Source organism: Alicyclobacillus sp. SO9 (assembly GCF_016406125.1).
Lineage (GTDB): Bacteria > Bacillota > Bacilli > Alicyclobacillales > Alicyclobacillaceae > SO9.
Window position 1 is genome coordinate 1,672,470 of sequence record NZ_CP066339.1, and the last position, 230,686, is coordinate 1,903,155.

Sequence of the window (230,686 nt, forward strand, 5' to 3'; positions counted from 1 at the left end):
TGTGAGGCTGCTATCAGGCCGTTATCAGGCTGTTAGTGTCTGAAAGGATCCCTATTTCCAGAGTGGGGGTGCGATAATGATCGCAATGATCCCTAATGCCACCGTGCCGAAGAGATTAGTGTCATAAATGGGCACTAATCTCGGCAGCGTCAAAATGCAACGTGGGTCATAGGGATCAAAGGGATCACTATTTCAGACGGCCGGTTGATGATAGGGATCGAATCGATCACTATCATGTGGCAGGCATGATGATAAGGATCAAAGGGATCATTAATCAACCACATGAATAAGCTGCTACAATGTCGACAGATGAAAAATGTTGAAATTAGTGGTGCTCATTTGGAATAAATTCCTTCCAGTTCCCTGAATTTTCAACTTGGAAATACAAGTTGGCTTCATTTTGATTGCCGTCTGGTTTGGATCCCGAAAGATCATGCCCGGCCATAACCTCACTTGTCCAATCACCCAACTTGATGGGGTATTTTTTCATGGAAGAATAATTTAACATATACTGGTTGCCTTGGTAGTACTGCATCTTGGGCGGGATAAGAGACCGCTGTCCCCAGTATATGGTTTGGTCTCCGACGGCTACCCAGCCTTTAACGTTTTGCGTATTTTCTACCGAACAAATCGGCATCAATGCTTCGTGTTGCTCATTCCAAAAATATGTCCATGACCCAGTCTCACCAGAAGACTTTGTCATCACTTGAATTATCGCGCCGCCCGTCACCTGATACAATCCCTGAATTACCAAGTGAACACCGCTGGAACTGGTATCAGAAATCGTCTGAAACCTCGGCTGAGACTGGCCTGTTGCAGTGGTCTGAAACGAGTTCATTTGAAACGAAGTATTCTTTACACTTCCAGTGGTATTGCTTGTACTGTTGACGGTGTTATTTCCAGTTTTGGTGCCGTTTCCAGCATTGCCAGTCTTCGTGCTGTTGCTAGTGTTGTTGGTTGTACTGTTGGTTGTACTGTTGGTTGTACTGTTGGTTGCGGATTGCGTCATTATATTCGCCTGCATCTTTACGGTCGCAGAAGAAGTTTTATTGGTAGTGTTTGCAGCACTGTTGTTGTGTGTACTGTTGCCAGAACTTTGTACTAGCTTGGCGGTAGTTATCCCATTTCCAGCGCCGTTACCGTTAGCGTTCCCTTGGGAAGGCTGTGGACTGTTCCCTGGGTGATACCAGTTGCTGTCGATTTTGCTGGCTGAAGCAGTCGTTGTTGGTATAGTCCCCAGCAACTGGGCATTGGGTGACAGGGTAACACTTGTACCGGCTTTATTGTATTTCGTATAGTAGAGCGGACTTGCAGAGGCATTTCCTGTCGCGCCTTGTTCAGGAACAATTGACCAAAGTACGCCGGCTTGTAATGGTACCGCCACAATCCTGTTCTGCGATATATGCATTGCCGAAGGAAATTTCAGATTCACGGTAATTCCGTAGTACAAATTAAAATTGCCCGGACTGAAAGTCGTCACCGGATACGAGCCGTACTGCGTCACTACTGAAGAAAAAGGTTGGGCCACATTCAACTGCGCCGGGTCGGGAGATGGTGTCAGCTTTCCTCCAGTTACGGGAGAAAACCCTTGGTTCCCGCTGGGCTGTGATGGATGACTGTTGCCCTTTGAGTTGGACTTCTTCGTAGTGTTACCGTCAGAATTTGATTCCTTGTTTGGTTTTGTCGTAGATTTTGAGTTTTTTGCCGAATTACTGGTACTCTTGGACTTTGCCGTAGAGTTAGCGGTACTTGGATTCGTACCGTTAGCTTCGCTCTTTATTTGATGTCCGGTATAGTTCTGAGTCGACACAGTATTGAGGGCCCCAGGGTGCTGCAAAGAAACGGTGTTCTGCTGTTTTTGGTGAATCAAGAATGCCTCAGTTAAAATGAAAGCAGACGCACCCACTGTTAGTATTGGTGGTAAAGTAAGGCGTAGAATGCGAATGGCTTTCTTTCGGTTATTCACATCAACATCTCCCCGAAGGCTCCAAATAGGGTAATTTTCTATCTAACATATTAGACGAAATAGAACCGAAAATGTTACAAGATTTTAGGAGGAAATTATTATGAATAGTGTGTTTCTAGCGTTACTCCATCGACTTCGTTCGACAAATAGGTGGAGTGGTATGGTGTCTGTGCAATCCGAAGACGTAGCACAGCATTCATTTGGGGTTGCAGTGATTGCGCATATGTTGTGTGAAATTGAAAAAGAGGTCTTCGGAAACCGCCTCAAAACAGAGGATGTTCTGGCTGCTGCATTACTTCACGACGCGACAGAAGCCATTTTAACGGATGTCATTGCACCCGTAAAAAAATACAGTCCGGAGGTGGAAGACGCGTTTCATCATCTTGAATCCGTGGCACAGGTTCAAATGATAAAGTCTTTACCGAAGGAACTTCAGTCCGTGTATCAGCAACATATGTCACGTAATGACGCGGAGATAGATGCATATGTTCATGCAGCAGATAAACTGGACGCACTGTGCAAATGTAAAATGGAATTGCGTCGCGGCAATCCAGACTTTCGTATCGCTGCCGAACAAATTGAGCAATCACTAGAGACCTACGCCGAGAGGATGCCATCCGTTCGCTATTTTATGGATATTTTTCTACCGGCTTTCGACTACAGCATTGATGAATATCGCTATCTGCAGGGGCGGGACGGTGATGCAAGTCTGTCCAGGGGCGAGGATTGAATCTGTCACGAGACGAGATGTGGATTCCTTAAATGAGGCAGGTGCAGGGGGCGTGGTTGGACAAGCGGCCCAAAGTTCCGTCAAAATAGAGGCAACGACATGAATCGCAGGCTTCGACCAAGGTCTGATAGGGTGAAACGAGTCGCTTGAAATAGGTGTGGATTGATTACTGCAAACATGTTTGTGTACGGAAGGCAGTCGGAAGGCAGTCGGAAGGCAGTCGGAAGGGGATTGATAGTCATGAGGTGGAAAGTCATCGGTTTGATTGTTTTTGCAATTATTATTGCAGTTTTTACGCTGGATAACACAACATCAGTAGATGTAAATTTCATTTTTGTCACGGCCACAACCAAACTGATTTTTGTTATCCTGCTGTCTGTATTATTGGGTATGATCCTGATGGCCATTCTGTGGTCCCTGCGCGCGTGGAAACTTAGGAGTCAGATGGTTGCTCTCAAGAAACAGTTGGCCAAGGCGGAAGATGAACTGAAAGGTCTGAAACAAGGAGAAACAGAAAAGCTTGGAGAAAAGCAGGTGAGTGCTGAGGGTACTCATCAGGGCGACAATGAACAGAGAGCTGATGAAGATGAAACTGAAGTACGGACGGCGTCCGAGCAGGAAGACGAGAAGAAGGACAATGACACGTCTGTCCTTCCCAACAACCAGTCTTTGAACAAGGAATCCTCGTCTGACGCGGACTTTGACAATGACAATCGGCCATAAACTTCAAGAAAAGCAAACGACACAGTGAACCCCCAGTGAAACCACAAAGAAACCACAAAGAAACCACAAAAGAAAAGGCTGCCCAATGCCTTTGTCCAAACATGAATGCTGCGGACAAAACGGCGGGACAGCCTTTCAGTGAACATCAAACTTCCTGTGAACCAGGATTGAGCTCGGTGATGCAGATGACTTGTTCAGGTTCCAACACTTAGTTCGCTGTCAAGAATTACTTGGCAGCTTCGAAGCGCTTGTTGACCTCTGCCCAGTTGATGACATTCCAGAATGCGGAAATGTAATCAGGACGTTTGTTTTGGTATTTCAAGTAGTACGCGTGCTCCCAAACATCAAGTCCGAGAACTGGCGTCTTTCCGTCCATGTAGGGGCTGTCTTGGTTTGGCGTGCTGGTAAGTTCCAACTTCCCGTTGTTGATGACCAACCATGCCCAGCCGCTTCCGAAACGACCTGCTGCTGCCTTTGCAAATTCATCCTTAAATTGGTCAAAGCTGCCGAAAGCAGAATTAATCGCATCTGCAATTGCTCCCGTAGGTTGACCGCCGCCGTTGGGGCTCATGATTTGCCAAAAGAGGCTATGATTAGCATGACCGCCGCCGTTGTTACGTACAGCTGTACGGATGGATTCAGGTACGCTGTTGATTGAAGCCATAAGGTCTTCAACGCTCTTGGATTGCAGATCTGCATGTCCTTCAAGTGCTGCATTTAATTTTGAAACATAGCCGCCGTGGTGTTTGTCATGGTGGATCTCCATTGTCAAAGCGTCAATGTGTGGTTCCAATGCATCAAAAGAATAAGGTAAGGCTGGTAGTTCGTGTGCCATTTACTATTCCCCTCCTATGTAAGCTAATTTGGTCTTGCCTTTCTTCATCTTAAAGCAATCAAATTAAGGAATCAAATTGCTGGGGGACGATTATTGTTTGTCAATCACTAATTTTATGATAGAGACCTCCTGTTCTCCATTTGTGCTAAGACGTTCATACCCAATTCATAACCAGTTCATAACCAATTTTGGATTGAAGGCATGCTTACTGTGTACAAGAATATTTGAACCATATCCGTATTGATGGTATACATAAGGAGATAAGGTGGGACAAGACTAGGCTTCCTTATTGGACGAGTTGAACTAAAATGAACTGATTTTATGTCTTAGGCGGTGACTTTACTGATGAGTCTGTTAAGTGGAAAAACCATCTTGGTTATGGGTGTTGCGAATAAGCGAAGCATTGCTTGGGGAATCGCGACCTCGGCGTACAAGCAAGGTGCACGGTTGGCGTTCACATGCTTAAGTGAACGTGAAAAAGCGAAAGTTGAGAGCTTGGTTCAGGAAGACATGCCGGGAGAAGAGTTCCCCGTTGTGATTTGTAACGTCGCTGAGGACGAATCTCTTGATGCGGCTTTTGCCGAACTAAGAACACGTGTTGGGGTCCTGCACGGCGTAGCGCACGCAGTTGCCTTTGCGAAAACAGAGGAGCTGCAAGGAGAGTACGCGGATACATCGCGTGACGGATATCTGCTTGCTCAAAACATCAGCGTGTACTCTTTGGTCGGCGTTGCTCGGCGTGCACGTGACTTGATGACTGAAGGCGGAAGCATAGTAACCCTTACATACCTTGGCGGCGAACGAGTGGTCGAGAACTACAACGTAATGGGTGTTGCGAAGGCTGCTCTGGACGCAAGTATGCGTTATCTGGCCAAAGACTTGGGTTCTCAAGATATCCGTGTTAACGCAATTTCGTCGGGTCCAATCCGAACGGTCTCGGCTAAGGGTGTTCATGACTTCAACAAGATTGTAAATACGTTGGCTGAGCGCGCACCCTTGGGCCGCTCGACAAATCAGGAAGAAGTTGGGGACGTTGCTTCGTTCCTGTTTAGCAATCTTGGTCGCGGCGTAACGGGGGAAATTATTCACGTCGACGGCGGTTTTCACATTCTTGGATTCTAGAACGCTGAGTAGAAAATGAGGAAGCGCTAAAGCAGCGAGAAACGTACGCAGATACGTACTCGCTGCTTTTTGCAAAGTTCTCCGGACGAATTTTCACAGCAGGCCTTTCTAAGCAGTGGCTTGTTGTTGATCAACCCTTGCTAAATCGTTGCAGCAGGCCTTTCTAGACACTTGCCTCTTGCTGAGGCGTCGTGCTCAACGGTCGCAACCTGCGCTGGAGGCGGGGTGCGACAGCCTGCGCGGTTACTGTGTCGTGAGTTACTACAGTGTCATGAGTTACACAATTGTCAGTCCGCATCGTGCCGCGTCAAGGCTCATCGCAAGTGTCAAAGGGTCAAATGTCAGGACTTACGTGGTCTTCGGCTTTACTTCCGACAGCTTCTGTAATGTGATGAAATCCGTTGTGTGCAAGAAGTGCTTCAAGCTCAGTCACAATTTCCGCGATGACTGGGGGCCCTTTATAGATGAATGCTGTGTAGATTTGCAAAAGACTTGCTCCAGCGCAGATCTTCTCATAGGCATCTTCTGCGGAAAAGACGCCTCCCGATCCGATGATGGGAATGGCACCTTGAGTTGCTTGGTACAAAAGACGAATAACCTGGGTAGACCTCTGTGCCAATGGCCGACCGCTGAGTCCTCCGCTTTGGAGCTTATTTGCGGATAAAAGCTTTGGCCTGTCAAGCGTAGTATTTGTGGCAATAAAACCGTCAACACCGATACCGGCAAGCGACTTCCCAAGTGATTGTACTGCAGAATCCGAAAGGTCCGGCGAGAGTTTGACTAAAACTGGCGGGCGATGAGGTTGGACCGTATCCTCATGTGCCCTGTACAATTCGTCTCGTTTTGCCAGTACGCGCTCGACTAATGGAATGAGTGAGTGTTCTGTCTGCAGGTCTCTAAGACCCGGGGTATTAGGAGAACTTACATTAATTACAATGTAGTCTCCAAGGGGATAGAGGGTTTCCATCAGTTCCACATAGTCATCTGCGGCACGGTCGTTTGCAGTAATCTTGTTCTTTCCAAAGTTAATCCCCACGGTTCCAATACGACGCTTTTTCAGGAGGTTTTTTCGCAAAGCCGCTTCGCCGTGGTTATTAAAACCCATGCGATTTATTAGTGCACCGTCTTCAATCAACCGAAAGAGACGAGGCTTGTCGTTCCCTGGTTGCTCCTTTGGAGTCACAGTACCAACTTCAACAAAGGAGAAACCCGCGTCGAACAGCGCATTGACGGCGACACCGTCCTTATCAAGACCTGCAGCGAGTCCGACGGGATGTGAAAAATTCAGCCCCCACAAGGACTGCTGCAAAAGTGGAGAAGGACGGGGAGTGACGGTGAGCCAATGTGCTGCGGACGGAAACAGCGATAACAAGCGCATTGTGGTGATGTGCGCTCGTTCGGCATCCATGCGAAACAGCGCGTTGCGAATCAACGGGTACATGTTAGGGTTTCGACCTCCACATTAAACGTTTCCAACCTGTCAGATAGTGTATCACGGACAGGTCATAGTGTATCACTGACAAGTCATATCGACTATGCATTTTGCGTGAATCGGTGCAGGCTCTGTGGCAGACATGAACTTTGGCCGCACAGTTGTGGTTGGTGGGCTTTGTACTGCAGATTCGCTTTACCCTTTCGTGTTTGTTCGATAAACTTGTCACAGATTGCCGGCGACACTCGTCATATGGGTGAGGTGTCTGCTGAGGAGGTGCAGTGCCTCTTGTCTGAGGCGAAGCAAGACTCTACAGACATCCAGTTATTAAACGAATGGATGAACCTGTTTGGCACTGACGTACTCAATGTTGCGTACTCATATATCCGAAATTACGCAGAGGCGCAGGATATCACTCAAGACGTGTTTTTGCGGGCGTATCGAAACATGGATAAATTTCGGTCCGAAAGCAGCGTGCGTACTTGGCTGCTGTCTATAACGGTAAATCGTTGCAAGGATTATCTTCGCTCCTGGCATCACCGCAATGTCGCGCCTGAGGAAGACATAGAACCGACAGGTGTTCAGGAGACGCCGGAGCAACGAGTGGTGGACAGCCTTGAGCAGGAGGCATTATGGAATGAAGTTGGCAAATTGTCTGTGAAGTATCGTGAAGTTTTGACACTGTTTTATCTACGTGATCTGAGCGGCCAAGAAATCGCCCAGGTGCTGAATATTTCCGAGCAAAGTGTGCGGACCAGGCTGCATCGAGCGCGAAAATTACTTCGAAATCTGCTTGAGGAGGAGGGGTGGAATAATGAATCACAATCATGAAGACAGATTTGAAGCTGAACTTCGACACCTCAAGGAAATCCCCTTTCCAAAGGAACTTCAAGACAGGATTTTGAGGGAAGCACGTCAGATAAACCGTGTCCCAGAGCGCAGTCTGCGTTGGCGTCGTAATTGGACTCCATGGCTGGCTGGTGTTGGAGGGGTAGGCACGGCTGCGGCTCTGTTAGTAGGTGTTATTGGACATCGAACTCATCCAACTGAGCAGAAGTTGTCTACGTCTGGAAAGGGTGCTGCCTACAACCTGCAAAAATCCAAGCTTCATGTGCTGAATGTGCAGATTGGGACGATTCCTGGAGAACCTAAGGATTCCAGTGTTAAAGCTACAATAGAAAACACAGGAACACAGACGCTTAACCGGAGTGACGTATTCGGCGTTTTGGCCTTTCCGCGCAGTGTGGCTCAGAAATCCCTGCTTAACAGTGATTCCCTGACCTTCGTGAATGGGCCGCAACAACCGCTTGCTCCGGGGCATACGGCGAAATGGACATTTCATCCGGTAGGTGCGCCTCATGACGCCAGAACGAACGGGTTAACGGAACAACCGTACCTTGTCTTTTATCGAACGGGCTTGAAAAAGGTTGCCGGGGGAGAGTCTGCCCAGCCAGTGGGCACCAATGTATCAACACTTTGGAAGACAAGCGGTCTCAAAATAGAGCAGACATCAGTGAAGATTCGCAATCGAGGAAACACAGCACAATCCTTTACAGTGGACACCAAAGTAAAAAATGTGACAAAACGCAAAGTAAATGTCACAAACTTGTGGGGCGTTGTATGGTTCAATCAGAACCCGCCAAACAAAGCGCCAATCAAGGATTCCTGGGATTGGAGCGCGCCGGGTGCTACAAGATTCATTACTTCTCCTCGCACAAATGGAAAGCAGTATATTGCTCCGGGACAGACGTTGGAGGTATACTTTGACTTAGTTGGTTCGTCCAAGTCGGACTTCCTGCACAGAACGCCTCATGTGGCGATTATCCAGCGTTAGGTTTCGGGAAAAGACGGTGAAGGAAACGTCTTTCTCGTTTCGTGCGCCTGAAGCGAGGGAATGACTGTGACAACTCGATTTAGTTTGAGCGAGCTGTCTGAAATGCTCGGTGTACCTGTTGACGTCGTCCGAACAGCTGTTGAGCACTTGGCTGGTCAGAAAGAACTTACCGCAGAGACCTTTGTCTACGGTCAGCGAAGTTGGCGTGTCGCTCCGAGTGATGTTAAGCGCTTACAGGATTGGATTCAGTCTGACGCGGGTGGAGAAAACCTTCGTGTTAAACGGCCCCAGAGGAGAATTAAGCGCAAACAGAAGGTAGAGGATAAATGAAGGGCACAGAGCAGTGCTTCTTTTTGTCTCGCTCTGAGCGCGTGAAATGGTCTCACCTCTGCATGCGTGAAATTGTACCTTGGTAGAATGTTGTACAATCATGAGTCACAGAACACGAAGCAGGAAAGGGGTTTTGTTGGAGTGAGAATCGGGGTACCTAGGGAAATCAAAAACAATGAGAACCGTGTCGCGATGACGCCGGCGGGCGTTCACAGTTTGGCGATTGCGGGTCACGAAGTTCTTATTGAAAGCAATGCGGGCGAGGGCAGTGGTTTCAGCGACGACGTCTATGTTGAAGCAGGCGCAGTTATCGTGCAGACAGCTGCAGAAGTATGGAACACCTCCGATATGGTCATGAAGGTCAAGGAGCCGCTTGAATCTGAATACCAGTATTTTCGTGAAGGACTTATTTTATTTACATATTTACACTTGGCGCCTTTGCCTGAACTAACGAGGGCCTTGCAAGACAATGGTGTGACTGCAATCGCCTACGAGACAGTGCAACTGCCAAACCGCAGTTTGCCCCTGCTTACACCTATGAGTGAAGTGGCAGGCAGAATGTCAATTCAGATTGGTGCTCACTTCTTGGAAAAGCCTCATGAGGGCCGCGGGGTTCTGCTTGGCGGCGTACCGGGTGTGCCCCCGTCGCGGGTCGTTATTGTTGGGGCTGGTACGGTCGGTGTCAATGCAGCCAGAATTGCCCTTGGTATGGGTGCACAAGTCACTATGCTGGATGTTAATATGACCCGTCTCGCATACATCGACGAAGTTTACGGGGGACGAATTCGCACTGTCATGTCCAACCCGTATAACCTCTACGACCAACTGGACGGATGTGATTTGCTGGTTGGGGCGGTTTTGATACCGGGATCACGTGCACCGAAAATTGTAACAGCAGATATGGTGGAAAAAATGAATAAGGGTGCTGTGATTGTGGACGTAGCCATCGATCAAGGCGGGTCTATTGAAACAATCGATCGCATTACAACCCACGACAATCCCACCTACGAACAGCACGGTGTGGTCCACTATGCGGTTGCAAACATGCCTGGAGCGGTTCCACGGACGTCTACCCTTGCGTTGACGAACGTTACCATGCCCTACGCGTTGCAACTGGCGAATAAGGGCGCAGTCGCTGCTGTGAGGGAAAACGAGGCTTTGGCGAAGGGTGTCAACGTAATTGGAGGCAAAGTCACCTATAAGGCTGTTTCCGATTCGTTGAATCTAGAGTATACGGATCTGATGGATGTCATTTAGTCATTGTGCGTCCAGATAAGCTTTCAAGCGGCCGTCTGCAGGAGATCTGTGGAGGGCCGCCCTGCTGTTGGGAGTCCAGGCAACACTTCTAGGGAACAAAAATCACAGTGGTGCGCAAACTACCTTTGAAACGGCGTTAATGCGTGAGTGGTTTGCAGTCGCCTGCTGCGTTTTGCCCTGACCGGGCTTCTGGTCATTTTGGCTGAAAGATGCTACCCTTGACTTGGATGTGCTATTAGAGCACTCACTGTAAGTCTTATTGAAAGGGTGGTTGAGTTGGTTACCAAGGAACAAGTAATGGGAATCTTGACGGAAGTCATGGATCCTGAAATTCAGATTGATGTCGTAAATCTGGGTATGGTTTACGGTGTAGATATATCGGAAGACGGGAAACTGGTTACAATTACCATGACCTTAACTACGATGGGGTGCCCGGCCTACGACATGATGCGGGAAGATATTATCGATCGCGTTGGCAGTTTCGAGGGCGTAGAACAAGTCGACATTAATTTAACGTTCGATCCCCCCTGGGACAAAGAGATGATGTCGGATGAGGCAAAGTTGGTTTTTAAGTACCTTTTTTAACCTTTTGAATGTAAAGCTTTTGAATGTAAAGCTGTTGAAACGCCATTTCAGAGAAACATTGATACCGGCCCTTAAAATGCCTTATGACGAAAATGTGAAACTTATGTTTAGTGCCCCGGAAACGGTAAAAGCCGAGGCCGGGGCTATTGCTTTTTCATGTACATGTGGTACGCTTGAGTCAAAACATGACTGTATTAGTCAACTTTAATTTCAGCGCTGAATTTGCGTCGATTGCGAAATAGCCGTCGGCGCCCAACATAACGTATGAAAGGTTGGTTGCAATGGCAGCACCGCACTTACAAATCAAAGACTTGCATGTATCAGTAGAAGACAAGGAAATTGTGAAGGGGTTGAACCTGGACATTCACGGCGGAGAAATCCACGCCATCATGGGCCCCAACGGTACAGGGAAGAGCACCCTTTCTTCTGCGTTAATGGGGCATCCAGCTTACAAAGTGACAAGTGGAACGGCAACTCTCGACGGAGAGGACTTGCTCTCCATGGCGGTAGATGAGCGGGGCCGCGCGGGGATGTTCCTGGCTATGCAATATCCGGCTGAAGTATCCGGTGTATCCAATGCCAACTTCCTGCGTACTGCATTGAATTCAAGGCTCGGCGAGGGGAATGAAATGCCTGTTATTAAGTTCCACCGGTCCTTGCAAAAGAAAATGAAAGAACTGGATATTGATCCTTCCTTTGCAGACAGGTACCTAAATGAAGGTTTTTCCGGCGGAGAGAAAAAGAGGAATGAAATTCTTCAGATGGCAATGCTTGAACCGCGTATTGCGATTTTGGATGAGATTGACTCGGGGTTGGACATTGATGCACTCAAAGTTGTTTCCAGTGCAGTCAACTCGTTGCGTTCGCCAGAGACTGGCTTCTTGATTATTACGCACTATCAGCGTTTGCTTCAATATATTGAACCGGATTTCGTGCACATTATGATGCAAGGACGGATTGTGAAGTCCGGCGACAAGAAACTGGCAGAGTATCTCGAAGCAAACGGTTATGACGGTTTGAAACAGGAGTTGGGTATTGTCGACGAAACTGTCGGAGCAGAGGCATAAGGAGGGGACAAACGTGGCAGAGGAACTTACAACAGCAGCAACGTCTTCCCTTGTGCAAGAACTGGTTGCTCGACATCAGGAACCGGAGTGGCTGAGGCAGAAGAGGGAAGAGGCATGGAAGACGTTTGCACAACTGCCTTCACCTAAACTGGAAAAAACAGATGTGCGTAAACGCACATGGGAAGTCAGCGAACTGTCGGCTAAGACGGACGGACGACCCCAGGAAGAAATTGCAGCAGTTTTGGATGCTGCTGCAGAACAACCCTTTATCTATCTAAGGGACGGATACCTGATGCAGTCCAACCTACCCTCGGACCTGAAAAGCCAGGGTGTTGTGGTCGAAGATTTGCAAACTGCAGTGACCCATCATGAAGCACTGCTTAGAGAACACCTTGGTACGGTCGTTGATGACACGGAATCAAAGTGGGCGGCCTTAAATGCAGCCATATGGGAAAATGGTGTCTTTGTATATATTCCCAAGGAAGTTGCAGTGGAGAGTCCGATACAGTTCATCTATGAAGAATCACTTGCCGGGGGCGGTGCGAGGCCGCGGGTGCTGATTGTTGCGGAAACGGGATCGAAAGCGGAGTTTTCCGAATTGAGCTTTACGCCCCAGGACGGAGTGCGAGGCCGTGTACACAGTGAGGTCATGGAAGTCGTTGCGGACGTAGATTCTCATCTCAAGATTTCGGCTGTGACACAGTTTCACAAGGGCCCAACCAACTTTGTCCTGCGCCGAGCGAAAGTTGCAAAGGATGCAAAGGTGGAGTGGATTGCCGGGGATATCGGCGATGGATTTACTGTTGCGCTCGTGGAGAGTCGGCTTGAGGGCAGCGGCGCAATGTCATCTTCCCGGGCACTGGGATTTGGATTCGGCCGGCAGCGACTTGACTTGACGTTGAGTATGGATCATTACGGACGCTCATCAGAGAGCGACATCGTTATGCACGGAGTCATGCTTGGAAAAGCAAACTCTGTGTACCGAAGCTCAAGTCACATCCGCAAAGGAGCAGCGGATGCAGCAAGCGAGCAAAGCGACAGAATGCTGGTCCTGAACAAATCAACTCGTGCAGATGCGATTCCAATGCTGTTGATTGATGACAATAATGTTCGCCGGTGCGGGCACGCAGCCAGTGTCGGGAAATTGGATGAGATACAAATTTACTACTTGATGTCCCGCGGTGTGAGCAAAACGGAAGCGACCAAGATGATTGTTTGGGGCTATTTGGCGCCCACCGTTGACTTAATTCCTGTTGAAAGTATGAGACATTTGTTGTCAAGACGAATTGACGAGGAGTTGGAAGCATGAATCCTCTTGACATGAATCCTCTTGAGTTGAAACGGGATTTTCCGATTCTTCAACAGGAGATCAACGGGCATCCTCTCATCTATTTGGACAGTGCTGCTACATCACAAAAGCCACAGACAGTGCTCGATGTGGTGCAGCGGTACTACCAGCAAGATAATGCAAATGTTCACCGTGGTGTCCACACACTGGGGTCTCGTGCGACGGAAGCTTACGAACTGGCACGAGAGAAAGTGGCTCATTTTATTAATGCGCCCTCATCTGAGCAAATTGTGTTTACGCGGGGAACGACGGAATCCATTAACATGGTGGCTTACGGCTATGCGCGTCTAACTCTGCAAGAGGGAGACGAAATTGTAACGACGGCTGCCGAGCACCATAGCAACTTAGTGCCGTGGCAGCAGGTTGCTCGCGTAACTGGAGCAAAACTGAAATTCATCCCGCTGGAGCAGGACGGTACTGTTACAATGGAAGCTGTACGTGAGGTTATCACTGAGAAGACCAAACTGGTTGCCATTGCACACGTGTCAAATGTACTTGGCACCATCAACCCCATTAAGGAAATTTCCAAAGTTGCCCATGACGCAGGTGCGATTCTGGTGGTGGACGGCGCTCAGAGTGTGCCTCATATGTCAGTGGATGTAAAAGAGTTGGACTGTGACTTCTTGGCTTTTTCCGGACACAAAATGTGCGGTCCTTCAGGTGTGGGAGTGCTTTACGGAAAACGCTCTTTGCTGGATAAAATGGAGCCTACCTACTTTGGCGGCGAGATGATTGATGTGGTCGAACTGGAGGAATCCACTTGGAAGGATACCCCGTGGAAGTTCGAGGGCGGTACACCCATCATTGCGGGTGCTATCGGTTTGGGGGCCGCCATTGATTACCTGAGTGAAGTGGGGATGGAGAACGTTCATCGTCATGATACGGAATTAGCTGCATACGCTATGGAGCGTTTGTCTGAGCTGGATGACATCGAAGTATACGGGCCGGCCGCAGGTAAGGAGCGGGGCGGTCTAGTCACTTTCAACCTCAAGGGGGTTCATCCGCACGATGTGTCAACGGTGCTTGACGCTGAAGGAGTGGCGGTTCGTGCCGGTCATCACTGTGCGCAACCTTTGATGAAGTTTTTGGAAGTGCCGTCAACCGCACGAGCCAGCTTTTATATGTATAACACGAAGTCTGATATTGACGCCTTGGTAAAAGCCTTGGAGTCAGCGAAGGAGTTCTTTCACCATGCAATTGGATGATTTATACCGCCAAGTCATCATGGATCACTATCAGCATCCGAGAAACAGTGGGAAAATTGATGAAGGCACTGTGGATGTGGATATGCGAAACCCCAGCTGCGGAGATGAAATCACTCTTCAACTGCTTGTAAAGGACGGCGTGATTCAAGATGTGAAGTTCCTTGGAAGCGGGTGCTCCATTTCCATATCTTCCGCTTCGATGATGACCGAAGCTGTGATGGGAAAGACAGTTGAAGAAGCTTTGCAGATGCAGGAACTGTTTCGCCAGATGGTGAAGGGCGAAGATATAGATGCAGAGGAATTAGGCGATTTGGAATCTTTACAAGGCGTGTCCAAGTTTCCGGCACGCTTCAAGTGTGCAACGCTTGGCTGGCAGGCCCTTGAGAAGGCATTGCAAAAGCAAGAAGCGGACGCATAAGAGTCACGGAAATGAATTCACATACGGATTCATTGAAGACGGTCTTACGGGTTCGCTGAAGATAGGCTTTGAAAGCTGATTTTGGACACAATTCAGTACAAGGAGGTCGATTGTCGTGGCGAAGACAATGCCGAATTTGGAAGAGTATAAGTATGGGTTCCACGATAAGGACGTTTCTGTTGTCAAGTTTCAAAAAGGCTTGAACAAGAAAATCGTTGAACAGATTTCCATGATGAAGAATGAACCTGGTTGGATGACAGACTTCCGTCTGCGCTCCTTGGAGTTGTTTGAAAAGCAGAAAATGCCCAACTGGGGCGGCGATCTGTCTGATCTCAACTTTGACGATATCACGTACTATGTAAAACCTTCCGAGCGACAGGGCAAGACATGGGAGGAAGTTCCGAGCGAAATTAAGAACACATTTGATAAGCTCGGAATTCCTGAAGCGGAACAAAAGTACCTCGCTGGTGTGTCAGCGCAGTACGAGTCCGAGGTTGTGTATCACTCTATGCGTAAGGACCTGGAGGATCTCGGTATTCTGTTCACAGATACAGACACTGCCCTTCGCGAGTATCCTGAACTGTTCAAGGAGTACTTCGGCACCGTTGTACCTCCTGAAGACAACAAGTTTGCAGCGTTGAACAGCGCAGTGTGGAGCGGAGGAAGTTTCATTTACGTACCAAAAGGCGTCAAAAGTGATGTCCCGCTCCAGGCTTACTTCAGGATTAATTCGGAGAACATGGGACAGTTCGAAAGAACTTTGATTCTCTGTGATGATGACAGCTTCGTGCACTATGTCGAAGGGTGCACAGCACCGGTTTACAGCACCAACTCTCTGCACAGTGCCGTTGTCGAAATTGTGGTGAAGGACAATGCTCGCTGTCGTTATTCAACCATTCAGAACTGGGCCCCCAATGTCTATAATCTAGTGACAAAGCGTGCCGTAGCGTATAAGAACGCTACGATGGAATGGGTAGACGGCAACATTGGTTCACAACTGACCATGAAATACCCAAGTGTCTATATGATGGAGGAAGGCGCCAAAGCGATGGTGCTATCCATTGCTGTAGGCGGTAAAGGACAACATCAGGACGCAGGAGCAAAGGTGGTTCACAATGCTCCGAATACGACTTCAACGATTGTCTCCAAGTCCATCAGTAAGCAGGGCGGAAAAACTACGTATCGCGGCTTGACCAGTTTTGCGCCAAATGCTTACGGCTCCAAGTCCAACGTAAAGTGTGACACACTTCTGTTTGACGAAAATTCAACTTCGGATACCATGCCGTACAATGAAATTATGAACGATGACGTTACATTGGAACACGAGGCGACTGTATCCAAGGTCAGCGAAGAGCAACTGTTCTATTTGATGAGTCGCGGGTTGTCGGAAGAAGAAGCCACTCGGATGATTGTCATGGGCTTTATCGAACCTTTCACGCGTGAACTGCCGATGGAATACGCGGTGGAAATGAATCGCCTGATTAAGTTTGAAATGGAAGGTTCTGTAGGATAATGTTAAAGCGGGTTTGGGAAGCGTGATGCTTCCCAAACGTCCGATTTGATATGAATTGTGTCGATGTGTCTGAAGAGTTGAAGAGTTGAAGAGTTGAAGAGTTGAAGATGAACGGAGATGTGCGTGTGAGTTGGACGAAGGTGGCTTCTGCAGCGGAAGTTGCAAAAGGAAGCATGAGGAATGTAGAAATCGATGACGAATATATCGGTGTGTATCATACGATGGAAGATGAATGGTATGCCACCTCGAACATCTGTACCCATGCAGGGGAGACTTTGACGGACGGAACACTGGAGGGCTGTGTCGTTCAGTGTCCCAAACACGGAGGACAGTTTGACGTTTCGACGGGTGCGGCAGTGAAGTTTCCGTGCGTGATGCCTGTGGAGACTTACCAAATTGAGATTCGGGACGGTGAAGTGTACATCGACTTTGAGGAGTAATTCGGACAAAGCGAATTCAACCTCAAGGGCGAGTGCTTCTCAGAGATACAGCAGTCTTTGCTAACCCGAACGGAAAGCTGAGGGGATAGGCTTTGAAGGTCGCCAAGAAGACGGAATATGGCCTTAGGGCAATGGTTGCACTGGCTTTGATGGCAGGTGAGCGCCATGCTGTACCCCTTCGTACAATTGCAGAGTCTGAGAATATTCCTGAGCCTTTCCTCGATCAAATCGTAGCAAAACTCAGAAAGGCAGGCTTTGTGAAAAGTGTACGAGGCGTAAATGGCGGGTACATGCTGAGCAGAGCTGCGTCTGATATTAAAATTGGTTCATTGGTAAGAGTACTTGAAGGTTCTCTGTCCCCCATTGGATGCATTGGGGATGACGTGCAAGCTGTTGAGGAATTCTGTTGTAGAGTGGAAGGCTGTCATACTAGGCCAGTGTGGATTCGGGTTATGGATGCAGTCACCAGAGCATTGGACTCTATATCATTAGAAGACGTCATGCACGATGAAGTGCCCGTGGAAACAGTTCTGAGCGAATCGTAATCGCGTTGCACCGTAATTAGAAGCAGTCGGAAGCGTGTGTCGAGGGACTGTGGGAGTACAGGGTGATTTCAAGGGATTGAATGGATTAAATGAGGATTCGTCTGAGTCTAGCCGTGTCCGACCAACACTATAAAGCTGGCCCTGCGAGCAGCCCGTGAGAAGGTACCGACCGCAGGAGGCCAAAATCTAAGGCAGCCCGCAAGTAATTTTGGGCGCCTATTTTTGTCGACAGCCAAAGGTTGTTTTTCGTATGCGATGACGCGGACTTCCCGCAGGCTCGCAGCATGACAAGCAGGTGATTGGACGATTAGTTCTTTTGAATAGATTAGGAAGATAAACAGGACAGTCCTGTTTATCTACAATATTAGGATAGTCCAATTGGAAAACGGGTTGGATTGTACGATAAGCGGATGGACCTGGTCGCCGCAGAGGATGAGGCCCTCGGATGGCGAGGCACGGGTTCTGAATCAAGGGGACAGGCCTGGAATCAAAGGGATAGGCCCGAAATCAAGGGGATAGGCCCAAATCAAGGGGACAGTCCTGGAATAAGGATCCCAAAAGAGCTTATATGGATCTGACGGCTCTGTGTTATTGAAATAGACTCCCCAGAAGAGCTTAAGCAAGCAATTATAGCCCGAAATGGCACTCTCACTGCCACTTAAGCTCCTCTCAGGAGCTTATTAGGCCGCTTTGTAACAGAAAGCGAGAAATAAGCACCTGTGGGATCGCTATCAGGCAGTCGTTACCTTTGCATATACCCCTGATGGGTATTGGCACTTCAAAGCCCCCGAATCGTGCTCCAAAGTTGCACTCCAAAGTTACCAACCACATCCAGGCTGGGGTGTGGGATTGAGTGATTGGACGATTAGTTCTTTTGAATAGATTAAGAAGATAAACAGGACAGTCCTGTTTATCTACAATATTAGGATAGTCCAATTGGAAAACGGGTTGGATTGTACGATAAGCGGATGGACTAGGTCGCCGCAGAGGATGAGGCCCTCGGATGGCGAGGTATGGGTCCTGAATCAAAGGGATAGGCCCGAAATCAAGAGGACAGGCCTGGAATAAGGATCCCAAAAGAGCTTATATGGATCTGACGGCTCTGTGTTATTGAAATAGACTCCCCAGAAGAGCTTAAGCAAGCAATTTTAGCCCGAAATGGCACTCTCACTGCCACTTAAGCTCCTCCCAGGAGCTTATTAGGCGGCTTTGTAACAGAAAGCGAGAAATAAGCACCTGTGGGATCGCTATCAGGCAGTCGTTACCTTTGCATATACCCCTGATGGGTATTGGCACTTCAAAGCCCCCGAATCGTGCTCCAAAGTTGCACTCCAAATCGACTACAGACATCCAGGATAGGTAATATATGGACTGTTGTCTACTTAGACGTACCAAGCCCCATCCAAGCTAGACACGCGATCCATCAAAAGCCAAGGTCTGTCTTTGGCATTTGCTTTACTTGTTCCAACTCTTCATCACGTTTCCTACAGGCTTCTAAGTAGGCATTGTACATAGACCGAATGTCGGGATTGCCTGCTGTAACCTGCTGATCCAACAGTAGATGGTGGTTGCGTCGGTCATAGGAAATGTGGTTGCTTGGATTATAGCCCTTATCCCGCAGCAAGCCGAGTAATTGTGTCATCAAGTCTGTCACGGCGAGGTGTGATACACTCCATTGTTCCGTTTGGTCTGGTTCTGACATAGTGTTTCCTCCCTCTCCATGTAAATTATCAGGATCCGCTGCCATGGATGAGACGTCTTAATTAGTTCGCTACTAGTGTTTTGGCAGTCTTTCATACAGTTCGCTGCCGATTGATTGTTAGCCTGTGGAGCTTGCGTTGCAAATCTCTTATCGGCTCCTACCAACCGCCGCATAGCTGGCAGCCCACCGCCGCATAGCTTGGCAGCCACCTGCACCGGGCTGATATTTTTCAAACTTGCCATAAGAATATGCAATAGGCCCCTTGCCAATTTGAATATGGGTATCGATAAATAGTATAATTCAGTTTGTGTGGTAAAGCCAATTGCCTCACAATCAGATTACATAGGAGGTTGATGGGAATGCCGTTAGTTGGGAACCCAGCTCCAGATTTCGACATGTTGTCAACAAAGAACATGAAAACCTTGGATGAGCGTGTTAAACTGTCTGACTATAAAGGCAAGTGGTTGGTTATGTTTTTCTATCCCGCCGACTTCACTTTTGTCTGCCCGACAGAGATTATTGCGATGAATGACAGGCTGCAAGAGTTTAAAGACTTGGATGCCGAAGTTCTGGGGATTAGCACAGACAGTGTGCACAGTCACAAGGCATGGATTAATACACCAAAAGAAGACAATGGCCTGGGCGGTTTGGACTATCCGTTAGGCGGAGACTTCACGAAGGAAGTTGCCAGCAAATACGACGTGCTGGTTGAGGCTGAAGGTGTAGCACTGCGAGGTCTGTTTATTATCGATCCCGATGGCGTACTCCGCTACCAAGTGGTACACGATCTGAACATTGGCCGCAGTGTTGATGAGACCCTGCGTGTTCTCGAAGCCTTGCAAGCAGGCGGCATGTGTCCGGCAAACTGGCAGCCTGGAGATGCGTTGCTCGAAGTCTGAGGCGGTTGGCCGCTAGGGCCTGCTGCTGCCAGAAAGGGGGATCGGCCTGCGAGCCGTTCCTCTTTTTTAGCATGTGATAGAGCTGAAACGTAAATTGTCCAGCCTCGCAGCAGTTACTGTGAATGCTGTCTTTTTGAGAAAGCTGGAAACCATCATTTGGAGGTGATACTGCATGCCCATGCGACTAGGGACGGAAATGCCAACTATTGAAGGAGCAACCGAGTGGTTTAACAGCGAAGGAATGCCCGAGCTGGAGCCGGGGAAGGTAACGCTGATTCACTTTTGGGCAGTCTCCTGCCACATTTGCCATGAGACAATGCCCGAACTGATGAAAATTAAGTCCAAGTATGAAAAGGACGGTCTACAGGTTGTTGCTGTGCATATGCCGCGCTATGATGCGGACGTAGATGTTGAGAAGGTCAAGGGTGACAGGGCGGAGTACCAGATGGATCAGCCTATAGGTCTCGACCACCGCAAGGCACTGGCGACTCGATTTCAAAATGAGTACGTACCTGCTTTTTTCATTTTTGACAAGGAAGGTAAATTGAAGTTTCGTGCCGCCGGCGATCGCGGTTTTCAGAAGGTAGAACCGAAAGTGCGCGAGGCACTGGGACTTCCAAACGAGTAAACGTAGACGGTACCCTCTACACCAGAGCGGCCGGGATGTGATACCCGAGTTAAGGAACAGGTAAAGAACGGCCGCTCCCTCATTTGTCCGCCCAGATTGATGTGTCCATTTGAATTCACTTGAATTTTTGCGAGTTTTGCTCTGACTAGGTCGAGGTTTCATGAAGACTAGGCACAGTTCAGCGTTATTGACAGTTACAGTTTCACCACCTACAATGAGGATGAATAATGAATGAGTATTCATTCACTAGGAGGAGGAGGGTTATCGCAAATCGCCGGGACGAATTAAAACACGATGCGATTCTTCGTGCTGCAATTACGGTGATGGCCCAGGCGGGATACCATCATGCGCAGATTTCACGGATCGCCAAAGTGGCCGGTGTCGCTGATGGAACCGTTTACCTCTACTTCAAAAACAAAGAGGACATTTTGATTTCCTTGATTCGCAGTTGTATCAGTCAAATTGTGAAACGATCAACCGAGGAACTGCTTTCTGGTATGTCTGCCACCGAGAAACTGTCGAGGCTGGTGACCTTGTATTTCAGGGAATTAGGCAGTGATGCCGAACTTGCCATGGTCACGCAGGTACACTTGCGGCAAGTGGACGCTAATATTAGAAGGCAAATTGGAGACATCATGAAACCGTTTTACGACACGCTTGACGATGTTGTGAATCAAGGCATTGACGAAGGTATGTTTCGCCCTGGCATCAATCGTCGCCTTGCTCGGAGAATGCTGTTTGGAACCATGGATGAAACTGTGACTGCGTGGGTTTTGACCGGGAGTAAGTACGACCTGGAGGCTCAAAGTTCCGATGTCGTAGATTTACTGTTACACGGATTGACCGTATCACAGTTGGTCAAATCGGAGAGGAGTGCAAACACATGAACATATTAGTTTGTCTGAAGCAGACATTTGACACAGAAGAAAAGATTGTGGTAGAAAACGGAAGCATCAAAGAAGACGGCGTCCGGTTTGTGATTAACCCCTATGACGAATACGCAGTTGAGGAAGCCATTCGCTTGAAAGAAGAGCACGGCGGAGAAGTAACAGTGATTTCTGTAGGTCCTGAGCGTACAGAGGAAGCATTGCTGACTGCCCTGGCTATGGGTGCTGATTCTGCAGTCCTCGCCAGTGACGAGGAACTGTTTGGTGACGAATATACTGCCGCAAAAGTGCTGGCCGCAATTATAGAGGACCGTGAGTATGACATCATTCTCGGAGGGAACCAGGCCGTTGATGACGGATCCAGTCAAGTCGCGGTGCGGTTGGCAGAGGAGTTGAATATCCCTCATATTTCAACAGTTACAGAGTTGAAGGTAGACGGAGATGCCGTAACAGGCCACCGCGATGCAGAAGGCGATGAAGAAATTGTAACTGCCAAACTGCCTGTAGTCGTTACGGCTCAGCAGGGACTCAACGATCCACGTTATCCCTCACTTATCGGCATTCGCAAAGCTAAGAAGAAGCCGATGGACCGCTTGACAGCAGCTGACCTGGGCTTAAGCAAGGATGATATCGCAGCGAAAACCGCAGTAACGGAAACCTATCTTCCAAAGCCCAAGGAGGGCGGAAAGATTCTCAGCGGTGAACTTTCCGACCAAGTAAACGAATTAGTGGATGCGCTGAAGAACGTTGAAAAAGTGCTGGACTAATAAGCTGATGGACGAATGAAGCAAGAAGCAAGGCACAACATGCACAGCAAGCGCGGGAGGGGAATTTAGATGGCTAAAAACGTACTGGTTGTTGCTGACATTCGAAACGGAAAACTAAGAAATGTAACTCACGAAATGATTGGCGGAGCCCTTGCCATCGCGGCAGGCGGTGAAGTGAGCGTCGCGTTGATTGGTGAAAGCGTATCAGGGCTCGCAGAGGGACTGGGCAATCTCGGTGCAGACAAGGTCTATGCGGTAGAATCTGACTCACTGAAGGACTATACACCTGCAGCCTATCGAAAGGCTCTGATGGAGGTTTATAACACCGCGTCTCCAGAAGTTATTCTCCTGGCACACTCGGCCGTTGGAAAAGACCTAGCGCCAATGATAGCAATGCGTCTTGGTACGGGCCAAGTCTCCGACGTTGTGGGTATGGAGGTCGAAGGCGATGAATTGGTGTTTACCCGCCCCATCTACGCAGGTAAGGCTTTTACCAAAGTGACGGTGAACAGCACCCCGGTTGTGGCCACAATTCGTCCCAACAACCTGCCCCCTGCAGAAGCAGGAAAAGGGAAGGCCGGATCTGTCGAGAACCTGGACGTTTCCTTTGAACAAGCTGACCTAAACACTGTCATTCAGGAGATTATCAAGAAGACATCAACCGGAGTCGATTTGACAGAAGCCAAGATTATTGTGTCCGGCGGCCGCGGTGTGAAAAGCAAGGAGGGTTTTGAACCCCTGCAGGAGTTGGCTGATGTGCTTGGTGCCGCGGTGGGTGCATCGCGTGGAGCGTGCGATGCGGAATACTGCGACTACTCCCTGCAAATTGGTCAAACAGGAAAAGTGGTCACACCGGATTTGTATATTGCGTGCGGCATTTCAGGAGCCATTCAACACCTGGCCGGTATGTCCAATTCCAAGGTGATTGTGGCGGTTAATAAAGACCCTGAAGCTCCGATTTTCCAAGTAGCAGATTACGGCATTGTCGGAGACTTGTTCGAGGTTGTACCGTTGATGACGAAGGCACTGAAAGAGGCTTTAGCATAGCGGTCGGACACCCGTGCAGACATCGACAATAGATAGAAAACAGGCTCTCCTCTGTGCTAGAGAGAGCCTGTTTTCTGTCTCAGAGCCTATTTGTAAAGGTGTTCAAAATGACGGTGACAGTTCCTTAACGGCAGATTCCAATTGTGCTAGTGCTTTCTCCAGAAGCATTCTCGGACAAGCCAAGTTCATTCGCATAAAGCCAGTCCCTTCCTCGCCAAACATACTTCCTTCATTGAGGGCAATCCCTGCAGTATGCGTCATGAAGGATTTGAGTTCTTCCTGGGATAACCCGAGCTTGCGGCAATCAAGCCATACTAAATAAGTCCCTTGCGGCTTTGTCAGGCTGATTTGCGGGATGCGGCTGTGCAGCGTCTTATCCAGGTACTTGATGTTCTCGTCGATATACTGCAAGAGCCCTTCAAGCCATGGTTCACCTTCTTGATAGGCTGTCTGTAATGCCACCTTGGCGAGAATGTCAGGTCTGCCAATGTGGAACTTATCCAACGTTGCGATATACTGCTTTCTGAGTTTCTCGTCAGGTATGATTGCGATGGCTGCATGAAACCCTGCTAAATTAAAGGTCTTACTTGGGGCCACAAATGTGACTGAGCGACGGGTCAACTCGCCACCGAGGGAAGCATACGGTGTATGCGTGAAACCTGGCAGAATTAAGTCGGAGTGAATTTCATCAGCAATCACGAATGCGTCGTATTTCTCACATAGTTCTCCAAAAGAGCGCAGTTCGTCTCTGGTCCAGACACGTCCCACAGGGTTATGCGGGCTGCACAAAACGACGACTTTCACCCCAGACTGCAGGATTTCCTCCAAGTTTTCCAAGTCCATGACATACTGACCATTTTCGACCTTAAGCGAGTTTGTTACGGGGGTACGACCTAAATTAGTAATGATTTTTTTAAACGGGTGATACACGGGTGTCTGAATTACGACGCTGTCATCAGGATTGGTTACTAGACTTAATATGTAGGCAAATGCAGCGAGAACACCAGGGGCGTGTGTCAACCATTCGGTTTCAACCGGCCACCCATGGCGTTTTTGCAGCCAGTGCTGCACTGTTTGGTAGTAATCGTCCGGTAAGCCGCCGTAACCGTAAATTCCGTGCTGAATCCGTGTCGTCAATGCGTCTATGACAGGCTGCGGAGCAGGAAAATCCATGTCAGCAACCCACATGGGAATAGCATTCTTGTTTTCGTATATGGCTTCTCTGCCACTCCATTTCATAGAATCGGTGGCTGTGCGGTCAATGAACTCGTCAAACCTAGGGTCCAAGACAAATTCTCCTCTCAAGCTGACTCAAATTCAGGTGACTCAAATCAAGCTGATTCAAAAAGACTGCTGACAGACCAGCAGTCATGGGTGGAAACAGGATTACCGTATTGTAGTTGTAACTGCCGCTGCAGAAGCTGCATTAGCCGACGGGAATGCAGGTTGCGGCTTAAATGTTTCGTAGGCAACAATCACCAGTGCAATGACCATTAAAATAAGAAAGTATCTTCTCATTACAATATTCCTCCATCATCAGTACAAACCTAAGGTTGTCCTTCGAATACTTACTTATTGTATCAAACCACTGATTATTGTGCACAACTTTCCTCCTCTCATGCGTTGCCTCCGAAACGCTCCTGCGAGTAAACTGTTAAGAAAGGAGTGTGCGGTTATGGATCCGTTGGAATGGACTCATCAATGGGACAATTACGAAATGATGATGTATGTTGAAACGGAGGGGGAACACACCGGGATCTTCATGCAAGTATCACAGCGTGATAAGCGCGACGGTGCTGAAGAATGGGAAATTCTCTATAATCGGAAATTGAGTGACTATAGTCCTGAGGCAGGCCGTGGGAAAACAGATTTTGCAGAGTGGGAGGATGCTGTGCTTCGGGATTATTTGCATCAACACCCGCATCTGGTACGGGACGAAAAGGCGTATTTCGAAACGCGAATGGCAGGTGAGGCGCATGAGTAAACGAACCCATCACAATCGGGCGGCTTCTGCGGAAAATGATAAGCCGGATTACGCCGCCGACTATCCGGTTCAAAAAGCGAAGGCAGAAAAGAAAGAAGACGACAAGGCTCATGTTCAAGAACACTTGCAGGGCAGTGTTTTGGAAGAACTGAGCCGGCTCAAATCCAAGTTGGAGAAAGAAGCCGCGTCAGCGGACACCAAGGGAGAAAAATTGCAACGGGGTTCCCCGTCATTGCGTCAGGACAAACGTGCTGGTTCGTCCAAGCAAGTAAGGGAAACGCCGGACGAAAAGAAGTCTTTTGCCGAGTTGTTTGAGCCTCAGGAAGAAGAAGATGTGTCTTTCGAAGATATCCTGAAGGAGTCCAAACTGGACTGGCGTAAGTTCAAGTGAGCATTCGTTGGTGTTTGGAGACAGACGACCGAATTGGAATGGTTCGAGACATTGTGTCGGCGGTTGCAGACTGTGGTGGAGATGTAGAAGCCATGGAAGTGGTGTCACGGTATGTGTACATCCGCTTACATTGCTCAAACACACAGACAATGCAACTTCAATCCGCCCTACAGTCCGTGTCGGGGGTGAGGCGGGTCGACGCAATTGATTCACTGCCGTATGAAGCGGATGAGCAGAACCTTATTAGACGGGTCATGGACAGAGAAGGGTCCGACGAGACCCTGTCCTTTTCCGGATTGATTTACAAGAGTGATTCCATGAAGGCGCAAGTGCATATAGCGAAGGCTATTGCTGCCAGGGATGTACCTGTCTTGATTACTGGGGAAAGCGGAACTGGAAAGGAATTGATGGCGAGAGCCATCCACAATGCTTCAGCGCGAAGTCAGCACCGGTTTGTCGCTGTAAACTGTGCTGCAATCCCGGAAACTTTGTTGGACAGTGAACTTTTTGGGTATGTGGAAGGTGCGTTTACAGGTGCAAGGCGAGGAGGACGGCTGGGTCTGTTTGAAGTTGCGGACGGAGGGACCCTATTTCTGGACGAGATTGGCGAAATGAATCCTGCAGTCCAGGCAAAGCTGTTGCGTGTCTTGTCCGAATCTGAGTTGCGCCGTGTCGGCGATTCTGAGTCACGAAAGGTAAATGTGCGAGTGCTTGCAGCCACAAATCGAAATCTGGAACATTTGATTTCGACGGGTCAGTTTCGCCAGGACCTCTTCTTCCGCCTGAATGTCATCCCGATTCAATTGCCGCCCCTTCGTGATCGTAAAGATGATATCGTTCCCTTGGCCATGGCCTTCATCAGTCGAATGGAACGACGGTTGGAGCGCAAGTTTCAGCTATCCGTCGAGAGTCAGAATGCCATTCGAGAGTACGCATATCCCGGCAACATTCGTGAACTGCAGAACATCATTGAGCGGGCCTGCTACCTGTGTGAGTCTGAAGTCCTGTCGCCAAACTTGTTTATGACAGACTCTTTTCTGCCAAAGTCCGTGCCGGCAAATCTTCAGGACGCTGCAGAAGACGGTGCCAATACGCCTCCGGCTGAGGCTGCTTACAGCAGTTCGAGTTCTGTTCCAGAGACCAGTTTGCGTAACCTTGTCCGGACCTATGAATTAAAGATCATTCAAGATACGGTCAACCGTCTCGGAAGCGTTCGTAAGGCTGCTGCCGAGCTAGGTGTTTCTCATACCACGCTGCTAAACAAGTTGCATCGTGAATAGGACCAGTCAGAATGCAATAACCCCACCAGGTGGAACGTTTTTGTTCCGCCTGGTCTAAAATCGTTCCACTTATTTTTGAATGACTGTTTTGTACTTATAAAAGAATCCGTTCGCAGCATTTCCGCATCTTTCCGCAATCTGCACCGTACGGCACATTATGAGCATTTCTTCAACGACTGTCCTTCTCTCCTGTAGTTGGCATGGGGTTGGCATAAAAATTGCATTAGACTTTGCAAACACTGTATATGTGGAAAGGAAGATGGTATATGGGGGAGAAACAAGACAGGGCAAGCCAATCGATGCGGACAAGACTGATTCATTTACCGGATAAAGACGGACAGGCAGAACTGTTGGGCAGCATCACCCCGCCTCTGTTTCAAACGTCTACGTTCGTCTTTGACAGCGCCGAGCAGGGAGGTCGTCGATTTGCCGGGGAAGAAAGCGGATACATCTATAGCCGTCTAGGAAATCCCACGACTCGGTTACTGGAGGAAGCCATTGCAGACGCTGAAGGTGCAGATGATGGGTTAGCGTTTGCCAGCGGCATGGCTGCGATTTCTGCCACACTGATTGCTTTGGTGAAGACAGGTCAGCATGTGTTAGTTTCTCGCGGTATCTATGGCTGCACTTTTGGCTTGCTGGAAATGCTCAATCAACGCTTTGGCGTCAGCTTTACGTTGGCTGACCTCGGCAGTGAAGAGGCTGTTCGTGCCAATATGCGTCCGGAAACCACCGTCATCTACGTAGAAACTCCAATTAATCCCACCATGGAACTTGTCGATCTCGCTGCCTGCGCCAAGGTCGCACACGAACAGGGTGCGAAGCTGGTGGTAGACAACACGTTTGCCAGCCCTGTACTGCAGCGCCCGCTGGAGTTAGGTGCGGACATCGTTGTGCACAGCGCTACAAAATACCTAGGCGGACATGGAGATGTCATTCTTGGATTAATGGCCGGACCGAAGGATTTTGTTGCAGAAGTCAGAATGACTACCCTGAAAGACATCGGTGGTATGGCGGCTCCCTACGATGCCTGGCTTGTCCTGCGCGGTATGAAGACGCTATCCGTAAGAATGAGGGAGCACTGCCGCAGTGCAGAGGAAATCGCGGTAAAGCTGCAGCAGCATCCGGCGGTAGAGAATGTCTATTATCCAGGGCTGAGTGACTTCCCTCAGAGAGAATTGTACGAGCGACAAATGGAGGGCGGCGGCGGTGTCATCGGATTTACTGTGAAGAGCGGCTATGACGGGGGCAAGAAACTGATGAATGAACTGGAACTGTGCCGCAGAGCTGTATCCTTGGGAGAAGTCCATACACTCATTCAGCATCCTGCCAGCATGACTCATTCTCCAGTACCCCCGGAAGTTCGCAAGGAAATGGGCATCGATGACGGCTTGGTCAGGCTTGCAGTCGGATTGGAAGACCCGCGTGACATTTGGGCGGACTTGGAACAAGCACTGGATTCTGTACGCTAGCAGAATGGCTAAATCAGCAAAATCGAGGTACAATGTATGTATCCGCAATGGGTCAATCCGCAATTGCTTCATGTGCAGGGTTGACGGTTGGTAGTTGACAGCTTAAGTTGCACGTCGTGGTTAACAGTCAATTGAAGGCTGTAATCGAAAGGCGTAATCGAAGGTTGTAAACGAGAGGCGTAATCGAAATTGAAGGCTGTAATTGAAATCGAAGGCTGTAATCGAAGGTAACGTTATTTCTATCTGAGGAGAATATGAGATGTGCCGAGGAAGACCCGGAACAGTCGCAGGGCGATTCTGTCGCGGAACAACCTCATTTTTTGACAATACGAATGCATACACTGGGTGACCTTAGCGGGTCACCCTTTCCTATGTTAAAGCGACAGTATGGTACCGAAGTAGTGTTGGTTGGGAGGAGATTCTGTGCAAGACAAGATGGTTGTATTAAATGGCAATGACTTAACGCTTGACAATGTCTATAACGTTGTGGTGAGAGGTGCAGAGTGTATCATTTCCGACGATGCCTGGAAAAAGGTTCGGGCAAGTCGTAATCGTATTGAGAGGCAAGTAACGCAAGGCAACATCGTCTATGGTGTTACAACTGGTTTCGGCAAACTCAGCGATGTATCCATTGACGAGCACCATGTGGAACCTTTGCAGGCAAACTTGCTCCGCTCGCATGCGGTCGGCGTCGGTGAGCCCATGCCGCAAGACGTGGTTCGAGCCATGCTGCTGCTGCGTGCCAATGCCTTGGCAAAAGGGTTTTCCGGAATTCATCCAGACACACTGCAACTGCTGGTAGAGTTACTGAATCACCGTGTACACCCTGTAATCCCCAGTCAAGGTTCTCTCGGCGCAAGCGGAGACCTGGCTCCTCTTGCACATATGGCCCTGGTGCTCATCGGTGAGGGTGAAGCAGAAGTGGACGGACAGGTGTTGTCAGGTTCGGCAGCACTAGCCAAAGCTGGGCTCAGTCCGGTACGCCTTGGGGCAAAAGAGGGACTGGCACTGATTAACGGAACACAGGCCATGTCCGGTATTGGCGCAATGACACTGCTCGAAACGAAAAACGTTGGCAAGGCGGCGGATTATGCGGCCGCATTAACCATGGAGGCCTTGCGAGGAATCGTAACGGCATTCGATAAGGATTTGTTGGCGACTCGACCGCATCGGGAACTGGAAGAGGTTGGTGAGAGACTGCGTACTCTCCTCCATGGAAGCCGACGCGTAACGAAGCAGGGTGAGTTGCGGGTGCAGGACGCCTATTCGCTGCGCTGCATTCCGCAGGTGCACGGTGCGTCGTGGCAGGCCTGGAACTATGCATATGAGCGTCTCGCTGTCGAATTGAACGCTGCAACAGATAACCCAATTGTGCTGTCCGACGACAAAATTGTTTCCGGCGGTCAGTTTCACGGTCAGCCCATTGCATTGGCCATGGACTTCCTAAAGGTTGGAGCGGCAGAGTGGGCCAATATCTCAGAAAGACGCATTGAACGGCTGGTCAATCCCCAGTTGAGCGGATTGTCTCCGTTTTTGGCAAAGGAACCTGGGTTGCAGTCAGGATTCATGATAACTCAGTATGTGGCTGCTGCTCTGGTCTCAGAAAACAAGGTTCTGGCCCATCCGGCCAGCGTGGATTCAATTCCGTCCTCTGCAAATCAGGAAGACCATGTTAGCATGGGCACCATCGCAGCACGCCAATGCCGCCAGATTGTCACAAATGTAGCAAAAGTGGTGGCCATCGAACTCATTTGTGCAGCTCAAGCGGTCTACCTTCAGGGTGTAGAGAAAGAGTTGGCACCGGCCACAACACATATCCTCAACTGGGTTAGAAACTATGTTGGGCCAGTAACGGAGGACAAATCGCTCAGCAAGGAAATTGAGGCTATGGGCAATGCAATTCTGGCTGGCAGCCTGGAGGAAGCCATGGCTGACTCGGATTCGGCACAGGCAAAACAGGCCTCGTCGATGGAGACGAAGCCTGTCATGTGAGTAACCCGCAATAAGTGAACTATCCCGGGGGGATTCAACTGATTTTTGTCAGTGTCAATCCCCCGATTCTGGTTCGAATCTTTGACTAGTGGTTGCTGGTTGGCGTGTTTTGGCATTCTGGCCCGGGTTGCCGTAGGTCGAGGGACGTGCGTTTCCTGCGCCGCGAGGTACCACTCTGGAGAGTTTTTCTATATCCAACGCCTTGTTGACAAGGTGCTCTGGAATTTCCAAATTGTTTGCCGCTTCCCGCAGACTGATGTCCTTCGCTAAAGCTTCCTTTACGATTTTCGCTGCTTGCTCGTAGCCGAGTTCCACATTGAGTGCTGTGGCCAGAGACAGCGTGTTTTCTGCATAAAATGTGCATTGTGCCTCATTGGCTTCGATACCGCGAATGCACTTGTCGCTGAATACTCGCACGGATTCAGAGAGAATGCTGATTTCGTGCAGGAAGTTCGCAGCCATCACAGGCATCATCACATTCAGCTCCAATTGGCCGGCTCCGCCTGCCTGGGCTACGGTGGTGTCGCAGCCCTGTACCTGGTAGCACGTCATGTTCAGCATTTCCGCCATGACTGGGTTCACCTTTCCTGGCATAATTGACGATCCCGGTTGCACGGCAGGCAGGTTCAGTTCCCCAAGTCCTGTCCTCGGCCCGGATGACAGGAGTCTCAAGTCGTTGGCAATGCGTTGCAGTGCGAGGGACAAACTGCGCACAGCGCCGCTGACGAAAACAACCTCATCCGGATTCTGGTTAAACGTAAAAGGGTTATCAGGCAGTCGAAAAGAAAGCCCCGTAAATTGTGCCACGTATTCCACGACGGTTTGCGCGTATCCCTCAGGCGTATTGATTCCGGTTCCAATCGCGTTTCCGCCAAGGCCGATTTCCAGAAGACTTGCGGCGGATTGTTCAAGCCACCGCCGGTGTCGGCGAATGTTGTCCGCAAAAGCGGCAAACTCGTCTCCGAGACGCATAGGAACCGCATCCTGCAAGTGTGTTCTACCGGATTTTACAATGTGATTAAAGGCGCGGGCCTTGTCTTCCAGACTTTGAATGAGCTCTCCTAGTGCCGGGTCTAGCTGGTGAGCCAACAGCTCTATTCCTGCAACCTGCATTGCGGCATGAATTGTATCGTTAGTGGATTGAGACTTGTTCACGTCGTCATTAGGGTGAACTCTGCTGTAATCACCGCGCTGTCCGCCTAGAAATTCTGCAGCTCTTGATGCAATCACCTCATTTACGTTCATATTTTGTGAAGTGCCTGCACCTGCTTGATAGACATCTACCTGAAACCATTCATCGAGTTTGCCGCTCATTACTTCTTCCGCGGCATGGCAAATTGCTTCTGTCTTTTGCCCGTCCATGACGCCTAAATCTTTGTGAGCTTTTGCTGCTGCCCACTTTAATATGGCTTGTGCACGGACAAATGCAGGCTGGAGATGCAGCCCGCTGATAGGAAAGTTTTGTATAGCTCGGGCTGTCTGAGCTCCATAGTAGGCCTCCGCCGGAATTTGCAACTCGCCCAAAGAATCATGTGCCGTTCGCATAGGTTGCTGTTCCATCGTACGCCCCTCCAATTCTTGTTTCCAATTCTTGTTTCCAAAAAAATTCTGTAGTTAAATAGTCTCTTCCTATTGCCCAGTTTGTCGATTTGTCCAGCTTTTCCGATGTGTTCAGTTTGCCCCGTGTTCAGAAACTGCCCTGTCATTCTTATAACTTTCTTCAGAAAAAGTATAACAAAGCCATTTCTCAGAGAAAAATCGCACAGGTGGAGATTACCTGCACCTGTGTCCATGCGCCGGAAAAGTGCGAGGGTCTCATCTGCAACAAGGTTATGCTATGCTTTGAAAGAAAAGATACAAAGGTGAGGTGCATAGACTATGAACTTATGGACAGTTGAAGAGTTGCTTCAAATAAAAATTCCACTACATATGAGTATTGCCCCGGATGAGCGACAAATTACATACAGTTTGAAAACTTTGGACGAAGAGAAGGGAGAATTCCGGCAGAAATTATATCGTCACATGCTTGATGGTGAAGATGGCGCCGTTCCAATCACATACGGTTCTTCAATTGAAACAAATCCTGAGTACAGCCCAGACGGAAAATGGCTTGCATATGTAAGCACCCGGCAGCCGGATGAGCAAGACGAAGACGATGAAGAGATGCCGTTACAACGGCTGTATCTCATGCCGCTCACTGGTGGTGAGCCAAAGTGCATGACCAAGGAATTGGGGCCCGTCCATCAATATCACTTTGCTCCGGACAGCAACAGTTTGTTCCTTTTGACTGATGTTGAAGAGACCTCATTTGATAAGGAAAGAAAGAAGGCGATTGAAGAGCAAAAGCGAGATTTGACGCATGAAGAGCGCTCTGTTACGCCTCGACGACTGTGCAGGGTGGACATTTCATCTGGGGATGTTACTACGATTTACCCTCGAGATTACGGCTTGCATGAGTTTTTCGTTGCAGAAAACGGCAGGCAAATCGTCTTTGTCACCAATCACACTGGCTTAAACAACGATGAAGACGAATTGAATCTGTATGTACTTGAAGCTCCTTTTGCTAAGCATTCTACCCGCACAGATTCCCCACAGTGGCACAAGCGTGCACTGATTGAACGCAAGGGGGCTTGTCACACACCGCGGGTTTCACCCGACGGGAGCCAAGTTGCTTTCATAGCACCGCGGTATGAGGCCTCGGAACATTCGCAGAGCGAAGTTTGGCTAGTACCTCTTGACGGGTCTTCTCCCGCCATCAATGTAACCGAGAAAACAGGCTTTGTCGGAGACGTCATGGATTTGCAGTGGGCGTCGAAAAACAGCCTTTTATTTCAGGCGGAACAAGGTCTGTACTCCCGACTGTTTCTCCTCTCTGACACGGATGCTGCGAAAAATGGGTCGGCTGAAGTGGAGGATGTCATCACAGAACCTTGTGTCGTAGGGAGCTTTGTTGTGCACAAGACGGGGTCCACGGTGGTGTATTCGGCGGAGACTGAGACAGAGCCCCCTGAAGTCTTTCTGTGGAAAGAGGGGATGAGTGAACCACAGCAGCTTTCGCACTGGCAGAAGCCGTGGCGCGACAAATACCGTGCTGTTGTACAGGATTATCACTGGCAGGCAGACGACGGCACCGTCATGGAAGGACTTTTGGTGTTGCCAAGGGAGAGTGCAGAAAACGAAGCTGCATTAGGTCAAAAATGGCCCTTAATTGTGGACATTCACGGCGGACCTGCATGGCATACTACAAAAAGCTTTACACAGTACTTGAATTTCCACTGGTTGTCCGGCTTGGGTTACGCCGTTTTCCACCCCAACTACAGGGGCGGTTTGGGTTATGGTCAAGACTATCTTTACGCAAACCACCACGACCTTGGGGGGATTGATTACCGCGACATTATGAGTGGAGTTGATGCCCTTGTGGCAGAGGGTTTGGCGGATGAAGAGCGCCTGGGTGTGATGGGCGGAAGCTACGGCGGCTACATGACGAATTGGATTATCGGGCACGACCATCGGTTCAAGGCTGCGGTGTCGGAGTTTGGTATTTGGAGTCTCATGACAGATTTCGGTTGCTCCAGCGCCCGGGGGTGGGAAGTGATGTACCTGGACAGATACTGGGAGCAGCAGACGCTGTATTTAGAGCGTTCTCCCGCACAGTATGTGGACAGAATTACAACACCAGTGTTTATTCTGCATGGAGACGAGGATGATAACACGTTTATCGCCAACTCAAAGGAAATGTACAACGCCTTGCTGGAAGCGGGGAAGACAGTGGAATTTGTGCATTATCCGCGGGAAGGACACGGCTTTCGGGAACCGCAGCACAAGGCCGACGAGTATCGTAAGATTGCAAAGTGGTTCGGGCATTATCTCCCGACCAAGTGGACGGAACAGCCTGCTGAAGTCATGAACTGGAGAAAGGTGGATGACAGCGTCCAAGCCAGGGTTGTCGGAGCGTCTATCAGTACTGAGTATGCCGGAGTTGGTGAGGACTTTGAGAGAGTTGTCGTTGTGGACATTGAAACGCAGAGGATGACCCAGGGAGAAAATGAAAGTGCATCAACATCTTCTGCGGGAACTGCAGGATCTGCACAGACTGTGGCAGACTCTGATAGTCCAGCAGATAAGAAAGACAGCAAAAACCTTACAATTGCCAATCCGGAAGACAATGAGGTCGTACTGTTGTGGTCAGGAACCGAGTTGTATCAGCGGCCGTCGGTTTTGGCTGAGGACGTTATTTCACCATTAGGCTGGACAGTTCCTGACAGCAGCTTTGTCGTGGAGGGAACGTCCAAACTGGTTCTTTATGCAAACACGACCATTGCTAAAATCCGTTTGCTGTTCCCGGCTGATTGGATACAATATGGAGATTTGAGTGAAACTGTGTTACAAATCAAAGAGACAAACTATCAAATCGATGCGTACTTGTGAAAGCTTGGCGTCTCGATTGAACACGAGATGTGTGAATAGACAAGGGAACAAAAGACAAGGGAACAAAAGGTCGCATCACAGGGCCTGATGAGAGGTATGAGGATAGTGTCGAACTATACATTAGAACTTCAGGTTGCAGTTCGAGCGGCTTTGGCTGCCGGGCAGCACTTTTCTAAAGCAGTGGGCGGAGAAAAACAGGTATCGGCAAAGTCTTCGCCGGCAGATTTAGTAACGGAATACGATCCAGAATGTGAAAGCATGATTCGTCAAGTGATTCATCAAGCGTTTCCGGACCATTCCATTCTCGGTGAGGAGACCACCGCACCAGGGAGTGCTGCATCAAAAAAGGCCGCACAGGAGGTCTACCAGGAAGAGCATTTATGGATTGTCGATCCCATTGACGGAACGACCAACTTTGTCTACCAGTTGCCCTTGTCGGTTGTTTCCATTGCCTACGCTGAGAACGGCGAAGTCAAGGCAGGGGTGATTTATGACCCCTATCGTCATGAGGTGTTTGCTTCCGCCACAGGCTTTGACGCCGTGAAAATGAGCAGCCAGGAAGCGGCTGACTGGATTGAGGGTACGGCCGCGGAACAGACAGAAACCACGTTGCCTGGGCAAACTCTCCATGTACTCTCCCGTGACGGAGTAAGGGGAAGTGTCCTTGCCACTGGTTTTCCGCCTCGTGCGGCTTCGCGAGAACTGGCAACGGCATCTGCTCTGAAACTTGCCCACCGGGTCAAGAGCCTGCGGGCGCTGGGAGCCGCTGCACTGCACCTTGCCTACGTAGCCGCCGGTCGCTTGGATGGATTCTGGGAATACGACCTGAACCTCTGGGATTTGGCGGCAGGAGTGTTTCTCATTAAGCAAGCTGGTGGAGCTGTCAAGTCACTTCACGGCGAGCCCTATGGTCTTTTGGTCCGCGACATCGTGACTGCAGGGACGCCGGGCTTACTGGAGGAGATGATAGAGAGCGTGACAGCAAAGCCGGATGGGAGCGGTGAATGAATGGCGATTGCAGATGAGAAACGGATGGCAATTCAGCAACGGATAGAGGCAGTTTCTGCGTTGCCTGTGTATCGGGATCGGAAGCTGGCACTGTTGACGGATTTGTATCAATTGACCATGATGTATGGCCATTACCATTCCGGTGATTGGGACAAGCAGGTCGTATTCGACCTCTTTTATCGCACAAATCCCTGCAATAATGGCTACGTGATTTCGGCTGGACTTGAACAGGTGGTCTGGTACCTGTACAATCTCCAGTTCAGCAGCGAAGACATTACATATTTGCAGAGTCTCAACATGTTTTCAGAGGAGTTTCTGGAGAAGCTGCGTCAGTTTCGGTTTTCCGGGACCTTGTATGCTGTTCAAGAGGGGTCGCTGGTTTTTCCCAACGAACCCATCCTGCGATTTGAGGGTTCTGTTTTCGAACTTCAGTTAATCGAATCAGCGGTCTTATCTTTCATAAATCATCAAAGCCTGATTGCAACCAAGGCTCAAAGAATTGTGGATGCAGCTCGAACGGACAGACGCAATCCAACGGCTCCAGTCATTGAGATGGGTCTGCGTCGGGCTCAAAACGCAGATGCTTCCATCTTTGGCGCGAGAGCTGCTTATATTGGCGGGTGTGTTGGAACGAGCAACGTCATGGCCGGTCAGAGTTTTTCCATTCCTGTGGTGGGAACGCAAGGACACAGCTGGATTCAGAGCTTTCCTTCTGAACTGGAAGCTTTCCGGGCCTATGCCAGTGCATTTCCAAATCACGTCGCTCTGTTGGTCGACACATATGATGTGGTGAAGAGCGGGATCCCTAATGCCATTGCTGTAGCTGCAGAACTGAAAGCAGAGGGGAAGAAACTGGAGTCTATCCGAATTGACAGCGGAGACTTAGCCTATCTGTCAAAAAAAGCGAGGGAAATGCTGGATGAGGCTGGGTTGACGGATGTGGGTATCATCGCTTCGTCTGATTTGGATGAACACACCATTCGTGAATTGATTCTGCAAGGAGCTGAGATTACCTCTTGGGGGGTAGGTACGAATTTAATTACGAGCTATGACTGTCCAGCCTTGGGTGCGGTGTATAAAATGACCGCTCAGCAAGAGGATGGGCATCTTAAGCCAACGATTAAAGTCTCTGAAAATCCTGCCAAAGTGACAAATCCGGGCAAAAAACGAGTTATTAGGTTGTATAATAAGGGATATGCATCCGCGGACTTGATTGTCCTGGATGATGAACAACTGGATAGAAGCGAACCGTTGGAACTTTTTGATCCAATTCACACCTATAAACGCAAGACACTGTACCAGTATGAAGTGGAGGAAATGCTAAAGCCGATTTTTGTAGATGGGGAGCTTGTCTATGAGCTTCCATCGCTCAAAGAAATCAGACGTCACGTGGCAAATTGCATGAGTCACTTTCCGTCTGAAATTTTGCGGCCGGTCAATCCACACATCTACCATGTTGACCTGTCCGAAAGTCTTTGGGACCTAAAACAAAAATTGCTTCATCAGTGGCGTCCCCAGGCTCAGCAAGGCTGACCCGTTTTCTGGGTGCGAGGCTGGTGTGCAGTGGCTTGCAGGTTAGAAAGAGAGGGATGACCAAGTGGAAGTAACACGCATTACGCCTAGGGGATACTGCTACGGGGTTGTTGATGCCATGGTTGTTGCGAAGCGCGCAGCCGACGATAAGGCTTTGCCGCGGCCTATCTATATTCTTGGTATGATTGTTCACAATCGTCATGTTGTAGATGCATTTGAACGGGCAGGTGTCATTACCCTTGACGGGGCCAACCGGTTAGAGTTACTTGAACAGATTCAGGAAGGAACCGTAATTTTCACTGCGCACGGTGTTTCACCGGAAGTAAAAAGCAGAGCAAGAGAACGGGGCTTGCATGTCATTGATGCGACCTGTCCGGACGTAACGCGTACCCATGATTTGATTCGGGACAAAGTCTCGGAAGGCTACGATATCATTTATATAGGAAGAAAGGGGCACCCTGAACCGGAGGGTGCTGTCGGCGTCGCTCCGGAGCATGTGCATTTGGTCGAAAACACGGAAGACATCGAAACACTTGATGTGCACAATGACAATATTGCAATTACCAATCAAACAACCATGAGCCAGTGGGATACGGCAGAGCTGATGGAGGAAGTCAGAGAGAAGTACCCGCAGGCTGAAGTCCATAACGAGATTTGCATGGCGACACAGACGCGGCAACAGGCGGTTGCAGAGCAAGCCAAAAACGTAGATCTGTGTATTGTAGTTGGAGACCCGCGCAGCAACAATTCAAACAGACTGGCGCAAGTAGCAGAAGAAGTCGCGGGAACCACAGCGTACAGGATTGCCGACGTTACTGAACTTAAGCAGGAATGGCTGCATTCGGTCGAGACGGTCGCTGTCACTGCGGGGGCTTCAACGCCCACGGCCATTACCAATGAGGTAGTTCACTATCTAGAGCAATACGACCCTCTGAATTCTGAAACATGGACTGTCAAGCGCACTGCAGACCCAGAGCGGTTGCTGCCTACCGTGCGTCACTGAACAGTTGAATATAAATGGAAATGTGTACTTTATAAACTGAGAAGTTTTCAACAAGTGTATGTTTCAATGACTGTGAGGGTATGCACGTATAATGTCAGGCCGTTAAGGGCTTGATAAAGAATGATTAGGAGAGTTGTCCTTTGCTCATCTTTTTGTTGGTTTTACTGCTGCTTATTGCCGTACTCTGTACTTACTTGCGGCGAAAGGCGGTTCGCTGGCTGTTTACAATTCTCGCCATCCTGTTTTGGATTGCGTTTCTTGCGCTGCTCGGATTTGTCATCGGGTATCACTTGGGGCAAGACCATCTGCACCTCTCCAAATTGTTGTTTTAGATGTCAGTTTTGTTGAAGGAAGAGATGAAACATGGAGCAACTGTTGCGTTCACTGTTTCAGTCTATGGCTAAGAGCAAATCGGCAAACAGGTGGGCGAAACGATACGGTCTTCACTTGGGTGCCCAAAGGTTTGTGGCCGGCGAAACCATTCAGAGCGCAATTGAAGCGATACGGCAGTTGAATCAGCAGGGTATGGCGGCCACACTCGATCACCTTGGGGAGTTTGTTAGTGACCCTGCGGAAGCCAGAGCTTCAGCAGATTATGGTATTCGCACTCTGGAGGCCATATACAATTCGGGTGTGCAGTCATCTCTTTCGCTAAAACTGACGCAGATGGGGTTGGATATCGATAGAACCCTTTGTATGGAAAATATGCACAGAATTTTGACGGCAGCAAGGGAACTTGGCTTACTCGTAACAATTGATATGGAAGACTCTCGCCATTGTCAAGAAACACTGGATATTTTGGATGAGTTGCGCATTGATTACAAAAGTGTAGGGACGGTCATTCAGTCATCTTTGTATCGCAGCATTCAGGATGTGAAGCGGCTTGGCGAGGCAGGTGTCCACCTGCGAATTGTAAAGGGTGCCTATCGGGAACCGGCATCTGTTGCGTATCAGGACAAAGCCGATGTAGATGTGAACTACATCAAATTAGTTGAGACACACTTAAAAAGCCCGGGTTTTACAGCTATCGCAACTCATGACGAAACCATCGTCAATTATGCACTACAGTTCATCGAAAAGTTCAAGTTCGACAAGAAGACCTACGAGTTTCAAATGCTGTATGGCATTGGGACAGTTCTTCAAAAGAAGCTTGTGGATGAAGGCTACCCTGTCCGCGTCTACGTGCCGTACGGAAATGACTGGTACGGTTATTTTATGCGCCGTCTTGCTGAGCGGCCTGCTAATGTCAGCTTTGTTTTACGAGGGATATTCAGATGAAGATGAGTTGAGCAACGAGGGGGGACTTGCTTGTGGAAACAACGATTCTAATTGTACTTTTGGTGGTTTTTGTCGTCACTCCGGGAGCATTTATGGTATTTCTCTACCTGGCATCCCGTAAACCCCAGCACTCTGTGATTAGAGCTCATCCGTACTTGGGCTGGGTTCGGTACTTCCTCGAGAAAATGGGTCCGGAATTTCGACAATACTGGTTTGATCAGGACTCACAAGGCAAGCCCTTTTCCCGCGCAGACTTCACAGGGTTGGTGTACTCGGCCAAATATCGTACTGACTTGATTAGTTTCGGAGCAAAGCGGGACTATGAGCAGGCCGGGTTTTATATTTCCAACTCAATGTTTCCAAAGTTGGTTGAAGAACTGCGTGTAGACAACTTGGAAGAGGCATCAGGGAAGAAATACGAGATTGACAAGGAGGGCCTGCTGACAAGGCGAGAACATATGGTGGATGATACAGTCAGCAAGTGGCTGTACACAGAACCCGATGAAATTGTTGTCGGCGAAAGGCGCAAAGTTCCCTGGAGAATGAGAGGTTTCTTTGGTGCGTCTGCAACCTCCTACGGTGCTGTGGGCGAACACTATATTCTCTCAACCGGAAACGGTGCAAGAATGGCAGGCGGTTCCTGGATTAACACTGGGGAAGGCGGTATAGCCAAGGAGCATCTTGAAACGGGTGCAGATATTGTGGCACAGATTGGACCCGGATTGTTTGGCTACAGAGACGACAAGGGCAACTTTTCCATTGAGGAATTTCGCAAGCAGGCGGCTCATGAAAATGTGAAGGCATTTGAACTTAAATTTGCACAGGGTGCTAAAATCCGTGGCGGGCACCTGGAAGGTTCAAAGGTCAATGAAAAAATTGCCGAGATTCGCAAGGTACCTGTTGGTCAGACCGTAAACTCACCAAACCGATTTCCGTTTCTTCACTCCGTTGAAGACACGGTCCGTTTTGTTCAAATGTTGCAGGAAGAAGGCGGCAAGCCTGTCGGCATCAAGATTGTGGTTGGAGACAAAGACAGACTTGAACGGTTTATTGAAGAAATGGCAGCACTCAAAGCTTATCCTGACTTTATTACTGTGGACGGAAGCGAAGGCGGTTCTGGAGCCACATTTAAATCGATGGCGGATTCCATGGGGCTCCCCCTGTATCCAGCCCTGGTGTTGATAGACAATGCACTTAGAAAGTATGGAATTCGTGATGAAGTAAAAGTCTTTGCTTCCGGGAAGTTGATTTCCGCAGATAAGGTGGCTATTGCACTGGCGCTTGGCGCAGATGCCGTCAATTCGGCTCGCGGGTTTATGATGGCCAATGGCTGCATTATGGCCCTGCAGTGCCATACAGGGAAGTGCCCAACGGGTATCACTACCACGGACCCCAAGTATCAGGAGGCACTGGTCCCCAAAGAAAAACAGTGGCGTGTTATGAATTACATTGTGAGTCTGCGCCAAGGTGTCTTTGCATTGGCAGCTGCTTGCGGGTTGGAGAGTCCCCGCGAACTAAAGCGGGAACACGTAGTCTATCAAAACGAGTTTGGGCGAACGGTTCGAGTTTGTGACTTGTTCCCTTATCCGGATTCTAATTTACAATCCAATGATTCCTTGGAGGATGTCATTAGCTGATTTCCAGATAACTGTTTCACCTACTCCGGTGCCGCCATGTGGATGATTGTTGTGACGGCACCCCGGAAGGTGTGCCTCCTGTCAGTGGTTCTGTCAACGACGCTGTCAATGGTTCTGTCAATGGTTCTGTCAATGATTGATAGAGTTTCTTAAACCGATGTGCTGTAGACTGCCACGAGAACTCGCCAGCACGTGCTCTCGACACGAAAGACTGGCTGTGCAAGTCATGAGGATTCTGCAAGAAATAGGCGATGGCAGCGCGAAATGATTCCGCACTATGGGGGTTGTCAACGAGCATGCCAGCTCCCTTTTCTAGGATTTCCTCAATTCCCCCCACTCGGCTGCCGATGACAGGCAAGCCGCTGGACATGGCTTCCAAGTTGACTAGACCAAATGCCTCCCGGTATTGAGACGGACATACGAATAAATGGTGTCGGCTATAGTAAAGAGGTAATTCCTCATGTGCAACAAATCCTGTGAAAGTAACGGGATAGCCCGCAGCTGACTTCTTCACTTGATTCTCGTACTGTTGCTCCCATGGATGCGTTTTTCCAACAATGGTAAGTTCAACTGGGTAGCCCGCGTTCACCAGCCGTTTGACCGCATCTACCAAAACCTGTACACCCTTTTGACGAATTACCCGCCCGACAAACAATACCTTTAGGGGTTGCTCCTTTGAGAAGCTTTCCAAGTCACGCTTGACCGAAGTGCTGTCAGGAAACAGCGATGTATCAATGCCTGGATAAATGACGGTAGCGTTCCAGTGGCTCTTTTTCATAGAATACTTGTCAACAATCATGTTGCGAAGATAACGGCTGATGAGAACGACAGTGTCCAGTGACTCTAGTGTGGTCTTGACCTCGTTCTGAAGGATGTGTCGAGGGCCAAGAAACGTATTGGAGTACAGGTGAACAAGTGTCGGCTTTTTCATGGTTTGTTTAACGAAACCAGCAAATTTCGGACGGTTGTCAATTTGAATGACGTCTGGATTGATTTGGGATAGAACGTGAAGCGCCTGTTTTTGGTAGTCTTGTTTGCCTGCAGCGCGAATCGTGTAATGAAAAACTCCGTTGTCGTAGGTCTGTCGCCAACCACTTTGGCGGGTCTTGTCAGGACTTATCAAAAAGATTGTTGGTTCATCACTTGCAAAAGGGTTTGCCTGAGAAAAATGCCGAAGCAGTGTATGTGTGTATATTTGCACGGAACCTCCTCTGACTGGCGGGATTGGGAGGTCTTCCGGCGTTACGTACCCAACTTTCATTTTCAAACCTCCTCTGTCCGTACAGTGAACGGGCGCAAACGTAGTTCTCCAACAAGCATATGGCTGTGCCCCTCAAGTTCGCATCTGGCACCCGTCATTAGTCCTGCTAAATCAAGCAAACGCCTACCCCTCAAGAAAACTCAGTACATACGCTGTAGGGAACACTGGAGGGGTTTTGAATGCTGGCTGTTGTGACCAATGTCTTTCCTTTGGATCCAAATCTGCAGCGGCGCGCGACCGCATTTCGAATACTGGCAGAAACAGTGGCTTTCTATGGTCAAGATATCATTGTTAGTTCTCCCCAAAAGCTAGGCAAAGACGGAAGCATTACGGGATGGGAATTTGTTGCTCCTACGCCGGCACAAGGACTCGAATGGAGGCAATCGGTTCGCCCGCTGCCCACGCAGACAGTCTTCTTTGATTCGATGTACCTCGGTGCGGGAAAAGCGGAGCGCAATCTCCTTCAAAGTATGCGGGTGCTTGCACAGAGTAAGAACCTCCCTTGGTTCAACCCCGTTTTACCTGGCAAACATCGGTTGTTTCGGTGGTTGTCGCAACAACCTCTGGAACTGGGGTCTGTACCTGTCACATACGGCAGATTCACGATAAAAAAGCTGCAGGCGGATTTGAAAGACGGGAAGACACTATGGCTTAAACCCGCATTTGGTTCCGGCGGAATGAACATGGTTCGGATGCAGTATGTTCCTCCCAATCAGTACCGTGTGGTCGGAGAACGGATGAGTGATGGTCGGGTCGATGAAGTGATGGAGGATGGAGAGTTACAACGAATGCTCCAACTCCTATTGGCGCGCCAGCCCTACTTCTTGCAGGAGAACGTGCCTCTGTTGGCCGATACTAAGGGGAGCAGAGTGGATTTTCGGGTTACACTTGTCCGGGATGTAACCGGTGCATGGCAGACCGTTGCCATAACACTGCGCAAGAGTGCGCCAGAGTCCTATCTGACCAATTATCATGCAGGAGGAAACATTTTTTCCCTGGCCTTTCAGAAAGAAAATGTAGTGCCAAAAGACCTGTCCGTTGACCCCGAGATGGTCTCATTGGAGAACATCAAGGGATTTTCCTACAGTATTGCTTCAGTCCTGCAAGCTCGGTATCCCGCTCTAGGGGTCCTTGGTGTTGATGTAGCGCAGGCCGACAACGGCCAACTCTACGTGTATGACTGTAACACTCGGCCGGGACGAGACATTCTGACAGATGACGAACTCGTTCATTTTATGAAACACGTCGCCGGGTTTGCAGAGTACCTACGACGACAGAGTTCGTTGGATGGCTAAGGTGAGGAGTGTGCATTTCTAATGAAAATTTTAGTGACTGGTGGTGCGGGTTTCATCGGGTCTCATTTGGCGGACACGCTGTTGGAAGAGGGTCACAAAGTAACCGTTCTGGACGATCTCTCTAATGGACACTTGTCTTACACAGAAAGTGCGAGGAAGTATTCGCAGTATCAATTTGTTAAAGGAAGTGTCCTGAACAAGGCGTTGGTTTCATCCCTCGTACAGAGTCACGATGCGGTGTTTCATCTGGCTGCTGTACTGGGGGTTAAGAAGTGTATGGAAGATCCGCTGACGACGATTGAAGCCTCGATTTTCGGAACGCATAATGTGGCGACCGCATGCTGGATTTGGGATAAAAAGCTGGTTTTTGCATCGACGTCAGAAGTCTACGGGAAGAATACTGCATTGCCTTTTCATGAAGAGTCGAACCGTGTATTGGGGGCAACCACATACCAGCGTTGGGCCTATGCAACGGCAAAAGCTGTTGATGAACACGTTTGTCTCGGTTATGCACAGAAAGGACTTAGGGTAACGATTCTTCGTTACTTTAATATGTACGGTCCGCGTGCTACGGCAACACCTTATGCTGGTGTCATACCACAAATGATAGAGCGTGCAATTCGCGACAAGCCTGTGATTGTGCACCAAGATGGAACGCAAACGCGGTGTTTTACGTTTGTTAAGGACGGCGTTCAGGCGACAGTTCGAGCCCTGTCCCAAACTGCAGATGGACTTGTAATAAATGTAGGTACTTCCGACGAGATACAAATTAAGGACCTGGCAGATAAAATTGTCGGATTGTCGAAATCGGGATCGGCCACAGCCTATGTTCCCTACAAGGAGATTTATGGTTCCGGATACGAAGATTCTCCTCGACGTGTTCCGTTTTTGCAGCGTCAAATTGAAGTGTTGGGCTGGCAGGCGCAAACCTCCCTCGACGAAGGATTAAGGCAGACAATTGCATGGCATAGACAGGAAGCAGCTGTGACTAAAGAGGGTTCCGTACATGCAGAGAAATAGGGTGGGTCAAAGGAGAAGGAAACAAGGAACTGCTTTCAGCGGGGTTCGCCCGGAAAGGTTGAAACCGAGAGGGAAAAGCACAGTGAAAACACAGAGTCTGCAGGGTGCAAATAGAAGACTAAAGAGACAGATGGATGAGCCGAAAGAACAACAGGGAATGTCTTCTGGGCAACCAGTCTTATTCTACAAGCCGGTGAGTGTGAGCAGAAAACCGGCAAAACCGGCAGAACGGGCAAAATCGGCAAAACCGACAAAACCGGCAGAACGGGCTCGAAGTCACCAACCTGTCCCTTCGGCTCCATTGCGAAATAAGCGGTACAGGTTGTCAGTGATTGTGCCAGCCATGAATGAGGCGCAGTCGATTGGGGAAGTTCTGCGTGAAGTGCAGCGGTTGGGGCCGAATGAGGTGATTGTGGTCGTCAACGGATCGGGGGATGCAACTTCCCAGATTGCGCGAAGTTTTGGGGCCAAGGTGATTGAGTTTGCACACCCGCTTGGTAATGATGTCGGAAGAGCCGTAGGTGCTTTGCACACAGACGCTGACATTTATTTGTTTATTGACGGAGACTTCGCAGTGAAAGCGGATGTACTGTTGAAACTGATTCGTGAAGTACAGACAGGGACTGATGTCGCATTAAACAGTCTACATTGGTTGGCCAGGTATGAGCGGCCCGATATACCCAGTATGGATCGGTATTTCCTTAACATGCTGGCTGGCAGAAATGATTTGGGGCTGGAAAACCTGCTCACCATTCCACATGCGCTGAGTCGTCAAGCTGTGAATGCGATTGGTTCATCGACCTTGGCGAATCCACTGTTGGCTACTGTTATAGCAATCGATAAGGGTTTGAAAATAGCTTGTCCTACGGCTCTTGATGTCTTGGCCAAAAACAAGTTTAGACCGAATCACAGACGGCAGCGCGGAGAGAAGATGTCTTCTGCATTTCAGAGAATGCATGGAGACACCGTGGAGGCGGTTCGATACTGGATGGATATGCACCCGCCCCGAGAGAGTGCGCTTTTATCTGCTTGGACATTGGAGGGTTTGGAACATGAGGACGAATCTCCTCCGGGAAAGTCATCGCTATCTGCCGACAGTGTTGTGCTATGGATGCCGAAATGGGTAGAGCAACATCAAACCGTGATTCAAGACCTTCAACAAGAGGACGTACAGATTGTGTTGGTGACACCGAAACAAGTCTGGAATGCTTCCGGACTCGCTTCCAGTCCAATCATTCAAAACGTGGAGCTTGTACAGCTAAACTCACTTGGATACCAGCAACTGGCGTTCGCGGCGGGTGCGCTGAAAGCAACTGGACATTCTGTTGTATTTCACGACTTATCGGTTCCGATTCATGCAGCACAACTCTTGGAGTTTACAGAAATGCTGCATGAAGGCAAAGCAGATGTAGTTGTCACCAACCAAATTCCTCATCCCGTTGCATTGAAGCAGATGTCACCAGCGGCTTTGGGAAACTGGTTTGTCAATGTCACAGAGGGACAGGACCATCTCAGGGCTTCAGGCATGCTGTTGCCGCCATTTGCCTTGCGGTCATCTGTCTTGCACGTCCTCACACCGAAGGCTCTTTTAAATCTGGTGCTTGCGCAAGCCAAGGCTGCAATGTCAGCCTTTAGCATTCAGAGCGGGCCGTCTCTTAACACTTTGGCTGGGTACGATGAATCGCAACGAAAGAGGAACTTTGCACTCCCTCAGATTCTTAACCAGTTTTCGGAAACACTGGATTACTGGACTGCTCACATGGGGCGGCGAGGAGGTTTTACTGATGAAGGCAGGGACAGGAGTGTACTCCCTGCCATCCCTCCTCGCTACTATACAGACTAGCCGTGCACTTTGTCCGCGCTCATGTCAGTAATCGTAATCGTACATGATATCCGCACATTTCTAGACGCGCAGGTTGTATGCCTGCGCGTCCGTGCTTGTTCCTCCGTACTATAGCGTAGGTGTCGTGCTGAAAGGAGGAAGGCAAGTGCATGTAGCAAGTGAAAGCCCAACAACATTTGCGCGAGTCTCCGTGGTAGGACTCGGTTTTGTAGGCTTGCCTTTGGCATTAGCATTTTGGCGCAGTGGATATCATGTGACCGGCATCGATGTAGATACCTCAAAGTTGAATCGGCTTCGTGAGGGAAAGAGTTACCTGAGTAGTGTTTGTAATGAGGAACTTGCAGAGCTGATGGCGTCACCCGCCTTTTCGGTCAGCGGCAACTTTGATGCAGTAGCTGAAACAGATGCGGTGATTGTCTGTGTACCAACCCCTTTAAACGAGGCGAAGCTTCCAGACTTGAAGTATGTCACAGATGCCTGTGTTTCAATCTCTCCTCATTTGCATTCGAATCAACTGTTTGTATTGGAGAGCTCAACGTACCCAGGAACAACAGAAGACGAAATCATTCCCTTACTCGAAAAATCGGGACTCAGGGCAGGCCGGGATTTTTACGTGGCTTATTCTCCGGAGCGAATTAATCCGGGAAGTGACGCTCCCTTGGAAGAGATTCCGAAAGTGATTGGCGGAGTAAATGACCTGTCTTTGCAGCAGGCAGTAGGGTTGTATTCACGTGTATTTCACAAGCTGGTACCTGTTTCGTCTCTAAAGACAGCAGAAATGACCAAATTGGTCGAGAACACACAGCGTTTTGTGAATATCTCCTTAATGAACCAGTTGACGAGGCTCTGTCAGACACTGGACGTCAGCATTTGGGAAGTCATTGATGCTGCGGCAACGAAACCCTACGGCTTTACACCCTATTATCCGGGGCCTGGAATTGGGGGGCATTGTATTCCGGTGGATCCGCTGTATCTGCAGTGGTTGGCAAATGAAAACGGGTATTCCCTTGGGCTTGTGAAGGAATCGCAAGCGGTTAACGATGAAATGCCAAGCTATATCGCCGACCGTATTTTGCTGCTGGCAAAGGACAAGAATCCGCGCGTACTCATTGTCGGAGTAACGTACAAACCGGATGTCAATGACATCCGCGAATCAGCGTCACTGGAAGTAGTGAGACAGTTGATTGAACGAGGTGTTGACGTGGATTATTTCGATCCGTTTGTACCCGAAATTGTTGTGCCAAAAGCCCGGCTGCAATCTGTAGTGCTCAGTCCCGATGCGATTGCAGGATATGATGCAGTCGCTGTTTTAACCGCACATTCCGCTGTTGACTACAGCCTGCTTCAAAGCAGAGCCAAGGTGATTTTGGACACTCAAAATACGTTTCGAGCGGGCGACAGACGAGAAAACGTAGTGAAGCTTTAACGACATTATGAATTGCACAGTGGTGAGAGATGATGACAATGAATGTCGGACTAATTGGTTGCGGTTTTATTGGGAAGAAACATGCAAAGAGCATTGCGAGTGCCCATGACATTCGTTTACGGGCTGTTTGCGACACGGAGACGGACCGGGCGGCGGAACTTAGAAGATACTACGCATCGCTGACGCAAGACCCGCTCGAGATAGAAAGCTACCAGTTCTATGAATCGCTGCTGGAGAATCCTCAACTGGATACTATCGCAATCACTGTACCAAGCGGCCTGCACTACCGCATTGCACGGGAAGCACTGCTGAGAGGTAAGCATGTTGTTCTGGAAAAACCCATGACCCTGTCGTTGATAGAAGCAAGATCATTGATTCAAATTGCAGAGACCAGGCAAAGGAAGTTAATTGTGTGTCACCAGAAACGGTTCTTCCCACATTTAAGAAGCATCAAGGGGTTAATGGACCGACGAGGACTTGGCAGAGTGGTCACTGCCTCCCTCTCGTTAATGTACAACCGCAACGACAATTACTACAACCAAAGTGCGTGGCGAGGGACGTGGAAAATGGACGGCGGTGTCCTGTTGAATCAAGCTATCCACGACATCGATATTCTTCTCTGGCTCACGGGACAGCCAAGGACTGTACAGGGTTTCGTAGAACGTTTGATTCGCCCCATCGAAGCAGAGGACACGGCAGCGGCCGCCATTGTCTTGGAGAACGGGACTCTGCTGACGATTGACGCTACGGTATGTGCAACAGAGGGGACTTCGAGGGAGGCCGTAGCCGTCACAGGAAGCGCCGGAGCGTTTGTTCTCGAAGGAAAGAACTTAAAGCCGACTTACTGGAACGTGCCGGGTGTCGAGGAGCCAGTTGTTTCTGCAGTGGACCCCTATGCTCAGTTATACCAGGATGTTCACGACTCGATTTACAACAATTGTCCGCCTCTGGTTGAAGCCGTCGAAGCGGTGACTGCACTCGAAACCATTTTTGCGATTTATCGATCTTCTGTTTTGGAGAAAGCCGTCACGCTTCCATTGAACACCATGTCCACACTCATTATGAAAGATAAACTGCAGCGAAGAGCAGCGGTACGATGTCAAGGCCCTAAGGTGACATAATATTTGTCGAATTGCTACTACGTTGGACGTGGTGCCAAAATTAGCAATACTCAACTAAGCCCACCCTACCTAGATTTTTAAAATATGGTGAAAAACCTAGGAACTGGTGGATAGAGGTCGATCGCGGTAAGTTTATGCGCGTTGTCGGACCCCTCCTTCCGGAGTGTAAAGTCGGTTGGTCTTTAGCAGATAGAAGACCACTCGCATCAGTTTCCGGGCTGTAAGCGCAAGGGTACGTCCCTCGGCAAATTCCTTTGGCTCCGCTCTCTTCTTGGCATAGTACTCGGCGAAAACAGGGTCGTGCACCCGGACACTGTTTGCCGCTTCAACCATGTAGTACTTGAGGTAGCGGTTGCCAGAATGAATCAGTCGAGTTCGGTTGGCTGTGAATTTCCCGGACTGGTGAACGGTCCAAGCGAGCCCGGCGTGTTTAGCGGCTTCCGCGTGGCTCTTAAACTGGCTTACATCCAGCTCAGCTACAATGCCGGAAGCAAGAATGGGACCGATACCGGGAATGGAATCAAGGGTTTGCGGGATCGTCGCCAAGTGGTCCTCAATTCCTTTGCGTAGTGCCTTCAGTTGCTCTTGTACCGTTCGAATCACGCGAATACTAGAAGCCATTGCGAGATTGACCGAGTCCGACATCGACTGGGGTAGCCGGTACGAGGAGCGAGCAGCCTTCTGTAGCACTTTAGCAACGACCTCAGGATTTTCGAATCGGTTCTTGCCATGTGCCACAAGGAATTCAATGAGACGCTCAAGGGGCATCTCACAGAGTTCCTCAACGGATTCGAATTCCTCCATGACAGCAATGGAAGTTGCCGAGAGCTTGTTTCTCTTAAAGGGACCTGTGCTGCTGTAGTCACTGAACTTGAGATACAAGTTCGTCATGAGGAAGTTGCTCTCTCTAGACAGATCCTGCATCAGGTGGTAGCGGGCTCGCGTCAAGCGCTGCAACGCCATGAGCGGCTCGCTCCAGGTAAAGGGATGCGGGAGAAGGCCTGTCCGAAGCTTAGCTGCGATAAACCAGGCATCTACTCTATCGTTCTTGGGGGCACTCAGGTAATGGGATTTCTTAAACTCCCTGATAAGACTGGGGTTAAAGACGTAGACCCTACGCTGAACACCAAAGTCCAAATGACGTTGCAGATACATGGCGGCATGGGTTGAGTAGCATCCAGTATGTTCGAGACCAAAGAGAATCTCTTCAGCCTGTTTCTGTTTTGCCAGCTTGGAGATACGATCCTGAAACTCTAAAATCCCAGGACGATTGTTGGTAACGGTGAATCGACTCACAGGTCGTTTCTCATCGTCCTGTGTTAAGCAGCAAACCACGTTCTCTTGGCTGCCTACATCAATTCCGACAAACAAGGAGGAAGTCAATATAATCACCTCCTTCAGGTTGGGATGCAGATGCCTGCGACCTCGGGATGACCCTGGGAAACCCATGAACGACAGCCTTGCGAGCTATTGGAATACACCAGACGTCATCGGTGCACGAGCCTCCTTCTGCTGGCAGGAGGGATGACGGACCGGGAAACAGTCAGCGTGTAGGTCTATTCCATGGGGCCAGGGGAACAATCTTTCCTCGGAAGACACCCTCAGATGAGGGGCAACGGGAGGGATAGGAACATTCCCTTGGTAGACACCTACGGCTATTTTCCCAAGATCAGCCCGAGGTCGTAAACACTCACTTTGTCACAGAAAGGTCTATCAACATTTGATTAGGTTTTCAAGGAACAGAAATTTAATAGAGCAACTACATTATGGTTTTACGTAAACCAATTCAGCAGCTGTTCTTAATATACAAGGAGGGATACAGATGTATAAGCAATCCCGAATTCTCGTCACAGGCGGCGCTGGATTCCTTGGCAGTCAACTGATTCGCCGCCTGGCAGCTGAAGAGCCTCGTCACATCACTGTGCTGGATGACTTGTTTACTGGAAATGAGAACAGTATTTTGCGACAAGACAACATTACATTTGTCCACGGATCCGTTACAGACAGCACTCTAGTTCGAACTTTGCTGCAGGATGCTGACTATGTTTTTCATTTTGCAGCTCGCAACATGCTGCTCTCCATCCCTTATCCTGAGTCGGATTTCACAGTTAACGCCATGGGTACACTACAGCTTTTGCTCAACCTGTTGCCGCAGCGAAATCATGTAAAGAGATTCGTTTATGCGTCGACTTCCTCCATCTACGGGAACGCCAAGGAATTGCCGATAACAGAGGAACGGTTTCACGTCAGTACTCCGTATGCCGCCAGCAAATTTGCCGGGGAACTCTTGGTCGCAGCGTATTGTGAATCCTTTGGTCTGCCGGCAACAGCAGTACGGTTCTCAAATGTCTACGGACCGGGCCAGGTAAGTTCCAACCCGTACTGCGGGGTCGTTTCAAAGTTCATGCAGGCTGTTGTGGACGGCGTTCCGATGACTGTTTATGACGATGGAGAGCAGTCTCGTGATTTTACTTACGTAGATGATGCCATCAATGCGGTTTTACTGGCCGGCCTATCGAAGAGGACTGAAGGTCAGGTAATGAATGTCGGAACCGGGGTCGAAACCACTGTAAACCAGTTAGCAGCTCTCATCGCTGAAATTGCGAATCACGTGGATTATCCGGTGAGGCATACGACGAAGAGAAAAGTTGATACCGTTCGGCGTCGCGTCATGGATACAACCAGACTCCGTCAGTTGACAGGCTGGGAACCGCAAGTGTCTTTGCGAGAAGGGCTGATGAATACATGGGAGTGGTTTGTGAAGGAGAATCAAAGCCACAATTCTGCGGGGAAATAGTCCTGAATTGCGGGTCATCCACAGGACACTGCAGCCAATCAAGATGATGCTGGAGACCACCAGCGAGAGAGGAGAGGGAGTCGTGGAACGCGAGACATCAAATGCTGTGGTGCATCAGACTGCAATCCTCGGAGAGCGTGTGAAGTTGGGGTGGAATGTTGTTATCGCAGAAAACGTGAAGATTGGTGATGACGTGAACATTGAAGACAATGTCGTAGTGAGGGAAGGGACTGTGGTTGGAAGCGGATCGGCCGTAGGCAGTAACTCAGTCTTGGGAAAAGCTCCGATAACGAACCTGCGTATAAAACGAAAGCCCAAGGCGTTACCCCCACTAGAGATAGGGAACAACGTCAGTATTGGTGCAGGAGTGGTGATAAACAGGGGCTCTGTTATTGGCAACGGTGTTTTAGTAGGAGACTTGGCATCGATTCGAGAGCGTGTTTCGATTGCTGCGAATTCAGTCATTGGAAGGTCTGCTTCAATCGAGTTAAACACGAAAATTGGCAACCGTGTCGTCGTGGAAACGGGAGCATACATTACAGGAGACAGCATTTTGGAAGATGACGTATTTGTTGGGCCGGAAGTTTCGACTTCCAACGATAAATACATGGGACTGAGACCCTACCCCTATCAAGGTTCCATTATTAGACAAGGCGCAAGAATCGGCAACAATGCCACACTGTTGCCTGGTGTGGAGATTGGCATCGGCGCTGTTGTGGGTGCAGGTGCAGTTGTGACACAAGCTGTAAATGCAAATCAGGTGGCAGTTGGCGTACCTGCCAGAGAAATCGGTCAGGTATCAAGTTTGTTTCACAAAGACGATGAGTAAGACCAACGGGTAGAAAGTTAGGCAGGTGAACCCATGATGGGAAAAATCCCAGTTATTGATTTGTCGTATCAATGGCAGTCTGTAAAAACCGAGTCTCTGAGCGTGCTCGAAGAAGTACTGAATCAGGGACAGTACATTTTAGGAAATCATGTTGCCGCTCTTGAACAGGAGGTAGCTGAATACACTGGAAATCGATACGGCGTAGGCGTGGGTAATGGAACAGACGCGCTCACTTTGGCACTGCACGGACTTGGTGTGGGGGCAGGTGATGAGGTCATTACAACACCGTTTACGTTTTTTGCGACTGCAGAAGCGATTGCAGCTGTAGGGGCAATACCGGTGTTTGCGGATATAGACCCGAAAACGTTTGTGATTACGGCTGAGACAGTGAAAGAGAAAATCTCATCGAAAACAAAAGCGATTCTGCCAGTGCACATTTTTGGACTGATGGCAGATATGAAAAGCCTTCAGGAGTTGGCTCGGGCAGACGGTTTGAAACTTGTTGAAGACGCCTGTCAGGCGATTGGAGCCAAGCAGGATTCGCGTGGCATTGGCGTGTACAGCGACGCTGCTGCGGTCTCTTTCTTTCCCACAAAGAACCTCGGTTCCTATGGGGACGGGGGAATGGTTCTCATGGAAGATGAAGAATTAGCGGCTCGCATCAAGCGATTACGCGTTCACGGGAGCACTCAAAAATACAGGCATGCGGAGCTGGGCTGGAACAGCCGTTTAGATGAAATTCAAGCTGCTTTACTTCGGATTAAACTGAGAAAACTGGACGAATGGACAAAACAAAGACAGACCCTGGCTGCTCGTTATCAGGAGGCTCTCAATCAAGTCCCAATCCAACTGCCTTCCTCTCCAAGAGATACGGAGCATGTCTACCATCTCTATACCATCCTTGCACAGGATCGCGATGGACTGAAGCAGCATTTATCCAACCAGCAAATTGGCAGTTCCGTTTATTACCCTTTGCCTCTGCATTTACAACCGGCTTTGGCGGGATTGGGGTATCAGAAAGGGGCTTTGCCTGCAGCGGAAGATGTATCAGAACACTGCTTGAGTTTGCCCTTGTACCCTGGTATGGAGGAGCAGCAGCAGGATGAAGTTATCAAAGCTGTAAAAGCGTATTTTGCAGGTGCTTAGCGTACTTGTCCTAAGTTTTACGCTTCGCGTTGCATACAAGTGTGGGGTGTGCGAACAGCACACATCTCGTGAGCGGTAGAAAGGGCGGTGACACAAATTGATTACGGTGTTGCACACACCCATCGAAATAGCCGGTCAAATGGGTATTTTATGTCAAGGACTCCGCTCTGTTGGCTGGCGCGCAAACGGGTACAACTGGTTTCAGACCTACCTCAACTATGAAAGTCCCATTGTTGAGACAGATGCTTACGAATTGCAGCACGTATTTGACCAAGTGGTTCATGCCGCTGATATCATTCATTTTCACAACGGAGATACAATGTTGGCAGATTACAAAGATTTACAGATAGCAAAAGCGCTGAACAAAAAAATGGTCATGCATCATTGGGGAAACGATGTACGCGACGTTGAAAGACTTAATCAAAGGCTCAAATATCCTTTACCGTTGGGTTATCACAGCACTCAACAGATTCAAGACAAGTTGCAAAAGCTGTCTGCGTATATTGATACGGCAATCATTCAAGACAATGAACTGTATGAGTTCATCAAACCCTATTACAAAAATGTATACATTCTTCCCTTAGCATTGAACACTTCTGACCTTGCGCCAGCCTATCCGGATATGACTAAGCAAAAACCGTTGCTTGTACACGCACCTACTAATGATGAATTCAAGGGAACAAAGTATGTTGAGGCTGCCATCGCTGCATTGCAGACAAGACACCAGTTCGATTACCAGCGGATTGAAAAGATGGACCACAAAACCGCGATGAGCTGGTATTCAAAAGCTGATGTTGTGATAGACCAGCTGCTTTGCGGCACCTATGGACTGTTGAGCGTGGAAGCCATGGCGATGGGAAAGCCAGTTGTCACGTATATACGAGAAGAACTGAAGCCAACGTATCCTGGACAACTGCCAATTGTTTCAGCCTCGCCGGATACATTGGAAAGCACCTTGGAGGACTTAATACTACATCCGAAGAAGCGAAGGATTTTAGGTCAACAGGGCAGGCATTATGTTGAGAAGTATCACGATGTGCGGGTTGTTACGAAACAGTTGATAGCAATCTACAAACAGGTCTACGCAGATGGATAACCGGACGAGGGGGTGAAGCCCGCCATGGACAAAGTCGCAAGTCAAGTTCAATCGTTCGAGTCGCTTCGCATAGTGCGGCTTCCAATCCTTACGTCGGTCTCTGATTTTAAGTCGCATCAATGGACGGCACAGGACCTACGGGCTTACCTTAGCGCGAACCGGTCTAATCCGAATTCATTACCGCTGTACAACGGTGTGTTATTTGATGCGGACCTGACAAATCAGGGAGCCATGATATCACCATGGTCTATGGGATTTGGACACCTTGCCAAAATAGACGATTGGCTGGCGGTGGCGAAAGAGCTGTTTCAACCGAAAATAAACGTCACTGCGCTGAGAGAATGTTCACAATGGTACGGAGCGAAACCTGTGGATGTCTGGATTGGATTACCGTATCCCTTCGAACAAAAGTCTGTTTTTGGGATTGTCGGGGCACAGGAGCTTCGGTTTTTAAACAATGCAGATGCACGCGCTGATGCACTGTTGTGGTGGATTGATAGGGTACTCACAACGATGCTCACGGACCATCGGGATGTAAATGACAAAGTGTTTGAAACGACTGTGAGGATGCGGGGGTTCGTATGGACGCGGGGGACCTTCTGGGGAACGGACCAGGAGACTTTTAGGAAGGTTGCGCAAGGACTTCACAGACGTAAACTGGCACTGGTGCGAATCCAAAATGAGAATGCAGATGATACGGACACCCATGAACCTGGCGGTGCTTCACCTGACATCACGGTGATTCGCCCTTCCTATCGCCAACATCGAACTTCAGGATTGTATGCTTTTTTCAGTCCAGATAACAAAGTCGCCCTGGTTGAATCAGTAGCTCCCAAGAGAGGGGCGGGAGAGCCGTGAGAGTATTTCAAGGACCCACTGAAATCGCAGGACAAATGGGTATTATCAGCAAGGTGTTAAACAAACTGGGCGTGCATGCTGCAGCGTACAATACGTTTCACTCGTATTTGGGGTACAGAGACGGACTCTATAATGTGGACCGGTTTGAACTGCAGTGGATGATGAAAAACATCATTTCCTATTTCGACTTGTTTCATTTTCACTACGCGGATACGCTCTGTGAGAATTACTGTGACCTTGCGGAAATACACCGTGTGGGCAAGTCGGTACTCATGCATCATTGGGGAAATGATGTACGGATCCATGAACTTGCAGCACAAAACAATCCGTATGTGTATACCGGTGATTCACCCCCTTCAGATGTAGTTCACAAACACTTGTCCGAGTTGTCGCAATACATCACAGACGCAGTGGTTCAGGATTACGAAGTCTATCCGTATGTTGCACCGTACTATAAACGGGTTCACGTTGTTCCCATAGCATTGGATGTCGGCGCGGTTACGCCTCGCTTTCCATCACTGACAGCGTCTAAGCCTCTTGTTGTTCATGCACCCACAAATCCATTATTCAAAGGGACAGTACATGTAGAACAGGCAATAGAGCGGTTGTACAAAGAGGGTGTACAGTTTCGCTACAAGCGAATTGAGAAGATGGCAAACAAAGATGCTGTTCGCTTATACCAAGAGGCTGATATTGTTGTCGATCAAGTCCTGTGCGGTTCCTACGGACTCCTGGCCGTCGAATCGATGAGCCTGGGAAAACCGGTGATTGGCTATATTCGTGAGGATTTAAAAGAGGCATTTCCAGAAGTGCCTCCCATTGTATCAGCGAATCCGGACTCGCTGTTTGAAGTACTTCGAACAGTGATACAAAACCCCGAACTACGGCTGGTACATGGAAAAAAGGGACGAGAATATGCACTGAGGTATCACAGTGCAGAAACAGTTGTAAAACAATTACTTCGGATTTATCAGAGACTTGATGAGAAATTTGATGAGAAGCTTGATGAGGAACGGTAAGAAGTCTTGAATACTCACGGTGTGAGAAATTCTGATGCAGGTGGTGGCGGCGATGGGCGAGCAGTCCGAGAAAGGCTACGCAGGACGTAATGTTTACGGTAATTACAGTCCTGTTGTCCAGTTGTATTGCGGAAATGATTTGGTTGACAGCGGTTATCAAAGATGGAACCAAAACAGCTTGGAAGATTATTTGCTCTACCGCATTAATGACATGCCGGCAGATGTGATGTTTAAGTCCTTCTTGTTTTCTCCGCGGAGAATGAAAAGCAGACGTTTTCTCACACCAGCGCTCACGGGCTTTGAACAGCCAGCGAATGCAAGTGATTGGACCGAATGGCTCAATGAACTGTTTCATCGCGGAGGCAACTTAATGGCTCTGAGAGACGCAGTATCTAGTTGTGCACTTCCGGTTGCTCCGGTGGATGTATGGGTAACGGTGCCGTATCCAGAAATCAAACAGACTAGATTTGGGAAAGCAGATGGACAGAAACTGAATTTTTCCTCTTCAGAAGACCGGATTGTTGCTGTGAATTGGTGGATTAAGGAGTTCGCGAACCGGTGGAACCAGTCAGGATTGGAGGGTCTGCTTCGCTGGCGGGGGATAAGTTGGGGGCGTGAGGTGATAAACGATGCAGACATAGAGGTCATTCCGTCTGTCAGTTCCTTTGTACACGGGCTGGGAAAACAACTCCTATGGATGAGCAATTACGGTACAGCTCATGCAGAAAAGTGGCAAAGCCTTGGGTTTGAAATTGCAGTGTTATATCCCAATTATTACGGGAACACCGCATTTGGATGGGAATGGATTGATTATGCAGCACAGTTCGCGCGGTCTCATGGTTGCGGCTTGCAGTGGCGGTATGGGAAGGGTTTATTGTACGACCGCCATCACCTCTATGATTACTTCAATCGAGGTCTGCCGGAATACAACGACTATATGGACAAAAGCTTTATAGTGGCCTCGTTTGACAATGTGCCAATCAGCGAAATTTATCAAAATCAGTTGGAGTTGTACATTGGCATTTACAGCTTTAATAAGGGAATCTATCAAAAGTGGAACTATGAAGGGATAGACTATTGACACTAGTTTGAGACGGCTGTTGAGTGTCAGTGTTTCCTCGTCTTTGTTGTCCCTCGGCAGATGCTTTGTAATTCGTCGTCGCAACGGTTACCGCACATTCATGCTTTGGCACAGATACCCGCCCGTACAGATTGCAGTGAATTTCATACGATGACAATGCGCCTGTTACTAGCGGGCGGTCTTTCTAACAAGCATCGTACAATCTGTGCATGGTTCAATGTCAGTTTGAAAATGAACCAGCCGCAGGGGAACAGCGGGGGGTGTAATGCCTGTGCGGGTAATGACAATCTTGGGTACACGTCCGGAAATTATTCGTCTATCACTTGTTATTAAAAAACTGGATGCGCTATCTGAACATATTTTGGTGCACACAGGTCAGAACTACAACTACTACTTGAACGACATTTTCTTTGAGCAAATGGAGATTCGCAAACCAGACCTTATGATAACAGGAAAGACGCATTCATTTGGTCAACAGCTTGGCTCTTTGATGCCTCGCCTGGAAGAACTCATCAAGGAACAGCAACCAGAACGGGTTCTGGTTTTGGGCGATACAAATACTGCTTTGGCTGCCACAGTCATTGCGTCTCGTTTGGGTGTTCCTATCTTTCATATGGAAGCAGGAAACCGTTGCTTTGACAGAAGTGTTCCAGAGGAATTAAACCGGAAGATGATTGACAGTATTGCTGATTTGAATCTTCCGTATACAAGTGGGAGCAGGGAAAATCTGCTTCGTGAAGGCATTGACACCAACCGAATCAGTGTCTCTGGAAATCCAATTTACGAAGTTCTCTTGCATTATGCAGACCAGATACAGAGAAGTGACATTCATAAGCGACTGCAGATAGAAAACCGGAATTATATGTTGATGACGGCACACAGAGCCGAGAACGTAGATAACCCCGAACGTCTCCGTAACATATTCAAAGCGGCCACGATGATTGCCGAGAGTACAGATATGCCTGTCATTTGCAGTATTCACCCGCGCACAAAAGCACGCTTGCAGGAATACGGTGTCAGGTTCAATTCCAACCGTATCCAGACACATACGCCATTTGGTTTCTATGATTTTATTGCTTTGGAAAAGCATGCTTCGCTTGTTCTCACAGACAGTGGAACAGTACAGGAGGAATGCTGTCTCTTTCACGTGCCTGCCGTCACAATGCGAAGAACCACAGAAAGACCTGAAACCATTGCATGTGGCAGCAACACCCTCGGAAGCGTAGAGACAGAGTCTATCGTCCTGGCTGCAAATCTTGCAAACAGTAAGTCAGTCAACTGGAAGTGTCCGGAGGGGTATGAAGACACGGATGTTTCCTCACGTGTTGTGAACATTGTGTTGGGAGGACAGATGTATGTTTGAAAACGCGACTTGTCTGATTACGGGTGGAACGGGTTCCTGGGGACACGAACTTACACGCAAACTCCTTTCTTTTCATCCTAAGGAAATTCGTATTCTTTCCAGAAATGAATTTGCGCAAGTTCAGATGCAACGGAGATTTCAAGCCAATCCAATTCTGCATTTTGTGGTTGGAGATGTGAGGGACAGGGAAGCTGTGGAAGCGGCTTGTAAGAATGTTGATTACGTGTTTCATCTGGCTGCGCTAAAACACGTTCCCATTTGTGAATACCAACCGGAAGAAGCACTCAAAACCAACCTGCAGGGCACACAAAATGTGATTAGGGCCAGTGTGGCAGCGGGCGTGAGAAAAGTCATTGACGTTTCCACTGACAAGGCGGTCGATCCCGTCAATTTCTATGGCATGACCAAAGCCTTAGGCGAAAAGTTAATGATTCATGCCAACGACGAGTCAACAAGAACGCGGTTTGTCTGCATCCGCGGGGGCAATGTGTTGGGGACGAACGGAAGTGTTGTTCCTTTTTTCAAGAATCAAATTCTAGCAAATCGAAGGGTATCGCTAACACATCGAGACATGACTCGTTTTTTCCTGACTGTAGGAGACGCCATCGAATTGCTTACGAAAGCAGCAAACCTCGCGGTTGGCGGCGAGACGTTCGTCATGAAAATGAAGAAGTGCAGCATTTTAGACTTGGCACAAGTCATGGGTGAAAGCTTGTCAGACAAAGGTATTGAAATTCAGGAAACTGGGATTCGCCCCGGTGAAAAGCTTCATGAAGTCCTGGTTTCCCGCAATGAAGCATCTCGAACCTATAAATTTGGTGAAGAATACTTTGTCATTCTACCTTCTCATCCGTCAGAAATGTTACAACGTGCATACCAGTCACTCGAACCCGTCGAATTTACACAATATGATTCGAGTACCAATCTAATGGCAAAACCGTCGATTCGCTCCATGCTGACAGAAGGGGGCTTTCTTCCGTGAAGATCCTCGTTCTCGGCGGCGATGGCATGGCGGGGCATATGATTGTGGACTATTTTCGCAGTCTAAAGCAGCATGAAGTCTGGTTTACAGTTCGGAGAAGCATTACTGAGACCAATCCCTTGATACTTCACTTAAATGCCAAAGATAAGACGCGGTTGAAAAGTGTTTTACGACAGGTGCAGCCTGATGTCGTGATAAATGCCATCGGGCTATTAAATCAGGATGCAGAAGATCACACAGTGGACGCAATTATTGTGAATGCCTTGTTTCCCCATTGGCTTGTGGAGTATAGTCATGAGTTTCAATATCGGATTTTGCACATTAGTACAGACTGTGTGTTTTCCGGCCATAAGGGAAGTTACGTAGAATCTGACAGAAAAGACGGCACAGGTGTTTATGCGAATACCAAGAGCCTGGGTGAAATAGACGAGAAGAGTCACCTAACCATTCGTACTTCCATCATCGGGCCGGAAATTAAAGCCGACGGTATTGGCTTATTTGAGTGGTTTATGCGTCAAAGTGGCACCATTTCGGGATATTCAAATGTGTTTTGGAATGGCATTACGACCTTGCAGTTGGCAAAGGTATTGAATGGTTTAGTTGACCGCGATTCAGACGGCATTATCCATGTTTTTTCACCTTATAGGATTTCCAAGTTTGACTTACTTCTGCTGTTCCAGGAAATTTTCGAGAAAGATGACGTTACTATGAAGAGGGATGGCAGGGTTGTGTCAGACAAGACACTACATCGATTGAGGACAGACATTGAACCGGACATTCCGTCGTATAAAGACATGCTTCTGGAACTGAAGAGTTGGATGAGGGAACATCCAGACAAGTATCCACGCCATAAGCTGCCGTCATAAGCTGCGACAAACAAGCCTCAACTTTTGTGGGGCAGGCTGGGCGGGGAAATCCCCTTCGACTTAAATGTGAGAGAATTGAAAGATGAAATGCCTATTTAGACAGTGTTTGCACAATACGCTGTAGTGCCAGAAGTACCACTTCGATGTGTTCCTGAACAAGAAGCCAGTTCATTTCAAGTTGTACGCCCCAAAGATTTGTTTCTTGCACTGCATGTCGAGTGACGACACTTGGACGCGATGCTTTAAAGTATCGATTGACGGTTGGAGAAAGACCAAACTGGGAGAATATGCTGATGATTTAGCTCAAGGCTTGCGGGTCCGAGTGAGTATTTCTCCCGTTTGCAGTCCCAATATCGATACCACTGTGTCGAGACGGGTGCATCATATGCAAATCAAGCAAATACTGGACACTGTTCGCTTGTATGTGTTGAATCAATGCATCGCGGTAAGTACTTCTTTTATCAAAGTTTGCATCATCCATCTTGTTTTTCGTTTTATAAATAGCATGACAGTTCGTGGTCTGGTGCAGCCACAGGCTGATGGGTCCAGTTCTAAATTCCCCGCGCTTGATTTTATCCTCACGCCACTGTGAGACAGCGTGAGATGCTGAGACGATGACAGGTATGACTCCTTGTTCAATGCGAAAACCGCTGTCATCGTCAAACTGCTCCAGTGCAAATCTTCGTTCCATCTCATAAAACCACTCATTGGAATACATCGATATCCTTCCCAACACAATCCTATGATTGGCCGCATTCCTTCCATGCCAAGAGTGCGTCAACTGGCGCATGGTTCGTTCCAAATGCCTTGACGAAGGAAGAGTTACGGGTGTCGTGGTAATTTTCAAAAACAGTGACGTTGTAATTGCGACTTGTAAAATCCTCTGGTTCCCAACCACTCCTGTGTTCCTGGTACGATTCACCGCCCATGTCGAAGTGGTCGTAGGCCTTTTGCGGGAAAAAGCCCCGTGGTGTGAACACCACCACTCGCTTGTTGGCAATTTCCTCACACATCTGCAGCAGATGTAGTCCATCATCTTTTGGAAAGTGTTCAATCACATCGTTCAGCAGAACTGTTGATACTGTTTTGGGCAGAAATAGCTTTTGAATATTCATGGCATCTTCATTGATGGGTATCAGATGAGGCTGCGTGTTTTTTCGTTTTTCCAGATACGGTCTATGGACCTCCAATGCCAGGATAACTTTACAATTATACTCGTGAGAATTTAGGCATAAACCACTCCCGACATCTAATAAGCTGTCAGAACCGTTGACTAAATTACGTAGTGTTGCATGAACATTTCTTGCAGATGTACGTGTGTATTCCATTTGTTCCATCTCCTTTGAAAAAGTGTATATTAATTTGGTTGCTAACAACTGATTTCCGTCGTGTATACATACTTAAGGCATACATATTATGCGCGTCTAGCTTGTGGTGTTTGTCGTCTGCCTGCTGCTATGTGGTCACATTTTGGTCCAGTAACTGGCTGATTTGGGTTTGGTAATCATCTGCGTGATGTAAGCTCAAGTTAAAGTGATACTGTGCTTTTGACAGCAGAGGCTCGAGACAATCGGTTTTTGCTTGACTGTCGAGCGCAGCTACAAAAGGCGTTTTTGCATAATCAATCTTCATTTGCCAATATGAAACGCCGGCAAAATAGTGTTTGGCAGCCCTTTGCTGTTCCTTGTTTAATGCCTGCCAGTTTACTTGTGGAAGGTAAATTTTTTCGTCAAAATTATTTACAATGTAGTCCATGACAGAGGTTACAGACTTGATTCTTTTGGTCATGTTATAGGTCAAATTATTCTGGTGACGCCGATGACACAAAATCGGTACGTTTACGTATTTATAGCGCCAGCCGCGATTCACATTGACGAGGCAGTTCAGCGTATCTCCGGCGTTGGTGTTTCCCTCTTCTATAATCCACTCATATTGGTGTTTTCGATAAAAATCAAGCTTAAACATCCCAGCCATTGGAATAATTCCGGATCCTTTCCGTTGGAAAATGTATTTGACAACCTCATTATCAGTGTATTGACGGTATGTCCAATGCCCTGTAATTTGGGACGCATCGCCGACCAGAAGTAAATCTCCGTAAATATAGTCAAGGTGTTTGTCTTCTGAAAAAACTTTCATGTATCGCTCAACAACTTGATGGTCGGGCAAGAAATCGTCAGCGTTGACAATAATCAGATAATCCCCCTGTGCCTGACTAAGAATTTCTCTGATGGCAACAGCCTCGGTTCCACAATTTTCTGCGTGGAAGATACCTCTGACTTGCGGGTGTTTAGACATATAACCATGAATTTTCTGTACAGAATCATCGGTAGAACAATCGTCAACCACAAGGACTTCGAGATTCCGGTAGGATTGTTCTAGCGCCGACGGGATTACTTCATCCAAAAATCGGCTGTAGTTGTAGTTGATAATCCCGATTGTGACAAGGGGACCGTTGGTGAGCGGAGATGCTGGGTTGTTTTGGCTGGGTTCTGAGGTATCAACAGGGAGCAACGCTTCAATTTCCGTCCCAATCTTTTTCATCTGGTTTGTAAATTCGTAGTGTTCTTTAATAAATGTCCGATAACCTTCTGAGGCATAGTCCTTACTCGTCACCATCTCAATTAAATCCTCAATCCCAGACCAAATGTACGACTTGTCGTAGACCGATTCGGCGCCGTAGAAATGATGTACCAAGGGTTTAATTCCCTTCGCCATAGCCTCCATAATGGACAAATGTTGGCTCTCCAGCGGACTGGCAGAAATGATGTAGTTTTTATCTTCCAGGTAATGGTCGATGTCATTTTGCCAGCCATCGAAATGAACGCTGTCCTCAAGGTCCCATTCTTTTATCATTTGTTCGAAATAGAGTCTGTAGCGAATATCCTGGTACGCGCCTGCAATGTGCAGTTGATACCGTGAGTCTTTGTCGTGCAGCATCTTAAATCCGTGCAGCAGCAGCATGGGTCCTTTCTTGTGATTGATATAGCCAACATAAGCAATGTTGAATCCAGGCTTTCTATCTGCAAAGGAATGCTTACTCAGGTCTATGCCGTTGGGAATGATAACTGTCTTGGCTGTGTGAAGCTGAGGTTGTTTGTCAAGGACATAATCTCTGATGTGAGAACCAACAAATACGACCTTATCCACGCTGCTCCAGTTTACGTTGAAGATATAGGAAGTAAATGCCTCGTAACTGTGCAGCCTGCAAATAATTTTCTTTTGCATCGACATTGGCTGCTTGCTGGCATACGCAATTAAATTATCGCACCATTCGAACCAGCAGATGTCGGCCCACTTCATGGCAGAATTTATGACCGTTATGTCACGGATGACGAACTTTTTGGTGCGAATTGTGTTTGGAAGAGTATTTGACAGATGCTCTATGACAGGAGATAGGAAATTATCCAGTCCCGGCCTTACGAAAAAGGCAATTTTTCTTCTTGGGCAAATGTCTGTTTGTCGAAGTACAGGGCTATTCTCAATGAGTTGTTCTTTTTGCTGACTGTCCAGGAATAAAAGTGCATCTTGATAAAATTCATAGGCTTCTTGGTCATTGTTTAATTGTTCGCAAACATAGCCGGCAGTCAGCAGCAATTCGGGTCTGAAAGTTGATGTTTTCAGTTCAGCTTGAATGAGCGGCTGTGCTTGTTGGTGTTTGTGGTTGGAAATGAGAGTGTAGATATTTTTATAGGCATCTTTACTGTCATTCAAATTTAATTGTTCCATTAAATGTAGAAGGTCAAACGAATCGGACATAGAAACAGCTCCGTTTCTTTCGCAGATGCAGCCAATCACTAAAGTATGTTGATGGAACTGGAAATGTGTCAGAGCAGGTCAGCAGACATCTATGCGCTTCTTCAGCGAATCCGAAATCAGCGAGTGAAAATGTGTTCTCAACCATATTTAAATGTCTAGTCCATTTTCTCATAAAGGCATAGAGTAACCTGAGATCATTTGAGATAACATCCTTGTGGTCTCAATTCACACTCTGGAGGTGAGATGAGACTATGCCAACGAATAAAATTGTCAACGGAGGTTTTGAAACCGGGGGACTGTCCCCTTGGATTGGATTCAATGCTTCAGTGACAAGTTCAGCAAGTCATTCAGGTTTCTTTTCAGCACTATTGGCGGGAGGAGCTTCAAGTGCCTATATTTATCAGTTTGTTCCGATAAGTCCTGGTGAGACGTTTGAGTTCATCGTTTCATTGGCAAAACAAGGTGCTTCACCAAGCCCGCTAGTGTCAATGAGTGTTATTTATTATGACGCAGCGTTTACGTTCCTAGGCTACGGAACAATTGTAAATATACCGGCCGGAGAGTTGCCGGATGTTGCAACTGGGGACTGGACGGAAGTCTATCAGACAACCAGCGCAGCCCCACTCACAGCTACGCAGGCTCTTGTGATAATTAACAGAATTCCTCCAGGAGATGCGAGTCTTTATGTAGATGACGTTGAACTGCTCGTTGCGACACCTATCAGCGGAACCGGAGCAACAGGCCCTACGGGCCCTACGGGACCCACAGGGGCAACAGGTCCGACGGGAGCAGGAGCAACTGGTCCAACCGGAGCTACAGGTCCCACAGGAGCCACTGGTCCTACAGGAGCGACAGGTCCGACGGGAGCAGGAGTAACCGGTCCAACCGGGGCAACAGGAGCGACCGGAGCGACCGGAGCGACCGGAGCGACCGGAGCGACCGGAGCCACCGGAGCGACCGGAGCGACCGGAGCGACCGGAGCCACCGGAGCGACCGGAGCCACCGGAGCCACGGGAGCCACGGGAGCCACGGGAGCCACCGGAGCCACGGGAGCCACCGGAGCGACCGGAGCCACCGGAGCCACGGGAGCCACGGGAGCCACGGGAGCCACCGGAGCCACGGGAGCCACGGGAGCCACGGGAGCCACCGGAGCCACCGGAGCCACCGGAGCCACCGGAGCCACCGGAGCCACCGGAGCCACGGGAGCCACGGGAGCCACGGGAGCCACCGGAGCCACGGGAGCCACCGGAGCCACGGGAGCCACGGGAGCCACGGGAGCCACGGGAGCCACGGGAGCCACAGGAGCGACCGGAGCCACCGGAGCCACGGGAGCCACAGGAGCCACCGGAGCCACCGGAGCCACGGGAGCCACCGGAGCGACCGGAGCCACGGGAGCCACGGGAGCCACGGGAGCCACGGGAGCCACAGGAGCCACGGGAGCCACGGGAGCCACGGGAGCCACCGGAGCGACCGGAGCCACGGGAGCCACGGGAGCCACGGGAGCCACGGGAGCCACCGGAGCGACCGGAGCCACCGGAGCCACGGGAGCCACCGGAGCGACCGGAGCCACCGGAGCCACAGGAGCCACGGGAGCCACAGGAGCCACGGGAGCCACCGGAGCCACAGGAGCCACAGGAGCCACTGGAGCGACAGGAGCGACCGGAGCCACGGGAGCCACCGGAGCGACCGGAGCCACAGGAGCCACCGGAGCCACGGGAGCGACAGGAGCGACAGGAGCGACAGGAGCGACAGGAGCGACAGGAGCCACAGGAGCCACGGGAGCAACAGGAGCAACCGGAGCAACCGGAGCCACGGGAGCCACGGGAGCCACCGGAGCCACCGGAGCCACAGGAGCCACAGGAGCCACGGGAGCCACAGGAGCCACGGGAGCGACCGGAGCCACGGGAGCAACTGGAGCCACAGGAGCCACAGGAGCCACAGGAGCCACGGGAGCCACCGGAGCCACGGGAGCCACGGGAGCGACAGGAGCCACGGGAGCAACTGGAGCGACAGGAGCCACGGGAGCCACAGGAGCCACGGGAGCCACGGGAGCCACGGGAGCCACAGGAGCAACAGGTCCGACGGGAGCGACAGGTCCGACGGGAGCGACAGGTCCGACAGGAGCCGGAGTAACAGGTCCCACCGGAGCTACGGGTCCGACAGGAGCCACCGGCCCGACGGGAGCTACGGGTCCGACGGGAGCCGGAGTAACAGGTCCCACCGGAGCTACGGGTCCGACAGGAGCCACCGGCCCGACGGGAGCTACGGGTCCGACGGGAGCCGGAGTAACAGGTCCCACCGGAGCTACGGGTCCGACGGGAGCCACGGGAGCCACGGGAGCCACGGGAGCCACCGGCCCGACGGGAGCGACGGGAGCGACAGGTCCCACCGGAGCTACGGGTCCGACAGGAGCCACCGGCCCGACAGGAGCGACAGGTCCGACAGGAGCCGGAGTAACAGGTCCCACCGGAGCTACGGGTCCGACAGGAGCCACTGGTCCGACGGGAGCGACAGGTCCGACGGGAGCCGGAGTAACAGGTCCAACCGGAGCTACGGGTCCCACAGGAGCCACCGGCCCGACAGGAGCGACAGGTCCGACAGGAGCCGGAGTAACCGGTCCAACCGGAGCTACAGGTCCCACCGGAGCCACTGGTCCTACAGGAGCGACAGGTCCGACGGGAGCCGGAGTAACAGGTCCCACCGGAGCTACGGGTCCGACAGGAGCCACCGGCCCGACAGGAGCGACAGGTCCGACAGGAGCCGGAGTAACCGGTCCAACCGGAGCTACAGGTCCCACCGGAGCCACTGGTCCTACAGGAGCGACAGGTCCGACGGGAGCCGGAGTAACAGGTCCCACCGGAGCTACGGGTCCGACAGGAGCCACCGGCCCGACAGGAGCGACAGGTCCGACAGGAGCCGGAGTAACCGGTCCAACCGGGGCTACAGGTCCCACCGGAGCCACTGGTCCTACAGGAGCGACAGGTCCGACGGGAGCCGGAGTAACAGGTCCCACCGGAGCTACGGGTCCGACGGGAGCCACCGGCCCGACGGGAGCGACAGGTCCGACGGGAGCCGGAGTAACAGGTCCCACCGGAGCGACAGGTCCGACAGGAGCCACTGGTCCAACCGGGGCAACAGGTCCGACGGGAGCAGGGGTAACCGGCCCGACCGGCCCGACAGGTCCCACAGGAGCAGGTATCGTAACAGAGTACGCATTTTCAAACAACACAGGGACCATAGCTGTTAATACTGCAGGAGCACCAACCACTATTGCTACGATGTCCATTCCTGTTGTTGCAGGAGATCGGATTAAAATCGACTGGGCCTACAGCTTTGAGGCGGTTGTAACGGCCAACTGGACCATCACGTACAACGCGGCTCTGCAGAGAAACGGAACTGGAATTGAGACGAGGACATTTTCCAGAACAGGGTCTACGGCTTCAACCCAGCGGTTCGATCTTGCCGACACGTATACCGATACGGCCCCAGCTACTGCGACAGACACGTATACAATCGTCATCACAGTAACTACCGCCACAAGTGTTACGTCAGCTTCGGCTATCAACCGAGATATGAATGCCATAGACTTTGGCCCGTAATAACGATATAGCAACAGATCACGTTCAGGCAGATAATGCTTGGACGTGATCTCGTTTTTAATCCACCCCAATTGATAGATACGCACATGGGGATGTCCAAATATTCATGTTCCAATCATCACTTGGCTGGATACCCGGCTGCAGGTTTTCACACGTATGAAATTGATATTGCTGTAGCTGATTCAGACCTTGCGGCTTACAGCACTTTGACACTTGCTGTAAATGCCATCGAGTTTGTATAACTTATCAGCATGTAATCCTTCAACATCAGGGTGCCTTGAGACAACACAAGGTATCCTGTTTCGTCTTTTCAGGCTTTTCGACAATTCCCGGTTCTCAGCAGGGCAGCTACCGTGAACAGTCCTTGCTTGGCTCACATATTAAGGTAAAGGTTTTATTGAAAGGAGTTGCGGTGAGTGGTTACTATCAGCCTTTGCATGATTGTGAAAAACGAAGAGGATACACTGGCGCGGTGCTTGGATACGGTTCACGATCTCGTTGATGAAATCAACATTGTGGATACGGGATCGGAGGATAAAACCGTTGAAATTGCCAAGGAGTATACCGAACGTGTTTTCCATTTTCCTTGGACAGGAAATTTCGCGGAGGCACGGAACGAATCCTTCAGCCATGCCACAATGGACTACATTTTCTATATGGATGCCGATGATGTGTTACTCGAGGAAGACCGTGACAAATTGAAATCTCTCAAGGAATCGCTAAACCCAGCTATAGACTCGGTTTCCATGTACTATAATGCCGGCATGGATTCCTTCGGAAATGTGACCCTTCGGTACCGCAGGCACAGATTGCTGAGGCGGGAGAAAAACTACAAATGGTACGGTGACTGCCATAATTATCTAAATGTAGCTGGTAACATCATGAATTCAGATGTTGCTGTGACACATAAGAGTCCACCGAACAAAAAATCGCGTATCGGCAGAAATCTCTCCATCTATCAAACGAAGATAGAGAGGGGAGACGGATTTTCCCCGCGCGATTACTTTTATTACGGCAACGAGCTCCGGGAAAGCGGCCGCCATCAGGAGGCTATTGAGAGTTACGAAAAAAATCTGGCTATGAAGGAAGGCTGGGTAGACGATAAGATACATGCTTGCATCAATATGGCGGACTGCTATCGTATCTTGAAAGACGATTCCAAGGAATTGACTTCCTTACTGCGGTCATTGGAATACGGGGTTCCGCGCCCGGAAACCTTGTGTCGCATCGGCTATCATTTTCATCGTCAGAAAAAGTGGCAAATTGCGGCATACTGGTATGAACAGGCCATAAATATGAAGCCGGACTTTAACCAGTGGAGCTTCAGCTATCCTGCGTATTCCACTTGGTATCCGCATCTGCAACTGTGTGTTTGTTATTACTACATGGGCAACTTTCAAAAGGCGTGGGAGCACAATGAGGAAGCAGGAAAATACCGGCCGGAAGATACAAGCGTACTTCACAACAGAAAACTGTTGGAATCGAAATTGAATATGACACCGACAACAACCGAGGCTTGAGTCTTCTGCAAGTGATACAATAATTGTATTCACAGAAGAAACACGGTTGAGAGGTGTATTTTTATATGAGTTTGGATGCTGGCATAAAGGAACGCGTTGCAGCGCTGCAACAGATACTGAAGGAGAATAATACTGATGTACTTGTGGCAACCTCCCCGGCCAACCTTTACTACTTTACAGGTGTATGGCTTGAAACCGGGGAGCGCGCCAGTGCATTACTTCTGTCGTCTCAGCACAATCCGGTTTGGGTAGTCCACGAAATGTTTCAACATGAAGCAGAGGGTGCACAAGTTTCAAAGAAGATGTGGAAAGACGGCGATAATCCGTATCAGTTAATTATGGAGTCTATCGACAGCAATGCTCGTTATGCTGTGGACGGGAACTGGGAAGCTCGTCATGTTTTACAGTTAATGAACGCAGATAAAGCTTCACGGACACCAGTTCTCGGGGATGACATGATTACGGCTGCCCGTGTCTGTAAGGATGAAGCAGAGTTAAGGTATTTGTCCCGTGCTTCAGAAATGGCAGATGAAGTGGTTTCAAAGATTAAGGGAGAACTATCGACAGCAAAAACAGAGGGAGAATTGACGGAACGTCTGTGGCAGTTATGGCAGGAAGTTGGAGCAGAGGGAATGTCATTTCCACCCATTGTGGCAACGGGTACAAACGGGGCAGCGCCGCATCACGAACCGAATGAAACGCAACTTCAGGAGAACACAACAGTGATTGTTGATACAGGTGGAGTTTATCAACATTATTGCAGTGATACGACCCGGACTTTTATTTTAGGTGAGCCTTCGGACGAGATGAAAAAGGTCTATCAATTGGTGTTGGACGCCCAAAAGGCAGGTATTGCGGCTGCTAAACCTGGGGTTGCTGCGCAAGAGGTGGACAAAGCCTGTCGGAAGGTGATTACGGACGGTGGCTACGGCACTTATTTCACGCATCGGACCGGGCACGGTGTAGGCTTGGATATTCACGAAGCGCCGTTTGTTGTGGGCGGCAATCAGCAGGTTTTGCAACCTGGAATGGTAATGAGCGTGGAACCGGGGATCTACATACCTGGGAAGTTCGGCGTACGAATCGAAGATTTGATTGTTATTGAAGAAGATGGGGCCACATCGCTAAACCAAGCTCCCAAAGAATTGCAAGATGTTATTGTGAAGTAAATGAATCAGGGTAAGTGAATCAAAATGAGGGAACCAAGGGGGTGGGGAGATGGTGAAGATAGGATTTGAGGCACCAACTCACCAACTCCCCAACTGCCGTAATGCTCAGGAACCCTGGCTGGTGCGTGCTTAAACACTCCCTGCCCCAGGCTATCGGGCCAGTGAGTGAAGCAGGTTAGTCATACTCTTCTAACATAGCGATGGGGACAGCGATTTCTTCCGCGTCTGATTCTCGAATGCCCCAAGCCATTATGCCTTTAAGCTTGTTCACAGTTAGTCGATCGTGGGCTTCCGCAAGGGAATAGGTACGACCGATTTTCAAGTGAACGTTATCCTGGATGAGATAAGATTTGGCAAGGTACCATTTATGCATATTAATTTCATATTCGCTCCAGTTGGCTTCATCATATGCCCGTTGTCCTTGTTGCTGCAATTGCTTCATTTCGTTTTCCAGGTGCGATGGTGTCATGTCACTATATAGCATATTTACACATCCCCGTTAAAAGGTTGACCCAGTCAAGTTTCTCCAGTGCGGATAACTTTGATTGTACCTGAGCCTGTACGGGTTTTAAACATGTGTTTTCATGGCTTTTATAGGCGTTTGAGGTCAAAAAGTTGTCAAGAACCCTGGGTGCTTTTCACTTCCGTAGAAGTGACTCGGAGGTAGAGGGTTTCTCCAACAGTAACAGTCTTCACATGAACAATCATTTCCTTTTGTTCAATATGAAACGTTCGTCCGTCAACCATTTTGACAGGGAGGTCGGGCATGGTCACCAACAGTGACAATGGCTTGTTAATCAACCAAGCCAGTTGCTGTTTTACAAAATCTATGGTACGAATTTCTGTAACCCCGCCTTCAGAACCAAGGACATCTACATGGATCCGTTCAATCATTGGTTGTTGATTGGGTTTATGCAGACGGTCTTCAAGGGCTGTTTTTTCCTGCTCTAATTCTGAAACTTTGTCTGAAAGTTTTTTTTGTTGTTCATATGAGTTTTGTAACTGTCGTCCCATTGCGCTGAGCATCAGTGAACTGCCAATGACGATACCCAGCAGCATGAGAGCAAAACTTCGAGCGGTCTTCATATGGAGGACGGAGCCTTTCCGCCGGCTATGGCCTTAATAATCCAGAATCCGACCTGGCACCCGAAGAAGGCTGCGGTCAGATAAGTGAACTGCTTGCCAAGAACGCTGAACTTTGCATCCAGGACACCGGTTTCTATTGCCCGAATGGTATCCATTGTGCCGCCCAAAGTGCTGACCATGGCCCAAATTTTCAGCCGTTCAGCCAGCAGTACCATGGTATCCATAGGATAATCATGGCGAAACACAGCCCCAATTCCGCCTAGCAGGGCACCTCCGAGAACCATTCCCATGGCAACTAGAAAATCGACAAGGAGTTGGCCTAGAAAACCATTCATGACATCGACCTCCATCACAATGGAGCAGTTTTTTACCAGTAATGCGATAACAGCACTGCATATACTTATTCAAGAATACGGGACAAGTCAGTAAAATATGATATTCGTGTCCATTTGCGGTACTATGGATAGATAGGCCATGAATGAATGGTGGCAAGCATGTGATACAGTGATACAGACAGACAGCATTGCGAGCATGTAAAAGGGGATCAGAATGACGATTACAGGCACTGAGCAACCAGGAGTTTTGACACAGGAACCGCTTTTCGTCAGCGGACAGTATTCGCCAGAAAAGCTGTGGTGGAAAAATGGCTTTGCAAGCATTCATGTTGAGAACGGAACCCGTCATCAAGTTCTCGAATTGCTGAAATTGTTGTCACCAGTGGATCAAAGCCGTCTGACCTTATCATCTGATCAGACAGTAGCCATGCAGGCGGACACTTTTTTCGACTTGTTAGAACAATTTCAAGAGCCTAAAGCCCCCGTCCAAAAGATGATTAAACTGGATGAGAATCTAAAACTGTTTATACGAATACAGAGATGGGCATTTCAAATTGTACGCAATTACGATGTATTGGCTTTTGCTGGGTTGGCAGATATGGGGACAGACCAACTTGTGGAAGAGTTTCTCAAGTTGGCGTATTCCGGTGACGAAGGCTGGGTGCAGTCAGGCGGAATGAAAAACCACGTTGCAGCCTGGGTACCGGCATTAACGGATACGTATGCGCAAGCTTTGCGAAGGCTTTACATCACAAGTGCAGATGATTACCTGAAAGATTCATGGAACTCTCGGCTTCCGTGGAAACGAGATAAGCACGGCCAAGTGATTGTTGATCACTGGCTGTGTTACTGCGTTGATAGATTTATCCAAAAATGTTCTGTGGAAATTCAGCAGGAAGACAGCGATGAAACATCCGGCAGCGGTTTTCGTATCCCTTATCGGGGGGAACAGGAACTGATTGAAGCTTGGCAGAAAGGACTCGGTCAAAAGGAGAAACAGCCTTTTTCTGCGGACCGTTGGTTGATTTGGAGGATGTTGAAACACACATTTTCCGAGAGCGGATGGAAGGCGTCTACTGTCACAGATACTTCCGGTGCAGGTACCTGCCATTTGGAGATGGAATTGTTACCTCCGGCCGCAAATTCGTCCGTTTCTGAGTGGAAACTAATCTGGTACATTGCACACAATCACTGGCCGCATCGGGTACCTCTATCTCAGTGGTGGGAGCAGGAAAAACGTGTGATATGGATTGGACACGAACGGCTTGACAGGCCGGACAGCTGGTTTTTGCCGTTACTAAGGCAAGCGGGAGAATTTTCTCACTTAATTGAACGGACCTTGCAACAACCGGCTCCTGCTGAAGTTGTGATTCCACCTACTGAATTGATGCCCTTGATTTATGACGACTTACCGAAAATTGCTGGTCTTGGTGTTGAATTCAAATACCCTGATATTGAAACTTTAGAAACAAATGATGTGCGGATTCGGGTGCAAGTTAAGCGTGCGAAATCCAAGGGAGCCCAACGCGGTCGACAGCAGTCTGCACGGACGGAGAGTTGGTTCGATGCACAGCAAATTGTCGATTTTGACTGGACAGTTGTTCTTGGCGAAACGGAAATCTCCAGAGATGAATTTCAACGAATGGTGGAGGAACAGTCTCCATACATTCAGTTGGGCGGTTCGTGGAGACTCGTTCCAATTCAGGAGATTTTCGAGCAATTGAAGTCGTTCCAGCAGTTTACTCAGCCTGAATCTGCACAGACAAACTTGCTGCAGTTTTCTAGGACAGTTTCTTTAAGCAACGAGTCTCCAATTGATGTGGAAGTGGAATACGAGTCGGATGCCATTGTTGTAAAGCGTTGGATTGAAGCTTTACGTAGTGCGGCAAATCCGCCCAAATTACCTGAACCAATGGGTTTTCACGGGGAACTGCGTCACTATCAGATGCTTGGTTTTTCCTGGTTGATTCATTTGCGGAAAATGGGTCTGGGCGGTTGTTTGGCTGATGATATGGGGTTGGGGAAGACCATTCAAATTTTGGCCTATTTGATGTATTTGAAAGAAGAAAATCAGGCCCGGGGCGTCCATTTGTTGGTATGCCCTACTTCTTTGTTGCAGAACTGGCGTTCTGAATTGACCCGGTTTACGCCGGAACTGAGGGTGCATGTACACCACGGATCAGCGCGAAATAATCCGCAGGAAGACGGTATCCTACCTTTGGAACTGGCTGTTCCAAAGGTAGATTTGGTCATGACAACCTATGCAACGGTTGTCCGTGACAGGGAGTTGTTGTCCCATTTTGAATGGGACGCTTTGGTTGTGGATGAAGCACAAAACATTAAAAATGCAGATACAAAACAGGCTACAGCAGTACGTGAGTTATCAGCGTTCCATTCAATTGCCTTAACGGGAACGCCAATAGAAAACCGTTTGGAAGAGCTGTGGTCGATTATGGAATTTCTGAATGTCGGATATCTTGGAAACAGAAGTTGGTTTCGTCGTCAATTTGTAAGTCAAGTGTCACATGAACCGAAAGGGCAGGCGGCCAGACGATTACAATTGTTGCTGCAGCCGGTGCTCTTGAGAAGAAGGAAAACCGATCCGAGTATTCAGGTAGAACTGCCTGAGAAATGGGAGGTCCGAGAATATACCGGTTTGACAGCGGAACAGGCTGCCTTGTATCAGTCAATTGTAGGGCAACTGTGGTCAGGGATTTCTTCTGCAGCTTCTGCGATGTCCCGCAGAGGACAAATTTTGGCAGCTTTAGTCCGATTGAAGCAGTTATGTGATCATCCTTGTTTGATTGCGGGAGGCAGTAATACCGTACAACGTTCTGCAAAGCTGAAAATACTGCTGGATTTGGTCTCTGATGTGGTGGAAGAAGATGAAGGTGCTTTAATTTTTACCCAGTTCCGCGACATGGGTGAATTAATATGCGAGGCGTTGGAACAGCGATTTGGTTGGAAACCGCGTTTTCTGCATGGAGGGTTGAGTGCGAGTGTCCGCGGTGAAATTGTTTCTGCATTTCAATCAAGGAAAGATCCATCGCCAGTGCTTGTATTGTCGCTAAAGGCAGGCGGTGTAGGCTTAAATTTAACGAGAGCCAACCACGTGTTTCACTTTGACAGATGGTGGAATCCTGCTGTTGAAGACCAGGCGACAGACAGAGCCTTCCGAATTGGGCAAACAAAGGATGTACAAGTTCACAAATTAGTTTGTTCAGGCACACTTGAAGAACGAATTGATAAATTAATTACGGCCAAAAGAACCTTGTCCCAAGCAGTAGTTGGAGAGTCAGAAGGTTGGATTACAGAGCTCAATGACGGCCAGTTGCAATCTTTGTTTGCTTTGGATATGGAATCTGCCTTGGAGGAGGATGACTAATGGCTTCCCGTAAGGGTGCAGGAAAGGTACATGCAGAGTGGAGAGATGTTTTGCAGGAATTGGATTCAGCCCAATCCCGGCGGTGGAAATCTGCAGCAAAGCAGAGCAATGTCAACATTGTTTCCGTTACGGAACAAGGTATTGAAGCTAGGGTGAAGTGGCATAACATCGGCGGAGGAAAACGTACTTTTTCATTGCGCGTTCCGGTAGTAAGCTGGTGGGCTTCATACCGCAGCCAGGTTGTCATCTGGCTGGCCAGGCGTCCGGACTGGCAAGCTGCTTTTTTGGCCAATGAGTGGGATGATGATTTTTTGCAATTTCTGTCCGGAACAGGTCTTTCTCTGTTCCCAACAGAGGACTACCTTCAACAGGTCCAAAACGAAGCAGTTTGTTCTTGCGCAGTTCCTGAAAACCCATGTATTCACATGATGGCCATGTTTGAGACTTTGATGCGTGAACAGGAGATTTATCCGTACAAAGCACTGGAATACGTAGGGTTGCCATTTGCATCGTTACTTGACGATGTTCATGCGAAGACGGCTGAATGGCTGTTAGAGAAACACTCTGCAGACAATCACGGGTTTCCGGAAACAAAAACAGAGGTTTCGAGCTCTGAGTTATCAAAAACGGAAGTGTCGGAAGGCGCGGAAACTGCAACAGAACAAATTCAGTCATCAGTATCTTTTTGGCCCGAAGAAAGAGAGCTAATGAAAAGACTGCAATCTGAGCCAACCGTAGACTTTGCCGGTGATTCTCGCTTTCCATTGAACATCAGCAAGGAGCAACTGGAGAAATGGGGCAAAAACACAGGTCTGACATAGAGATTCATTACGTGAGTATTAAATAATGTGAGACTGGGATTCGTAGTGCTGCTGAGTGTTTGAAGGTGAATTCTCTTCACGGTGTTCTGAATTGGCAGGAGTATCTTCGGTTTGAAGCGCTTGTCTGGAAAAGAACCCAATTAATGCGGCAAGAGCAATAATCGTCACAATAAATCCAATGGCCACGTTTAAATCCCCCGTTCTCTTATCATTCTTTCCGATAGTCGAAGCTGCTGCTTGTTTAATTTTCTTAAGCTCTGGCTAAGTGTTTTCAATATATTAGACGCAGTTTGTCTACAAAAGGTTTCAATGAATTTTTGATTTGTAAAAAATTCATTTGTTGATCCAAGTTTATTGGATTCTTCCATATTTTTATTACACTTTTATGCGAACATACGTTTGTATCCGGCTTATCAGGGGAGTATAATCACTAACACGAACATATGTTCTTATTGAGGTGGTAAGTGTGAAAGTTACATTGTTTGGTGAAGCACAAGGAGTCATGGCGTCATGTGCATCTGAACTGTGGGGTGCAGTGCAAAACGGTGTCATTCGTGATGCTTCTGTTTTAGCCAGAGAACAAGGTATCTGTGCGGGCATGAGTGAAAAATCTGCAAAGGCTTTGCTGCCTTCTATTGAACTGTGTTCAGTGTCTGCGGAACCTGAACCTGTGATGAAACGTGTTTGGAAAGTCATCAACAATTTCACACCCTGGCTCGAATTTGTAGAGAACAATGGATTTTATGCAGAGCTTCCAAAATACCTAGGTACATCTGAAGAGGTTCGTAAAATTTTGTCGGCTGTAGACAGCGAAATTTCTTTTGCCGGGCGAGTTCGGGTCGGAATGGCAGAAAACAAGCAGTTGGCACGTGCACTCGTGGAATGGAGCAGATACGGTTCCATTCCGGGTGCGGGGTTTTTTACTGTGAATAGACAGCAATTAATTGTCTCTCCATCCATTTTGCATGAGTTTAAAGGAGACAGTTCTACAAGCTGGATACGAAGTCTGCCAATCGCAGCAATGTGGATGATTGCAAAGCGTTATCAGCAGGAATTAATGAATTTGGGAATTACAACATTGGGACAACTGCAGGACGTCCCTGAAGAAAATCTGCGTCTGCGGTTCGGTAACGAATACTGGTTTTGGAAGAATTATTTTGACACAGGGACTCAGGTATTGCATCTGAATCAGAAGAGGCCTTTGCTGTATCGGAAAGCAGAGGTTGAGCCTGAGGCAGAAACTATCGATATCTCTTTGTTTCTTGGTTTGGCAGAAGCACTTGTACAACGGCTGTCTGAAGACCTCATGAGTCAAGGTCTAGGGGTCAAGCAAATTAAATTGTGCTGGGAAACTGATGAGCAAAAAGATTGTCTAACTCGCCATTTTAATCGACTTTTGTACACCAAATATGCTATCTGGTCACATCTCGTACCTCATTTAACAGATGTTTCAGGGACAGCTATTGAAGATATGGAGCTGTATGGTGAAGAGTACGCCCTGCTTCAGGGAACTCAGGCTGCGTTTCGAGTATATGAGCGTCAAATTCTTCCTGTTCAATACAATGAAGCGGAGAAACTGGATGAACTGATGTCGCGAGTGAACAAAAAGTACCCTTATAAATTAAAGCGGGGGCTGATAAGCGGTTTTCGTGAACTGCGGTTAGAGGCGATGGGTGAACTGTGACCCGGTTGGTAAGACGCAGTATTGTTGTGGAAAACTGGCATAACAACCTGCCGTTTTCTTTTTGGGACGGAGATGTGCTTCACCAAGTGGATACTTATATCGATTCGTGGCAGGAAATGGGGAATTGGTGGGACGGTGAAAGAAATCGAAAAATGCTTCGTGTTTATACAAACCGGCATCAGGTTTTTGATTTGGAAGGCAGTGAGAACAATTGGGGGATATATAAGATTTGGGATTGATGCGATGTGAAAGAGAGAGAGTTTGTCCATCTTCACTGTCATTCGCCTTACTCTTTTCTAGACGGAGCTTCTCCTATTGAATCCTTAACAGCAAAGGCTGCTATGTGGGGAATGTCTGCGTTGGCGTTGACGGATAGCAATACAATAGCCGGACTTCCAGAATTTCATAAATGGGCTGCTTCGTACGGAATTAAACCGATTTCCGGATCTGAAGTGACGCTGACAGACGGGACACATCTGACGCTCCTTGCAGAAAACAAGACTGGGTATACGCACCTCTGTCAATTGTTGACTTTGGCGCATGAAGGAGAAGACGGCCGGTTGGACCCAAAACTGTCGGAGAGAGATTTATTTGCAAACAGTGAAGGCCTGATTGTGCTGTCCGGCTGCAGAAAAGGACGGATTGCACAGCATTTGTTGAATTATCAACCGGATGCAGCGTTAGCCGTTGCTAAAAAGTATCAGGCTGTTTTTCCGGGATCCTATTTTTTAGAGTTACAGGGAGATGCATATCCGAGGACAAACTGGTTGAACAGCCAACTTGCCGAGCTCAGCAGACATACACACATTCCGATGGCAGGGACCAGCAATGTTCACCATGTGAACCCGGCTGATTCTCCGGTATACGATGCATTGAAGTGTATTTCTTGTGATACGGACGTATATACACCGCATCCTAATCGTCCGTTAAATACTACCCGATATTTGCATTCAAAGGAAGAAGCCTACAACCGGTTTGCTGAATATCCAGAGGCTGTTTCAAGTACACAGGCTATAGCACAGCGGTGTCAGGTGGTGCTGAGCTTAGGAGCCAGTTTGTTCCCTAAGTATAAACTTCCTTCTAAAGAATTTTCCGCAATGGACTACTTCCGCCGGCTGGTTTATAACGGGGCAAAACAACGTTACGGCAGTTTGACAAATGAGATAAAAGAGCGCTTGGAGTATGAGTTCAGTATTATTTTACAACTTGGTTATGTAGATTACTTTCTAGTGGTCTGGGATATTGTCCGGTTTGCCAGACAAAACCGTATTCGTTGTGCAGGCCGTGGTTCAGCGGCAGATTCTGCGGTTGCATACTGCCTCTTTATAACCGATGTAGATGCTGTCGGCAGAAATTTGCTGTTTGAGCGTTTCATGAGTCTGGAACGGGCTGAACGGCCGGATATCGACATTGATTTTGACAGCCGCAGGCGGGATGAAGTCATAGACTATGTCTACCGCAAATACGGACGTGATTATGTAGCGAGAATCGCAACACTTCAAACATTCCGCGGACGCTCTGCCATCCGGGAGTTCGGCAAGGCCCTAGGTGTACCGCAGAGGATTTTGGACGTGGTGGCAAAACGGGTTCCTGCTATGGCGCATGCTGACGACTTGGCCGAAATGTTTGACCGAATTCCGGAAATGCAGGAGTTGAAACAGTATCAAAAGCAATTGTCGTGGATTTGGAAACTGGCTGAGAAAGCAGCCGGTTTTCCAAGACATTTTGGCATGCATGTAGGTGGGGTTGTCATCAGTTCCCGTCCCCTGTATGAGGTGACATCGCTGCAACCGTCCGCAAAAGGGGAATGGATGACCCCTTTTGACAAACACGCGGTTGAAGATGTTGGACTGGTGAAACTGGATTTATTGTCTTTGCGCACCATGTCGGCCATTGAAGACACCATTGTTCAAAGTGAACGCCAAGGCAGGGCAGTGGACTACGATAGCATCCCGCTTGACGACAAAGCTACTTTTGCCATGATTGGGCGCAGCGACACCGTTGGCGTTTTTCAGTTGGAGAGTCCTGCGCAGAGAGCGCTGCAGGCAAGGCTTGAGTCAAGTGGACTGGAGGATTTGGTAGCTAGTGTTGCGTTGATTCGGCCGGGTCCCATTCAAGGAAATATGGTCGATCCCTTTATTCGTCGCCGCCGCGGCCTCGAACCGATTTCTTACTTGCATCCCAAACTGGAGCCCATCCTTGCAAAAACCTATGGCGTTGTTTTATTTCAGGAGCAAGTCATAGAAATCGCTACGGTCATTGCTCAGTTTTCACCCGGAGAAGCGGATGAACTGCGCAGAGTGATGAGTAAGGCTCGGACACGTGCAGAGATGGATCGCATTGGAGATAGATTCTTGAAAAAAGCTAGACAGGCAGGTGTTGACGAAGCAGCAGCAGATACCATTTTCTCGTATATTAAAGGTTATGCCAGCTATGGTTTTTGTGAAGCACATGCCGCTGCTTTTGCAGCGACTTCCTATAAAACTGCCTATCTGTCCAGGCATTACCCGGCTGAATTTTTTGCCTCTATTTTAAACCAGCAGCCAATGGGCTATTATCCTGTTCATGTTGTTTGTGCAGCTGCCAGACAACGGGGCATTGCTGTTATTGGCCCAGATATCAACCGCAGTGAATGGGAATGTACGGTGAAAAAGAATCAAATTCAGTTAGGCTTTTGTCTTATCAAAGGCATACGTCAATCACTGGTACAAAAAATTGTTTCTGAACGACAACAACATGGAGGCTTTGAGTCGGCGCCGGACTGTATTTCGCGCGTTCATGACCTAGACAGACTATCTGCAGAAAAATTGATTCGAGTCGGTAGTTTTGACGGCGTTTCAAATGTTCCCCGGCAAAGCCAACTGTGGGAACTACCACACTGGTTTGCGCGCAGAATGAACCATTTGCCTCTTCTAAGGCATGAAAGTGTTCAACAAAAACCTTTGGAAATTACTTCGAAAGCCATCATTCGGAATGACAGACAGAAGTACAGAAACACTTTTGATGATGCGGCAAAAGAGAGACAACTGCTTGCAGGACAGTTGTCTGATGAATACAATCTAGTAGGTGTCGGTGTGTCAGGTCACTGGCTGGATTTGTTCAGACCGCACCTGAAAACGGAAGGATATGCTGAAGCGAAAGATGTCATTCACTGTCCTGACAACGCACAAATAAAGTTAGCGGGTATTGTTGTACGGCCGCATCGACCGCCCACGCGCAGCGGCAGAACAACAGTGTTTTTTACGCTGGAAGACGAAACAGGCTTTGCCGATGCAACTATGTTTGAAAATGTTTATCAAGCTACGGGATCCATTATATTTACACCCTATGGGAGATTGATTGGCATGGAGGGAACTGTACAGTACCGGGAGAGTCAACGTCCTCAACTGATTGTGTCGCGAGTCTGGGCATTAACATCAGATAAATAAAAATTATTTTTGTGAAATTATTCATATTTTGTAACAATTATCTTGGTGTGAACAGGTGATGATAGATTGCAAAGCGAAACACAATGCATAAATGTTACATCGCTTCGGGAATGAGGTGCCTTCGCACATGAGAAAAAAGAGTCTGACAGCCATGAGTATTGCACTCCTTGCCTCTTTCTCCCTGGTTGGCTGTACATCTGTGCAAAAAGTACATAAAGTGCAAGCTGTGCCTGCTCCTGCATACAGTCGGGGCATGACGCTGGAATGGGAAAAGGACATTAAAAAGCAAGCTCTCACTATGATTCAAGGCAGTCAACATTACGTTTACCTGGATATTTACGAGCTGTCCGACGCTGATATTCTACAGGCACTGATTAATGCTCATCAACGCGGGGTGGATGTTCGCGTTGTGGTGGATGCGACAGAACAGCATTCACAAAAGACGGCTGTTCCTGCATTAAAGCATGCAGGAATTCCAGTGGAATCACTTCATATCCATGAAGGAATTTCTCATATTAAAATGCTGATTACAGACGGCGCTGCAAGGGGCGTGTTAATCGGCGGTATGAATTTCGGTCAGCACAGTTGGTCGAATAATGATGCCTCTGTCTACATTTCTCATCCCAATCCTTCTTATTTGGCGGTTTTTCGCTGGGATTGGAAGCGAGCTGGAGGGCAACCGGCTGCAGCTCCCTCTACTCAAATGCCGCTGCTGATTGACCGACAGATTGGTCCTCATGTGGTACAAGCCATCGCGCATGCAGAGAAGTCGGTGGAATTGGAAGGATTCGATATCTCTGACTGGAACGTCATCAGTGCATTGAAAATGGATGTGAAGCGGGGATTGAGGGTAGAAGTCCTGTTGGACCCGAACCAATCGTTAAATCGCAGAGCCTCAGATGAACTACGTGACGCAGGCGTTACGGTTCGTTTCTATCGCCCCTATCATTACGAATGGATGCATGCAAAAATCGTAGATATTGACAAAGGTCGGATTTTTATCATAGGCAGTGCAAATTTTAGTCATCAAGCCTACACTTATAATCACGAGGGTGATTTAGAATTGTACAATGTGCCTGCTTTTAATCAGGCTCTTGTCAAAAACATGTCGATTCAATTGGCAAGGGGTACTGACTATCCCAAAGCTGAGAAGTACAAGCAAAGTAGGAGCGATGACCACTGAATCTTTCACTTGCATCCTTGGCGGAGCAGATGGACAAAACCGCTGTGTTACATTGTCAGAAAGCCTGGGAGAGGTTTGAGTTTTTTGACCAATTAATGATAGCAGTCGGTAAGTGGACACCAATAGTGATGTTACTGTTGATTGTCACATCAACTATAAATTTAGAAATGCCTGCGTCCTTGCACCGGCTTGTGCTTGCTCATGCGACTATCGCCGTCGTGGCTGCCATCGTGGCTCGTCTTGTCAATGAACCCGTTTCCCGCCGGTTTAATCGCTTGCGGCCATTCGAGCTGTACGGATTCAGACCGCTTCTCTGTCATGACGGCGGCGCTTCTTTTCCGAGCAATCATGCGACAGGCGCTTTTGCTCTTTCCATCAGTATGTTCGCGGTTCCGAGCTATGGACCTGTCTTGCTTGTGCTGGCCTTTTTGCTTGCGATTTCACGAGTTTACACAGGCCTTCACCACGTTACTGATGTTTTGGCAGGTGCTCTGCACGGACTACTCTTTGCAGTCTTTTTTTTGACACTGTACTCAGTTTTTTAGTTGCATTTTTCCGTCAAGGTTTTGACACTGCTGCTACAGAGGTGTAATTTGACGTCAATAAGCAGTAAAGATTTCTGCGGAGCAGCCTTTTTTGAATAGAAATTTCACGGGAATGATGTGAGGAGGATGTTAATGAAGATTACAGCGAACTGGAAGGGAAAACGTCATTTTGAGGCGTCCGGTCCGTCTGGATATAAGGTATCGATGGATGCCAAGCAAGAGGCGGGGGGAGAAGACAAGGGAAACCGTCCGATGGAATTGGTGCTGATGGGACTCGTTGGATGCACCGGAATTGACATCAGCATGATTTTGGAGCGGATGAGGCAACCCTTACAAGATTTACAAATTGAAGCTGAGGGCACACGTCAGGATGAACATCCGCAACGATTTACCCAAATTGACTTGTATTACCACATCACGGGGGAAGTTGCGCCTGAAAAAGCCTGGCGGGCTATTCATCTCAGTGAGGAAAAATACTGCAGTGCTTCTGCTTCTTTAAATGCAACCATTGTTCCGCATTTGATTTTGAACGGAGACGAAGTTTCGAGTCATTGACAAACCGGCTGAGTAACCGCTACAGTACCTGATTTGAGAGGACAGTTGCCGGCTTGGGCGGCCTCCGCGGTCATTAACCGGGAGGCCACTGGAGCTGGCGTCCGCCAAGCAAGTGAAAGTGCAGGTGCAAAACGGTTTGCTGGCCGTGGAAGCCCACGTTAGATACAATGCGATAACCGTCTTTCTCTACACCCAATTGCACGGCAAGCTTCTGTGCTGCCAGGTGTAATTCTCCCACTAATTCCTTATCTTCAGGCTCTAGTTCCTGAACTGATTGAATATGCTTTTTAGGGATAAGTAATACATGAACAGGCGCTTGCGGACGAATGTCTTCAAAAGCCAGCAACTCGTCTGTTTCAAGAAGTTTTTTCGACGGGAGTTCTCCATTTGCGATTTTGCAGAATAAACAGTCTTCCGTAGCAATCACCTCCGTTTGTATGTTGACATTCAGTGCAGGTAGGATACGCTGTCCATAATACATGAGTTCTGAATGTGATGCGAATCCCTGAGGTGTTGCGACCAGTACGACAATGCGAGACTTTATGAAAGTAGGGGAGCATGGTGAGTGAAATCTACTATGTCAACGGGGAATTTCTATCATCCAAAGAGTCTGTCGTTCCATCTGAAGAACGGGGACATCAATTTGGAGACGGTGTTTACGAAGTAGTCCGTGTGTATGGTGGAAGACCGTTTCTGCTCAATTGGCACTTGGAGCGCCTTGACAGAAGTTGCAAAGCTATTGGTGTTGAGAATCCGCTGTCTCACGAAGAATGGACTGAGCTGATTTCAGAAGCTGTCCGCCGCAGCGGTGAAGAAGAAGCTCAGGTATATTGGCAAGTCACCAGAGGAATTGCACCGCGGGAGCATTTATTTCCACAAGCACAGCCTTCTGTGACAATGACAGTAAAGCCATTGTTGTTGAAGGCGTCTGCTAAGTCGTCTGAGAAATCGCTGTTGTGCATACCTGACGAACGTTGGGCCAACACATGGATTAAAACAATTAATCTCTTACCGAATGTAATTGCAAAGGAAACTGCTCACCGATTCGGGGCAGTAGAAGCTCTTTTCGTAAAATCCGGTGACTTTACTGAAGGGTCCAGCAGCAATGCTTGGTTTGTGCGCGGCACAGACATTTATACGGCCCCGGCGAACCGTTATATTCTACCTGGTATCACCAGGCGTTTTGTACTTCAACTTGCCCAAGAAATCGGATACACAGTATATGAACAAAGTGTTGCTCTAGATGACCTGCACAGCATGGATGAGGTCTTTATGACAAGTACAACACTGGAAGTTCAATCAATTCACTCCGTTGTAGCTGATAGAAATAAAATGTCGTTGCTATACAATCTGCCTGACATTCCTGCCCAAACCCTGCTCTCAACTCCGGAAGACCCTGCTGAAATTTGGAGGAGTTCCAGAAACAACGTAGCTGCACGGCTCCAGGATGCGTTTACGGATGCGGTGAACAAGTTTCGCAATTATGAGGAGCCTGTCCAGTAGAATCAGATCTATCTGGTTCTACTGGCCTTTCAGTCTGGACTAGTCACACACTACTATAAAATTCTGCATATTTTCGATGGAGATCTATTCAAACTTTTACTTGTTTGTTATGATGGGATTGAACCTACCGACTGGTCGGTTAAGTTGACCGACACTACAGAGGGGGATGTAGCGACTGTGATTGACAATGTACGCAAAGCGGCGGTATTGGGAGCCGGTGTAATGGGTGCCGCAATTGCCGCACACTTGGCAAATGCGGGTATAAAAGTGGTATTACTCGACATTGTGCCGCCGAAACTCAGTGAAGAAGATAATGCAAAAGGTCTGACACTACAGGACAAGGCAGTACGAAATCGGTTTGCAACCAAGGGTTTGGCTGCAGCAAGGAAGGTCAAGCCAGCTGCTTTTTATGATGTTGACGATGCCGCGTTAATTGAGGTTGGAAACCTTGAAGACGATTTAGGAAAACTAAGAGATTGTGACTGGGTCATTGAAGTAGTTGTAGAGAACCTGGAAGTGAAGCAGCAATTGCTGGAGCGTGTGGAACAGGCTGTTGGCCCCGAGACCATTGTCAGTTCCAACACATCGGGGATTTCAATTGAAAAGATGAGCCAGAATTGCAGTCTGGAGTTTCGCCAGCGCTTTCTCGGAACGCATTTTTTCAATCCGCCTCGCTACATGAAATTGCTTGAAATCATTCCTGGTCCAGATACCCGCCCTGAAATCGTTTCCTTGATGCAATCTATCGGCGAACGCATTCTCGGCAAGGGTGTGGTCCTGGCAAAAGATACACCCAACTTTATTGCCAACAGAATTGGCACGTATGGGTTGCTCATCACACTTTCCGCAATGGAAGCATACGAACTCGGTGTTGACGAAGTAGACGCAGTGACTGGTCCTGCAATGGGACGTCCAAAAAGCGCTACATTCCGAACGCTGGATTTGGTCGGATTGGATACATTTGTTCATGTTGCGAAGAATGTTCAGCAGTCCGTTACCCGAGATTGGGAAAAGCAGGCGTTTGCTGTACCTGACTATATCCAAAAGATGCTGGACAATGGCTGGATTGGAGAAAAGGCAGGTCAAGGATTCTTCAAACGCGTGAAAAATGAAAATGGAAAGGAAATTCACGCACTGGATTTAACGACTTTGGACTACCGGCTGCGTCGAAAATTGAAATCTTCTTCGTTGGATGCGGCAAAACGAGCCAAAGGTGTGCAGGCAAAGATTTCAACACTGGTTTATGGAAAAGACAAAGCCAGTCAATTTGCGTGGGACATTTTAAAGAAGGTTCTTCTTTACACAGCCACAATCCAAACTGAAATTGCAGATGATATCGTTGCTGTCGACAATGCCATGAAATGGGGATTCAATTGGGACTTGGGCCCCTATGAAACCTGGGATGCCATCGGCGTCGAAAAATCAGTACAGAGGATGCGTGATGAAGGAGACACCATTCCTGAATTCGTAGAGCAACTTCTGTCATCAGGAAAAACCTCTTTCTACGAGAGTACGGATCATCACAACATCGAATTTTATGTTGGCAATGGAGAGTTTCGCAAGCAGACGGAGAATCCAGAACACCTGTCGTTGGCAACGTTAAAAGCGCAAGGAAAGGTGATTAAGAAGAATTCCGGTGCCAGCCTCATCGATATGGGAGACGGTGTAGCTTGTCTGGAATTTCACTCTCCAAAACAGGCGATTGGTGCCGATGTAATACAGATGATGGACTTTTCGGTGGATGAGGTATCGCGAAACTGGGATGCCCTGGTCATCGGCAACGAAGCTCCGAATTTTTGTGTCGGAGCAAACCTGATGTTGATGCTGATGGAGGCGCAGGACGAAAATTGGCAGGACATCAACGCCATTGTGCAGCAGTTCCAGAATGCAGCGATGAAACTGAAGTACTCTGACAAACCTGTCGTAGCTGCACCGTTCAGCATGGCTCTTGGTGGAGGCATGGAAGTGTGTTTCCCAGCCGATCACATTCAGGCAGCTGCAGAAAGCTACGTAGGCTTGGTTGAAGTTGGTGTGGGCCTGATTCCTGGCGGAGGCGGCAACAAGGAGATGCTGCTTCGTGCCAATGAACACGTGCAAGGTGGAGCCGATGTACGACTTGAAAATTATGTTGCGAAAGCCTTTGAAGCTGTTGCCACTGCAAAGGTATCTACCAGTGCCAAGGATGCTAAGAAAATCGGGTATTTGCGGCAATCAGACGGTATTACGCTGAACCGGGATTTTCTCCTCCACGATGCGAAACAAAGAGCACTGGGAATGGCGAAGTCGGGCTACCAGAGAAAAGTGGAAAAACTCGTTCCTGTTGTTGGTGAAGCGGGCGCTGCTCTTCTTAAAACGGGCGTAGAAGCCATGAAGCAAAGCGGTTACGTCTCTAACCACGACGTGGTAATCGCCCATCACCTTATTAATGTCATGACTGGCGGTGCTGTACCCCGCGGTACGCTGGTAACAGAACAGTACCTGCTGGATTTGGAACGGGAGGCATTTCTGAGCTTGATTGGGGAGATGAAAACCCAGCAGAGAATGCAGCACATGTTGACAACTGGGAAACCACTTCGTAACTGACAGGAGGTTGGACAATGAAGGAAGCTGTAATCGTCGCCGCGGCCCGGACGGCCATAGGAAAGGCACCGAAAGGAGCACTTCGAAATTCACGTCCGGACGATTTGGGCGCACTTGTAGTACAGGATTTACTGCGGCGGGCGCCGGAAGTAAAACCTGAAGAGATAGAAGATGTGGTTATGGGTTGTGCCATACCGGAGGCTGAGCAAGGGATGAATGTCGGCAGAATCATTGCTTTACGATCCGGTTTGCCGACCACAGTGCCAGGTGTGACTGTCAATCGCTTTTGTTCCTCTGGTCTTCAGACGATTGCAATGGCTGGTCAGCAAATCATGACGGGCTTTGCTGATACCCTGATTGCTGGCGGTGTCGAGACCATGAGCATGGTTCCCATGGGCGGGTACAACATTTCGCCTAATCCGTATTTGGTGGATAGCAATTCTGCTGCCTACATGGGAATGGGACACACAGCAGAAGAAGTGGCTCGCAGATTCGGGATCAGCCGTGAAGACCAGGATGCATTTGCTCTTCGCAGCCACCAGCGTGCTGCGAAGGCCATCGCCGAAGGGAAATTTAAAGGTGAGATTGTTCCTGTAACCGTAAAGGAAGCAAAGATGGGCAAAGACGGCAGTATGCAGATGAAAGAATGGGTCTTTGACACAGACGAAGGTGTACGTTACGACACATCCATCGAGGCATTGGCGAAATTGCGCCCCGCTTTCCATGTTAAGGGCAGTGTCACCGCAGGCAATTCTTCACAGACCAGTGATGGTGCGGCCGCTGTTTTAATGATGTCTGCTGACAGGGCGAAGGAACTGGGATTAAAGCCTTTGGCAGCGTTTCGTTCCTTTGCTGTTGCAGGTGTCGATCCCGATATTATGGGCGTAGGCCCGGTCGAAGCCGTACCGAAGGCTCTGAAGATAGCCGGCATCAGTCTGGATGACATTGATGTCATCGAACTGAACGAAGCATTTGCGTCGCAGTCACTGCATGTGATTCGCACACTGGGCCTGGATGAAGAGAAGACCAATGTCAATGGCGGTGCCATCGCATTGGGTCACCCTCTGGGATGCACCGGAGGGCGTTTGACGGTTTCCATCTTAAACGAGTTGGAACGCCGGAACGGCAGATATGGACTTGTCACAATGTGTATTGGCGGCGGCATGGGAGCAGCTGGTGTGTTTGAGCGTTTAGACTAATTCAACGCCAAGACGAAGGTTTGTCAGATTACAAGCCTGACTGGTTGTCAGACTACAAGCCTGACTAAGTGGTTCCGTTTTACAAGATAACTTCAATCGTTGTTTGATTTTATTTGATTTGCGATATGCAGGGGAGGAGAAGTCATGGGTACAAGTGAGCGACATTTAACTAAAGGGGGAGCGTTCTTAATTGAAGAAACGCTTCCGGAGAACATCTTTACGCCAGAGGATTTTACACAAGAACACCGTATGATTGACGATACAACTCGTTCATTCGTTGAAGGTGAAATTGTTCCAAATCAAGAACAATTGGAACACCAGGACTGGGACTTGACAGTAAAGTTGCTGAAAAAAGCTGGAGACTTGGGTCTGCTTGGCGCTGATGTGCCTGAAGACTACGATGGGCTAGGCGCAGATAAGGTGACTTCAGCCATTATTACTGAGAACATTACACGCGGAGGGTCTTTTGCGCTGTCTCATGGGGCTCATGTAGGAATCGGATCACTGCCAATTGTATTTTTTGGTAATGAAGAACAGAAGAAAAAATACTTGCCCCAATTAGCCATGGGTGAAAAGATTGCAGCATATGCTCTGACTGAACCCGAATCCGGTTCTGATGCATTGGGCGCAAAGACCACAGCAACCCTCTCAGAGGATGGAAAGTACTACATCCTCAACGGAACAAAACAGTTTATCACGAATTCTGCCTTTGCAGATCTGTTTGTCGTATACGCCAAGATTGACGGGGAGAAGTTCTCCGCATTTATTGTTGAACGCGACTTTGAGGGCGTTTCTACAGGGCCTGAAGAAAAGAAGATGGGCATTAAAGCTTCTTCAACCCGTCCTCTGATTCTGGAAGATGCCAAGGTTCCAGTAGAAAACTTATTGGGTGAAGCAGGGCGCGGACACGTCATTGCGTTCAACATTTTGAACATCGGCCGGTATAAGCTTGCAGTCGGCTGCGTGGGCGGCATTAAGTCGGCCATCGAGACCTCTGTGAAATATGCAAAAGATAGAAAGCAGTTTAAGACTCCGATTGTAAACTTCCCACTGATTCAAAAGAAAATTGCTGACATGAATATTCGCGGATATGTCGCAGAGAGCATGTGTTACCGTTCCACTGGCGATATTGACGGACAGTTAGCTCAGCTAGGTTCGGCCAACGACGGCAAAGTCGTGGCAAAAGCCATTGAAGAATACGCACTAGAGTGTTCGGTCAATAAGGTTTACGCTTCTGAAGCTTTGGATTTTGTTGTGGATGAAGGCGTTCAGATTCACGGCGGATACGGCTTTATTCAGGAATATCCAATTGAGCGTATGTACCGCGACTCTCGTATTAATCGTATTTTTGAAGGGACCAACGAGATTAACCGACTGTTGATTCCAGATATGCTTCTGCGGAAAGCCCTAAAGGGAGAATTACCGCTTCTGCAGGCAGCACAAGGTCTACAGGAAGAGTTAATGGGTATGCTTCCCATGCCGGATGAAAGCGAAACGTTTGGAGCAGAACGGCACATTCTCGAAATGATGAAGAAAGTATTCCTTTTTGTCGGTGGAACCGCCGTCCAAAAATACGAGCAGGCACTGAAGGACGAACAGGAGATTTTGGCTGATTTGGCCGACATGATTGCTGAGATCTATGCACTCGAGAGCGCCTTGCTCCGGGCAGAGAAAGAACTGGACAACGGAAAAGATGCAGACAACAAGGTTGAGATGGTTCAGGTCTATTCTCGCGAAGCCATGACTCGCATGGACGGGTTTGCCAAGAATGTGCTGGCAGCAATGGAAGAAGGAGATACACTCCGTACGCAGCTTGCCGTTCTTCGCAAATTGACACGCTTCCAGCCAGTCAATGCACGGGACTTGAAACGCCGTATTGCCAATCGGGTGATTGAAGCAGAACAGTACCAGGCTTAACGATTTACACTTGTGTATGGATGACCTATTGGCTTTAGAACTTGAGATGAACCGTTCGGATGAACCATTGGCTTAAGCTTTTGGGACGACGATTTGTCACTGTATGTATCATTCAAGCAAAAAGGGGTCGCGGCTGCCAAATTTGTGACAGCCTGCGACCCTTCTTTGTCTTACTGCAACTCCCTAGCTTTCTTGTCTTACTGCAGCCTTGCTTGCTGTCTACAGTATTGATGGTTCCAGCCTAGTTTTGACCTGAAAGAGGAATATGGAACCAGTTTGGCAAAATGTAAACTTTCTTATGGTGCTGTACACCGAACTTTACAGCTGTAGAGCGACTGTTGTAGAAGATATCAATATGGTCTCCCTTGATAGCACCGCCAGTATCTTCTGCTACACGGTAACCCACGCCGGGAATATAAAGCTTCGTTCCATATGGAATGACGTTTGGGTCTACGGCAACAGTGACTCCTTGTTGAGCGGTCTGCCCTGTGGACGTGACTCCGTATGCAGGACTGCTAGGTGATTTTCCAGTTGACAGGGGACCTGCCGTGTATGCAGTCAAGGTACAGTAGATGACTCTGCTGTCACTGAGGGCAATGCTTTTCGTCGAACGTGAAGTCGAACTTGAAGACGAACCTGCACTCCCACTTAAAGATACTTTCCCCTGTGAACGTTCGGTCGGGACCGAATTAGAACTACTATTTGACCCATTCCAAACACTGAATTTTAGTACTTTTCCAATCTGCAGCAGTCTAGGATTCACAATATGGTTTTGGGATATCAAATCCTTTAGTGCAACATGTAACTGGTGGGCCAGGTTCCACAGTGTATCCCCTTTTTTCACAGTATATGTTTGTACATTCTTAGATGCTGGTGGTACCATTTGTTGAGATGAATTGGAACGGACGGACGCTAAACTGATGATGGGTGCTGTCACAGAGAAGAACGCCATAGTCAGCCATATCAGTATTTTCCGACGCATGAAAGCCTCTCCCTTTCTTTTTTGTCTATTACAGAACTGGTAACAATATGGACAAATTTGAAAGGGTTTAAACCTAGCGCCTCTATGTAACGGTGCTGGACAAGGTTATGTTCCAAACTATAATTAGGAGTTTGTTACGGCTTTGAGGTTTCAGGAGCGATGCTTCATGGCCAGTCACTGAGCGGGGGAATGTGATAGATTTATTTCTAAGTAGGTATTGTAGCGGATCGGCGGGTCAATTTGTCGTTAAGCTCCCCACAGATGCCTATTTGCGTGATTAATGTCCATTTCCGGTGGATAAGCACCTGTGGGATCTCTATTCGGATACTACCGTCGAATTTGGGTTGAAATTGGGGTATTAAGCTCTTCTGGAGCGCCTATTTGCCTCTTTAGTAGTTATCAAAGACAAATAAGCCTGTCTGGGATCTCTATTTTGGACACGTCTGCGACAGCTCCGCGACACGGACCTGTCACGGACCGTCACTTGGCCTGTCAGTGGCGCCCTCACTCTCCTGTGACGCACCTTTTCACAATAAAATTTGTATAGTAATAAAATTTGTATAAAAGAAAAAATCCGGTCTGCACCGGATTTACTCCATTTCCCCTATAAGTGACAATTTTATCTTAAGCGTCATCCTTACTCTTGCGGCTTCCTGTCCAGAATTGCGTCAATCTCTGAGCGGTACTTGCCGCCGGGAGTCTCGAGAATTTGGGGTTTCCCACGGAGTGCTTCGTGGTGGACAATGTGTTTGATGGCTTCCAAACCAAGGGAGCCGTCGCCAATATTGGCGTGTCGGTCTTTTCTTGATTCAAACGGGTTTTTGGAATCATTGATGTGTGCAACCTTGAGCTTGTCCAAACCAATCACTTCATCAAATCGCTTCAGAAATCCATCGAAGTCGTTGACCACATCGTATCCGTAACTGTAGTTGTGGCAAGTGTCGATGCAGACGCCAAGTTTGTCACGGTGCTCGACAAGATTCATAATTTCAGAAATTTGTTCCAACGAGTTGCCAACTTTGGAACCGTCTCCGGCCATGGTTTCAAGACACAGGTGCAGGTTTTCGTCTCCGCTGAGGATGCGATTTAAGCCATCTGCAATTCGCTTGATGGCGTAGTCTTCACCTTCTCCGACATGGCTGCCCGGATGCATGACAATATAGTTCAATCCCAAGTATTCGACTCGTCTGATTTCTTCCGAGAGGACGTCAACGCCGTACTGCCAAGTCTCTTCCTTCGGACTTGCCAGGTTGACGAGGTAGGAAAGGTGAACAACGGGATCGTAGATGCCGTGTTCCTTCATTAACTCCCATGCTTCATCGCGGTTAAAATCTTCAATGGGGCGGGCTTTGCCGCCGCGGTTACTGCGGGTATAAATCATATATGTGTTTGCATCGTACTCTATGGTCTCTTTCACGGCCGCCAGCAATCCTGTCTTTGCAATGGATACGTTGGCGCCGAGAAGTATGTCCGGCACGCGTTGGGACGACTTCTCCGTCATGGTTTAGCATCCTCCTAATTCAACTCTGTGTTTCTTTCATTCTCGTTTTGTCCCTACCAGAATACCAGTGTTCATCGTAAAGATAAAACCTTGACGGTAATTTCATGAGTCGTTACACTTGAAACAGGAAACTGAACGAGCGCTCAGTCGACTAAGAGCCGGCAACTGAACTCCAAACGAAGAGACAGGTGGTTGAGTGCAAAAGGTGAGGGACTGGTGAAAGAGGTGCGGCAAAATGGGCTCGGTCCATATTCAGAGTAATGTTAAGGATCCTAAAAAAGTTGAGATGAGACGAGCACAGATTGTCGCTGCTGCGGTGAAACTGTTTATTAAGAAGGGGTTTCATCCCACCACAACGCGGGAGATTGCGAAGGCGAGCGGTCTTTCAACCGGATTGTTGTATGAGTACGTGCAGTCCAAAGAAGACATTCTCTTTCTCGTTTGCCGTCACATTCACGAGGAAGTAGAAACCCGTGTTGAAGGCAGTTTGACAGAGACTGGACAAGGGAGTCAGCGCCTTCGCGAAGCCATTTGGTCACTGTTTACAGCCATTGATTCAATGCCTGATGAAGTGTTGCTGATTTATCAGGAAAGCAAGTCCCTTCCAAAAGATTTTTTGTCTGAGGTGCTGGGTAAAGAGTCCGAAATCACTGGGATTTTTGAGACGCTGATTTATGAAGGGATTGCCGATAGCAGCTTAGACGTCGATGAAAATGCTGTACCGATTCTGGCACATCAAATTGTGGTAACCGGGCAGATGTGGGCGTTCCGTAGATGGGCTCTGCGCGACGTTGACTTTCATACATTCGCAAAAGTACAAGTGGATTCACTGATGCATGCCTGCGGGAACCGTGTCAGCTAGCGGTTAACAAGTGAATGTGGCCGGTGCGTCCTCGGCTGCTCAGACACAGAAGCGGCGACAAAAAACGATTGAAATGGCACAGGCTAACTGTAAGAGATATGGGGAGGAGATGTACGTAATGGCATCAACGCAAAACAGTTCTGCAATGAAGACGACGAAACAATCCAGTTCAAACAAATCTTATAAGGTGAAAAATGCAGTGCGTTTTGTAACCGCTTCAAGTTTGTTCGACGGTCACGACGCATCCATTAACATCATGCGTCGAATCATTCAGCAGTTGGGTGGGGAAGTGATTCACCTTGGTCACAATCGATCGGTTGATGAAATCGTCACAGCCGCCATCCAGGAAGACGCTCAGGGGATTGCGGTCAGTTCTTACCAGGGCGGGCACATGGAGTTTTTCAAATACATGTACGACTTGCTCCAGGAGCGGGGCGCCTCGCATATCAAGGTTTTTGGCGGCGGCGGCGGTGTCATTGTGCCGGACGAAATCCGGGAATTGGAAAGCTACGGCATCAGCAAGATTTTTTCGCCTGACGACGGCCGCAGACTCGGCCTAAAGGGTATGATTCAAGCCATGGTTGAAGCATGCGACTTTCCGACTGTCACAGATGCGGAGGGACTCTTGCAGGAACTGGACCCGCAGCACCCTGCCACTGTGGCGAAGCTGATTACCTTTGCTGAACAGAAAGACAGCATGGATTCCAACCACTATAAAAACGTGTTTTCCGCAATACGCGAGCGGGCAGGCCATACGCCAGTTCTGGGAATTACAGGTACAGGCGGCGCTGGAAAATCGTCTTTGACGGATGAACTGGTTCGGCGTTTTCTCACTGACTTTGAGGATAAGACCGTTGCTATCTTCTCCATCGATCCCTCTAAGCAGAAGACGGGCGGCGCACTTTTGGGCGATCGCATTCGTATGAACGCCATTCACCACCCGAATGTATACATGCGCAGCCTGGCCACCCGGGAGTCCCGCAGCGAATTGTCCGCGGCGGTCTCGGAAGCCATCGAAATAGCACGCTATGCTGGCTATGACTTGATTATTGTCGAGACGAGCGGCATTGGGCAGGGCGATGCGGATATCGTCTCTGTATCAGATGTATCTATGTACGTTATGACAGCAGAATTCGGTGCACCCAGCCAATTGGAAAAAATTGATATGCTGGATTATGCAGACTTGGTGGCTATCAACAAGTTTGACAGGCGCGGCTCTGAAGATGCTCTTCGCCATGTGCGTAAACAAATGCAGCGAAACGGTGAGGACTTTTCAAAGAAGGTTGAAGATATGCCTGTGTACGGGACGATTGCCAGCCAGTTTAACGATCCAGGCACAAACATCCTCTACCGCAAACTCATTGACACCGTGAACGACAAAATGGGGTTAGCGTGGTCGAGCAGTTGGCCTGAGTTGGATAAGCGACAGAGTAAGACAGCCATTATTCCCGGTGAACGAGTTACTTATCTGCTGGACATTGTGAAGACCGTTCACGGTTACCGTCAGAATGCAGAGGATACAGCCGAGCAGGCTCGCAAAGCCTACCAGCTGCAGGGTACGCTGGAGCAGTTGAAGGCGTCTGAGAATGCTTCTGGGAATGCGTCTGAGCCAACCGTCGAGAAAACAACAGAGGCGCTGTCTGCGGTTGAATTCCTGTACAACGAACTGTGGAGTAAGCTGGATGACGAGGCTAAGGGAATTTTGAACGGATGGGAAGAAAAACGCAAAATTTACGCTGCCGATGAGCTTGTCACAAAGGTACGCGACAAGGAAATTCGCTCACCCCTCTTTACCACGTCTTTGTCCGGCTCACGAATTCCAAAAATCTCCCTTCCGAAATACAAGGACTGGGGCGACATTGTGCTTTGGAACCTGCTGGAAAACGTGCCTGGCGAGTTCCCGTATACGGCAGGGGTCTTCCCTTTGAAACGGAAGGAAGAAGAGCCGAAACGCCAGTTTGCCGGTGAAGGAACACCGGAGCGGACCAATCGCCGTTTCCACTATTTATCTGAGAACGATCCCGCAAAACGCCTGTCCACAGCTTTTGACAGCGTCACTTTGTACGGTGAAGACCCGGACTACCGCCCGGACATCTACGGCAAGGTGGGAGAGAGCGGCGTCAGCATTTGTTCGTTGGATGATATGAAGAAGCTCTATGCAGGCTTTGACTTGTGTGCACCGTCCACAAGTGTTTCCATGACCATCAACGGACCCGCTCCGATGATTCTGGCCATGTTTATGAATACGGCCATCAGTCAGCAGGTGGAAAAGTTTGAACAGGAGCAGGGCCGCAAAGCGACGGCTGAAGAATACCAGCAAATCAAGGAGAAGACGCTGCAAACGGTTCGCGGTACCGTCCAGGCGGATATTCTTAAGGAAGACCAGGGTCAGAACACCTGCATCTTCTCCACAGAGTTCGCACTGCGCATGATGGGAGATATTCAGCAGTATTTTATTGACCACAAGGTCCGCAACTACTACTCCGTCAGCATCAGCGGCTATCACATTGCTGAAGCAGGTGCCAACCCGATTTCACAGTTGGCATTCACTTTGGCCAATGCCTTCACCTATGTGGAGTATTATCTCAGCCGCGGCATGAGCGTCGATGCGTTTGCCCCCAATCTGTCCTTTTTCTTCAGTAATGGGATGGATCCCGAATACACCGTCATTGGCCGCGTCGCACGCCGCATTTGGTCTGTTGTCATGCGTGACAAGTACGGCGCTAATCCGCGCAGCCAAAAGCTGAAGTATCACATTCAAACCTCCGGCCGCTCCTTGCACGCGCAGGAAATCGATTTTAACGATATCAGGACAACGCTGCAGGCCCTGATTGCCATCTATGACAACTGCAACTCACTGCACACAAATGCTTACGACGAAGCCATTACGACGCCAACAGAAGAGTCTGTGCGCAGAGCCATGGCGATTCAGATGATTGTCAATCGGGAGTTTGGTCTGGCCAAGAATGAGAATCCGCTGCAGGGTGCGTTTATCGTTGAAGAATTGACCGATCTCGTTGAAGAAGCAGTCATGCAGGAATTCCTGCACATCAATGACAGAGGCGGCGTCCTTGGTGCCATGGAGACCCAGTACCAGCGCAGCAAGATTCAGGAAGAGTCCATGTACTATGAGGAATTGAAACACTCCGGTGAACTTCCCATTATCGGAGTCAATACGTTTATCAATCCCAACACACTGGCGGAAGATTACGAAGCACCGAAGCTCGAGCTTGCACGGGCTACAAAGGAAGAGAAGGAATCACAAATTAAGAACCTGCATGCCTTCCAGGATGCGCACAGCGATACTGCGGAAGAGTCGCTGCGTAAACTGCAGCAGACAGCAAGCGAAGGCGGCAACATCTTTGCGGAACTGATGGAAACAGTGCAGGTGGCCAGCCTCGGCCAGATTACTCGTGCACTGTACGAAGTGGGCGGCAAGTACCGGCGCAACATGTAAACCGTAAGAGCACCAACTGATAGAAACGAAGCGCAAAAAGCGAAAAAGCGAAAAAGCATGTGTAGAAACACACTGCAGGGCTGCTTCTAAAGCCGTTTTAGACAACGGTTTTGAAGCAGCCCGTTTTTTGTACTCATATCAGCGACAGGATTCGTGTATGCCTGTGCGCGAGTGGCGGAGGCGTTTTTGGACACACTATGCTTTGTATGATCAGCACCTGGGTTGTCATCGGGGGCACTAAGGGAGGTGAAGTTTTGGGTCAACCACAACGACATCCCTTATGGGCAGACGCCAGGTGGTTGTTGCTCATTAGTGGAATTTTCTCTTTGTCGGTGGCTTTGTCAAATACTTTTGTAAACATCTATTTGTGGAAAGTGGACAAAAGCTACATTCCAATTGGTTGGTACAATCTCGCTGTGTACGCACTGGTTCCATTTGCATTTGTGGTTGCCAGCTACATTGCAAATCGCTACTACGCTGTTGCCACACTACGCATCGGCGTACTGCTGCACGCAGGATTTTATCTCTTTGCGCTGTTTGGCGGTACACGTGCAGCTTCAGTACCTTTTTTATTGGGAATGGTGATGGGAGCCGCACAGGGTTTTTACTGGTATTCCTTCAACTTTTTGAGCCTGCGAGTCACCAAGTCTGAAACCAGGGACAGATTCTACGGGTTAAATGGTGCCATGGTGGCCATTGCCAATATGGCTGCACCCATCTTGTCTGGGGCCATCATCTCTGGGGAGGACAAGTTTGGTCCATTGAATGGATACCACGTCATCTTCGGCGTATCTCTCATTTTATTTCTTGTGGCAACAGTGGTCAGTATCAAACTGAAGCCTCAGCCAATCTCAGGTCGACTCTCCATCTCCCAAGGTCTTCGTCTGATGAAGAAGCGGCCATGGCGGCACATCCTCACAGGATGCTACATTTACGGCTTACGGGAAGGCGTATTCCTGTTTCTGATTGGCTTGTTAATGTATATCGCTACGGGGAGCGAGCTCCGACTAGGTGAATTTTTGTTCTTGCAAAACTTCCTGTCATTTTTGTCGTTTTATCTGGTGGGAAAAATTGTTCGACCTGGAAATCGAGTTCGAGTTCTTGGTGTAGGTGCCTTAGGAATGGCCTTGGCAGCACTTATTTTTCTGCGCCCAGTTTCTGCGGCTATGATAATTGCTTATGGTGTTTCCATTGCAGTTGCACTGCCTGTTTTTATTGTTCCGCTGCAAGGGCTTGTTTTTGATACCATTAGTCGATTGGACGAAACAGGAGATCAAAACGATGAACAGTTGATTGCACGGGAAGTGGCCGAAAACGGTGGACGGGTGACGGGAATAGGTGTCTTTTTGTTGGTCATCAGTTCATCTCCGACAAGTCTGACTATATCCAGATTGGCGGTTGTCCTGGGGTTTGTCCAACTCATTACCTGGTTTGTCATTGCCATGGGACATCGTACACACCACGGCGGCAGCAAACAGTCGGGGAAGGTCCGCTGGGAGGCGCAAAATGGTGCCTTGGAAACCGGGGGGAGACAGTCCCAGCCGTAACGGGAGAGTTAGAGCAAGACGAGTTAGGGGAGTTAGGGTACTGGCGTTTGGTGCAGTCCGTTCGGTGCAGTCCGTCTGTTGCTGTCTGTTTGCCACTGGCTCGTTCCATAAAGAAAAGCAGGTGCGATGCACCTGCTTTTGCGACTCATGTCTAAGACAGACATATGAATTACTGACTTTCGAGTACGGTAACCTCGAGTCCTGTAAACTCTATCACAAAGATAGTGGCTTACTTGAAGAAATCGGCATTCTTTTGAATAAAGGATTTCTCGTCGTCTGGAACGAAGTCTTCTTGGAAAATAGCACTTACTGGGCAAACTGCTTCACAAGCACCGCAGTCGATACAGGTGTCTGGATCGATGTAGTACTGGTCTTCACCTTCATGGATACAATCCACAGGGCAAGTTTCTACGCAATCTGCAGCTTTCTCATCAATGCACGGCGATACAATTACGAATGCCACGCGTACTCCCCCTCAAACAGAAGTAGTGAAATACTAGAACAATGATATACCACGATGGGTGGCTTTTCAACACTCTTCTCTGTCATTCATTCCCTAGGAACTCTACGAATTCAACGAATTGTCATCGACTGTCACGAGCCAATTCAGACCAACCTTGTCTGAGTACGAGTCCGGCAGTTGTGTCCATACCGGTTTCCAGCAGCACTCTGGCACGGAACTGTTCCCACGCTGCACTGAGGTACGGACTTAGTTGAATGGTGACGACCGAAAGTGCAGTTCCTGCTGCCACATCGAGGAAATAATGCACCCTCAGATATATTGTGGATAGAATAATCAAAGAAGCTACGGGAATGTAAAACCAACTCCACCTCCGGCGGTACTTCCATATGTTTGCCGCCATCACCAGAGATATACCCGTGTGAAGGCTCGGAAAACAATCTCTCGCAATACTGCTCTGACCGAGTACAAGCAGCCTTGGCAACGCACCTACTGATGATTGGTAATGAACCATGAAAACAGGACCGACAGCAGGGACAAAGAAGTAACCTATGTAGCCAATATAAAAGGTGAAAATAGCTGTCGTCATATAATTTTTAACCGCTTTCTTGGAGTGCTTGTACAGAAGCAAAACGGTGGCGTAGACCAGGATAAACCAGGACATGTATGCCGTACTGAAAATCACGTTAAACACGGGGTTGACCAAAGGGGCAATCCACTGCGATGGCAATTTTCCAAAAAACAGAATCTTATCAATATGCATGATGACGAAGTCTCTATCAAAGGGGTTAAAGACATTAATATAAAAGATAATAATTTTGTAAATTGTCATCATGACTATGAATGACAGTGCTAATCTGGAAAAGTAAGAAATTCTCTGCGGAATGCGCGAGTGCCTTTGTCTCAAAATAAGGAATCCAGTGAAGAAGACCAGGAACAAAGTGAGGGATTCCCATGTAGCAGGTTTTAGCATCAGAGCGTATACATTGTTCAACATCTGTCCAGGCATTCCTCTGTAGCTGAAGACCTCATCAAGTCGTTGACCGTACCGAAGAAAAATCACCAGTGCTCCGATACTCATAAGTAAACCTGCAACTTCATACGCTTCAAGGTGAAAGAACCATCGAACAGCAGTGCGATAGACGCGTATCAACCAACCTTCCCCCAATCCCCCAACACATCAACAACTTCAAATAAATATCAAATTTATACATAATCCAATATACCACTTGGCTTTGAAAAGTTGAACACATTACGATTGCAGGGCATATATTGCTCTAGAAACCGGCACCAACGTGTTGGTGTCACCCCGCCCTGCAGGGTGTTCACATAGGGGAATCAGGGTGCACAAAGTGCACCCTGTCCCCATTATGATTAGCCGTGGTGTATGACGCCAAGGCCTGTTTTAGTTTTCAAAAGAAACGCACAACGTCTCGAAAATCGCAGAGTTCCCATGTATAGCGACATGATTTCGCCCATAAATATTGAAGCAAAGCGAAAGGAAGGGATCCCATGTATCAATGTCCTGTTTGTGGTGAATTAATGGATGCTTTAACCAATGTCCACTGTGTATCCAAACATCAGGAGACGAGACGAGAGTTCATTGCACATCACGGTGCTCCAAAGTTTGTCAGCCCAAGGTTGACTGGAGACATACAACGTTGGATTCGAGCAACCCAAATTATTACCAGAACGGACTTTGACGTCGCCCAGGCGTCTGCACGAAACTTATTAGGAAAGCGGTACTGAAGCAACGGACAATGCAGCCGTTCTTTTTTATTTTCTCTGATGAAAGCGCATTAGACACAAAGTTGATATTCAATGCGGAAATCGTTCATACTGACAGCATAGCTCGAATTCAGACAGGAGTGTTGCAGTCAATGTCGAGTTTTCAAACGTTTAAAAGCGGACGGTTGTATGTACATATTCTTCCAACAACCCAGTTCAAAACACGCTACATCAGTATGAAGCTCGCCCGTCCCATTGATAGAACTACCGTAACAAGCATTGCCATGTTGCCGTTTTTATGGATGGAAGGCACAGAGGAGTATCCTACAGCAAAAAGCTTGATTCGTAGAACGGAGTCCATGTACGGCACGAATATCCGTACTTCTATTGGAAAAAGAGGCGATATGCATGTCGCAGAATTGCATGCCACTTTTCCAAATCAAGAAGTTGTCACCGGAAACGCAAAGTTGGCGGATGAGGTCTTGCATCTGTTGACGAGCGTCTTGACACATCCGGCGCGTGAGAACGATGTATTTGTCGAGGCGCATGTCCACAGAGAAAAGAATCTGCATAAGCACCGGATTGAGAGTTTGTACGACGACAAGATTTCCTATGCAATGGAGCAGTGTTTAAAGGAAGTCTGCGGCGAGTCCCCAGCCGGTCTTCCCAGACTTGGATTTGAGGAGGATGTGAACGGGCTCACGTGTGGGAACTTGTACCGGGATCACCAGGCTCTGTTGAATGAATCTGAGATTCACACCTACTTCATTGGTGAGGTCGCCGATGCTGAAAAACAAGCCAATGACATTTTCTCAAGATTGAACCAAGACCTTGTCAATCGCACAAGTACATCTGAGAAAACGGTTGAACCCTTGCCATTGCGGCATGCTGAATCAAAAACTGTGGTCGAGCGGCAGGATTTGCAGCAAGGAAAACTCAATCTTGGGTTTCGAACAGGGATATCCTATTCTGCGGCCGACTATATGTCTTTGCTGACCGCTAACGGGATTTTGGGAGGGTTTCCGCACTCCAAACTGTTTGTCAACGTTCGTGAAAAGGCGAGTCTGGCTTATTATGCGACGAGCCGGCTTGAAGCGCTGAACGGAGTGTTGGCCATTCAGACTGGCATTGATGTAGGCAACTATGATGAAGCCTTAAAGATTATCCTGGAGCAAGTTGATAAATTGAAGCAAGGTGATATCACAGCAGATGAGCTGGATTTCACTTTGCGAGGCATCAAAAACCAGTATGTGCAGGCCCTTGATCAACCTGCTGCTATGGCTGATGTCCATTTCTCCGGCAGATTGGCGGGCGTCGACAGGGGTGTCGATGATTTAATCGCCAGCATAGACGGCGTGCAACCAGACGCGGTTGTAGAGGCAGCCAACACACTTGAACTAGACACAGTTTATTTCCTTCGGAATCAGGAGGGTGCCCGTCATGCATGAAATCACTTATCCGCCTTTTAATGAAAAAATGTATCAGGAGCAGTTGGACAACGGATTGACTGTATTTTTGTTGCCCAAACCAGGTTTCCAGCAGACTTTCTCTGTGTTTACGACTCGCTTTGGATCCATTGATCAAACGTTTGAAATGAATGACGGCAAGGACCTACTGACTGTTCCGGACGGTATTGCTCATTTTCTCGAACATAAGATGTTCGAGTCTCAAGAGATTGATGTTTTTCAGGAGTTTGCCAGACACGGAGCGTCTGCAAACGCATTTACCACCTTTGATCAGACCTCGTACCTGTTTACGAGTACACAAGATATCCTGGAAAACACAACAATTCTGTTGGACTATGTCCAAGACCCGTATTTTACCGAGGAGAATGTGGAGAAAGAAAAGGGCATTATTGGCCAAGAGATTCGGATGTACGAAGACAATCCGGATTGGCAGTCCTTCTTTGGATTGCTCAAAGCTATGTACAAAACCCACCCTGTCCACCTTGACATTGCCGGAACGGTAGAAAGCATTGCGGGAATCACCAAAGACCTTCTGTACGATTGCTATCGAACGTTTTATCATCCAGCCAACATGGTCTATGTGGCCGTGGGCGGCTTTGATCCCGAACAGATGATGAATCACATCCGCTCAAACCAAGCTGCCAAGAATTTTCCCAAGGCGCCGCCATTTACGCGAGTGCCCGTGGATGAGCAGAAAGAGGTAGCCACGCCGCAGGTTACCGCCGAACTAAGTGTCAGCCAGCCACGCTGTATCATTGGATGGAAGGATGCGGATGTCGGACTTACAGGAGAATCGCTCCTCAAGCAAGAACTGCTAACCGGCGTCATCCTTGATACCCTGTTTGGCAGAGGCAGCGATGCTTATCACGAATTTATCGATGAAGAACTGATTGATCAGCAGTTCAGTTGGGAGTATGAATGCACAGAGAGTTATGGATACTCACTCGTCGGCGGCAATACCAGCAATCCCGACCTGCTGCTAAGACGAATTAATGAAACTCTAGACAGGGCTCGCTACAGCGGGCTTTCACAGGATGAGTTTGAGCGCAATCGCAAAAAAGCCATGGGCCGCTTTGCCATGGCCATGGATTCACCGACCGCTATAGCTCGCAACTTTACTTCATATCATCTGAAGGGTGTCGATTGGTTTTCTTCAATCCAGATTTTAGAGAACCTGACGTTGGAACAGGCGAATGAGCGGCTCAACAGTCACTTTGTTTCGTCCCAACAGGCAGCCTCCATTGTAACGCCGAAAGAGTGAAGAGTGAGCCAAGGAGCAGCCTGGGGCCGCGGCTGCGGCTGAACGGAGCGGCAGAACGGAGCGGCAGAACGGAGCGGCTGAATGGAGCGGCTGAATGGAGCGGCAGAACGGAGCGGCTGAATGGAGCGGCTGAATGGAGCGGCTGAATGGAGCGGCTGAACGGAGCGGCTGAACGGAGCGGCTGAACGGAGCGGCTTAACGGAGCGGCTGAACGGAGCGGCTGAACGGAGCGGCTGAACGGAGCGGCTGAACGGAGCGGCTGAATGGAGCGGCTGAATGGAGCGGCTGAATGGAGCGGCTGAATGGAGCGGCTGAATGGAGCGGCTGAATGGAGCGGCTGAATGGAGCGGCTGAATGGAGCGGCTGAATGGAGCGGCAGATATGCCGAAAAGTTGGCTTGAGAGGGCACGGCGAGGAGTTGGGTGCGTGTCATGGGCAGAGAACACAGTTGAAAGCTGCCCGTGCGAGGGAGTTTGTTCGCGATCGCGTTTGGTTAGTGATCCCTTCGCTCCCTATTCCGGTACTCGCCAAGCGATAGTGATCGATTCGATCACTATCGCTTGTAGCCGTCTACCATAGGGATCCCATTGCTCCCTATGGTCCATGTCCCACCCTGCCTCGATGCACATTAGGGATCATTGATGACACTAATGACTCGGCCAATTGGCTTTAGTGATCGTTGGGATCACAATCGTATCGCCGCTCCCGCGAATAGTGATCATTTGAGTCCCTAACTGCCGGACTGGTGCAGTCCTGAGTGGTGCAGTCCTGGCAACTGTCTTCAGCAGGGTGCCAGATGGGCTGGCACCCTTTTAGTTAGAGTTCGATGCCGAGCAAATCATGGATGACTACGCTTGCGAGGATTAGGCCGGCTACTGAAGGGACATAGGCAGTACTCGCTGGCGGCATTTTCTCCTTGCGGATTTTCGAATCTGTCTTCTCTTCAGGTACAATGTCTCTGCGGACGTTTTCCAGAGGCTCACGAGGAGGCTCGTCGGAGCAGACTGTTTTGACACCTTTGGCAATGCCGAGTTTCTTGAGTTCTCTTCGTAATACTTTTGCGATGGGATCGACCTTTGTATCCGCAAGATCCATCACTCGAAATCGGGTTGGATCCAACTTGTTGGCAGCGCCCATACTGCTAACAATAGGAATGTTGCGTTTCACACAACTTTGAATCAAGTGGATTTTTGCACTGACCACGTCAATTGCGTCAACGACGTAGTCCAGGGAGTCAAATCCGAACAATTCATCTTCATTTTCCTGTGTAAAGAAGACCTTTTTGGCGATGACTGTACACTCTGGATTTATAGCGTGGATGCGTTCTTTCATCACGTCTACCTTCGGGTGTCCGACTGTAGTGGTCAGCGCGGGCAACTGTCGATTGACATTTGTAATGTCTACGGTATCTTTATCGATTAGGATGAGTTGCCCAATGCCCGATCGCGCTAAGGCTTCCATCGCGAATGAGCCCACTCCGCCGGCTCCAAGGACGGCAACGGTTTTCTGATGAAGTGTTTTCACACCGTCTGTGCCGAAAACCAGCTCTGTTCTCGAAAACTGATTGACCATGCTATCACCACCGAATTCTAAGTTAATAAGTATTCATTATTAAGTGCTCATTATTAAGTGTTCATTATTGATTTGCAACAAACCTGCGTTCATAAGACGGAGTCATGGACTCATGGAGTCATGGACTCAGGAAGTGTTTCCTCTCAGCATAGGAGTGAAGTAACTGTGGAAATTTTTGTTGACGGTGACGCGATGCCTAGAGACGCCTTGGCTGCCATTGCTGCGTATGCCAATGACGCTGACATGAAAGTGTCTGTCATACATAGCATCAATCACGAACTGACACTTCAGGAATCCATTGAAAACATCACGGTGGACGCCCACGCTCAATCTGCGGACATGGAAATCTTCCGTCGAATTGACAAGTCTATACCGACAATTGTTGTGACTCAGGACTACGGTCTCGCCAATCTGTCTCTGGGCCAAGGCGCTGCAGTTGTGTCACCTGCAGGGATGGAGTACACAGAGGACAACATTCAAAGGCTTTTGTTTGAACGGACTCTGCATGCTGAAGAGAGAAAACGAACGGGTCGCAATAAAGGCCCAAAACCGCGAACAAAAAGTCAGAAACACGAATTTCAGCAAGTTCTCGCAGCCGTCGTACAGCGATTGCGCCAGGCCTCCGAGTCAAAACTGTAAGTCTGCAGGGGGGTTGGTTAGACGCCTCGCATATCGGGATCCCAGATGATTTTATGCAATTGTAAATTTAGTTTCACGTTGTGAAGTTTCTTCTCCAACATGGCTGCCACGAGCTTTTGCGGCGGCATCGTTTCCCAGACGGGACTGAACAGTACAGTCCCTTTCTCCACCCATTCTTCAACCACTTTGCAGGCTGTGTCGAAATCTTCATCGTCGGCGATGACAAACTTGATTTCATCCTGATGGCCAAGCAGTCCGTAATTTGCCTGAAGCATTCGGTCTTGTTCGCCGCTCTTGGGTAATTTGTAGTCCAGAATAAACCGGACTTTTTCCCTGACTTGCGCTTTTTCATTACGAAGATGGATGAACGGCGTTAAATCTATGGCTCCGTTTGTCTCAATGTGCACGTCTTGAATCAATGGCAAACGGGCCAAAGCTTCAATTAATACAAGGACCTTTTCGGTATAGAGAAGGGGTTCCCCTCCTGTGAGGCAGACTCTTTGGTGTCCTAATCTCCCGACCTCTGCAACAATGTCACCAACGGCAGCAAAGTATTCAGGTTGAGCAGGCGCGTAACTGTAGGGTGTATCGCACCAGGTGCAGCGGAGGTTGCAGTTAAACAACCGCACAAAAGTCGTCGGAAAGCCTGCTGCAGTGCCTTCACCTTCGATGGTCTCGAAGACTTCAACCATGGGCAGCTTCAAGCTGAGTTGTTCTGTAGTGAGTCCCAATTCTGCGGTTGTCATTTTGTCATCCATTCCCGTTTCAGGGAAGCCCTGCTGGTTGGTGTTTCGTACAAGATTAATTCCTCCAAGCGCCAATCTTGCTGTTTGCTGTCGCGTTTCTTCAACTCAGATTCGAGTTCTCTCCAAATCCACGACACAATGTTTTCCGCTGTGGTGTTCATTGGCGGCAACACTTCATTTAGGTAGTGGTGATCCAGGGGTCTTTCCACCCTCAGCTTGTATATCTCCTTTAAGTCACCAAAGTCGATACAAAGCCCTCTCTCGTCAAGATAGCCGCTCACTGTAATGACCAGTCGATAGGTATGACCGTGGAGGCTTTTGCATTTCCCTTCGTACATATATAAGTGATGTGCTGCATCGAAGGTAAATTCCTTCGTTACGGCAACCCGATGTTGATGATATTTCAACTGGTTCGGTTGAATGTCTTCATATAGTTTCATAGCTCGCTCTGGAATGTGGTATTCAGACATCTGCTGTCCTCCTTGCGGTTTTGCAGTACCTCTTATGATGCCGTGACACAGCTCTGTCGTCAAATTCAAGTCGTGAGAAGTCCTTGTCTTTGTTTCTTGTCTTTAATTCTTTAATGTGATTGTATTACAAATGAATGAGAGAGAGGAGGCTATAGATTGGAAAGTCTGCGTTACACGCTGGATCAGACACCACCTGCATCGGTGTTGTTTCTCTCTAGTCTTCAGTGGTTTATGTTCATCCTTGCCAGTGTGTTGACAGTACCAATTGTACTCGGCCACGCCTTCGGTATGACAGCGCAAGCTACTGCGTTGTTGGCCACAAGAACCTTCTTTGTTGCCGGAATTGTCAGTTTGCTGCAAGCGTGGTTCGGTCATCGGTATGCTGTACTGGAAGGACCCGCCGGAATGTGGTGGGGCGTGTTTATCGTCCTGATTCAAATGACACGACAGGTCGGAGGCTCGATTTCAATTCTGCAGCGTCAACTTGAAATGGGTCTGATGATTGCGGGGCTTGTCTATATGCTGCTTGCTGTTACAAAACAGCTTGATAAGATTCGAAACTTGTTCACACCTGTCGTCACGGGGACATTTCTGGTTCTGTTGTCATTACAACTGTCAAAATCCTTGGTTGAGGGTCTGCTTGGAATTGGTTTTCATCATCAGCACACAGTCCAACCTGAAATTTTTCTGCTCTCCCTGGCACTGGTGACATTTACAGTGGGCATTATGGTTTCTGGCAGGGGCATAGTAAAAAGTCTGGCTGTCCTTATTTCGCTTGTTCTTGGCTGGGTTGTTTACGGTTTATTAGGTTTGTTGCAGGCGCCCGTGCACAAGAGTACCTTGTTTGCAATACCCAAAGTGTTTGCCTGGGGCGTGCCTCAGTTTCACTGGGGCACTGTGATTACTGCAATTTTGACCGCATTTATCCTACTCTCAAACGTTGTTGCAAGTGTTCAGGCGTTTGGCAGCGCTACATCCTCCACGCCAGAACCATATCGCTACACCAGGGGGACTTTTATCAGCGGAGCAGGGACTGTACTGGCCGGTTTGTTCTCTACGGTCGGCATGGTCCCCTTGACAGCCGCTTCAAGTTTAGTCTCCTTGACGGGAATTGCTTCCCGGCTGCCGTTTATCATTGCGTCAGCAGCGGTGGCTATTCTTGGTTTCTTCCCGCGGATTGGCCAATATGCTGCAACCCTTCCCGCTCCCGTAGGCTATGCTGTTTTGTTTACTGTATTTGGGCAATTGCTTGGGTTCGGGCTGAAGGATTTTGCTAAACTTGAGTTGAACCAAAGAAACATTTTTGTGGTTAGCATTCCGCTGATTGCGGGAGTTGGGACTTTGTTTGTAGCGGGATCGGCGTGGGAAACACTCCCGTCTCTTGCCTCATACCTCCTCGGAAACGGCCTCATTGTCGGCATTGTACTCGTGCTGCTGCTCGAGCACGTATTACTGAGAGCCAGGGGAACGTAACAAGGGAACGTAAAGAGTCAGAGATACAGCACGAAGACAAACATTGGGAGGGGATACAGATGCGAACTGTTGTGAGCATGGGTGAGTCCTTGATTGACTTTGTTGCACATGAACGAGGCCGGTTGCGTAATGTAACGACTTTTACCAAAGCTGCAGGAGGTGCGCCTGCAAATGTGGCAGCTTGCGTCGGAAAACTGGGGGGCCGGAGTGCGTTTATTGGCCGCCGAAGTGAAGATGAGTTTGGGCAGTTTTTGCAGCACACCCTGGAAGAATTCGGGGTCAATGTGCAGTATTTTTTGCCTGTGGCACAGCGACCGACTGCCATGGCATTTGTTGCACTGGATGAGACAGGAGACCGGTCTTTTCAGTTCTTCCTGGAAAACACCGCTTATCAAAGCCTTGAACCCTCTGATATTCCCATCGATTTTTTGGAGAGCGCCGGAATTCTCCACGTCGGTTCAGTTGCAATGGCCACCGAGCCAGGTCGAACGACAACTCTGCACGCAGTGAAGCAAATGAAGCAGCTTGGCGGTGTGGTCTCGTTTGATCCAAATTGGCGTCCCAATCTCTGGCCTGACCCAACCCAGGGTGCACAGGTGATAGAAAGTGTCTATCCCTTTACAGATGTCCTCAAAGTGAATCGTGAAGAATTGGAACTCCTGACAGGGACCTCGGATTTATCCGCAGGTGCACAGCGGCTGCATTCGAAGGGACCTGGTCTTGTGCTCATCACGTTGGACGCCGACGGCTGTTTCTATTCGTTGCAAAGTGCTTCGAGCAACAGGGACTTTTTCGGCAGCACGAGCAGCGAAACCAGTACCGGCGGCACGAGCAGTATGACCAGCACGAGCAGCAAAAGCGGTACGGGAAGCACTGCTTCTCCTTTAAGCCAGGGGCAGGTTCCAGGACGACGGGTGAATGTTGCAGATACAACCGGGGCTGGCGACGCATTCATTGCTTCTTTTTTGTTCCAACTGGCACAGTCACCGAACGCAAGGGAACTGAGTGAGCAGAGTGTACGCAACTGGGTTGAGTTTGCTGTTGCGGCCAGCAGTCTTGTCACCACGAAGCCCGGAGCGATGGCCGCTTTGCCTACACTGCGGGAAGTGGAATCCGTTCTGGAGTCCGCCCTTTAGAGAGTCTGGTACTGAGACTTTCTGAAGCGGCCGGGCAACTGTTTTAGAATTTCGAACAGCGAGGGGATATGGTGTGCTGACGCATCAGGTAAGGGTAAGTTTTTCGGATTGCGACGGTTTGGGGCATGTGAATCATGCCAAGTATTTTACTTATATGGAGGAAGCCCGAGCAGACGTGTTTCGGTTTTTTAATCCAACGCTGGAGCTTGACAAGTGGAACTTGATTGTCGTTTCGGCGCGCTGTGATTACCTGCAACAGGTCTCGTATATGGAAACGCTAACGGTTTTGACGTGGATCAGCAAAGTGGGGACGGCTAGTTTCACAGTCGATCACGTTATTCAAAACGAAACGGGCGACTACGTTGCCCGCGGGCAGGGTGTTCTAATCGCGTATGACTACAAGGCGCAAAAAGCCCATGCGATTTGGCCTGAAGCAAAAGAGAAACTGCAGCAGCATGGAGTGCCCCCGGAGGGTGTGCCTCCGCTGCGGTAACGGGATGCAACAGTAAAATTACAAGTAAAGGTGGACTGCATGATGACTGAAGGAAAACACAGTTACTTACCTTCTTTTTCTCTCAAGGGAAAGCGCACTGTTGTGACAGGGGCTAGCCGGGGGATTGGGCGAGCTTTGGCAATCGGTTTGGCACAGGCGGGATCGGACGTTGTACTCCTGGCTCGTGACGAATCCAAGCTTGCGGAAACAGAGACAACCATTCATGAGATGGCACCAGACACCAAGGTAGAGCAGGTCACCTGCGATATTCGCAACAACGATGCCATACGAGCTTCTGTGGCTGCCATCGCACAGGGCGGCCCCATTGACGTCCTGATGAACAACGCAGGACTCAACATTCGTGTTCCGGCACTGGATGTGACTGATGATGACTGGCGTACGGTTATCGACACAGATTTAAGAGGAGCTTTCTTCATGGCCCAGCAAGTTGGAAAAGTGATGGTACATCAGGGGCGCGGCAGTGTCGTGAACGTTTCCTCCGTTGGCGGTCACGTCGCGCTTCGAACCGGTGTTGCGTACGCAGCTGCCAAGGCAGGTGTCATTCAGATGACAAAGGTTCTGGCGATGGAATGGGGGGCAAAGGGAGTTCGTGTGAATTGTATTGCACCGTGGTATTTCCGCACTCCTCTGACAGAGGACCTCCTCAAACAGCCGGATTACTTACAGGACATTCTCGATAGAACACCCTTGAACCGTGTGGGAGAGGTAGAGGAACTTGTGGGTCCAGCGTTGTTCCTGGCGTCTGACGCAGGCTCTTACGTCACTGGACACACGTTGTTTGTGGATGGCGGAATGAGCGTTTTCGGTTTTTAACACGAGGACAAGCCTTCGTTAGGGAAGGAGCTTTGATACGGAAAGGCTCATCACACAGTGAAAACCCTCTGCTCCTTATGCTTTTTATGCTTCTCGGATACGTCTAGATAAGAATGCATCGCGGGCTGCTCCTTCGAGTTGGTCCGCGAGAGGTTCCAACTCTCGGTTCATACCGGCGTATTCCAACGCACGCTTTAGCATTTCGTCGGCAAGCAGCGGATTTTTCGGCAGCAGCGGACCGTGGATATATGTACCCACTACGTTGTGGTACAAGACACCTTCCATTCCGTCGGAACCGTTGTTTCCGTTTCCTTTTTCTACACTCCCCAAGGGCATATGGCTGTGGGTTGTGCGGCCGCTGTGGTTTTCAAAGCCCATTACAGTTCCTGCAATTTCTGTTTCAATGGCAATATTTCCAATCAACCGCGGCGAAGAGGCTTCTGTGACGAGGTTCAGTAAAGAGAGGCCTTCAACTTTTCTGCCGTCTGGTAACTGATAGTACTCCCCCAGCAGTTGGTAGCCGCCGCAAACCGCCAACAACGGCAAGCCGTTTTCCACGGCAGCCTTCCACTCGGTCTGTTTTTGCAGCAGTGTTTGGGCAACCAACTCCTGTTCCCTATCGGAACCGCCGCCAAGCAGTACCAAGTGATAGTCTGCCGGATCAGGCTGCACATCCCGGGGAATAAAGTCCACAGTCACTTCAATACCGCGCCACTGTGCCCGCTTCACCAGGGTTTTGATGTTCCCTGAGTCTGCGTACAAGTTGAGCAAATCAGGATACAGATGGGCGATAGTAAGGACGTTCGTCATGTGTTCTTTGCCTCCGTTTCAAAATGTCTGCCATTGGGTACAGTGCTGTGTAGGTAGACAGAACATAGACTGGCAGATCGCCTGCTGCTTGGGCCAAGGCCAAGCCTTTGTCTGCAGCAGCACTCATATCGGGGATTGTCGTCAGCGTATCCTCGTCACACCCCGCATACTTCAACCGCAGCGCCATATCTTCACCTCTCAATCCCGTTAGCACACAGTGAACAGCATTCATTTCCTCGGGAATCAATTCGAAGTCTGCGTCCCACAGCCAGGACACATCGCGTCCGTCTGCAGCATTGTCGTTAATCGCAATGATTACGATTTTTTTCCCGGGTTCTCCGGCAATGGCGGTCAGTACACTGTCACAGCCTGTTGGGTTCTTAATGAGGTTGAGGATGGTTTCTGGGTGCGTATGATAGGTTTGCATACGTCCAAGAGGTGCCTTGTAAGCTTCAAGCCCCTGTTTAATTTGCTCTGCATTAAGGCCTAGCACACGCGCGGCTGCCACGGCACACAACGCGTTATAGACATTAAACAAACCTCGTACAGGCAAGGAGAAAGATGTTTTGGGCAAATCTCCTTGTGTCAGCGTCAGGCTGCCGTTTGTATACTCGGCGGAGAACTCCGGGTGAGGCCGATAGAAGTCACATGCTGGACAATGGTAAATGCCCAGTTGTCCGTAGAAGAAACTGTCATACTCCAGTCTTTCACCGCATTCCAGGCAAAACGCACCATCCCTCATTTGGTCCCGACTGCCAAACCGTCCTTGGTCCCTGTCCATGCCATAATATAGACTTGGGCCGGCGTAGCGCAGACCGATGTGGCGGGCAAGGGGATCGTCCGCATTTAAAACTACGGTCGCATTGGTCTTATTTAATCCCGCAATCAGCTTTTGCAGGGTTGTATCAAGTTCGCCGTATCTGTCCAATTGATCGCGAAAGACATTTGTCACCACAGCCACCTTCACCGGGAGGCTTTCAGCCACGGCAGGCAAGGTTGCTTCGTCGACTTCGAGCACAGCAGTCTTGCGTTTCATTTTTCCCGTCAAAGATGCGTGGATTAACAGCGCACTGACCAAGCCCTGTTGCATGTTGGCACCCTCAGAATTCGTAATGACAGCCGTGTCCTGCTTCATCATGGCCGCCAACAGGCGATTCGTTGTTGTCTTGCCATTGGTGCCCGTTACAACCACACATCGGTCCAATCCGCTGCCAAGTTTTTTTAGTAAATTTGGTGAGAACCGAAGTGCCAGCTTGCCCGGAAAACTTGTTGCATTGCGGCCCAACAACCGCAGTGTCCAGCCAGCCAGTTTGCCAATCCAAAGTCCAAACAAGCTTTTCACTCCTCGTACATCGCGTGGTCTGTACCCTTGTAGTCTGTCTTTTGGTTCGCCCGCAAGCTTGATTCGTTCGCCTGCAAACTTGATTCGCCCGCAAGTTTGATTCGGCTGTAAGCTCGGTTTGCCTGCAGGCTTCCGTGCTGCCAGATCCATTGGCCTGTAAGCGGGGCTAGGGTCGACGCAGATAATCCAGGACCCTTAAATCAATCGCAGCTTCCTCTGTCCAGCGTTCGTCAAAGTTCTCCGTCATACAATAAGCGTACAATGCATTCCGGGTGTCTTTGTCATAGGTTTCGCCGAAACCGGGGTTATAGCCTGCCTTTGCCAAGAGGTTTTGAACTTCTGTCAAGGTTTCTCCAGTCAGGGCCACCCTGTCACCCTCTTTGGATCTCTCAAAATAAAGCCGGTGCAGACTGAGAATCCGATTTAGTTCAGCGATGGGACTGGGGTGGTCATCCACGCGAATGTCTATGTATCTGTCGTTGAAACCGCCGTACCCGCCATCGGGTTTTGCAATGTACAGTGCTGCCGATTGCATGCCTCGTTTGTCTCCGCCAGCCTTCTGACCGCCTTGCAAGGCTTGTACCAGCCGTTCAGCAAAAGGCAAGTCCTGGTTGGCTTCAAACCCTTCTGCAATCCCTTCAACAACCGCTCGGCCGGCCAGTATATTTCCCTGGCAAGTAAAGTTTTCGCCCATGAGGCCGCCCGCGTAGTCAAAGCATTCGGAACCGGTAAAAGTTGCCGTCCGCCCCTTGGTATCAATAATCCCCACCTGGCGCGCTTCTCTTTCATCATCATCTTTCAACAATTCGTCAAGGACTTCCTGAGGAGATTTCCCTTCTCTCAGCAAAAGCAGCCCTTTTGGTCCGTAGCTTGTATTCGCGAACGCCTGTGTGGCTATTGCCCCTGCATCAGATGCCACCCATGGCACGGCAGCACCGACTGCCAGAAACTTGGATTGGACGGCAACGCCCACTTCTTTTGTTACCGGATTGAACGCAGCAATGGAGAATGTCGAAATGGCCGGCAGACCGTTTCTGTATACGTACTTAGTCATTGAATCCGAACTCCTTTCCGTAGTTCAGTAAATGTGGCATAATCCCGTATGAGGTATCTTGAAATCAAACTGAAAGCAGACTTCCTCTGCGTCTTTCAGTGAGGATTATACTATACCGACCCGGATTGGGCATTGGTATGAATTTGTGTCTCGATGGAGAGGAGAGGCAATATGTTTGACGAAGTAAAACTGGACCCCACTGTGAAAACATCATTTTATCATAACCTGGCAGACCAGGCGAAACACTTGACCGCAGGAGAGTCCAGTCTCATTGCGAACTTAAGCAACACGTCTGCACTTCTAAATATGCAGCTCGAGGACATCAACTGGGTCGGTTTCTATCTTTGGGACGAAAGCAAGGCAGAACTGGTTCTCGGTCCCTTCCAAGGCAAGCCAGCATGTATTCGCATCGGATTTGGCAAGGGCGTATGCGGTACTGCAGCAGAGCAGCGGAAGACTATTGTGGTCGACGATGTGATGAAGTTTGAAGGGCATATCGCCTGTGATGCAGCATCAAGGTCCGAGGTGGTTGTACCTCTATTAAAAGAAGGAAAACTAGTGGGTGTGTTAGACATTGACAGCCCGACTCCCGGCCGCTTTGACAAGGAGGATGGAGCTGGTTTGGAACTGGTTGCAGCGGCTCTGTTGGAAAACGTCAGCTAGTACCGGTACGGAAGTGTTCGGACCTGAGCAAGGCAAACGTGAGAGGTAAGCGAGAAAGGTAAGCGAGAAAGGTAAGCGAGAAAGGTAAGCGAGAAAGGTAAGCGAGAAAGGTAAGCGAGAAAGGTAAGCGAGAAAGGTAAGCGAGAAAGGTAAGCGAAGAAAGGTAAGCGAAGAAAGTAAGCGAAGAAAGTAAGCGAAGAAGGCAAACGCGAGAGGAGAGGACATAGCATAATGGAGTTTTACGGCTACAAAAAATGTTCAACCTGTCGAAAGGCTTTTAAGGATTTAGAGGAGAAGGGCATCGAGACTGAGTTTCAGGATTTTGTCAAGACACCCCCTACAAAGGAGCAATTGCGGGAGTGGGCGAAACGCGTTGACGGAGGTATTGAGGCGTTGGCAAACCCGCGCGGCACCCGCTACCGGGAACTTGGACTCAAGGGTAAGTCTCTTACGGAAGAAGAGTGGCTTGACTTACTGAGCCAAGATGGGAAGTTGCTTCGACGTCCGCTGCTTATTGGCGACGACTTTTTTGTTGTTGGATATGACCAGACCGCTTATGCCCACATTGGCAAGAAAGCTTGACGCTGACTTCAGGAGCTTGCTATAATCCAGTTACATACAGTCTAGGAGAGATGTTTGTGTCTGCGAAGGTTGTTCTGAACTAACCGAATTTCATAGAGCCAAGGAAGCAACATGCCTTGGCAGCAGTCTGCGGTGAGGAAGTGATGCGGCAGCGGCTGTTGAAATTCATTCAGAACAACGGGATCGCGGTCAGAAACAAAATTGCGTCTGGCAGAGCCGTGCTTTTGAAGCAGGGCTTTTTCTATTTGATGAGACTCGAGATGTGTAACTGTCCATGTGACGGTTTGATTGCGGGTTTCTCCATCAAATAGGTGTCGAATTAGACGCAGTTAGGCTGACTATACTTCTTGACAGTATGTCAAGCAGGAATGAACCCAGGTGTTCGTTTCTGCTTTTTTTGTTGTATCGAATGTAAAAATAAGGGATTTGTAGAGGAGGACCTAAGAATGGACCACAAGACTCTGGACACGTTAGAATTCTTCAGGATTAAGGAACAGATTGGACAATATACACTTTCTCATCTCGGCAAGAAACATGTGGACGAGATGGAGCCGTTGACAAACGTTAAGACGATCAATCGTCTGCAAGAGGAAGTGGCAGAAGCTGCAGCAGCGGTGCAATCCATCTCCAGTGTACCGATTCCAACAATGGACGGTCTGCCGGCGGCATTAAGTCATATGGACAAAGGGCTGGTTTTGACTAAGGCAGATGCGGGATCTGTGTCCCGATTCTTAAAGAGCATTGAACAGTTGCAACAGTTTATGGCGAGAAAAGAGGAGCAAGCCCCAAATGTTGCAGGTTACGCGAGGAGCTTGGATAGCTTGCCAGGTGTCCGCGGTGAATTGGACAGGTGTGTGACCAACGAATGGGTTAATGATGAGGCAAGCACAGGTCTGGCGAAAGTCAGAAAGAAGGTACGGATTGTACAAGAAAGGTTGAAAAAGAAGCTGGACAGTACTTTGAAAAAGTATAGCAAGTTTCTGCAGGATGACATCCTTACGGAGCGAGCAGGACGTACAGTCTTGTCTGTGCAGAGGGCCCACAAGAAGATGGTGCCCGGTGTGACAGTGGACCAGTCTTCAAGCGGTCAGACACTGTTTATTGAGCCGGCAGACGTTGCGTCTCTTGAGCAAGATTTGCTTGAACTACGGGCAACAGAGGAGATGGAGGCGGACTTTGTACTGCAGCAATTAACCAGTTTGGTGAGGGACAACCGCCATAGTCTGGACTTGAATATTGAGATTACCGGACAGTATGATTTTCTGTTTGCAAAGGCCAGGTTTGCGAAAGCAGTGGGTGGACGGACTGTCGCTCTGAACACGGAAGGCATTGTGCGAGTGCGGGGCGGACGACACCCGCTGTTGGGTTATCAAGCGGTGCCGTTGGACTTCTCAATCGGCGATAAGTTCAGTGTGTTGGTGATTACCGGACCAAACACCGGTGGTAAGACAGTGAGCCTGAAAACCATTGGTTTACTGACTTTGATGGTGCAGTCAGGGCTGATGGTGCCCGTTGAACAAGGCAGCGAGTTTGCCGTGTTTCATCAGGTGTTAGCGGACATTGGCGATGGACAAAGCATCGACCAGTCCCTGAGCACCTTTTCAGCTCACGTCAAAAGTGTTATCGACATTTTAGAGCAGGCCTCCCGGAACACGCTTATCTTGATGGATGAGCTTGCGACAGGAACCGATCCCGGTGAAGGTATCGGCCTATCCATCTCCGTTCTGGATGCTTTGTATCGGCGAGGGTCAACCGTTGTGGCAACAACCCACTTTAACGAGATTAAGGAGTTTGCAAAACAGACAAAGGGGTTTGAAAATGCCCGAATGGAGTTTGACACGGACACTTTGCGACCCCTGTATAAACTGAAAATTGGAGAGGCAGGCAACAGTTATGCGTTTGAAATCGCGTTGAAACTGGGCATGCCTGCAGAGATTGTGGAGAGATCGCGCCTCATTACCAGAGACACTGCCCAACTGCAGGGGCCGCATGCTGTCAGAAAACACGTGGATGATGCACCGGATGATTTGGAGACTGCACCGACTGATGCGGGGGGTGCACCGGTTGGAGCGGAGTGTACACCGGCTGATGCGGGGGGTGTCCCGGCTGATGCGAAGACTGCCCCGGCTGGTGCGAAAAGGGAGGCCCAAGGCGCTAAGAAGACGGATGAATGCGGCGCTGTAACACTAGGGAGAGCGGCGGAAGGCAGAGAGGCGAAAGGCGGAGAGGCGGAAGGCAGAGAGGTGAAAGGCAGAGAGGTGAAAGGCAGAGAGGTGAAAGGCGGAGAGGTGAAAGGCGGAGAGGTGAAAGGCGGAGAGGTGAAAGGCGGAGAGGTGAAAGGCGGAGAGGTGAATGGGGATGACACCGAGATCGAGAAGAAAAAGCCCCTTCAGATTGGTGACAGGGTATGGATTAACTCGCTGAAGCAAACTGGAATTGTGTACAGTTTGCCGGATGACAGAGGCAACATGACTGTCGTCGTACAACGAAAGCGGATGACTCTGAACCACAAGCGTGTCTCACCGTACCTTTCGCGGGAACAATTGTATCCGGAAAACTACAATCTGGACATTGTGCTGGAATCCAAGGAACATCGGCGCAAGCGAACCTTGATGACCAAACATCATGTGCAGGGATTGGCGATTGAGCACGACGCCAATACTGTGAGTCCAAAACTGAAGGAGAAAGATAGGTGGATGTGAAGGAATACCAGTGTCTAAAACTGCAAGCTGTATCGTAATCCCGAATGAGGACGCAGGAAGTGCAGCCGGCAAGCAGCCGGCAAGCAAATAGAGATCCGAGAGGCGCTTATTCGCCAGAATCCCGGCCGGACGAGGCAAATAGACACTTCAGAGAAGCTTATATGCCATTGGTGCCATGAATTCTGAAGGGGTTTGGGGACTTAAGCACTTCTCGGATGCTTATTTTGTGTCGAGGGAAAGCGATGGGCCGTATAAGCACCTGAGGGATCGCTATTTTCTGGGTCGCAGTTCGCAGAAGGTCGCAGGACACAGAACAGTCACATTTCAGCCCTCCGTGGCGTCTGTTTATGTCTATTCTGTGAACACCGCGCCGCCTCTGTCTCCGCGCCGGCCTGTCAGTTCCCTGTCTCCGCGCCGCCCCTGCCCCTGCTCCGCGCCGCCGCTGTCTCCGCGCCCCCCGCCCCTGCCCAGGCGCGCTTCCAGCTTCGCCGTCGCACTCCCGCGGCCGCGGCTCCAGCCGCGGCCTTTACCATACGCAGTCCGATCCTCGCGGGACGGCGCTACTCCTACTACTTCTCCTACTACTGCTGCCGCCTCGACTGGTAGTGAATGAGTCCCATGGCATCCAACACCATGTCAATATCGAGTACGGACAAGTCTGACGGAACGGTGTGACCTTGACGTTCGAGGTCGGTTCGAACCCACTGTCGTAGTGCATCCGCGACTGCTTCAACGGTGATATCAGGTGTGTACAGGCGGTCAATCAAGTCCGCGAAGGCGTGACCGCAACGCCTGGTTTCAGCGATTGCCTCTTCCTTCGGAGAGGGGCCAAAGTGGGCGTGGTAGACCGTCTTAAACGGAAGTTTCTCCAACCTGTCCATGGTGTGGTCAATCGCGGCTGGATCAAAGTCGACGGGTGAGGTGGAGGGCATGACCCACTCGAAGTCCCACCCTGTGAAGCAGGTTCGGTAGCGGATGCCTACTGCGTCCCCTGCGAAGAGGGCGTCGAGCTTGCTGTCGAGAATCGTAAAGTGGTGTTTGGCATGCCCTGGTGAATCGTAAAAAGTCAGTGTCCGACTGCCGATATCGAGGGTCTGTTTGTCATCGCGAATGAGTACACGTTCCTCTGGTACCGGTACCATGGAGCCAAACAGCTTTGGCAAGTCGTCTCCGTAAACCTGTGCGGCTCCGTTCCACAAGCGGGTCGGGTCAATCATGTGTCTTGCGCCCCGCGGATGAACAACGAGTGTGGCGTTTTCCGCTGTCTGCATCATTTGGCCGGCTCCGCCAGCGTGATCGAGGTGTACATGCGTTACAATCACATACGCCAAGTCTTTCGGGCTCAAACCGATGTCCTTTAGACCCTTTACCAAAATGTCGTGTGATTTTGACGATCCCGTTTCAATCAGCACAGGCTTTTCATCCCAAATCACATAGGCAGATGTGCGGCAGGGGAGTCCCTGTTCCATCAAGTCAATTTGCCATAGTTTATCCGCGAGTTGTACCGGTTTCGTTCCAGCTTTCATGGCTTACCTCCTGTTTTTACCGCCTTTACGCTTGTTCTTTCCACCTGCTGGCGTATTTGCAGATTGACTGCGCGATTTGCTTCGCTCTCGCCACGTAGACTGAACCCCTCTTGCAGGAGTGGATTGCTTCGCTCTTTTTACGCGGGAATCACGGGTCGCCGAAGATTCTTGTCTTGCTCTCCAGTTGTTTCGGACCGTTGCAGTGGACCCTTTGTACGGAGCTTTTTCTTTTTTCTCCCTGCTTGGACGAAAGGGATGAATTTGAGCGGTCTTCCCAGGCTCCCGAGGGGGTTTCTCTTCTTCCACATCAATATTACCAGATTCTGCTTTCAAAGCGCGGGCTTCATCAACAGGAATGACATCAGCCAAATCTTCGGTATCTGTTTCATAGGTGAGCGCATGGCGAGAGATATTGAGCAAAATCCCCATGGCCATCATGTCCATGACCAGGGATGTCCCTCCGTAACTGATAAACGGAAGTGGAATTCCTGTTACGGGCAACAGGCCAGTCACTGCGCCCAGGTTAATCAGCGTCTTGATGACAATCATACTGGTAATGCCCACTGCCAGCAGTGCGCTGAATCTGTCCGGTGTATGGCGGGCGACGCGAAATCCCCGCCAAACAAGTACAGCGAAGGTAATGAGCAGAGCCAGCGCACCGACAAACCCCCACTCTTCGGTAAACACGGGAAAGATAAAGTCGGCTTGTGGAATTGGCAGGTATCCTGTTTTTTCGATACTCATCCCAAAACCCTTCCCAAACCATCCCCCTGCAGCAATGCCTGTCCAGCCCTGAATGAGTTGATATCCGGACGTCTTGGCGTTGGCAAATGGGTGCAGCCAAGCTGTAATTCGCTGCGATCGGTAGTGCACCATGGTTGCAGCCAGAAAAACAGCAGGCACGAAAATCACACCGGGAATGATTAATTTCCGGAGTCTAGCACCCGATGCGAAAACAACAGTCAGGGCTGTGCCAAGCAGTGTCAAGGCTGTTCCCATATCAGGCTCGATAATAATTAAAACAAACTGCATGGCAATAATGAAAAGTGCAGGCCGAACACCGCGCTTAAAATCATTCAGGTATGAAATTTTCCTTGTGTAGAAGTAGCTGAGGTAAATAATGGTCACGACAATCGCAATTTCGGACGGCTGAATATGTATTGATCCAGTGCCAATCCAGCGGCGGCTGCCGTTCTGAGTGTGTCCGACGTGCGGTATAAGTACTACAAATAGCAAAAACAGGTCTGTGAGCAGAAACCGTACAGCATTCTTGTACATAGATTGATAAGGCACCCACAGCATAATCACTGTCATTAACAAAGTCCCGAGGGCGGCAGCAATTAACTGTTTGACAGCGAGATAGTCGGTGGCCACCTGGTGGTTTATCGCCCAGACAGAGCTTGCTGAATAAACACTAATGATACCAGTAGCACATAGAATCAGGACGGTGAAATAAAGTACGTAGTCTGGTTGATGTCGTTGTATATCCACAATTTCACCTTCCGTACATCGGGTTAAAATTCCACTTTCGGCAAGAATACATTTCAATTCCCTTAACTTCGACACAGACAACAAATCCCCTGCCGATACCTCATAAGGGTGTTGGCAGGGGATGGTCATGCGGCAGATCGTGCGAAAACCGCGGTTGTTGCTTTGTTACCACCAGTGCATTCCAACTGCAGTGATGCCGAGGATGGCAGCGAGAGGCACTGCTAATCCCCAATTTGGACCGCCGTGTCCGGGCCCGCCAGGACCACCGGGCCCCCCTGGTCCTCCGGGTCCACCAGGACCGCCCGGTCCCATAGGGCCTCCTGGACCCATGCCAAAGGGTCTGTGCGGGTCAGAGGACTCAAAGTGTACCGGGTAGTGTGGGGGATACGGATAAACCGCTCCAGTATAAGGCGCGTGCGCATAGGGTGTCTGTGCATACGGTGCGGAATGAACACTGCCAAGGACCAGATGGTGCTTCGTGTAGTGGATGACAATGCCTTTGAAAGTTCCAAAGTGCGTGTGACAATACACTTGCCGGCCCAGCAAGTTTTTGACGTGCCGATGTGTTACCATAGACGAATGCCCTCCTTCGCTTTCGCCTACAGTCTATGGCCCAGAGTTTTTTCTGACACGGCATTCGCACAGATTGCAGTATTTCAACCCGGTTTTTTTACTGACAAATGGGGAATGCCTGTTATAATAACTTGAGGTGCAACTTGTCCCAATTGGGATTGTTTCATCCTCATGTTTATACTTGCGAGGCATCGCGTCAACCCGAATTTCGAAGCCTGGATTCCCGTTTGCTTTTCATCTAATACGTTCGTTATACGTTCGTTCGAAACATGCTCAAAAACTTATGTTTGTTGCCGTAAGCCTGTCTTTTAGACAAGCACGTAAAGTTGTGTCCACGGACGCACGATTCAGTTCATAACTGTGAGAACTTGGAAGTCATCTGGAGGGTTTTTGTGGATACTCTGCGCAGAAATATTCGTGAATTTGATTTCACCCTGGTGGGTGTTTTGCTGCTGCTTGCAGCATACAGCGTGACAGCATTGTATGCGGTGGCTGCTTCCGGAAGTTCATCTGGATGGATGAAGCAGTTGTTCTTCGAGATCCTCGGGCTGATTCTGATGATTGGAGCCTCCTTAGTCGATTATCAGTCCATTCGCAGACTTCGTTGGTGGCTGTACGGAACTGCCATTATTCTCCTTGTGGCTGTCTTTGCTTTTCCCCGGGTGAATGGAGCACACAGTTGGATTAACTTGAAAGTTACCACCTTTCAGCCATCAGAGTTGGCGAAATTAGCTTTAATTCTGGTCATGGCCGACTATATGGCCAAGGTGGACGAGTCCGAACTGCCTTCCTATGGACTTAAGCATCTGCTTCCGTTGCTCGGAATGATGATTGTACCCTTTGCGTTGATTTTGAAGGAACCGGCGCTGGGGCAATCTCTGGTGGTTTTTGCTATCTTCGTGACCATGTATGTGATGTTTACGAAAAGAACCTATTTCATTTTGCTTACGCTGGGGCTGGTAGTGTTAGTCTCTGCAATCGGATTCATTGCTGTTCAGTATCCGCACCCATTTATCAACTTTGTTCAGACCGTAGCTGGGAAACACCATCTGTTAAAACCGTACCAGATGGCGCGGATACGAACCTGGTTGGATCCGTCCTATTCTATCAGTAACTTCGGGTTTAATATTCATGAAGCCAGAATTGCAATTGGATCGGGGCAGGTCTTCGGCGAAGGCTTGCTCGGCGGCATCGTTACCAACGGAGGATTTGTCCCGAATCAATCCACCGACTATATCTTTACAGTCATCGGGGAAGAACTGGGCTTTGTCGGTTCTGCAGTACTGGTCTTTTTGTTCCTCGTACTCGTGTACCGTTTGATTCGTGTTGCAGCCACGTCTCAGGATACCTTCGGTACATATTATATTGTCGGCATGATTGGCATGATTGGGTTTCAGGTATTTGAGAACATCGGCGCGGATATGTATTTGAGCCCGAGTACAGGTATCACACTCCCGTTCATCAGTTATGGGGGTTCGTCCTTGGTTATCAACTACCTGTCCATGGGCATCATTCTGAGCATTGCGTTGCGCCGCAAGAAACTACGCTTTAATTGACCCGAAGAAATGAGTTGAAGAACTGAGTTGAAGAACTGACTCGAAAAAATGAGTTGAAGAACTGAGTCGAAGATATGATTCGAAGAAAAGTGTAGAAAAGGCCGGAGGGGTACAATCCTCCGGCCTTTTCCCGTAGGTGTTGCATTGTCCATACGCAGTTTGCCAGTCAGGAATTGAGCTCAGTCAGGAACCTGGCTCAGTCAGTTAGCAACAGTTTCAAGTGAGAGTACTTTGTTTGGATCGGCAGGCATTTTGCCATAGTACTCTTTCGCATGAAAGTTGTGCACGTGTTCGCAGACCTGCGTCATCATTTCATATGCGCTCTCGTCGTCTGCTTCAGTTTTTCCGTCAGGTGTCCAGAGGAGAATATCCATATCAAAAGGGTTGCCTTTGGGGTCTTTACGTCGGTAAATCACACCGTTTGCTTCATGAAAGCCGTGACGGGAGTAGAACTTACGACGTTTGATGCTGTCAGGTTCTGCCGGGTCTTCTGGCTCGACTTCCAAGACAATGGGTTTGCCTTGGGACTGCAAGCGCTTCATGACTTTTGTTCCAATGCCTTTGCCCCGGATTTTTGAACTGACAAGGAGGTAGTCGACAAACAAAAAGTTGGGGAATTCCGCATAGAGGATTAGGAATTGCTCATCCTCCAGCTTCTTATATACACTCGCATGTTTTACGAGATCTTCTAATTGCTCCGGATGTTTCAACTCCTGTTCCGGAAAATAGTCGTTAAGACGTTTGAAGTAGTTGGGTAAGGTCATAGTAGCAGATTCACTCATTATTCTGCACATTCCTCCTCAGCAATGCTAAACATCGCCGGCTTATTTGGCATGGAAAACGGGATTGTTTTCCACCGCCACAGACCATTATAACAAACTTTACATAATGGTGCTTGGGCTTCTCTCAAGAGGTTCATAAAACGTTCACAAATTTGACAAACAATCTCATGCTTTGGGACCAAGGAATTTTGACGGGACTGTGAAGTTTACTGTGATTTTCCTTTCGTTCTCCGGCTGTTCTCCCGCGTTACCTCTTCTCGTGCCTCTTGCGGTGCTTCTTGGTAAGGTAACGCTAAAGAGATGAGAAAACCAACAACAGCAAAGCATGCCATGAGCAAATAGACATTGTGGAGAGCCAGAGCCAGAAGTTGACGCAAAGCTTCCAACACGGCCTCCGGTAATTTGGCGGCTAGTGAGGGATTTAATAAATCGTTCATGTGTTGGCCATATTTTTGATACAATCCAAGTCTTTCTATGTTACGGGAGACAACATGGTTAAACCAGGCGCCCAGGACTGCAACACCTACCGTCTGCCCCAAGGTCCTCAGGAACTGGATGGAAGCTGTCGCGGCGCCGCGCATTTCCCAGTCGACCGCAGTTTGGACAATCACGGTATAGGCTGTCATGGAGAACCCGTAGCCGAGGCCAATAACAACCATAAATGAGATGAGAATCCACTGTTGCGTTCCAATCGCAACCAGGGTTAGTCCGAAGCCGCCCAGAACAATGAAGAACATACCAAGGATTGATACCGGTTTCGATCCGATTTTTAACATCAGCCGTCCTCCAACAGTGGCACCCACGAACCAGCCGAGAGACATAGGAGCAAGCGTGAGGCCTGCGCTGGTAGCACTGTGTCCTTCAATTCCCTGGATCCACATGGGCAGATAGGCGCTGATTCCCATTAAAATACCGCCCGACAACAGGCCGGTTACATTGGACACGAGAATGGTTCGATTTTGAAAGAGGAAAGGAGGAATCATGGGTTGAGACGACTTTTGTTCGATTATGACAAAAGCAATTAATCCAACCAGCGAAATGGCGAATAGGATGAAAATGATGTCGGAATTCCAGGGATAGAGTGTACCGCCGCTGATCAACGCGTATAACAGGGATGTGACGGCCGCGGTAAAGACGGCGGCTCCCGCGTAGTCAACCTGCGCTTCATGGGGCTCAAAATCTTCCTTTAGAAATATCCAAACCAGGACCATGGATACCAGCCCAACAGGTACATTGATGTAAAAGATAAAGCGCCAACTGATATAGTCCACAAAGAAACCGCCGATGAGGGGACCCGCAATGCCGGCAATACCCCAGACCGCGCTGAACAGTCCCTGAATCTTCGCGCGGCGTTCATAAGAGTAGATGTCGCCGATGATGGTCAGCGTGACTGGAAGTACCGCTCCGGCACCGATACCTTGAAACGCCCGGAACCAAATGAGTTGGTCCATGGATTGGGCCAGTCCGGAGAGCATGGACCCAAGGAGAAACAGAATGGTTCCGATGGTAAATATAATTTTTCGGCCAAACAGGTCTGCCAGCTTGCCATAAATCGGCGTTGTGACAGCCATCGTCAGCATGTATGCTGAAAAAACCCAACTAAACAGTTTCAATCCGCCCAAGCTGCTGACGATGGTAGGCATTGCCGTGCTCACCACGGTATTGTCCATTGCCGCCAGAAAAGTAGCGACCATCAGGGCAATGGTAACATTGCGCCGGTTTGTACGCTGGTGCATTGTGATACCTCCTGAATCCTCTTCGTCCTCCTGAAGCCTCTGGTGAAGTGTTACCCGTGAGTCTCATCGTACCTGTATTCTATATTTACAGAAAGTCTTTCTTGACTCACTTGGTTTTTTGTGATTTTTATGTGACATGTGAACGCGCGAGCGTTACAATGGTGGCTATCGAATTCTCCTCGGTTGGGAGTGACAGTGGAATGAAAGAGTTAAAGTTGACAGGTAAAAAGACACACAGTACGGACGACCAAATGCGGGGACTGTCAGCCGTTCTGGTGGACGGTACAGACGTGTTTGTAGATAACGGTGCAATTCATGCAAAGAGCCGCCTCGAGAAAGGCATCAAGTTTGTCAAAGAAAAAGCAGAGCTAAAAAACCCGCGTGAAATTTGGGTGTTCTGGCTGACGATTGGCCGGGTCGAGGGTTCAGAGAAAGGTTACAAGGCAGTGCAGGGCTATCCCATGTATATTGATGAAGAGGCTTCATTAGGGTACAAGTCGATGGCGGACTCCGTTAATTCCATGGACAGGGTAGTGCGCGGCAGTGTTGATGTCTCTAATGTTCCCCGTGAGATTTTGGCACGTCTAAAGAATTTTCTGAAGTCACGAGAAACACTTTGGGAGCATGCAAAGACGGAACTTCAGGAAGTACTTGATGCATGAACCAAAATGAAACGCCGCTCTTTGACACGCTCAGAAATCACGCCGGCCGCAACCCCGTTCAGTTCCATATTCCGGGTCATAAAAAAGGGCGTGGAATGAACGCTGAGTTTCGAAACTATATCGGGCAAAACGCGTTTTCCATCGATTTGATTAACATTGCTCCCCTTGATGATTTACATCATCCTACGGGAGCAATCCGCCACGCTCAAGAACTCGCTGCAGAAGTGTTCGAAGCGGATGCGACCTTCTTTTCCGTACAAGGCACCAGTTCTGCCATTATGACCATGGTATTGGCCACGGTGGGACCGGGAGACACCATTTTGGTTCCCCGGAACGTTCATAAATCAGTGTTGACGGCAATTATGTTAGCGGATGCGCGCCCAGTCTTTTTGACGCCGGAACTGGATCCAAACTTGGGCATTGCACACGGACTGGCCGTTGAGACTGTGGAGGAGGCACTTGAGCGATACCCTGCTGCCAAAGCCTTAGTCGTCATTAACCCGACGTACTTCGGCATTGCAGCCGATTTGACCCGTTTGGTCGAAGTTGCACATCGTTACGGCGTGCCGGTACTGGTTGATGAAGCCCATGGCGTCCACGTGGGTTTTCACGAAGCCCTGCCACCCTCTGCAATGCAGGCAGGCGCCGACATGGCCGCGACAAGTGTTCATAAACTTGGGGGTTCCATGACTCAGTCCAGTATTCTGAATGTAAGAGCTGGTCTGGTGGACCCAAGGCATGTCCAGGTCGTTCTCAGTATGCTTACAACAACGTCCACGTCTTACTTGTTGCTGGCATCTCTCGATGTGGCGCGCAAGGAACTGGCACTGCACGGACAGCAGCAAATTGACAGAGCCATTCGACTGGCTGAGGCAGCGCGTCGCGAGATTAACGAGATTCACGGGCTGTACTGCTTTGGTACGGAGTTGCTTCATGACAGTGCGACCTTCGCACTTGATCCGACGAAGCTGACTGTATCCGTAAAGGACCTGGGTATCAAAGGCTATGACGTGGAAACGATTTTGCGTGATGAGTACAACATCGAGGTCGAATTAAGCGACCTCTACAACATTTTGTGCATCGTATCCTGGGGGGACACAGAAGCGGACCTGCGCCTTTTGATTGAGGCTCTGCGTGAAATTGCACACAGGTATGGAGACAGACCTGGGCACAGAGTTCTGCAAGTCGATTTACCGGAGATGCCGGAATTGAAAATGTCACCGAGACAAGCCTTCTACAGCAAAACAGAAGTCGTTCCGTTAAAAGAATCTGCAGGCAGAATCATTGCCGAAATGATAATGGTCTACCCTCCCGGTATTCCCGTGTTGTTACCCGGTGAGGAGGTCACCCAAGTAAACATTGACTACATTGAAGAGAACTTGCGGGCTGGACTTCCGGTTCAAGGCACGGACGATCCCGAAATTCAAAACGTCAAAGTAGTCCGGGAACCGCCGCTCATTCCTTGATAATCACGAAGCGTGTTATACTGAATACGAAGACGTAAAAAGGAGGAAATGGTCATGCTGGAAGTTGGACAAGCCGCTCCAGACTTTACGTTGGAAGCACACACAGGAGAATCTGTGTCATTGAAGGATTTGCGAGGGAAAAAAGTTGTTTTGTTTTTCTATCCAAAAGACAACACACCAGGATGCACCAAGGAGTCCTGTGCGTTTCGTGATTTGTACGATGACTTCGCACAAGTTGATACAGCCGTATATGGCATTTCACGTGATTCCATCAAATCGCATAACAATTTTGCCGCAAAATATAACTTGAGTATGCCGTTGTTGTCGGATGCATCTGAAGAGGTGTGCAACGCATACGGTGTACTGAAGGAAAAGAACATGTATGGGAAAAAGGTTTTTGGCATTGAACGCACTTCGTTTGTCATCGACAGGGACGGGAATATTGCCAAGATTTATCCAAAGGTGAAGGTTGACGGTCATGCTGAGTCCGTCCTGGATTACGTGAAGACGTTGGACTAAGGCTTGCTTGCCAAACTAAGGCTTGCTGGTGAATCTAAGAAGTTACATGGAGAGGTGTTCATAGTGGTTACTTTGACCGATATTGCTGCTGAAAAACTTAGGGAAATGCTAGACGAGAATGCGACGGATGAAACTGGGTTGCGGATCTATGTGAAGCCGGGCGGCTGCACCGGTTTTAGTTACGGAATGGCCCTTGACAGTGTAAAAGACGCAGATAAAACCTATCAGGTGAACGGCGTCGAAGTGATTGTGGATGAAGATAGCTTGCAGCTTGTACAAGGGTCGGAGATTGATTACGTAGAGGACTTCGAAAGCCAGGGATTTCGAATTTTGAATCCCAACGCGACGTCGACTTGCGGTTGTGGTTCCAGTTTCCGTACAGCCACGGCAGCTGGTCAACCTGGTTCCTGTGACTAAAGTTGCTTTTCAAGTCACGTTCTGCCCTGGTGTACTTGCTGCATCAGGGCTTTGCTATGTCGTAGACTTGTTTGGTGTATCGTACACTTGTTTGCTATATCGTAGACTTTGTTTGCTATATCGTAGACTTTGTTTGCTATGTCGTAGACTTGGGCAGGGGTTCCCTGCGTTTGGCCCTCAGTTCTGTAGACACGGGAGAGGAGTGCAGTAAATGGCGAGGTTTCTGAAAGTGCTGAAAGATCCGGTTCACGACGAAATTCTGGTAGACGACCCCTGGATTTGGGATATTGTGAATACTGCCGCGGTACAGCGATTGCGGCGTATTCGCCAATTGGGAACGTCCTATTTTACTTTTCACGGAGCCGAGCACAGCAGGTTTACGCACTCATTAGGTGCCTATGAAACGATGCGCAAAACCCTCGAACACCTGTATCGTGAGTACGGCTGGCCAGAGGAACGGGAGAGAAGGTTGGCATTAGCTGCTGCATTGCTGCACGATGTGGGGCACGGCCCCTTTTCTCATACTTTTGAAGCTGTGTACCCGATTCACCATGAGACATGGACACAGCGAATTATATTGGAAGATGAAGAATTGAATTCAGTGCTGTCTGAAATCGACACGGACTTTCCCCAGGATTTAGTGAACGTGTTTCGCCATGGTGAAAGGAGCAGTGTCATTCGGCAATTGATTTCAAGTCAGCTTGATGTGGACAGAATGGATTATCTGCTTCGGGATGCGATGATGACGGGCGTGTCCTACGGCCGGTTTGAACTAACTCGTTTAATTCGCTCATTGGCTATGGTAGACAACCAAATTGTACTAAAAGCCAGCGGCATACATACAGCAGAGCAATACATTTTCGCCCGTTATTTTATGTATATCCAAGTGTACCTGCATCCTGTAACTGTGGGAAGCGACTTGCTGGTGAAAAACATTCTGCAGCGTGCACAAGAACTCTTCCAACAGGAATACCCCCTCGAAATCCCTCGGTCTTTACGAACTCTGTTCGTGACGGCAGCGCAGGATGACGCTCCAAGTGTAAAGGACTATATGGCGGTGGACGAAGCAACTCTTACCTACGCCTTTCATTGCTTTTCTGACACACAAGACCAGGTTCTCTCGGACCTGTCCCGTCGTTTTCTTCATCGACAGCTGTTTGCAGCAGTGGTGCGGCCCGAATTGAGTGGTGAGGAATGGAGCTATCTCAGAACCCTGGCTCGCTCGTCTGGATTCAATCCGGATTACTATGTGCTTGGCCGAAACACAAGCGTTGCGGGATACGTCTATACAGGTGAGGGCATTGCGGTGGCGGACTCAGCGGGAGAACTGCATGAACTCACCCGCATGTCCAAAATTGTGCGGTCACTAGTGCCGAACAGCGAGCACCGGGTTTACCTTCCAAAGGAGCTGACAGAAGGCAAGAGCCCGGAATGCCAGCGAATCCGTACGATTCTAGCTCTGTGACAATGACTGCCGTCTTAGTGCTGGTTTGACTGGTCTGGTTTTCTTTTGTCACTGTCTGGCCGTTTTCGAGCGCTCCAGAACCAAATGACACCACCGAGGAGCAGAAGAGCACCGAGGTAGGACAGGGGTTTCATGTACACCGAGATGAGGTGCCGATTTTTTCCTAAATAGAATCCGGCCGCAGTTAAGGCAAGATTCCATGGAAAGGAGCCCAGGACGGAGTACAATACGAATTTGCCAACGGGCATTTCTGCAATACCTGCGGGCAGGGAAATGAAGGTGCGAAGAGCAGGAAGGATGCGGCCGACAAAAACGGTCAGTTCTCCTCGCTTCGCAAACCATTTTTCCGCGTGCACGAGGTGACGCTCGCTGAGGAAGACGTATTTTCCGTACTTTAAGATGAGTGGGCGACCGCCGAAACGGCCAACATAGTAAATAAACAAGCCGCCCGCCAAATTGGCCAGCGTACCTACAACAACGACGCCCCAGAAGGACAATGGGTGTTGAGGCAGCGACGAGAGAAATCCTGCATAGGTCATGACTGCTTCACTTGGAATTGGAATGCAGGCACTTTCGATTGCCATCAGAAGAAAAATCCCAAGATAGCCATAGTGAGAAACCATGAGACTGAGATGTTGCGTCAAGTGGAAAATCCTCCTCTATACGCCAGCGCGGTAAATGTGTATACTGAAGTCTCGCTGACCGATATTTGCAGGTTTGCTTTACCGAGTATACCAAGTTTTACTCGACAGGACGAGGTTTTTTGTTCAACTAAGGGCAATTTCTGAATATACAATTTTCGACAGAATTTTGCATTGACAGGAAATCGCTCGAAGTGCACAATCTTACTGATATACTGACGGAACTGAGCGATTGTCGGTTTTTTTGCAGCGGCCAATTATGGCCAGAAAGCAGAGGGGTTATAAAATGTCCCTAATATTTCACATGGTTTTTACCATTTTATATTCAATTTTGGAGATCTTCACTGGTATTATCGGCGTATATCAAATCATTATGTCACTCTTTGGGATTTGGCACCGCAGGGAGAAAATTGTCCATTCTGCGAACAAATCTTTTGCTGTAATTGTACCGGCGCATAACGAAGAAGTCGTTGTGGGCCCTTTGATTGACAGTCTTGTGACGCAAAAATACCCGAAACACCTTTATGATGTTCACGTTATTGCTGACCACTGTACGGACCACACGGAGCAAGTGGCTGCCCGGCACGGGGCAATGGTTCATGTGCGTGAGAATCAGGAGCAGAGAGGAAAAGGCTTTGCGATTGAATGGATGCTGGACCGTCTCTGGGAAACAGGGAAGCACTATGATGCAGTGGTCATGTTCGATGCGGACAACCTTGTTGCACCGGACTTCCTGGCACGCATGAATGACAAGCTGTCTGAGGGACACAAGGTGGTTCAAGGCTATCTGGGTGTTAAAAATGCGTTTGACACATGGGTCAGTGTTTCAATGGGAATTTCCTACTGGTTTAGCAATCGGATGTGGCAGAATGCGAGAGAAAACCTGAATTTGTCCAGTTCTCTTGGCGGCACCGGGCTGTGCATCGACATGGATCTCTTGCATGAGATGGGTTGGGGAGCAACGGGTCTAACGGAGGATCTCGAATTTGGAGTGCGCTGTGTGGAACGCGGGATTATACCTGTGTGGGCCCATGACGCTAAGGTTTATGATGAGAAGCCTACCAGTTTGTTACCTTCCATGCGTCAACGTCTGCGGTGGATGCAGGGGCATTTTCACTGTGCCAGAAAGCACATGTTTCCGCTCATCGGATCAGGCATAAAGGAACGAAACTTTGTTAAACTGGATGCTGGCATCTACTTGTTCCAGCCCATGCGCTTTCTCATTCTGTTTCTGACATCTCTCATGATGTTGCTTCAACTCTCTGTTCCGCAAAGCACAATGGCTTCCCATTTGACGAATTTGTTGCCGACGCAGTTTTGGGTCGCTGTTAACATTTTCTTGTACCTGCAAATGCCGTTGGCCCTGTTACTGGAACGGGTGAATTGGCGCGCGTATTTTGGGTTGATTTTACTCCCATTTTTTCTCTGGACTTGGGGACCTGTGGTTTTCCAGGCGTACTTTACGAAAGCCAACAGAAAATGGGCTCATACTGTGCATAAGCGATCCATTCACTTAGACCAAATTCATGGTCGCTAGGTCAACAGCACAGGTTCGCACCTGTTAACGAAATCTGCAGTCACCAAACTGCAGACGCAATGTGAGACACGAGATGTGTAACACGAGATGTGAGACAAGTTAACGCGCGCAAGACATGCGCGCGTTAACTGCAGTTTCGAAAGACAGACGCACCAGAAACTGACGGGGTATGAGGACCGTTGGTTAGCCGTTTTCAGTGTTGCTTTACTGTTGTTTCATTGCGAGGAGCGCGTCACGAATTGACATTCCTGGCTGTATTCCCAGTTTTTCTGCAGACTGGGTGCAGGATTCAACCGTTCCATCTAAAAGCTCAGACAAGTTCTTTACTCCCACGGCACGGGCCGCAACGATATTGCGATGAGCCAACTTGTCTCGAAGCAGTTGTATGTCTAGGGCACCGCACATGACGTAGCCTTCATCACACTGCACCATGGCAAGATGGGTTTGGGGTAATTCGACTTCAACCGAAACAAAGGTGTATCCATCCAGTTCCAAGGGGGCCACTCGAACCACGCGGATCGCTCCTTTCAGTATTAAGTAAAACCACACTTCAGCATATGTCTTGCGGGTGATATCGTGATCACGGTAGAGATTGTTTTTGGTATGATAGTGTGTGGGACGGCGGTTGGGAGAACAGGAGCGAAACCGGAATCGCGGAGGATCGTTCATGAAGACTGATATGTATCATTTTATACTCGGATTATGGCAAAATGCACCACTGATGGCGGCGTTCACGGCGATCTTACTGGCTCAGATCAGCAAGGTTCCGATTGAATACGCTATGAACCATCGCTGGGACTTACACAAGGTGATTGACGCAGGAGGCATGCCCAGTTCACACGCAGCAGGTGTCAGTGCACTGACTATCAGCCTGGCGTACGTAGTGGGTCCAGATTCACCCGTGTTCGCGACAGCCGTGGTGTTTACTGCGATTGTTCTTTACGATGCGGGCGGCATTCGCAGGCACGCAGGAGAGCACGCCGTGTTATTAAACAGATTGGCCGTTGAACTGATGGAATCCGACATCTCAATGGAAGGTTCTTCGGCAAATGAAGGTGAACGACTGAAGGAAATCCTGGGTCATGAGCCTCAAGAAGTGCTGGTGGGAGCAATCATCGGCGTCATTATTGGAGCAGTATTCGGGAAATGGTGGTAAGCGAGGGACCAAAAAGGGGCTGGCTGTCCTGGACATTGAGCCCCTTTTTGTGCCGAACATTTGCTGAGTCATATGATGTGACATGATGCGTTCTCGTACAGCGTTCAAGCTGTTAGTCTGTGTTGGGTTCGATGAGGGATTCCTCACGTCTGATTTTATCGACAAGAGCCTTGAGAGCCGCTTCGGCTGTACCGAGTTCTTTGGTTCCAAACACCATTACTCGCTCTGTATCACGCGGCACAGCAATGGCGTAAAAAGTCCCGTCTTGATTTTCGTGTAGTTCAACATCGAAAGCATAATTGGCGGTTACATATTCAAAGTACTCTTTTCTGCGCAGAAAACACCCGTCTGGCAGTTTTACATTGTGAAATGCTGAAGCCTCCATGTGCAGACAACTCCTAGTCCATTAAAATCTCCATACGTTTTCAACGATGCCTTATCCATTGCATTGTCATTGTAACACAGGCTTTTTTCGCTGGGTGGGGCTGTCAGAAGTGAATCGGGTCGGAAGTGGGTCAGGAGAGACTCCGGTCAGAAGTGAGTCGGGCCAGAAGTGAGTAGGTTCAGAAGTGAATTTGGTGAGAGTTGAAACAGACGCTCACTGTTGCAGCTGTGGGAGGAACCAGTCGTGAGTTATTGGAAGGAAGTTACGGAAATACACCGCAATCAGGAGACTGCAAGAAATCCGCAGTCTGTCCTTGTATTTGCATTCACCAAAGCTGGGCAGCTGCTATGGGTCTTGCATCCGATACGAGGCTGGGAAGTCCCAGGAGGAAAGATTGAGCCGTCTGAGACACCTGTGGAGGCTGTTCAGCGTGAAGTCTGGGAAGAAGCCGGGGCAGAGCTGGAGAATCTTCATTGGATGGCCGAATATGAGATTCAGCTGGCGCCGTCAGTCCAGAGTTGTAAGTGGGTATACTTCGCTGATGTCGTAAGTGTTTCATCCCGTCCAAGCACGTCCGAAATCCTGGACGTCCGGATGGGTCCACCCCTGTCACCGGAAGACATTTTAGCGAACAAAACGTACAGCCCCGTTGTGAAAGATACGGTTTATCGAAGCCTCTGGCCTGATGTCCTCCACAAGAGCAGAAGTATTCAAAAAGGCAGCCCGTAATGAACGGGCTGCCAGCTCCTGCACAAAATTACGCGAATTGCTTAACCGCTTTGTCAAACAGTTCACTGTCTAACTGCAGGTTGTGATGCACGATGGGCTCTTTGGTATAGCCAGGAATCTGTTCCTGATAAGAGACGCGAGTCTCATCACGATAAATCAACCCTGTGGCAAGACCGTTGGTCTCGATGACTGTTCTCATGGCCAGTGCCCTGTCGGTCGGGTCGTAGTCGCCTCGTTGTTCCAGGTTCACCACATTCTCACGGTACCAGTCGTAGGTGTTCACCTTGTTGTAGGTGACGCAAGGACTGAAAACATTAATGAGTGAGAAGCCGTCGTACTCAATGCCTTGTTCAATTAACGATACCAACTGCTTTACGTCGCTGGAAAAACCTTGGGCTAAAAAGCCAATGCCTGCACCAAGGGCTACTTGAGTCGGAATCAAGGCGTTCTCAATGTTCCCCTTAGGTGTTGTTTTGGCAGTGAAGCCATGTGCACTTGTGGGAGAATGCTGGCCTTTCGTCAGACCGTAAATCTGGTTGTCCATAACAATATAGGTGATATTGACGTTCCTGCGGACAGCGTGCATGAAATGGTTCAGACCAATGCCAAAGCCGTCTCCGTCACCGCCGGATGCAATGACTGTTGCATCGCGGTTCGCAAGCTTCACGCCTTGCGCAGTCGGCAAGGAGCGTCCGTGAACGCCGTGAAAACCATAGCTGTTAATGTAACCTGAAATGCGGCCGGAGCAACCGATTCCTGAAATCACGGCTACTTCGTGCGGCTCTTTTCCCAAATTGGCCAAGGCCCGTTGAATCGACGCCTGGACGGAGAAATCGCCGCAGCCGGGGCACCAGTTCGGACGCACATCGTTGCGGAAATCTTTTACCGTTGCCATTTTTACACCAACCCTTTGCAGTAGTTATAAATGTCCACCGGAAGGAACGCGGTACCATCGTATTTTAGCAGGCTTGAGACATCTTCGTGGTGCTTCACATCGAAGAAGGCCATCAGCCGCTTCACCTGAGCAGTTCCGTTGTTTTCGACAACTACGACTTTCTTTGCGCCCTTCATTGCCTCATTCAACTGTTGTACAGGGAACGGGAGCAAGGCATGAAGTTGTGCATGAGCCACTTTCATACCGTCTTTTCTCATCAAACTCATGGACTCTGAAATTGCACCTGTGTTCGCTCCGATACCAATGACCAGAACGTCAGGATTTTCGTCGCCGGTACGCACAACAGAGTTTTCAATTTCCACACCCTCAAGTTTGCGCAGCCGCTTATCCATCATCTTTTGCCGATTAGCCGGGTTTTCGAAAGGACGTCCGTTTTCCATGTGTTCAACACCAGTCACATGGTGAACGCCGCCTTTGGCGCCTGGGAACGCACGCTTGGATACACCTGACTCTGTAATTTCATAACGCTTGAACTCGCCGCTTTGACGTTCGCCTTCGTCGTTGAAGTCTGACTCTGTCGCAATGAGTCCTCGGTCTATTGTAATATCCTCAAGTTTCAGGACATCTGTCGTCTGTTTACTAAGAGACAACTGCAGGTCTGTCATGACGATAACGGGGCACTGGTATTTTTCAGCCAGGTTGAAGGCTTCTCCCACAGAGGTATAACATTCTTCCGGAGTAGATGGTGTGAGCACAATTTTTGGAATCTCACCATGTGTCCCAAAGAGGGCTGCGAGGAAGTCTGACTGTTCCTGCTTTGTCGGAAGGCCTGTGGAAGGTCCGCCGCGCTGCGTGTCGATAATGACGACAGGGGTTTCAGTCATACCGGAGAGGCCGATGGCTTCCATCATCAGTGCGAGTCCTGGGCCGGATGTACAGGTGAATGCCCTGGCACCGCCGTAGGCTGCACCAATCGTCATTGTCATAGCGGCAATTTCGTCTTCCGTTTGTACAACCACACCGCCGACTTCAGGGAATTTCTTAATCAAGTACTCCATGACATCAGATGCCGGTGTGATGGGGTATGCAGGCATAACACGAGCGCCAGCTGCCAGCGCGCCCAATCCCAGAGCATCATTTCCCGTCATGAACAACCGGGGTGTGCCGTCAATTGGTTTGAGTGCAAATTCAGGGTCTGCTCCACCGAGTTCTGCCATGTAGTCGAAACCACGTTGAATGGCTTCCATGTTTTGATCGACAACTTTTTGTCCTTTTCTAAGGAACCGTTCTTCAACGACAGGTCTGAAGATATCGGTGCCAAGGCCAAGGACGCAAGCTGAAGCGCCGAGGGAAACCATATTTTTCATAATTGCGGACCCGCAATCTTCGGCAATCTTTGTCAAGGGCACTACGAACAATCGAGCGTGTTCCGGTGCAACGGGTTTGAATTTCTCGTCGGCAATGATGATTCCGCCTTCACGTACGTCGTCGCCGTTTAAGTCGATTGTCTCCTGATCGAATGCGAGCAGGACATCGGTATAGTCAGCAATGGCTCTGTGCTGATCAACACTGACGCGAACCTTGTCATTTGAATGTCCGCCTTTGATACGGGAGGAAAAGTGACGGAAAGAATACACATAGTAACCCTTTCGGTTCAAAGCAACCGCGAAGGTTTCACCTGTACTTTCAACGCCTTCTCCTTGCTGCCCGCCAACTTTCCATGAAAGTTGATCCAACATTGATTCTCCACTCCTCTGCAGAACTCTTGTGGTAAATAGCGCCTGCCAATATTTCTTGCACACAACGTATTCTATTACAATGTACACGTTTCAACAAAGAAAAAGCGATTCAATTTTGGCAATACCACAATCGCGCCCTGATATGATAAATTAATAGCTACCTGTAAGTTAGCGCATCAGAACGGGCATTCTTGCTAATGCGCAGGATGAATACTGAACTAAATGTAAGAAAGGCGATGCACACATGTTTGTCACAAATAGTATAAAGTCAGAGATTCAAAGTACGCTCAATATCATGCTTTCCCATGCAAGTATTTTGTACGAGTTGTCGAATCGACCAGCGGGGTGGTCTGATGACACACTCCTCCAATTGGCCGCAGAGAGAGCCTTTCATGTGGCGGTTGAATGTGCAACGGATGTTGGAAACGACATCATTGACGCTTTAGTGATGCGCGATGCCGGCGGCTACGGTGACATTATTAAGGTATTGGCCGAAGAAGGCGTAGTTCAACAGGACTGGATTCGCCAGTTCGCACCAGCCATCGATTTTCGTCAGCGTCTTGTGCGGGATTACAAAACAGTCAGCGCAGGCGACGTCGAAGACAATGTCGCGGCCTGTGCAGCACTGTTTGCTCCATACGCTGAAGCCATAAGGTCGTATCTGCAGTTGGACAACCCTTAATTGTCGTACACATGATTGTCGTACACATGATTGTTGTGCACATGGAAAACCGTCAGTCGTACAAAAAGACACTTATGTGCCGCCGCACCCCAAACTGAATGGCTTGTCCCTGAGATGCCAGCAGGACGTCGATATGCCGTCCCTTGACGGCACCGCCGGAGTCCTCTGCAACCCGCCAGCCAATGCCGCGGATGTAGAGCAGGCTGCCAATCGGAATGACACCGGGGTCAACGGCAACCGTTCGCCCAACGCGAGCATGCGTTCCACTGGCGGTGATGCCAAACCCTTTGCTCCCGGGAGCCTTACCCGTTGAGCGCCTGTCCAGCGAGTATGCGGTTAGTGTGAAATTATCCAGTGATGTGTGTTGAACGCGATCGACCGGCTGGTTTTGGATTTGCGCGAAGGCGCCGATGGCTTTGTTTGTGACACTCAACCAATGACTGCGCGGCGGAAAGTACTTGATATTGTCAGAATTAGCATAAACAACAGAACTGCTAGTAAATAAGCCAAAAAGTTGGGCGGCGAGAAACAGAGACAAACATTTTCCATAGAAAAAGCCTGTAGTTTCCTTCATAATAAGGTATGTTTCCACGCAAACCACAGTTTATGCAGGGAACTTCTGCGAACCGTGAATCACTCAAAAATTTGCTTAAAAATTCGGGTTTAACATAAACTCTGATGTAGATTCGCTTCACTACGCAACTGCTTTCTTGCTGGAGTAGGTGAGAATGTGCACACTACCTCTCACAGAATACTAAGGCAAGTCTGAATACAGTGCGTTAAGGGCTCCTCGTTTCATTTAAGAGGAGGATAGAAAAAGCTTTCGGAAACCATACTGAGAGGTGACAAATTTGCCGAACTTGCTTGACGTGAAAGACCTGCGGATTCAGTTTCGCATTGATGAGGAATACTACAGTGCTGTACAGGGTGTGGATTTTAGTATTAAAGAAGGAGAAACCCTGGGTCTTGTAGGGGAATCCGGTTGTGGAAAAAGTGTGACATCCATGTCGATTATGCGTCTTCTGCAACCACCCGCGAAAATTTCTGGAACCATTCAGTTTCGGGGAAAAGACCTGCTGAAAGCAACAGAGTCGCAAATGCAGGATATTCGTGGAAATGAAATCAGCATGATTTTTCAGGAACCTATGACTTCGTTGAATCCGGTGCATAAAATTGGCGGGCAAATCGGTGAGAGCCTGATGCTGCACAAGGGGATGTCGAAGAGACAAGCCCGCAGTGAAGCCATTCGACTGTTGAAGCAGGTGGGTATTCCGCGGCCGGAGCAGATTGTTGATGAGTATCCGCACCAGTTGTCCGGCGGGATGCGCCAGCGCGTGATGATTGCCATTGCGATGGCCTGTAACCCGGCGCTGCTGATTGCAGACGAGCCCACCACTGCCTTGGATGTGACCATTCAGGCGCAGATTCTCGACCTGATGCGGGATTTGGCGAAAGAGCGGAACATGGCTACCTTGTTGATTACCCATGACCTGGGCGTCGTGGCAGAAATGTGCGATCGCGTTGCCGTCATGTACGCCGGCCGCATCGTGGAACAGGGACCGGTCCGCAAAATTTTTAACAATCCGCAGCACCCCTATACCGTTGGTCTGATGCATTCGATTCCGAAGATTGTCGGTTCCAAGGACCGGCTCAGCCCCATTGAAGGGAATGTGCCGTCTCTGCGAAATATGCCAAAAGGCTGTCGGTTTGCACCCCGTTGTCCGCATGCCATGGAGGTCTGTCATCAGGACCCTCCGTTTTACGAGGTTGAAGAAGCACATAGATCCCGCTGTTGGCTTCATGCGGAGTTGGAGGAGGCAAAGTGATGGCAGAGCAACTGTTGCAGGTTCAGGATTTACGAAAATACTTTCCAATTAAAAAGGGTGTTTTGCAGCGCACGGTGGGTAATGTCAAAGCGGTAGATGGAATTTCCTTTGAAGTTCAAAAAGGGCAGACCCTGGGTGTGGTTGGTGAATCCGGCTGCGGCAAGTCCACCATGGGCCGCAGCATCCTCAGGCTGCTTGAACCGACCAGCGGCGTTGTGTCTTTTGAAGGCCAAAACGTAGTGAACATGTCGAAGAGTAAAATGCAGGCCATGCGCCGGGAAATGCAGATTGTGTTCCAGGACCCGTACGCATCGCTGAACCCGCGTTTCTCAGTGGCACAGACGCTGATGGAACCCATGGTGATTCACGGGCTGCATACACCCAAGCAACGGATGGAGCGTGTTCGCTCCTTGCTTGAACGCGTCGGGTTGGACGCCGAATATGCATCCCGCTATCCGCACGAGTTTTCCGGCGGTCAGCGGCAGCGGATTGGTATCGCTCGTGCGCTGGCGCTGAATCCAAAGCTGATTATTCTGGATGAGCCGGTTGCGGCACTGGATGTTTCCGTACAGTCGCAGGTCTTGAACCTGCTGGAAGACCTGCAGGATGAGTTCAATCTGACTTATATTTTTGTAGCTCATGATTTAAGTGTGGTTCGTCATATTTCCGATCGCGTTCTTGTCATGTACCTGGGCAAAATGGCCGAGCTGGCTGATTCAGAGGACCTGTTCTCAGAGCCCCTGCATCCGTATACCAGAGCACTCATGTCTGCGGTACCCGTGCCTGACCCAGATGCGAAACGCGAACGGATTATTCTCCAAGGGGACTTGCCAAGTCCGGCGAACCCGCCCAGTGGCTGCCCGTTTCACACGCGCTGTCCGGCGGCTATGGACATCTGCACAAAACAAGTGCCGGAGTGGAAAGAAGTCAAGAAAAATCACATGGTGGCGTGCCACCTGTATAACGAATAGCTGCCGGTTTGTAGGAGGGAACAGAGATGTCAGCAGTAGAACAGAGTGCAGGCACGATTTCAAACAGACTGACACAAAAGGCTTTTGGACAAAGGCTCTGGAAATCGATGAAGGACTTTCCTATGGTTTATGTCGGCGGTGGAATTATTGTCATACTGGTTCTCGTAGCTCTGCTCGCCCCGCTTCTGGAAACACATGATCCGAACCGTCAGTACACCAATATTGGGCTAACCATGCAGGGGTTGCCCGTAGCACCAAGCGGGCACTTCTGGTGGGGAACAGACAGCATGGGCAGAGACGTGTATTCCCGGGTGATTGCCGGCTCCAGGGTATCATTAATTGTCGGCGTTGCTTCAACCCTCATTAGCCTGGTCATCGGTACTCTGGTAGGACTGATGTCCGGCTTTTTCGGCGGTTGGGTGGACATGGTGTTAATGCGGCTCACCGACATTATTCTGGCGTTTCCGTTTTTGCTCTTTGCTTTGGCGCTTATCGCCGTTATGGGACCCAGTCTTTGGACCGTGTTGTTCGCACTTGGGGTGACGGCGTGGGGCGTCATGGCCAGGCTGGTTCGCGGTATGGTTTTGCAACTCAAGGAGTATGAATACGTTCAAGCAGAACGAGCCCTTGGTGCCTCCAAGTGGCGGATTATGATTCGAGTCATTTTACCCAACACATTTGGCCCGGTGATTGTCTTTTCAACGCTGCAGGTCGGTTTGAACATGCTGGCTTCAGCAGGCCTGAGCTACCTTGGCATTGGCATTCAGCCGCCTCAAGCCAGTTGGGGGAATATGATTGAGAACGGTATTCAAACCTATCAATTCGCTCCCTGGACGCTGTGGGCGCCTGGTCTCGCGCTGTTGATTGCCGTTCTGGCATTTAACATGTTGGGAGACGGGCTCAACGACCTCATGAATCCGCAAAACAGCAATCACGGCTAATCCAAGGAGGGAGTGAAGAGATATGTTTGGCTATGTTATCAGGCGTCTTGGCGGTGCAGTTGTCTCATTATGGGGCGTCACAGTCATTACGTTTATTATCGCCTATGCAGTCCCAGCCGATCCCGCACGGACCATTGCCGGACCGAAAGCACCCCCGTCTGTGATTCATCAGATTCGGGTGAATCTGGGCTTGAACCTGCCACTTCCGGTGCAGTACTGGCACTACCTGGTACGTCTGGTTCACGGAAACCTGGGTACGTCCTATGTGTATCACCTGCCGGTGGCACACATGATAATGCAGCGCGCTGGAGCCACCATTGAGTTGGCTTTCGGCTGCTGGATTGCAGAGTTGGTGATTGGTATTCCGCTGGGTATCTACACTGCACTCCACGCTCGAAAAATCAGTGACTACCTCGTGAGTGCCATTGCACTCATCGGCATCTCGCTGCCCGTCTTTTGGCTGGGTCTGGAGCTGATGTACTACTTTGCGTTTCAGCTCTCCTGGTTCCCGCTTGGAGGGTACGGGGGCATCCGGCATCTCATCCTGCCGTCCATTACTTACGGTATCACGGGCGCAGCTATCTACATTCGGCTCTTGAAAGCGCAGATGCTGGAAGTTCTGAATCAGGACTATACCAGAACAGCCCGGGCCAAAGGGGCTACAGACAGACGCGTCGTGTTGCGTCACGTGTTGCGCAACGCGTTGATTCCCGTCGTGACCTTCGGCGGAATTGACATCGGCTTTCTGCTGGCTGGTGTGGTTTTGATTGAAGCGACTTTCAACTGGAACGGTCTTGGTATGCTGGCCTATCAAGCCGTTCAGCAACTGGATATTCCTGTGATTATGGGAACCGTGATACTGATTGCCATGTTAGTTGTCCTGTTCAACCTCTTCGTGGACCTGCTTTACGGTGTGATTGACCCGAGAATTCGCTACGACTAATCCGCAAGAATTCAAATCCAATACTCACTAGGCTGTTTTAGGCAAACGAACCGTTGCTGGTCCGTTTGCCTTTTGCTTTTCACTGTACATCGCATGATGTGCCGCCGCTTTGGGCAACGTATACATACGAATTGCTTGTATTTCATGCGTGCAGATGTTGGATGACTGAATTCAATACGTTTTAGTTCAGAAGGGGGACAAACTGCATGGCGAAGAGCTGGAAAAAAGGTCTAGGGGCCGTCACCTCCATCAGCGCCCTTGGTCTCCTGCTCGCAGGTTGCGGAGCCGCGACAAACAACTCCACCACCACCGGCGGGACAAGCGGTAAGCCCAGTATGGGCGGAAGTATACTCTTGGATGAGACGCAAGGCTTAAAAGACCTTGACCCTGCGCTGTCTTACGACACACAGTCAGACGAAGTAGTAGAGCAACTGTATGATCAACTTGTCACCTATGCACCAGGCACCAACAGTGCCAAAATTGTGGGCATGGCGGCGAAGAAATGGTCTGTCTCCAAGGACGGAAAGACCTACACGTTCCACCTGCGCAGTGGCATGAAGTTTTGGAACAACAAGCCCGTCACAGCCCAATCATTCATCGCCGAATTTCAGCGTGTCGCTACCAAGAATCTCGGGTCCGGCGGCGAGTATTTCATCCACAATATTGTCGGTGAGCAACAGTTTTATAAGGGGCAGGCAAAAACCATTTCAGGTCTCACTGCACCGGATAAGCTGACCTTGAAAATTCAACTCACTGCGCCAAACCCCGCAGAGCTGAAAGTGCTCGCAATGCCGTTTTTCTCGGCAGTTGAGCCCTCGTATATCAGCCAGGTCGGAAATAAGGCGTTTGATTCCACAAAAGCCATGGGCAGCGGTGCATTCAAGCTTGGCAGCATCAACTCCAGTCAAGTTGTATTGAACCGAAACCCGAACTACTGGCTGAAAGACCAGTACGGAAATCAACTGCCCTACTTAAACCAGGTGACTATTCGCGTCAACAGTAATGCCCAGGTTGACGCACTGAACTTTCAAAAAGGAACAACAGCATGGCTCGGGATGCAGCAGACCATTCCGTCTTCAGCGTTCCCAGAATTTGAGGCAAAAGCAAATCTGAAGAAGGACCTGCAGAAAGTGTCCCAGAACTCCATCTTTTACTTGGGTCTCAACACCAAGATTGCACCCTTCAACAACAAAACTGTTCGGCAGGCCATGGAGTATGCCATTGACAAGAAAGCCATCATCAAGCTGTACAACGGCCGCGGCATTGTTGCCAATCAGCCGCTGCCTCCAAATATGCCCGGTTACATGAAGAGCTTGCCGAGCTCCATTCAGTACAGCTACAACCCGTCGAAGGCCAAAGCCTTGCTGAAGCAAGCCGGTGTGGACCCGACCAAAATCACTTTGAAGCTGTACTCTTCAAATCAACCCGACCAACTGAAGGAAGACCAGTCCATCCAGTCCAATCTTCAAGACCTTGGCTTTACGGTTCAGATTAAGTCAACGACATGGGGACCCTTCCTTGATGTGACGGAGAAGGGGACTGCGCAGATGTTCTGTACCGGCTGGTTCCAGGACTATCCCGATCCCGGTGATTTCATGTTCCTGTTCCAGACCGACCAGGCCCCGACAAACAATATGACCATGTACTCCAACAAGCAGGTTGACAGTTGGTTGAAGCAGGCCAATACAACCTCTGATAAGCAAAAACGATTGAACCTGTATGACAAGGCTACCGTGCAAGTCATGAAGGATGCACCGTGGGTACCGATTTACTATCCAGTCACCTATTATGCCATCCAACCTTGGGTACACGGCTGGTACGCACCATCAGCCCTCATGGACCCAATGGCCCGCGTCTGGATTGACAAAGGACACTCCGCTTCGTAAGGAGCAGCGGAAGCACAGAGCCTGGAGGTAGACGGAACCTCTAGGCTAGAACGGGAGATAATAGGCGAAACGTGGTTAGAGCTACTCAGGAGCGAGGTCACCTCGCTCCTGAGTTCATTTGGTCAGCTCGACTGGATTTCTTATGGACGGAAGTGGTGGAAGGAGGACCAGGATTGGTTATCTGAGCGTGAGAAACCGCGAAAATGCACAGTGTTTGAGGGTGAAAAACAGGTTGCATTCAACTGGCTTGTATGATATATTCTAAATCGTTCTGTTGAGAAGACTGCGAGCCATTAGCTCAGTTGGCAGAGCACCTGACTTTTAATCAGGGTGTCGCTGGTTCGAATCCAGCATGGCTCACCAGTGCGGAAGTGGCTCAGGGGTAGAGCATCGCCTTGCCAAGGCGAGGGTCGCGGGTTCGAATCCCGTCTTCCGCTCCAGCAAGTTAAGTACTTTAAAGTACCACTAAGGGTACGGAAAGACCAGATTCTCACCCAAGGGTTCCCCCTTTCGGGAAAAGCACCCTCAGGGACTAGCTCAAACCTTCGGTTTCAGCGTCGGATTCCCGTCTTCCGCTCTGAAAGGCATTGACCAATGCCGCTATGCTGTACTCAGGGTCAGTCGTCTGACCTTTTTTCAAGCCCTTATAACCATGGAGAGGTGGTCGAGTGGTTTAAGGCAGCGGTCTTGAAAACCGCCGAGTTCGCAAGGGCTCCGTGGGTTCGAATCCCACCCTCTCCGCCATATCCCAAATCGTTGACCTATCAATGTTTTTCAAGATTCGCACCAACCGTTGCTTTGGCGGTCTGGTGCGTTTTTATTTTCTCGTGACCGTTGGATTCAGTAAGCGTGAAAAATCCAAGGGAGGTTAAGGGAATGAGTGGAAAGACATCGAAACCACGCCGAAAACAGGGACAGCGCCGGAACAATATTGAGATACCACAGCGGTTTTTAGACCGCCTGACTGCAGACGGTTCAGATTTTGAGCCAGTCTCCGAGGAAAAGGTACACGACACGGGGCCGGACGTTTTGACATTGGACAAGCTGTTCAAACGCTACTATGCCGCACGGGAAGCGGCTGGAGCGGCGGAAAGAACGCTTGAGGACTACGTTAAACACATGCGTTGGTTGCGCCGTTTCATGGCTTCGGAGTACGGCGGTCTGGACAACTTTGTACCAAATCGAGATGTCATTCGGGCGTGGATTTCACACATGATCATGGTGCAAAGGCTACAACCATCGACCATCAACATTAGACTTCGGACCATCAAATCGATGTTCAATTGGGCAATGGAGGAGAAAATCCTGAGAGAGACGCCATTTGCCAATATTGAATTGTTGACAGTTCCGGAGGAAGAGTTTCAGGTTATCACGAAAACCCAAGAGCAGAAATTATACGATTGCTGTGATTTATCGTCTTTAACAGGAATTAGAAGCGCTCTTATGCTCTGTTTTTTGCTGGATACGGGTGTGCGTATCGGGGAATGTGTTGGCATCCACGCTCAAGATGTGGACATCGCAAATCGTAGTGTATTGATTCGGGCTGAAATTGCAAAGTCGAGAAAAGCCCGAACTGTGTTTTTCACCAAGCGTACACAGCAATTGCTTGCTGTGTATCTATCCTGGCATGCGGAAAATGCACAAGCTCCCGAGTTATTCTTGAATGAATACGGGAATTCGCTGAATAAAGATTGGGCGACAAAACTAATATCACAGCTTGGGAAGAAAGCTAAGATTACCGGTGTACGTGTTAGCCCGCATACCCTGCGCCATACGTTTGCCACTCGATATATCAAGGCAACTGGTGACCCATTCTCGTTACGTCGCTTGTTGGGTCACACGTCAATGGAAATGGTCAATCGCTACGTGAACCAAAACACAGATGATGTACGGGAGCAGTACGAAAAGTTCTCGAACGCACGGCTATAGGTATCTTTACATGTGGGGCTTTAAGTAGGGTTGACGATAATCGTAACGGTCATTTATCCGATCACGGCGGATAGATGACCGTTTACTGGAGACAACCCCGTAGAGAACTATCCTATAGAAAATAGGCACTACTTATACCTATGCCGTATAAGCGATCGGCATATCCAATCTGATATGCGCCGAACTGAGCATCTCTTTCGTCTCACGTCGATGGAAGGTATAAAGCTTGGCCGTAACAGAGTAATTCCGATATCTACGAATCTCCGTCGGGATTCTCTCCGATCGTTTGATGCCTTTCCCATCTGCGGGACATCGAATCAAATTTTGTTGCTGCCAGATCTCCTCTAAACTTTCAATCTGAGCAACAGTTAGGTCTTCTGTCACCCACGGCAATAGGCAGAGATTCCCCTTCTTTGTTATAAAGCCGAGAGCTTCTTCTATTTTTCCATCATAGTAAGGAGACCCCATAATATGTTGTTGATTGGCTCGAACCCACTCGGTAAAGTCTTCAGTGATTTGCACTGTTGCTTTATCTGGGAGTTGTTGCTCAGACCTAGTCCAACTAACCGAGTCGTCAATCGGCTCATCGGCCAAACCTGTATGAAGGGGTGTTTCCTGCGACATGGCGAGGGTGTTTAGAATCAAATGCAGTTGAAGAACGTCCCAATCAAGACCGCATGAATGGCAGATTGCATATGTGTCCGAAACCACGGTAAGTTCGTGGCTTGTGTTATTCGGACATTCGTTTGCGTATAGTCCGTGAAACTTTAGAACTTGTGGTACTGTAAAGTCGTACAATTTATCGATTGAAATCACAGTAATCACTCCTCGAAATTTTATGCGAGTTGCGAAACTTCCGCCTCCGTGGGCCTTTCACTTAAAATCAGCCTACGGCTGTTGGAACATTCTTCAGTAATTCCATGTTCCATACAAAACGCTTGAACATAGTCATTTTTCATAAGACGGCGCCAAACCTTATCATTTGTCTTTTCTATCCCGAGTTGAATTTTCAGCTCAGACTTGTCAATGGAACTGTTGCCTGACTCCAAGAAGTGAGTGAGTGCTCCTATGAGTCTGGAGACGTGCTTTTCCGCCTTAGTGAGAGGTATCACTTCGGTCGGCTTCCATGCTAGATCGACCTCTGGAATTCCGATGGTGCGTGCTACATGTTTCATGAGCATTTCATCTCGGCTAAAGACATACACGTCAACCGGCTTACCACGACGAACCTGAGTCCGGTAGATGTCCTGCGTAAGCTCAAGCGCTATTTCGTTCAGCTTAAACCGTTCGATTTCTACGGAAAGAAAACGATGCACTTTGCCATATTCCGCTGTACTAAGGCACAGCCTTCTGGCATCCTCATCACGAGCCGTTGCAGTAGCCAAATAATACTCATCGCCTTTGTCGAGAACGCCGAGGAAAAGTGATGCATCACAATCCTGGTAATCGTTACGCCCTTTTAGGTCTCCGAAGTGTGCAATTTGGATTTTATTGTTAGAGAGCTCTTTTGCCAGCAAACGATGGTAGTCGGACTCATAATCTTTGCGCACGATAACGAGGACTTTATCGTGTTTTGCAGCTAGTGTCTGTGCAACTGAGGCTTGTACTTCAAGCACTTTTCTATCTGTGTTACGTGACATATACCTCTTTCCAAACCCAAAATCAGAGCATACGTGCAACGAGATTGGAGGATAGGAATCGGTAACTTCGGGTAAACACGAATATTCTCCATCGTAGCGGAGGTCTTTTGCACCCGTTGCATCCAGAATAAACGGACAGAGATTGTCCCATTTGTATGCCACAGAGTTCGCAACCGTTACCGTGAAGCCATCGTCTCGATCTTCATGGACAATACCGCCATGTTCAAGGAATCGAAGCAGTATATGCCAAGTATGTTCTGGGAGATCACCGAGCGCTTTCTCCAAACGACGAGGGATTTGAATTTTAATGTCGTTTTCCGTCACGAATCTAGTGTTCGTGACGTCATCTAAAAAACGGATGGCGTCATTGTATAGAGATAGCCACTCGTTTTCCAGACTAGGGAACTGAGCGGTATGCTGTTGTACCGTTGTTTTTAACTCTTGCAAGTCTTTGCGTGTGACGGTATAGCTATTAGCCATTGAAGGGGCTTCGTCGATAATCAGCAGACGTCTATCATGGCGTTCTCCATCAGTGTCGATCCAGTGCCCGAGAGTGGATCCAAGGGCTCCTCTTCGAGCGAGGTTTGAAAACCGTTGATGCGTGGTAATCACCACACGGTGACGCAATTGTTCAGCGTGATTTCGTAATACCCGACAGGAACTACGCTCACACTTATGACACATGTCTGACTCATACTCCGACTTGCCGGCCAAGCACCAGGATTCGTCCCAACCTAGATACGACCATGCAACTTTCTCAAACCGATTGAGGAACTTGGCTATTTCCTCAGCATCCTCCTTTCTCTCAACGACGAGGATGCACCCAAACGTAGGCTCTATATTGCACTTAATATCTACATACAGGTTACGAAGTGTAGACTTTCCACTACCTGGCTGTGCTGGCCAAACAATAGGGTCATTCGGATTTTCGAGCCGGTCCCAGAGCTTAATTATCTGCTTAGCAGATTCTTGCGCTCCGTCGGGCACACTTAACCCCCGCTGCTCCATCTCAGAAACGAATGTGTTCAGCACATCGTGTATCGTTTTGTGGGTCTCAATGACTTCAACTTTCGACTTTCCGTAAACGTATTCTGGCATTGAATACGGAACAGATAACGCTTGTTGAACCTTGGACTCATACTGGGCCTGTGCCTTCTTGCGCTCACTCACACTACGCTTTTCTCTATATTTCTTGATATTGATCCAATTATTCTCGGCAGCAAGCTCAGAGAGTGCCAAATTTGTCTGGCAAGCGTGGCAATAAAACCACTCGTTCCCGGCAAAGTATACACCGGACGGATTGTGGTCGTCGTGCATCGGGCAGAGGCACTGATACTGCTCTCCGTCAGTGGTTGTCATGTTGCCAACATGCCCCTCTAGTAGGGCAAGCAATTCCTGATCCACGATGCCAATCGGTGCAACGTATGACTTTCTTGAACTTCCGAAATTCCCCTTTTTCTTGTGTTGCTTCGTCAGTTGCGGGACCCCAAGTTCATCCAGTCGCTGAATCAACTCGTCCTGCCTATAAACGTTTTCCGGATGCCAATACACGACTTCGACCATCTTCGGGTCTGTCTTCTGATGGTAATAGCCTGGCAGTCGCATTAGACGGCTTTCGTTCTTGATCGTCGGGTCGCTTCCAAAGAAGTTGATGAGCCTCTCTTGTATCATTCGAAATTTGGTAATGTCTCCATCTTTGACACGCCAGTAAACATGCAGCCCTCTGCGGGGAAGCGTCACAACGCTCGGTGCAAGACCGAAAGTCTCCAGAAGCTCAAGTTGCCTGTTCATGGGCACGTGGTCAAAATCTATGAAATGGGCCGTGACCTCTGTGATGGAGTCGTCGCAGTGAGCACCGTTATTCACGACTAGAAACACGCCATTACCGCCCAGGTTGGCTGTTACCAGTCCCCCTCTGATGGCACGTTGTAAATCCCCTTCATCTCTAAAAGTCCAATTTTGGCGATAATTCTGTTTGCCATATTTGTGATCGGGACTGTCTGAGAGAGTGCGTATACAGTAGGGCCCTTTATTGCCCTTAATGGTCTGAATAAATTCTTGCACGGAGATGTCCTGTTGCTGTAAATCGATTGTCATATTGCGTTCCCTCCTTTCGCTTGTAGAGAGGATAGCGCATTTGTATTTAATAAGTCCAAGAATAGAAAAGCAGTGCTATCTTGGCGGATTCGAATTCTCGACGTTTGCTTTCTATGACTAGTTTTCCTCCGTCTAAGTGAATGAATCTTATAAGAAGGTAATTCAATCTGTAAAAAATTAGAGCTACCCAGAGGCTTTGTCTATAAAGGCAAGTGTTTATTCAACCACTTCAGTCATGGCAGGATTTGAATACACTGCTTCGTCAACCGACCAGCTATACTACATTCAAGAAACTTTAGTGAGGGATAACCCGTTCATCTTTAATTGTCACTAACCGGTTAGTTCTGGCATGATAGCATCCAATTTGCCAACCTGTTTCATAAAACACGATGTAAAATGATGTTTTTCGAGTTTTTTGCGAATTTTTTGTTACAACCAATGTAGTTGGTTTCATGGAGAAGGCTCCAATACATGAGAACATTAGCTTTACACCGTACCAGTACATAGCGAATTTCATGCTTTTACTACCCAGTCTCTGTCTATGAAAGTCATCTAAATATGCCATATAGAGGCATACGTACTAGGGTGACGATATGTAGCAGAGCTGTCTTCGTAGAAATGGGTGATTCAATCTATGCTCTGGTGTTGTATTTGTGAAGACTGCCAATGTTGCTCGTCTCTCCCTCAGCCTTGCTTATTAGGAAAGTGTCCTAGCAACGCTGGTTGATCAGTGGCTTGTCACCAACCCAAAGACACACAGATACAAAGGTGTGACACGGTGTAACATACTAGAAGTCACAAGGCGTATCTCTTTACACCACTTGTGTAGCCCAAGGCGTACAATTTGCTGTGTTTAGTTTTGTCCTAGTCCAAATGGTACGCTTAACATAGGCACACCCCTTTTGAGTTTTTGGAAGGTTGTTGAACCTAGCTTCTCTACTGTCACTTGCAATGCTCACAGTCTGAAACTGGACTCATACAGATTTATAATCTGTTTGTTGTCAGCATATCGCTTGTTGATACACCCTCCTTATACTGATGGCTCCGATTATAAAAACCATCGTATCTTAAGCGAGGTAAAGTTTCATACATCGGTAGGACCAATGAACTATTTTCGGAAGATGTACGCATCCTCGGGATTCCATACTTCATCTTCGTCGATGCCATACATATAGGGGAGCTTCATAAAATCATCAAACTCAAAATCCCATGTGTCATTTTTCCGAAGTGAAGCTACGACATCTGCAGTATAAAATTCTGAACCACGCTTCCAAAAAGCAGGACGGAATCGATTCTCGTTTGTCATGGGATTGGGGAGCCACGCAGATTTTAGAATCTCTTGAAGGCGTTCGTCACGTGACTGACCGTCTTGAACTATAAGTCCGTTCTTCTCATAGATAACTGTATGTATGTACTCGTACCATTGCTGTACAAGGTCTCGGTGAAATCGAGTTTCTGTAATTGAATCTATAAGAGGGCCCTTCCATTCATCCACGGTATCAGTGGTTCTTAACCATGGTTCACTGGCTTTCCCCATGTCACCGCTTAGTTGCTGCAGCCGCTTTAGCTTTCCTTTAATTAGAGGCTGTGGATTATTTGGATTACAAAGATCCAAAGCTGCTTGCATTGAGAAATACAACTTATTAAGTCTATTGGTATGAAGTGTCGAATCGACTTGGGATAATAGGCTGGAAATTTCAACAGGCATAGTGTCGTGCAATGAAAAGAAGCTAGACCACGATGCTAAAAGAGCTGATAGAGGTTTGTAGGCACCTGTATTTTTGAACCTAATAGCAATACTACCAAGACCTCTAAATGTGTGAGCATAAGCAAATCGAAGAACATGGAACGGGTCTATAACCATCTTAATTTCATTTTTCTTATTTGGGTTTAGAATCGACATGATTCGTTGAGGCCTCTGCCGTGGCCACGTTTGCGTGACGAGTAAGAGACGTTCACCTGAATAGAGTTCGTTCCAAGCATCGTGAATTCGTTCAACTAGCTCAATTGCCTGAAGTGGTAGTTCCTCCCGATGGTAGTCTCCGCACACTTTGTAAAAGTAGGTTTCGTCATTAGGGGATCCTGCTGCGTCATAGAGAAAGAGTGCCCGATACTTATGGTCTAATCGAAGAGCCATTAGTCCAAGTACCTTGGGAAGACGTTGTGTGCTAAGGCGGAATGGGGTTTTTCGAATTCGTCGAACTTGATTTATAGTCAGTCCTGCCCAGTCAGCAACATCTTTCGGTTTCATTAGGCCTCTGCGTCTAACTTCCTCTAACAAACGATTGGTGCTCCGAGATCGAGGTTTTGCAAGATGTGTTAAATCAAAGGTGTCAGGACCGTCACACTCATCATTAGTACAACGATAGTAATAGCTTTTAATTTCAAGTTTCACAGGCTTTCCTTCCAGTGGTATATCGGTAAGAGAGGGATTTCGGTCTCTATCTTTTTGCAGTTTTGCGCCACACTTCGGACAAGAGTCAAGGAAGATGGCTACCGTGAAAGTAATCAACTGACGGGTTTCTGTCACATTTACAAATTTTATAAGTTTCGATAGGCCTATGCTATGTTTGACCCATCGATTGTCAATGTCGAGAAGTGTCTGCTCTGCATAGAATTTGTTACTCTCACTTGATGAATACAGTTTGTCAGTCACTGAGATGTCTCCTTCTGTATTGTATGTTTATTATTGTTTATAGGGTATCTTCGTCCGAAGTTCGATCACTTCCTGCGAAGTTTTTTCACAAACCGGTGACTACATATGAGAGACGACTGACCTACTATGAATAGAGCTAATCTTTAGATTAATCTGATCCTAGTGCCTCTTGCCAGCCATGACTGCAGTAAATGCTTCTCAGGAGAAATTCTGCCGAAAATAATTCATTGGTCAAATAGATGCATGTTGTTATAGCTAGAAGGATTTATTCTAAGCTCGTGGTTACGAAGACAAATGGCGAGGTGATTGATATCTAGTCTATCGAGTTTCAATTATTGGACTATAGACAAATGTTCAAGGAGGAGATTCAAATGTCACAACTTCTTACAGCCTCACAGGTTGAGTCACAATACGCTTGATCCAAGGTACTCAGGCTGGCACGAGCCTAGTGGCATCGACCGAGGTGCAACCGGATAGAGAATTACGGATATCTGAGGTACAAAATTTCCTCGAGTCAGTTTCACCCGACGCTCTGATTGAATTCGTAGGAGGAGGCATCCCTGAGAATTACACCGAGGGCGTTATTTATGACAGGGAAACCATTCAATCAGGCCTCGAATATCTAATTGATGAGCCAAAGCCGTGGTCACTGTTCGTTCTGACGCCAGAACAAAGTGTTGCATTGCCCCTGTTGTAAACGCTCATTATGACCCCGCTGGTGAATTGTTTGTGATTTCTTGCGGGAAGTTCGCAATGGAAGATGAACTTCTCGAACAGGTCAACCATGTACTCCATGAAAATGGATTCGTAGGTAGATTTGAAGAGCTCGTTACCACCTGGTTGATGGAGGATTTCATGACAATGTATCCGTGCATCAAGGAGGCATATCACAAAACGCATTCCCCACCAAAACCGGCGAAGGGTCGAAGAAGAGTATCGTTTCAGGATTCCTTAGCTTTTTATCTGAAAGAGGGTTATAGATTCGAGGACTTTCTAAAAATGGTGCCAGAGTTCAAGTTATGGCCAACTAACCTGAAACAGCTTATGGGTGTGACCGGTGAGCTCGAACAATTTCTGTAGTCGCTAGGTGACATCACCGACAGAACTCCGCACACAAGAAAAATAGGGATATTGCACGGTCGGACGAACAAGCGAAGACTCACGACGCTGCACAATGCAACCAATACGCCTTCAAACGTATAACAGTGTAGCAACACTCCGATAAGTACGTGCAGAAGCGGCAATATGACATTTGCCGACAAGTTCACCCGGCAAGCTGATGCCACTTTGGTGAAGATGTCACAGTAGTAGAGCGGGTTTACAGAGAGCAAACGTGCACTTTCTCGGCACTAATTCTTGCGCTATCCGTTCAAGTTTCTCTAGTGTAGCATTCGTAAGGAAATAATAAGCTACGAAGGAGGCTGGTTTGATGAACAAAGACACAAGGTGGGACAACCGTTGGTTAGGACTTTCGGAGGAAGACGCCATGTTGGCGACACGAGGGACGCTAACCTTGGACAGTGGTGATTCTAGCACATGGGTTAATCTGTCTCTCGATTCAAAACGTAGCACCTTGAGCAAAATTCCTTTAGTTAGTGATGTGGGGGTCGTGATTTACTCATGCGACTCAGATTCGGTCTGGATGGATCCAGAGTTCTTTGCGCCCTACCTAAAGGTATCATCGATGTGCCGCATCTTGTTGGAGGATGAATTCAAGGTTGACTCTGAAATGGAGAAGTTATGGTTGAGGAACACACGAGCTTTGGCCAGCTCCAGCGTCAGCCTTGAAGATTTCTTTGGGTTGTGGCTGTTCGACGAAGTAAAAACTTTGTGTAATACCTGTCCCGAAATATCGTTTTTCATGATGGATTATGTTGGGGATGAAGATGCAATGCGTGCTCGAGCGGTCCTTACGGGTTCCCGGGAGAAAGCCCTCGAAAAATGGAATCAGGAATTGAAGGCACACCTGATTTGGACCATGCGGGAATTTATCACGGATGCGTTGGCTCGGTATGTATACAAATACGGGTCCAAGCTGAGTATCACAGTGCAGGCTCCTGACGGCGGTAGGCAGCTTAAATGGGAACTGAGATTAGGGGATGCTACAATCGTGCTTCCGCCTGTGTCAGCGCAGGACCTGTATGATAAGGTCCTGGCGGGAGAGGACGTGAAACAGAAGATGATCGGAGTCCTTACAGAGGTTATGCGGAAGCAAGGGTGGTAGCAAGCCAGCGTGATGAAGTAACTTCGGGACTGCAGTGGCAGCCCCAGTACATATCGATGAGGATAAAGACTGACAGGGTGCGTGAATCATGTTGTCGAGACTTTGGGGTGTGAGAGTTCATCTGGAAGGCTTGTTGCAGATATGGCCCCTCATCATTACCTGGGGCCGATTAAATTGTTGGTTTTTAACTATTGCGTCTCGATCAACAGCTTCTGGCGGCTGCTCCATCCAATGAAGCACCGTTTACGTACTCCCGAATTTTCATTAAGAACATGTCTATTTTGTGTTGAACCACCAACTTGTCCGAACATGGTGGAGTTGTCGAGGTGGTCACTAGGTGGTCAAACAGAGGTGGTGATCTCTTAAGCCCCCTAACTAAGTTGGACAGTCTCCCATAGTCAACCTTAAAGAAGTAAATATACCCACTCTGATAGACTTTGTGGTGAGATGGGATTTATACCAGTAGCAGAAAACTTAAACGGATCGTGTAGGAAGTTTGGTGGATATTATATTTTTTATATTGCAATGCCCAGAAGTATTCAGAGTTATCCCCTGATTCCATTGAGTGGTACACTGACTGCTTGTCGATAGACGAAACATAGAGCCACAGAGGCACGATAAAGTTTGACTGTAATTCTCAAATGTATCGATTGAATGTCCCAGCAACTAAATGAATAGACGGAGCTTGCCAGTGAACCAAAACAAGACGGTTCCTGGCTTAGTTCGTGTGCGTCAGAAACTGTACAAAATAGTTAAGTGAGTTGGATGCTATTGGATGTATGCGGGATGAATCCCGCAGTTTGAACAGATGAGTTATCCAGCAGTGAATCCCGTTCCTATCCGATAAGTCAACCTTAATGTATGATTGGTGGGGACTAAAATAATGTGTTGAAACAGTAGAGAAGGAGACAAATAGAATGAAGCTTGTCGGCAATACGATCTACGAAGCGATAGAATTTATGGTTGAGATTTCGTCGACACGGTGGATGATGGATATACGACCTCCTCGTCTTATTGAGACTGACGCTCTTCGTAAGAAGGGGGAAGAGTTTACCCAAAAAGTTCTTTCGCATCTCTTCAGCCCGTCGCTGGAGATGTATAACGAATTGAAACGTTTGTACTGGGATTATGCACAATTTCATTCAGAAAAGGAATTTCGGAGTGCTGCTAAGAAATACGCTTTACGATGGGCTTTGAAACAATCCTCAGCAACAGATAGTGATACTTTGACTACTGATGGGACCTGCGCAGGCGTCATCGAGATCATGGAGCTTATGATGTACCAAAATCCAATTGAACATGAGCCTAATGTACGTGTCGGACAACAAGCTTGGAGTCTGAATGTGAATTCTTTCGGCACTCTGACAGATGAGCAAAAATTGGCACTTTCAAGGCAGTGTATAGAATTTGAGAGTGCACTAGAATACATTCCGGAACGTGGAATTTCGTCATTATTATACCATAGAGTATCTGAACCTCTAGTATCCCCAAATTTCTACCTGGGGCTTATTGGTCCCTCTAAGTCTTTCACTGATTTGGTGGACGATCATGCTCTGTTCAGGCAGAAGGCTTATGGAAGAGATAGCTTTAACATGAAATTTTCATCATTTCCGTCACATATTGAAACTATTACAGCAAAGCTAAGCACATATTCTTCTGATAGGGGTGCGGGTACTTCAAAGAGGACTCTACTTGTGGCAAATATTTCTTATGAAGCGAAACGGGGCGATGATGTTTATATTGCATACGGTGACAAACACTTCGTAACATCTTCTCTCTTAATCGGGGGAAGCATTGCTGACTATCATTTTCAATCGTACATAGTTCAGCAGATTTATAAAAATTTACTGTGACAGTAGATACGATTAGCCGTTGTCAGTTGAACTGATTCTGTTTCGTAACATGGGGTGGGTCTACAGTATTTGCGAGTCTTTCAGTGTACTTTTTATATAAGTTGATATAAAACAACAAAAGCAACCAGACTCTGATGGAGCCTGGCTGCTTTTGCGCCTCCTATCCATCCTGTACTCTCTATGACTCATACTTATTCATGTTCAGAATATGTATGCTGTATTTTCTTAGTACAAGTCGCTTTCCGTGTGGCTTGAGATGATTCACGACGTATGCCGCTGCCCGCAAGGTCGTATGATGACGTGTGCCTCTGGCTTCGATTCCAATCTTATAGGCGATCTCAACAGATTGCGCTGACCAGGAATCGTCGAGGTGTGTCTTGCGCTTCCTTGTCTTTTTTGCTTTTTCTTCCGGGACAAAATTGTCCAGCAACGTGCGTTCCATCGGCTGGATGCGCAAGTAATAATGGTAGGGGTCAGTGATTGGGATAAGTGTCAAAGGATCTACAAAGGTTGTGAATTTCTTGCTACCCCAATGAATACCGAGTAGCAGTTTGACTGCTTTCTTCAAGGGGAAGAATTCTACAACGACATCTTCCATCGGTACATCCGGATGGTCAGTGACGTAGGAGTGCAGGTTTTTGACCATGCTGTTTGGAATCAAGGAATCGATATACAGCGTGACATGATATCCCTTTGAGCCACTTCCTACTACATGGGGGGTCAACTTATGGCGTTTAAGAACTCGCACAATGGCTCTAGTGGTTTTCTTTGCTCGTGCTTCTGCGTCAGACGGTCCTTCGCCTTGTTGCGAAACCGCATCCACGTCGAAAACAATCACCTTTGTTCGCCACTTTCCCCTGGCCTTGATACCCACCGTATGGACACCAAGGAAATGTTCCTTCAGACGGTCAATGTTCAGTGGATTAGAAAACCATGGCCAACCGGTGGATTCTTCTGTTACGGTGAGCCATTCAGCCTTGAGTGGCAGGTGTTCCATCACAGTCCATTCGGTTCGGTTTGGGGCATATAGAGATAGCGTCTTCTCGACTACACCCTTGAGTAGATTCGTTGGACCAAAAAGCCGAGCATAGATCTCAGATAGTTTCTCAGGGCGTTGTGTCCATGGACTAATGGTCTGGTCTGGAAACATTTCCTTTTCGGCACTTATGGCCGACTCGGGTTTACGGACAGGCTTCATTTTTTGCTGGGGCAAGAGTAATTCCGCATGCGATCGAAGATGCGCTCCGGTTACACGGTTGAAGGTACGTTGGCAGATGGCACAATAGAAAGTTTTGTCTTTGAGTTTAGGCAAGAAGTTTGTTTCGAAGTCCTTTTGTGTGGGTAGCTCCTGATAAGTGGTCAATAGCATCGCCTCCTTTGTGCTAATGAAGGCATCATAGGGAAGGTCAGTGCGATAGCGCAAGTATTAGGGACTGGGACAGATAAAAGACGGTCTTTTTATATTTATGTCTTTTTCCACTTTGGAATGGAGCCGTAAATTCTGTACTACAATGGCTGTTCTCTTAGTCACGTCAAGGTATTGCAAGCAAATATGTGTTCGGTGATGTGAGTGGGAGAAATCTTGTAAGAAGGAGTGGGGAACATAATCTGCACTTACTCTATATTATAGGTGGCTTAGATGAGGCGTGGTCCTACTTCCTGATATTGAGGATGCATTAAAACCCATATGAGAGTCAAGGCTGCACGCAACTACCGGGCCATTCTGTCACCCAAGATAAAGTTGGTGCCCAATTGCTTGCTATCTCCTCTTAAAGGCGGAGAAGCTTTAGCACAAAGGGTTGATTTCACGCTAGCTACAAGACTTCGTTATAGGGTAGGTCGTCTCGCAGACTTTGCAGTTCATAAATGTACTCAGCACTATCGGACAAGACGAATAGGAGGGCTTAAAACTTTTGCACCACAGGTTCCTCCAAGGCCCTTCAGCCACGAGAAATGGCATCCTCCGTATCCTGTTCTACAGAGGCAAGGCACAACTCAGGAAGTATCCTAGCAAATATGAGGTGGAGGATTTTCATGGAAAATGAGCGAATTATGGCCTTGAATACTGGTATGAGCACTCAGCATGATAGCCTATCGTACCTCCGTGCAATTCCACATCTTAGAAGAGAGGGAGAGCTAATGGAAGATGTTATTTCAACCGCAGAACTGCAACTAGTCGAGCGTACGGCGAATTTTATGCAATTCGTACTCAGCATGCACGATTTTTCAGAAGCAGATCAAGAACCAAACGTCCATGAGAAAGGAAGTGTAGGTAGACAAGGAGAGAACTTCGCTCGTGCAGTGGAGATGGAATTGAAACAGTGCCCAACCTCCTTGACGCATCTTCAGTCCTTCATTGAACAAGTTCGTACGACATACTTACGCCTGTTTACTAACACAGAATTTCGAAAGGCCGCCAAGGTGCATGTCCATGTATGGATTATACTCGAGGGAAGACGAGGGGATCTGGAGGAGCAGCTCCAAGCGGCACTCGAGTATTCTATAGAGCGATTGCTTAGTGACCTGATGTCACCAGTTGGCGTTGAAGGTGGCACCCCGTCGTTTGAAGATGCTCCGATAGATGATGATAAGTTATTAGACTTCTATAGGAGATTGCCTGGTTTCGTTGGAATCTCTGATCACCTGGATACGGAAACAGACGTCAGTATCTCGAATCTACTATCCAGGCCGCTTATATCGCCAAATTGGTATCAACGTCAAGATGTCAGTAGCTATGATGATTTTGTGGACGAATTCATGGCATCTGACCTCTATGAAAGAATATCCGATAGAAACCTGGCCTTGTCGAGGACTCACTGGATTTCCATGAAGGAAGGCTTTGTTCAAACCATCGGAATTATGGAGTATCAAAGTAATTCCGCATTCACTCCGTTTAGGTGCCTTGTAGCTGACATCACCTATAGAGGAGCAGAAGGGCATGACTTCTATATATCATTAAAAAGCCCAATCTTTTCTGAGGCTAAAATGTTGGTAGGATCACCTGATGATCCAGTCGTTGAGTTGATTACCTATAAAGTGTTTCTGGCATATGCACAGGCTTTACAGAACGAAACAGGGGACTCGGTGGACATTGAAACGTTCGTCTCGGAGATTGAAAAGGAGCAGGACGAAGAGGAGGATTGAAACGAAGAAAAAGATTGGTAGCTGACGGCTTGGAGTGTCCCCATATTTTTCCTGATATACTGGATTTAACTATACAGAACAAATGCATGCCCCGATGAACTATTAGAAATAGAAGCTTACCATAACAACAAAAGCAACCAGACTCTGATGAGACCTGGCTGCTTTTGTGGCTCCTATCCATTCTGGCCGCCATATTTATCATTCTATTGATGTTCCGAATATTTATACTATATTCTTTCAGTACAAGTCTCATATGGAAATGTAATCAACGCACCACAAGCAATATTTCAGTCTCCATCTAGGCTTATCATCCGTATGCCATTGAAAATGAAATGACCTCTGATTCATCTTTCTCTCTGCTTCCGAGTATAGAGCCTGTGATCCGCAATTTGTAGGGAAACTTCCCAGTCTGTCTTATTGGGTTGCCACAGTTCACATCCGACGCTAACAGTAAATCGTTTGTTCTTAAACCAATCGGTGGCATATGAAGCTGCATGATCAGCTTCAATCTGGCCACTTTGCAGAACAAACATAAATTCGTCTCCTCCACCACGTCCATATAACCCTTTTGAACCAATATTTTGGATTAAGGTCTCTGCTACTTCAATCAATACAGAATCTCCAGTTGCATGCCCATAAGCATCATTTATCCCCTTAAAATCGTTGATATCTAATATACCGATAATAAAGTTTTCATCAATTCTTCTTGATAGTTTCCTGATTTCACTTATAAAACCTCTACGATTGTAAATCTGCGTGAGTTCGTCATGACGACTTTCATGTTCTGCAATACGCCTTAGCACAAGCATTTCTCCAATGAGAGAGACATGTGTCGCAAGAAGTGACATCAGTTCATCATTCGTCTCATCTGGCACCGTTTTTCTTCCAACAACAATGGCTCCGACGCATTTGCTTTGTATGATAAGTTTCCAGGCTCCGATATACCGTATTCCTTGTTCTGTCCATAATTTTTGCCAAACAGGAGAGATCTCGTTTACAGACAACCACCGATCAGGAATAACATAAGATTTTCCGGTGATCCACGACTTATTCAGCATCTTTGTTAGTTCTGCTGCGGAGTGATCAAGCCCCCACGGTTCATAGACTTTATCCTTTGCATCAGCATTCTGTAAAACAAATTGTCTCCGGTAAATAAACATTCCCGCATCCAAGCCAAATGTATTCTTTAACACGTTTGATACTTTTGAAAAGAGTGTACTGCCACGGTCGGCCGTAGCCCAGTCTCTCGATTCTTTGATGAGTTGTTTTAGATTATTCAACCCTCTATCCCCCAAATTAAAAGACACATCCCCCCATCCGAATGTGCCGTCATATTTATCTCTTGTAACGGCAGCTCGGCCGGCATAGCAAGCGCTGTAGCCCCGTGGCTTTGTGTCCCGCCCTTTCGGAACGGTTTACCTTTTCCTCGACAACGTAACCGAGTCATTCTATTACGCTTCAATACTATTCCAAAACTGAGCCCAAACCATTTCATATCGTTCTCGGAATACCTCTTCGCTGTAACGTTGCATTTCCCAAAACCAACCGTCCATCATGCAAAGCAATTGGGACGAAAGAGCATCACAATCCGCTTTCTTTAATTCCCCTCTTTCCATTCCTACCTTAAAGAGATTGCAGAGCAGTTTGTGTTCCTGTTCAACGACTTTCTTTAATTCTTCTTTTAGATTGATCTCAAAGAAGTCAGGAGGGAATAGCAACAAACGAATAAAAACTTTGAGTTGTGTGTAGTCTCTTAACTGAAACGCAATCACTTGATCAAGAAACTGCTTCAACTGATACTGAACTGATTCCCCAGTTATTTCAATATTTTCTGTTGCTAAATTCAGATGTTTCGTTAAGATGTCATTGTAAATATGTAGCAGAATATCTTCTTTACTTTCATAAAATGCATACAACGACGGAGCCTTGACCCCTACTTCGTTAGCAATTGCTTTCATAGTCATACCTTTGTATCCATTTTCTGCATAGAGCTTAGTTGCCGCCTGAATGACTTTATCTCTGGTGCTCATAAAAGTCTCCCATTTTCATCCTTACTAATATTCGTTAGGTTAAATGCATGATATCAGTCTTTTTAGATTTTTACAATCTTGTGGAAGAGGAAAGTATGCTTTCACTGAGATACACTAATACTTTATTCCTGAACTAAATATTCAAAATGATCCCGATGATACCCTTTCCGCTCTTTAACCCTCGTGAGGAATATAGATGCTACCGAAAACATTGACGAAGCCCTCAGTTTTGCCATAGAAAGAGGCTTCGTTCCTTCTGAAACACTCGTTTGGTCAACTCCAGCGTTGATATGTGTTTTGTTGTTCCGTCCGAATGCCACAGATATTCTCCATCATAGGCCAGGCCGCACAGCTTTTCGCATGAAGGGAAAGCTCTGAACGGGTGTTAGAGTCATTGCGCACATCGCCTCACCATCAGTTGAAATATCGACCTCCACTGAAGACTGTATGTCGTTCCACGAAAGCGACAGGATTTCCCACAGGCTCCTTCGCATAGGAGCAGCGTTCGCCCCAGGGGTATGTTTGAGTATAGGGGACATCGCTACTAGTTGACCATAATGGAGATATAGCAGATCCGCTGGAACCGAATACACCCTGCTGGAACATACATCCTGATATCGCTCCGCTTGACGGGAACATCATTATCCAAAAGACCTCAAAATAAATTGTTGTGGTGCAGTCGTTAGAACAGGCAAGTAAAGCTTGAATCTTCGGATTTTACTTTGACATATGGTTAGCGAACGCTTACCATATGGTCATGAAGAAATCACACGCTGACAGTAAAGAGAATGAAATTGTTAACGCAGCAATCCGATTGTTCTCCCGTAGAGGCATCGAGGGGACGAGTGTTCGAGAAATTGGACGGGAAGCTGGTGTTACGGATGCTGCTATATACAAACATTTTGAGTCGAAGGATAACGTGGCTCTTTCTGTGTTTTCCAGATATTCTGATCGATACTCAAGGTTAGTCGATTATTATCGCCAATTGGAAAGCCCTTTTGAAGATCGACTGAATCAAATGATTGTAGATATATTGGAACAACATGATAGAGATCGCTTTGGTCTGCTCTTACTGGGGCAAAGACATGAGATATTTGCTCGTTTGGGAACCACGCATCGTTTTCCAATTATTGCTATGACTGACTTTATTCAGTTAGGCATAGAGGAAGACGTAATTCCTAAGCAATCGGCACGCTTAACAGCGGCGCTGGTCATAGGAGCGTTCACACGCTTAGCCGTGTTTAGTGATATGGGAGGACTTCCTTCGACTCTCATTGACATGAAAAGTGAGATCCAAGAACGGATACGAGGATTGGTCGGTTTAAGCTAAATAACTTTGCGTCTTTTAGTTAGCGTACGCTAACTAAATAACAGGGGGGATTGAGAATGAAAATCCACGCAATTGAAACTGGACTTGTTTCAGTAAAATCCAGACAGAGGAAAGGAGTAGGGTCAGTCGGAAGGCGTATTAATACGTTACTGGATAAGACATGGACAGAATGGTTGCCTATATACTGCTGGGTAATCGAACACCCAGAAGGAATCATTGTTATTGACACAGGGGAAACCGCAAGAACGTCAAATCCGTCTCATTTTCCCAAATGGCATCCGTATTTCCGTTTGGGTGTCCAAATGCAGGTGGAACCAGAACAAGAAGTGGGGCCACAAATCAAAAAACTAGGGCTGTCTCTCAATGACGTGAGATGGGTCATTATGACTCACCTTCATACAGATCACGCTGGAGGGCTCTCTCATTTTCCAGAGTCGGAATTTCTTATATCACGGCAGGAATATGCGCTGTCTCTGGGCTTGAAGGGAAAAATAAGAGGCTACTTACCGAACTATTTCCCCAAATGGTTTGAACCAAGAATTGTGGGCTACACCGTCGGGGAGTATGGTGCGTTTAGAATGGGATATACACTTACAAAAGCTGAAGATGTGTTAGTTGTTCCGACGCCAGGACATACCCCTGGGCATCAGTCCGTTATTCTTCGTGACGGGAATATCACGTATCTCTTTGCAGGTGATACCTCATATAATGAGCAGCTTATGATTGATAGAAGTGTCGACGGGGTTTCTCCCAATACAAATCTTGCAGGTCAAACGATTGATCGAATTCATCGATTTATCAGTGTAGAACCTACAGTTTACCTTCCAAGTCACGATCCAATGTCAAAGGAACGAATGATGCAAAGAATCCCAACCATGATTTCTTGAACACACGGGGCAGATGTCGAGAAGGATTTACCGCAGCCGGTACATAATTATTCAGGAAGGGATATTTTGGATTGTATCGCATTTTGGGGCAGTGGAGCGACAGAACGTTGTTACTCAAACCACTTTCCGAACGTCTGCATTGGAGAAGGGGGTAGAGCCGTGAAAAAGTTAATGGGTTTGTTCATTTTGATGTTGGGTCTGTTGGGATGTGCGGCTCATTCTCAGCTTCAAAACGCCTTACCATTAGGTACGGTTTTGGGTTGGCACAGCCATCTTTATAAAATTGTGAAGTCAGTCGCTCCGAAAAATGTAGGGAAAAAACTCGGAACGGTGACGTATCATGGCAAGGTATCTGGCTCATTTACCGTCTTTGAATCCTCTGGGAAACCTCCATCCAATTCAGTTGTTTTCGAAACATCCACTGGACAATACTATCAGGCGAACATTGAAGCAAAGAACTCGTAATAATTGGACTGTGTTGTAATTGAAGACCATTTTAAGTAGTTGGTCCTCCTGAACAAACGGGGGCTTATCCGATAGAGAACAACCTTTCTCGTCCTGTACAAACATTAGGAACCACGCATAGACAGTCATATTTCTTTGACTTGCCATAGAAGTGCCATGGTGGCGTTGCATCACGATCCTCACATTTAAGGCGCATTGGTGAAAGACCCAATGTTGCCCGTCTCCCTCCAGCCCATGATAGAGGGAAGTATCCTAGCAATTGGCTGTTAAGTCGCATGTCACAAAGGCAAAGAAATAAAGATACAGAGGTGTGACACAGTGTTACAAAGTTCAGTGTTCGGCCAGTTGGACTAGGTATTAATTTTCGAAATAGCCTGTTCTCGGACTGTTTACTCTCGGTGCCTTAGGATACTTTGATAGGCCATTACGACTCCGCCAGCACCTTTTGATAATGATGCTGAGTCTTCGTTCGCTCGTATCCCAGTTTCGGCTAGAAGTGATGCGACTCAGGGCGCTCCGTCCCATACCTCAGCCGTATGGTTCGATACCCGTTCTCTAAGGCCCACTGTTCCGCTCTCGCTATCAGCAACCTGCCAACACCGTGCTGCCGATATTGACGGTCTACGACAATACCTCGAATCTCGGCATAGGGTGGAGACTGAGTGAATGAATGCCCTGTACGTGTATCCACCCCAAAATAACCATATTGTCCTCGACGACGAAAACCTGCTCCTCAATCATTCTCTGTAAGTAATGAAATCGTTCTTCGACTTCCTCTCTGCTGGCGGGATAGCCAAATTGGTCACAGAGTACCGCAACTTGCTCCACATCCGTTAGGTCCATGTGACGTACTGGCATGCGACCACTCCTCAGTTCTTATTTTCTCTTCCTATCGTTCATCCCAAACTGACGTAGGTGAACCTGCTTTATTTGGCAGGAAATGTGCGGAAAGGTTGGAAAGTGTCTATAAACACTTGTCAAGGTTTCGAGAAAGCGGTGAAATCGCTTCGGCCTGATGTAGGGAACCTAATCTCGACGAGACAGATGAAGATCCGCTGGCCTTGTTACCTTGTTCTGATGATTTACCAGAGCGGGTCCGACACCGCCGATAAACAACTTACACAACAGCCCCACTGGGTAGCCAGTGTGGGTTCTTTTAGTTCGCCCTGCATGGGCATAGTCTTAATGGGTGAAAGTCCCTAACACACCTTGATAGTGGGAAGTGTATAGCCAATGACAAGGGTGTCCATCGGGAGGTGGAATCCGGAGGAAGTCGGACGGCAAATCTCTGGTCTGACGGGCAGAAATCACATATAAGGCATGGCATATCGGGTAAGGTTGCTAAACAAACTGAAGCCCAATAACTATCCGAAGGTATGCTGTGTAAATGTGGCAGATGGATGGAGTGAAAGACTATGCACCTTAACGGGGGAGGTCTGTGTGGTACGCTCAGCATAGCGATAAACATTTGCTACTGAGTAACCTTTACTGAAAGGTAAAACGGAACACACAGAAGTCAGTTCGAGTCGTAGTATCGTAGAAGTTAGTGAAAGCTAATGGAGAAAAGGACTCGACGGTGGCAGTAAGTTAGACGTAGTTTACTAACGTAACAAGGATAGCAGTTGCCCGAAAGGGGTTACTTATCTGAAAGTAGGTTGGAAACCGAGAATAAACGATAAGAACGCTTAGTGACGGTGGATAGACTATGCAAGGTGAATACCAGATTTACTGAAACCGAACCGCCGCTTGCGCAACCGCATGAGCGGTGGTGTGAGAGGACGGGGGTTAGTCACCCCCTCCTACTCGATTAGTCGCAAGGGCATCTGCTAGTGTAATGTGCCTCTGGTTTGACGCTTACGGAAGGAGACGGTTTTATGGGGCAGCTACGTCGCCCCTGCTTGTTCCCTCGATGAATTCACCGTTCACATAGCGTGCTTGATACCCGATTTCACCAGTATCCAGTTGGCGGGGTAGCTGGTGGCAAACCCTAGCATCATGGCGATTTGCATCATGAACCAGTACAGAAGGTTAGTTGGTTCCGGCACATGTACGAAAAATACATGAACCAGCGCCATCCATCCAAACATGCCGATTTCATACGCAATAAGTGACCATGTGTCTGCCTTAATCGCATTTTTCAAGCCACGACCAAGAGATTCCAGGTTCGTAAATCCCATTCCAAAATACTGAAAGGCGATACCAAATAGATAGGCGAGTACAAATTCGACGATGTAATCTGCAAAGAGGGACGAGCCAGCGACCATCAGCCCGAGTCCAAAGACAAGTGGTCCGCCGATTGCATCACCGAGCGAACAGCCTCCGCCGCAATGCGTAGAAGACACAAACACGCTCTGCCATAAGGGCTTATTACCGTGGTGCATGCCATGATGCATCTCATGATCTCCATGTTCATGACCCTGTTCGTGTCCATCGTCTTGCATCTGGTTGCCCATATCCTTTGTGTAAGGATTGTCGAGCCCGTTCACCTCGTGTGTTTCCTGCTGATCCTCATGAGCACCTGGGTTGTGCTTGGCACTATGTCCAGAATGCGCCGTGGTGTGATGGCCATGGTGCATCATAATTGGAGCATTGCGCCCAAGTTTCCAGTAAGCAAAAAGACCAATGGGGCCCATGTAGAGAGTTGTGAGGGGCCAAACCAACTTCATGATGGGCATGGCAACCTGTTTTCGGGGTACGTCTGTGACGGCGATAAGGAATGAAATAGCAGATAAACCCAACCATATATACGCAAGAATCTGTAGCCAACTTAGAGTCATGGTAATCACCTCAAGCTATAGAGTTCCCATAGGTCACTTTCTTATGGTAAAGATGGTACAAAACGAAATTCCACGCCTCGCTTCAGCAAGAAGACGGGGAATGAGCTTATCGACGTTCCTGAACTGTTAGCGTCGTATCCAGAGTCTTACACGGCTTGTTTCAATACGGTCACTGTTTACAAAGGGCTATCCCAGTATGCCTGTTTGGTGTTCGGATACTCGCACAACTCAACAATGGTCCCGGAAGTCGAGGCCAGATGCATGTAGATCAGTCGACGTCCTCGAGCATTGGTACGAAGCGTTTCTTCATAGAAGCGAATACCGGCCGTCCTTGCCTCCTCAATAGCGAAGTCAAGGTTATCGACCCGATATGCCACATGGTGAACACCTTGGCCCTTTTGACGTATGAACCGAGCGATTGGGGATTCTCGATTGATTGGTTCGAGGAGTTCAAGATGCATCTCTCCGACGGTGATCGCCGCCACATGAACTTCCACGCCCTTGGCCTCACTTGTATACCGATCTATTAGTTTTCCACCAAGGACATCCAAATAAAAGGGTAGCGTATCATCAATGCTGCGAACGGCGATGCCTAAGTGGTCAAAGGTTTTATCCATGGCGTCTCACCTCTGTAAATGAACTTTACGACAAACCGCTATAAATGGGCGATTGCCTCAGGCGCTCGGGATACCAAAGCGTTCGTAAAATCCCTGCTGGCCTGCCTCCGTAACACGTATCGTCCGGTTTGACATTCCCCTCTCGATCCATCCGAGTTCGGAAATTCGGTCGAGCAACGCTGCCCCCAGTGCCCCACCAATGTGTGGTGTGCGTTCACTCCAGTCCATGCATGGGTAGATGAATTTACGTCGGCGGCGTTCAGCCTTGGTAATGTTGATTCCGAACTGCGTGAGGAACTGTCGGCCACTGTCTGTAAGGATAAAGTCGTCACCAGACCTTGTAACAAAACCGTGGGATTCAAGAGAACGTGCCAGATTTGTTCCCAGTTTTCCGGCCAAGTGATCGTAGCAGGTGCGAGCTTCTCGTAACGCCCGATCTTCTTCAGAATCACGTAGAGACTGAATTTCAGATGGTCCTGAAATCGCTATAAGTGACTCGATAGCTCGAGCGACATTCGGGTCTGTCAACCGAAAATAGCGATACCTGCCATGGACTTCTTTTGTGATGAGGTTGCCCGAAACAAGTTTGGATAGATGTGCGCTCGCAGTCTGCGGCGTCACTTTGGCATGGTTCGCAAGTTCAGTGGCTGTTTGGGGTCTGCCGTCCAACAGGCTGATGATTATGGACGCACGAGATGGATCGGCGAGCAGTCCCGCTACGTGTGAGATATCAGGCGTTGAAGGCACAATCATCCCTCCGATATAATGTAATCCACAATTCGATAATAGACGAAATATCCTTGGGGTACAATGATTGAGGAGGTGGGAACTCGGTGAATCGATGGTTGTTTATGGTACTGGTATTGATTACAACAAGTCTCATGGGATCGTCGTTTGCCATAGGCAAGGTGGGGCTGGCTTACGTTTCTCCGTTGTTACTTGTAGGGCTCCGTTTTACACTTGCAGGAGTTCTCATGGCAATGTTTGTAACTAGGCGGAAAAATCCGACAAATCTACGGGATTGGTCCAAGGTGGCACTCATCGGACTCTTTCAGACGGCCGGTGTCATGGGATGTATTTTCATCAGTCTTCGAACTATTACGGCCAGTGAATCCTCCATTTTGACGTTTACAAATCCGCTGCTGGTGATCATCTTCGGGACCTTATTCATGAAGGTAAGATATCGCTTTGTGCAATGGATTGGAGTCTTAACAGGATTTTTTGGTGTCTTCATTACACTTGGGTTTCATGTACATCTTCGATTCGGTACTTGGCTCGGCATCTTGGGAGCGGTTTCGTGGGCCCTCGCTACACTGCTCATAAAACGTTGGGGAGTAGGACTGGACACCTGGGTACTGACTGCGTACCAGATGCTGTTCGGCGGACTGTTGTTGCTCATCGGTAGTTTCACGGTTGAGCGGGCACATATCGTGTTGAATGGAACTTCCGTTTTCGTTATCGTCTGGCTTGCCATCATGGCATCTATCGTACAGTTTGCCATCTGGTTTTATCTCCTGCATCATGGCGATCCGGGGAAAACCAGTGCCTTTTTGTTTCTAGCACCGTTTTTCGGGGTGTTGTCCGGATGGCTCATTCTTGGAGAAGTGGTCAGGTGGCCGGTCATGATCGGTGGTCTTCTTATATTTGTCGGGATCTTTCTGGTCAATTGGCCGGAGCCGAAACTGAAGGTCCGCAAGGAGTTGCGGGATGTGTAACCAGACTGGCGCATCTTCGGGTCCAAGCTTCAAAGGAAGTACACTGCGTTGTCTGAAGTAAAATGACAATGAACAATAAACTGCGAGATGAGGTGTTTTAGATGGCTGAACCAAACAGCAAAAAACAAATTCGGCTGGTCGTAAACGGTATGACCTGTGATGACTGTGAAAGACACGTATCCCATGCGCTAAAAAGCGTTGGAGCACAATATATATCGGCCAGTTTTCGTCGTAACGAGGCCACATTTGAACTCGGAGACCTTAATCAGCTTGACGCTGCCAAACAAGCGATTGTAGATACAGGGTACAAGCCTGGCGATGCTACCATCTTGAGTGATCCACAGCCCAGCGTTCTACCCGAGACGGGTGGCAACTTCGACTACGACCTGCTTATCATAGGATCGGGCGGTTCAGCATTCTCAGCAGCGATTCAAGCGGTCTCGTATGGTGCAAAAGTAGCCATGGTAGAGCGGGGAACCGTCGGTGGAACATGCGTCAACATTGGCTGTGTACCCTCAAAGAACATGCTTCGAGCAGGTGAAATCAATCGTCTGGCAACACGGAATTCGTTCCAGGGGCTCAATACATCTGCCGGGCCAGTAGATTTGAAGAAGCTTATCGAACGCAAGGATGAGTTGGTTGGCGAACTTCGTCAACATAAGTATGTCAACCTGATTGACGAATATGGTTTCGAACTAATTCAGGGCGAAGCCCGTTTTGTAGATGAGGCGACCGTTGAAGTGAATGGACGAGAGATCAAGGCTCGAAACTTCCTGATTTCAACCGGGGCATCTCCTGCTGTGCCCAATATCCCCGGATTGAACGATGTGGATTACTTGGTCAGCACCACTGCACTTGAACTGAAGGAACTTCCAAAGCGGTTGGCTGTCATTGGTTCTGGATATATCGCCATGGAGCTTGGACAGATGTTCCATAATCTTGGTTCAGAGGTTACCTTGATGCAACGGAGTGCTCGTGTGTTGAAGTCGTACGACCCTGAAATTTCAGAGGCAGTCACAACGGCGTTGACAGACCAGGGAATCAACATCATTACCGGTGCAACATTCCATCGAGTCGAGCAGGACGGAGACATCAAACGAGTTTATCTCATGATCAATGGACAGGAGCAAGTCGTCGAAGCGGAAGCCTTGTTAGTTGCAACAGGTCGTAAGCCGAATACTGCGGCGTTAAATCTGAGTGCCGCTCAGGTGAACATGGGGGGCCGTGGCGAAGTTCTGGTGAATGAATTTCTCCGTACGAGCAACCAAAGCATCTATGCCGCAGGGGATGTGACCATGGGACCGCAGTTTGTATATGTCGCAGCGTATGAAGGTGCGATTGTAGCCAAGAATGCGCTGGCTGGCAGCGAAGAAAAGGTCGATTTAACGGTTGTTCCAGGCGTGACATTTACGAGTCCTGCAATTGCAACGGTCGGTCTTACAGAGGAGCAGGCAATATCCAGGGGATACGAGGTTTTGACTTCCGTACTTCCACTCGACGCAGTTCCTCGGGCGCTGGTGAATCGAGAGACGACCGGAGTATTCAAAATCGTGGCGGATGCGAACACACGTAAGATCCTTGGTGTCCATGTGGTAGCGGAAAACGCAGGTGATGTCATCTATTCCGGTGTGCTCGCTGTGAAGTTTGGGCTTACCATCGAGGATCTACGATCAACGCTTGCCCCGTATCTGACGATGGCGGAGGGAATAAAGCTGGCAGCCTTGACGTTTGACAAGGACGTATCCAAGCTCTCGTGCTGTGCCGGTTGATGTGGTACTTTGGTTCAAGAACGTTGTTAGCAACAGTTGAAGGATATTGGACTCAATGGTCTGAGCATGCCACGGTGACGGTGATTTCATCGTCACCCCCAAATGGGCCTTGAACCTCGACTACATAGAACATCCAGACATTGTGATTGTAGGCTCGGCTCAAGTTTGCTCAGCACGACCCCTGGCTGTTACTAGGGCGATCTTACCACTTCCTAAGATGAACGCACGAAATATCAGTCGAGGTATGAAGCGCTAGTAGCGTGGTGTTAACCCCATTCATCACAACACGGTTGAAATCGGGGTCTGAAATGCGCTATCGAATGCCCGAGAATGGTTTATACTGTCTGATTATTAACACGATATTAGCCCGTGTGATGAAAGAGCACAACATCCAATTCTTCGCTACTTTACCCAATCGTCTGCCCACGTTTGAACGGCTTCCACAACTGGCTGAAGTGCTTTTCCTTTCTCTGTAAGCTCATATTCAATACGGATAGGTGTGTCTGGATACACTGTTCGCTTTACGATGTCCGCATGTTCAAGTTCTCGGAAACGTTCCGACAGCATGCGCTCGCTCATGTCTGGGATAATGGCTGCAATTTCTGAGAAGCGCCTTGGACCACCACACAGGGTGCGAAGGATAAGACCCGACCAACGCTTCCCTAGCAAGTCGAATGCCTGCTTGAACTTAGGACACATCTCATCATAATTGAGATTCATACTTTCTCACCTCGAACTTATTTTAACACCTAAGCTTGACAAAAGTAAGTGTGTGGTTGTATTCTGTGTTCCGTCGCTTCTAACTTACTTTTTGTAATAACATTGAAGAAAGGAAGCTGAAAATAGATGAATATTGGTCTTTTGTTGATTCGCTTTGTTGTTGGTCTCATCTTTATGGGACATGGTTCCCAAAAGTTATTCGGATGGTTCGGTGGTTACGGACCGAAGGGAACAGGCGGATGGATGACGTCCATTGGATTAAAGCCTGGGGTTTTGATGGCTGTGCTTGCCGGTTTAGCTGAATTTATCGGTGGTCTTTTGTTTACGGTCGGTTTTTTGACGCCAGTTGGCGCTGCCCTCATCGTGATCACGATGCTGATGGCGATCATTACGGTACATGCAAAGAGTGGGTTCTGGAGTCCGAATGGATTTGAATATCAACTGGTTTTAATTGCGACGGTTATCGGTGTGGCGCTCATTGGCCCAGGCATATATGTACTTGCGTAAAGCATGAACGGCAAGCTTGGAGAGTTGGCCAATATATATCACAGCGCAAGTACAGTTTGTTTCATAAACCACACGAAGAGAGGGGAAGTTGTAATGGCAACTCAAAAAGTGACTGATAAAACACTTGCGCAATTTATCCAAAGCGATAAGCCGGTCCTCGTTGATTTTTGGGCAACGTGGTGTGGACCATGCAAAATGATGGCGCCTGTCCTCGAGGATGTTTCCGATGTATACGAGGGAAAACTCAGCGTGGGGAAGCTTGATGTGGATGAAAATCCCGCTACAGCGCAAGAGTTTGGGATCATGAGTATTCCCACAATGATTTTGTTCCAAAACGGAAAGGTCCTGAAACAAATTGTGGGCTTTCGTCCGAAAGCAGATCTAGTTGCACAACTTGCTGAGGTTGTTTCGCAATAATTTCGTGACGTGGATACGTGTAAATGGGAACAGAGCTTGATGAAAGCACTACTGAAGCCCATTACCACCATAAGCTCTGTGGCAGGACAATAAAGATATAAAGAAGCCTGTGTTCGTCAATTAAGCAAACACCTGGACGGAAAATACAGAGTAACCTCATTAGGGAGTTCGTTTGAGTGTAGCAAGCAGGCTCGACTTAACCAGGGATGGTGGTTCTACACACTTGGGTTTGAACTGAGAGAATTGTTAGGAGTGACACAGTGACCACGACAGCAGACAAGCAGTATCCCGAGCTATTCAAATCTATTCGCATTGGAAATTTAGAGCTTTCCAACCGAGTTGTGCTTTCACCCATGACTCGTACGAGTGCGACTGAAGATGGCCTGGCTACGGATAGAATGATTAAATACTATTCCAAATTTGCGAAGGGTGGATTTGGCCTCCTTATCACTGAAGGCATCTATCCCGACGAACTTTATAGTCAAGGGTATTTTGGACAGCCAGGCCTTGCGAATGACAAACAAGTCTTGGCGTGGTCTAAGGTCACAGCAGCAGTTCATGAGAATCGGGCTCGAATCTTTGCACAGTTAATGCATGCGGGAGCCATTTCCCAAGGGAATCGTTATAAGGATGTATCTATCGGGCCATCGGCGGTAATGCCTAAAGAAGCCAAACTTGAGATGTACGGCGGCAGCGGAACCTTTTCTGTTCCTAGAGAAGCAACGAAAGAAGAGATTCAACAGGTGATTCAGGGGTTTGCTGATGCTGCACGCCGTGCTCGTCAGGCAGGCTTTGATGGGGTTGAGATTCACGGTGCCAATGGGTACATCTTGGACCAATTTTTAACTGATTATGTGAATCAGCGAACAGATGAATACGGTGGATCCACGGCCAAGCGGGCTCGATTATTGGTGGAAGTAAGTCAAGCTGTACGCCAAGCAGTGGGTCAAGATTTTGTTGTCGGAATTCGTATCTCGCAGGCTAAAGTCAACGATTTTACTCACAAGTGGGCAGAGGGAGAAAAAGACGGAGAAATTATTTTCAAAAGCTTGGGAGAAGCAGGTTTGGATTATATTCACACGACCGAATACAACGCAAACCAACCGCCTTTCGGAGAAGAAGGTCCAGCATTGGCCGAACTTGCCAAAAAATACGGAAAGGTCACCGTGATCGCAAACGGGAATTTAGATGACCCAACGGATGCAGAGAACATGATTGCGAATAAACAAGCTGATTTGATAGCTCTTGGGAAAGCGGCCTTGGCAAATCAAAATTGGCCCATCAGGATCGCTCAGAATGAAACACTGGATACATTTGATGGGACTGTCTTGCAACCGACTGCGGTCGTAAAGGATAGCGAGCTGTAAATCGTAGGAATGACAGTACAAAAGGAGGAGTTTTCGTGGCCAACGTTCTAGCTGTGGTATCAAGCGGTTATAAGGATAGAGACTATCACACAGGTTGGTGGGGAGAAGAGTTGTTTGCTCCTCTCGGTGCATTAGAAAAGGAAGGTCACGTTGTTGATTTAGCCTCACCTTTGGGTGGAAAACCAGAATTGGATGAAAGAAGCATCCTTCCGGAATATGACCCGAATGGGACATATAAGGCATTGTATGAATCCGGGCGAGCGGATGATACGCAGAAAATCAGTGAGATAAACCCAGAGAATTACGAAGTAGTTCTTATTGTCGGCGGCCACGGAGCGATGTTTGACTTAGCGAAGAATGATGACCTGCATCGCATCATCAACAGTGTATACGACCGTGGTGGCATTATTGCTGCGGAATGTCATGGGCCATCGGTGTTGGTTTATACGACAAGACCTAATGGAAAGAGCATTATCGCTGGGTTGAAAGTCACCGGTTATCCAGACGCTCTGGAACCGGAAGACGTTGTCCCATATTTACCATACAGTCTGGAACAGGAAATGCGAAAGATTGCAGAATACATTCCTGAACTCGATAAGAAGGCTTTCGCAGTTTGGGGAGATTCTCAGATTGTCACGAGCCGTGATCCCTTTTCCTCTGAACTTATGGGGGAAGAGCTTGTAAAAGCATTGCAAACCCGATAAGTTAACAGCTCAGTCACCATATCATGGGTGCCTGGGTCGGAGGTGGGATTCGTGATTCATAAGTTATTGCTATTCAATCTGAACGACCAGTCCAAAGAACCAGTGATACGTGACAAGACGATGGAATTATTACCAAGTGTACCTGGAGCAAAAAATGTCACTTTTCAACAGGCTATCGAGCAGGGTGAAATACAGTACCGGTATTTGATTACTGTAGATTTTGAATCGATGCAAGCTCACGACGAGTATATGGTGCATGAGAACCACGTCAGGTTTTCCAAAGAGTATTTTCGTCCGAATATCAGTGAACTGCTCATTCAGTTTTTTGAGTGACGCACAAAGCGGAGGAGAACATGAAATACTATCTTTTGTTAGTCCTGACCAGCCTCATGTGGGCTGGCAATTTTGTCACGGGTAAGTATTTAATCGGACACACGTCTGCACTTACCATTACAGATTTACGTTGGGCGATTGCAGATGTTTTGTTGTTACCGGTGGTATGGGTAGCTGATAGAAAACTCTTACCGCCGATTAGAGCGCTCGTTCCCTTGGCAATGATGGCACTGACGGGTGTGATTTCGTTTAACTTCTTTACGTACCTTGCTTTGCAACATACGACGCCGGACAATGTAGGACTGATTTCCGCCTTGAATCCGATAGCAATTGCTATCGCATCATTTATCTTCCTGCGAGAACGGCTAAGTATTCGTCAAATTGCAGGTATGGTTCTATCCTTTTTTGGAGTGCTTGTTGTTGTGACGAAAGGGCACTTGGCAGGCCTAGCTCACTTCCATGTGAATACTGGGGTCTGGTTGATGCTCGTGGCTGTCGGGAGCTGGGGACTTTATGCTGTTGCAGGACGGTTTGCAATGAAACATGTTTCTGCATATGGAGCAACCCTTTGGGCTGGTGTGATTGGCGTACTCTTCATGCTTCCGTTTGATCTGCCCACGCTTGCGTTTCAACAGTTGACGGTGCCGTTTTGGAGTTCAATCTTCTATGCGGCTATTGGCGGCACGGTAGTAGCAATGATCCTCTGGAACATTGGCATACAGCGAGTAGGCGGTACAAAGTCTGGTATATTCTTGAACTTTAACCCAATCTTCACGGCAATTCTGGCTTACGTGCTGATGGGCGAGACCATACACATGTCGCAGATTGTTGGCACGCTGATTGTCATCGCAGGCGTTTCTATATTCGCCATACAGCGACGTCAAAAGCAAAAGCCTGACAAGCATCTGTTGAAACAGCCTGCCTAGTTGGGATGCTCACTATGTGGCGACCATGAGTGGATTTACCAACGAGTCATAGAGTACAGGATAAGACAAGGGACAAAATACCCATTAAAATTAGGCACTGACGAGAGGAGCACTTACGATGAAAGTATACGTTTTACATGCCAGCATGTATGGACATACCATCACACTTGGTGAAGCCATTGCAGAAGGAGCCAAAGAGGTTTCTGGAGCAGAAGTCATTTTTAAGTCTGTTGACGAAACGGAACCTGATGAATTGAAGTCTGCAGACGCCATTATCTGGGGTTCTTCAGGCGTCTTTGGTGAGCCGAATCCAAAAATGTCGAATTTCCTGTCCAAATTAGGACAGTTGTGGTTCTTCGGTAATCTTCAAGGCAAGGTTGGCGGTGTCTATGCAACAACATCCACACATCACGGGGGTGTAGAGAATATCTGCAGAGCGCTACAAACTCCGATGCAACACCATGGGATGATTATCGTTTCGAATACAGGTCAGTTCAATGAAGATAGAGCAGTATACGGAAACCCGTATGGGGCCACAGCCGTGATTCCGGTTGAATCAGCAAAGGATGCACCAATGAATCGCCCTTCCGAGGCAGAATTAAAAATCGCACGAGAGTATGGTCGGTCTGTAGCCGAAGTAGCAAGGAAAATGACAGCCGAAATGGTACACGCCTAACAACATCAATGAACCGTTGCCTTTTCGAGGCAACGGTTCATTCTTGATAAGACCAGAAGGAACATTTGCATAAAGGGGTTACTGGAATTGGTTGAAAACAAGGTAGTTGTCATCACGGGGGCCAGTAGTGGTATCGGACAAGCTACGGCCATTCGTTTAGCACAAAATGGAGCAAAGGTTGTTTTGTCCGCACGGCGGGAGGAGAGGCTGACAGAGACTGTCGATCAAATTACGGCAGCGGGTGGGAAGGCGAGCTATTTCAGCGCAGATGTGGCTTCAATGGAAGACGTTCAGGCTTTAGCAGACTTTGCAGTCCAAACATACGGCACAATTGATGTTTGGGTAAACAATGCAGGGCTCATGCCACTTTCTTTCCTCAACAAACGTAAAGTTGATGAGTGGGATCGAATGATCGACGTGAATATCAAAGGGGTTCTCTACGGTATTGCGGCTGCCGTACCCATCATGGAAGAACAAAAGAGTGGGCATATCATCAACGTCTCTTCGGTTGCAGGACATCGTGTCGGCATGGCTGGAGCTGTTTACAGTGGAACCAAGTTTGCGGTACGTGCAATTACGGAGGGACTTCGTATGGAATTATCACCGACCTCGAATATTCGGGCGACGATTATCTCTCCTGGCATGGTTGAGACAGAGTTACTTACCACGATAACGGATGAGGATGCCCTGAATGCGTTGAAATCTCGGGCAACGGCACAGGCGCTTCAATCTGAAGACATTGCCGAAGCGATATTCTATGCAATCAACCAACCAGAAAGAGCATCTGTGAATGAAATATTGATCCGACCAACAACGCAGCTGTCGTAGTCGCAGACTCGTTTGAAAGGCGAGTTTCTCCTTGCGGAGCAGGGCGTTTGTCGATATTTCTGCAATAAAAATGTCCGCTATATCGGCAAAGTATATCATCGGGAGGAAGCCTTTAAGCGTTCAATAACCCATCGTGCAAAGATCGCTTTGAGCATGTATAACGGTACAGAGTATATAAACTTCCACGAGTACAGGACATACAGGTGAAACCTAACAAACAGCGGTTCCACCACAAATGCGACAATAAGTGCTGCGACCAACAATGCTACAATGAACGACTTCCATGTCCGAAAGTATTGGTAGATCAACATGTGCTCGACCGGTAAGACTGATAAGTCGACGGGAATGAGAGCTGGAATGAGAAACCATAGCAACTGATGCGGATAAGCCCAGAACAGTGAGTTTGTTCCCCATAAGTCGAGAAGGGACGAAATACACCCAATGAGCATGCCGTAACTGGCAATCTCATATATGCGATTTCGATCAGTTAATATCCACCAAATGACCCAGGGGACAACGGAAAGGGTAAGGAGAAACCACCACTGCCAAGAGAAGAGCGAGTGCTCAAGCCAGTAGTCATATGAGGTTAAGCTAAGATGTCGACGAGCTTGCTCCAATATCGCAAATGAATGCAATTATAAATCCCCCTGTTGTCTCTCTGTTTCTTATGGTGGAACAAGACCGTGCATTCATACGTGTCTATATGTGAAGGAACATCGAATTGCTGAATGTAGCGTGTGAAGTGACATAAATGTGTTGATAGACACCATATATAGTGCTAGAATTGCAAACACAACTTCATATGCGAACTTGGTGCCCAACTTTGTTGGGTGAAAAGGGAATCCAGTGAAAGTCTGGAGCGGTCCTCGCCACGGTAAGGTACGATGCAAGACTCTGGTGTTCAATCGCCAGCCACTCGAGTTAATCGGGGAAGGTGAGTCTTTGCAAATGAGTCCAAGTCCGGAGACCTGCCATGTTTGCAATTGAAAGTATGCCCACGAGGAGATGGGTAGGGCTTTGGAAGCGATCCACTTCGGATTTCATGTGGGAATCTGTTCAATCGTGACTTCAATAGCACTCCGTCCTCGATGGGCGGGGTGTTTTTTATTGCGCAAACCCAAGGAGGCGCTCAATGTGAGTATCCAGGAAGAACAAGCCGTATTGGACAAGCCATCGTCAATTCAGGTGGATTGGTCGAATCTGTTCAGCTTCACCGACATGAAAGAGGTCATTCACTCGGTCTGCCACGGTCTTGATGGTTGCCATCCAGAGGCACTGCTGAACGTTATACGAACGCAGTCTAGGGAGGGCATGTCTCAACAGGCCATTGTGAGGTTGGTCATTCAATTAGCGGTCGAAAAGACCTCGATTGAAGAGCCCAACTGGCAGTACGTTGCGGCTCGGCTACTGCTGTCGAGTATCTATCAAGAAGCTGCCGATAACCGAGGATTGGAGGCTTCTCCGTATACCGACTTTCATGCGCTCATTAAGAGACTTGAGGACATTGGTCGGTATGGAACTTACATTCGGAAGAAATACACCAAGGAAGAAATCAACGAGCTTGAGCAGTACATAAGGCCGGAACGTGACTTGCTGTTCAACTATGTCGGGTTAAAGCAACTTATGGATCGGTACGTGATTCGGGGGGAGAGCGCAGAGGTTCTGGAGTTGCCTCAAGAGTTGTTCATGGGTGTCGCTATGCATCTGGCGATGAATGAAGCGGGCAGGGTAGAGCGTGCCAAGCAGTTTTACGATGTCCTATCAAAGCTTGAAGCAACAGTTGCAACACCAACACTGAGCAATGCTCGCAAACCATTCCATCAGTTGAGTTCCTGCTTTATCGATATGCCGGAGGACGATCTCATTAGTATCTACGAAACGGATAAGGCCTTTGCCCGTGTATCGAAATTCGGCGGAGGGATGGGGATCTACGTTGGGAAGATTCGAGCACGAGGTTCAGCTATCAGAAATCACAAGGGAGCCAGTGGTGGAGTCATTCCATGGGTTCGGAATTACAACAACACAGCGGTGAGCTGCAACCAACTGGGGGTGCGCAGTGGTGCGGTCGCTGTCTATCTCGATGTTTGGCACAAGGACATTCAAGATTTCCTGCAACTCAAGACGAACAACGGGGATGAGCGACTCAAAGCACACGATATCTTCCCTGGCGTGTGTATTCCTGATGAGTTTATGCGGCGTGTTGAGTCACGAGGCAGTTGGCATCTCTTCTGTCCTTATGAGGTAGAGAAAGCTATGGGATTCCGTTTGGAAGATGCATGGGGTGAAGAGTTCGAACGTCGTTATCAAGCGTGCATTGACAACCCTGAGCTTGACCGAATTGAAATACCAGCTATCGACATCATGAAAAGGATCCTCCAGTCCACCTTTGAGACGGGAACTCCGTTTGTGTTTTTTCGTGATACGGCAAACCGGATGAATCCCAACAAACATGCAGGCATGATCTACTGTAGCAATCTTTGTACAGAGATCATGCAGAACATGAAGCCAATGCAGTTGACGGAAGAAACAGATGAGGATGGCAACATTGTGGTTCGGTACAAACCAGGTGAGTTTGTCGTTTGTAACCTCTCCTCGCTCAACCTTGGTCGGTGCAAGTCTCGAGAGGATATGGAACGTATTGTGGAAACGCAAATTCGAGGCATGGACAACGTGATTGACTTGAACTACTACCCAGTAAAACAAGCAGAAATGAGCAATCAGAAATACCGAGCGATTGGACTGGGTATCAGTGGGTATCATCAGCACCTCGCCCAAAACAAGTTTCTTTGGGAGTCTGAGGACCATCTAAGTCACGTCGACGAACTGTTTGAATGGATCAACTTCTTCGCTATCAAGGCCTCCATGGAACTGGCGATAGAGAAGGGCGCTTATTCACTGTTTGAAGGGTCCGATTGGCACACTGGAGCGTACTTTGATCTTCGTGGTTACCGCAGTCGACCAGATGGACCAGATTGGGACTGGCTTCGACATGAGGTACAGAGACACGGCATACGGAATGCATACCTGTTTGCCATTGCTCCGACAAGTAGTACAAGTTTGATTGCAGGAAGTACGGCAGGCATCGATCCTGTATTTGCTCGATTCTTCATGGAGGAGAAAAAGAACGGGGTCGTGCCGCAGACGGCACCGAATCTGAACTCGGACACATTTTGGTACTACAAAGAGGCGCATACCATCAACCAATCATGGAGTATCCGAGCTGCGGCTATCAGACAGCGACACATTGACCAATCACAATCGTTCAATCTGTACATTACGCCAGACATTCCAGTACGGGACTTTTTGAACCTATACATGGAGGCGTGGAAGTCGGGGCTGAAAACCGTCTACTACGTACGAAATAAGTCGCTTGAGGTCGAGGAATGTGTTGCCTGTTCTTCGTGATTGGCAAGCAAAAATTGAAGGGATATGGAGAAAGGGTGGATTTAAGTGGAACTGCAGAGAACAAAGTTATTTAACGAATCCGGTGACCGAGATTGGGGAAGCAGGCGGATCATCGGCGGCAATACAACAAACCTGCTCGAACTTAACAACGTGAAATACGACTGGGCTTATCGCATGTATCGTGCGATGATGAGCAACTTTTGGATTCCGGAAGAAATCCCGCTCGCAGACGATGCACGACAGTACGCAACACTCTCAGAGCATGAGCGCCGCAGCTTTAACAAGATTCTCTCGTTTCTGATCTTCTTGGACAGTATTCAGACCCACAACTTGCCGAACGTCAACGAATACATTACGGCGCCTGAGGTGAACTTGTGCCTGACGGTTCATGCCTTTCAAGAAGCCGTTCACTCTCAATCATACGGCTACATTCTGGACTCAGTTGTCAGCGCAGACGTAAGAGATGCGATTTACAACGAATGGCGCACGGATGAACATCTACTTAAACGGAATCAATTCATCACAGATCGGTATGAGGAATTTATTAACGATCCGAGTGACGAAAACCTTGTCAAAACTGTGATGGCGAATTTCATCTTGGAAGGCGTGTACTTCTACTCTGGTTTCAGTTTCTTCTTTGCGCTTGGACGCCAGGGAAAAATGCTAGGAACGGTATCCGAGATCAAATACATCCAAAGAGATGAATTAACCCATCTGGCCCTGTTTCGGCAAATCTTCCACGAGATAGCAAAAGAAAACCCACAGTTAATGACGTCTAAACTTCTTGAGGAGCTACGGGAGATGATGCGTCAGGCTGTGGAGCATGAAGTTGCGTGGGGGCAGTACGTAACGGACGGGCAGATTTCTGGACTGACCAATGAACTCATTGCCAAGTATATTCAATATCTAGCGAATCTTCGGCTCAAGTCGCTAGACATGGCTGCACCATTTCCGCAGGTCACCGAGCACCCGATGCCTTGGGTAGAACAATTCGCAGCGATGAACTCCATGAAGACAGATTTCTTTGAACAGAAGGTGACCAATTACACCAAGTCAGCCAACCTCAAGTGGGATGATCTATAAGAGAGCCTATCCTCAATCCCATTATGCCAGGTGGTATCAGGTTCTGTGACGTGGTTTTTGACTTTGCGATTCGGCGACGGGGTGTATTGTTCCCATGCTTGAAAGTGCGGCTGGACATCGCTGAAGGGCAAGTCGAATCCAAACAGTTGACATACCCTTACCTTGTTCGGAGCGTGGCCTTCCGGTATTACACTATGTGCTTTCAGGGTGATCTGCGTGGAGCAGCTTCAATCGTGAAACTCACGTATGACAGGTGGGCGTACCAAGGGATGCCCCACCCGTCGCCTGTGAGCTCGCTGTTGTGTTGTGAAATCCCTATCGTCTATTCTAAGAGAAAGAGCAGTAAACAACACGCCATTCAACCGGGGATTGATACTTTCATGGCAGAGACACATACGTTTTCTAAAGGTGAGGAAATAGCAAATGCGGTGACGCATGGCATTGGGGCACTGCTCAGTATTGCAGCATTAGTCGTATTAATTGTCTTTTCGTCACACTACGGTACTGCATGGTATGTAGTAAGTTTTACGGTTTTTGGCTCCACTATGCTGATTCTCTACACATCTTCCACCTTAGTCCACGCCCTGCCAGCGGGAAGAGGAAAAGACCTATTTGAAGTTTTTGATCACACTTCAATCTACTTTTTCATCGCAGGTTCGTACACCCCATTTACTTTCTTTGTGATTCAGGGCGTCTTGGGTTGGACCATCTTCGGAATTGTATGGGGCCTGGCCCTGGCTGGGACAGTATTCAAGGCGTTTTATGTTAAGAGATATCTTTTCACCTCGACCATTCTCTACGTCGTCATGGGCTGGATGATAGTTGTGGGGTGGCATCGGATCGTTCAAAATCTACATATTCATGGTATCGAGCTTTTGGTGGCCGGTGGGATTTGTTATACCGTAGGGGCGATATTCTATGTGTGGAGAGGATTTAAGTATCATCATTCTGTATGGCACCTGTTTGTTATAGCGGGAAGCGCTTTTCACTTTTTCTGTATACTGCTGTTTCTATTACCTCAGTAAGAGTTTTAATTCTGAAGAGCTTTGCCATTGTTTTCACGATGCGATCACAGATAAAGCGCTCAAGACGCTGGTAGCCAAGCCAGTGAGGAGTTGAAGCTGATACAGACGGAAGTCCATATCGGGCTTGGGTCCCAGATTGTCACCGTCATTCAAGTTCACATGCCGAAACCGGACCCGCATCTGCACTTTGAGGACTACATAGCCCATGCCAGCCATGGATATCATCCTAAGTTTCATATCCTGAGTCATGCTGAGTCTGGAGACATAAGGCCCCACAAAATAGGAACTAGGAATTGCGAACGGAAGAGAGGAGCGTTATCTCACAAGCCTTACCTTGGTCTTAGGGCGCTGTGGTGAGATATACCAATGTTGCTCGTCTCCTCCAGCCCTTGCCTAATAGGGAAGTGTCCTAGCAACTGGCTGTCAAGTTGCATGTCACAAAGGCAAGAGATAAAGATACAGAGGTGTGACACAGTGTAACATCTATATATAATAGGCCAATCATTGCGGGCTAAATCTGTTTTAACTTATTTGTGACATCCATCAAGTCTTCGCAGTACATATAAAGCTGACTAATCCCTATAGTAGATTAAGTCCACTACTTCTTCTTATAGACGCCAACACCATGAATTGAGAATAGGCCCTCTAATAGATGTAGACCATGAAATGTAAAATCTAAAATCTAAAATGTAAAATCTAAAATTTACTTTGAAGCGAAAGGTATGTACCCCGCCTGTAGCAGGGAGTCAGCGAACGTTTTTAGCAAAGATACGACTCACGAATGAAATCACTTCCGAATCTTGCTCAGCAAGATACTTGATTAGGGCTTCCTCGACTACATTGGACACCGTTGACCCTACAGACAGCACCTCGGCCGCCGTGGCAGCGTACTTACTCAGTGTGACGGTGATGCGTTTCGTGTCACCACGGTCTCCCTTTTCCGGGATTTGTTCGGCCGACCATTTTCGCTTTGTTGACTTCTGTGCCCTACGCTGCGCTGCACAATCTCTGCAGATGGAAGGATTGATGGCAGAGGGATAGAGTGCCTGGCTGATCGGTACATCGTGGTCACCTTCGTTACAATGAAACATCGTCGTATCGATGACATCGCTACTAGCGGGTTCTTGCTGAGTTTCGTTAGAGTGCAGGTGTGCATCTGTGCTAGTGAGTTCTTGCATATTGTCTGGCATGGCTATCACTCCTCTTTAGCGTACTTGTCCGGATGTGCCGGACTGATTTGACACTAAAATGAGTTAGTTCGATATTGCAAGTTCGGATACTCCTGTACAGTTGAAGGAGTGCCTGCGAACTGGTAGGAATAGGAGAGTGCAAGCCGATGAATCATGCCAATTTTAGATGTGAATTTTGTTGGTTCAGGGACGGGGTCCATGTGGAGTTGGGGGAGTTCGAAACACGATTTTCATGCCGGTGAATCGTTTTGAAAAACGGGATACCCTATAGGGACATATCGGAGTAATGTGGGGAAAAACAGCGCTCCATGGGTGAAAACGGGAGAGTGAGGGAAGAAAATCATGTCTCATCGGCGATAAAACGTTCTGGCCGGGGCTAGTTGGACGTAGTTCGGTTCGGGGCGCTGGTGGCGAACAAGGCAGGCCTGAGGTATGAAAAACGATTTTCGATATCTATACATGACCTATACTCAGCGGTTTGCGCAGCTTAACAATGCAGAACATATGGTGTTCCAGCCTACGCCTTTTGTAGACTTAATTCGGGGGAGAGAGGTCTATAGCGTTAACTCCCCAACATACTATCCGGGAAAGGTCATTGAAGCAAACAAGGGACTGCTGGAGTCTATCTTTGATGGACAGTGCCGTTATTGGGTGAAAGTGTAGTAACCGAACTCCGTTCGTTCCTCGAAACTCCAATCAGCCGTACTTATTTTAGGTGCAGAGTGGTCTTCACCGTCTGCCTATCCGCAGTAATTGTAACCGGCCAATTTCCAGGTGTCGTCCTCGAACCGACTTTCCAAGTCCAAGTGATATAGCCATTCGGGTCGGCCGTTTTCGGATTCAGGCTCGAGGAATGGCTTGGCCCTGAGGAATAATCCACTTCTATGGTTCCCTGTACATTCGGCTTTGTCTTCACCTTGATGGATGCATATTGACCTGGATTTCTCGTTAAGGATGACGAAACAATGGTTAAGTTGCCCGTTGATGATGAAGTGGTATTACTTTTTGATGTCGTATTCGATGACCCCGAACTGCTTGAAGAGCTGGAAGTAGGGCAGTCACTATCACCATTACCGCAAATACCTGTGACAACAGACTTTCTCGCTGCTGCTTTTGTATAACTTAGCTTGCCCTTACCATTTACCAGCCAAGCAGGATGGACTTCGTTCCAGCCATGGTCTTTATCATCTACAACAGCACCGGTAAATGTTGCGTGCTGACCGACATGGGGAATGGTAACGTATGGCTGATCCATAGGGATGATTTCCACGACTAAGTATCCGTGTTGATATTTGTAATTGCCGCTGGCAAGTAGGTTCTTATATTGAGAATCGAGCTTGATATCAAGATGGTAATCGTGGTCTGCCTCGTGACGTACAATTTCAACCGTTCCCGAGACGGTTTTGCAGGGATTGATTAAATTGAATCGATAAGTGTGGTAAACGCCGGCAGACCAATTCGAGCGGCAGACGTTCGAAGTATTGGAAGTGTTACTTGAAGTGTTCGTTGTCTTCTTTGTCGAATTCTTGCTTGTCGACGACGTACTTCCACTAGAACTGGAGGTGTTGTTGGTAGGTACAGGACCGGCGGTATTATTAACGCTCGCCTGATTTGAGTCCGTGTTTGTAGTCGCATTATTTGAAACGCTGTTTCCCGCAGAGGTGTTGGAAACTACGTTAGTTGTAGTGGCAATCTCGTTCGCAGTCGAGTTTGATGAAACCGTTGTATTATTCTTTGAAACTTTGTTCGAAGGTGGGGGATTCGTATTTTCAGTAGAGGCCCCGGTTGCTCCAATTGCAAACAAGAAAACGATAGCCGCAACACTGTAGATTAAAGCCGCCATTTTTCGGGTTCTCCGATGTCCCCAGTGGATGACAAGTCTTGGCTTAATGAGACCAAGAACCAGAGCAACCACAGAAGCAAATGAAAGTAAAAAGAAGACAACCGCCACAATTAATCACCCCACGTATTTCTTAAGTAAGGTAATTCCACTCTCTGTAAAACGGTTCCTGCTCGACGAGCTGATTTTATATGTTTCGTGGGGAACGAGTCGTCTGTAATGAGGCACGAGGGGTGTGATGCCTTATTGTGGCGGTATCAAAGCATTGCTTAGGACAACTGGAATTACTGCTGTTGGAGTGAATCAAAGATGTCCAGCCATACTTGGACTCGCTCTGGCATAATGTTCTTGCGTTTACACACTGCCTACGTAGCAGGCGAAAACTTATATATATATGGTAAGATTGGTATGTAGTGGGTACAAGAAAATAATAGATAATTTGGAGGAGTATCAATGGCTGTTAAACCAAAGGTCCTAGACAAGGTTCCAAGAGTTACAACCGAGCAGATAGAATTTGGGAAGAAAATCGGATTACAACTTGAAGCACATACCAGTAGGGTAGCCGAGGCAATGCTTAACGACTTGATTGACAAAGAATATTATGGTGCCACGGACCTTGGAACACCAACGGAGAACCAGTGTAATCTTGCATCGAAATTTGGATATGATATATCACATTCTACCGAAAGGGTTGGTACAGCAATTATTGACGACATAATGGACCAACTCAACAAAGAATCAATTGACAATCAACGACTCAAATCCGGGGATACTGTCGTGAACATTTGGGATAATAGACAATATCAGATATCTTCTATAGCTGAAGATGGAACCGTTTATATGAAAGGTGGTCAAGGTAAGAAAGCATGGGCACGCAGTCTCAGAAAGCGGTGACTTAAAACGTAACTTACATCCAACGATCTTTCGACAGGATCACTGCGTGATAACATTCCGACATAAAGGGAGTTCTGTGCATAACTTGGATGCAAATGTTTCCGAATATCCCGTATCTCCTTTAGAGTGGTGGAATCGGTTTAGACAACCTTATAGAGCCGATACAGTACCATTCTCCGTCGGCCACCTCTATCCACCGTTCATTCCGGCCTTCCATATACAGTCTCTCGTTTAACTGCTCGTATTTCGTTCTTAAGGTTGCACTTCTCCGCTCTAGCAACCACTTCAGCATCTAATTCACCATCCCAGTGAGAAATGGCATTCATATTGACTCTGCTTTTTAGTTCATCTTCGGTTAGTATATCAGAACAATACGGGCATATTTATTGTTCGCATGCCAGAGTAAGTAGTTTGAAGAACGGCGGCTTTGAATGAGCTCTTGCATTTTGATGTAGGAAGTGGACAAAATTGGTCGAATTCTAACCTCGTACTTATCATACATCGAAGGTCGTGACAGAATTTGAAGCAACCGAAGACAATTAGCAACTCCACTTCTTCCAAGTCTCTCAGTGGTACAAAACAAGGCTTTAGGAAATTCAAAACTCAAACCGGCTAGGTATTGGGTAAAGTAACCGGACATGGATTGGCTCAAAAGCTTGATGAATTCACGACGATGTACCGTGATATTGTTGTGGGCCTCGGTGACCACGTTGAATTCCATGAGCAACACATCCGAACTCACGGTGAAGACATTGAATTTTTGCGACAACAAGCTGAGAATCAGAAATTGATTATAAAGCAACAGCAGAACTCGTTAAGAACAATGAAGATCCTGGTCATAATAAGTCTTCTAGTATCCATAAGTTCAATGATAGTAGGTATATCACATGGATTTTGAATTAGAGGCTGTACGCAAGAAGTATCGGAATTGGCTGGCGAAAACGCACGTCGACTCAGAGGAATACCTCAAGGATATGCACACTAAATATCGAGACCGTATCATGAATGCTGTAGATGCCATGAGCGTTGCCTGTTCAGTAGCAGATTTTGCGCATGGGGATAGCGTCCACATATCCGAGTTAACACCTCAAATGAAGGAAGCCTTTCACCTTCAATACCCGACGGTCAGTCTGGATCACCTGGCTCATCTAACTCCTGAGCAACTCCAGGGTTATGTTAATGGATGGACGGGTAAGCTTTTTGAAGTCGCAGTCAGAGATAATCTGAATTCTGGAGAGTGGGTAGGTAACATTCATCTTATTCCGGGACAAAGTGCGGTTTTAGCAGGTAATCCTACGCAGGCTGGATGGGATTTGCAAATACTGAATCCGGATGGTTCTGTCGCTCAGTTTTTACAGATGAAGGCCACTGATTCATTGTCCTATATCAAGGCGGCACTTGAACGTTACCCGGATTTCCATATCGTTGCAACAAGTGATGTATTTAACAACGGGGATCATATTTCGGATGCTTTAATGCACCACATTACCAATAGTGGAATCTCGGATGACCAACTACGCAGTGCCGTTGAACATGTGGTAAACCATCATCCGGATCTTTCAGCGCACCTCGAGGAACTGGTTCCGGGACTACCTTTCGTGGTGGTTGGTCTTACCGAGAGTCTGTCTCTTGTACGAAAGAAGAAGGGAATACGAGAAGTAACTAGAGACACGCTGGACCGATCTGTAAAAAGTTCCGTTATAATGGGGATAGTACATGTCCTAGAGTTGTCAGGAGCAGGAACGCCTATAACAGTACCAGTTGCCTTTTGTACTAGACTCGGTATGAGTCGCATGACGGTTTTCCGGAACTTATCTCGAATTCTGCATAAGAGAAACAGCCGTCTCAAAGACTGGAAAGGTGCCATAGATCTTTCCGTCAAAGGGTCAATGTGACTAGGTTAGAACACTTATTTTTATGTAATGACATGGTCGGAACTATATTTGTGGAAGAGGTTAAGGGGGACTCATATATTTATGTCTAATTCTCATGAAATGGCGAATTTTATCTGGTCGGTCGCTGATCTTCTTCGTGGTGATTATAAGCAAGCCGACTACGGGAAGGTCATCCTGCCGTTTACAGTATTACGCCGGCTTGATTCCGTTTTGAAGCCAACGAAACAGCAAGTCTTGGAACAAGTGGAAAAGCTCAAGAAGATGAACGTAGAAAATCTCGAGCCAGTTCTCAATCGAGTCACTGGATACGAGTTTCACAATACAAGTAAATTTGATTTTGAATCGCTACTTGCGGACCAAGACAATTTAGCAGCCAATCTCGTGTCGTATATTAACGCCTTTTCGACAAACGCCAAAGATATCATGGATTACTTTAATTTTGCTACGCAGATTGAACAACTTGATAAGTCGAATCTGCTATACCAAGTGATGCAAAAGTTTGCCACAGTTAATCTCCATCCTGATTACATCACGAATGTAGAGATGGGCTACATTTTTGAAGAACTCATTCGGAAGTTTGCGGAACAGTCTAATGAAACGGCTGGGGAGCACTTTACGCCTCGGGAAGTTATTCGCTTGATGACGAATCTCGTTTTTAACGAAGACCAAACTCGTGATCTCACGAAGGAGGGTATTGTGCGTACGATTTATGATCCGGCCTGTGGGACAGGCGGAATGCTTTCTGTATCTGAAGAGTATATCGCAGAGTTGAATCCTGATGCCAAGATCCGAGTTTTTGGCCAGGAGATTAACCCGGAATCATACGCCATTTGTAAGTCTGATATGTTGCTCAAAGGTCACCAACCTTCTCAGATTAAGTTCGGCAACAGCTTCTCACAGGACCAGTTATCCGATACGCATTTCGACTACATGCTTTCAAATCCCCCCTTTGGTGTGGAGTGGAAGAAAGTACAAAAGGAAATACGGGATGAGGCGGAACGACTTGGTTACAATGGCCGCTTTGGAGCTGGTCTGCCAAGAATTAGCGATGGGTCACTCCTGTTCCTGCAACATATGCTCTCTAAAATGAAGCCTGTGTCGTTGAATGGAAGTCGACTTGCCATTGTGTTCAATGGTTCTCCGCTTTTTTCCGGCGGAGCAGAATCTGGGGAATCAAACATTCGGAGATGGATTATAGAAAACGACTGGCTTGAAGCTATCATCGGGCTACCAGATCAGCTTTTTTATAACACAGGTATTTCAACCTATATTTGGGTGTTAACAAACCGCAAGGCGGATGAACGGAAGGGTAAGATACAACTCATTAACGCTACGCATCTGTATCGAAAAATGCGTAAGTCTCTTGGTAATAAGCGCAACGAATTATCTGCTGATGATATTAAAGAAATTACGAGAATGCATGGGGAGTTTCAAGAGACGAAGCGCAGCAAAATCTTTGATAATGAAGACTTCGGATTTCGTCGTATCACAGTAGAACAACCGCTACGGTTGAACTTTTTGGTCTCTGATGAACGGATAGATTGTTTGAAGCAGGAGAAAGCATTTCAAAACCTGGCTGCGACCAAGAAAAAGGGTGCTGCGGGAGAAGCTGAAATTGAAGCAGGCAAACAACAACAAAAATCCATCTTGGCTGTACTTGAGGGAATGCGTTCTGAAAAACTCTATAAAAATCGGGAAGAGTTTGTGAAAGAACTGAAAAAACAGTTCAAAGACAGTGGGCTCAAGATAGCAGCCACTTTGCAAAAGACAATCCTATCAGCGTTATCTGAGAGGGACGAAACAGCGGATATTTGCGTGGATAGCAAAGGGAATCCCGAGCCAGATGCGGATCTTCGGGATTATGAAAATGTACCATTAAAGGAAGACATTCACGAGTATTTTGAACGTGAAGTAAAGCCTTTTGTACCGGATGCGTGGATTGATGAAGATAAGATGAAGATCGGGTACGAGATTCCTTTTACGAGACATTTCTACGAGTACATTCAAATGCGCCCTTTGGCAGAAATTGAGTCTGAAATACAAGAGTTGGAATTAGGGATTGCCAAAGTAATTAATCAAACTTTTGGGTGGGCGAATGCATGATGGTTTTCAGTGAGTTACCGTCCTATCAGAACCTAAAAACTGGTGACCAACCCTGGTGGGGACAGATCCCATCTCATTGGGAGAGTCGACGCATATCTCAACTCTTTTACCTCGGAAGAGGAAGAGTTATAAGTAAAGAAGAACTTGCTGAACGGCCAGGCCCATATCCGGTATACTCATCACAGACGGAGAACGACGGCGAGTTCGGGAGATTATCCACGTATGATTTTGATGGTGATTTTCTTACTTGGACTACAGACGGAGCGAACGCTGGGACTGTGTTTAGACGCTCAGGGAAATTCAATTGTACTAACGTTTGTGGCACTCTGGCGCCAAGAATTATTATGGATTTGTCCTATTTTCGATACGCACTATCTTTGGAGACAAAGAGGCATGTCCGTCTGGATATTAATCCTAAACTAATGAACAATGAGATGTCAGTGATTAAGGTTTTACTCCCTCCTTTGGATGAACAGAAGAGGATTGGTTCATTTCTCAATTTCTACACAGCAAAACTTGATGAACTTATCGAAAAGAAGCAACGGCTCATCGAACTCCTACAAGAGAAACGCCAAGCCCTCATCACCCAAGCCGTTACCAAAGGCCTTGACCCGAATGTTCCCATGAAAGAGTCGGGGATTGAATGGTTAGGGGAAGTGCCGGCGCATTGGGAGATTAGAAAGCTTAAATTCTTAGCAACATTTCGTGGTGGTGGCACCCCATCAAAAGACGAACTTTCGTTTTGGAACGGAGAGATACCCTGGGTGTCGCCTAAGGATATGAAAAATGATGTCATTGTAGATACCGAAGATCACATAACAAATGAAGCAATAGTTTCAAGTGCTACTTCTCTAATTCGGAAGGACAGTATACTTATAGTTGTTCGTTCTGGGATTTTGCAGCATTCATTTCCTGTTGCGATCAACAGCGTAGATGTAACTTTGAATCAGGATATGAAAGGACTAGTACCAGCAAAATCAGTGTCACCTCAGTTCTTATTTTGGTTACTCAAAGGCTCCGCAGCTAGTCTCCTTTTCGATTGTCGTAAGGTTGGGGCTACAGTGGATAGTTTAGATATGGAATCACTTTATAACTTTTCCGTGACTGTACCTCCACGGTACGAACAAGATGCTATTTCTTCACATTTAGAAGGGCTTTGTAAGACAATAGATGCTGCTGTTGGAAAAATCACTAAACAAATAACATTATTTCTGGAATACCGCCAAGCCATCATCTCCGCTGCCGTCACAGGTCAAATCGATGTCCGCAATTATGTCGATGCCGAGACAGAGGAGGCCACTTCATGAGCGACATTAAGCTGTTTCGTACCAATGGTTCAGTTGAAGAGCTTTCCGGTACTTCTGTAGCACTAGAGAAATCACTTCAGACACTCTTTGAACAGAACCTGGAATCCCTTCTTGGTGTACGCTTTCTCGCCTCTGAGCACACGACCGGAGCAGTTCATGGTGGTCGCATTGATACATTGGGTATTGATGAGAATAACTGCCCAGTTATCTTGGAGTATAAGCGGGCTACGAATGAAAATGTCATTAACCAAGGGCTCTATTACCTAGATTGGTTACTAGATCACCGGGCGGATTTCCAGCTCCTCGTACAGAAAGCTCTGGGAACTACGGTTGCGGAAGAGATCGACTGGAGTTCGCCCAGACTGATATGCATAGCAGGCGACTACACCAAGTTTGATCAACATGCTGTGCAACAGATCAATCGCCACATTGAATTGTTTCGATATAAACGGTATGGGGACGAACTCTTACTCTTGGAGCTTGTAAACGTTCCTAATGATTCCAAATCTGTTGCAGTACCAGACGAGAAGATGCCTTCGGACGCCAAGCCATCTGGCTACAAGACGTTCGAAACTTATCTTAATCAGGCCGATACTGGCATGCAAGACCTGTACCAGGGGTTTCGAGACTATATGTTGGCTCTAGGGGATGACATACATACTAACCGATTGAATTTATATGAGGCTTACAAACGAATCAAAAACGTGGCGAGCATTGTCATTCAACCTCAGAAGAAGGACTTCTTAGTATACATCTACGATCCAGGCACGGTGGACTACTCTGCGTTGAGTAATGTCAAGAACGTAGGTAAGAGCGGACACTGGGGAACTGGCGATTTGGAGATTAGGTTAAGTTCAATAGAGGACTTGAAGCAAGTGGAGCCGCTGTTGTTACAGGCCTATGAGCGAAGCTAAGGGGTAAGGAAAGGATGCGGTACGATGACCCAGATACACACAGAAAAAGCTCTGGAAGAAGCGATTGAAGGTCATTTGATTGACTATGGATGGACCAAGGGCGATCCAGCCACATTCGACCGACAACGAGCGCTTTTCCCGGAAACCTTCACCAAATTTGTCCAAGAGACACAGCCAGACCATTACCAGAAGCTCGTGGGATTCTTTGGCGCAAAGACGAATGAAGAGATTGTAAAACGCCTAGTGCAGGTTCTCGAACGAGATGGGATGCTCAAAGTTATACGCAAAGGCTTTGATATTTATGGCGTCCCCGTCAAGACAGCGTTCTTCAAACCCGCAAGTGGTTTGAATCCCGAGACCATTGCACGTTATGAACAGAATGTCCTGACGGTGACCAGGCAGGTGCATTACAGCGTCAAGGACAAAGAGAAATCGCTCGACATGGTACTATCCATCAATGGCCTTCCAGTCATGACCCTAGAACTGAAGAATCAATATACGGGGCAAAGAGTTCAGAATGCTATACGGCAATACAAGGAGGACCGAGATCCACGAGAACTGCTCTTTCAATTTAAGAAGAGGGCATTAGTTCACTTTGCGGTTGACCCTGACGAAGTCTATATGACCACGAAGCTCAATGGCAAAAACACCTTCTTTTTACCGTTTAATCGTGGCTACAACTTTGGTGCTGGAAACCCACCATCGGATGGCTTCCGTACGGCATATTTGTGGGAAGATGTCTGGCAGAAGGACAGCTTCCTCGAGCTGCTTCAGAAATTTCTTCACCTTCAGGTAGAGGAAAAGGTCAAAGACGGAAAAAAGACGACCACCGAAACGATGATTTTTCCTCGCTATCATCAACGTGACGCCGTGTTGCGTATCCTTACGGACGTGCTCAAAGTGGGACCGGGCCATAATTACCTCATCCAACACTCTGCTGGTAGCGGGAAAACCAATACAATCGCTTGGCTGGCGCATCGGCTCTCTAATCTACATGGCTCAGATGATAAATCCATCTTTGACGGGATTATCGTCATTACCGACCGCAAAGTCCTCGACCGACAACTTCAAGATGCGATATATCAGTTTGATCATGTCCAAGGCGTCGTACAACAGATTGACAAGAATTCCAAGCAACTCAAAGCCGCTCTGGAAAATAAAGAGGCAAAGATCATCATCTCTACGCTCCAAAAGTTTGGTGTTATCTCCAACCAGGTGGCAGACCTATCTGATAAAAATTTCGCTATTGTCGTTGATGAAGCACACAGCAGTCAAAGCGGTAAGGCTGCTGATGCTGTTAAGGAAGTCCTTGCTGCTGGATCATTAGAAGAAGCAGAGCACATCCAGCGTGAAGTGGATGCGAGGAATACAGATATGGAAGACAGAATTGTCGAAAAGGTAGCGAAAGATGGGCCTCAAAAGAACTTGAGTTACTTTGCTTTTACTGCGACACCAAAGGCAAAGACTATCGAAATGTTTGGGCGTAAGCCTTCTCCAGAAGAAAGCGCACAGCCCTTTCACCTGTACAGTATGCGTCAAGCCATTGAGGAAGAGTTTATCCTTGATGTGCTCAAAAACTACACGACCTATAAGGCCTTTTATAAGTTGGCCAAGGCGGTTGAAGACGACCCAACGCTTGAAGAAAAGCCGGCCAAAAAAGCTATAGCACGGTTTGCTTCGCTTCATCCTCACAACGTATCTCAAAAGACCGAAATCATGGTTGAACACTTCCGTAACGTTACTCGAAATAAGATTGGAGGACGAGCCAAAGCCATAGTCGTCACCAGTTCCCGTCTGCATGCGCTGCGCTATAAAAAAGCCTTCGATGAATACATTCAGCGCAAGCACTATACCGACGTCCAGACCCTCGTTGCATTCTCTGGAACTGTAGTCGATGAGGATATATCTTATACCGAGCCAGAGATCAATGGTTTTGGCGAAGGTGAACTCCCTGAGAAATTCGACACGGATGATTATCAGGTTCTTATCGTAGCGAATAAGTATCAGACCGGTTTTGACCAACCGCTTTTGCACACGATGTATGTCGATAAGAAGCTAAGCGGGATACAAGCTGTCCAAACGTTGTCTCGTCTCAATCGGAAAACACGAGGGAAAGAGGATACCTTTGTGTTGGATTTTGCCAATGAGGCGGATGACATTCGAAAGGCATTCCAAGACTATTATGAGGTTACCAATCTCGGCGAAGCCACTGACCTTAATCTGATATTCGACCTAAAGAGTCGGCTTGAGCAGGTGCAACTTATATGGCCTGATGATATTGAAGCACTATGTGAGGTGTTCTATTCGGGAAAGGCAAAGAATGCTGCGGCACTGCACAAATATACTGACCCAGCGGTTGAGCGCTTCAAAGCCCTTCCCAATGATGGGCAAGAGGAATTTCGGTCTACCTTATCGACGTTTGTACGAGTGTACAGTTTCGTGACACAAATTGCTCCGTTCCAATCCGTGGCTATGCATAAGTTCTACACATATACGAGACTTTTGCTTAGAAAACTTCCACAGCGTGGCCGGGTCACACTTGATCTGGATGATGAAGTCGCCATGGAATATTATCGCCTTCAGGAAACGTGGAATGGAAATATTGCGCTCGCAAAGGGTGAACAAGGGGAAGTAGACGGGATTACGCAAGCTGGAACCGGGACCAATGAGAAGAAGATGGCACAGCTTTCCTCGATTATTTCTGTGCTCAATGAGGCTTTCGGTACAGATTTTACAGAAGCTGACCGGTTGTTTTTCGAACAAGTTGAAACGGACATCATGGAGGACGAAGATATCGTACAAGCAGCTCGCTCCAATACGATGGAGAATTTCAGCTATGCCTTTGACGATGTCTTTCTGAGCAAAGTCATTGACCGCATAGGAACGAATGATGAGATTTTTGCAAAAATCATGAACGAGCAAAAGTTCCAAGATGCTGTGAAGAGTTGGATCATGAAATCGGTGTACACGAAGCTTCACAATCCTGACCAACCTTCGCAATAACAGTACAAACGTAAAAATCTACAATGGGGGATTGGCACATGGCAGACATTAAATTTGAAATACAGGAAACTATGGGGATTCTATCAGAATCCAATAAAGGCTGGAAAAAAGAAGTGAATCTAATGTCGTGGAACGGTAACAAACCTAAATATGATATTCGGGATTGGGCTCCTGAGCATGACAAGATGGGGAAGGGAATTACGCTGACTGAAGAAGAACTCAAAGCACTGAAGGAATTGCTGAACAGCATGGATTTGTAAAGGCTCTTTTCGCAAACATTGTTGTTTAGAACATGTAGATTGATAGAATCACCTTCATGCATGGTATAATATGGATTGTTGGTGTTTCGTTGTGGAACGAACAGGGAGGATAATAAAGTGAACTTTCTCCAAGATGTACGGTAAGCATATTATAGGGAATAAAAGAATAAAAAGGATGAATTTATATGCTATGGATTTATACACAAGATAAAGAAAGTCTGGTCAGTGTCAGTGAAGTTACTGTAAAAGGATAAAAAATAGTAGGCATTGTTAGAACTTCGAGACTAGTTTTAGGGACGTACGAATCAAATGAAAGAGCATTAGAAATCCTGAATGAAATATTTTTGAAACTGAAAGAATCAAGTGGTGATGTTTGTGTGAAATTCGCTATGCCCGAGAGAACAGTGTAAAACAAACTGGGGGGCAGGTAATGTGAAAGCGGTCACGCTGCGGCTACCTACGAGACTGTTGGTTACTTGGTGTTTCGATTTTCCACTACGTTTACGTGCTTCTTTATGAGAAATTTGTCTCTTGCCCCTTCATTGAGTCAATTCTAAGCCCTCCTAGTGGGAACCTACGAACCCACAATGGCAGGAGCGACAAATATTACGAAAAGGACCTTTGTAAATGAAGGAATGAGGAGAACGGGTGCTTTCTTCGTTCTCTTTATTCGCAATCATACACACGCCCAGCCAGGGTCCAAGCTTGTCCATCATTATAGTTGATGATATAGGTTGATTTCCGGCAGAGGTGATCAGAAGGATTCCATTGCCCTCCTTGGGAATACGAATAAAGTTCCTTCCATCCAGTGGCAAATCAACGTATATTAAGTAGTTAGGACTCGGTATGTACAAGATTCCCGGAGTGGAAAAAGATTCCTCTTTTAGATGGTGAATTTATACATGTATTTGTTTGGGATGTAGGTTTTACTCACGGTGGGCGGGGAACAGATGTGAATGTCTGGAGGTAACATATGAACTCTATTGAATCGTTTATTGCGGAACTAGCTGCACGTCCTTCCTCTAGCACCGTCAACAATATGTATTACGGTGAGAGCGCAGAAGCACGTATCCGGAGAAAAAACCTCCACTTATATCTAAAAAGTATGGAGCGTTCACGGATTCTTCGTAGGAGAGGCTCCGGGGCATCGAGGATGCGCACAGACAGGTATTCCGTTTACAAGCGAGGCCATTGTGTTACAGGGAAATGAGAGACACAACATCTTCGGCACGGAGCGGGGATATCGCAAAGCCTCTCTAGGTACTAGACCATTGAAAGAGTCTACGGCGACGGTAATCTGGGAGATTTTAAGTAAACTGAAGTCTTTGCCTCTTATGTGGAATTCATTCCCTTGGCATCCTCACAAGTCGGGCAGTTTACAGTCAAACCGAGCCCCAGTCGCAGGAGAGTTGCAAGAGGGTAGAGGGTTCTTGGAACAGTTGGTGGGTATGTCTGATCTGGATATGGTTGTAGCTGTGGGAAGGAAGGCAGAGACAGGACTCAAGCCCTATGTATCAGAGTCCACTGGGGAATTGAGGATTGGTGACTCTGTACTTCGTTTTGCTACAGTCCGTCATCCCTCTTTCGGGGGCAAGGGAGACTTTGTGAAGGGAATGGCAACAGTGTTGGGGAATACAGTAACTAGAGTATTATAGAACGAGTGGCTGGTCAGCAGTTGCTAAGAGTAACTTCTACTACTGTGGTAAAGTGTTTATCTGGGGTGGAAAGATGGATTTAGAGGAAATGGTTTACTTTGAGAATGAATATACAAAATTGGATTTTAAGAAGATGCAATATCGCAAGGATCAGTACGAGAACTTAATAAAGGATTTAATTGCAATGGCAAACGCCGACGTTGAAGGTTGCCGGTACATAATTATCGGAGTAAAGCATCATGCCGCAGGCACCAGAGAGTTTTCACCAATTGACGCCGGCGATTTCGTAGATGATGCAACATATCAGCAGTTGATTAGTGACAACGTAGAACCGGGCCTGCCATTCAGATATTTTCCATTAGAACTTAATGATAGGCTATTTGGTGTTTTTGAAATTGACGCAGCGGTGGATCCGCCCTATCTCATGAAAAAGGACTATGGCAAGCTCAGGCGTGGGCAAAGCTGGGTAAGATATGGAAGCTCGCAACGTTGCATCAGTCGGCCCGACCTGGATAGGATGTATCTTACAAAAATGGACTCACCTATGGGGGTCGGCACGCTGTCCACTTTTGATCAGGAATTGAGGTGGGCATCGGGTGCAAACTCCAATGGTGCATACTTTTCCGTGATGGTGAATTATGGGGTTGAATACGGTGAATTGACTTCCGATAGGAAGTGGGACTTGCTTAAGTTCGCACGTAAAATTACCGAAGACTTAGGCTACTCCCCAGACGATGCATTTCGGAATAGTACCAGTGAAGTAGTAGAATATTGGGCACCTTCGAATGACTCATCGTTTCACTTAAAGTATCATCACCCTGGTGTGTTATGGCTGCAATTTCGTCAAGAAGGGGACGTGATATCACTAGAGTGGTTGATAGATATGTATTGCTATGTCTACAACTGGATTCATAGTGAGCCCAATTTGAAAACTCTAACAGCAACTCAGCTTGGATTGGCATTAGTTCATTGGCCAGCAAACGGAGTTGATCTGTTCCCACTCTTACCTTTCTATGAGTCTTTACGAAAAGGACATTTGACCGGTGCACGTCTTATAGAGAAAACATCTATCTCTGACAAGCAGAGTTGGGGGGATTTCTTCAAAGTGGCTCTGGAGAAATGCCTTACAGAGAATGGATATATAGGGCATGAAGACGGGATTCGGTCCCTTGAATTCAATTTCTAACTGTTCATTTGCTCTATGGACCAGCCCCCTGAAGACAGTATTTCAGCCCTATTGGCGCACATTGCGTGTTTGCTGGTACAAACATATGAGACGGAGGGGTAAGTGATGTCCTTTGCGCATCATCGGTTACTGGAGTTTATGAATAATCCTTGGGTAACATCCATAATAACAGGGTTAATTTCAGGGTTGCTAGTAGCTGAGTGGTACAAGTTCAAAGATGAAAAGAACGCTTTTGTGGATCGATTATATGACCTTCATCTGTATGTTGAACTTGTTCGAAGGGGATTAGAACGCTACAAAGAAAACAGGAACATCGATGCACTGTGGGATATTGTTGTCATGCAAGAACAAGGCAAACTCTACAAGGATCTCCTGGGCTACACAAAACAGAACGAGGAGACTAAGAAGGTAATCCGAGCAGTTATGGGGACGCTCTATGAAGAACTATATTATGATGTTCGGTTGCAACAACCGTTAGACCAAACGTACGTTTACAGTAAACTATCGGAGCTTGCGAAACTAAATATACAAATAATTGCTATTCGGGATAAACACATTAACGGCAGCTCTTAAATTCTGCCTTACCCACCGATATTTGGTCGGCGAACGTAGATGGATCTAACTCAAATACTAGAGGGCTCAAGGCCTGCTAGAGGTATCATATATGTGGGGTGGTAAAAATGCTTTCCTTTGAACACAAGCGTGAAATACTAAGGTCGTTTCCTGAGCTGCGTGAGCAATCGATAAGTAACGGTCATTACGTGAATTTCACTTTCTCTAGCAGTAAGAAACCAGGCAAGACCGTGGCCCGTGAATTGTATCACAGTGGCAACGGCTACGTATGTGGACGGTACATGGCCGACTATCCAACGGATGCTCGAGGATGGATAAATATCAAGAACTTCAACGAAGCAGAACTCAAAGAAGTTGTGAGCATGTCGATCGAATCCATGTCTAAGCCATGAGGAAGTGCCGAAATATTTGCGGGGATTTTAAGGTTGGTCTTATAGGCGGCAACCAGTGCGTCAATGCCGTAACATTAACAGCCCTCAACAATCTCCTCAACAGTTTTAACCACGTCGCCGAGAGATTTAATTTTGGCCGTGTTATTTCCCTGTGACTGAAAGAGTTGATGGAGCGGTTCAACGATATATTGCAGCACTTTTTCTTCTCCACTCACGGTCTCGAGTGGTAAGAAGTAGTACCACATTTCCACGCCGTCGTCGATGTTGTGGTACAACTTAATATTGACGTCCTCTCTATAATCAGATTCATCTGACCACCCGGCATCGAAAAGTGGGTCACATTTATGAAACAAGCCTTCATTTTCTGCCTTAAGATAGGCACAGGTGATGGCCGGATACTGGTTATTAAAGTCTGCATAGTCAAATAAGATGTTGACGCCAACCCCTTCGTTTCTCCGCTGCGAGCCGATCCATATCTTCTGTTGGAAATATGGCATCCAGAATCTAGGGCCATGCCAACTATTTGAACGGTCCCACATGACCCCAGTACCGTTTGCCGCATAGCCCAGCTCAACAAGCTGATCGTTTATCGAGTTCAGAAGCATGGATACTTCCTCACAAATTGCAGTCATCGCCATATAGATTTCCTTCATTCTTTTTCCTGTTATCAAAGACGCATCTCCTCATCCTTAAAATTCTGCCCCTGCTTGGCGCCAAAAGAATGGCCGGTTTAGTCCATCAGCGTCGAATGAATCGACTGCCTTAAATCCCTGAAAGGGAACGAGTCTCTTCCTGTGAAGTAGCAAGCGTAGGTCGGTTAGTAGCCGAACTGTCATAGTATCGGTTTCCGAATCTGCTATTTGGGGTTCGATGATGGAATTAACTTTTCTCCAAGAAGTCCAAAAAAGGCAATTGTAGGATTCATTCACGCCTTTGTTTCGAAGAAGTTCAGCAGATTCTTGGATGTCAGCCCTGGGAAGCGCATAGTGAGCGGTTACATAAAAGAGATACTTTCGCTCTGAGGAAGAGATTTTCATATAGTTGGCATCACTAACATTAAGACGATTCGTCACCAAATCGTAGTATTGCTCGGCCAACTGGTCCCCATGTGACCACGAATGGCTGTCCAAACTATTACTCTTTGGCGACGTGTATTTACACTCGACTATGATTGTCGTAACGGTTCCGTCCTGCCCTGTAAGAATGCACAAGACATCTGGTTCCCGGTGAAAACCTGTAGTTTTAGGCCAGAACAAATACTCAGCATCAACAACAGGACCGTGCTCCCTGAAACTTTCTCCGAGGAGATTTTTACTAGTTCTGAGGAATGGAATAAGCCCTCTACCTGGACTAACGTACTTGAACGTTCCGAAGACATCCGACGTTAATAGGTCTTCGGATTCTTCTTGAGCCGATAGTTTTCCATGCAGTTCTGCAAGAGTCATATGCGACTCCTTTCTAAGAAAATCTAACTTATCATTTCAATTAAACATCCAGATTCTAAACTCCTCTTTCACCGGATAAGACTCAGTTCTGGATATAGTGCACAAGTTCTCATACTCCCCACGAGTGGAGTTCATTTGCACAATGCGTGCACACAGGCCTTCCCTTCATGTCTATTAGTTCCCCAGGGAAACCGCAGAACAGACATACGGCAGAATATGCCGTAACTACGATATTTTCGCCTTCCATGAAGATCTCTATTTCATCCTTCTCATCAATCCCTAAAGTCTTTCTTAATTCGATAGGAAGGACCACTCGTCCCAGGGTATCAATTCGGCGAACGATGCGACTTTGCGCCATTTTATTCATCTCCTTCAGCAGCAGTATGTCTCAAATTTGCATAAAACGACATGCTGTTCAGGAGAATCTGTGCGCATTTTGAAATAGCGAAGAAAATCTTCTACCTGTAACTTGCAGTGTCCGATCAACCCTCCGTAGGCTATCCCCATTCAACCGGTAGACACCGGAAGGAAGGGGAACTGACAGGTGTTTTTCGTGAGAGAAGAAGAACCGATTCGTCTGAATGAGATCAATAACTTAGTGTGGTATGGAAAGAAGAGAGACAGGAAGCGAGTTGTGACACAGTGGGCTGATCGAGAGTTTTACGGGGTCTGGGAGGCTGCAATGCAGGAGGCGTTTGACCTTCTGGGCATGATGGACAGGTTCAGCACTATGACAAGTGATGAGGCTGGAATTGAGAAGGCCAAGCCGTCTGGAGCTGAGGAACTCATCCCTGTTCCGGGGGACCAAAACCGGAGATTGCTGCGAAAGGCCACTTTGAACATAGCTGAGCCAACGAGCCGGTTTGACCAAGTTTTACTTGAAAATGGTACGGCGATCCGTTATACAGGTGACAAAGAAACAGCGCTAAAGCAATGGGGGGCGCTGACAGAACTGCTCGCACAGACGACGATGATGGCTATCGTGACTCCAGGACTGCAATATTACGTGCAGGGAACGCAGGTGGGGTATACACCGGCCACACGGAACCTTTTTCGGCGCAGTAATACCCTGGAGCGAATTGGGTTGCCAAGCAAACCTCATTGGAGGGCGAATGTGTCTGGATACGTGATAGACATTCATGGAGACTGGGACGAAATCAGGAAAACTCGCAAATCGACGGGTTACAACATGTTTCAGATGTTACAAGTGAGGATCAATGAGGAACTGGAGAAGGCGCTCAGGAAGGAGAGATGACGTTTATGGGGCTGCGCTGGCGGTCCCTACATAAATGGGAAAAATCCAAGGTTTTACGCAACGTGTGCTACAGTAAGAATTGTTGATTCATTTCTCCGGCGATATTTGCAATGTCCGAAGTGAAAAAAGGACACAATTTGGACCGGTAAACGGCAAGGGAATTTCTTTGACGAGAAGGGATAGAGTGAAACTATATCTGGACGATTTGCGTGAGTCTCCTGACGGGTTTGTGATCGTACGAGATTACGAAGAATGTATCCTATTATTGGAGCAGTGCGATGTCAGCACGCTGTCTCTGGACCATGATTTGGGCGAAGAAAAAACAGGCTATGATGTAGCCAAATGGATTGTTGAACATGGGCGCTGGCCATCGTCTATTTATCTCCATACGTCAAACCCCGTCGGACGAGATAATATGTATCAACTTTTGATGCATTACAAGCCTAAGCATGTTTCCGTTTATCCGTTTCGGCCGGTATGAGTGGGTGGTATTGATATCGCAGTCGTTGCGGCGATCACCTGAGTCCAGCCATTGTTCAAAAGTGGTCAAACTTGGACACTGTGTCTGACCTCTAATTCAGTAGTAAACTACTGTAGTTTACTAGTCATTAGTATCCTACTGTGGTTTACTTGGATTTATTCCAGTATACACCATTCTGCTTATGTTCAAATTTGACTCATGGTAGGAGGAAATCACGAGCACACTAAGACCAGCCACAATACATCTACTTATCTAGTCGACATAATACTTATCAAGTAGTAAAATATGGGCAATCTAATGTGAAAGGTGGTTTTCCCAGTCATGGCGAAAAAAAGAACTAGATTTGGTTCACGAGGGGAAGCTCAAGCTTTTGCTAACTCGGTCAACAGACGGATTCCGGAGATGAATTCGAAGGGTAAGAGACTTGCAGAGCAGGAAGCATATCGTCGTACAGACCCTGTGACTGGAGAGGTAAGCTACTTTACACGTGCTAAGAAAGGTCAAGCCAGTTCTGCTACACATAAACCGTATCTACGCAGAGGATAGAACGTCCCAATCCGGTCCTGTCGACCGGACATACATAAAGCCACGTTCAGATTCGTCTCTTGAAGCTATCGGAAAAACGACAATGGGTTCAAAAACTTCTATGTCTGAACTTCATCAAAACGACCTCTTTTTCTCACACGTTGGGCAAAACGCTTTGTATATAACGGAAATCTGAGACATCAGCTTGCTCCGCTACGATGGAGCAGAGTGTCTGCGTATTAAAGGGGGGCTTCTGTGCGTGATGTAGACAGGGAATATAGTCATCTATCGAGTGAGGATCGTTTTTTGGTTTGGTTAAGCGAGCACGTGAAGAGTCATGTCATTCAAAAAGCAGGGGGCCCTTTATATCACTATACGACTGCAGGCGCATTAATTAGCATTATAGAAAATAGAGAACTTTGGTTGTCACAGAGTGATTTCTTGAACGATCCTCAAGAAATGACATATGGAATCAATGTCCTTCATGAAGCGATTCACGCATACCCCATTTCAGATGAGATCGAAAGAAAAATTTTAACTGAAATCCTTCGTGTCATTGACGATCAAAGAGCTAAAAGGAAATTTGTTTTATCGCTATCGACGGACCAGGATTCATTGATGCTGTGGTCTCACTACGCTAAGACAGACGGATACGCAATTGGATTTAAGCAGGATGCATTGGTAAATAGACTTTATAGCGAAGAGGATAAGGTAAATTGTTTTATGGCTTACTACGGGAAAGTCCTCTATAGTACAGAGGATCAAATGGGCGATGTTCACAGTTTTATCGCCCCTGTATTTGACTATTTACGGAATTTTCATGATGAAAACCGAAAATACTTATCAAATATTTTAATCGACGAAATCTCGTTTGCTTTATCCTTCAAATTACTTCTATACAAATCTCCTGTCTTCCACCCAGAACGAGAGTTTCGATTTGTACTTACTCAAGGAAACGACTCTTGTCATTGGCCCAATGTAGGGCTTCGAGCTGTACGAGGTACTATAGTACCATATGCTAAAGTCTCGTTGGGTAATCGTGGCGACATGCTTAACTGTATACAGAGCATTCAGGTGGGACCTGCATACCATAACGATGAGAATACAGAATTGGGAGTAAAGGAACTACTCTATTACAATAAACTGCAACGAATAAAGGTGGAAAAGTCCGGTTTCCGGATTCGTTGAAACGAAGGAACAGGTGAGAGATAGACCTTTGTCGTGTGATGCGTCGTTATTGTTCTGCCGAAAGGTTGCTTCGGTCCCAAAGTGCCACTTCGATAGAGAAGTGTATTCAAGCGCTGTTCGGGTGTTATGTATGGATAATCATACTACTTGTTAAATACGGATCTGGATGAAAGAACATAACTAATGAGTAGCGGGGTGACAGAGAATGGCCAAGCAAGACGAGATGAAGGTTATCGATCTGAATGGTGTACGGGTTGTTGTAACAGGGGCTTCAAGGGGCTTGGGATTGGCTATGGCAGAGGCCCTGCTCGAGTCAGGAGCAACCGTGGCCCTGGCAGCTCGCTCTGGAGCTAGGCTGGATAGAGAGGTACAACGCCTCGTTGACGAAGAATATGATGCGTACAAGATGCCTCTGGATGTTCGGTCCGAGGAGTCCGTCGCAGAAGCGGTCAGTTGGGTGCATAAACAGTGGGGTGGACTTGATGTGCTGGTGAACAACGCCGGCATTGGAATGAGGACAGTCAATCCACGATTCATGGTCGAGCCCCAATCATTCTGGCAGGTGACTTCGGACGGCTTTCGGGACGTCATTGACACGAATCTCACTGGCTATTTCCTCGTATCCCGTGGATTTGCACCGATGATGGTAGAACAGGGAAAGGGCAAGATCATCAACGTCTCCATGAATCACTCCACTATGCGCAGGAAGGGTTTTGTCCCTTATGGCCCGTCTCGTGCTGGTGCCGAATCACTCTCTTACATCATGGCTGAAGACTTATTGCCGCATGGGGTCACAGTGAATATGCTGTTGCCTGGTGGGGCGACGGAAACTGGAATGATTCCCGAAGAATTAAAGACACAACTGAAGATGCCTCTGCTGAAGGCAGAGGTGATGGCGGAGCCGATTGTCTTCCTGGCTTCTGAGCAATCGGACGGGATCACGGCTGAGAGGATTGTGGCTACGGAGTTTGAAGGGTGGTATGCTAGTCGACTGGATTAGGGATGTATCAGCAGGCAGTCAACTGTGAATAGCAGAGCCCATTACCGAGCACCAAGCCGGCAATGGGTTCTATACGGACTTAGGGTAATGCATTATCTCACCTTATTCATTGCCGCTTTACGAGCTGCGTTATGTGCCCCACGATAGTGGGGATTATTGGATTGCTCCTTAGGTGGTAGATAGGTGATTTCGAGGGATAATTCTGGCCAATCTCTTTCAATGGCAGCCTGAGCGTCGTGAATTTTCTGGACGCACTTCCCATAGACTTCGTGCTCTGTATGGAGCAATAACTCGTGTATATGGTCTACATCGCTCATTATTATAATGCTTTCGGGAAGAAACCGTCGCCCTTGTAAATCATTATCGAGATGCCGAAGGGCGTGCAGTAGTGCACACACTTCGCCGAGCGTCCCGTGGAGCGCACCTGACCGATAGAACCGTTCTGATGTCACTGTGACCCAGCCGTCGTATACGTACGATGCTGCTACACCATACGTGTTAGTTTTGTGATGGATTGAAGAGTCACAGTACACTCGCATGGTTTTTTGGTCCCACAACTGTTGATCCATTTCGGCCTGTCTGGCTCTGGATGGCCCCCAGTCCTTTCGCCGTAGGGCCATAGGAGAGGGAGGACGTGAAAATCGTCGATACATAGAATCATCTCCGTTATATATACAGTCTATAGCTGTTCATCTATTGGAACGCTGTAACAGTTAAAACGGCTTGATACGCTTGATTCCAAGTCGACTTGCCCGTGATACAATCGCCATCCAAGATCTGTTGGCAAACGCTGCTTCAATCACCGAACGTGGCTCTGCAGGGTACAATCGGCGCAGCCTGTCATCTTCCTCGGCAGTCCATCCATTCTTCTTTAGGCCGTGGCGATGAGCACGGGTGCGGATGCTATCCAGAGATCTTCCGGGTAGAAGACCGAGGAGCTGATCGTCAGACGTGGTTGCATAGTTATCTCGAAGAATCTCCTCTTCTGCCACGGTCCAAACATCCCGTCGCTTAACGCCAAGGCGGGATGCACGGGTGGCAATACCTTGCCACGAACGTCCTGGAAGCTTTTCGAGAAGTTCATCCTCAGTGGCATTGGCGTAGTTCGCCCGGATGATATCGTCCTCTTCTGGTGAGAAGTTCTTCGTCCCACGAGTCAGACCAAGGCCTCGGGCTTTGTGAATAACTGCGTGGCGGGTCCGAAATGTAGATAAATTGGTTTGTAATGCTTCAATAGACACCTTTCCATACTGGTTCCGGACGGTGTCCTCATCCTCAATACTCCAGGGGTTGCCGAATTTGGCGTGTTCCTTAGGGTCGTATAGGGGTTGATCCCAGTGATAATACTGCCTCTCCAGTTCTTCCACATTCGACATATACGACTCGTAGTAAGTCTTGTCTCCATGCTGTAGGTCATGGACAATGTGATGGATTGTGTCGAGCACTTCTGCAACGAACTCCTTTGTTAACTCATCTCCGAACCAGATAGGAATCCAAAACCAGCCGAGTTCTTCGGCATAATGCCGTTTCGCATAGTCACGGTTTCGCCGGCCGGCATGGGTGCGAACGTGATTGACCTCGACGGCGATTTTGAGCCCGGTCGGAAATTCGATTGGGATGTCGATTTGCCATCCACGGCCTCCAGACCAGTTTCGATTATGTTGCCATGGGACGACCGCATCACCGTACTCCTTCACAAGTGCATCACGGATCAGGCGCTCCGCAAGGGACCCGTCTTCAAGCAACGAGGTGTTTGAAGAATGGCGATTTGTGACGCCTGCCTCTTTTTTCAGCTTATTTGATACATGCCGGACCGCTGAATATTTGACACCGAGTTCGTAACTGATTTCCTTTAGGCTCCGTTTCGAGTTTCGGATCATATCACGGATAGTTTGCTCCTGATCGGATGTGATTTTCCGATTCGCTAGGTTTAATGTCTTAATACGGGCGTGAACGGAAGGGACTGAACGTTGAACTTGCTGAGAAATCATCGGAATCGATGCACCTTTGGCGTACCATCCCTTGAGTGTGGCATCCTCCTGTTCTGTCCAGGGCTTGTCCTTGTAAGCAACAGCAACTTCGGATTCTGCTTTATCTCGCTGACGGATCTTGTTCAATGTGTTATATACGATACGCTCCGTAATTGGCCCGTCAATCACGTTGGGGTCAGCATTGAGTTGATTTGCGACCTCTTTAGCGATGTGGTCTCGATAGAGTTCGGGTATGCGTCGGAGTAGGTAGTCGGCATCCTTTCGTCTTTGGGGCATCGTGGAGTGCCTCCTCTCTCACAGTGAGTCAATTTGGATACTCACCAAGTACATCTACCTCTATGTCGTCGGATGACTCATCAACGGTGCCTGACGGACGATAACTTTGAGCTGAAAAATGTAGCGTGTCTTGGTCAATCTCTCGGTCAAGGACGATCAAGGAATTTCCAATTGTCACGATGGCGGATTGTACACGATGTAGGTCTACAGAAATCTCACGTATGTGGTGTTCAATCCACTCAGCGTCTTCGGGCGTGAAAATGGTGAGTGTCAACGGACCGGAGGGATGAACAGTTTTAATTCGCCTATACCTGGCATCAACCATGCGTCCGTCCCTCCTTTTTTAACCTCTTTTTGTATAAATTAAGGTTAATAGTATTCTGATTGAATTAACTTGTCAAACATGTACAATGAGGTTAAATAAAGCTGCTGCTTTGGAGGGATAAGCCATGAAGACCACAGGACCATTAGTGGAGGGAAACTTGGCTATCGATTTTGTGAATACGGAAGAGATCCGCAGAGGGATACGGAAGGATTACATTGACACTGCCGATACGTTTTCTGTTTGGCTAACGGATGAAGAGTTAGAAGGAGCAGTCTCGAAGGAACAACTTCCGTTTGAGGTTGAAATATGGCCTGAGGAGGCCATGGGGAAGGTTCATGAATTAAGGGAAGAGATTCGAGACAACGTGGAACAAACAGCGGAATGTGAAGAGGTGGGTCCACGGTTCGTTAAACAGATGGAATCATACATTGAAAAAGCCCCTTTTGCGATGAAGTTGCATGAAGGTCGGGTCGTCCATGTGCCAGTTGGGGATCCGGTTGAGAAGTTGTGCTCGCTGGTAGCAGCGGATGTGTTGCGAATGATTGGTGAAGGCCAACTAGAGCATGTGCGCAAGTGTGCGAATCCCGAATGCCTGTTTATGTTCGTGGATAGGGCGGGACGGAGAAAGTGGTGTTCCATGAGAAGGTGTGGAAATCGAGCGAAGGTTACGAGGCATTTGAAGAGGCAGGCCGGAGGCGATTAAATGATGAAGAATTGGTCTAATACGGTTTGGTTGAACCGAACGAAGGATAGATATTTCAATAGTCGAATGGGGTGAAAGAGCAGAGAACTCCGTAGTCACGTACTAACTCGATTGAATATCTGGACGGGTTGCTGGCAATCGTCACTATATCTATAATGTACGTGAATGCAACGGTCAAGCACAAAAATGGAACGCTTTTTGATAGACCGTTGGAGTCTAGCAACGGATCGTTTCTTGAAAGAGCAAAATATAGGTTCACAAATTGGGCGGAAGAGGTGCCTTTTTCCCTTGAGAATTAAGGGATTGAGTGGGTTTCATCGGAATTCCAAGGCTGTTTTTCCAAACACGGTTTTGGAGAGGTGGTCGAGTGGTTTAAGGCAGCGGTCTTGAAAACCGTCGAGTTCGCAAGGGCTCCGTGGGTTCGAATCCCACCCTCTCCGCCATATCTAGCAAGGGATTTCGGCACCTTCAGGGGTGCCGATTTTTTACGTTTGTGTGTAAACCCATTGGGCAATTCCGATAGTCAACGAGACGTTAATTAGGAATTGTTGACGGCCGCAACAAAGGTTTGGCAGTCGGCATTTCAAGACTCAGACTGGAGACAATGTCGCAACCACCATACCACGACCGGGCTGGATGCCTCCCCTGGAATGTTGACCATCAAAAACAATACAAGCTCTTTCCACCATTCAATGTGCATTCCATTCTTGCGCGTGGACAGTGAGAAGGACGAATTCTGCAAACACATGGAGGCGCGGACGAAGGATTTGCCGAGGGAAGTTCGATATCTGGATCAGATATTCTCCGTGGATGATGGAGCGAATTACCTCCATGGGCTATTGATGGGCCATCCGTCTTCCAGCATGGAGTTTGTGACGTTCCTAGGTGAATAACTATCCGAAGTTCTATACCTAATCGTGTGGTTGCTCGGCTGGAACATTGATGATGGGAAATCGTGTGTCACACCGTTTGGTTCCACGGTGAGTAAGTCGAAATCCGGTAATTTGTATCTGGGCCGGGGGTTTAATGTCGATCCAATCACGGCGGCGACAGTGGCGCTTTGAAGGAAAACCATAGTCTCTTCAATAATTTTATCGGAAAAGAATCGAAAACCTACCGACGCGAGCGCAATATGACGCTCGTTATACCCTGGCCAACTGGGAAGTACAACGACTGATTGATTGCGTGACCACACAGAACGTTGACGGTTTCTACCAAGCGGCAGGGAGGAAAGAGGTATACGAGTTAAATAGATCCATCCGGGGACTATTCGCTGTCATGACTGCCAGTCGATGCACATCTTGCAAAGCTGACGGAAAAGGCCTATTTCGCCAGAAAGGCCACAGGTTGCGTTAAGAAGCATAGCACTTTGAAGATACCAGCAGTGGCGTTGAGGAGATGTACAGTGTGGTCAATCTGTGGTAACCGAAAAGGGAAGTGCTAAATAAACAGACGCCGAGTAGAATGCGGGCTAGTTCTGTTCACTTCTCTGGGTCAATCTTAAGATCGGAGTTTTGAGGAAGTAGCTTTTGACTCTGACAAGCCACTAGTGGCAAATTGGGTTTAGGCAGGACCTATAGACCTTTACACTCTCAGCTTCTGAAGGAATCAGTGACGGATTGGTTGAATTTACTATTACAATACGTCATTCGAATAGGTGGCGAGAGCGTTGCGTGAAGTCAAGGCGTTAAGTGAATTCCGCGGGTATCGATCCGGGAGTAAAGGGTATTTTGTCATTACAGATACGGCGAATGGAACTAAGGTACATGAAGTAGGGTGCACGTACGTTAGCGAAGATAACTTTTGAACAAAGGTTATCGAAAACGTTGGGGGAAATGGGCGATACTATTGTATCAAACGGCAAAATGATGCTCCTGCCAATGTCCGGCCCTGCAAGGTTTGCTTGGGTTGAGAGAAGGAAATGAGAACGAGATAGCTTGGCGCCGGATTCCGGTAGCATAGCGTTGTATGAACATGCAGTCCGGGTTCAATACGATGCCTATGCGAATGAATTACAGGACCCTAAGCTGTTCCGGTTTAGCAGGTTGGATTGCTATGAAGAGATGGGGAGTAAATATCGATTATTGCTTCGTTACGGATGCTGCGAAAGTACACCAACGGGGCATGCAAGACGATGGTTGCTTTGATATCTCTTTAAGTAGCGACCTTCTGTGGAAGGAGGTAGAGTTGTGCAATCCCAATCTGCTCATCCTGCTTGGCGCTCATCGACCCGGGGCGGGTTTATAGGGACGTTGGGGGTAGTACTTTTGTGCGCCATGGGATGACGTTCGCTGTTTCTCCATTTCCGATTGGGCAGGGACGCACACAAAGAGGATTCAAGGAAAAGGTACAAAGGACGACGGAAACGATTCAGCACCTCATGAGAGCGTCACAATAGATGCTCCGAAAGGAGTGGGACTATTATGGTAGCCGTACCCGGCGTCAACAGTCGTCGTAGATTCCTTTCGGTCATGGAAATCCTGCAGGAAAAGACCGATGAGGACCATGGCATCTCTCTGTCCGAGTTAACCCGAGAACTTAAGGTTAAGTTTGGAACCTCCTTTGAGGTAACAGATCCTGTGCTCCGTGAAGACATTAAGAGCTTGCAGGACCACGGCTTTTGGATTGGCGAGGAGAAGGCCATCGGATATCCCACTCGGTATAAGTGGATGGACAGACGGTTTGGCCTGCATGAAGTACGCCTTTTAATTGACGCTGTTGCCTCTGCACACTGCCTAACAGTTCAGGATTCCGAGCAGTTAATTACAAAGTTAAAGTTACTTGTAAGTCAGCATCAAGCCAAGCGACTCAGCAACCGTTTGTTTGTGGAAGAACACGTGAAAACGAACATGGGGTTTGTGAAGCATTATATTAGAGACATTCACGAAGCAATTCTGAATCGGAAAAGGATCACGTTCCAATACCGTAAATTCGATATTAATAAGAGACTCGTGTTCCATAGAGATGGCTTTCATTACGTGGTTTCTCCGTATGCCTTGGTATGGAACCAGGACAACTACTATCTCATTGCGAAGCAAGACGGATTCGACGGTGTAAAGACATTTAGAGTTGACCGGTTGTACGCGGTGACTGAATTGAATGAATCATTTGTAGAGCCTAATTTTAATGTAGCCCAACACGTCAAGAAGACGTTTCACATGTATCCAGGACCGGTAAATCAAATCCGCGTTCAGTTCGACAATTCTCTGTTAAACGTAGTGATGGATAGGTTTGGAGAAAAAGCAGCACTTCGTGTAGCCGATGACAAGTCCTTCATCGTGGTCTTCCCAGCGGCGGTGAGTGAGGGCCTCTTTCGTTGGCTACTTACATGGGGAGCGGATGCCAAGGTTCTGTCTCCGCCGGAACTAGCAGAGAGGTTGAGGTGTGAGGCACAGAAAATGGTACAGTCTTACACTCTACCGGGCCAATAGTGTGGGCAGTATACTTTATCTTTTCGCGAGACTTTACCCTGTATACAAAACACAATAGTGCACAACGGGGGTGGTGGATTTTCTTCCACCCCTTTTTGATACCCTAAAGTTGTTAGCGGCAAGAGGGTGAGCCGCCGATGGTGAGCAATGGGTCGGCAACTCCGGCCACAGACAAACTTCTGGTGGCTGTACGGACCGGGACGCGGAACAACAGATTCCAGCGAAATTCCTTACGCCTGCGACAGTAGACTCTGTCTTAAAAGGAGGGATTCACGGTGACAAATTGGCTGGGTGATTATCTACTGGGAATGTTGGTGACGAATCGTGTAGGAATTGGGTCAATGCTCGCCGAGGTTGGAAGAATGGCTGCACGCGAAGACTTGAAGGACTACATTTGGGACTGTGTTAAGCGGGGCGAATCCTTTATGTATGACCTGAGGGAAGGGGATGAGGAAGAAGAATGGGTATTCGTGCGACTCCCCGGAGACGATGCGGACCTGCAACCTGATGACATCACATTTGAGGATTTCGTTGCAATTGAGCCTTCCTTTCGGCCTTTGGGGATTTGGTACAAATCGCACTATCCCGACGGCCCACCAAATGATGAAGATGACGAATTCTATCTCGATGTTGACGACGATGACGGCGAGTTGGACTAAGGCCGGGCACTCCCTGCATCGCTCTAATTTACACACCTTATTGGAGGTTAGGAGTATGAACGATCCAACGGTTTACAGTGTCTTTCGGAAGGACGGGATTCACACGTATCGTCCTTCGGCTTATTTGCAATTTGGAACAGCTACAACGTCACTCGGTGCGGTGACGCTACTAAATCCCGGTGCGGCAGGCAGCGATGATCCAGATGTGCAGGAGGCGCTTAAAAGTACTGGAAACTATTCAGGCATCGTGAAACCGGACCCGACCATGAGACAGCTCATCAAGTTTGTCAACCGCATATGCACAAGCCCGGACGGACCAAACGGTCAGTTGCATATCTACAACCTGTTTTCGCTTCAAGGTGCAAAGGCTGAAACGGCGATTGATACCTTCGAATCACAGGTGTTTAGCGGCTTGTCTCCGGATTTCGAAATGCCATCGACCGCAGAGATTCACCAGCACCCTTGGTTCTTAATTGGCTGGGGTCTGAAGAGGAAGGAGAGGTGGGGGCGGCTACAAGAACGAAGAAAGCGCTGGATCTGCACACTTGAGAAAGAGAAAATTGCTTATTTCGGTAAGCCTCATCCCAAGATTCAGTTGGCCTACTATCATCCCTGTCCCATGCTCGAAAAGAATAAAGAACCTGTGTTGAACGATCTCGTAGCGGCCTACAAAACTGTTGTGAATTAGGAGCTTGACGACTACTATGAGTACTGCATGGTGGACGACTATGAAGACAAGTATCAGGACTCTACGCGGGCGCACCGGGAATTGTAATCATTGTGGAACTCCGTGGCAGAAGTCTATACGCGTGGAACGAATCATGGGAAGGGACCGGCCGGGGATGCAATATTTGGCAACGATTTGGTTTGAGTGAGTGTGACTCGCGGCAATTTTCTCGTTATAGATAAAATCGTCATTAAAGAGATACTGAAACGGGTAAAGCCGTCCACGAGATATTAGTGATTGCGGACGTGTTGGATCATCGGGGTTGCACTGTCTGTGTTGGTATTTTGCAGTGTTAATGGCTCCTACCCCGGAGAGAGCAAAAGGAAATAGCCATCGAAGCGGAGTGACGTAATCCTAGTTTAAGACATTTTGATAGTTTGTAGAAAGGGTGGGTAATATGGCCAATCAGTTCGAAGTTGTGCTTGAGGTCGGAGGCGAAGGCGGGAGCATTACTCTGTACGGTGTATCGTCAGAGAATGGATGGCGTTTTAGCCGTACCACGGAGGAAAGCGCACTTGGAGATATTGCAGATCGGCCGACCGATTCTCTTGTACGAAAGAGCAAAGTTGTGGATTCTTGGGAGGAAGCACTCCAACTCGTGCAGCGCTACCCGTGGTATCGGCTCTCTCCACGTAAAGTCCATCCGGATTTTGCGGCAAAGGTTTGGAAGGAAGTAGTGAACCGGCTCGACTGGATGGATCACGGTCGAGACCTAAACCGCTGGTCGCGGGTCTGTTTTGGTGACGGAGGTGCTCTTGGGGAATTGTCTCTATTGATGAAGAAATCTCAATCCACAGTGATTCTTACTGGTGCCGGCATGTCCACGGAAAGCGATATACCGGATTTTCGATCAAAGGATGGCTGGTGGCGTAATATCGATCCCACCACGGTGGCGACAGTGGACGCTTTGAAGGAAAACTATAGTCTCTTTCACGAATTTTATCAGATGAGAATCGAAAACCTAGAGTCACGAGTGCCGAGTGGCGGTCACTACATCCTGGCCAAGTGGGAAGAACAAGGGCTGATTGATTGCGTGGCCACACAGAACGTTGACGGTTTTCACCAAGCAGCCGGGAGTAAAGAGGTGTATGAATTGCACGGTTCCATCAGGACGATTCGCTGTCATGACTGCCAAAGTCCGGCAAGCATTGACGAGTTTGTTGCTGGGGACAGGTGCAGCCAATGTGGTGGTAAGCTGAGACCGAATCTCGTACTGTTTGGTGAATTGCTTCCACGTGATGCTTGGGAGCGCGCTCTTGCTGCTATCCGTCAGGCCGATTTGGTTGTGGTCATTGGGTCCAGCCTCCAGGTCTCACCCGTCAACACCTTGCCATCACTGACAAGCGGAAAAGTTGCGATAATCAACGCGGAGGAGACAGAGCAAGACGAAATGTTTGATATCGTAATACACGGCAAGGCGGGGGAGGTTCTGCCGAAATTGGATGAGGTGTTAGGGTAAGGTGACTAGATGCAGGAATCCCCTCTTATTTGGAGGAATTTATATTTATATGAAGAATTGAGGAGATATGGGCAGGTGTGGAGCGGTCTGGAGTCAGTCTCGCAGGTGTCGGTCGCTATATGTTGCGGTTTCCTGTTCGCGTCAATCCGTAGTTCATTCGTTACATTCTACAATATGGCCCTTCCGTTGAAGTGACGGCTCCCGCAGAGGTGCGCGAGCACATTAAGGGAGAAGTCGCGAAGATGACAATCAAGTACTCTTCGTATGAGAGAGAAGGAACCCTGACTCTATATCGATTTTCCGGAATCATCCATCAATTCGTACATCCGCAACTGAATCAAACATACGTTCCTGTGACATGTCTTGACACCTCCGCTTGCTATAGTTGGGCTAGTGGGAGGTGGGGACGGTGAATTTGGATACGGAGATGGTCCAGAGCCGGTTGTTCCAACGACGTCGCGGGGCGGACCTATGCAAGTGGATGCTCTATCTCATTTGTGGGTTGGCACTATGGTTCTGGGCGTATGGCTAGGAATGAAATATGGTCACCTACGCGCGGGCTTGATAACGAGTGGGTCCCTTATCGGCTTTGCACTGTTTTACTCCCTGTTTGTTCTCGGCTGGCATCTAAAGTCAGAGGTGCAATCTGACGACAATGAGCACCATCCACATGCGCTGCGGGTGAAGCGCTTGTTTAGCCTTTGTGTAAGAGAGCCGGCATCAGGATGCCGACCGTGTTTATCATTCCAACCACTGCACCCAATGCATGTGCCGTGGGTATCTTTCGCCGAGCGCGATCGATAGGCGTCACCCAGGGAGCCATGCGATTGTTAAATGACGACGAGCTGAATACATGGCAGACGCCGGAGCCGTCCTATTGACTGAACGCGCGAAGCCTTTAATGCAGGCGCTTCAGAAGCTGAAATCTGCCGGTGTTGTGTTTGACGTTCCGTCTATGTTATCTATGGTATTTTCCGTTTCCGCCGTTCCCCACACATTGGTGGCAGCGCATGCTTGATACTCATCTAAAGACGAGGAAGCGGATTAAGCAACTGGCGAAACTGGGGAAGGAATTCGGAGAGATGTCAGCCAGAAGATTAATGGCGTTGGTGCTTGTCAGCTGAATTCATTACAAGGGACAAGGGGTGAAGATGGTATGGACCTGCAAGCACTTCACGATGCTGTAGATGCGTTTTTCAAAGAGGAAGAGTGGAACTACGAGTATGTCAACGAGAGATTGCTTCGGTTTGGCATGAAGGGTGAAAACCTTGATGTGGACGCGCATATGGTGCTCGACGAAGAGGATAGGGAGTTGGTCATGTACTCAGAATTTCCGGTAAAGGTCCCGCCTGAGAAACGAGGAGTCATCGCTGAGTTACTTACCCGAATCAATTATGTGTTGAGGCACGGTAACTTTGAGATGAGCTTTGACGAAGGGGACCTATACTTTCGTACTGGGCTTGATGCTGCTGACGCGGAAGTAACGCCAACCCTGGTCCGAAATGTGGTCTTCAGGAACTTCTGGATGATGGACCGCTATGTGCCAACGATTATGAGCGTGCTTTATGGTGGGATTAGCCCAAAGGTGGTGTTGGAGCCGTCGGAGACGATGTCGTAGATGGCGAAAGAGATGTGGATTAGTACCTTGAGGGAGTGGTAATCAGAGGAGTGAGCAACGATATCCAGCAGACGAGAGAGTCAATGCGTTCTTTTTATCCTGGCTCTATGACGAGGTATTACATCAAAGCCGCGTGTCACAAGAGCCTTGCATTATCGTAGGGGTAAATATTCAATACCATCACCCTAATCATGAAAGATTAGTTCCCGCAGTGATACCCGCAGTGAATCGATAACCTAAAGGAATAATCGCTAGAGAGAAGGATGGATTAAATGAAGATAGACGTCGAGTACTATAACAAACAGCTAGAGTTGGCGATTGAAATTGCCCTCAAGGCCCATGCTGGACAAGTGGACAAAGGAGGAATCGCATACATATTACATCCGCTCGCTGTATCAGGTAGAATGCGAAATTTGCCGGAAAAAGTCATTGGCATATTGCACGATGTTATAGAGGATTCGGAATGGACAAAACAAGACTTATTGCGTGCTGGAATTGATCCAAACATCGTGCGCGTATTAGATTTTGTGACAAAGCAACCTGGCGAACCCTATGCTGAATATATAGACCGATTGAAGGGTGAACGGGCTGCAATTAATCCCAAACTCTCTGATATCGAAGAGAACTCAGATCCATCTCGTCTAGATGTTCTAGAAACCATCGATTATAATCGCATCCAAAAATATCTAGATATAAAAGACAAATTATTGAGAGAAAAAGTAAACTACTTTGGTGTTATGGATTCACAGCTGCAAATAGAGATGATTGAGCGTTTGCGGAACGTTATTCACGAAATTGATAAAGCAATGTCCACAGCGACCTATCCGAAAGAAGGCTATCGACAGCAGTTAATCTTGCTTAAACAACTAAATAAAACCTTTCAGGGTCGAATATTATGGCACTTCAAAGGAAATCCATATATCTTCGATAAAGTCATTCACGACACAAACACATCCGCATGGAAAGTCGTTTATCAAGACACGGATGGGCTTGAGCACTCAATAGATTTTGAAGAAATGTTTGATAACTCTCCAAGGTACAAGCAAGGTATGCGCTTTATGTTTATCAACGAATAATAGCAAATGCACTGGCAACGGTGTAGCCATTGAACTGCTACGACCTCAATTTGAAACTGGCAAATTTGTCTATACGTACTCTATTAGAGTTTTCCGTTCGTTGAAACTACCCTACCTCATCGATTAGTTCCTGTTCTTTCACCACATAGGTGGGCTTACCTAAGATCCGAACTCTAGACCGCCATACACAAATGGGGATTTCGGCACCCTATGGGGTGTCGAGTTCTTTATTTTGAAGCGCTGAATCCCAAGATATCAACCTCCATACTACAGCAGGATTACTGGTGCATGTCGTTGTGAAGCACCGTGTCAAAGTGTCAGTCGTTATGTGTACGCCACGTACGACAGTGACCGAACGTTCGTTCTAGTGACGTGTTCTGTCAGTACCTCCTGATACACTGATAGCGATGGAGGCGATGAGCAATGAACGTGGACACTCAATCCCAACGGTTCGATTTGTTCAAGAGGCGTCGAAGCGCTGATGTACGCAAGTGGATGATATATCTCATCATGTGGGTGGGTATTGTCGTATTTGGGGCCTGGGTGGGATGGAAGTTCGGACGGGTTCGTATTGGTCTTATCGTCAGCGGATCGGTCATCATTATTGGACTGTTCTATTCAGTGTTTATTCTTGGGGGACATGTGAAAGCATCAGTGAATTCATCCGAAGATCCATCGCACATGGGAATTTCACGGATTCGGAGATTACTCCATCCCCTCTGTAGTCAGACCGGACTGGCGATGCCGACTATCTTTATCATGCCGACAGACGCACCGAATGCGTGTGCTGTCGGTATTTTCTCTAAATCTCAATCGATTGGTGTAACTGAGGGCGCCCTCAATATGTTAACAGACGAAGAACTGTCTGCTGTTTTGGCACATGAAGTGACCCATCTCCAACGCAAAGACATCTTCTTTGACGGATGGTGGATAGCATTGACGGGGATGGCTGTTTCCCTTTCCGCAGTGGTAGTAGGAATGGGAATTGCTTCGCTGCTGGCGGCTCGCAGAGCAGAGACAAAAAAGCAAGCCGAATCTGCAGAAGGATGGGGAGTTCTCTTGATAGGTCTAGGCATTATCGTCGGTATTGTCGGTGTCGTGATACTGCAGCTGATTCAGCACGTGGTGATGAGACGTGCTGAATATATGGCCGATCACGGTGCTGTACTTCTCACTGGCCGCGCCCGGCCGTTGATGCTGGCGTTAGAAAAAATGGAGGTGGCGGACTCGCTCTTTCAGGCGCCGTCCATGCTGTCTATGGTCTTTTCCGTATCGGCAGTTCCTCGGTCACACTGGGGGCAAAGGTGGTTCGACACACATCCGCCGACCAGAAAGCGGGTCAAGAGATTAGAGAAGATAGGTCGGACGCTTGGAGAGTTTTGAATCTGCTTAGCAAAAACGCGTTTATGGAGGTAAGGGTGTTGGGGTTTAACTCAGGTAAAGAGCAGGTAATTGTCCGTGTTGTAGGTGAAGGAGGGTCCATTACTTTATGGGGCCGGCAAGAATTAAATGGGGACTGGAACTTTGCATTGGGTCGAGACGAGTCAGGTCTGGCTGATTTTCTAGACGATGAAGATGAAGTGTTACTGGTTTCTCGCCCGCGGAATTGGGTACAGTCCTTCGAAGAAGGTTTGGCTTTGTTGGATAGGTATCCGTGGAAGCGATTGTCGCCACGCTGGGTCCATGAAGATTTCCGCAGAAGAGTGTTGCGCGAGGTGAAGCGGGATGGATTGGCCGCATCAAGAATCGAGAGATGGGTAGAGGTATGCGGCGGTCAGTAAAGAATTAAGAATTAGCAGTATTTTGTAATGGTCCAACCATAGAATAGCGAATATTGGGTGAAGGGTGTGAGTCTATGTACTTATGGGATGACTTAAAGAAGCAGATTAAAGAAACGGATACGACGGTTCAATGTCCAGTCGAGGGCTGCCAGACCGTGGTCAAAAGACAACGGAGGTCATTTCGCCGTGAAGAACAATTCTTATGCACAGATCACAAGATTTATATTTCGCCTACCACGTGGGAATACAAGAATTTCTGGGACAACCTTTTGGAACAAAATGATAACGACAGACAACTGATGCAGACCATAGTTGAGAATAAAGCCGAATCCCGTCTTGCACGGGACAAGAGTGAAGACGCAGTGACATGGAATGTATTCCGTCACTTGCAAAAGAAAAATCTGGTAGGAAAGGCACTTCAGACTTGTCTAGGTACCAAGAATGAGAAAGACTACTCCCTTATTTACTGGTCCTATTCGCAGGAGAATAAAAGCGTGTGGAAACCGCTGGTTGATGTTAGAAAGATCTTTAAGGAAAATCAAAACCATCCTAGTGAGCCAGACCTCATCATTGAAGCACCTTCAACCATTGTGCTTATTGAGGCGAAGTTCACGTCCGGAAATAGGACGACCCCCTCAAACCTTGCAGTGGAGAGCAATTACGTTGATGGTGGGGATAACTGGTTTCGTCAAGTGTTCCAAGATGATGTTGACTTTCAGTCAGTTGCTGTGCAAGACAGGTTTTATGAACTCATGCGAATGTGGCTTCTTGGAACCTGGATAGCAAAAGAGAAAGGGAAGAAGTTTGTTCTTGTAAATCTAGTTTTGGAAGACAAGGAGCCCCACGTCGAAGAACAGTTTGGCAGGAACCTTATTCAAAATTCGAACCGGCGTTTTAAACGATGTACTTGGGAGCAAATATATAGAAACGTTCAGACTGATATAGCTGGAAACCATCTGGAAAAGTTCTTTAAAGGAAAGACTTTGGGATACCCGAACAGAAGGGATCTTAAGAGAGCGTTTAAACTGGACGAATGAAACGGATAACGGTGGCATCGTGTTTGTGTATTGATTGGACTGCAAAGGCGAATGTTACCCTATTCGGAATATCAACATTATCTTGACTTCACCAATATTCTGTCATATCATAACAACGTAAATACTTCTTCTTGAAAGTAAATCTAATATCTGAACAACTCATGTTGGTAACCAAAGGTTCCCTTCCGCTTCTTGCGGGAGGGCCCTTTTAGTTTGGTTACCAACCTGGGTATGGGTACTCTCATGCCTATGGGTACCTGTATGGAACTCCATTTCAGAAAGGATGATGTGTAATGTTTCAGAGTCTAGATTATTACTTGTCTCAATTTCAATTGGGGCGCAAGTCTGTCCTTACCTCATCATTTTTCGGCGATGATAACTGTGGAGTTATGCAATTGTCGTTTCGGAACCATGAGATAAACCAAATCTATCGTCAATTTAGGGAGGACGACCAGTCCGTAGATTTTGAGGGTCGTTTCCTTGAGGCTTTGGTGGATTCATTTCGATTTGTTCTAGAGACACAACCTAAAAGAAGTGAAATCGCTCATAGTTTGCATCAATATATCTCTGCAGCCTTCGAGTCCTGATGGTGAGGGATCGGTGAGATTTCAGTCTCATCGATCCTTCATTTCATACAGACCCCCGTTCTTGGAGCATGTTCGACATGAGTGACACGCTTTGTCAGTCCTTCGAATTATACTTGGCAAGATCCATATGCAACCAGCTTTAAGTGATTGCAAGGGGGTTATCGCATTGACAAACCGAATTGGTCTATTTGTAAAAGAGGACATTCCTTTTCCGGTAACAGTGGGGCAGACTTATAATCTCGCCTGGAGCAGGTACCGAATTGTAGACATGAATTACACCAATCAATATGGGACGTTCATTTTAGGGTGTTGTGTAGAGGATCACGATGACAGTGAGACAGATGATTGGGTACGAGAAATGGGGAGGCCCAGTCATCCGGATAACCCGATTGAACTTCTTAAGACTTTGTATATTGAAGGCGGATTGAGCACAAAGGGACTTATGGTTGCATTTCTCTATCGTGATCGCCAAAAGGGTAAGATTTTTGGCCTCACGTATCGTGAAATCTGGCCCTTGGTGTTCCATCACGGCGCAGTCAACGCAGGTGCTAGTCGGTCTAGATACCAGCAGTTCAACAGTCGTTTGTTGGATACCATCGATGAACTCCGCGGGTTGGACAGCTGGTTTTGGCGTGAGCGGATTGAATATAGGTCTAAGGGTGAAGAGATTTGGTCCTCTCAACTGCAACGCGAGATTGAGCGGCGTGGGACGGCGCAGAGCCCCAGACGTGCACGAGCGCACTGATTGACCCGATTTACAATCATGTAAAAATAGAGAAGGAGAGGCGGAATTGACATGCAGCGGATGAAATATGACTGTACCTGCGGGTGGCAATACGAGGGGTGGCTTGGCATACATTACTTTGTTGTGGATCCGTACCGAATCGTTGAGCGTCAGATTAGAACCGCCGCCAATATACATGCAAATTTGCTACAGGTCTGGTCAGAACTTCTTGACCACCCACTCATGGTAGAGGAGAGTACGCGTGTTCGAAGCCAGCCGATTGATGTTCCTTCTTTTCTCAAACCCGGCCAGGCACAGGGCAGCCCGCGTAAACCTCTGCTGTATTTGTCATGGGAACTTGGACATTGTTCTGAATGCAGCGCAATTGTACGAAACATGCTGGCCTATCTCCCGTCGCACGAGTTGATGCATCCAGTTTTATGTCCTCAATGCGGCAATGAGACGGTAACGCTATACGGTGTCCCAAAGGAGCTTCAGTGTCCGGAATGTCAAGAAGCTGTAGCAGGGAAGAGTACGGGGATTGCATAGTCAGTTCAAGGAAATGGGTATTCACAAGAGTTGCACTGACGTATTTTGTCACCCCCTGGAGGTAAGGTTGAATCAACAACGCTACGGTGTCGATATATAGAATCAGTTTCCCGCAGTCAAAACATTGGAACATGCCTGTATTTTAACCGCTATAAGCTCAAAGGGGGATGATGGATGAGGCGCGTAAGTCTGGGTGAGGACGTACAGACCAAAATGGAGACGCTGGCTCTGTGGATGCAACGGTCACAGTCTACAGTCATATTGACTGGAGCCGGTATCTCGACGGAAAGCGGGGTGCCGGATTATCGTTCAGAAGATGGTTGGTGGAACAAGGTTGATCCGTTAACAATTAGTACCGCATCCGTGCTGAGCAGTAACTACGACCTATTCCATGAATTTTACTCGAGTCGATTGCGTGCTCTTGGCCACGTTCAACCGAATCGTGGCCACCAAATTATCAGTGACTGGGAAGAACGAGGTCTGGTGCACACCATTGCCACACAAAATGTGGATGGTTTACATCAGTTGGCGGGTAGTACAAACGTCACTGAATTACATGGCACAATTCGGAGATTCCGCTGTTCGCGGTGTGATGCAACCGCTGAGTTGGAAGAGTTTCTGAATAAGGAGGCCTGTGTTCACTGTGGTGGGAATCTGAGGCCCAACGTCATTCTGTTCCAAGAGATGCTGCCTCAAGGCGCATGGGATGTGGCACTTAGGGCGATAACCAATGCCCATCTCGTGCTTGTCATCGGCACGAGTCTCCAAGTATCCCCCGTCAACCAGCTGCCTTCTATGACGGCCGGTAAAATTGCGGTCATCAATATGGAGGAGACTGACTTTGACCATGGGTTTGATTTGGTCATTCACGGCACGGCTGGTGAAATTCTTGAACAAGTAAATGCATTGATTATGATCCCGTCTAGTTGATATGAAAGGAGATATCGGCCTGACTGTTTCCATATGGTTACTTCGAAAGCAAGATGGTTACTTCGATAGCAAGATAATTCGCTGGGAGGGGTTAGTATGAGTCAGTTTGACGGAATGATGAATCGATTTGATGGAGTGTTAACGCGATTAACCCACCACTTAGAGAACATTGACCAAATCATGGAGAATTCGGGTACAGAAGAAGGACGGAAAGAATTACTGAACAATCAACTTGTTTTAGTTGTGGACTTCGTATATCAGCTTAAACAAATGCTAGGAAAAGAAGACACCTCTCGTGTCATTCCTCAGTGGCTTCGCATCGAAAACCGCCTGCGGCGGTTACGGCGTTTAGTTGAGCTTCAGTCCCCAACCGTCATTATTCAAAACGAGAATCAGTGGCTTAAGAAAATGGTTCGTGAGATGGAGCAACTGGGGAATGGGTTTGAACCGGACCTGTATACGGAGGAAGAGCAGGAAGAGTTGGCGATGGAGAGAGACTTCTTTGATGAAGAGGAATTCGCACTTGATCGTATCAAAGGGGCAATTCTTGGACACGCCATTGGCGATGCCATGGGTGCAACAACGGAATTTATGGAACCAAACGAGATATGCCGGAAATACGGCACAGTCACAGACATCCTCGGTGGAGGCTGGTTACACTTGAAACCTGGAGAAACCACCGATGACACGGCAATGAGTCTATGTGTGGCCGAGGGGATCCTGGAATCCCCGGACAATCCTATTGATGCAATTGGGCAGGCTTTTTTACGCTGGGAAGCAACCGATCCAGAAGATATCGGCAACACGATTCGTTCTTCACTCGATCACTTTAATGGTGACTGGCTCGAGGCCGCCTATCAGACCCACCTTGAATTTGATGGTTATACGGGTGGAAACGGATCGCTTATGCGGTGTCTACCGGTTGCCTTAGCGTACACGGATAGCGATAAAATGGAAGATATCACAGAGCGCCAGTCCAAAATGACTCATTATGACGACATCGCCAGTGAAGCGTGTCTGATTTACAACCGTATTGCAGCCAGGGTGTTGAACGGTGATAATTTGCTGTTAGCCCTCGTGGCGGAGACCGATGGTACACGCTACCATAACGTGTTCTTAGACCGTCCTTCCTGCTCTCCGGATGGATTTGTGGTGAATACATTTACGTGGGTCCTGTACCTGTTATGGACCTATGATTCTTTTGCGGAAGTTGTGCAGCAAGCGACGAATGAGGGCTATGATTCGGACACAGTCGCTGCGATTGCCGGGGGTCTCAAAGGATTGTCCACCCAAAGCTTTGGTTTGCCGCAGGAATGGGTTAACAAGTTACGCAATCGTAAGCAGTTGGAGAAAGCAGCCGAAGACTTGTATCAATTGAGGCAATCGATGCTGGGAATGACGTCTCAACCCGCTGGAACAAATGACTAAAGAGCACATATCCAATGCTACAATGAGCTTGTTAACAATGCGGGTGTTACAAGTCGTACAGTGTAGAGAGTGCTACGAAGACGTACAATCGAATCAGGCAATGTGAGAGTATGAATGGGCAGGGGCACGAGTGACGATTAATTAGAGAATAGGACCGTTAGGGGATTATCTCGGTTATACTAGACATAGTTAGGAAAATTCTTCTGGTACTACTAGTTTCCGTCTAATCGCGCTTATCCTGTTTTGTGTCAATATACTTGCAAGGAAGGGGTCAGCTATGCCTGATTCAACCGCACGCATTCTTCAAACATTGCACCTTATCAATGCAGAACCGAAACAATACTCTGCGCAAGGACTGGCGGAGCACTTTGGCGTGGGTAAGCGAACTGTGCTTCGAGACATCCGAGTTCTTAGAGGACTGGATTATATCATCGATAGTGAAAATAGAGGGGGTTACTATATTCAATGGGACCCCCTTCGACTCCCGATGCGTCTCACAGAAGACGAAAGAGTGGCTCTAAAGCTTCTGCCTGAACTGGCCCTGTCGCATGGGTCCCCTCAAGAGGTAGCGAAAATTTCCCGGGAATATCGCAGCGCTATTGCAAAGATATTTGAAAAACTAGGCTTGCAAAGAGACGGGCACGAGACCAGTGATCGCCTGAGTGAACGTATGTTGGCGGGGTTCAATTTCAATGGCATGGGGAACGACGGCGCCATTATTGCTCTGTTAGACGCGGTTCAGCGGCGATCAACGGTAGAAATGGAATACCACAGTTTCAGTTCAGACACTGTTTTAACCCGCCAATTTGATCCGTACTACATACTCCCTCGCCACAATAGTCTCTACGCTCTTGGGTATTGCCATCTCAGAAACGAATACCGCACGTTTCGGGTTAGTCGAATGCGCAGCGTCCGTGTTTTGGACAAAAGGTTCGTCGAAGAAACAGATTTTTCACTGGCTGAGGTCCTTTCCACCTCCTTCGGCGTTGATGCCAATGGTGAAGAAATCCTGGCGGTGCTGTGTTTTGACCGAACGAGTGTGCGATACGTAAAGGAGCAGATTGAGAATCCGGAAAGTGTTGTGGAGGAATCCGAGAGGGATGACGGAAGCGTCCAACTGAAGATCAGTGCCCACCTGAATCCTGAGTTTGTGCACTGGGTGCTCCAATATGGTGCAGATGTTGAGGTGCTGGGTCCGGATAACCTCGTGGAGGAAATTCGCAGACATGTTCAACTTCAGGCACAACGGTACCTAACGTGACGGGGAACTTTTGTTCCCGTGACAAGACTTGACACTTCTCCTTGCTAGGCTATAGCTAGGGAGGGTAATCACGAATGAACCAACGCATTTCGCATCCATTGCTTATGGAGTACACAGCAGTAATGTGAGTAACGGCGATGCAAGAACCAGGAAAAGGGGGATTTAACTTGCACATCATTCTGGGTTACGAATTGGATTCAAACACCTTTCCGGATGCTTTGGGAGAGCATGAGGCTGCAGTAGGTACCGTGGTAACGGGCTTTCGAGGGCTCGTAGGAATGTTGGAGACACAGTTGGGCCTGATTTCTCCCCAAGTATCTGAAATCCAGCGAATAGCAGAATGGGAAGAGCGCGCAAGGCGGTGTGCTGACGAGAGATTTCCATTCGTCAAGTCCTTCGCTGTGGATTCGTGGAATACGGCTAAAGAGCTGCTTCGAAGACGAGACGAACTGGTTATCGCAGGATGGGACCCGGACACTCACGTCGGCGGTAGTCCATTGATTGACGCACTGGCGCGGCTTGAGAAAATCGTAGAGACAAAAAGTCCAGGTTTCTCCGACAGAGTGAGCACCTTGCTCACGACACTGCAACAACCGGCAAGGTTGGACATGGATACTATCACCGTTGTGGATGAGAACCCCGCTCTATGGGACCCATGGTGCCACCACTTAATGGAAGCGGTTGAACGCCACGGCGTAACCGTTCAAAGTGATTTAGGTTCTCTTTCCAGGACCGACTATGTGTCATCAGACTTGGCCAGGTTCCAAGGGGTAGTGTCCGGAAAGTTCAGACCGGAAGATCCCGACAAGTTCGAGGCCAAAATCACAGGAGATGGAAGCCTTAGGCTTATCCATGCGGAACAAGAGTTTGATGCCGGAGACTATCTTGTTACTTGGCTCCAACTGCATGGGGACGAAGACACTGTGATTATTGACGGCGGGGGATCCCTTTTCCTCGATGAACTACTCCATCGGCGCGGACTGCCCGCAGCAGGAGTCAAGCAGCCTTCCAAGTGGCGATCTATCCTTCAAGTGCTCCCGCTGACCATCGATACCTACTGGGAACCGCTATTGGCGGGCCGGCTGTTGGAATTGCTGACGCTGCCGCAGTCTCCGGTACCGTCGCAACTTCGCTATCGCTTGGCTAAGATACTTGCGAGCGCCCCGGGAATTGGAGGGCCAGGGTGGGAAAAGGCCATTCACGAAGGCGTACAGACCTACGAAAAGAAGTGGGTCGAAGACCAACTCGACGAGAAAGAAATTCGCAAGAAAAGAGACCGGCTGCAAGACATCATCGATGTCTGGGTGAATCACCCCTACTTCGATGCCAACGAAGGGATGCCCGTTCAGCATCTGGTGCGAATCTGCCAAAAGGTGGGTCAATGGGCAGCGAGCCGTGCCATGTCCAGTAACGACAGCCTCTATATGACGGCTCAGCAACAGACAGCCCAAGTTGCAGATGCTGTTAAGTCCCTGGGCGTCGATCGGCTGACGCGGCTTGAAGTGGGCCGGATTCTGGATTCTGTGTTGGGGGAAGGCATTACGCTACCAGAAATGGAGCAACAGGCGTCCCCGTGGAAGTTAGTTCAGCATCCCGGGCAAATTTGGGCACCTGTTAGCAAGATTGTCTGGTGGGGATTTCACCGTAGCGGGGGAACAAGTACTCGAACCTGGACGCGGGCTGAGCGGAAATGGCTGCAGCAACAGGGGGTGTGGTTGCCGGAGGAAGGCGCTCATAGGCAGAGAGAAGCCCTTGCCTGGCAACGGGCAGCGCAAATGGCCAAGACGCAGTTTATTATGATTGCGCCGGATAAGGTTCGAGGTGCCGCTGCCCCTGTGCATCCACTGTGGGATGAAATTCGGCAGGCCATTGCACCACCGAGATCGGGGGATGAACAGAAAATCACATGTGATGCAAGCAATCTTCGGTACGAGCACGTGGTGAGGATTGCTGGCGAGGAGGTCACACGTCGCGCGCTGGCGCCATTGCAGTTGCCAAGGCCGCTTCGTAATTGGGAAGCTCCAGCAGGCCGCATT

209 protein-coding genes, 4 tRNA genes, 2 pseudogenes and 2 riboswitches (1 of these 217 running past the window's edge) are annotated in these 230,686 nt (G+C 48.2%); of the genes and pseudogenes, 155 read left to right on the forward strand and 60 right to left on the reverse strand.

Annotated elements, in window-relative coordinates:
* Positions 1-325: 325 nt before the first annotated feature.
* The gene (locus tag GI364_RS07500; RefSeq protein ID WP_198853013.1) at positions 326-1,966 is read right to left on the reverse strand and encodes a hypothetical protein; all 1,641 of its coding nucleotides are present in this window, start codon (positions 1,964-1,966) and stop codon (positions 326-328) included.
* A gap of 100 nt (positions 1,967-2,066) precedes the next feature.
* Between GI364_RS07500 and yfbR the strand changes: the two genes are divergently transcribed.
* Both yfbR and GI364_RS07510 read left to right on the forward strand, forming a co-directional pair.
* Positions 2,067-2,696: a 5'-deoxynucleotidase gene (yfbR, locus tag GI364_RS07505; protein ID WP_198853014.1), complete on the forward strand. Its 630-nt coding sequence runs from the start codon at positions 2,067-2,069 to the stop codon at positions 2,694-2,696.
* A gap of 240 nt (positions 2,697-2,936) precedes the next feature.
* On the forward strand, positions 2,937-3,419 hold the full coding sequence (locus GI364_RS07510) for a LapA family protein (RefSeq protein ID WP_198853015.1): 483 nt from the start codon (positions 2,937-2,939) through the stop codon (positions 3,417-3,419).
* A 226-nt stretch (positions 3,420-3,645) separates the two neighbouring features.
* Here the strand turns inward: GI364_RS07510 and GI364_RS07515 are convergent, their stop codons facing one another.
* Positions 3,646-4,254, reverse strand: coding sequence for a superoxide dismutase (locus GI364_RS07515; protein ID WP_198853016.1), 609 nt, complete (start codon positions 4,252-4,254; stop codon positions 3,646-3,648).
* Positions 4,255-4,599: 345 nt separating this feature from the next.
* On the opposite strand from GI364_RS07515, the gene fabI reads away from it, so the two are divergent.
* Entirely contained in the window at positions 4,600-5,376 is a 777-nt protein-coding gene (gene fabI, locus GI364_RS07520) for an enoyl-ACP reductase FabI (protein WP_198853017.1), read from the forward strand.
* A gap of 334 nt (positions 5,377-5,710) precedes the next feature.
* Here the strand turns inward: fabI and pyrD are convergent, their stop codons facing one another.
* Positions 5,711-6,817, reverse strand: a complete 1,107-nt coding sequence (pyrD, locus tag GI364_RS07525; RefSeq protein WP_198853018.1) for a dihydroorotate dehydrogenase (quinone) — start codon at positions 6,815-6,817, stop codon at positions 5,711-5,713.
* A 279-nt stretch (positions 6,818-7,096) separates the two neighbouring features.
* On the opposite strand from pyrD, the gene GI364_RS07530 reads away from it, so the two are divergent.
* The 12 genes from GI364_RS07530 (at position 7,097) to GI364_RS07585 (ending at position 17,350) form a co-directional block, all read left to right on the forward strand.
* Entirely contained in the window at positions 7,097-7,639 is a 543-nt protein-coding gene (locus GI364_RS07530) for a sigma-70 family RNA polymerase sigma factor (protein WP_233096052.1), read from the forward strand.
* Positions 7,623-8,642 carry an anti-sigma factor gene (locus GI364_RS07535; RefSeq protein ID WP_198853020.1) on the forward strand — a complete coding sequence of 340 codons (1,020 nt, stop codon included), beginning with the start codon at positions 7,623-7,625 and terminating at the stop codon, positions 8,640-8,642. The genes GI364_RS07530 and GI364_RS07535 overlap by 17 nt, the downstream gene beginning before the upstream one ends.
* A 66-nt stretch (positions 8,643-8,708) precedes the next feature.
* Positions 8,709-8,972 (forward strand): hypothetical protein, encoded by a 264-nt coding sequence (locus GI364_RS07540; RefSeq protein WP_198853021.1) that lies wholly within the window; start codon positions 8,709-8,711, stop codon positions 8,970-8,972.
* A gap of 141 nt (positions 8,973-9,113) precedes the next feature.
* Positions 9,114-10,229: an alanine dehydrogenase gene (ald, locus tag GI364_RS07545; protein ID WP_198853022.1), complete on the forward strand. Its 1,116-nt coding sequence runs from the start codon at positions 9,114-9,116 to the stop codon at positions 10,227-10,229.
* Between the two features lie 297 nt (positions 10,230-10,526).
* Positions 10,527-10,814, forward strand: a complete 288-nt coding sequence (locus tag GI364_RS07550) for a metal-sulfur cluster assembly factor (protein WP_370541852.1) — start codon at positions 10,527-10,529, stop codon at positions 10,812-10,814.
* A gap of 281 nt (positions 10,815-11,095) precedes the next feature.
* Positions 11,096-11,881 carry a Fe-S cluster assembly ATPase SufC gene (gene sufC, locus GI364_RS07555; RefSeq protein WP_198853024.1) on the forward strand — a complete coding sequence of 262 codons (786 nt, stop codon included), beginning with the start codon at positions 11,096-11,098 and terminating at the stop codon, positions 11,879-11,881.
* 13 nt (positions 11,882-11,894) lie between these two features.
* On the forward strand, positions 11,895-13,190 hold the full coding sequence (locus tag GI364_RS07560; RefSeq protein WP_198853025.1) for a SufB/SufD family protein: 1,296 nt from the start codon (positions 11,895-11,897) through the stop codon (positions 13,188-13,190).
* 11 nt (positions 13,191-13,201) lie between these two features.
* Positions 13,202-14,434 carry a cysteine desulfurase gene (locus tag GI364_RS07565; protein WP_198853894.1) on the forward strand — a complete coding sequence of 411 codons (1,233 nt, stop codon included), beginning with the start codon at positions 13,202-13,204 and terminating at the stop codon, positions 14,432-14,434.
* The gene (sufU, locus tag GI364_RS07570) at positions 14,421-14,852 is read left to right on the forward strand and encodes a Fe-S cluster assembly sulfur transfer protein SufU (protein ID WP_198853026.1); all 432 of its coding nucleotides are present in this window, start codon (positions 14,421-14,423) and stop codon (positions 14,850-14,852) included. The genes GI364_RS07565 and sufU overlap by 14 nt, the downstream gene beginning before the upstream one ends.
* Positions 14,853-14,979: 127 nt before the next feature.
* On the forward strand, positions 14,980-16,365 hold the full coding sequence (gene sufB, locus GI364_RS07575) for a Fe-S cluster assembly protein SufB (protein WP_198853895.1): 1,386 nt from the start codon (positions 14,980-14,982) through the stop codon (positions 16,363-16,365).
* A gap of 125 nt (positions 16,366-16,490) precedes the next feature.
* Positions 16,491-16,805 (forward strand): Rieske (2Fe-2S) protein, encoded by a 315-nt coding sequence (locus GI364_RS07580; RefSeq protein ID WP_198853027.1) that lies wholly within the window; start codon positions 16,491-16,493, stop codon positions 16,803-16,805.
* 92 nt (positions 16,806-16,897) lie between these two features.
* Complete coding sequence (locus tag GI364_RS07585; RefSeq protein ID WP_198853028.1) at positions 16,898-17,350, forward strand: RrF2 family transcriptional regulator; 453 nt, start codon at positions 16,898-16,900, stop codon at positions 17,348-17,350.
* A 1,423-nt stretch (positions 17,351-18,773) separates the two neighbouring features.
* Here GI364_RS07585 and GI364_RS07590 read toward each other — a convergent pair.
* Positions 18,774-19,052, reverse strand: coding sequence for a hypothetical protein (locus tag GI364_RS07590; protein ID WP_198853029.1), 279 nt, complete (start codon positions 19,050-19,052; stop codon positions 18,774-18,776).
* A 353-nt stretch (positions 19,053-19,405) separates the two neighbouring features.
* Here GI364_RS07590 and GI364_RS07595 point away from each other — a divergent pair, with 353 nt between their 5' ends.
* The 5 genes from GI364_RS07595 (at position 19,406) to GI364_RS07615 (ending at position 23,280) form a co-directional block, all read left to right on the forward strand.
* Positions 19,406-19,951, forward strand: coding sequence for a peroxiredoxin (locus GI364_RS07595; RefSeq protein ID WP_198853030.1), 546 nt, complete (start codon positions 19,406-19,408; stop codon positions 19,949-19,951).
* 172 nt (positions 19,952-20,123) lie between these two features.
* Positions 20,124-20,579 carry a TlpA disulfide reductase family protein gene (locus GI364_RS07600; protein WP_198853031.1) on the forward strand — a complete coding sequence of 152 codons (456 nt, stop codon included), beginning with the start codon at positions 20,124-20,126 and terminating at the stop codon, positions 20,577-20,579.
* 227 nt (positions 20,580-20,806) lie between these two features.
* Positions 20,807-21,466, forward strand: a complete 660-nt coding sequence (locus tag GI364_RS07605; protein WP_198853032.1) for a fatty acid metabolism transcriptional regulator FadR — start codon at positions 20,807-20,809, stop codon at positions 21,464-21,466.
* A complete protein-coding gene (locus GI364_RS07610) occupies positions 21,463-22,233 on the forward strand; it encodes an electron transfer flavoprotein subunit beta/FixA family protein (RefSeq protein WP_198853033.1) in 771 nt (256 codons plus the stop codon). The genes GI364_RS07605 and GI364_RS07610 overlap by 4 nt, the downstream gene beginning before the upstream one ends.
* A gap of 69 nt (positions 22,234-22,302) precedes the next feature.
* Positions 22,303-23,280: an electron transfer flavoprotein subunit alpha/FixB family protein gene (locus GI364_RS07615; RefSeq protein WP_198853034.1), complete on the forward strand. Its 978-nt coding sequence runs from the start codon at positions 22,303-22,305 to the stop codon at positions 23,278-23,280.
* A gap of 102 nt (positions 23,281-23,382) precedes the next feature.
* Here the strand turns inward: GI364_RS07615 and GI364_RS07620 are convergent, their stop codons facing one another.
* Both GI364_RS07620 and GI364_RS25110 read right to left on the reverse strand, forming a co-directional pair.
* The gene (locus GI364_RS07620) at positions 23,383-24,567 is read right to left on the reverse strand and encodes a MalY/PatB family protein (RefSeq protein WP_198853035.1); all 1,185 of its coding nucleotides are present in this window, start codon (positions 24,565-24,567) and stop codon (positions 23,383-23,385) included.
* A 99-nt stretch (positions 24,568-24,666) separates the two neighbouring features.
* Positions 24,667-24,798: a hypothetical protein gene (locus GI364_RS25110; RefSeq protein ID WP_255524614.1), complete on the reverse strand. Its 132-nt coding sequence runs from the start codon at positions 24,796-24,798 to the stop codon at positions 24,667-24,669.
* Positions 24,799-24,955: 157 nt separating this feature from the next.
* Here GI364_RS25110 and GI364_RS07625 point away from each other — a divergent pair, with 157 nt between their 5' ends.
* From GI364_RS07625 to hutH, 5 genes are all read left to right on the forward strand, one after another.
* The gene (locus tag GI364_RS07625) at positions 24,956-25,264 is read left to right on the forward strand and encodes a hypothetical protein (protein WP_198853036.1); all 309 of its coding nucleotides are present in this window, start codon (positions 24,956-24,958) and stop codon (positions 25,262-25,264) included.
* Positions 25,257-25,655: a hypothetical protein gene (locus GI364_RS07630; protein WP_198853037.1), complete on the forward strand. Its 399-nt coding sequence runs from the start codon at positions 25,257-25,259 to the stop codon at positions 25,653-25,655. The genes GI364_RS07625 and GI364_RS07630 overlap by 8 nt, the downstream gene beginning before the upstream one ends.
* A complete protein-coding gene (locus tag GI364_RS07635) occupies positions 25,652-26,935 on the forward strand; it encodes a sigma 54-interacting transcriptional regulator (protein ID WP_198853038.1) in 1,284 nt (427 codons plus the stop codon). The genes GI364_RS07630 and GI364_RS07635 overlap by 4 nt, the downstream gene beginning before the upstream one ends.
* Positions 26,936-27,201: 266 nt before the next feature.
* Positions 27,202-28,407 carry a methionine gamma-lyase gene (megL, locus tag GI364_RS07640; protein ID WP_233096054.1) on the forward strand — a complete coding sequence of 402 codons (1,206 nt, stop codon included), beginning with the start codon at positions 27,202-27,204 and terminating at the stop codon, positions 28,405-28,407.
* Between the two features lie 435 nt (positions 28,408-28,842).
* Positions 28,843-30,399, forward strand: a complete 1,557-nt coding sequence (gene hutH, locus GI364_RS07645) for a histidine ammonia-lyase (protein WP_198853897.1) — start codon at positions 28,843-28,845, stop codon at positions 30,397-30,399.
* A gap of 54 nt (positions 30,400-30,453) precedes the next feature.
* Here hutH and GI364_RS07650 read toward each other — a convergent pair whose 3' ends face one another.
* Complete coding sequence (locus GI364_RS07650) at positions 30,454-31,959, reverse strand: aspartate ammonia-lyase (protein ID WP_198853039.1); 1,506 nt, start codon at positions 31,957-31,959, stop codon at positions 30,454-30,456.
* Positions 31,960-32,277: 318 nt separating this feature from the next.
* Between GI364_RS07650 and GI364_RS07655 the strand changes: the two genes are divergently transcribed.
* The 7 genes from GI364_RS07655 (at position 32,278) to GI364_RS07685 (ending at position 41,286) form a co-directional block, all read left to right on the forward strand.
* Positions 32,278-34,827: a S9 family peptidase gene (locus GI364_RS07655; RefSeq protein ID WP_198853040.1), complete on the forward strand. Its 2,550-nt coding sequence runs from the start codon at positions 32,278-32,280 to the stop codon at positions 34,825-34,827.
* Between the two features lie 105 nt (positions 34,828-34,932).
* Positions 34,933-35,835, forward strand: coding sequence for an inositol monophosphatase family protein (locus GI364_RS07660; protein ID WP_233096055.1), 903 nt, complete (start codon positions 34,933-34,935; stop codon positions 35,833-35,835).
* Positions 35,836-37,368 carry a nicotinate phosphoribosyltransferase gene (locus GI364_RS07665; RefSeq protein WP_233096056.1) on the forward strand — a complete coding sequence of 511 codons (1,533 nt, stop codon included), beginning with the start codon at positions 35,836-35,838 and terminating at the stop codon, positions 37,366-37,368.
* A gap of 64 nt (positions 37,369-37,432) precedes the next feature.
* The gene (locus GI364_RS07670) at positions 37,433-38,371 is read left to right on the forward strand and encodes a 4-hydroxy-3-methylbut-2-enyl diphosphate reductase (RefSeq protein WP_198853042.1); all 939 of its coding nucleotides are present in this window, start codon (positions 37,433-37,435) and stop codon (positions 38,369-38,371) included.
* A 140-nt stretch (positions 38,372-38,511) separates the two neighbouring features.
* Positions 38,512-38,703 carry a hypothetical protein gene (locus GI364_RS07675; protein WP_198853043.1) on the forward strand — a complete coding sequence of 64 codons (192 nt, stop codon included), beginning with the start codon at positions 38,512-38,514 and terminating at the stop codon, positions 38,701-38,703.
* Positions 38,704-38,734: 31 nt separating this feature from the next.
* Positions 38,735-39,649 carry a proline dehydrogenase family protein gene (locus GI364_RS07680; protein ID WP_198853044.1) on the forward strand — a complete coding sequence of 305 codons (915 nt, stop codon included), beginning with the start codon at positions 38,735-38,737 and terminating at the stop codon, positions 39,647-39,649.
* A 92-nt stretch (positions 39,650-39,741) separates the two neighbouring features.
* On the forward strand, positions 39,742-41,286 hold the full coding sequence (locus GI364_RS07685) for a glutamate synthase-related protein (protein ID WP_370541853.1): 1,545 nt from the start codon (positions 39,742-39,744) through the stop codon (positions 41,284-41,286).
* A 16-nt stretch (positions 41,287-41,302) separates the two neighbouring features.
* On the opposite strand, the gene GI364_RS07690 is transcribed toward GI364_RS07685, so the two are convergent.
* Positions 41,303-42,547 carry a glycosyltransferase family 4 protein gene (locus tag GI364_RS07690; RefSeq protein WP_198853046.1) on the reverse strand — a complete coding sequence of 415 codons (1,245 nt, stop codon included), beginning with the start codon at positions 42,545-42,547 and terminating at the stop codon, positions 41,303-41,305.
* Between the two features lie 179 nt (positions 42,548-42,726).
* Between GI364_RS07690 and GI364_RS07695 the strand changes: the two genes are divergently transcribed.
* The 5 genes from GI364_RS07695 (at position 42,727) to GI364_RS07715 (ending at position 49,252) form a co-directional block, all read left to right on the forward strand.
* Positions 42,727-43,842 (forward strand): YheC/YheD family protein, encoded by a 1,116-nt coding sequence (locus GI364_RS07695; protein ID WP_198853047.1) that lies wholly within the window; start codon positions 42,727-42,729, stop codon positions 43,840-43,842.
* A gap of 21 nt (positions 43,843-43,863) precedes the next feature.
* Entirely contained in the window at positions 43,864-44,862 is a 999-nt protein-coding gene (locus GI364_RS07700) for an NAD-dependent epimerase/dehydratase family protein (protein WP_198853048.1), read from the forward strand.
* On the forward strand, positions 44,849-46,705 hold the full coding sequence (locus GI364_RS07705) for a glycosyltransferase family 2 protein (RefSeq protein ID WP_198853049.1): 1,857 nt from the start codon (positions 44,849-44,851) through the stop codon (positions 46,703-46,705). The genes GI364_RS07700 and GI364_RS07705 overlap by 14 nt, the downstream gene beginning before the upstream one ends.
* Before the next feature lie 145 nt (positions 46,706-46,850).
* Entirely contained in the window at positions 46,851-48,131 is a 1,281-nt protein-coding gene (locus GI364_RS07710; RefSeq protein ID WP_198853050.1) for a nucleotide sugar dehydrogenase, read from the forward strand.
* 38 nt (positions 48,132-48,169) lie between these two features.
* Complete coding sequence (locus GI364_RS07715) at positions 48,170-49,252, forward strand: Gfo/Idh/MocA family protein (RefSeq protein WP_198853051.1); 1,083 nt, start codon at positions 48,170-48,172, stop codon at positions 49,250-49,252.
* 132 nt (positions 49,253-49,384) lie between these two features.
* Here the strand turns inward: GI364_RS07715 and GI364_RS07720 are convergent, their stop codons facing one another.
* The gene (locus tag GI364_RS07720; RefSeq protein WP_198849677.1) at positions 49,385-50,635 is read right to left on the reverse strand and encodes an IS110 family RNA-guided transposase; all 1,251 of its coding nucleotides are present in this window, start codon (positions 50,633-50,635) and stop codon (positions 49,385-49,387) included.
* A gap of 439 nt (positions 50,636-51,074) precedes the next feature.
* Here GI364_RS07720 and GI364_RS07725 point away from each other — a divergent pair, with 439 nt between their 5' ends.
* The 10 genes from GI364_RS07725 to GI364_RS07770 all read left to right on the forward strand — a co-directional run bounded on the left by GI364_RS07725 (position 51,075) and on the right by GI364_RS07770 (position 61,289).
* Positions 51,075-52,049 (forward strand): NAD-dependent epimerase/dehydratase family protein, encoded by a 975-nt coding sequence (locus GI364_RS07725; RefSeq protein WP_198853052.1) that lies wholly within the window; start codon positions 51,075-51,077, stop codon positions 52,047-52,049.
* A gap of 82 nt (positions 52,050-52,131) precedes the next feature.
* A complete protein-coding gene (locus tag GI364_RS07730) occupies positions 52,132-52,878 on the forward strand; it encodes a DapH/DapD/GlmU-related protein (RefSeq protein WP_233096057.1) in 747 nt (248 codons plus the stop codon).
* Positions 52,879-52,911: 33 nt separating this feature from the next.
* Positions 52,912-54,024: a DegT/DnrJ/EryC1/StrS family aminotransferase gene (locus tag GI364_RS07735; RefSeq protein WP_233096058.1), complete on the forward strand. Its 1,113-nt coding sequence runs from the start codon at positions 52,912-52,914 to the stop codon at positions 54,022-54,024.
* Between the two features lie 106 nt (positions 54,025-54,130).
* Complete coding sequence (locus tag GI364_RS07740) at positions 54,131-55,120, forward strand: glycosyltransferase (protein WP_233096156.1); 990 nt, start codon at positions 54,131-54,133, stop codon at positions 55,118-55,120.
* A gap of 24 nt (positions 55,121-55,144) precedes the next feature.
* Positions 55,145-55,978 (forward strand): DUF4855 domain-containing protein, encoded by an 834-nt coding sequence (locus GI364_RS07745; RefSeq protein ID WP_198853054.1) that lies wholly within the window; start codon positions 55,145-55,147, stop codon positions 55,976-55,978.
* Complete coding sequence (locus GI364_RS07750) at positions 55,975-56,997, forward strand: glycosyltransferase (RefSeq protein WP_198853055.1); 1,023 nt, start codon at positions 55,975-55,977, stop codon at positions 56,995-56,997. The genes GI364_RS07745 and GI364_RS07750 overlap by 4 nt, the downstream gene beginning before the upstream one ends.
* Before the next feature lie 52 nt (positions 56,998-57,049).
* Positions 57,050-58,078 (forward strand): DUF4855 domain-containing protein, encoded by a 1,029-nt coding sequence (locus GI364_RS07755; protein ID WP_198853056.1) that lies wholly within the window; start codon positions 57,050-57,052, stop codon positions 58,076-58,078.
* Positions 58,079-58,343: 265 nt separating this feature from the next.
* Positions 58,344-59,441: a non-hydrolyzing UDP-N-acetylglucosamine 2-epimerase gene (gene wecB, locus GI364_RS07760; protein ID WP_370541837.1), complete on the forward strand. Its 1,098-nt coding sequence runs from the start codon at positions 58,344-58,346 to the stop codon at positions 59,439-59,441.
* A complete protein-coding gene (locus GI364_RS07765; protein ID WP_198853058.1) occupies positions 59,434-60,423 on the forward strand; it encodes a polysaccharide biosynthesis protein in 990 nt (329 codons plus the stop codon). Before wecB ends, GI364_RS07765 begins: the two co-directional genes overlap by 8 nt.
* A complete protein-coding gene (locus tag GI364_RS07770; RefSeq protein WP_198853059.1) occupies positions 60,420-61,289 on the forward strand; it encodes an SDR family oxidoreductase in 870 nt (289 codons plus the stop codon). The genes GI364_RS07765 and GI364_RS07770 overlap by 4 nt, the downstream gene beginning before the upstream one ends.
* 298 nt (positions 61,290-61,587) lie before the next feature.
* On the opposite strand, the gene GI364_RS07775 is transcribed toward GI364_RS07770, so the two are convergent.
* The 3 genes from GI364_RS07775 to GI364_RS07785 form a co-directional block, all read right to left on the reverse strand.
* On the reverse strand, positions 61,588-62,007 hold the full coding sequence (locus tag GI364_RS07775) for a hypothetical protein (RefSeq protein ID WP_198853060.1): 420 nt from the start codon (positions 62,005-62,007) through the stop codon (positions 61,588-61,590).
* 22 nt (positions 62,008-62,029) lie between these two features.
* Positions 62,030-62,617, reverse strand: coding sequence for a hypothetical protein (locus GI364_RS07780; RefSeq protein ID WP_198853061.1), 588 nt, complete (start codon positions 62,615-62,617; stop codon positions 62,030-62,032).
* 127 nt (positions 62,618-62,744) lie between these two features.
* Complete coding sequence (locus tag GI364_RS07785; protein WP_198853062.1) at positions 62,745-65,045, reverse strand: glycosyltransferase; 2,301 nt, start codon at positions 65,043-65,045, stop codon at positions 62,745-62,747.
* 251 nt (positions 65,046-65,296) lie between these two features.
* On the opposite strand from GI364_RS07785, the gene GI364_RS07790 reads away from it, so the two are divergent.
* The 4 genes from GI364_RS07790 to GI364_RS07805 all read left to right on the forward strand — a co-directional run bounded on the left by GI364_RS07790 (position 65,297) and on the right by GI364_RS07805 (position 71,333).
* The gene (locus tag GI364_RS07790) at positions 65,297-68,644 is read left to right on the forward strand and encodes an NTTRR-F1 domain (RefSeq protein ID WP_198853063.1); all 3,348 of its coding nucleotides are present in this window, start codon (positions 65,297-65,299) and stop codon (positions 68,642-68,644) included.
* 92 nt (positions 68,645-68,736) lie between these two features.
* A complete protein-coding gene (locus GI364_RS07795; protein WP_198853064.1) occupies positions 68,737-68,886 on the forward strand; it encodes a hypothetical protein in 150 nt (49 codons plus the stop codon).
* A gap of 174 nt (positions 68,887-69,060) precedes the next feature.
* A complete protein-coding gene (locus GI364_RS07800; protein ID WP_198853065.1) occupies positions 69,061-70,164 on the forward strand; it encodes a glycosyltransferase in 1,104 nt (367 codons plus the stop codon).
* A gap of 65 nt (positions 70,165-70,229) precedes the next feature.
* Positions 70,230-71,333 (forward strand): M24 family metallopeptidase, encoded by a 1,104-nt coding sequence (locus tag GI364_RS07805; RefSeq protein WP_198853066.1) that lies wholly within the window; start codon positions 70,230-70,232, stop codon positions 71,331-71,333.
* Positions 71,334-71,508: 175 nt separating this feature from the next.
* Here GI364_RS07805 and GI364_RS07810 read toward each other — a convergent pair whose 3' ends face one another.
* From GI364_RS07810 to GI364_RS07820, 3 genes are all read right to left on the reverse strand, one after another.
* The gene (locus GI364_RS07810) at positions 71,509-71,817 is read right to left on the reverse strand and encodes a DUF1811 family protein (RefSeq protein WP_198853067.1); all 309 of its coding nucleotides are present in this window, start codon (positions 71,815-71,817) and stop codon (positions 71,509-71,511) included.
* A gap of 134 nt (positions 71,818-71,951) precedes the next feature.
* Positions 71,952-72,419, reverse strand: coding sequence for a sporulation membrane protein YtrI (locus tag GI364_RS07815; protein WP_198853068.1), 468 nt, complete (start codon positions 72,417-72,419; stop codon positions 71,952-71,954).
* A complete protein-coding gene (locus GI364_RS07820; protein WP_198853069.1) occupies positions 72,416-72,754 on the reverse strand; it encodes a YtrH family sporulation protein in 339 nt (112 codons plus the stop codon). The genes GI364_RS07815 and GI364_RS07820 overlap by 4 nt, the downstream gene beginning before the upstream one ends.
* A 214-nt stretch (positions 72,755-72,968) precedes the next feature.
* On the opposite strand from GI364_RS07820, the gene GI364_RS07825 reads away from it, so the two are divergent.
* Together GI364_RS07825 and GI364_RS07830 are read left to right on the forward strand one after the other, a co-directional pair.
* Entirely contained in the window at positions 72,969-76,139 is a 3,171-nt protein-coding gene (locus GI364_RS07825; RefSeq protein ID WP_198853070.1) for a DEAD/DEAH box helicase, read from the forward strand.
* Positions 76,139-76,960 carry a hypothetical protein gene (locus GI364_RS07830; protein ID WP_198853071.1) on the forward strand — a complete coding sequence of 274 codons (822 nt, stop codon included), beginning with the start codon at positions 76,139-76,141 and terminating at the stop codon, positions 76,958-76,960. Before GI364_RS07825 ends, GI364_RS07830 begins: the two co-directional genes overlap by 1 nt.
* A gap of 18 nt (positions 76,961-76,978) precedes the next feature.
* Here GI364_RS07830 and GI364_RS07835 read toward each other — a convergent pair whose 3' ends face one another.
* Entirely contained in the window at positions 76,979-77,146 is a 168-nt protein-coding gene (locus tag GI364_RS07835) for a hypothetical protein (protein WP_198853072.1), read from the reverse strand.
* A 280-nt stretch (positions 77,147-77,426) separates the two neighbouring features.
* Here GI364_RS07835 and GI364_RS07840 point away from each other — a divergent pair, with 280 nt between their 5' ends.
* The 6 genes from GI364_RS07840 to GI364_RS07865 all read left to right on the forward strand — a co-directional run bounded on the left by GI364_RS07840 (position 77,427) and on the right by GI364_RS07865 (position 84,355).
* Positions 77,427-78,644, forward strand: coding sequence for a Y-family DNA polymerase (locus GI364_RS07840; protein ID WP_198853073.1), 1,218 nt, complete (start codon positions 77,427-77,429; stop codon positions 78,642-78,644).
* 5 nt (positions 78,645-78,649) lie between these two features.
* On the forward strand, positions 78,650-78,883 hold the full coding sequence (locus tag GI364_RS07845; RefSeq protein ID WP_198854208.1) for a hypothetical protein: 234 nt from the start codon (positions 78,650-78,652) through the stop codon (positions 78,881-78,883).
* A 6-nt stretch (positions 78,884-78,889) separates the two neighbouring features.
* Complete coding sequence (locus GI364_RS07850) at positions 78,890-82,072, forward strand: DNA polymerase III subunit alpha (RefSeq protein ID WP_198853074.1); 3,183 nt, start codon at positions 78,890-78,892, stop codon at positions 82,070-82,072.
* A 127-nt stretch (positions 82,073-82,199) separates the two neighbouring features.
* Positions 82,200-83,255 (forward strand): phospholipase D-like domain-containing protein, encoded by a 1,056-nt coding sequence (locus GI364_RS07855; RefSeq protein WP_198853075.1) that lies wholly within the window; start codon positions 82,200-82,202, stop codon positions 83,253-83,255.
* Positions 83,256-83,383: 128 nt separating this feature from the next.
* Positions 83,384-83,800: a phosphatase PAP2 family protein gene (locus GI364_RS07860; RefSeq protein WP_233096157.1), complete on the forward strand. Its 417-nt coding sequence runs from the start codon at positions 83,384-83,386 to the stop codon at positions 83,798-83,800.
* 132 nt (positions 83,801-83,932) lie between these two features.
* The gene (locus GI364_RS07865) at positions 83,933-84,355 is read left to right on the forward strand and encodes an OsmC family protein (protein WP_370541838.1); all 423 of its coding nucleotides are present in this window, start codon (positions 83,933-83,935) and stop codon (positions 84,353-84,355) included.
* A gap of 73 nt (positions 84,356-84,428) precedes the next feature.
* Here GI364_RS07865 and GI364_RS07870 read toward each other — a convergent pair whose 3' ends face one another.
* A complete protein-coding gene (locus tag GI364_RS07870) occupies positions 84,429-84,836 on the reverse strand; it encodes a histidine triad nucleotide-binding protein (RefSeq protein WP_198853078.1) in 408 nt (135 codons plus the stop codon).
* A gap of 80 nt (positions 84,837-84,916) precedes the next feature.
* On the opposite strand from GI364_RS07870, the gene GI364_RS07875 reads away from it, so the two are divergent.
* The 4 genes from GI364_RS07875 (at position 84,917) to GI364_RS07890 (ending at position 91,554) form a co-directional block, all read left to right on the forward strand.
* Complete coding sequence (locus GI364_RS07875) at positions 84,917-85,858, forward strand: aminotransferase class IV (protein WP_233096059.1); 942 nt, start codon at positions 84,917-84,919, stop codon at positions 85,856-85,858.
* 177 nt (positions 85,859-86,035) lie between these two features.
* On the forward strand, positions 86,036-88,441 hold the full coding sequence (locus GI364_RS07880) for a 3-hydroxyacyl-CoA dehydrogenase/enoyl-CoA hydratase family protein (protein ID WP_198853080.1): 2,406 nt from the start codon (positions 86,036-86,038) through the stop codon (positions 88,439-88,441).
* Between the two features lie 14 nt (positions 88,442-88,455).
* Positions 88,456-89,637 carry an acetyl-CoA C-acetyltransferase gene (locus GI364_RS07885; protein ID WP_198853081.1) on the forward strand — a complete coding sequence of 394 codons (1,182 nt, stop codon included), beginning with the start codon at positions 88,456-88,458 and terminating at the stop codon, positions 89,635-89,637.
* Positions 89,638-89,781: 144 nt separating this feature from the next.
* Complete coding sequence (locus GI364_RS07890; RefSeq protein WP_198853082.1) at positions 89,782-91,554, forward strand: acyl-CoA dehydrogenase family protein; 1,773 nt, start codon at positions 89,782-89,784, stop codon at positions 91,552-91,554.
* A gap of 241 nt (positions 91,555-91,795) precedes the next feature.
* Here the strand turns inward: GI364_RS07890 and GI364_RS07895 are convergent, their stop codons facing one another.
* Both GI364_RS07895 and GI364_RS07900 read right to left on the reverse strand, forming a co-directional pair.
* On the reverse strand, positions 91,796-92,536 hold the full coding sequence (locus GI364_RS07895; protein ID WP_233096060.1) for a 3D domain-containing protein: 741 nt from the start codon (positions 92,534-92,536) through the stop codon (positions 91,796-91,798).
* A gap of 637 nt (positions 92,537-93,173) precedes the next feature.
* Positions 93,174-94,037, reverse strand: a complete 864-nt coding sequence (locus GI364_RS07900; protein WP_198853083.1) for a deoxyribonuclease IV — start codon at positions 94,035-94,037, stop codon at positions 93,174-93,176.
* Between the two features lie 235 nt (positions 94,038-94,272).
* Between GI364_RS07900 and GI364_RS07905 the strand changes: the two genes are divergently transcribed.
* The 3 genes from GI364_RS07905 (at position 94,273) to GI364_RS07915 (ending at position 99,903) form a co-directional block, all read left to right on the forward strand.
* Complete coding sequence (locus GI364_RS07905) at positions 94,273-94,899, forward strand: TetR/AcrR family transcriptional regulator (RefSeq protein ID WP_198853084.1); 627 nt, start codon at positions 94,273-94,275, stop codon at positions 94,897-94,899.
* 145 nt (positions 94,900-95,044) lie between these two features.
* Positions 95,045-98,356 (forward strand): fused isobutyryl-CoA mutase/GTPase IcmF, encoded by a 3,312-nt coding sequence (icmF, locus tag GI364_RS07910; protein WP_198853902.1) that lies wholly within the window; start codon positions 95,045-95,047, stop codon positions 98,354-98,356.
* A gap of 254 nt (positions 98,357-98,610) precedes the next feature.
* Entirely contained in the window at positions 98,611-99,903 is a 1,293-nt protein-coding gene (locus tag GI364_RS07915) for an MFS transporter (RefSeq protein ID WP_198853085.1), read from the forward strand.
* Between the two features lie 229 nt (positions 99,904-100,132).
* On the opposite strand, the gene GI364_RS07920 is transcribed toward GI364_RS07915, so the two are convergent.
* The gene (locus tag GI364_RS07920; protein WP_198853086.1) at positions 100,133-100,366 is read right to left on the reverse strand and encodes a 4Fe-4S ferredoxin; all 234 of its coding nucleotides are present in this window, start codon (positions 100,364-100,366) and stop codon (positions 100,133-100,135) included.
* Between the two features lie 121 nt (positions 100,367-100,487).
* Entirely contained in the window at positions 100,488-101,516 is a 1,029-nt protein-coding gene (locus tag GI364_RS07925) for a phosphatase PAP2 family protein (RefSeq protein WP_198853087.1), read from the reverse strand.
* Positions 101,517-101,875: 359 nt separating this feature from the next.
* On the opposite strand from GI364_RS07925, the gene GI364_RS07930 reads away from it, so the two are divergent.
* The 3 genes from GI364_RS07930 to yfmH all read left to right on the forward strand — a co-directional run bounded on the left by GI364_RS07930 (position 101,876) and on the right by yfmH (position 104,818).
* Positions 101,876-102,112, forward strand: coding sequence for a hypothetical protein (locus GI364_RS07930; RefSeq protein ID WP_198853088.1), 237 nt, complete (start codon positions 101,876-101,878; stop codon positions 102,110-102,112).
* 131 nt (positions 102,113-102,243) lie between these two features.
* On the forward strand, positions 102,244-103,539 hold the full coding sequence (yfmF, locus tag GI364_RS07935) for an EF-P 5-aminopentanol modification-associated protein YfmF (RefSeq protein ID WP_198853089.1): 1,296 nt from the start codon (positions 102,244-102,246) through the stop codon (positions 103,537-103,539).
* Positions 103,532-104,818, forward strand: a complete 1,287-nt coding sequence (gene yfmH / locus GI364_RS07940) for an EF-P 5-aminopentanol modification-associated protein YfmH (RefSeq protein WP_198853090.1) — start codon at positions 103,532-103,534, stop codon at positions 104,816-104,818. The genes yfmF and yfmH overlap by 8 nt, the downstream gene beginning before the upstream one ends.
* A gap of 816 nt (positions 104,819-105,634) precedes the next feature.
* Here yfmH and GI364_RS07945 read toward each other — a convergent pair.
* A complete protein-coding gene (locus tag GI364_RS07945) occupies positions 105,635-106,390 on the reverse strand; it encodes a tRNA threonylcarbamoyladenosine dehydratase (protein ID WP_198853091.1) in 756 nt (251 codons plus the stop codon).
* Between the two features lie 165 nt (positions 106,391-106,555).
* Between GI364_RS07945 and GI364_RS07950 the strand changes: the two genes are divergently transcribed.
* Positions 106,556-107,029, forward strand: coding sequence for a DUF188 domain-containing protein (locus GI364_RS07950; RefSeq protein ID WP_198853092.1), 474 nt, complete (start codon positions 106,556-106,558; stop codon positions 107,027-107,029).
* Between the two features lie 17 nt (positions 107,030-107,046).
* Here GI364_RS07950 and GI364_RS07955 read toward each other — a convergent pair whose 3' ends face one another.
* Positions 107,047-107,775, reverse strand: coding sequence for a radical SAM protein (locus GI364_RS07955; RefSeq protein WP_198853093.1), 729 nt, complete (start codon positions 107,773-107,775; stop codon positions 107,047-107,049).
* Positions 107,772-108,245, reverse strand: coding sequence for a 6-carboxytetrahydropterin synthase QueD (queD, locus tag GI364_RS07960; protein WP_198853094.1), 474 nt, complete (start codon positions 108,243-108,245; stop codon positions 107,772-107,774). The genes GI364_RS07955 and queD overlap by 4 nt, the downstream gene beginning before the upstream one ends.
* A 156-nt stretch (positions 108,246-108,401) precedes the next feature.
* Between queD and GI364_RS07965 the strand changes: the two genes are divergently transcribed.
* The 4 genes from GI364_RS07965 to GI364_RS07980 all read left to right on the forward strand — a co-directional run bounded on the left by GI364_RS07965 (position 108,402) and on the right by GI364_RS07980 (position 112,181).
* Positions 108,402-109,718, forward strand: a complete 1,317-nt coding sequence (locus GI364_RS07965; RefSeq protein ID WP_198853095.1) for a purine/pyrimidine permease — start codon at positions 108,402-108,404, stop codon at positions 109,716-109,718.
* A 59-nt stretch (positions 109,719-109,777) separates the two neighbouring features.
* Complete coding sequence (locus GI364_RS07970) at positions 109,778-110,854, forward strand: carbohydrate kinase family protein (protein ID WP_198853096.1); 1,077 nt, start codon at positions 109,778-109,780, stop codon at positions 110,852-110,854.
* Between the two features lie 73 nt (positions 110,855-110,927).
* Positions 110,928-111,347 (forward strand): acyl-CoA thioesterase, encoded by a 420-nt coding sequence (locus GI364_RS07975; protein ID WP_198853097.1) that lies wholly within the window; start codon positions 110,928-110,930, stop codon positions 111,345-111,347.
* Positions 111,348-111,386: 39 nt separating this feature from the next.
* Positions 111,387-112,181: an SDR family NAD(P)-dependent oxidoreductase gene (locus tag GI364_RS07980; RefSeq protein WP_233096061.1), complete on the forward strand. Its 795-nt coding sequence runs from the start codon at positions 111,387-111,389 to the stop codon at positions 112,179-112,181.
* Between the two features lie 84 nt (positions 112,182-112,265).
* On the opposite strand, the gene GI364_RS07985 is transcribed toward GI364_RS07980, so the two are convergent.
* From GI364_RS07985 to GI364_RS07995, 3 genes are all read right to left on the reverse strand, one after another.
* Entirely contained in the window at positions 112,266-112,991 is a 726-nt protein-coding gene (locus GI364_RS07985) for a type 1 glutamine amidotransferase (RefSeq protein WP_198853098.1), read from the reverse strand.
* A complete protein-coding gene (locus GI364_RS07990; RefSeq protein WP_198853099.1) occupies positions 112,954-114,324 on the reverse strand; it encodes a MurT ligase domain-containing protein in 1,371 nt (456 codons plus the stop codon). The genes GI364_RS07985 and GI364_RS07990 overlap by 38 nt, the downstream gene beginning before the upstream one ends.
* Before the next feature lie 175 nt (positions 114,325-114,499).
* Complete coding sequence (locus tag GI364_RS07995) at positions 114,500-115,387, reverse strand: DUF1028 domain-containing protein (protein ID WP_198853100.1); 888 nt, start codon at positions 115,385-115,387, stop codon at positions 114,500-114,502.
* A 171-nt stretch (positions 115,388-115,558) separates the two neighbouring features.
* Here GI364_RS07995 and GI364_RS08000 point away from each other — a divergent pair, with 171 nt between their 5' ends.
* The 3 genes from GI364_RS08000 (at position 115,559) to GI364_RS08010 (ending at position 119,334) form a co-directional block, all read left to right on the forward strand.
* Positions 115,559-116,050: a GAF domain-containing protein gene (locus GI364_RS08000; RefSeq protein WP_198853101.1), complete on the forward strand. Its 492-nt coding sequence runs from the start codon at positions 115,559-115,561 to the stop codon at positions 116,048-116,050.
* Between the two features lie 231 nt (positions 116,051-116,281).
* Positions 116,282-116,632, forward strand: a complete 351-nt coding sequence (locus GI364_RS08005; RefSeq protein WP_198853102.1) for an arsenate reductase family protein — start codon at positions 116,282-116,284, stop codon at positions 116,630-116,632.
* Between the two features lie 446 nt (positions 116,633-117,078).
* A complete protein-coding gene (locus GI364_RS08010) occupies positions 117,079-119,334 on the forward strand; it encodes an endonuclease MutS2 (protein ID WP_198853103.1) in 2,256 nt (751 codons plus the stop codon).
* Between the two features lie 581 nt (positions 119,335-119,915).
* Here the strand turns inward: GI364_RS08010 and GI364_RS08015 are convergent.
* From GI364_RS08015 to GI364_RS08025, 3 genes are all read right to left on the reverse strand, one after another.
* Entirely contained in the window at positions 119,916-120,860 is a 945-nt protein-coding gene (locus tag GI364_RS08015) for an MBL fold metallo-hydrolase (RefSeq protein WP_198853104.1), read from the reverse strand.
* Positions 120,861-120,863: 3 nt separating this feature from the next.
* Positions 120,864-122,351 carry a putative lipid II flippase FtsW gene (gene ftsW / locus GI364_RS08020; protein WP_198853105.1) on the reverse strand — a complete coding sequence of 496 codons (1,488 nt, stop codon included), beginning with the start codon at positions 122,349-122,351 and terminating at the stop codon, positions 120,864-120,866.
* Positions 122,352-122,516: 165 nt separating this feature from the next.
* On the reverse strand, positions 122,517-122,924 hold the full coding sequence (locus tag GI364_RS08025; protein WP_198853106.1) for a hypothetical protein: 408 nt from the start codon (positions 122,922-122,924) through the stop codon (positions 122,517-122,519).
* A 392-nt stretch (positions 122,925-123,316) separates the two neighbouring features.
* On the opposite strand from GI364_RS08025, the gene GI364_RS08030 reads away from it, so the two are divergent.
* On the forward strand, positions 123,317-124,480 hold the full coding sequence (locus tag GI364_RS08030) for an FtsW/RodA/SpoVE family cell cycle protein (protein ID WP_198853107.1): 1,164 nt from the start codon (positions 123,317-123,319) through the stop codon (positions 124,478-124,480).
* A 200-nt stretch (positions 124,481-124,680) separates the two neighbouring features.
* On the opposite strand, the gene GI364_RS08035 is transcribed toward GI364_RS08030, so the two are convergent.
* Both GI364_RS08035 and GI364_RS08040 read right to left on the reverse strand, forming a co-directional pair.
* Positions 124,681-125,262 carry a GNAT family N-acetyltransferase gene (locus GI364_RS08035; RefSeq protein WP_198853108.1) on the reverse strand — a complete coding sequence of 194 codons (582 nt, stop codon included), beginning with the start codon at positions 125,260-125,262 and terminating at the stop codon, positions 124,681-124,683.
* 206 nt (positions 125,263-125,468) lie between these two features.
* The gene (locus tag GI364_RS08040) at positions 125,469-126,998 is read right to left on the reverse strand and encodes an MDR family MFS transporter (protein WP_198853109.1); all 1,530 of its coding nucleotides are present in this window, start codon (positions 126,996-126,998) and stop codon (positions 125,469-125,471) included.
* A 200-nt stretch (positions 126,999-127,198) separates the two neighbouring features.
* Between GI364_RS08040 and GI364_RS08045 the strand changes: the two genes are divergently transcribed.
* From GI364_RS08045 to GI364_RS08065, 5 genes are all read left to right on the forward strand, one after another.
* Complete coding sequence (locus GI364_RS08045) at positions 127,199-127,660, forward strand: YwhD family protein (RefSeq protein WP_198853110.1); 462 nt, start codon at positions 127,199-127,201, stop codon at positions 127,658-127,660.
* Entirely contained in the window at positions 127,657-129,126 is a 1,470-nt protein-coding gene (locus GI364_RS08050; RefSeq protein WP_198853111.1) for an aminotransferase class I/II-fold pyridoxal phosphate-dependent enzyme, read from the forward strand. The genes GI364_RS08045 and GI364_RS08050 overlap by 4 nt, the downstream gene beginning before the upstream one ends.
* Positions 129,127-129,180: 54 nt before the next feature.
* Positions 129,181-129,645 (forward strand): thioredoxin-dependent thiol peroxidase, encoded by a 465-nt coding sequence (gene bcp, locus GI364_RS08055; RefSeq protein ID WP_198853112.1) that lies wholly within the window; start codon positions 129,181-129,183, stop codon positions 129,643-129,645.
* 63 nt (positions 129,646-129,708) lie between these two features.
* Positions 129,709-130,062, forward strand: a complete 354-nt coding sequence (locus GI364_RS08060; RefSeq protein ID WP_198853113.1) for a HesB/IscA family protein — start codon at positions 129,709-129,711, stop codon at positions 130,060-130,062.
* 211 nt (positions 130,063-130,273) lie between these two features.
* A complete protein-coding gene (locus GI364_RS08065) occupies positions 130,274-131,527 on the forward strand; it encodes an HD domain-containing protein (protein ID WP_198853114.1) in 1,254 nt (417 codons plus the stop codon).
* Between the two features lie 14 nt (positions 131,528-131,541).
* On the opposite strand, the gene GI364_RS08070 is transcribed toward GI364_RS08065, so the two are convergent.
* Positions 131,542-132,150 carry a DedA family protein gene (locus GI364_RS08070; protein ID WP_198853904.1) on the reverse strand — a complete coding sequence of 203 codons (609 nt, stop codon included), beginning with the start codon at positions 132,148-132,150 and terminating at the stop codon, positions 131,542-131,544.
* A gap of 304 nt (positions 132,151-132,454) precedes the next feature.
* Here GI364_RS08070 and GI364_RS08075 point away from each other — a divergent pair, with 304 nt between their 5' ends.
* Positions 132,455-133,705: a glycosyltransferase family 2 protein gene (locus tag GI364_RS08075; RefSeq protein ID WP_198853115.1), complete on the forward strand. Its 1,251-nt coding sequence runs from the start codon at positions 132,455-132,457 to the stop codon at positions 133,703-133,705.
* 204 nt (positions 133,706-133,909) lie between these two features.
* Here GI364_RS08075 and GI364_RS08080 read toward each other — a convergent pair whose 3' ends face one another.
* Entirely contained in the window at positions 133,910-134,218 is a 309-nt protein-coding gene (locus tag GI364_RS08080) for a YunC family protein (protein WP_198853116.1), read from the reverse strand.
* 154 nt (positions 134,219-134,372) lie between these two features.
* Between GI364_RS08080 and GI364_RS08085 the strand changes: the two genes are divergently transcribed.
* A complete protein-coding gene (locus tag GI364_RS08085) occupies positions 134,373-134,861 on the forward strand; it encodes a divergent PAP2 family protein (protein ID WP_198853117.1) in 489 nt (162 codons plus the stop codon).
* Positions 134,862-135,489: 628 nt separating this feature from the next.
* A complete protein-coding gene (locus GI364_RS08095) occupies positions 135,490-135,975 on the forward strand; it encodes an NUDIX domain-containing protein (protein ID WP_198853119.1) in 486 nt (161 codons plus the stop codon).
* A gap of 28 nt (positions 135,976-136,003) precedes the next feature.
* Here the strand turns inward: GI364_RS08095 and GI364_RS08100 are convergent, their stop codons facing one another.
* Positions 136,004-136,870 (reverse strand): 2-oxoacid:ferredoxin oxidoreductase subunit beta, encoded by an 867-nt coding sequence (locus GI364_RS08100; protein WP_198853120.1) that lies wholly within the window; start codon positions 136,868-136,870, stop codon positions 136,004-136,006.
* Between the two features lie 2 nt (positions 136,871-136,872).
* A complete protein-coding gene (locus GI364_RS08105; protein WP_198853121.1) occupies positions 136,873-138,609 on the reverse strand; it encodes a 2-oxoacid:acceptor oxidoreductase subunit alpha in 1,737 nt (578 codons plus the stop codon).
* A gap of 244 nt (positions 138,610-138,853) precedes the next feature.
* On the opposite strand from GI364_RS08105, the gene GI364_RS08110 reads away from it, so the two are divergent.
* The gene (locus tag GI364_RS08110) at positions 138,854-139,291 is read left to right on the forward strand and encodes a DUF86 domain-containing protein (RefSeq protein ID WP_198853122.1); all 438 of its coding nucleotides are present in this window, start codon (positions 138,854-138,856) and stop codon (positions 139,289-139,291) included.
* A gap of 52 nt (positions 139,292-139,343) precedes the next feature.
* Here the strand turns inward: GI364_RS08110 and GI364_RS08115 are convergent, their stop codons facing one another.
* Positions 139,344-139,865, reverse strand: a complete 522-nt coding sequence (locus GI364_RS08115) for a 3D domain-containing protein (protein ID WP_198853123.1) — start codon at positions 139,863-139,865, stop codon at positions 139,344-139,346.
* 277 nt (positions 139,866-140,142) lie between these two features.
* Here GI364_RS08115 and GI364_RS08120 point away from each other — a divergent pair, with 277 nt between their 5' ends.
* The 9 genes from GI364_RS08120 (at position 140,143) to GI364_RS08160 (ending at position 147,787) form a co-directional block, all read left to right on the forward strand.
* Positions 140,143-141,117, forward strand: a complete 975-nt coding sequence (locus tag GI364_RS08120; RefSeq protein ID WP_198853124.1) for an ABC transporter ATP-binding protein — start codon at positions 140,143-140,145, stop codon at positions 141,115-141,117.
* A complete protein-coding gene (locus GI364_RS08125; protein ID WP_198853125.1) occupies positions 141,117-142,088 on the forward strand; it encodes an ABC transporter ATP-binding protein in 972 nt (323 codons plus the stop codon). Before GI364_RS08120 ends, GI364_RS08125 begins: the two co-directional genes overlap by 1 nt.
* Positions 142,089-142,114: 26 nt before the next feature.
* Positions 142,115-143,029: an ABC transporter permease gene (locus tag GI364_RS08130; protein ID WP_198853126.1), complete on the forward strand. Its 915-nt coding sequence runs from the start codon at positions 142,115-142,117 to the stop codon at positions 143,027-143,029.
* A gap of 22 nt (positions 143,030-143,051) precedes the next feature.
* Positions 143,052-143,972 (forward strand): ABC transporter permease, encoded by a 921-nt coding sequence (locus tag GI364_RS08135; protein WP_198853127.1) that lies wholly within the window; start codon positions 143,052-143,054, stop codon positions 143,970-143,972.
* A gap of 206 nt (positions 143,973-144,178) precedes the next feature.
* Positions 144,179-145,858 carry an ABC transporter substrate-binding protein gene (locus GI364_RS08140; RefSeq protein WP_198853128.1) on the forward strand — a complete coding sequence of 560 codons (1,680 nt, stop codon included), beginning with the start codon at positions 144,179-144,181 and terminating at the stop codon, positions 145,856-145,858.
* A gap of 287 nt (positions 145,859-146,145) precedes the next feature.
* Positions 146,146-146,221: transfer RNA gene (locus GI364_RS08145), tRNA-Lys, on the forward strand.
* A 2-nt stretch (positions 146,222-146,223) separates the two neighbouring features.
* A tRNA-Gly gene (locus GI364_RS08150) sits at positions 146,224-146,298 on the forward strand.
* Positions 146,299-146,512: 214 nt separating this feature from the next.
* Positions 146,513-146,602, forward strand: a tRNA-Ser gene (locus GI364_RS08155).
* Between the two features lie 132 nt (positions 146,603-146,734).
* A complete protein-coding gene (locus tag GI364_RS08160; RefSeq protein WP_198853129.1) occupies positions 146,735-147,787 on the forward strand; it encodes a tyrosine-type recombinase/integrase in 1,053 nt (350 codons plus the stop codon).
* A gap of 138 nt (positions 147,788-147,925) precedes the next feature.
* Here GI364_RS08160 and GI364_RS08165 read toward each other — a convergent pair whose 3' ends face one another.
* The 3 genes from GI364_RS08165 to GI364_RS08175 all read right to left on the reverse strand — a co-directional run bounded on the left by GI364_RS08165 (position 147,926) and on the right by GI364_RS08175 (position 154,180).
* Complete coding sequence (locus GI364_RS08165) at positions 147,926-148,603, reverse strand: hypothetical protein (protein WP_198853130.1); 678 nt, start codon at positions 148,601-148,603, stop codon at positions 147,926-147,928.
* Positions 148,604-148,623: 20 nt separating this feature from the next.
* Complete coding sequence (locus GI364_RS08170) at positions 148,624-151,524, reverse strand: hypothetical protein (RefSeq protein WP_198853131.1); 2,901 nt, start codon at positions 151,522-151,524, stop codon at positions 148,624-148,626.
* A 1,108-nt stretch (positions 151,525-152,632) separates the two neighbouring features.
* Positions 152,633-154,180 (reverse strand): transposase family protein, encoded by a 1,548-nt coding sequence (locus GI364_RS08175; protein WP_198853132.1) that lies wholly within the window; start codon positions 154,178-154,180, stop codon positions 152,633-152,635.
* A 448-nt stretch (positions 154,181-154,628) separates the two neighbouring features.
* Here GI364_RS08175 and GI364_RS08180 point away from each other — a divergent pair, with 448 nt between their 5' ends.
* The 4 genes from GI364_RS08180 (at position 154,629) to GI364_RS08195 (ending at position 158,257) form a co-directional block, all read left to right on the forward strand.
* Positions 154,629-154,877 (forward strand): hypothetical protein, encoded by a 249-nt coding sequence (locus GI364_RS08180; protein ID WP_198853133.1) that lies wholly within the window; start codon positions 154,629-154,631, stop codon positions 154,875-154,877.
* Positions 154,878-154,933: 56 nt separating this feature from the next.
* Positions 154,934-155,260 carry a hypothetical protein gene (locus GI364_RS08185; RefSeq protein ID WP_198853134.1) on the forward strand — a complete coding sequence of 109 codons (327 nt, stop codon included), beginning with the start codon at positions 154,934-154,936 and terminating at the stop codon, positions 155,258-155,260.
* Between the two features lie 349 nt (positions 155,261-155,609).
* Complete coding sequence (locus tag GI364_RS08190; RefSeq protein ID WP_198853135.1) at positions 155,610-156,404, forward strand: hypothetical protein; 795 nt, start codon at positions 155,610-155,612, stop codon at positions 156,402-156,404.
* Between the two features lie 917 nt (positions 156,405-157,321).
* Complete coding sequence (locus GI364_RS08195) at positions 157,322-158,257, forward strand: hypothetical protein (RefSeq protein ID WP_198853136.1); 936 nt, start codon at positions 157,322-157,324, stop codon at positions 158,255-158,257.
* A 178-nt stretch (positions 158,258-158,435) separates the two neighbouring features.
* Here GI364_RS08195 and GI364_RS08200 read toward each other — a convergent pair whose 3' ends face one another.
* Positions 158,436-159,620 (reverse strand): bifunctional DNA primase/polymerase, encoded by a 1,185-nt coding sequence (locus GI364_RS08200; protein WP_198853137.1) that lies wholly within the window; start codon positions 159,618-159,620, stop codon positions 158,436-158,438.
* Between the two features lie 776 nt (positions 159,621-160,396).
* Here GI364_RS08200 and GI364_RS08205 point away from each other — a divergent pair.
* Entirely contained in the window at positions 160,397-161,401 is a 1,005-nt protein-coding gene (locus GI364_RS08205; RefSeq protein WP_233096063.1) for a hypothetical protein, read from the forward strand.
* A gap of 344 nt (positions 161,402-161,745) precedes the next feature.
* Here the strand turns inward: GI364_RS08205 and GI364_RS08210 are convergent, their stop codons facing one another.
* Both GI364_RS08210 and GI364_RS08215 read right to left on the reverse strand, forming a co-directional pair.
* The gene (locus tag GI364_RS08210; protein WP_198853139.1) at positions 161,746-162,681 is read right to left on the reverse strand and encodes a GGDEF domain-containing protein; all 936 of its coding nucleotides are present in this window, start codon (positions 162,679-162,681) and stop codon (positions 161,746-161,748) included.
* A 66-nt stretch (positions 162,682-162,747) separates the two neighbouring features.
* Positions 162,748-162,831, reverse strand: a riboswitch (cyclic di-GMP riboswitch).
* 21 nt (positions 162,832-162,852) lie between these two features.
* Positions 162,853-163,431 (reverse strand): TetR/AcrR family transcriptional regulator, encoded by a 579-nt coding sequence (locus GI364_RS08215; RefSeq protein ID WP_198853140.1) that lies wholly within the window; start codon positions 163,429-163,431, stop codon positions 162,853-162,855.
* A gap of 751 nt (positions 163,432-164,182) precedes the next feature.
* Between GI364_RS08215 and GI364_RS08220 the strand changes: the two genes are divergently transcribed.
* From GI364_RS08220 to GI364_RS08230, 3 genes are all read left to right on the forward strand, one after another.
* Positions 164,183-164,761 (forward strand): TetR/AcrR family transcriptional regulator, encoded by a 579-nt coding sequence (locus GI364_RS08220; RefSeq protein ID WP_198853141.1) that lies wholly within the window; start codon positions 164,183-164,185, stop codon positions 164,759-164,761.
* Positions 164,762-164,817: 56 nt separating this feature from the next.
* Positions 164,818-165,648 (forward strand): N-acyl homoserine lactonase family protein, encoded by an 831-nt coding sequence (locus GI364_RS08225; protein ID WP_198853142.1) that lies wholly within the window; start codon positions 164,818-164,820, stop codon positions 165,646-165,648.
* Positions 165,649-165,807: 159 nt separating this feature from the next.
* Positions 165,808-166,113 (forward strand): hypothetical protein, encoded by a 306-nt coding sequence (locus GI364_RS08230; protein WP_198853143.1) that lies wholly within the window; start codon positions 165,808-165,810, stop codon positions 166,111-166,113.
* Between the two features lie 490 nt (positions 166,114-166,603).
* On the opposite strand, the gene GI364_RS25355 is transcribed toward GI364_RS08230, so the two are convergent.
* The 5 genes from GI364_RS25355 to GI364_RS08255 form a co-directional block, all read right to left on the reverse strand.
* Entirely contained in the window at positions 166,604-166,804 is a 201-nt protein-coding gene (locus GI364_RS25355; RefSeq protein ID WP_198853144.1) for a GNAT family N-acetyltransferase, read from the reverse strand.
* On the reverse strand, positions 166,735-166,971 hold the full coding sequence (locus tag GI364_RS08240) for a hypothetical protein (protein WP_198854209.1): 237 nt from the start codon (positions 166,969-166,971) through the stop codon (positions 166,735-166,737). Before GI364_RS08240 ends, GI364_RS25355 begins: the two co-directional genes overlap by 70 nt.
* A 1,064-nt stretch (positions 166,972-168,035) precedes the next feature.
* Positions 168,036-168,890 carry a DUF4396 domain-containing protein gene (locus tag GI364_RS24900; RefSeq protein ID WP_233096064.1) on the reverse strand — a complete coding sequence of 285 codons (855 nt, stop codon included), beginning with the start codon at positions 168,888-168,890 and terminating at the stop codon, positions 168,036-168,038.
* Between the two features lie 176 nt (positions 168,891-169,066).
* Positions 169,067-169,507, reverse strand: coding sequence for a VOC family protein (locus tag GI364_RS08250; RefSeq protein ID WP_198853145.1), 441 nt, complete (start codon positions 169,505-169,507; stop codon positions 169,067-169,069).
* Positions 169,508-169,564: 57 nt separating this feature from the next.
* Positions 169,565-170,260 carry a helix-turn-helix domain-containing protein gene (locus GI364_RS08255; protein WP_198853146.1) on the reverse strand — a complete coding sequence of 232 codons (696 nt, stop codon included), beginning with the start codon at positions 170,258-170,260 and terminating at the stop codon, positions 169,565-169,567.
* An 80-nt stretch (positions 170,261-170,340) separates the two neighbouring features.
* Here GI364_RS08255 and GI364_RS08260 point away from each other — a divergent pair, with 80 nt between their 5' ends.
* On the forward strand, positions 170,341-171,222 hold the full coding sequence (locus GI364_RS08260; RefSeq protein ID WP_198853147.1) for a DMT family transporter: 882 nt from the start codon (positions 170,341-170,343) through the stop codon (positions 171,220-171,222).
* 101 nt (positions 171,223-171,323) lie between these two features.
* Positions 171,324-172,991, forward strand: coding sequence for a mercury(II) reductase (merA, locus tag GI364_RS08265; RefSeq protein WP_198853148.1), 1,668 nt, complete (start codon positions 171,324-171,326; stop codon positions 172,989-172,991).
* A gap of 402 nt (positions 172,992-173,393) precedes the next feature.
* Here the strand turns inward: merA and GI364_RS08270 are convergent, their stop codons facing one another.
* On the reverse strand, positions 173,394-173,711 hold the full coding sequence (locus GI364_RS08270; RefSeq protein ID WP_233096065.1) for a winged helix-turn-helix transcriptional regulator: 318 nt from the start codon (positions 173,709-173,711) through the stop codon (positions 173,394-173,396).
* 126 nt (positions 173,712-173,837) lie between these two features.
* Here GI364_RS08270 and GI364_RS08275 point away from each other — a divergent pair, with 126 nt between their 5' ends.
* The 8 genes from GI364_RS08275 (at position 173,838) to GI364_RS08310 (ending at position 179,469) form a co-directional block, all read left to right on the forward strand.
* Positions 173,838-174,218 (forward strand): DoxX family protein, encoded by a 381-nt coding sequence (locus GI364_RS08275; RefSeq protein WP_198853149.1) that lies wholly within the window; start codon positions 173,838-173,840, stop codon positions 174,216-174,218.
* A 93-nt stretch (positions 174,219-174,311) separates the two neighbouring features.
* Positions 174,312-174,635, forward strand: a complete 324-nt coding sequence (trxA, locus tag GI364_RS08280) for a thioredoxin (protein ID WP_198853150.1) — start codon at positions 174,312-174,314, stop codon at positions 174,633-174,635.
* 260 nt (positions 174,636-174,895) lie between these two features.
* Positions 174,896-176,002, forward strand: coding sequence for an NADH:flavin oxidoreductase (locus tag GI364_RS08285; RefSeq protein ID WP_198853151.1), 1,107 nt, complete (start codon positions 174,896-174,898; stop codon positions 176,000-176,002).
* A 35-nt stretch (positions 176,003-176,037) separates the two neighbouring features.
* Entirely contained in the window at positions 176,038-176,706 is a 669-nt protein-coding gene (locus GI364_RS08290; protein WP_198853152.1) for a type 1 glutamine amidotransferase domain-containing protein, read from the forward strand.
* A 51-nt stretch (positions 176,707-176,757) separates the two neighbouring features.
* Positions 176,758-177,039 (forward strand): Dabb family protein, encoded by a 282-nt coding sequence (locus GI364_RS08295; RefSeq protein WP_198853153.1) that lies wholly within the window; start codon positions 176,758-176,760, stop codon positions 177,037-177,039.
* A gap of 20 nt (positions 177,040-177,059) precedes the next feature.
* The gene (locus GI364_RS08300) at positions 177,060-177,965 is read left to right on the forward strand and encodes a DMT family transporter (RefSeq protein WP_198853154.1); all 906 of its coding nucleotides are present in this window, start codon (positions 177,060-177,062) and stop codon (positions 177,963-177,965) included.
* A 118-nt stretch (positions 177,966-178,083) separates the two neighbouring features.
* Positions 178,084-178,641, forward strand: a complete 558-nt coding sequence (locus tag GI364_RS08305; RefSeq protein WP_198853155.1) for a flavodoxin domain-containing protein — start codon at positions 178,084-178,086, stop codon at positions 178,639-178,641.
* Between the two features lie 81 nt (positions 178,642-178,722).
* Positions 178,723-179,469 (forward strand): SDR family oxidoreductase, encoded by a 747-nt coding sequence (locus tag GI364_RS08310; protein ID WP_198853907.1) that lies wholly within the window; start codon positions 178,723-178,725, stop codon positions 179,467-179,469.
* Between the two features lie 95 nt (positions 179,470-179,564).
* Here GI364_RS08310 and GI364_RS08315 read toward each other — a convergent pair whose 3' ends face one another.
* The gene (locus GI364_RS08315; RefSeq protein ID WP_198853156.1) at positions 179,565-180,104 is read right to left on the reverse strand and encodes a CBO0543 family protein; all 540 of its coding nucleotides are present in this window, start codon (positions 180,102-180,104) and stop codon (positions 179,565-179,567) included.
* 159 nt (positions 180,105-180,263) lie between these two features.
* Positions 180,264-180,460, forward strand: a riboswitch (cobalamin riboswitch).
* 227 nt (positions 180,461-180,687) lie between these two features.
* On the opposite strand from GI364_RS08315, the gene GI364_RS08320 reads away from it, so the two are divergent.
* From GI364_RS08320 to GI364_RS08330, 3 genes are all read left to right on the forward strand, one after another.
* On the forward strand, positions 180,688-182,874 hold the full coding sequence (locus tag GI364_RS08320; protein WP_198853908.1) for a ribonucleoside-diphosphate reductase subunit alpha: 2,187 nt from the start codon (positions 180,688-180,690) through the stop codon (positions 182,872-182,874).
* Positions 182,875-182,919: 45 nt separating this feature from the next.
* Positions 182,920-183,957 carry a ribonucleotide-diphosphate reductase subunit beta gene (locus GI364_RS08325; RefSeq protein ID WP_198853157.1) on the forward strand — a complete coding sequence of 346 codons (1,038 nt, stop codon included), beginning with the start codon at positions 182,920-182,922 and terminating at the stop codon, positions 183,955-183,957.
* A gap of 380 nt (positions 183,958-184,337) precedes the next feature.
* Complete coding sequence (locus GI364_RS08330; protein WP_198853909.1) at positions 184,338-184,982, forward strand: PAQR family membrane homeostasis protein TrhA; 645 nt, start codon at positions 184,338-184,340, stop codon at positions 184,980-184,982.
* Positions 184,983-185,015: 33 nt separating this feature from the next.
* Here GI364_RS08330 and GI364_RS08335 read toward each other — a convergent pair whose 3' ends face one another.
* Together GI364_RS08335 and GI364_RS08340 are read right to left on the reverse strand one after the other, a co-directional pair.
* Positions 185,016-185,198, reverse strand: a complete 183-nt coding sequence (locus tag GI364_RS08335; protein WP_198853158.1) for a hypothetical protein — start codon at positions 185,196-185,198, stop codon at positions 185,016-185,018.
* 530 nt (positions 185,199-185,728) lie between these two features.
* Positions 185,729-186,172: a hypothetical protein gene (locus GI364_RS08340; protein ID WP_198853159.1), complete on the reverse strand. Its 444-nt coding sequence runs from the start codon at positions 186,170-186,172 to the stop codon at positions 185,729-185,731.
* 432 nt (positions 186,173-186,604) lie between these two features.
* Between GI364_RS08340 and GI364_RS08345 the strand changes: the two genes are divergently transcribed.
* Positions 186,605-186,835 (forward strand): hypothetical protein, encoded by a 231-nt coding sequence (locus GI364_RS08345; RefSeq protein WP_198853160.1) that lies wholly within the window; start codon positions 186,605-186,607, stop codon positions 186,833-186,835.
* Between the two features lie 43 nt (positions 186,836-186,878).
* On the opposite strand, the gene GI364_RS08350 is transcribed toward GI364_RS08345, so the two are convergent.
* Positions 186,879-188,123: a hypothetical protein gene (locus GI364_RS08350; protein WP_198853161.1), complete on the reverse strand. Its 1,245-nt coding sequence runs from the start codon at positions 188,121-188,123 to the stop codon at positions 186,879-186,881.
* A 342-nt stretch (positions 188,124-188,465) separates the two neighbouring features.
* On the opposite strand from GI364_RS08350, the gene GI364_RS08355 reads away from it, so the two are divergent.
* Positions 188,466-188,906: a hypothetical protein gene (locus tag GI364_RS08355; protein ID WP_198853162.1), complete on the forward strand. Its 441-nt coding sequence runs from the start codon at positions 188,466-188,468 to the stop codon at positions 188,904-188,906.
* A gap of 355 nt (positions 188,907-189,261) precedes the next feature.
* Here GI364_RS08355 and GI364_RS08360 read toward each other — a convergent pair whose 3' ends face one another.
* A complete protein-coding gene (locus GI364_RS08360) occupies positions 189,262-189,708 on the reverse strand; it encodes a hypothetical protein (RefSeq protein WP_198853163.1) in 447 nt (148 codons plus the stop codon).
* 85 nt (positions 189,709-189,793) lie between these two features.
* Between GI364_RS08360 and GI364_RS08365 the strand changes: the two genes are divergently transcribed.
* The 10 genes and pseudogenes from GI364_RS08365 to GI364_RS08410 all read left to right on the forward strand — a co-directional run bounded on the left by GI364_RS08365 (position 189,794) and on the right by GI364_RS08410 (position 202,194).
* Complete coding sequence (locus GI364_RS08365; protein WP_198853164.1) at positions 189,794-190,801, forward strand: hypothetical protein; 1,008 nt, start codon at positions 189,794-189,796, stop codon at positions 190,799-190,801.
* Positions 190,802-190,882: 81 nt separating this feature from the next.
* Positions 190,883-192,904 carry a type I restriction-modification system subunit M gene (locus tag GI364_RS08370; protein ID WP_198853165.1) on the forward strand — a complete coding sequence of 674 codons (2,022 nt, stop codon included), beginning with the start codon at positions 190,883-190,885 and terminating at the stop codon, positions 192,902-192,904.
* On the forward strand, positions 192,901-194,211 hold the full coding sequence (locus GI364_RS08375; RefSeq protein WP_198853166.1) for a restriction endonuclease subunit S: 1,311 nt from the start codon (positions 192,901-192,903) through the stop codon (positions 194,209-194,211). The genes GI364_RS08370 and GI364_RS08375 overlap by 4 nt, the downstream gene beginning before the upstream one ends.
* Positions 194,208-195,125 carry a DUF5655 domain-containing protein gene (locus tag GI364_RS08380; RefSeq protein ID WP_198853167.1) on the forward strand — a complete coding sequence of 306 codons (918 nt, stop codon included), beginning with the start codon at positions 194,208-194,210 and terminating at the stop codon, positions 195,123-195,125. Before GI364_RS08375 ends, GI364_RS08380 begins: the two co-directional genes overlap by 4 nt.
* Before the next feature lie 24 nt (positions 195,126-195,149).
* Positions 195,150-198,128 carry a type I restriction endonuclease subunit R gene (locus tag GI364_RS08385; protein WP_198853168.1) on the forward strand — a complete coding sequence of 993 codons (2,979 nt, stop codon included), beginning with the start codon at positions 195,150-195,152 and terminating at the stop codon, positions 198,126-198,128.
* Positions 198,129-198,166: 38 nt separating this feature from the next.
* Positions 198,167-198,388 (forward strand): YdbC family protein, encoded by a 222-nt coding sequence (locus GI364_RS08390; RefSeq protein WP_198853169.1) that lies wholly within the window; start codon positions 198,167-198,169, stop codon positions 198,386-198,388.
* 1,133 nt (positions 198,389-199,521) lie between these two features.
* Positions 199,522-200,043, forward strand: a pseudogene (locus GI364_RS25360) (uracil-DNA glycosylase); the annotation flags it as partial.
* 73 nt (positions 200,044-200,116) lie between these two features.
* The gene (locus tag GI364_RS08400) at positions 200,117-201,229 is read left to right on the forward strand and encodes an RNA-binding domain-containing protein (protein ID WP_198853171.1); all 1,113 of its coding nucleotides are present in this window, start codon (positions 200,117-200,119) and stop codon (positions 201,227-201,229) included.
* A 105-nt stretch (positions 201,230-201,334) separates the two neighbouring features.
* A complete protein-coding gene (locus tag GI364_RS08405; protein WP_198853172.1) occupies positions 201,335-201,802 on the forward strand; it encodes a hypothetical protein in 468 nt (155 codons plus the stop codon).
* 107 nt (positions 201,803-201,909) lie between these two features.
* Positions 201,910-202,194, forward strand: coding sequence for a hypothetical protein (locus GI364_RS08410; protein WP_198853173.1), 285 nt, complete (start codon positions 201,910-201,912; stop codon positions 202,192-202,194).
* Between the two features lie 74 nt (positions 202,195-202,268).
* Here GI364_RS08410 and GI364_RS08415 read toward each other — a convergent pair whose 3' ends face one another.
* The 3 genes from GI364_RS08415 to GI364_RS08425 all read right to left on the reverse strand — a co-directional run bounded on the left by GI364_RS08415 (position 202,269) and on the right by GI364_RS08425 (position 203,997).
* Positions 202,269-202,865, reverse strand: a complete 597-nt coding sequence (locus GI364_RS08415) for a hypothetical protein (RefSeq protein WP_198853174.1) — start codon at positions 202,863-202,865, stop codon at positions 202,269-202,271.
* A gap of 18 nt (positions 202,866-202,883) precedes the next feature.
* Positions 202,884-203,639 (reverse strand): hypothetical protein, encoded by a 756-nt coding sequence (locus GI364_RS08420; RefSeq protein ID WP_198853175.1) that lies wholly within the window; start codon positions 203,637-203,639, stop codon positions 202,884-202,886.
* Between the two features lie 109 nt (positions 203,640-203,748).
* Positions 203,749-203,997, reverse strand: coding sequence for an AbrB/MazE/SpoVT family DNA-binding domain-containing protein (locus GI364_RS08425; RefSeq protein ID WP_198853176.1), 249 nt, complete (start codon positions 203,995-203,997; stop codon positions 203,749-203,751).
* 186 nt (positions 203,998-204,183) lie between these two features.
* Here GI364_RS08425 and GI364_RS08430 point away from each other — a divergent pair, with 186 nt between their 5' ends.
* From GI364_RS08430 to GI364_RS08450, 5 genes are all read left to right on the forward strand, one after another.
* On the forward strand, positions 204,184-204,894 hold the full coding sequence (locus GI364_RS08430) for a hypothetical protein (protein WP_198853177.1): 711 nt from the start codon (positions 204,184-204,186) through the stop codon (positions 204,892-204,894).
* Positions 204,895-205,078: 184 nt separating this feature from the next.
* Entirely contained in the window at positions 205,079-205,375 is a 297-nt protein-coding gene (locus GI364_RS08435; protein ID WP_198853178.1) for a cyclic-phosphate processing receiver domain-containing protein, read from the forward strand.
* A gap of 321 nt (positions 205,376-205,696) precedes the next feature.
* Positions 205,697-205,921: a hypothetical protein gene (locus GI364_RS08440; RefSeq protein WP_198853179.1), complete on the forward strand. Its 225-nt coding sequence runs from the start codon at positions 205,697-205,699 to the stop codon at positions 205,919-205,921.
* A gap of 234 nt (positions 205,922-206,155) precedes the next feature.
* Positions 206,156-207,088: a DUF2971 domain-containing protein gene (locus GI364_RS08445; RefSeq protein WP_198853180.1), complete on the forward strand. Its 933-nt coding sequence runs from the start codon at positions 206,156-206,158 to the stop codon at positions 207,086-207,088.
* 205 nt (positions 207,089-207,293) lie between these two features.
* The gene (locus GI364_RS08450; RefSeq protein WP_233096066.1) at positions 207,294-208,088 is read left to right on the forward strand and encodes an SDR family NAD(P)-dependent oxidoreductase; all 795 of its coding nucleotides are present in this window, start codon (positions 207,294-207,296) and stop codon (positions 208,086-208,088) included.
* 92 nt (positions 208,089-208,180) lie between these two features.
* Here GI364_RS08450 and GI364_RS08455 read toward each other — a convergent pair whose 3' ends face one another.
* The 3 genes from GI364_RS08455 to GI364_RS08465 are packed head-to-tail and all read right to left on the reverse strand — an operon-like array spanning position 208,181 to position 210,680.
* On the reverse strand, positions 208,181-208,741 hold the full coding sequence (locus tag GI364_RS08455; RefSeq protein WP_198853181.1) for a hypothetical protein: 561 nt from the start codon (positions 208,739-208,741) through the stop codon (positions 208,181-208,183).
* 60 nt (positions 208,742-208,801) lie between these two features.
* On the reverse strand, positions 208,802-210,355 hold the full coding sequence (locus GI364_RS08460) for a hypothetical protein (RefSeq protein WP_198853182.1): 1,554 nt from the start codon (positions 210,353-210,355) through the stop codon (positions 208,802-208,804).
* A gap of 28 nt (positions 210,356-210,383) precedes the next feature.
* A complete protein-coding gene (locus GI364_RS08465; RefSeq protein ID WP_198853183.1) occupies positions 210,384-210,680 on the reverse strand; it encodes a hypothetical protein in 297 nt (98 codons plus the stop codon).
* Positions 210,681-210,804: 124 nt separating this feature from the next.
* On the opposite strand from GI364_RS08465, the gene GI364_RS08470 reads away from it, so the two are divergent.
* The 21 genes and pseudogenes from GI364_RS08470 to GI364_RS08565 all read left to right on the forward strand — a co-directional run.
* Positions 210,805-211,383 (forward strand): CGNR zinc finger domain-containing protein, encoded by a 579-nt coding sequence (locus GI364_RS08470; RefSeq protein WP_198853184.1) that lies wholly within the window; start codon positions 210,805-210,807, stop codon positions 211,381-211,383.
* 353 nt (positions 211,384-211,736) lie between these two features.
* A tRNA-Ser gene (locus GI364_RS08475) sits at positions 211,737-211,826 on the forward strand.
* Positions 211,827-212,484: 658 nt separating this feature from the next.
* Positions 212,485-212,739 (forward strand): annotated as a pseudogene (locus GI364_RS25365) (Sir2 family NAD-dependent protein deacetylase); the annotation flags it as partial.
* A gap of 699 nt (positions 212,740-213,438) precedes the next feature.
* Positions 213,439-213,630: a hypothetical protein gene (locus GI364_RS08485; RefSeq protein WP_198853185.1), complete on the forward strand. Its 192-nt coding sequence runs from the start codon at positions 213,439-213,441 to the stop codon at positions 213,628-213,630.
* Positions 213,631-213,806: 176 nt separating this feature from the next.
* The gene (locus tag GI364_RS08490) at positions 213,807-214,814 is read left to right on the forward strand and encodes a helix-turn-helix transcriptional regulator (protein WP_198853186.1); all 1,008 of its coding nucleotides are present in this window, start codon (positions 213,807-213,809) and stop codon (positions 214,812-214,814) included.
* A gap of 275 nt (positions 214,815-215,089) precedes the next feature.
* Complete coding sequence (locus GI364_RS08495; RefSeq protein WP_198853187.1) at positions 215,090-215,473, forward strand: hypothetical protein; 384 nt, start codon at positions 215,090-215,092, stop codon at positions 215,471-215,473.
* Between the two features lie 55 nt (positions 215,474-215,528).
* A complete protein-coding gene (locus GI364_RS08500) occupies positions 215,529-216,161 on the forward strand; it encodes a hypothetical protein (protein ID WP_198853188.1) in 633 nt (210 codons plus the stop codon).
* Between the two features lie 436 nt (positions 216,162-216,597).
* On the forward strand, positions 216,598-217,659 hold the full coding sequence (locus tag GI364_RS25370) for an SIR2 family NAD-dependent protein deacylase (RefSeq protein WP_370541839.1): 1,062 nt from the start codon (positions 216,598-216,600) through the stop codon (positions 217,657-217,659).
* A gap of 164 nt (positions 217,660-217,823) precedes the next feature.
* Positions 217,824-218,072: a hypothetical protein gene (locus GI364_RS25375; RefSeq protein WP_370541854.1), complete on the forward strand. Its 249-nt coding sequence runs from the start codon at positions 217,824-217,826 to the stop codon at positions 218,070-218,072.
* Between the two features lie 440 nt (positions 218,073-218,512).
* On the forward strand, positions 218,513-218,677 hold the full coding sequence (locus GI364_RS08510) for a hypothetical protein (protein WP_198853189.1): 165 nt from the start codon (positions 218,513-218,515) through the stop codon (positions 218,675-218,677).
* Positions 218,678-218,815: 138 nt separating this feature from the next.
* Entirely contained in the window at positions 218,816-219,277 is a 462-nt protein-coding gene (locus GI364_RS08515) for a YbjN domain-containing protein (RefSeq protein ID WP_198853190.1), read from the forward strand.
* A 272-nt stretch (positions 219,278-219,549) separates the two neighbouring features.
* On the forward strand, positions 219,550-220,353 hold the full coding sequence (locus GI364_RS08520; protein ID WP_198853191.1) for a hypothetical protein: 804 nt from the start codon (positions 219,550-219,552) through the stop codon (positions 220,351-220,353).
* 423 nt (positions 220,354-220,776) lie between these two features.
* Positions 220,777-221,736, forward strand: coding sequence for a M48 family metallopeptidase (locus GI364_RS08525; RefSeq protein WP_198853192.1), 960 nt, complete (start codon positions 220,777-220,779; stop codon positions 221,734-221,736).
* 38 nt (positions 221,737-221,774) lie between these two features.
* Positions 221,775-222,134 carry a hypothetical protein gene (locus GI364_RS08530; RefSeq protein ID WP_198853193.1) on the forward strand — a complete coding sequence of 120 codons (360 nt, stop codon included), beginning with the start codon at positions 221,775-221,777 and terminating at the stop codon, positions 222,132-222,134.
* Between the two features lie 74 nt (positions 222,135-222,208).
* Positions 222,209-223,171 (forward strand): PGN_0703 family putative restriction endonuclease, encoded by a 963-nt coding sequence (locus tag GI364_RS08535; protein ID WP_198853194.1) that lies wholly within the window; start codon positions 222,209-222,211, stop codon positions 223,169-223,171.
* A gap of 753 nt (positions 223,172-223,924) precedes the next feature.
* Positions 223,925-224,503: a hypothetical protein gene (locus tag GI364_RS08540; RefSeq protein ID WP_198853195.1), complete on the forward strand. Its 579-nt coding sequence runs from the start codon at positions 223,925-223,927 to the stop codon at positions 224,501-224,503.
* A gap of 51 nt (positions 224,504-224,554) precedes the next feature.
* Positions 224,555-225,031 carry a hypothetical protein gene (locus GI364_RS08545; RefSeq protein ID WP_198853196.1) on the forward strand — a complete coding sequence of 159 codons (477 nt, stop codon included), beginning with the start codon at positions 224,555-224,557 and terminating at the stop codon, positions 225,029-225,031.
* A 174-nt stretch (positions 225,032-225,205) separates the two neighbouring features.
* Positions 225,206-225,961: an SIR2 family NAD-dependent protein deacylase gene (locus GI364_RS08550; protein ID WP_233096067.1), complete on the forward strand. Its 756-nt coding sequence runs from the start codon at positions 225,206-225,208 to the stop codon at positions 225,959-225,961.
* Between the two features lie 96 nt (positions 225,962-226,057).
* The gene (locus GI364_RS08555; RefSeq protein ID WP_233096068.1) at positions 226,058-227,389 is read left to right on the forward strand and encodes an ADP-ribosylglycohydrolase family protein; all 1,332 of its coding nucleotides are present in this window, start codon (positions 226,058-226,060) and stop codon (positions 227,387-227,389) included.
* 277 nt (positions 227,390-227,666) lie between these two features.
* Entirely contained in the window at positions 227,667-228,650 is a 984-nt protein-coding gene (locus tag GI364_RS08560; RefSeq protein WP_198853197.1) for a helix-turn-helix transcriptional regulator, read from the forward strand.
* A 167-nt stretch (positions 228,651-228,817) separates the two neighbouring features.
* Positions 228,818-230,686 carry the 5' portion of a PD-(D/E)XK nuclease family protein gene (locus GI364_RS08565; protein ID WP_198853198.1) on the forward strand. 921 nt of this gene lie beyond the right edge of the window, so the window shows 1,869 of its 2,790 coding nt (coding positions 1-1,869); the start codon lies at positions 228,818-228,820; the stop codon falls past the right edge of the window.

Excerpts from the sequence above, each read along its gene's own strand:
- yfbR (WP_198853014.1), top strand. The coding sequence starts at position 2,067 with ATGAATAGTGTGTTTCTAGCGTTACTCCATCGACTTCGTTCGACAAAT.
- GI364_RS07510 (WP_198853015.1), top strand. The coding sequence starts at position 2,937 with ATGAGGTGGAAAGTCATCGGTTTGATTGTTTTTGCAATTATTATTGCA.
- GI364_RS07515 (WP_198853016.1), bottom strand. The coding sequence starts at position 4,254 with ATGGCACACGAACTACCAGCCTTACCTTATTCTTTTGATGCATTGGAA.
- fabI (WP_198853017.1), top strand. The coding sequence starts at position 4,600 with ATGAGTCTGTTAAGTGGAAAAACCATCTTGGTTATGGGTGTTGCGAAT.
- pyrD (WP_198853018.1), bottom strand. The coding sequence starts at position 6,817 with ATGTACCCGTTGATTCGCAACGCGCTGTTTCGCATGGATGCCGAACGA.
- GI364_RS07535 (WP_198853020.1), top strand. The coding sequence starts at position 7,623 with ATGAATCACAATCATGAAGACAGATTTGAAGCTGAACTTCGACACCTC.
- GI364_RS07550 (WP_370541852.1), top strand. The coding sequence starts at position 10,527 with ATGGGAATCTTGACGGAAGTCATGGATCCTGAAATTCAGATTGATGTC.
- sufC (WP_198853024.1), top strand. The coding sequence starts at position 11,096 with ATGGCAGCACCGCACTTACAAATCAAAGACTTGCATGTATCAGTAGAA.
- GI364_RS07565 (WP_198853894.1), top strand. The coding sequence starts at position 13,202 with ATGAATCCTCTTGAGTTGAAACGGGATTTTCCGATTCTTCAACAGGAG.
- sufU (WP_198853026.1), top strand. The coding sequence starts at position 14,421 with ATGCAATTGGATGATTTATACCGCCAAGTCATCATGGATCACTATCAG.
- sufB (WP_198853895.1), top strand. The coding sequence starts at position 14,980 with ATGCCGAATTTGGAAGAGTATAAGTATGGGTTCCACGATAAGGACGTT.
- GI364_RS07590 (WP_198853029.1), bottom strand. The coding sequence starts at position 19,052 with ATGTCAGAACCAGACCAAACGGAACAATGGAGTGTATCACACCTCGCC.
- GI364_RS07595 (WP_198853030.1), top strand. The coding sequence starts at position 19,406 with ATGGGAATGCCGTTAGTTGGGAACCCAGCTCCAGATTTCGACATGTTG.
- GI364_RS07600 (WP_198853031.1), top strand. The coding sequence starts at position 20,124 with ATGCCCATGCGACTAGGGACGGAAATGCCAACTATTGAAGGAGCAACC.
- GI364_RS07605 (WP_198853032.1), top strand. The coding sequence starts at position 20,807 with ATGAATGAGTATTCATTCACTAGGAGGAGGAGGGTTATCGCAAATCGC.
- GI364_RS07610 (WP_198853033.1), top strand. The coding sequence starts at position 21,463 with ATGAACATATTAGTTTGTCTGAAGCAGACATTTGACACAGAAGAAAAG.
- GI364_RS07615 (WP_198853034.1), top strand. The coding sequence starts at position 22,303 with ATGGCTAAAAACGTACTGGTTGTTGCTGACATTCGAAACGGAAAACTA.
- GI364_RS25110 (WP_255524614.1), bottom strand. The coding sequence starts at position 24,798 with ATGAGAAGATACTTTCTTATTTTAATGGTCATTGCACTGGTGATTGTT.
- GI364_RS07625 (WP_198853036.1), top strand. The coding sequence starts at position 24,956 with ATGGATCCGTTGGAATGGACTCATCAATGGGACAATTACGAAATGATG.
- GI364_RS07630 (WP_198853037.1), top strand. The coding sequence starts at position 25,257 with ATGAGTAAACGAACCCATCACAATCGGGCGGCTTCTGCGGAAAATGAT.
- megL (WP_233096054.1), top strand. The coding sequence starts at position 27,202 with ATGGGGGAGAAACAAGACAGGGCAAGCCAATCGATGCGGACAAGACTG.
- hutH (WP_198853897.1), top strand. The coding sequence starts at position 28,843 with ATGGTTGTATTAAATGGCAATGACTTAACGCTTGACAATGTCTATAAC.
- GI364_RS07650 (WP_198853039.1), bottom strand. The coding sequence starts at position 31,959 with ATGGAACAGCAACCTATGCGAACGGCACATGATTCTTTGGGCGAGTTG.
- GI364_RS07655 (WP_198853040.1), top strand. The coding sequence starts at position 32,278 with ATGAACTTATGGACAGTTGAAGAGTTGCTTCAAATAAAAATTCCACTA.
- GI364_RS07665 (WP_233096056.1), top strand. The coding sequence starts at position 35,836 with ATGGCGATTGCAGATGAGAAACGGATGGCAATTCAGCAACGGATAGAG.
- GI364_RS07680 (WP_198853044.1), top strand. The coding sequence starts at position 38,735 with ATGGAGCAACTGTTGCGTTCACTGTTTCAGTCTATGGCTAAGAGCAAA.
- GI364_RS07685 (WP_370541853.1), top strand. The coding sequence starts at position 39,742 with ATGGTATTTCTCTACCTGGCATCCCGTAAACCCCAGCACTCTGTGATT.
- GI364_RS07690 (WP_198853046.1), bottom strand. The coding sequence starts at position 42,547 with ATGAAAGTTGGGTACGTAACGCCGGAAGACCTCCCAATCCCGCCAGTC.
- GI364_RS07695 (WP_198853047.1), top strand. The coding sequence starts at position 42,727 with ATGCTGGCTGTTGTGACCAATGTCTTTCCTTTGGATCCAAATCTGCAG.
- GI364_RS07700 (WP_198853048.1), top strand. The coding sequence starts at position 43,864 with ATGAAAATTTTAGTGACTGGTGGTGCGGGTTTCATCGGGTCTCATTTG.
- GI364_RS07705 (WP_198853049.1), top strand. The coding sequence starts at position 44,849 with ATGCAGAGAAATAGGGTGGGTCAAAGGAGAAGGAAACAAGGAACTGCT.
- GI364_RS07715 (WP_198853051.1), top strand. The coding sequence starts at position 48,170 with ATGAATGTCGGACTAATTGGTTGCGGTTTTATTGGGAAGAAACATGCA.
- GI364_RS07725 (WP_198853052.1), top strand. The coding sequence starts at position 51,075 with ATGTATAAGCAATCCCGAATTCTCGTCACAGGCGGCGCTGGATTCCTT.
- GI364_RS07735 (WP_233096058.1), top strand. The coding sequence starts at position 52,912 with ATGATGGGAAAAATCCCAGTTATTGATTTGTCGTATCAATGGCAGTCT.
- GI364_RS07745 (WP_198853054.1), top strand. The coding sequence starts at position 55,145 with ATGGACAAAGTCGCAAGTCAAGTTCAATCGTTCGAGTCGCTTCGCATA.
- GI364_RS07755 (WP_198853056.1), top strand. The coding sequence starts at position 57,050 with ATGGGCGAGCAGTCCGAGAAAGGCTACGCAGGACGTAATGTTTACGGT.
- wecB (WP_370541837.1), top strand. The coding sequence starts at position 58,344 with ATGCCTGTGCGGGTAATGACAATCTTGGGTACACGTCCGGAAATTATT.
- GI364_RS07765 (WP_198853058.1), top strand. The coding sequence starts at position 59,434 with ATGTTTGAAAACGCGACTTGTCTGATTACGGGTGGAACGGGTTCCTGG.
- GI364_RS07775 (WP_198853060.1), bottom strand. The coding sequence starts at position 62,007 with ATGTATTCCAATGAGTGGTTTTATGAGATGGAACGAAGATTTGCACTG.
- GI364_RS07780 (WP_198853061.1), bottom strand. The coding sequence starts at position 62,617 with ATGGAATACACACGTACATCTGCAAGAAATGTTCATGCAACACTACGT.
- GI364_RS07785 (WP_198853062.1), bottom strand. The coding sequence starts at position 65,045 with ATGTCCGATTCGTTTGACCTTCTACATTTAATGGAACAATTAAATTTG.
- GI364_RS07790 (WP_198853063.1), top strand. The coding sequence starts at position 65,297 with ATGCCAACGAATAAAATTGTCAACGGAGGTTTTGAAACCGGGGGACTG.
- GI364_RS07795 (WP_198853064.1), top strand. The coding sequence starts at position 68,737 with ATGTCCAAATATTCATGTTCCAATCATCACTTGGCTGGATACCCGGCT.
- GI364_RS07805 (WP_198853066.1), top strand. The coding sequence starts at position 70,230 with ATGAGTTTGGATGCTGGCATAAAGGAACGCGTTGCAGCGCTGCAACAG.
- GI364_RS07810 (WP_198853067.1), bottom strand. The coding sequence starts at position 71,817 with ATGCTATATAGTGACATGACACCATCGCACCTGGAAAACGAAATGAAG.
- GI364_RS07815 (WP_198853068.1), bottom strand. The coding sequence starts at position 72,419 with ATGAAGACCGCTCGAAGTTTTGCTCTCATGCTGCTGGGTATCGTCATT.
- GI364_RS07820 (WP_198853069.1), bottom strand. The coding sequence starts at position 72,754 with ATGAATGGTTTTCTAGGCCAACTCCTTGTCGATTTTCTAGTTGCCATG.
- GI364_RS07825 (WP_198853070.1), top strand. The coding sequence starts at position 72,969 with ATGACGATTACAGGCACTGAGCAACCAGGAGTTTTGACACAGGAACCG.
- GI364_RS07830 (WP_198853071.1), top strand. The coding sequence starts at position 76,139 with ATGGCTTCCCGTAAGGGTGCAGGAAAGGTACATGCAGAGTGGAGAGAT.
- GI364_RS07855 (WP_198853075.1), top strand. The coding sequence starts at position 82,200 with ATGAGAAAAAAGAGTCTGACAGCCATGAGTATTGCACTCCTTGCCTCT.
- GI364_RS07860 (WP_233096157.1), top strand. The coding sequence starts at position 83,384 with ATGTTACTGTTGATTGTCACATCAACTATAAATTTAGAAATGCCTGCG.
- GI364_RS07865 (WP_370541838.1), top strand. The coding sequence starts at position 83,933 with ATGAAGATTACAGCGAACTGGAAGGGAAAACGTCATTTTGAGGCGTCC.
- GI364_RS07870 (WP_198853078.1), bottom strand. The coding sequence starts at position 84,836 with ATGTATTATGGACAGCGTATCCTACCTGCACTGAATGTCAACATACAA.
- GI364_RS07885 (WP_198853081.1), top strand. The coding sequence starts at position 88,456 with ATGAAGGAAGCTGTAATCGTCGCCGCGGCCCGGACGGCCATAGGAAAG.
- GI364_RS07890 (WP_198853082.1), top strand. The coding sequence starts at position 89,782 with ATGGGTACAAGTGAGCGACATTTAACTAAAGGGGGAGCGTTCTTAATT.
- GI364_RS07895 (WP_233096060.1), bottom strand. The coding sequence starts at position 92,536 with ATGCGTCGGAAAATACTGATATGGCTGACTATGGCGTTCTTCTCTGTG.
- GI364_RS07900 (WP_198853083.1), bottom strand. The coding sequence starts at position 94,037 with ATGACGGAGAAGTCGTCCCAACGCGTGCCGGACATACTTCTCGGCGCC.
- GI364_RS07905 (WP_198853084.1), top strand. The coding sequence starts at position 94,273 with ATGGGCTCGGTCCATATTCAGAGTAATGTTAAGGATCCTAAAAAAGTT.
- icmF (WP_198853902.1), top strand. The coding sequence starts at position 95,045 with ATGAAGACGACGAAACAATCCAGTTCAAACAAATCTTATAAGGTGAAA.
- GI364_RS07930 (WP_198853088.1), top strand. The coding sequence starts at position 101,876 with ATGTATCAATGTCCTGTTTGTGGTGAATTAATGGATGCTTTAACCAAT.
- yfmF (WP_198853089.1), top strand. The coding sequence starts at position 102,244 with ATGTCGAGTTTTCAAACGTTTAAAAGCGGACGGTTGTATGTACATATT.
- yfmH (WP_198853090.1), top strand. The coding sequence starts at position 103,532 with ATGCATGAAATCACTTATCCGCCTTTTAATGAAAAAATGTATCAGGAG.
- GI364_RS07945 (WP_198853091.1), bottom strand. The coding sequence starts at position 106,390 with ATGGTCAATCAGTTTTCGAGAACAGAGCTGGTTTTCGGCACAGACGGT.
- GI364_RS07955 (WP_198853093.1), bottom strand. The coding sequence starts at position 107,775 with ATGACAACCGCAGAATTGGGACTCACTACAGAACAACTCAGCTTGAAG.
- queD (WP_198853094.1), bottom strand. The coding sequence starts at position 108,245 with ATGTCTGAATACCACATTCCAGAGCGAGCTATGAAACTATATGAAGAC.
- GI364_RS07970 (WP_198853096.1), top strand. The coding sequence starts at position 109,778 with ATGCGAACTGTTGTGAGCATGGGTGAGTCCTTGATTGACTTTGTTGCA.
- GI364_RS07980 (WP_233096061.1), top strand. The coding sequence starts at position 111,387 with ATGATGACTGAAGGAAAACACAGTTACTTACCTTCTTTTTCTCTCAAG.
- GI364_RS07985 (WP_198853098.1), bottom strand. The coding sequence starts at position 112,991 with ATGACGAACGTCCTTACTATCGCCCATCTGTATCCTGATTTGCTCAAC.
- GI364_RS07995 (WP_198853100.1), bottom strand. The coding sequence starts at position 115,387 with ATGACTAAGTACGTATACAGAAACGGTCTGCCGGCCATTTCGACATTC.
- GI364_RS08000 (WP_198853101.1), top strand. The coding sequence starts at position 115,559 with ATGTTTGACGAAGTAAAACTGGACCCCACTGTGAAAACATCATTTTAT.
- GI364_RS08005 (WP_198853102.1), top strand. The coding sequence starts at position 116,282 with ATGGAGTTTTACGGCTACAAAAAATGTTCAACCTGTCGAAAGGCTTTT.
- GI364_RS08010 (WP_198853103.1), top strand. The coding sequence starts at position 117,079 with ATGGACCACAAGACTCTGGACACGTTAGAATTCTTCAGGATTAAGGAA.
- GI364_RS08015 (WP_198853104.1), bottom strand. The coding sequence starts at position 120,860 with ATGAAAGCTGGAACGAAACCGGTACAACTCGCGGATAAACTATGGCAA.
- GI364_RS08025 (WP_198853106.1), bottom strand. The coding sequence starts at position 122,924 with ATGGTAACACATCGGCACGTCAAAAACTTGCTGGGCCGGCAAGTGTAT.
- GI364_RS08035 (WP_198853108.1), bottom strand. The coding sequence starts at position 125,262 with ATGAGTGAATCTGCTACTATGACCTTACCCAACTACTTCAAACGTCTT.
- GI364_RS08040 (WP_198853109.1), bottom strand. The coding sequence starts at position 126,998 with ATGCACCAGCGTACAAACCGGCGCAATGTTACCATTGCCCTGATGGTC.
- GI364_RS08045 (WP_198853110.1), top strand. The coding sequence starts at position 127,199 with ATGAAAGAGTTAAAGTTGACAGGTAAAAAGACACACAGTACGGACGAC.
- GI364_RS08050 (WP_198853111.1), top strand. The coding sequence starts at position 127,657 with ATGAACCAAAATGAAACGCCGCTCTTTGACACGCTCAGAAATCACGCC.
- bcp (WP_198853112.1), top strand. The coding sequence starts at position 129,181 with ATGCTGGAAGTTGGACAAGCCGCTCCAGACTTTACGTTGGAAGCACAC.
- GI364_RS08065 (WP_198853114.1), top strand. The coding sequence starts at position 130,274 with ATGGCGAGGTTTCTGAAAGTGCTGAAAGATCCGGTTCACGACGAAATT.
- GI364_RS08070 (WP_198853904.1), bottom strand. The coding sequence starts at position 132,150 with ATGGTTTCTCACTATGGCTATCTTGGGATTTTTCTTCTGATGGCAATC.
- GI364_RS08075 (WP_198853115.1), top strand. The coding sequence starts at position 132,455 with ATGTCCCTAATATTTCACATGGTTTTTACCATTTTATATTCAATTTTG.
- GI364_RS08085 (WP_198853117.1), top strand. The coding sequence starts at position 134,373 with ATGAAGACTGATATGTATCATTTTATACTCGGATTATGGCAAAATGCA.
- GI364_RS08100 (WP_198853120.1), bottom strand. The coding sequence starts at position 136,870 with ATGGCAACGGTAAAAGATTTCCGCAACGATGTGCGTCCGAACTGGTGC.
- GI364_RS08105 (WP_198853121.1), bottom strand. The coding sequence starts at position 138,609 with ATGTTGGATCAACTTTCATGGAAAGTTGGCGGGCAGCAAGGAGAAGGC.
- GI364_RS08110 (WP_198853122.1), top strand. The coding sequence starts at position 138,854 with ATGTTTGTCACAAATAGTATAAAGTCAGAGATTCAAAGTACGCTCAAT.
- GI364_RS08115 (WP_198853123.1), bottom strand. The coding sequence starts at position 139,865 with ATGAAGGAAACTACAGGCTTTTTCTATGGAAAATGTTTGTCTCTGTTT.
- GI364_RS08125 (WP_198853125.1), top strand. The coding sequence starts at position 141,117 with ATGGCAGAGCAACTGTTGCAGGTTCAGGATTTACGAAAATACTTTCCA.
- GI364_RS08130 (WP_198853126.1), top strand. The coding sequence starts at position 142,115 with ATGTCAGCAGTAGAACAGAGTGCAGGCACGATTTCAAACAGACTGACA.
- GI364_RS08135 (WP_198853127.1), top strand. The coding sequence starts at position 143,052 with ATGTTTGGCTATGTTATCAGGCGTCTTGGCGGTGCAGTTGTCTCATTA.
- GI364_RS08140 (WP_198853128.1), top strand. The coding sequence starts at position 144,179 with ATGGCGAAGAGCTGGAAAAAAGGTCTAGGGGCCGTCACCTCCATCAGC.
- GI364_RS08160 (WP_198853129.1), top strand. The coding sequence starts at position 146,735 with ATGAGTGGAAAGACATCGAAACCACGCCGAAAACAGGGACAGCGCCGG.
- GI364_RS08170 (WP_198853131.1), bottom strand. The coding sequence starts at position 151,524 with ATGACAATCGATTTACAGCAACAGGACATCTCCGTGCAAGAATTTATT.
- GI364_RS08185 (WP_198853134.1), top strand. The coding sequence starts at position 154,934 with ATGGAAGATGAACTTCTCGAACAGGTCAACCATGTACTCCATGAAAAT.
- GI364_RS08190 (WP_198853135.1), top strand. The coding sequence starts at position 155,610 with ATGAACAAAGACACAAGGTGGGACAACCGTTGGTTAGGACTTTCGGAG.
- GI364_RS08195 (WP_198853136.1), top strand. The coding sequence starts at position 157,322 with ATGAAGCTTGTCGGCAATACGATCTACGAAGCGATAGAATTTATGGTT.
- GI364_RS08205 (WP_233096063.1), top strand. The coding sequence starts at position 160,397 with ATGGAAGATGTTATTTCAACCGCAGAACTGCAACTAGTCGAGCGTACG.
- GI364_RS08215 (WP_198853140.1), bottom strand. The coding sequence starts at position 163,431 with ATGAGCACCAGAGATAAAGTCATTCAGGCGGCAACTAAGCTCTATGCA.
- GI364_RS08220 (WP_198853141.1), top strand. The coding sequence starts at position 164,183 with ATGGTCATGAAGAAATCACACGCTGACAGTAAAGAGAATGAAATTGTT.
- GI364_RS08225 (WP_198853142.1), top strand. The coding sequence starts at position 164,818 with ATGAAAATCCACGCAATTGAAACTGGACTTGTTTCAGTAAAATCCAGA.
- GI364_RS08240 (WP_198854209.1), bottom strand. The coding sequence starts at position 166,971 with ATGCCAGTACGTCACATGGACCTAACGGATGTGGAGCAAGTTGCGGTA.
- GI364_RS24900 (WP_233096064.1), bottom strand. The coding sequence starts at position 168,890 with ATGACTCTAAGTTGGCTACAGATTCTTGCGTATATATGGTTGGGTTTA.
- GI364_RS08250 (WP_198853145.1), bottom strand. The coding sequence starts at position 169,507 with ATGGATAAAACCTTTGACCACTTAGGCATCGCCGTTCGCAGCATTGAT.
- GI364_RS08255 (WP_198853146.1), bottom strand. The coding sequence starts at position 170,260 with ATGATTGTGCCTTCAACGCCTGATATCTCACACGTAGCGGGACTGCTC.
- merA (WP_198853148.1), top strand. The coding sequence starts at position 171,324 with ATGGCTGAACCAAACAGCAAAAAACAAATTCGGCTGGTCGTAAACGGT.
- GI364_RS08270 (WP_233096065.1), bottom strand. The coding sequence starts at position 173,711 with ATGAATCTCAATTATGATGAGATGTGTCCTAAGTTCAAGCAGGCATTC.
- GI364_RS08275 (WP_198853149.1), top strand. The coding sequence starts at position 173,838 with ATGAATATTGGTCTTTTGTTGATTCGCTTTGTTGTTGGTCTCATCTTT.
- trxA (WP_198853150.1), top strand. The coding sequence starts at position 174,312 with ATGGCAACTCAAAAAGTGACTGATAAAACACTTGCGCAATTTATCCAA.
- GI364_RS08300 (WP_198853154.1), top strand. The coding sequence starts at position 177,060 with ATGAAATACTATCTTTTGTTAGTCCTGACCAGCCTCATGTGGGCTGGC.
- GI364_RS08305 (WP_198853155.1), top strand. The coding sequence starts at position 178,084 with ATGAAAGTATACGTTTTACATGCCAGCATGTATGGACATACCATCACA.
- GI364_RS08320 (WP_198853908.1), top strand. The coding sequence starts at position 180,688 with ATGAAAGAGGTCATTCACTCGGTCTGCCACGGTCTTGATGGTTGCCAT.
- GI364_RS08330 (WP_198853909.1), top strand. The coding sequence starts at position 184,338 with ATGGCAGAGACACATACGTTTTCTAAAGGTGAGGAAATAGCAAATGCG.
- GI364_RS08335 (WP_198853158.1), bottom strand. The coding sequence starts at position 185,198 with ATGGCTGGCATGGGCTATGTAGTCCTCAAAGTGCAGATGCGGGTCCGG.
- GI364_RS08340 (WP_198853159.1), bottom strand. The coding sequence starts at position 186,172 with ATGCCAGACAATATGCAAGAACTCACTAGCACAGATGCACACCTGCAC.
- GI364_RS08345 (WP_198853160.1), top strand. The coding sequence starts at position 186,605 with ATGAAAAACGATTTTCGATATCTATACATGACCTATACTCAGCGGTTT.
- GI364_RS08355 (WP_198853162.1), top strand. The coding sequence starts at position 188,466 with ATGGCTGTTAAACCAAAGGTCCTAGACAAGGTTCCAAGAGTTACAACC.
- GI364_RS08365 (WP_198853164.1), top strand. The coding sequence starts at position 189,794 with ATGGATTTTGAATTAGAGGCTGTACGCAAGAAGTATCGGAATTGGCTG.
- GI364_RS08370 (WP_198853165.1), top strand. The coding sequence starts at position 190,883 with ATGTCTAATTCTCATGAAATGGCGAATTTTATCTGGTCGGTCGCTGAT.
- GI364_RS08375 (WP_198853166.1), top strand. The coding sequence starts at position 192,901 with ATGATGGTTTTCAGTGAGTTACCGTCCTATCAGAACCTAAAAACTGGT.
- GI364_RS08380 (WP_198853167.1), top strand. The coding sequence starts at position 194,208 with ATGAGCGACATTAAGCTGTTTCGTACCAATGGTTCAGTTGAAGAGCTT.
- GI364_RS08385 (WP_198853168.1), top strand. The coding sequence starts at position 195,150 with ATGACCCAGATACACACAGAAAAAGCTCTGGAAGAAGCGATTGAAGGT.
- GI364_RS08390 (WP_198853169.1), top strand. The coding sequence starts at position 198,167 with ATGGCAGACATTAAATTTGAAATACAGGAAACTATGGGGATTCTATCA.
- GI364_RS08400 (WP_198853171.1), top strand. The coding sequence starts at position 200,117 with ATGGATTTAGAGGAAATGGTTTACTTTGAGAATGAATATACAAAATTG.
- GI364_RS08405 (WP_198853172.1), top strand. The coding sequence starts at position 201,335 with ATGTCCTTTGCGCATCATCGGTTACTGGAGTTTATGAATAATCCTTGG.
- GI364_RS08410 (WP_198853173.1), top strand. The coding sequence starts at position 201,910 with ATGCTTTCCTTTGAACACAAGCGTGAAATACTAAGGTCGTTTCCTGAG.
- GI364_RS08420 (WP_198853175.1), bottom strand. The coding sequence starts at position 203,639 with ATGACTCTTGCAGAACTGCATGGAAAACTATCGGCTCAAGAAGAATCC.
- GI364_RS08425 (WP_198853176.1), bottom strand. The coding sequence starts at position 203,997 with ATGGCGCAAAGTCGCATCGTTCGCCGAATTGATACCCTGGGACGAGTG.
- GI364_RS08440 (WP_198853179.1), top strand. The coding sequence starts at position 205,697 with ATGGCGAAAAAAAGAACTAGATTTGGTTCACGAGGGGAAGCTCAAGCT.
- GI364_RS08450 (WP_233096066.1), top strand. The coding sequence starts at position 207,294 with ATGGCCAAGCAAGACGAGATGAAGGTTATCGATCTGAATGGTGTACGG.
- GI364_RS08455 (WP_198853181.1), bottom strand. The coding sequence starts at position 208,741 with ATGTATCGACGATTTTCACGTCCTCCCTCTCCTATGGCCCTACGGCGA.
- GI364_RS08460 (WP_198853182.1), bottom strand. The coding sequence starts at position 210,355 with ATGCCCCAAAGACGAAAGGATGCCGACTACCTACTCCGACGCATACCC.
- GI364_RS08465 (WP_198853183.1), bottom strand. The coding sequence starts at position 210,680 with ATGGTTGATGCCAGGTATAGGCGAATTAAAACTGTTCATCCCTCCGGT.
- GI364_RS08470 (WP_198853184.1), top strand. The coding sequence starts at position 210,805 with ATGAAGACCACAGGACCATTAGTGGAGGGAAACTTGGCTATCGATTTT.
- GI364_RS08485 (WP_198853185.1), top strand. The coding sequence starts at position 213,439 with ATGAAGAGATGGGGAGTAAATATCGATTATTGCTTCGTTACGGATGCT.
- GI364_RS08490 (WP_198853186.1), top strand. The coding sequence starts at position 213,807 with ATGGTAGCCGTACCCGGCGTCAACAGTCGTCGTAGATTCCTTTCGGTC.
- GI364_RS08500 (WP_198853188.1), top strand. The coding sequence starts at position 215,529 with ATGAACGATCCAACGGTTTACAGTGTCTTTCGGAAGGACGGGATTCAC.
- GI364_RS25370 (WP_370541839.1), top strand. The coding sequence starts at position 216,598 with ATGGCCAATCAGTTCGAAGTTGTGCTTGAGGTCGGAGGCGAAGGCGGG.
- GI364_RS08510 (WP_198853189.1), top strand. The coding sequence starts at position 218,513 with ATGGCAGACGCCGGAGCCGTCCTATTGACTGAACGCGCGAAGCCTTTA.
- GI364_RS08515 (WP_198853190.1), top strand. The coding sequence starts at position 218,816 with ATGGACCTGCAAGCACTTCACGATGCTGTAGATGCGTTTTTCAAAGAG.
- GI364_RS08520 (WP_198853191.1), top strand. The coding sequence starts at position 219,550 with ATGAAGATAGACGTCGAGTACTATAACAAACAGCTAGAGTTGGCGATT.
- GI364_RS08525 (WP_198853192.1), top strand. The coding sequence starts at position 220,777 with ATGAACGTGGACACTCAATCCCAACGGTTCGATTTGTTCAAGAGGCGT.
- GI364_RS08535 (WP_198853194.1), top strand. The coding sequence starts at position 222,209 with ATGTACTTATGGGATGACTTAAAGAAGCAGATTAAAGAAACGGATACG.
- GI364_RS08545 (WP_198853196.1), top strand. The coding sequence starts at position 224,555 with ATGCAGCGGATGAAATATGACTGTACCTGCGGGTGGCAATACGAGGGG.
- GI364_RS08550 (WP_233096067.1), top strand. The coding sequence starts at position 225,206 with ATGAGGCGCGTAAGTCTGGGTGAGGACGTACAGACCAAAATGGAGACG.
- GI364_RS08555 (WP_233096068.1), top strand. The coding sequence starts at position 226,058 with ATGAGTCAGTTTGACGGAATGATGAATCGATTTGATGGAGTGTTAACG.
- GI364_RS08560 (WP_198853197.1), top strand. The coding sequence starts at position 227,667 with ATGCCTGATTCAACCGCACGCATTCTTCAAACATTGCACCTTATCAAT.